Source organism: Sporosarcina sp. BP05 (assembly GCF_014282005.1).
In the GTDB taxonomy this organism is placed as follows: domain Bacteria; phylum Bacillota; class Bacilli; order Bacillales_A; family Planococcaceae; genus Sporosarcina.
This window is the reverse complement of the sequence record NZ_JACFTD010000001.1, coordinates 1-230,686: the sequence shown is the minus strand read 5'-3', so window position 1 is coordinate 230,686 and position 230,686 is coordinate 1. Positions and strand designations below refer to the sequence as shown.

At 42.1% G+C, this 230,686-nt stretch carries 190 protein-coding genes, 2 pseudogenes and 1 riboswitch (1 of these 193 cut by a window edge); of the genes and pseudogenes, 158 read left to right on the top strand and 34 right to left on the bottom strand.

The window, feature by feature from the left end:
* From H2672_RS00945 to H2672_RS00910, 8 genes are all read left to right on the top strand, one after another.
* Window positions 1-1,394, top strand: the 3' portion of a protein-coding gene (locus tag H2672_RS00945) for a cation:proton antiporter (RefSeq protein ID WP_255485228.1). The gene continues 532 nt to the left of window position 1, outside the view; 1,394 of the gene's 1,926 nt are visible here — the last part of the coding sequence; its start codon lies beyond the left edge, outside the window; it ends in the stop codon at window positions 1,392-1,394.
* 153 nt (window positions 1,395-1,547) lie between these two features.
* Window positions 1,548-3,722, top strand: a complete 2,175-nt coding sequence (locus tag H2672_RS00940; RefSeq protein WP_186668019.1) for a DNA topoisomerase III — start codon at window positions 1,548-1,550, stop codon at window positions 3,720-3,722.
* Between the two features lie 100 nt (window positions 3,723-3,822).
* On the top strand, window positions 3,823-4,425 hold the full coding sequence (locus H2672_RS00935) for a hypothetical protein (RefSeq protein WP_186668018.1): 603 nt from the start codon (window positions 3,823-3,825) through the stop codon (window positions 4,423-4,425).
* Between the two features lie 63 nt (window positions 4,426-4,488).
* Window positions 4,489-4,980, top strand: a complete 492-nt coding sequence (gene ybaK / locus H2672_RS00930; protein ID WP_186668017.1) for a Cys-tRNA(Pro) deacylase — start codon at window positions 4,489-4,491, stop codon at window positions 4,978-4,980.
* Window positions 4,981-5,116: 136 nt separating this feature from the next.
* The gene (locus H2672_RS00925; protein ID WP_186668016.1) at window positions 5,117-5,749 is read left to right on the top strand and encodes a YczE/YyaS/YitT family protein; all 633 of its coding nucleotides are present in this window, start codon (window positions 5,117-5,119) and stop codon (window positions 5,747-5,749) included.
* 258 nt (window positions 5,750-6,007) lie between these two features.
* Window positions 6,008-7,075, top strand: coding sequence for a hypothetical protein (locus tag H2672_RS00920; protein ID WP_186668015.1), 1,068 nt, complete (start codon window positions 6,008-6,010; stop codon window positions 7,073-7,075).
* 78 nt (window positions 7,076-7,153) lie between these two features.
* On the top strand, window positions 7,154-8,344 hold the full coding sequence (locus tag H2672_RS00915; RefSeq protein ID WP_186668013.1) for a glycine C-acetyltransferase: 1,191 nt from the start codon (window positions 7,154-7,156) through the stop codon (window positions 8,342-8,344).
* Between the two features lie 488 nt (window positions 8,345-8,832).
* On the top strand, window positions 8,833-9,777 hold the full coding sequence (locus H2672_RS00910; RefSeq protein WP_186668011.1) for an L-threonine 3-dehydrogenase: 945 nt from the start codon (window positions 8,833-8,835) through the stop codon (window positions 9,775-9,777).
* Between the two features lie 147 nt (window positions 9,778-9,924).
* Here H2672_RS00910 and H2672_RS00905 read toward each other — a convergent pair whose 3' ends face one another.
* The 3 genes from H2672_RS00905 to H2672_RS00895 form a co-directional block, all read right to left on the bottom strand.
* Window positions 9,925-11,277 carry a YjiH family protein gene (locus H2672_RS00905; protein WP_186668010.1) on the bottom strand — a complete coding sequence of 451 codons (1,353 nt, stop codon included), beginning with the start codon at window positions 11,275-11,277 and terminating at the stop codon, window positions 9,925-9,927.
* Window positions 11,278-11,537: 260 nt separating this feature from the next.
* Window positions 11,538-12,218, bottom strand: coding sequence for a bacillithiol biosynthesis deacetylase BshB2 (bshB2, locus tag H2672_RS00900; RefSeq protein ID WP_186668346.1), 681 nt, complete (start codon window positions 12,216-12,218; stop codon window positions 11,538-11,540).
* Window positions 12,219-12,239: 21 nt separating this feature from the next.
* Window positions 12,240-12,590: a YojF family protein gene (locus H2672_RS00895; protein WP_186668008.1), complete on the bottom strand. Its 351-nt coding sequence runs from the start codon at window positions 12,588-12,590 to the stop codon at window positions 12,240-12,242.
* 61 nt (window positions 12,591-12,651) lie between these two features.
* Between H2672_RS00895 and H2672_RS00890 the strand changes: the two genes are divergently transcribed.
* The gene (locus H2672_RS00890) at window positions 12,652-12,825 is read left to right on the top strand and encodes a hypothetical protein (RefSeq protein WP_186668006.1); all 174 of its coding nucleotides are present in this window, start codon (window positions 12,652-12,654) and stop codon (window positions 12,823-12,825) included.
* 731 nt (window positions 12,826-13,556) lie between these two features.
* On the opposite strand, the gene thiD is transcribed toward H2672_RS00890, so the two are convergent.
* Window positions 13,557-14,390 (bottom strand): bifunctional hydroxymethylpyrimidine kinase/phosphomethylpyrimidine kinase, encoded by an 834-nt coding sequence (thiD, locus tag H2672_RS00885; RefSeq protein WP_186668004.1) that lies wholly within the window; start codon window positions 14,388-14,390, stop codon window positions 13,557-13,559.
* Between the two features lie 60 nt (window positions 14,391-14,450).
* The gene (locus tag H2672_RS00880; protein WP_186668002.1) at window positions 14,451-14,717 is read right to left on the bottom strand and encodes a hypothetical protein; all 267 of its coding nucleotides are present in this window, start codon (window positions 14,715-14,717) and stop codon (window positions 14,451-14,453) included.
* A gap of 63 nt (window positions 14,718-14,780) precedes the next feature.
* Here H2672_RS00880 and H2672_RS00875 point away from each other — a divergent pair, with 63 nt between their 5' ends.
* The 5 genes from H2672_RS00875 to H2672_RS00860 are packed head-to-tail and all read left to right on the top strand — an operon-like array spanning window position 14,781 to window position 17,182.
* Window positions 14,781-15,575, top strand: coding sequence for a DUF4230 domain-containing protein (locus H2672_RS00875; protein WP_186668000.1), 795 nt, complete (start codon window positions 14,781-14,783; stop codon window positions 15,573-15,575).
* A 6-nt stretch (window positions 15,576-15,581) separates the two neighbouring features.
* Window positions 15,582-16,268 carry a uracil-DNA glycosylase gene (locus H2672_RS00870; RefSeq protein ID WP_186667999.1) on the top strand — a complete coding sequence of 229 codons (687 nt, stop codon included), beginning with the start codon at window positions 15,582-15,584 and terminating at the stop codon, window positions 16,266-16,268.
* Between the two features lie 49 nt (window positions 16,269-16,317).
* On the top strand, window positions 16,318-16,494 hold the full coding sequence (locus H2672_RS19475) for a uracil-DNA glycosylase (protein ID WP_370569570.1): 177 nt from the start codon (window positions 16,318-16,320) through the stop codon (window positions 16,492-16,494).
* On the top strand, window positions 16,491-16,754 hold the full coding sequence (locus tag H2672_RS00865; RefSeq protein ID WP_186667998.1) for a YwdI family protein: 264 nt from the start codon (window positions 16,491-16,493) through the stop codon (window positions 16,752-16,754). The genes H2672_RS19475 and H2672_RS00865 overlap by 4 nt, the downstream gene beginning before the upstream one ends.
* Before the next feature lie 47 nt (window positions 16,755-16,801).
* Window positions 16,802-17,182, top strand: a complete 381-nt coding sequence (locus H2672_RS00860; RefSeq protein WP_186667997.1) for a DUF423 domain-containing protein — start codon at window positions 16,802-16,804, stop codon at window positions 17,180-17,182.
* 48 nt (window positions 17,183-17,230) lie between these two features.
* Here the strand turns inward: H2672_RS00860 and H2672_RS00855 are convergent, their stop codons facing one another.
* The 4 genes from H2672_RS00855 to hemQ all read right to left on the bottom strand — a co-directional run bounded on the left by H2672_RS00855 (window position 17,231) and on the right by hemQ (window position 19,756).
* The gene (locus H2672_RS00855; RefSeq protein WP_186667996.1) at window positions 17,231-17,968 is read right to left on the bottom strand and encodes a Fic family protein; all 738 of its coding nucleotides are present in this window, start codon (window positions 17,966-17,968) and stop codon (window positions 17,231-17,233) included.
* Window positions 17,969-18,105: 137 nt separating this feature from the next.
* Entirely contained in the window at window positions 18,106-18,456 is a 351-nt protein-coding gene (gene gerQ, locus H2672_RS00850; protein WP_186667995.1) for a spore coat protein GerQ, read from the bottom strand.
* 24 nt (window positions 18,457-18,480) lie between these two features.
* The gene (locus tag H2672_RS00845; RefSeq protein ID WP_222439266.1) at window positions 18,481-18,924 is read right to left on the bottom strand and encodes a cell wall hydrolase; all 444 of its coding nucleotides are present in this window, start codon (window positions 18,922-18,924) and stop codon (window positions 18,481-18,483) included.
* Between the two features lie 82 nt (window positions 18,925-19,006).
* Entirely contained in the window at window positions 19,007-19,756 is a 750-nt protein-coding gene (gene hemQ / locus H2672_RS00840; RefSeq protein WP_186667993.1) for a hydrogen peroxide-dependent heme synthase, read from the bottom strand.
* Window positions 19,757-19,932: 176 nt separating this feature from the next.
* Between hemQ and pta the strand changes: the two genes are divergently transcribed.
* The gene (gene pta, locus H2672_RS00835; RefSeq protein WP_186667992.1) at window positions 19,933-20,904 is read left to right on the top strand and encodes a phosphate acetyltransferase; all 972 of its coding nucleotides are present in this window, start codon (window positions 19,933-19,935) and stop codon (window positions 20,902-20,904) included.
* A 15-nt stretch (window positions 20,905-20,919) separates the two neighbouring features.
* Window positions 20,920-21,762, top strand: a complete 843-nt coding sequence (gene lipL / locus H2672_RS00830; protein WP_186667990.1) for an octanoyl-[GcvH]:protein N-octanoyltransferase — start codon at window positions 20,920-20,922, stop codon at window positions 21,760-21,762.
* Between the two features lie 192 nt (window positions 21,763-21,954).
* Here lipL and H2672_RS00825 read toward each other — a convergent pair whose 3' ends face one another.
* Complete coding sequence (locus tag H2672_RS00825) at window positions 21,955-22,593, bottom strand: RsfA family transcriptional regulator (protein WP_186667988.1); 639 nt, start codon at window positions 22,591-22,593, stop codon at window positions 21,955-21,957.
* 182 nt (window positions 22,594-22,775) lie between these two features.
* Between H2672_RS00825 and H2672_RS00820 the strand changes: the two genes are divergently transcribed.
* Entirely contained in the window at window positions 22,776-24,074 is a 1,299-nt protein-coding gene (locus H2672_RS00820; protein ID WP_186667986.1) for an HD domain-containing protein, read from the top strand.
* An 11-nt stretch (window positions 24,075-24,085) separates the two neighbouring features.
* Window positions 24,086-24,592: a YwgA family protein gene (locus tag H2672_RS00815; RefSeq protein ID WP_186667984.1), complete on the top strand. Its 507-nt coding sequence runs from the start codon at window positions 24,086-24,088 to the stop codon at window positions 24,590-24,592.
* A gap of 359 nt (window positions 24,593-24,951) precedes the next feature.
* On the opposite strand, the gene H2672_RS00810 is transcribed toward H2672_RS00815, so the two are convergent.
* Complete coding sequence (locus H2672_RS00810; RefSeq protein ID WP_186667982.1) at window positions 24,952-25,137, bottom strand: 2-hydroxymuconate tautomerase; 186 nt, start codon at window positions 25,135-25,137, stop codon at window positions 24,952-24,954.
* 68 nt (window positions 25,138-25,205) lie between these two features.
* On the opposite strand from H2672_RS00810, the gene H2672_RS00805 reads away from it, so the two are divergent.
* On the top strand, window positions 25,206-25,736 hold the full coding sequence (locus H2672_RS00805; protein ID WP_186667980.1) for a YwhD family protein: 531 nt from the start codon (window positions 25,206-25,208) through the stop codon (window positions 25,734-25,736).
* 319 nt (window positions 25,737-26,055) lie between these two features.
* Here the strand turns inward: H2672_RS00805 and H2672_RS00800 are convergent, their stop codons facing one another.
* Window positions 26,056-28,113 carry a transglycosylase domain-containing protein gene (locus H2672_RS00800; RefSeq protein WP_186667978.1) on the bottom strand — a complete coding sequence of 686 codons (2,058 nt, stop codon included), beginning with the start codon at window positions 28,111-28,113 and terminating at the stop codon, window positions 26,056-26,058.
* 160 nt (window positions 28,114-28,273) lie between these two features.
* Here H2672_RS00800 and H2672_RS00795 point away from each other — a divergent pair, with 160 nt between their 5' ends.
* The 24 genes from H2672_RS00795 (at window position 28,274) to H2672_RS00680 (ending at window position 55,755) form a co-directional block, all read left to right on the top strand.
* Window positions 28,274-28,717, top strand: coding sequence for a YwiB family protein (locus tag H2672_RS00795; RefSeq protein ID WP_186667976.1), 444 nt, complete (start codon window positions 28,274-28,276; stop codon window positions 28,715-28,717).
* Entirely contained in the window at window positions 28,714-30,381 is a 1,668-nt protein-coding gene (gene argS, locus H2672_RS00790) for an arginine--tRNA ligase (RefSeq protein WP_186667974.1), read from the top strand. Before H2672_RS00795 ends, argS begins: the two co-directional genes overlap by 4 nt.
* Window positions 30,382-30,888: 507 nt before the next feature.
* Window positions 30,889-31,073, top strand: a riboswitch (cobalamin riboswitch).
* Window positions 31,074-31,192: 119 nt separating this feature from the next.
* Complete coding sequence (locus H2672_RS00785) at window positions 31,193-32,155, top strand: ABC transporter substrate-binding protein (RefSeq protein WP_186667972.1); 963 nt, start codon at window positions 31,193-31,195, stop codon at window positions 32,153-32,155.
* The gene (locus H2672_RS00780) at window positions 32,148-33,143 is read left to right on the top strand and encodes a FecCD family ABC transporter permease (RefSeq protein ID WP_186667970.1); all 996 of its coding nucleotides are present in this window, start codon (window positions 32,148-32,150) and stop codon (window positions 33,141-33,143) included. The genes H2672_RS00785 and H2672_RS00780 overlap by 8 nt, the downstream gene beginning before the upstream one ends.
* Before the next feature lies 1 nt (window position 33,144).
* On the top strand, window positions 33,145-34,617 hold the full coding sequence (locus tag H2672_RS00775; protein ID WP_186667968.1) for an adenosylcobinamide amidohydrolase: 1,473 nt from the start codon (window positions 33,145-33,147) through the stop codon (window positions 34,615-34,617).
* Complete coding sequence (cbiB, locus tag H2672_RS00770; protein WP_186668344.1) at window positions 34,617-35,573, top strand: adenosylcobinamide-phosphate synthase CbiB; 957 nt, start codon at window positions 34,617-34,619, stop codon at window positions 35,571-35,573. The genes H2672_RS00775 and cbiB overlap by 1 nt, the downstream gene beginning before the upstream one ends.
* Window positions 35,560-36,639 carry a pyridoxal phosphate-dependent aminotransferase gene (locus tag H2672_RS00765; protein WP_186667966.1) on the top strand — a complete coding sequence of 360 codons (1,080 nt, stop codon included), beginning with the start codon at window positions 35,560-35,562 and terminating at the stop codon, window positions 36,637-36,639. Before cbiB ends, H2672_RS00765 begins: the two co-directional genes overlap by 14 nt.
* Entirely contained in the window at window positions 36,621-37,214 is a 594-nt protein-coding gene (locus tag H2672_RS00760; RefSeq protein WP_186667964.1) for a bifunctional adenosylcobinamide kinase/adenosylcobinamide-phosphate guanylyltransferase, read from the top strand. The genes H2672_RS00765 and H2672_RS00760 overlap by 19 nt, the downstream gene beginning before the upstream one ends.
* On the top strand, window positions 37,211-38,047 hold the full coding sequence (locus tag H2672_RS00755) for a cobyric acid synthase (protein WP_186667962.1): 837 nt from the start codon (window positions 37,211-37,213) through the stop codon (window positions 38,045-38,047). The genes H2672_RS00760 and H2672_RS00755 overlap by 4 nt, the downstream gene beginning before the upstream one ends.
* The gene (cobS, locus tag H2672_RS00750) at window positions 38,044-38,808 is read left to right on the top strand and encodes an adenosylcobinamide-GDP ribazoletransferase (RefSeq protein WP_186667960.1); all 765 of its coding nucleotides are present in this window, start codon (window positions 38,044-38,046) and stop codon (window positions 38,806-38,808) included. Before H2672_RS00755 ends, cobS begins: the two co-directional genes overlap by 4 nt.
* On the top strand, window positions 38,781-39,374 hold the full coding sequence (locus tag H2672_RS00745; RefSeq protein WP_186667958.1) for a histidine phosphatase family protein: 594 nt from the start codon (window positions 38,781-38,783) through the stop codon (window positions 39,372-39,374). The genes cobS and H2672_RS00745 overlap by 28 nt, the downstream gene beginning before the upstream one ends.
* A complete protein-coding gene (locus tag H2672_RS00740; protein WP_255485226.1) occupies window positions 39,326-39,748 on the top strand; it encodes a bifunctional adenosylcobinamide kinase/adenosylcobinamide-phosphate guanylyltransferase in 423 nt (140 codons plus the stop codon). The genes H2672_RS00745 and H2672_RS00740 overlap by 49 nt, the downstream gene beginning before the upstream one ends.
* Window positions 39,745-40,326 carry a cob(I)yrinic acid a,c-diamide adenosyltransferase gene (locus H2672_RS00735; RefSeq protein ID WP_186667956.1) on the top strand — a complete coding sequence of 194 codons (582 nt, stop codon included), beginning with the start codon at window positions 39,745-39,747 and terminating at the stop codon, window positions 40,324-40,326. The genes H2672_RS00740 and H2672_RS00735 overlap by 4 nt, the downstream gene beginning before the upstream one ends.
* Before the next feature lie 3 nt (window positions 40,327-40,329).
* The gene (locus tag H2672_RS00730; protein WP_186667954.1) at window positions 40,330-40,815 is read left to right on the top strand and encodes an ECF transporter S component; all 486 of its coding nucleotides are present in this window, start codon (window positions 40,330-40,332) and stop codon (window positions 40,813-40,815) included.
* Window positions 40,812-41,495, top strand: coding sequence for a hypothetical protein (locus H2672_RS00725; RefSeq protein WP_186667952.1), 684 nt, complete (start codon window positions 40,812-40,814; stop codon window positions 41,493-41,495). Before H2672_RS00730 ends, H2672_RS00725 begins: the two co-directional genes overlap by 4 nt.
* 310 nt (window positions 41,496-41,805) lie before the next feature.
* Window positions 41,806-43,956 (top strand): (Fe-S)-binding protein, encoded by a 2,151-nt coding sequence (locus H2672_RS00720; RefSeq protein WP_186667950.1) that lies wholly within the window; start codon window positions 41,806-41,808, stop codon window positions 43,954-43,956.
* A 177-nt stretch (window positions 43,957-44,133) separates the two neighbouring features.
* Window positions 44,134-45,330, top strand: coding sequence for an acetyl-CoA C-acetyltransferase (locus tag H2672_RS00715; protein ID WP_186667948.1), 1,197 nt, complete (start codon window positions 44,134-44,136; stop codon window positions 45,328-45,330).
* Window positions 45,331-45,347: 17 nt separating this feature from the next.
* Entirely contained in the window at window positions 45,348-46,199 is an 852-nt protein-coding gene (locus H2672_RS00710) for a 3-hydroxybutyryl-CoA dehydrogenase (RefSeq protein ID WP_186667947.1), read from the top strand.
* Between the two features lie 30 nt (window positions 46,200-46,229).
* A complete protein-coding gene (locus H2672_RS00705; protein WP_186667946.1) occupies window positions 46,230-47,366 on the top strand; it encodes an acyl-CoA dehydrogenase in 1,137 nt (378 codons plus the stop codon).
* Window positions 47,367-47,504: 138 nt separating this feature from the next.
* The gene (locus H2672_RS00700; protein WP_186667945.1) at window positions 47,505-48,644 is read left to right on the top strand and encodes an acyl-CoA dehydrogenase; all 1,140 of its coding nucleotides are present in this window, start codon (window positions 47,505-47,507) and stop codon (window positions 48,642-48,644) included.
* A gap of 18 nt (window positions 48,645-48,662) precedes the next feature.
* Window positions 48,663-49,283 (top strand): TetR/AcrR family transcriptional regulator, encoded by a 621-nt coding sequence (locus H2672_RS00695; RefSeq protein ID WP_483315860.1) that lies wholly within the window; start codon window positions 48,663-48,665, stop codon window positions 49,281-49,283.
* Window positions 49,284-49,365: 82 nt separating this feature from the next.
* The gene (gene icmF / locus H2672_RS00690; protein WP_186667944.1) at window positions 49,366-52,623 is read left to right on the top strand and encodes a fused isobutyryl-CoA mutase/GTPase IcmF; all 3,258 of its coding nucleotides are present in this window, start codon (window positions 49,366-49,368) and stop codon (window positions 52,621-52,623) included.
* An 800-nt stretch (window positions 52,624-53,423) separates the two neighbouring features.
* On the top strand, window positions 53,424-53,999 hold the full coding sequence (gene rpoE / locus H2672_RS00685) for a DNA-directed RNA polymerase subunit delta (protein WP_186667943.1): 576 nt from the start codon (window positions 53,424-53,426) through the stop codon (window positions 53,997-53,999).
* A gap of 160 nt (window positions 54,000-54,159) precedes the next feature.
* Window positions 54,160-55,755 (top strand): CTP synthase, encoded by a 1,596-nt coding sequence (locus H2672_RS00680; RefSeq protein WP_186667942.1) that lies wholly within the window; start codon window positions 54,160-54,162, stop codon window positions 55,753-55,755.
* 127 nt (window positions 55,756-55,882) lie between these two features.
* On the opposite strand, the gene H2672_RS00675 is transcribed toward H2672_RS00680, so the two are convergent.
* On the bottom strand, window positions 55,883-56,395 hold the full coding sequence (locus H2672_RS00675) for a DUF2529 family protein (RefSeq protein ID WP_222439264.1): 513 nt from the start codon (window positions 56,393-56,395) through the stop codon (window positions 55,883-55,885).
* A gap of 147 nt (window positions 56,396-56,542) precedes the next feature.
* Between H2672_RS00675 and H2672_RS00670 the strand changes: the two genes are divergently transcribed.
* From H2672_RS00670 to H2672_RS00465, 42 genes are all read left to right on the top strand, one after another.
* Complete coding sequence (locus H2672_RS00670; RefSeq protein ID WP_255485225.1) at window positions 56,543-56,902, top strand: response regulator; 360 nt, start codon at window positions 56,543-56,545, stop codon at window positions 56,900-56,902.
* Window positions 56,903-56,999: 97 nt separating this feature from the next.
* On the top strand, window positions 57,000-57,857 hold the full coding sequence (locus H2672_RS00665) for a class II fructose-bisphosphate aldolase (RefSeq protein WP_186667940.1): 858 nt from the start codon (window positions 57,000-57,002) through the stop codon (window positions 57,855-57,857).
* Between the two features lie 163 nt (window positions 57,858-58,020).
* On the top strand, window positions 58,021-58,668 hold the full coding sequence (gene fsa, locus H2672_RS00660) for a fructose-6-phosphate aldolase (RefSeq protein WP_186667938.1): 648 nt from the start codon (window positions 58,021-58,023) through the stop codon (window positions 58,666-58,668).
* A gap of 19 nt (window positions 58,669-58,687) precedes the next feature.
* On the top strand, window positions 58,688-59,965 hold the full coding sequence (locus tag H2672_RS00655; RefSeq protein WP_186667936.1) for a UDP-N-acetylglucosamine 1-carboxyvinyltransferase: 1,278 nt from the start codon (window positions 58,688-58,690) through the stop codon (window positions 59,963-59,965).
* Between the two features lie 86 nt (window positions 59,966-60,051).
* The gene (glpX, locus tag H2672_RS00650) at window positions 60,052-61,017 is read left to right on the top strand and encodes a class II fructose-bisphosphatase (protein WP_186667934.1); all 966 of its coding nucleotides are present in this window, start codon (window positions 60,052-60,054) and stop codon (window positions 61,015-61,017) included.
* Window positions 61,018-61,427: 410 nt separating this feature from the next.
* Entirely contained in the window at window positions 61,428-62,711 is a 1,284-nt protein-coding gene (rho, locus tag H2672_RS00645; RefSeq protein WP_186667932.1) for a transcription termination factor Rho, read from the top strand.
* A gap of 436 nt (window positions 62,712-63,147) precedes the next feature.
* Window positions 63,148-63,369 (top strand): 50S ribosomal protein L31, encoded by a 222-nt coding sequence (gene rpmE / locus H2672_RS00640; protein ID WP_186667930.1) that lies wholly within the window; start codon window positions 63,148-63,150, stop codon window positions 63,367-63,369.
* Between the two features lie 184 nt (window positions 63,370-63,553).
* A complete protein-coding gene (locus tag H2672_RS00635) occupies window positions 63,554-64,159 on the top strand; it encodes a thymidine kinase (RefSeq protein WP_186667928.1) in 606 nt (201 codons plus the stop codon).
* Between the two features lie 255 nt (window positions 64,160-64,414).
* Entirely contained in the window at window positions 64,415-65,491 is a 1,077-nt protein-coding gene (gene prfA, locus H2672_RS00630) for a peptide chain release factor 1 (protein WP_186667926.1), read from the top strand.
* Complete coding sequence (gene prmC, locus H2672_RS00625) at window positions 65,484-66,338, top strand: peptide chain release factor N(5)-glutamine methyltransferase (RefSeq protein ID WP_186667924.1); 855 nt, start codon at window positions 65,484-65,486, stop codon at window positions 66,336-66,338. Before prfA ends, prmC begins: the two co-directional genes overlap by 8 nt.
* Before the next feature lie 44 nt (window positions 66,339-66,382).
* Entirely contained in the window at window positions 66,383-66,940 is a 558-nt protein-coding gene (locus H2672_RS00620) for a stage II sporulation protein R (protein ID WP_186667922.1), read from the top strand.
* A 60-nt stretch (window positions 66,941-67,000) separates the two neighbouring features.
* The gene (locus H2672_RS00615; RefSeq protein WP_186667921.1) at window positions 67,001-68,029 is read left to right on the top strand and encodes an L-threonylcarbamoyladenylate synthase; all 1,029 of its coding nucleotides are present in this window, start codon (window positions 67,001-67,003) and stop codon (window positions 68,027-68,029) included.
* A gap of 69 nt (window positions 68,030-68,098) precedes the next feature.
* Window positions 68,099-68,602, top strand: a complete 504-nt coding sequence (locus H2672_RS00610) for a manganese efflux pump MntP (RefSeq protein WP_186667920.1) — start codon at window positions 68,099-68,101, stop codon at window positions 68,600-68,602.
* A 58-nt stretch (window positions 68,603-68,660) separates the two neighbouring features.
* Complete coding sequence (locus tag H2672_RS00605) at window positions 68,661-69,101, top strand: low molecular weight protein arginine phosphatase (RefSeq protein ID WP_186667919.1); 441 nt, start codon at window positions 68,661-68,663, stop codon at window positions 69,099-69,101.
* Between the two features lie 2 nt (window positions 69,102-69,103).
* Window positions 69,104-70,399, top strand: coding sequence for a methyl-accepting chemotaxis protein (locus H2672_RS00600; protein ID WP_186667918.1), 1,296 nt, complete (start codon window positions 69,104-69,106; stop codon window positions 70,397-70,399).
* A 560-nt stretch (window positions 70,400-70,959) separates the two neighbouring features.
* Window positions 70,960-71,397: a ribose 5-phosphate isomerase B gene (gene rpiB / locus H2672_RS00595; protein ID WP_186667917.1), complete on the top strand. Its 438-nt coding sequence runs from the start codon at window positions 70,960-70,962 to the stop codon at window positions 71,395-71,397.
* A gap of 276 nt (window positions 71,398-71,673) precedes the next feature.
* Window positions 71,674-72,222, top strand: a complete 549-nt coding sequence (locus H2672_RS00590) for a TIGR01440 family protein (RefSeq protein WP_370569569.1) — start codon at window positions 71,674-71,676, stop codon at window positions 72,220-72,222.
* A gap of 145 nt (window positions 72,223-72,367) precedes the next feature.
* Window positions 72,368-73,618, top strand: coding sequence for a serine hydroxymethyltransferase (locus tag H2672_RS00585; RefSeq protein WP_304625983.1), 1,251 nt, complete (start codon window positions 72,368-72,370; stop codon window positions 73,616-73,618).
* Between the two features lie 87 nt (window positions 73,619-73,705).
* Complete coding sequence (locus H2672_RS00580; protein WP_186667915.1) at window positions 73,706-75,883, top strand: sensor domain-containing phosphodiesterase; 2,178 nt, start codon at window positions 73,706-73,708, stop codon at window positions 75,881-75,883.
* A 92-nt stretch (window positions 75,884-75,975) separates the two neighbouring features.
* Window positions 75,976-76,605: a uracil phosphoribosyltransferase gene (gene upp, locus H2672_RS00575; RefSeq protein ID WP_186667912.1), complete on the top strand. Its 630-nt coding sequence runs from the start codon at window positions 75,976-75,978 to the stop codon at window positions 76,603-76,605.
* Window positions 76,606-76,624: 19 nt separating this feature from the next.
* Window positions 76,625-77,746: a non-hydrolyzing UDP-N-acetylglucosamine 2-epimerase gene (gene wecB / locus H2672_RS00570; RefSeq protein ID WP_186668334.1), complete on the top strand. Its 1,122-nt coding sequence runs from the start codon at window positions 76,625-76,627 to the stop codon at window positions 77,744-77,746.
* Between the two features lie 657 nt (window positions 77,747-78,403).
* Entirely contained in the window at window positions 78,404-78,775 is a 372-nt protein-coding gene (locus H2672_RS00565; RefSeq protein ID WP_186667910.1) for an ATP synthase subunit I, read from the top strand.
* Window positions 78,776-78,862: 87 nt separating this feature from the next.
* Window positions 78,863-79,573 (top strand): F0F1 ATP synthase subunit A, encoded by a 711-nt coding sequence (gene atpB, locus H2672_RS00560; RefSeq protein WP_186667908.1) that lies wholly within the window; start codon window positions 78,863-78,865, stop codon window positions 79,571-79,573.
* A 68-nt stretch (window positions 79,574-79,641) separates the two neighbouring features.
* Window positions 79,642-79,854 carry a F0F1 ATP synthase subunit C gene (gene atpE, locus H2672_RS00555; protein ID WP_186667906.1) on the top strand — a complete coding sequence of 71 codons (213 nt, stop codon included), beginning with the start codon at window positions 79,642-79,644 and terminating at the stop codon, window positions 79,852-79,854.
* A gap of 150 nt (window positions 79,855-80,004) precedes the next feature.
* Window positions 80,005-80,565, top strand: coding sequence for a F0F1 ATP synthase subunit B (gene atpF / locus H2672_RS00550; protein WP_186667904.1), 561 nt, complete (start codon window positions 80,005-80,007; stop codon window positions 80,563-80,565).
* Window positions 80,562-81,101 carry a F0F1 ATP synthase subunit delta gene (locus H2672_RS00545; protein ID WP_186667902.1) on the top strand — a complete coding sequence of 180 codons (540 nt, stop codon included), beginning with the start codon at window positions 80,562-80,564 and terminating at the stop codon, window positions 81,099-81,101. The genes atpF and H2672_RS00545 overlap by 4 nt, the downstream gene beginning before the upstream one ends.
* A gap of 25 nt (window positions 81,102-81,126) precedes the next feature.
* The gene (gene atpA / locus H2672_RS00540; protein WP_186667900.1) at window positions 81,127-82,635 is read left to right on the top strand and encodes a F0F1 ATP synthase subunit alpha; all 1,509 of its coding nucleotides are present in this window, start codon (window positions 81,127-81,129) and stop codon (window positions 82,633-82,635) included.
* A gap of 98 nt (window positions 82,636-82,733) precedes the next feature.
* Window positions 82,734-83,591 carry an ATP synthase F1 subunit gamma gene (atpG, locus tag H2672_RS00535; RefSeq protein WP_186667898.1) on the top strand — a complete coding sequence of 286 codons (858 nt, stop codon included), beginning with the start codon at window positions 82,734-82,736 and terminating at the stop codon, window positions 83,589-83,591.
* Between the two features lie 44 nt (window positions 83,592-83,635).
* The gene (gene atpD, locus H2672_RS00530) at window positions 83,636-85,051 is read left to right on the top strand and encodes a F0F1 ATP synthase subunit beta (RefSeq protein ID WP_186667896.1); all 1,416 of its coding nucleotides are present in this window, start codon (window positions 83,636-83,638) and stop codon (window positions 85,049-85,051) included.
* Window positions 85,052-85,136: 85 nt separating this feature from the next.
* Entirely contained in the window at window positions 85,137-85,544 is a 408-nt protein-coding gene (locus H2672_RS00525; RefSeq protein WP_186667894.1) for a F0F1 ATP synthase subunit epsilon, read from the top strand.
* A 104-nt stretch (window positions 85,545-85,648) separates the two neighbouring features.
* Window positions 85,649-85,885 (top strand): DUF1146 family protein, encoded by a 237-nt coding sequence (locus H2672_RS00520; protein ID WP_186667892.1) that lies wholly within the window; start codon window positions 85,649-85,651, stop codon window positions 85,883-85,885.
* Window positions 85,886-86,305: 420 nt separating this feature from the next.
* The gene (gene murA, locus H2672_RS00515) at window positions 86,306-87,604 is read left to right on the top strand and encodes a UDP-N-acetylglucosamine 1-carboxyvinyltransferase (RefSeq protein ID WP_186667890.1); all 1,299 of its coding nucleotides are present in this window, start codon (window positions 86,306-86,308) and stop codon (window positions 87,602-87,604) included.
* Window positions 87,605-87,778: 174 nt separating this feature from the next.
* The gene (spoIID, locus tag H2672_RS00510; protein WP_186667889.1) at window positions 87,779-88,747 is read left to right on the top strand and encodes a stage II sporulation protein D; all 969 of its coding nucleotides are present in this window, start codon (window positions 87,779-87,781) and stop codon (window positions 88,745-88,747) included.
* Between the two features lie 10 nt (window positions 88,748-88,757).
* On the top strand, window positions 88,758-89,417 hold the full coding sequence (locus tag H2672_RS00505) for a M23 family metallopeptidase (RefSeq protein WP_186667888.1): 660 nt from the start codon (window positions 88,758-88,760) through the stop codon (window positions 89,415-89,417).
* Between the two features lie 175 nt (window positions 89,418-89,592).
* On the top strand, window positions 89,593-89,862 hold the full coding sequence (locus tag H2672_RS00500) for a sporulation transcriptional regulator SpoIIID (protein WP_186667887.1): 270 nt from the start codon (window positions 89,593-89,595) through the stop codon (window positions 89,860-89,862).
* A 338-nt stretch (window positions 89,863-90,200) separates the two neighbouring features.
* Window positions 90,201-91,193: a rod shape-determining protein gene (gene mreB, locus H2672_RS00495; RefSeq protein ID WP_186667886.1), complete on the top strand. Its 993-nt coding sequence runs from the start codon at window positions 90,201-90,203 to the stop codon at window positions 91,191-91,193.
* A 34-nt stretch (window positions 91,194-91,227) separates the two neighbouring features.
* Window positions 91,228-92,067 carry a flagellar hook-basal body protein gene (locus H2672_RS00490; RefSeq protein WP_186667885.1) on the top strand — a complete coding sequence of 280 codons (840 nt, stop codon included), beginning with the start codon at window positions 91,228-91,230 and terminating at the stop codon, window positions 92,065-92,067.
* Between the two features lie 30 nt (window positions 92,068-92,097).
* A complete protein-coding gene (locus tag H2672_RS00485; RefSeq protein ID WP_186667884.1) occupies window positions 92,098-92,934 on the top strand; it encodes a flagellar hook-basal body protein in 837 nt (278 codons plus the stop codon).
* A 114-nt stretch (window positions 92,935-93,048) separates the two neighbouring features.
* Window positions 93,049-93,375, top strand: a complete 327-nt coding sequence (locus tag H2672_RS00480; RefSeq protein WP_186667883.1) for a DNA-directed RNA polymerase subunit beta — start codon at window positions 93,049-93,051, stop codon at window positions 93,373-93,375.
* Between the two features lie 51 nt (window positions 93,376-93,426).
* Window positions 93,427-93,873, top strand: a complete 447-nt coding sequence (gene fabZ / locus H2672_RS00475) for a 3-hydroxyacyl-ACP dehydratase FabZ (RefSeq protein ID WP_186667881.1) — start codon at window positions 93,427-93,429, stop codon at window positions 93,871-93,873.
* Window positions 93,874-93,958: 85 nt separating this feature from the next.
* Window positions 93,959-94,345, top strand: coding sequence for a hypothetical protein (locus H2672_RS00470; RefSeq protein ID WP_186667878.1), 387 nt, complete (start codon window positions 93,959-93,961; stop codon window positions 94,343-94,345).
* 97 nt (window positions 94,346-94,442) lie between these two features.
* The gene (locus tag H2672_RS00465) at window positions 94,443-94,781 is read left to right on the top strand and encodes a hypothetical protein (RefSeq protein WP_186667876.1); all 339 of its coding nucleotides are present in this window, start codon (window positions 94,443-94,445) and stop codon (window positions 94,779-94,781) included.
* 485 nt (window positions 94,782-95,266) lie between these two features.
* Here the strand turns inward: H2672_RS00465 and H2672_RS00460 are convergent, their stop codons facing one another.
* Entirely contained in the window at window positions 95,267-95,710 is a 444-nt protein-coding gene (locus H2672_RS00460) for a YwpF family protein (protein WP_186667875.1), read from the bottom strand.
* A gap of 273 nt (window positions 95,711-95,983) precedes the next feature.
* Here H2672_RS00460 and H2672_RS00455 point away from each other — a divergent pair, with 273 nt between their 5' ends.
* Window positions 95,984-96,424, top strand: a complete 441-nt coding sequence (locus tag H2672_RS00455) for a single-stranded DNA-binding protein (RefSeq protein WP_186667873.1) — start codon at window positions 95,984-95,986, stop codon at window positions 96,422-96,424.
* Between the two features lie 370 nt (window positions 96,425-96,794).
* Window positions 96,795-96,956 carry a hypothetical protein gene (locus H2672_RS00450; protein WP_186667871.1) on the top strand — a complete coding sequence of 54 codons (162 nt, stop codon included), beginning with the start codon at window positions 96,795-96,797 and terminating at the stop codon, window positions 96,954-96,956.
* A gap of 73 nt (window positions 96,957-97,029) precedes the next feature.
* On the opposite strand, the gene H2672_RS00445 is transcribed toward H2672_RS00450, so the two are convergent.
* The gene (locus H2672_RS00445) at window positions 97,030-99,771 is read right to left on the bottom strand and encodes a DEAD/DEAH box helicase (protein WP_186667869.1); all 2,742 of its coding nucleotides are present in this window, start codon (window positions 99,769-99,771) and stop codon (window positions 97,030-97,032) included.
* On the bottom strand, window positions 99,768-101,348 hold the full coding sequence (locus H2672_RS00440) for an SWIM zinc finger family protein (protein ID WP_186667867.1): 1,581 nt from the start codon (window positions 101,346-101,348) through the stop codon (window positions 99,768-99,770). Before H2672_RS00440 ends, H2672_RS00445 begins: the two co-directional genes overlap by 4 nt.
* Window positions 101,349-101,956: 608 nt before the next feature.
* Between H2672_RS00440 and H2672_RS00435 the strand changes: the two genes are divergently transcribed.
* The 13 genes from H2672_RS00435 to H2672_RS00375 all read left to right on the top strand — a co-directional run bounded on the left by H2672_RS00435 (window position 101,957) and on the right by H2672_RS00375 (window position 121,318).
* A complete protein-coding gene (locus tag H2672_RS00435; RefSeq protein ID WP_186667865.1) occupies window positions 101,957-102,412 on the top strand; it encodes a transcriptional regulator in 456 nt (151 codons plus the stop codon).
* 1,001 nt (window positions 102,413-103,413) lie between these two features.
* Window positions 103,414-104,109 (top strand): hypothetical protein, encoded by a 696-nt coding sequence (locus H2672_RS00430; RefSeq protein WP_186667863.1) that lies wholly within the window; start codon window positions 103,414-103,416, stop codon window positions 104,107-104,109.
* Window positions 104,102-105,400 (top strand): efflux RND transporter periplasmic adaptor subunit, encoded by a 1,299-nt coding sequence (locus H2672_RS00425; RefSeq protein ID WP_186667861.1) that lies wholly within the window; start codon window positions 104,102-104,104, stop codon window positions 105,398-105,400. Before H2672_RS00430 ends, H2672_RS00425 begins: the two co-directional genes overlap by 8 nt.
* Window positions 105,401-105,640: 240 nt before the next feature.
* Window positions 105,641-106,258, top strand: coding sequence for a 3'-5' exonuclease (locus H2672_RS00420; protein ID WP_186667859.1), 618 nt, complete (start codon window positions 105,641-105,643; stop codon window positions 106,256-106,258).
* Window positions 106,259-106,356: 98 nt separating this feature from the next.
* Window positions 106,357-107,517, top strand: coding sequence for a polysaccharide deacetylase family protein (locus H2672_RS19850; protein WP_186667857.1), 1,161 nt, complete (start codon window positions 106,357-106,359; stop codon window positions 107,515-107,517).
* Window positions 107,518-107,684: 167 nt separating this feature from the next.
* Complete coding sequence (locus tag H2672_RS00410; RefSeq protein ID WP_186667855.1) at window positions 107,685-109,289, top strand: gamma-glutamyltransferase family protein; 1,605 nt, start codon at window positions 107,685-107,687, stop codon at window positions 109,287-109,289.
* A 233-nt stretch (window positions 109,290-109,522) separates the two neighbouring features.
* Window positions 109,523-110,434, top strand: coding sequence for a DMT family transporter (locus tag H2672_RS00405; protein ID WP_186667854.1), 912 nt, complete (start codon window positions 109,523-109,525; stop codon window positions 110,432-110,434).
* Window positions 110,435-110,788: 354 nt separating this feature from the next.
* Window positions 110,789-111,985 carry an aminotransferase class I/II-fold pyridoxal phosphate-dependent enzyme gene (locus H2672_RS00400; protein ID WP_186667852.1) on the top strand — a complete coding sequence of 399 codons (1,197 nt, stop codon included), beginning with the start codon at window positions 110,789-110,791 and terminating at the stop codon, window positions 111,983-111,985.
* A 118-nt stretch (window positions 111,986-112,103) separates the two neighbouring features.
* Window positions 112,104-114,302, top strand: a complete 2,199-nt coding sequence (locus H2672_RS00395) for a 5'-nucleotidase C-terminal domain-containing protein (protein WP_186667851.1) — start codon at window positions 112,104-112,106, stop codon at window positions 114,300-114,302.
* A 290-nt stretch (window positions 114,303-114,592) separates the two neighbouring features.
* A complete protein-coding gene (locus H2672_RS00390) occupies window positions 114,593-116,083 on the top strand; it encodes an N-acetylmuramoyl-L-alanine amidase (RefSeq protein ID WP_186667850.1) in 1,491 nt (496 codons plus the stop codon).
* Between the two features lie 110 nt (window positions 116,084-116,193).
* Window positions 116,194-118,089, top strand: coding sequence for a S8 family peptidase (locus tag H2672_RS00385; RefSeq protein ID WP_186667849.1), 1,896 nt, complete (start codon window positions 116,194-116,196; stop codon window positions 118,087-118,089).
* A 71-nt stretch (window positions 118,090-118,160) separates the two neighbouring features.
* Complete coding sequence (locus H2672_RS00380; RefSeq protein ID WP_186667848.1) at window positions 118,161-119,204, top strand: C40 family peptidase; 1,044 nt, start codon at window positions 118,161-118,163, stop codon at window positions 119,202-119,204.
* A 101-nt stretch (window positions 119,205-119,305) separates the two neighbouring features.
* The gene (locus tag H2672_RS00375) at window positions 119,306-121,318 is read left to right on the top strand and encodes a glucosaminidase domain-containing protein (protein WP_186667847.1); all 2,013 of its coding nucleotides are present in this window, start codon (window positions 119,306-119,308) and stop codon (window positions 121,316-121,318) included.
* A gap of 126 nt (window positions 121,319-121,444) precedes the next feature.
* Here H2672_RS00375 and murJ read toward each other — a convergent pair whose 3' ends face one another.
* The 3 genes from murJ to csaB are packed head-to-tail and all read right to left on the bottom strand — an operon-like array spanning window position 121,445 to window position 125,303.
* Window positions 121,445-122,953 carry a murein biosynthesis integral membrane protein MurJ gene (murJ, locus tag H2672_RS00370; RefSeq protein WP_186667846.1) on the bottom strand — a complete coding sequence of 503 codons (1,509 nt, stop codon included), beginning with the start codon at window positions 122,951-122,953 and terminating at the stop codon, window positions 121,445-121,447.
* A gap of 49 nt (window positions 122,954-123,002) precedes the next feature.
* Complete coding sequence (locus H2672_RS00365) at window positions 123,003-124,178, bottom strand: glycosyltransferase family 4 protein (RefSeq protein ID WP_186667845.1); 1,176 nt, start codon at window positions 124,176-124,178, stop codon at window positions 123,003-123,005.
* Window positions 124,179-124,181: 3 nt separating this feature from the next.
* A complete protein-coding gene (gene csaB, locus H2672_RS00360) occupies window positions 124,182-125,303 on the bottom strand; it encodes a polysaccharide pyruvyl transferase CsaB (protein ID WP_186667843.1) in 1,122 nt (373 codons plus the stop codon).
* A 193-nt stretch (window positions 125,304-125,496) separates the two neighbouring features.
* Between csaB and H2672_RS00355 the strand changes: the two genes are divergently transcribed.
* The 3 genes from H2672_RS00355 (at window position 125,497) to H2672_RS00345 (ending at window position 130,682) form a co-directional block, all read left to right on the top strand.
* On the top strand, window positions 125,497-126,216 hold the full coding sequence (locus H2672_RS00355) for a WecB/TagA/CpsF family glycosyltransferase (protein WP_186667841.1): 720 nt from the start codon (window positions 125,497-125,499) through the stop codon (window positions 126,214-126,216).
* 24 nt (window positions 126,217-126,240) lie between these two features.
* Complete coding sequence (locus H2672_RS00350) at window positions 126,241-127,530, top strand: nucleotide sugar dehydrogenase (protein WP_186667839.1); 1,290 nt, start codon at window positions 126,241-126,243, stop codon at window positions 127,528-127,530.
* 284 nt (window positions 127,531-127,814) lie between these two features.
* Entirely contained in the window at window positions 127,815-130,682 is a 2,868-nt protein-coding gene (locus tag H2672_RS00345; RefSeq protein WP_186667829.1) for an S-layer homology domain-containing protein, read from the top strand.
* Between the two features lie 199 nt (window positions 130,683-130,881).
* Here the strand turns inward: H2672_RS00345 and H2672_RS00340 are convergent.
* Window positions 130,882-131,748 (bottom strand): annotated as a pseudogene (locus tag H2672_RS00340) (IS3 family transposase); the annotation flags it as partial.
* A complete protein-coding gene (locus H2672_RS00335) occupies window positions 131,709-132,278 on the bottom strand; it encodes a helix-turn-helix domain-containing protein (RefSeq protein WP_186667827.1) in 570 nt (189 codons plus the stop codon). The pseudogene H2672_RS00340 and the gene H2672_RS00335, both read right to left, overlap by 40 nt.
* 250 nt (window positions 132,279-132,528) lie before the next feature.
* Between H2672_RS00335 and H2672_RS00330 the strand changes: the two genes are divergently transcribed.
* From H2672_RS00330 to H2672_RS00320, 3 genes are all read left to right on the top strand, one after another.
* Complete coding sequence (locus H2672_RS00330; RefSeq protein ID WP_186667825.1) at window positions 132,529-136,491, top strand: S8 family serine peptidase; 3,963 nt, start codon at window positions 132,529-132,531, stop codon at window positions 136,489-136,491.
* A 184-nt stretch (window positions 136,492-136,675) separates the two neighbouring features.
* Window positions 136,676-141,016 (top strand): S8 family serine peptidase, encoded by a 4,341-nt coding sequence (locus H2672_RS00325; RefSeq protein ID WP_186667823.1) that lies wholly within the window; start codon window positions 136,676-136,678, stop codon window positions 141,014-141,016.
* A gap of 585 nt (window positions 141,017-141,601) precedes the next feature.
* On the top strand, window positions 141,602-145,591 hold the full coding sequence (locus H2672_RS00320) for a S8 family serine peptidase (RefSeq protein ID WP_186667821.1): 3,990 nt from the start codon (window positions 141,602-141,604) through the stop codon (window positions 145,589-145,591).
* 263 nt (window positions 145,592-145,854) lie between these two features.
* Here the strand turns inward: H2672_RS00320 and H2672_RS19845 are convergent.
* Both H2672_RS19845 and H2672_RS00310 read right to left on the bottom strand, forming a co-directional pair.
* A pseudogene (locus H2672_RS19845) lies at window positions 145,855-145,956 on the bottom strand (IS3 family transposase); the annotation flags it as partial.
* Window positions 145,920-146,318, bottom strand: coding sequence for a transposase (locus H2672_RS00310; protein WP_186667819.1), 399 nt, complete (start codon window positions 146,316-146,318; stop codon window positions 145,920-145,922). The gene H2672_RS00310 and the pseudogene H2672_RS19845, both read right to left, overlap by 37 nt.
* A 199-nt stretch (window positions 146,319-146,517) precedes the next feature.
* Between H2672_RS00310 and H2672_RS00305 the strand changes: the two genes are divergently transcribed.
* From H2672_RS00305 to H2672_RS19840, 9 genes are all read left to right on the top strand, one after another.
* Window positions 146,518-148,170, top strand: a complete 1,653-nt coding sequence (locus H2672_RS00305; RefSeq protein WP_186667817.1) for a DUF4855 domain-containing protein — start codon at window positions 146,518-146,520, stop codon at window positions 148,168-148,170.
* Window positions 148,171-148,549: 379 nt separating this feature from the next.
* Window positions 148,550-150,010 carry an S-layer homology domain-containing protein gene (locus tag H2672_RS00300; protein ID WP_186667815.1) on the top strand — a complete coding sequence of 487 codons (1,461 nt, stop codon included), beginning with the start codon at window positions 148,550-148,552 and terminating at the stop codon, window positions 150,008-150,010.
* A 357-nt stretch (window positions 150,011-150,367) separates the two neighbouring features.
* Entirely contained in the window at window positions 150,368-151,441 is a 1,074-nt protein-coding gene (locus H2672_RS00295) for an S-layer homology domain-containing protein (protein ID WP_186667813.1), read from the top strand.
* A 268-nt stretch (window positions 151,442-151,709) separates the two neighbouring features.
* Complete coding sequence (locus H2672_RS00290; RefSeq protein WP_186667811.1) at window positions 151,710-153,431, top strand: DUF4855 domain-containing protein; 1,722 nt, start codon at window positions 151,710-151,712, stop codon at window positions 153,429-153,431.
* A 765-nt stretch (window positions 153,432-154,196) separates the two neighbouring features.
* Entirely contained in the window at window positions 154,197-155,654 is a 1,458-nt protein-coding gene (locus H2672_RS00285) for an O-antigen ligase family protein (RefSeq protein WP_186667809.1), read from the top strand.
* Window positions 155,655-156,062: 408 nt separating this feature from the next.
* On the top strand, window positions 156,063-158,810 hold the full coding sequence (locus H2672_RS00280) for a phosphodiester glycosidase family protein (RefSeq protein WP_186667807.1): 2,748 nt from the start codon (window positions 156,063-156,065) through the stop codon (window positions 158,808-158,810).
* A 1,098-nt stretch (window positions 158,811-159,908) separates the two neighbouring features.
* A complete protein-coding gene (locus H2672_RS00275) occupies window positions 159,909-163,364 on the top strand; it encodes an S-layer homology domain-containing protein (RefSeq protein ID WP_186667805.1) in 3,456 nt (1,151 codons plus the stop codon).
* Window positions 163,365-163,452: 88 nt separating this feature from the next.
* Window positions 163,453-168,042 (top strand): endonuclease, encoded by a 4,590-nt coding sequence (locus tag H2672_RS00270; protein WP_186667803.1) that lies wholly within the window; start codon window positions 163,453-163,455, stop codon window positions 168,040-168,042.
* Window positions 168,043-168,241: 199 nt separating this feature from the next.
* On the top strand, window positions 168,242-168,526 hold the full coding sequence (locus H2672_RS19840) for an S-layer homology domain-containing protein (protein ID WP_186668333.1): 285 nt from the start codon (window positions 168,242-168,244) through the stop codon (window positions 168,524-168,526).
* 64 nt (window positions 168,527-168,590) lie between these two features.
* Here the strand turns inward: H2672_RS19840 and H2672_RS00260 are convergent, their stop codons facing one another.
* The 4 genes from H2672_RS00260 to H2672_RS00245 form a co-directional block, all read right to left on the bottom strand.
* On the bottom strand, window positions 168,591-168,716 hold the full coding sequence (locus H2672_RS00260) for a YvrJ family protein (protein ID WP_186667801.1): 126 nt from the start codon (window positions 168,714-168,716) through the stop codon (window positions 168,591-168,593).
* A 77-nt stretch (window positions 168,717-168,793) separates the two neighbouring features.
* Window positions 168,794-169,012, bottom strand: coding sequence for a DUF2922 domain-containing protein (locus H2672_RS00255; RefSeq protein WP_186667799.1), 219 nt, complete (start codon window positions 169,010-169,012; stop codon window positions 168,794-168,796).
* Between the two features lie 22 nt (window positions 169,013-169,034).
* The gene (locus tag H2672_RS00250; RefSeq protein WP_186667797.1) at window positions 169,035-169,253 is read right to left on the bottom strand and encodes a DUF1659 domain-containing protein; all 219 of its coding nucleotides are present in this window, start codon (window positions 169,251-169,253) and stop codon (window positions 169,035-169,037) included.
* A 246-nt stretch (window positions 169,254-169,499) separates the two neighbouring features.
* On the bottom strand, window positions 169,500-170,282 hold the full coding sequence (locus tag H2672_RS00245; protein ID WP_186667795.1) for a TcaA NTF2-like domain-containing protein: 783 nt from the start codon (window positions 170,280-170,282) through the stop codon (window positions 169,500-169,502).
* A 185-nt stretch (window positions 170,283-170,467) separates the two neighbouring features.
* Here H2672_RS00245 and H2672_RS00240 point away from each other — a divergent pair, with 185 nt between their 5' ends.
* Complete coding sequence (locus tag H2672_RS00240; RefSeq protein WP_186667793.1) at window positions 170,468-170,878, top strand: TM2 domain-containing protein; 411 nt, start codon at window positions 170,468-170,470, stop codon at window positions 170,876-170,878.
* A 123-nt stretch (window positions 170,879-171,001) separates the two neighbouring features.
* Here H2672_RS00240 and H2672_RS00235 read toward each other — a convergent pair whose 3' ends face one another.
* The 3 genes from H2672_RS00235 to H2672_RS00225 form a co-directional block, all read right to left on the bottom strand.
* The gene (locus tag H2672_RS00235; RefSeq protein ID WP_186667791.1) at window positions 171,002-171,127 is read right to left on the bottom strand and encodes a YvrJ family protein; all 126 of its coding nucleotides are present in this window, start codon (window positions 171,125-171,127) and stop codon (window positions 171,002-171,004) included.
* 76 nt (window positions 171,128-171,203) lie between these two features.
* Window positions 171,204-171,422 carry a DUF2922 domain-containing protein gene (locus tag H2672_RS00230; protein WP_186667789.1) on the bottom strand — a complete coding sequence of 73 codons (219 nt, stop codon included), beginning with the start codon at window positions 171,420-171,422 and terminating at the stop codon, window positions 171,204-171,206.
* 23 nt (window positions 171,423-171,445) lie between these two features.
* Window positions 171,446-171,664, bottom strand: coding sequence for a DUF1659 domain-containing protein (locus H2672_RS00225; RefSeq protein ID WP_186667787.1), 219 nt, complete (start codon window positions 171,662-171,664; stop codon window positions 171,446-171,448).
* Window positions 171,665-171,913: 249 nt separating this feature from the next.
* On the opposite strand from H2672_RS00225, the gene H2672_RS00220 reads away from it, so the two are divergent.
* The 10 genes from H2672_RS00220 to H2672_RS00180 all read left to right on the top strand — a co-directional run bounded on the left by H2672_RS00220 (window position 171,914) and on the right by H2672_RS00180 (window position 186,729).
* The gene (locus H2672_RS00220; protein WP_186667785.1) at window positions 171,914-173,470 is read left to right on the top strand and encodes a glycoside hydrolase family 10-like protein; all 1,557 of its coding nucleotides are present in this window, start codon (window positions 171,914-171,916) and stop codon (window positions 173,468-173,470) included.
* A 301-nt stretch (window positions 173,471-173,771) separates the two neighbouring features.
* The gene (argH, locus tag H2672_RS00215) at window positions 173,772-175,289 is read left to right on the top strand and encodes an argininosuccinate lyase (RefSeq protein WP_186667783.1); all 1,518 of its coding nucleotides are present in this window, start codon (window positions 173,772-173,774) and stop codon (window positions 175,287-175,289) included.
* A gap of 51 nt (window positions 175,290-175,340) precedes the next feature.
* Entirely contained in the window at window positions 175,341-175,463 is a 123-nt protein-coding gene (locus H2672_RS19465) for a hypothetical protein (RefSeq protein ID WP_255485224.1), read from the top strand.
* A gap of 498 nt (window positions 175,464-175,961) precedes the next feature.
* Entirely contained in the window at window positions 175,962-176,888 is a 927-nt protein-coding gene (locus H2672_RS00210) for an aldo/keto reductase (RefSeq protein ID WP_186667781.1), read from the top strand.
* Between the two features lie 258 nt (window positions 176,889-177,146).
* Window positions 177,147-177,416, top strand: a complete 270-nt coding sequence (locus H2672_RS00205) for an excalibur calcium-binding domain-containing protein (protein ID WP_186667779.1) — start codon at window positions 177,147-177,149, stop codon at window positions 177,414-177,416.
* A 738-nt stretch (window positions 177,417-178,154) separates the two neighbouring features.
* Window positions 178,155-179,453, top strand: a complete 1,299-nt coding sequence (locus H2672_RS00200; protein ID WP_186667777.1) for a glucose-6-phosphate isomerase — start codon at window positions 178,155-178,157, stop codon at window positions 179,451-179,453.
* A 288-nt stretch (window positions 179,454-179,741) separates the two neighbouring features.
* Window positions 179,742-182,552: a sensor domain-containing phosphodiesterase gene (locus H2672_RS00195; RefSeq protein WP_186667775.1), complete on the top strand. Its 2,811-nt coding sequence runs from the start codon at window positions 179,742-179,744 to the stop codon at window positions 182,550-182,552.
* 197 nt (window positions 182,553-182,749) lie between these two features.
* Window positions 182,750-183,574 carry an alpha/beta fold hydrolase gene (locus H2672_RS00190; protein ID WP_186667773.1) on the top strand — a complete coding sequence of 275 codons (825 nt, stop codon included), beginning with the start codon at window positions 182,750-182,752 and terminating at the stop codon, window positions 183,572-183,574.
* Window positions 183,575-184,231: 657 nt separating this feature from the next.
* A complete protein-coding gene (locus H2672_RS00185) occupies window positions 184,232-184,873 on the top strand; it encodes a hypothetical protein (RefSeq protein ID WP_186667771.1) in 642 nt (213 codons plus the stop codon).
* A gap of 518 nt (window positions 184,874-185,391) precedes the next feature.
* Window positions 185,392-186,729 (top strand): hypothetical protein, encoded by a 1,338-nt coding sequence (locus H2672_RS00180; RefSeq protein ID WP_186667769.1) that lies wholly within the window; start codon window positions 185,392-185,394, stop codon window positions 186,727-186,729.
* Window positions 186,730-187,380: 651 nt separating this feature from the next.
* Here the strand turns inward: H2672_RS00180 and H2672_RS00175 are convergent.
* Window positions 187,381-188,433 (bottom strand): acyltransferase family protein, encoded by a 1,053-nt coding sequence (locus H2672_RS00175; RefSeq protein WP_186667767.1) that lies wholly within the window; start codon window positions 188,431-188,433, stop codon window positions 187,381-187,383.
* Between the two features lie 629 nt (window positions 188,434-189,062).
* Between H2672_RS00175 and H2672_RS00170 the strand changes: the two genes are divergently transcribed.
* From H2672_RS00170 to H2672_RS00155, 4 genes are all read left to right on the top strand, one after another.
* Entirely contained in the window at window positions 189,063-189,926 is an 864-nt protein-coding gene (locus H2672_RS00170; RefSeq protein ID WP_186667764.1) for a YitT family protein, read from the top strand.
* A gap of 839 nt (window positions 189,927-190,765) precedes the next feature.
* The gene (locus H2672_RS00165; protein ID WP_186667762.1) at window positions 190,766-192,451 is read left to right on the top strand and encodes a serine hydrolase domain-containing protein; all 1,686 of its coding nucleotides are present in this window, start codon (window positions 190,766-190,768) and stop codon (window positions 192,449-192,451) included.
* A 21-nt stretch (window positions 192,452-192,472) separates the two neighbouring features.
* The gene (locus H2672_RS00160; protein ID WP_186667760.1) at window positions 192,473-194,539 is read left to right on the top strand and encodes a glycoside hydrolase family 3 protein; all 2,067 of its coding nucleotides are present in this window, start codon (window positions 192,473-192,475) and stop codon (window positions 194,537-194,539) included.
* Window positions 194,540-194,626: 87 nt separating this feature from the next.
* On the top strand, window positions 194,627-195,892 hold the full coding sequence (locus tag H2672_RS00155; RefSeq protein WP_186667759.1) for an exo-beta-N-acetylmuramidase NamZ family protein: 1,266 nt from the start codon (window positions 194,627-194,629) through the stop codon (window positions 195,890-195,892).
* A 90-nt stretch (window positions 195,893-195,982) separates the two neighbouring features.
* Here H2672_RS00155 and H2672_RS00150 read toward each other — a convergent pair whose 3' ends face one another.
* Window positions 195,983-196,174, bottom strand: coding sequence for a hypothetical protein (locus H2672_RS00150; RefSeq protein WP_186667757.1), 192 nt, complete (start codon window positions 196,172-196,174; stop codon window positions 195,983-195,985).
* 75 nt (window positions 196,175-196,249) lie between these two features.
* Between H2672_RS00150 and H2672_RS00145 the strand changes: the two genes are divergently transcribed.
* From H2672_RS00145 to H2672_RS00115, 7 genes are all read left to right on the top strand, one after another.
* Window positions 196,250-197,098 carry a MurR/RpiR family transcriptional regulator gene (locus H2672_RS00145; protein WP_186667755.1) on the top strand — a complete coding sequence of 283 codons (849 nt, stop codon included), beginning with the start codon at window positions 196,250-196,252 and terminating at the stop codon, window positions 197,096-197,098.
* A gap of 770 nt (window positions 197,099-197,868) precedes the next feature.
* Complete coding sequence (gene murQ, locus H2672_RS00140; protein WP_186667753.1) at window positions 197,869-198,753, top strand: N-acetylmuramic acid 6-phosphate etherase; 885 nt, start codon at window positions 197,869-197,871, stop codon at window positions 198,751-198,753.
* Between the two features lie 22 nt (window positions 198,754-198,775).
* Window positions 198,776-200,155 carry a PTS transporter subunit EIIC gene (locus H2672_RS00135; protein ID WP_186667751.1) on the top strand — a complete coding sequence of 460 codons (1,380 nt, stop codon included), beginning with the start codon at window positions 198,776-198,778 and terminating at the stop codon, window positions 200,153-200,155.
* Window positions 200,156-200,565: 410 nt separating this feature from the next.
* Window positions 200,566-201,633 carry a DUF871 domain-containing protein gene (locus tag H2672_RS00130; protein ID WP_186667749.1) on the top strand — a complete coding sequence of 356 codons (1,068 nt, stop codon included), beginning with the start codon at window positions 200,566-200,568 and terminating at the stop codon, window positions 201,631-201,633.
* Between the two features lie 812 nt (window positions 201,634-202,445).
* Window positions 202,446-204,497, top strand: a complete 2,052-nt coding sequence (locus tag H2672_RS00125) for an S-layer homology domain-containing protein (protein WP_186667747.1) — start codon at window positions 202,446-202,448, stop codon at window positions 204,495-204,497.
* A gap of 715 nt (window positions 204,498-205,212) precedes the next feature.
* On the top strand, window positions 205,213-206,490 hold the full coding sequence (gene iscB / locus H2672_RS00120; protein ID WP_186667745.1) for an RNA-guided endonuclease IscB: 1,278 nt from the start codon (window positions 205,213-205,215) through the stop codon (window positions 206,488-206,490).
* Between the two features lie 183 nt (window positions 206,491-206,673).
* Window positions 206,674-207,378, top strand: coding sequence for a hypothetical protein (locus H2672_RS00115; protein ID WP_186667743.1), 705 nt, complete (start codon window positions 206,674-206,676; stop codon window positions 207,376-207,378).
* A 23-nt stretch (window positions 207,379-207,401) separates the two neighbouring features.
* Here H2672_RS00115 and H2672_RS00110 read toward each other — a convergent pair whose 3' ends face one another.
* A complete protein-coding gene (locus H2672_RS00110) occupies window positions 207,402-207,887 on the bottom strand; it encodes a VanZ family protein (protein WP_186667741.1) in 486 nt (161 codons plus the stop codon).
* A gap of 145 nt (window positions 207,888-208,032) precedes the next feature.
* Window positions 208,033-208,572, bottom strand: a complete 540-nt coding sequence (locus H2672_RS00105) for a hypothetical protein (protein ID WP_186667739.1) — start codon at window positions 208,570-208,572, stop codon at window positions 208,033-208,035.
* 422 nt (window positions 208,573-208,994) lie between these two features.
* On the opposite strand from H2672_RS00105, the gene H2672_RS00100 reads away from it, so the two are divergent.
* From H2672_RS00100 to tnpB, 21 genes are all read left to right on the top strand, one after another.
* Window positions 208,995-209,723 (top strand): YveK family protein, encoded by a 729-nt coding sequence (locus H2672_RS00100; RefSeq protein WP_186667737.1) that lies wholly within the window; start codon window positions 208,995-208,997, stop codon window positions 209,721-209,723.
* Between the two features lie 5 nt (window positions 209,724-209,728).
* The gene (locus H2672_RS00095) at window positions 209,729-210,433 is read left to right on the top strand and encodes a CpsD/CapB family tyrosine-protein kinase (RefSeq protein WP_186667735.1); all 705 of its coding nucleotides are present in this window, start codon (window positions 209,729-209,731) and stop codon (window positions 210,431-210,433) included.
* A 54-nt stretch (window positions 210,434-210,487) separates the two neighbouring features.
* Window positions 210,488-211,255 carry a tyrosine-protein phosphatase gene (locus H2672_RS00090; RefSeq protein WP_186667733.1) on the top strand — a complete coding sequence of 256 codons (768 nt, stop codon included), beginning with the start codon at window positions 210,488-210,490 and terminating at the stop codon, window positions 211,253-211,255.
* A gap of 115 nt (window positions 211,256-211,370) precedes the next feature.
* Entirely contained in the window at window positions 211,371-213,200 is a 1,830-nt protein-coding gene (locus H2672_RS00085) for a polysaccharide biosynthesis protein (protein WP_186667731.1), read from the top strand.
* Between the two features lie 101 nt (window positions 213,201-213,301).
* Window positions 213,302-214,186, top strand: a complete 885-nt coding sequence (gene galU, locus H2672_RS00080) for a UTP--glucose-1-phosphate uridylyltransferase GalU (RefSeq protein WP_186667729.1) — start codon at window positions 213,302-213,304, stop codon at window positions 214,184-214,186.
* An 86-nt stretch (window positions 214,187-214,272) separates the two neighbouring features.
* Entirely contained in the window at window positions 214,273-214,476 is a 204-nt protein-coding gene (locus H2672_RS00075) for a type II secretion system protein (protein ID WP_186667726.1), read from the top strand.
* Between the two features lie 780 nt (window positions 214,477-215,256).
* The gene (locus H2672_RS00070) at window positions 215,257-216,372 is read left to right on the top strand and encodes a DegT/DnrJ/EryC1/StrS family aminotransferase (protein WP_186668331.1); all 1,116 of its coding nucleotides are present in this window, start codon (window positions 215,257-215,259) and stop codon (window positions 216,370-216,372) included.
* Complete coding sequence (locus H2672_RS00065) at window positions 216,372-217,010, top strand: sugar transferase (protein WP_222439262.1); 639 nt, start codon at window positions 216,372-216,374, stop codon at window positions 217,008-217,010. Before H2672_RS00070 ends, H2672_RS00065 begins: the two co-directional genes overlap by 1 nt.
* 4 nt (window positions 217,011-217,014) lie before the next feature.
* Window positions 217,015-218,184, top strand: coding sequence for a type III PLP-dependent enzyme domain-containing protein (locus H2672_RS00060; RefSeq protein ID WP_222439261.1), 1,170 nt, complete (start codon window positions 217,015-217,017; stop codon window positions 218,182-218,184).
* Window positions 218,185-218,199: 15 nt separating this feature from the next.
* A complete protein-coding gene (locus H2672_RS00055; RefSeq protein WP_186667724.1) occupies window positions 218,200-219,234 on the top strand; it encodes an NAD-dependent epimerase/dehydratase family protein in 1,035 nt (344 codons plus the stop codon).
* Between the two features lie 29 nt (window positions 219,235-219,263).
* On the top strand, window positions 219,264-220,241 hold the full coding sequence (locus H2672_RS00050) for an ATP-grasp domain-containing protein (RefSeq protein ID WP_186667722.1): 978 nt from the start codon (window positions 219,264-219,266) through the stop codon (window positions 220,239-220,241).
* Window positions 220,242-220,959: 718 nt separating this feature from the next.
* The gene (locus H2672_RS00045; protein ID WP_186667720.1) at window positions 220,960-222,072 is read left to right on the top strand and encodes a glycosyltransferase family 4 protein; all 1,113 of its coding nucleotides are present in this window, start codon (window positions 220,960-220,962) and stop codon (window positions 222,070-222,072) included.
* A 402-nt stretch (window positions 222,073-222,474) separates the two neighbouring features.
* Entirely contained in the window at window positions 222,475-223,464 is a 990-nt protein-coding gene (locus H2672_RS00040; RefSeq protein ID WP_186667718.1) for a glycosyltransferase, read from the top strand.
* 62 nt (window positions 223,465-223,526) lie between these two features.
* Window positions 223,527-224,594, top strand: a complete 1,068-nt coding sequence (locus tag H2672_RS00035) for an EpsG family protein (RefSeq protein ID WP_186667716.1) — start codon at window positions 223,527-223,529, stop codon at window positions 224,592-224,594.
* Window positions 224,595-224,646: 52 nt separating this feature from the next.
* Window positions 224,647-225,585, top strand: coding sequence for a glycosyltransferase family 2 protein (locus H2672_RS00030; protein WP_186667714.1), 939 nt, complete (start codon window positions 224,647-224,649; stop codon window positions 225,583-225,585).
* Between the two features lie 234 nt (window positions 225,586-225,819).
* A complete protein-coding gene (locus H2672_RS00025) occupies window positions 225,820-226,968 on the top strand; it encodes a polysaccharide pyruvyl transferase family protein (RefSeq protein ID WP_186667712.1) in 1,149 nt (382 codons plus the stop codon).
* Between the two features lie 99 nt (window positions 226,969-227,067).
* A complete protein-coding gene (locus tag H2672_RS00020) occupies window positions 227,068-228,483 on the top strand; it encodes a lipopolysaccharide biosynthesis protein (RefSeq protein WP_186667710.1) in 1,416 nt (471 codons plus the stop codon).
* A gap of 308 nt (window positions 228,484-228,791) precedes the next feature.
* On the top strand, window positions 228,792-229,799 hold the full coding sequence (gene galE, locus H2672_RS00015) for a UDP-glucose 4-epimerase GalE (protein WP_186667708.1): 1,008 nt from the start codon (window positions 228,792-228,794) through the stop codon (window positions 229,797-229,799).
* Between the two features lie 177 nt (window positions 229,800-229,976).
* On the top strand, window positions 229,977-230,102 hold the full coding sequence (locus H2672_RS19460) for a hypothetical protein (RefSeq protein ID WP_255485219.1): 126 nt from the start codon (window positions 229,977-229,979) through the stop codon (window positions 230,100-230,102).
* A 55-nt stretch (window positions 230,103-230,157) separates the two neighbouring features.
* Window positions 230,158-230,442, top strand: coding sequence for an IS66 family insertion sequence element accessory protein TnpA (tnpA, locus tag H2672_RS00010; protein ID WP_186667706.1), 285 nt, complete (start codon window positions 230,158-230,160; stop codon window positions 230,440-230,442).
* Window positions 230,443-230,469: 27 nt separating this feature from the next.
* The coding region (gene tnpB / locus H2672_RS00005; RefSeq protein ID WP_186667704.1) for an IS66 family insertion sequence element accessory protein TnpB at window positions 230,470-230,686 on the top strand (217 nt) is incomplete at its 3' end.

Genomic DNA, 230,686 nt, shown 5'->3' with positions numbered 1-230,686 from the left:
GCCAAGTGACATTGAATGCGTTGCTGTTGTTCTTCGCAGCATCTATATTTGCGGTACTACTTGGATGGGGGGCTGCCCGTGTAATTGGCGGTGCATTCGAGCGCGGCGGTATTCCGGAATTTCTGAAAGCGCCGGTACTCTTTGCGGTTGTCCTATTCACGTTCGTTTTCGCAGATGAAATCATGCATGAGACTGGACTGCTTGCGGTAACGGCGATGGGAATGACGATGGCGAATATGCGCTTGACGTCTATGCATGACATTCGTCAATTCAAAGAGAATATATCCGTACTTCTAATTTCGGGTATATTTGTCATGTTGACGGCGTCACTTGATCCTCATATCCTTATCGAAATTTTTAATCCGCGTATTATCGTGTATGTATTGGCGATGTTGTTTATCGTTAGACCATTATCAATTTGGCTTGCAACAATCAATACAGAGTTAAACATCCGAGAAAAGATTCTAATCGGATGGATTGCACCCAGGGGAATTGTGGCCCTCACTGTTTCAGGTTATTTTGCGACGATTCTACTCGACAATGGCTACAAGGATGCAGAACTATTGACCGCGCTGACATTCGCACTGGTTTTCTCGACAGTGGTCCTACACGGGTTTTCAATTAGCTTCTTGGCTAAGAAACTGAATCTCACAACGACGGACGAATCAGGCGTATTGCTCGTTGGGAGCTCGCGATTTGCAGCGGAGTTTGCCAAATCAGTGAAAGAAACTGGGAATGATGTGTTACTTATCGATCAGTCATGGGCAGAACTATCGCATGCCCGAAAGCTTGGACTCAATAGTTACATTGGAGATATCCTTTCGGAGCAAATTGACTATCATTTCGACTTGGCTCCGTATCGGTATATCCTTGCAATGACGAAGACCGATACGTACAATGCACATATTTGTTCAGACTTTACACCTGATCTTGGCAGTAAAAACTTATATCAGACGGCATTCAACATCGGAAACGAAGCCGATGGATTCACGATAACTGGAGGACAGTCGTTGTTCTCACCTGCCGTTTCAATCTATGATTTGGAAGAACGGATGAATGTAGGGCATGGCATCCGTAAAACATTAATTACAAAACAATATAGTTACACACAGTATTTACGCGAGCGAGATGATAAATCGATTCTGCTTTACATTTTACGTGCGGACGGTGCAATTGAATTCTTTACACCGAAAACTGAACCACAAGCTACTGCGGGTGATGCTATTATCGCGCTCACATCACCTGAGAAAACGATTGAACGAGTGAAAGAGCGTTTGGATGAAGAGAACAGTGAAACGGCTATATCCTATGAAAAAGTAGAAGACTTATTTATAAGGAATGAAAAGCTAGAAAAGCCGGTTATTCCAGGAGATGCACCACTTTCTGCGAAATGAATGTTGCTATAAGTGGTAGGCTGGGCTCGCAAGGGTTTGGCTGCCACTTTTTTGTTGCGATGAACCATGATTTATGGTTTCGTTTCATTCGCCCAACATGCATCCAATCACGTTCTCCCGTATAATCGATGTATGAAGGAAGGGGATCTACCTATGTCTAAATCACTTGTACTGGCTGAAAAGCCGTCCGTGGCTCGCGATATCGCGCGGGTACTCGGCTGCAATAAAAAAGGAAATGGATTTCTTGAAGGAACAAATTATATCGTTACGTGGGCGCTTGGCCATCTTGTGACACACGCAGATCCTGAAGGTTATGGCAATGAATTCAAGGAGTGGAAACTTGAGCATTTGCCGATTATCCCTGCACCGTTTAAATTGGTGCCAATTCGCCAGACGATAAAACAGTTCAATGCCGTTAAAGCGCAACTCCTACGCAATGATGTGAAAGATATCATCATCGCGACGGATGCGGGGCGTGAGGGGGAACTTGTTGCACGATGGATTTTGGAGCAAGCTAAGGTTCGCAAGCCTGTCAAACGGTTGTGGATTTCATCGGTCACCGATAAAGCGATTAAAGATGGATTCAACAATTTGAAAGACGGTCGTGCCTATGAGAACTTATATCAGGCGGCAGTAGCCCGTGCGGAAGCGGACTGGGTCGTCGGCATTAACGCGACACGTGCGTTGACGGTCAAATACAATGCTCAACTTTCAACAGGCCGTGTTCAGACACCGACACTGGCGATGATTGCGGAACGCGAGAATCAGATTCGGGATTTCAAACCTAAATCGTTCTACGGCATGCAAGCATTGACGGAAACAGCGAAGTTTACATGGTGTGATAAGGTAGGTCAAACGCAGTCTTTCGATAAAGAAATAGTAGAGAAGCTCCTCGGGGAAATTGACGGTGTTCATTCTGGAAAAGTGTTAGAAGTTAAAACAACACCGAAGTCACAGCCAGCACCGCATTTATTTGATTTAACAGAGCTCCAAAAAGAAGCGCATCGCCGCTGGTCATGGTCAGCAAAAGAAACACTATCAACGCTTCAAAATTTGTATGAGCACCATAAAGCAGTGACGTACCCGCGTACAGATTCGAAGCATTTGACATCTGACATGGAAAGTACGCTGAAAGAGCGCATTAAAGCCGTCGATATAGGTCCATATCGTAAAGCGACAACTATGCTTCTGCGTGCTGGTACCATAAAGCCGCAGAAAGGTGTCATTGATGATAAGCGTGTTTCGGATCACCATGCTATCATACCTACTGAGGAAACACCTATTCTTCAAAAATTGTCTGATAAGGAACAACGTTTATATGATTTAATCGTCAAACGTTTCTTAGCTGTCTTCTTCGGGCCGTTCCGTTATGATCAAGTAACCGCTGAACTCGCAGTTGGCGGAGAAATATTCAAAGCAAAAGGTCGTACTGTTACGGATGAAGGTTGGAAAAAAGTTTATTCGACAGAGGAAGAAGAGCTAGACACAGATACACTTCCACCATTTACAAAAGGTGAAGATGTTGCTATTCAGGCTATCGTTATAACGAATGGTCAAACGAAACCACCTGCCCGTTTCAATGAAGGAACATTGCTTGCGGCGATGGAAAATCCCTCGCAGTTCATGCAAGGCGAATCAAGAGAACTAATTAAAACAATTGGTGAAACAGGCGGACTCGGAACGGTTGCAACACGTGCTGATGTCATTGAACGCTTATTTAACTCATTTGTTATGGAGAAAAAGGGCAATGATATTTACACGACGTCTAAAGGACGCCAACTGCTTGACCTCGTTCCAGAAGATTTGAAATCACCGGCACTAACAGCGGAATGGGAACAAGGGTTGACAAAAATCGCGAATGGCCAGATGAAAAAAGAAGCGTTTATGAAAGATATGATTGGCTTTTCGAAGCAAACCGTTACTGAAATTAAAACAGATGATAAAAAATATAAACATGATAATGTCACAGGGAAAGCGTGCCCAGATTGCGGTAAACTGCTGTTAGAAGTGAACGGCAAGCGCGGCAAGATGCTGGTTTGTCAGGACCGTGAGTGTGGCCACCGCAAAAACGTCTCCATGCTGACGAATGCCAGATGTCCAGTTTGTAAAAAGAAATTGGAGATGCGCGGTGAAGGCGACGGACGGATTTTCGTTTGTAAATGTGGTCACCGTGAGAAGTTATCCGCATTTGAGAAACGTAAAGAGAACTCGGGCGGTAAAAAAGCGGATAAACGTGATGTTCAGAAGTATATGAAGAAACAGGGAGCACCGGAAGAATTAGAGAATACCGCAATGGCGGATGCGCTAAAGAAACTATTCGATAAGTGATTCCTTTATAGCGCTTTCGTAGGGTTTATTCTTCCAAATGAATTGGGTATACTTGAATTAATAGATTTATGCAAATTCGTTCATGCGGAGGTGAAGTAGGATGAATGCCGTTATGACTCAGGCTGTAGCAAGCGACCCTATTCAACGATTTGATGCAAGCAGGCGTAGGAATGCTGAAAGTGCTTATAATCGCAATGTACAATACAATGGGCAGAACCAAAAAACGGTCGAAGATCTAGAGGCTTTATTGATAGGGAAGAAGGAACCTGAGATTGTTCAACCAGAGCGACAGGAACTCCAGAAGTTTGGCGCGGGACAAATGAAGCAGGTAGCGCTACCGGTTGGTAAAACGCTTGAAGAGACGATTGATATTTGGAGAAATGTGCGGGCTGAAGCAATTTCAGAACCCGAACCGACGACAGCAGATTATAACCTTGCAGCTACTGCATCAGCAAAAATAATGCGGACAGAAGCGCAGATCATATTGCACAACAGGGCTCAATCCGAAATTGACATTGCCTTAGCACGTGAAGAAGCCGATACATCAAACATGGCATCCAAAGAACTTCCCTCCGTTCTCGAACGCGAAATACTCATCATGCAAAGACGGTATGAAAAGGCGATTTCGACTTATTCTTTCCAAGTCTTAATGAAACAGAAAGGATTCGAAATCGATCGACCGAGCTTTTATAAAATTGCATGAATGGTTACGGAAGGTCGCCTAGTAAATGGCGGCCTTTTGTTTTTGAAAAGGTGAGATGAATGAATGGGAAAGCAAAATAAGCAAGTAAAAACGAATGCAGTGCGGATTTTGGATGGGGAAAACGTATCCTATGAACTAATGGAATACGATGTAACTGACGGTCTGTTGGATGGGGTTTCTGTCGCGGAAAAAACAGGGAAAGCGGTAGAAACAGTTTATAAGACGCTCGTCACAATTGCAGGGCCGCGCGAACTTTTCATCTTTTTAGTACCAGTAGCTGCCGAACTTGATTTGAAAAAAGCGGCAAGAGCTGCCAAAGTGAAAAAGCTCGATATGCTACCGTTGAAAGAGTTGACGAAAGAAACGGGCTATGTTCGCGGAGGTTGTTCAGTTGTCGGGATGAAAAAGAAATACCCAACATTCATTGATAAATCAGCAGAAAGTCTCAAATTGATGATTGTTAGTGCGGGAAAGCCGGGATTACAGATGAAACTGGTTCCGGGTGAGTTAGCTAGGGTGACTGAAGCGCTTTTTATCGATATAGTGAAAAGTTGATAGTCTGTATCAAGGACCGAAGACATGTTACAATGAATAGATTAAAAGTAAGACATTCACGCGTGTTGCGGGAGTGTCTTTTATTGTTGTTCGTTTCTACTAACTACTTACACATTCATTAGGAAGAAGGACTTATATGGGAAAGATAGTAATATGGAGATGGACATTTTTTTTGGTAGGAATGATGATCCTTTCGCTAGGTATTTCAATGACGATTAAAGGTCAAGGACTTGGAATCGGCCCTTGGGATGTATTGCATGTCGGGTTGTATAAAAACTTTGGCTTGACGATTGGTACATGGGGGATTATTACCGGATTCATTATTGTCATTTCAACTGCTGCAGTTTTGAAAGAATGGCCGCAGATTGGAACGTGGTTGAATATGATTCTAATTGGACTTTTTATTGACTTATTCAATTGGCTGCTACCAGATATCACTACGATGGGCGCGCAAATACTTATGTTCTCGGCAGGTGTAATTGTTATGGGGTATGGCGTCGGGATTTATATTTCACCGAATATCGGTGCGGGTCCACGAGATAGTCTTATGCTTGTCCTTGTTAAAAAAACGGGAGCTAGCGTGAAAAAAGTTCGGACTACACTTGAAGTCATTGTTGCAATTGTAGGCTGGTTATTCGGCGGTCCAATTGGAATTGGGACAGTGTTAATTGCTTTATTCTTGGGGCAAATTGCCCATTATACATTGCCGCAATGCCGTAAATTCTTGTTAAAAGTTATTGGTAAAGAAGAAGAAGAGGCTTTATTCTAAATCGGAAATATTTTGAAAGTATATGAAGTTATAATTTTTTCACCTGGAGCAGTTTCTAGACTCCGGCGCCTAGCCCCTCGAGTCGCTTCAGTCCTTAAGTTAAAGGCAAAAAGCGCCTTTATCTTAAGGCCCTCCAGCGCTTGTCGGGTCTACCAAGGCGCTTGCGCTTTTATTATTTTCCAAGCATGTGCTTCCGAGCCGTGCTTTTTTTTATTGTCCGGGCATACGTTAATCGTATGAGAAGAAAGGATGATCAGAATGAATGGAACAATCACCCAATACATGGGGACAGCCTATACAGGTGCAGGAATTTCCCACAAATATGACAAACTGATTGCTTTGGCTTCACAAACTTTATTTCTGAAATGTCCTCCTACAAACGCAATTTCAAGCGTGTTGAATGAAGCTGTCGCACATTACGTCAAACAGGGCTATGACATAGATCGGTTTATGGATCCCATACAGCCTGACAAAACGGACGCAATCTATATTAAAGGACCAAACGTACTGATACTTCAAGCGTCCCATCCAGTTGCACTTGAACCAACAGATATAGGTGGAAAACATAAGGTTATCAGTTTTTACGATGTCTATGATGAAGCGAAGTTGCGTGAACAGAACGGCTCGATTGTGAAAATGTTGACAGAATCGAGCGATGCGTTAAGAAAAGCTTTACAAGCGCTCGAAGATGCAAAAGGCATTCATGATGATTGGGAAAAAGTGAACATCAGACGAATGATGTGGGATGTTCATGTGGATAAAATAAATTCACTGAAAGAAGAACTATTCGGCACAATCCAGCTGAATAAAGGATCGGTTGTTTCACATAGACTTATCGGTTCATTGACATCTGGGGGGGCGCAAGATTTCATGTCCTCTATTACGAAGCGAATCGATCGACGAATGCTGATAAAGGCTTTTCCGGGAACGGGAAAATCAACACTTATGAAAACGCTTGGAGCGGAAGCAGAAAAGCGTGGATTTGACGTTCAGTACGGTTGGTGCGGACTGGATCCTTCAGGGGTAGATCTCGTTCTTTTCCCTGAACTATCTGTGTGTATCCTTGATGCAACAGAACCGCACGTTTACGATGTGGAACGCAAGGGGGATGAATTGCTCGACCTTATGAACTTATGTGAGGATGATACGGGCGCTGAAGAGGAAATTTCCGTAATCCGTGAAGCTTATGCAGAGAAAATGCTCGATGCCACTGGTTATATGCAGTCTTATGCACAAGCTGAAAATAGTATGAAAGTCATGATGGATTCAGCTATTATACGATCTGTATTTGAGAAGAAAACGGGTTCGCTTTTGAATTTGATTTAAAAAGTATGCGCTTTATTCTACGATTGGGCCGGTCGTATGCTAAAATGAGGGTATCATTTGTTTGAAAGGAAGATTACATTGTCAAAAAAACTAAATGCATTTTTACAGGAGAACCTAAAAGAACTCCGTGATCAAGGACTATACAATGAAATTGACCCTATTGAAGGACCAAACGGCCCAATCATTAAAATTAAAGGAAAAGACCTTATAAACTTGTCTTCAAATAACTATCTAGGACTTGCAACAGACGCAGATTTGAAAAAGCTAGCGATTGCCGCAACTGAAAAATACGGCGTCGGTGCAGGTGCAGTCCGCACAATAAATGGCACGCTCGATATTCATGTTATGTTGGAAAAGAAGCTCGCTGAGTTCAAAGGAACGGAAGCAGCAATTTCTTATCAATCAGGATTCAACTGTAATATGGCGGCAATTTCCGCTGTTATGACTAAAAAAGACGCGATTCTTTCGGATGAATTAAATCACGCTTCTATCATTGACGGCTGCCGCCTTTCGGGTGCGAAAGTAATTCGCGTCAATCACCAGGACATGGATGACCTTCGTGCAAAAGCGAAAGAAGCAACTGAATCCGGCCTGTATGAAAAAGTAATGTATATTACGGACGGCGTGTTCTCAATGGACGGCAATATCGCTAACCTTCCTGAAGTTGTGAAAATTGCAAAGGAATTCGACTTGATCACTTATGTCGATGACGCGCATGGTTCAGGCGTTACTGGTAAAGGAAAAGGGACCGTCAAACATTTCGGTCTTGAAAAAGAGATTGACCTTCAAATGGGTACGCTATCGAAAGCAATCGGTGTTGTCGGCGGATATGTTGCAGGAACACAGGAATTGATTGACTGGCTGAAAGTTCGTTCACGTCCATTCCTATTCTCCACGGCACTTCCGGCAGGGGATGTTGCTGCGATTATGGGCGCATTGGACAAGATATCGGAATCTACAGAGCTGCATGATAAACTGTGGGAAAACGGTAACTACTTAAAAGCTGGGCTTAAGAAATTAGGCTTCAATATTGGTGCTTCTGAAACGCCAATTACACCATGCATCATCGGTGAAGAGAAGCTGACACAACAATTTTCAAAACGTCTTGCAGAAGAAGGCGTCTACGCTAAATCAATCGTCTTCCCGACAGTCGCTAAAGGAAAAGGCCGCGTCCGCAACATGCCAACTGCAGCGCATACCAAAGAAATGATTGACGAAGCACTCGTCATTTACGAAAAAGTTGGTAAAGAACTGAACGTAATTTCATAATAAACTAGGAATCCCGGATGGCTTAGATGCTGTCCGGGATTTGTTTTTGACTGTGAGGGATTGTCGCGAATTCATGGCAAATCGCAGAAACAGTTGAGAAAGGACTCACATGCCGTGAACCGAAGAAAATGAAAACGGTTCATTGTTAATGAAGAGAGTAATATCAACGAACAAGCACATACTTATACAAACAAAAAAAGCCCTACTAGGGCTTTTTTCATTCGTTAAATTTAAATTTCACCTCATTATATGAAATGCCACATATCGTTGCATGCTGAATTTATTTATCTCACCACTGTGTATCTTACGTTTTTCATTAAATATATTGGAGAAGTTTGGTAGTAATTGGTTGAGGTGAAAACAAGGTTGTCTTTTCTAGGAGAACGTTTTATAATGAATTAAAGTGATAGAATCAATGAAGTTATGAAAATAAAATATACGTGTACTCTCCATAAAAACAAATGTTTGAAAGCGGGGAATTTTTAATAATGAAAAAAATCATGGTGACGGGCGCTTTAGGCCAAATCGGTTCAGAATTAATTACAAAGCTACGTTCAGAATATGGCACAGAGAACGTCTTGGCAACAGATATACGTCACACGGATGTGGCAACAGAAGGTCCTTTTGAATTACTTGACGTGACAGATGCGAAAAATATGCATGCGCTTGCAAAGGACTTCGGTGCAGACACGATGATGCATATGGCCGCATTATTATCTGCTAAAGCGGAAGATGAGCCATTATTTGCATGGAATCTCAATATGGGTGGCCTTATGAACGCACTTGAAGTATCACGTGAACTGGACATGCAGTTTTTCACACCAAGTTCAATCGGTGCATTCGGTCCTTCAACACCGAAAAAAGATACACCACAAGACACATTACAAAGACCGACGACAATGTATGGTGTCAATAAAGTCGCTGGTGAATTACTATGCGATTACTATTTCCACAAATTCGGAATGGATACGCGCGGCGTTCGTTTCCCTGGTCTTATCTCATATGTATCTAAACCTGGCGGCGGAACGACAGATTACGCGGTCGATATTTACTATAAAGCACTTGAAGAAGGGAAATACACTTCTTACATTGCAGAGGGAACGCGCATGGATATGATGTATATGCCTGATGCGTTACAGGCGATTGTCGATTTAATGGAAGCAGATCCGACAAAATTGATTCACCGCAATGCATTTAATGTAACGGCGATGAGTTTTGAACCGTCTGAAATCGCAGCTTCTATAAAAAAACAGATTCCTACTTTTGAAATGGCATACGACGTAGATCCAGTACGCCAGGCGATTGCTGACAGCTGGCCAGATTCGATTGATGCAACAGCTGCTGTAAATGAATGGGGCTTCAAAGCGAATTATGATTTGGATAAAATGACAGTGGACATGCTGGCGAAACTAAAAACTAAATTGAATGTTTGAGATAACTGCCGCGGAAAAGTTTCCGCGGTTTTTATTTTGGAATGAAAGAGGGTACTTCCTTCTCGAACCAATCATATTTTACGCCAACCGATCATAACCATCCGCCAAAAAAGACCTTGCACTAATCTGCAAGGTCTTCCCGTTTCATTAAAATAAAAGATGTGCAACTCCTGCGATAATAGGCAGTGAAATGAGTGTGCGTAAAAGGAAGATGACAACAAGTTCAAAAAAGTTTACAGGGATTTTTGAGCCTAGTAGGAGTCCGCCGACTTCGGCCATGAAAATTAGTTGTGTCACTGAAACGGTGGCAACAACGAACAATGTCAACTCGGATGTAATCAGGCCATTCGCAAGGATTACAGGTAGGAACATGTCCGTGAATCCAACAACCATAAGTTGCGCCGCATCTGCTGCCTCAGGTATACCTAGGATGGACAGAATTGGTTCGAACGGTTTCCCTAAAATCGTGAAAACACTTGTATACTCTGCGAGAATCAATGCAATCGTTCCGAAAGCCATAACGACTGGAATAACACCAATCCACATATCAAGGACATTTCTCAGGCCCTCTGAAAAAGTTTTAACCATTGAACGACTGTTATTCGCTTTTGTTAACGCGTTTTCAAGCCCGTGCGTAAAAGAACTGTATCCTTTTGGTAACTTTTCTTCATCGCCTGTAAACGGTCTACCGTCAATGTACTCATCTTTCTTTTTTGAAAGAGGATAAATCCGTGGCATAATAAATGCAAGGATCAGACCAGTTAAAACGACTGTACCGTAAAATGGTAAGAAGTAAGCACCGAGTCCAACTTCTTCAATAATGACGATAGAAAAGGTAATCGACACAACGGAAAAAGTCGTTCCAATAATGGCAGCTTCTTTCTTCGTGTAAAAACCTTCTTCATACTGCTTACTTGTTAGCAAAACACCAATTGTTCCATCCCCAATCCATGACGTCAGTGCATCAATGGAAGAACGACCTGGTATTTTAAATAGAGGGCGCATTACTTTTACCATCATCGTTCCAAAAAATTCAAGTAAACCGAAATTTAGAAGAAGTGGCAAGAGAATCCCCGCGAATAAAAAGATCGTAAACAGGAATGTAACGAGACCGGTTTCACTTAGTAGCAGTCCACCCGTATTTTCACCCCAAATAGCTTCCGGACCCACTTGAAGCAAGGTAAGTATAGCTAAAGTAGCCCCTATAATTCGGACGATTGTCCAAAAGAGCGAGACTTTGAATAAATTTGTTAGAAAGGATGGCTTGATTTTGTCTCCTCGAATAGCCAAAAATGCAATCGAACCAAGTGCTGCGATAATTAGCGTAATTGTAGCGACCCATGGCATAACCGAAGCAATCGCTCCTGACAATAAATCCGCAAATATGGCAATTGGTATTTTCCAATCCCCGTTATACTTCATTGGCACCATAAACAAAAGTATGCCAAGAATCGATGGAACTAGAAAGTAGAACCATGTTGATAAAGCAAATTTTTTCATTTTATATTCCCCTTTTTGTAACAGTATAACATGTATATGGTGAATAATTATACATATAATTTTGTTTTATATCTTAATGAATAAAGTATATACTATTAGTACTTTTCAGTCTATTACTTTTGAAAAACCTTGTAGCTATCATATTAGTATGGATATTATTCTAGAGTATAAATAGTTTGATTAGTTAATAAAAATACATAAAAAAGAGACTGCAAAATCAAAGGTGATTTTGCAGTCTCTTTTTTATATATATATTCCTCTTATTCGAAGTCTTTATCCCATTGGTACGTATAAAAGTGCTCGAAATTCAGCCATTTTAGTGCATCTGGATCCTGCGCTGCTAATTTTATCTCCATCTCTTTCATCATCCAAACGGTCTGGGATGCATGAGCTTTTAGCGTTGCAATTTTTTTATCTGCATTCGCTGAAATATCGTGAACGACATCGGGTTTTCCAAGGACTTCAACGGTATTATTCGCAAAGGCGAGTGTATAAAGTGTAGGACGTTCTGTTTCGGGCATTCTTCGGACCGCACGCACAACTGCACGCGCAGTCGCATCGTGATCGGGATGGACAGCAAGCCCAGGATAGAATGTGATGACGAGTGAAGGATTCGTTTCTTCGATTAAATCTTCGATTAGTTTAACCATTTTTTCATCATCTTCAAATTCAACTGTTTTATCACGGAATCCCATCATTCGTAAATCGTCGAGTCCCATTGCTTCACACGCTTTTTTCAGTTCTTCTTTTCGGATTTGAGGCAATGTTTCGCGATTTGCAAATGGTGGATTGCCAAGGTTACGTCCCATTTCACCTAAAGTTAAGCAAGCGTACGTAACGGGTACACCCATATCTCTGTAAGACGAAATGGTGCCGGATACGCCGAATGCTTCGTCATCTGGGTGGGGGAATACGACAAGTACATGACGTTCTTTTTTAATCATAAAAAATGGCCTCCTTAATTAATATGTGAACGGTGTTTCGCTGATTTCAAGCGCGACTGCAAGTTTTCCCTCTGCATCGAGTCCTGCCATAAGCAAACGCCCGTGTTCGTCGAGTTTGTAATGAGTGATGCCTTGCGCATAAATCCATCCCGATGGCAATTTCAATCCGATGCGGTGAGGTGAATCGCCAGCCACTTTACCGAGTTCGAATTTGATAACGATATTGCGGATGAATGCTCCAGCGTTGAAAACACTTTCATTGAAATGAGCTGCATATGAGCCGTTCGTTGTTTCGAGATGGATGTACACATCTTTATTGGCGAAAGAAGTTATGAGTTCCTGTAGATGATCTGGTTTTACTAATTCCATGAATAGCCCTCCTTAAAACTGTAACCTTGCTTCTTTATAGTATATAGAAAAGGGTAGTTGAATGCGATTCATGGGCCTTGACGTGGAAAGTATTCGACGAACAGTGGAACGTAACGTAATTGCGGAAGTGTCGAACCATTCAATAAAAGTGTCCAACAAACCAAACATGAAAAAACACCAAGAGACAATCAGCATCTTGGTGTTTTTACTATTATTGAACACGTCTGTTGATTAACTAAACCGGAAAATAACTTGATCACCTACTGGGTGCTATGTATATAGTTCCATTAGGATTGCTTTGTATTGAATGACTTCTATACGATTACCGAGATGTCTGGATGTGTAGGGATGTGACTTTGTCGCATCCCTACACACTTTTTCCGGTAATCGTATGGTAGTCCTTCATCCGTCGCGCTCCCAAAGCATTCATACACGAAGTGCTTTTGGAGCTTTTTGGGACGAAGGAATAGCGGGCTTCTTACCTGGAGAAGAGCCGCCAAAGATGCAATTTTGGCGGCTGATTCTTTCTCTATGGTTTTTTCGTTTTTATAGTAAAGAAGTGTCACTATCTATAGGACGTCACATGATTAGGTGCATACTCTTTGCTAAAAGTAAGCACGGAACACATTGTACAACGTACTAGAGTGCCTGAAATTGTATTTTCGGGCACTTACTCTGTTTATAGAAAGTCATCTATTCATTTCTTTCAAAGCAACTGCATTATTAGCTTGAACATTGTAGGAACGCGACAGGCAATTATTTGCAACAGTATTACTGAAAAGAGTGTGGCTAGAAATGACGAAGTCATTTCTAGCCACACATGCCCCTCGGTAAAACTGTAATGAATATTTCGTCGAAAGCGAGCCGGAAATGGTCCAGTAAAAATGGAGGAATTCAAGCCCTTCTCACCAGTATTTTCTGCAAATGTATGGTTAATAAACAGACGTGATTATTGAAATAACTCTATTAAATTTCAGTCGTTGTGATTTCAGGTGCACCGAAACGGTTTTTCGCTCCGTGCATAACAGGTCCAACGTATTCGTTTAGTTTCCAGCCGTTTGCAATTGCAGCTGTGACGAATTTTTTCGCCTCAAATACAGATTCTTTTACATCTAGACCATTTGCTAGGTTTGCTGTGATTGCTGCTGCAAACGTACAGCCCGCGCCATGATTATAAGTTGTCGCTGTTTTCTCTGCTTCAAGAAGAGTGAACGTTTTTCCGTCAAAGAACAGATCCACAGCTTTATCGTGTTCAAGCTGTTTGCCACCTTTGATGACAACATTGCGAGCGCCAAGTGAATGGATTTTTTCTGCGACTGCTTTCATATCTGCGATCGTTTTCGGTGTTTTTGTGCCAGCAAGTTGTCCTGCTTCGAACAAGTTTGGTGTCACAATTTCTGCTTTTGGAAGAAGGAATTCAACCATTGCGTCTACTGTTCCGGGGTTCAACACTTCATCTTCACCTTTACAAACCATAACAGGGTCGATGACTACGTGACTAAGGCCTGATTCTGAAATCGCATTTCCTGCAATTTTGATAATTTCTTCTGTGCTAAGCATGCCTGTTTTAATCGCATCGATACCTGTTGAAAGTGCAGTCTTGATTTGCGCTTTCAAAACGTCGACAGGTAATGAGTAAACGCCATGTGACCAATTATTATCCGGATCCATTGTCACGATAACTGTAATTGCTGTCATCCCGTATGTACCGTGCTCTTGGAATGTTTTTAAGTCCGCCGCAATCCCTGCGCCGCCTGATGTATCGGAACCTGCGATTGTTAAAGTCTTTTTAAGCGTCATAATTGGTCTATCTCCTTTTTTGAATAAATTCTACCTTAATCTTATCAAAAGAATCGGAAATTACAATTGTTCGATGTCATCAGCTTTCATCATTTTATATATGGAGTATGTGAGCAGTGCTGCAATACTACAAATCACAGCAGCACCGAGAAAGTGTTTGCTTATAATAAGCCCGATTGCAAGAGCTAACATGACGATAATTCCACACCCAATTAAGATAAGGAAAACGACAAGTCCAGCGTTTTTAGAACGTTCCGGAACACGGCCACCGTGTTTCGCCGCTTCAGAAACTTTCTTCATTTTGTCACGCAATTGCATATCAGCCATGTCGTATCCCCCCATACAATCGTACCATGTCTTTCTAGTTGTTTGAAAGGGAACTTTCCTATAATGTTAACGTATAAGCTAGTGTCGGAAAAAGAGGGAAAGAGGGATGAAGTGTCGGATAATAAGGAAATCGAACGGTTGTTGAAAGAATTGAAAACTTCCAAAGAACAAACCGCGGTGACGATGGAAGAAGTAGAAGAACGTCCGCGCGGATTTTTGCGTGTTGGGAAAGTGGTTTTTTCAGTATGGAGAAAGTCGTCCATCGCAATTGCGCTCCTAATTTTACTGTTGATTGTCGCTTTGCCGTTTGTGACGTTCTTCATTTTGAAACAAGGGAGTACATTCACGGAACAGAAAGGCGCATACCTTGAACAAATTAAGGACTTGAACGAACTGGCAACTGCCGAAGCTTATACAAAAGTTATCATTGAACGACAAGATAATACATTGTTTGGACAAAGCATCGGACTCAATTTGCCGGGAACGAAACGGCAGTTATTGGTTGTTATTCCGGGATCAGTGAAAGCTGGTGTCGACATGTCCAGCCTTACGGAAAAAGATGTCGTTGTCGATTACAAGAAGAAAACAGTGAAACTAACTTTGCCGCCCGCTACTTTTTTAGGAGGCGCGGAAATTTATTTCGATAAAGTCGAAGTGTATTCCTATGAAGGGGTCTTTCGGGAAAAAGCGAATATTGAAGAGGCCTACGAACTTGCAGCTGAAGCGAAAGAGCTTATATTGGAAGAAACTGTAGGACAGGGTGTCTTGATAACCGCGCAACAGAATGCCGATAAGACCCTAAAAGAAATGTTTTCATTCGCGGGCTACGACGTGACGATTGAATTCAAGGAGCCGTGATGGATTGTGCAGAAAGAACTTTTCGGTAATGATTGGGATGAATTCTTGAATGATGAATTCGAGAAACCGTACTATAGTAAGCTACATGAATTCTTGAAGAAGGAATATGCGGAAGAAATGATTTATCCGCAGCTGGATGATTTGTGGACTGCATTTAAATTGACGCCTTTCAATGAGGTAAAGGTCGTCATATTGGGACAGGATCCGTATCATGGACCTGGACAAGCGCATGGATTAAGCTTTTCCGTGAAGCCCGGCGTCAAGATACCACCTAGTCTACGCAATATGTTCAAGGAACTTGTGTCTGATATCGATTGTCCGCTGCCGGAGGGCGGCACACTGACGGGGTGGGCGCAACAAGGCGTGCTCATGTTGAATACGGTGCTAACAGTAAGGGATGGACAGGCGCATTCGCATCGTAAACAAGGCTGGGAAACGTTTACGGATGAAGTAATTCGGCGTTTGTCGGAGCGAGAAAAACCAATTGTCTTCGTTTTATGGGGCCGTCCTGCACAAGAAAAAAAGAAACTCATCGATGTATCGCGTCATGCAATTATCGAATCGGTTCATCCGAGCCCGTTAAGCGCAAGTCGGGGTTTCGTCGGGAGCCGTCCGTATTCGAAGACCAATCAGATTCTTGAATCGTGGGATGAAACACAGATTGACTGGTGCCGGACAGGCGGCGTGCTTTAAATTTCGCTACCGCGGTGCTAAAGTTAACTTGAAAAGAGGTTGATCGCAAGTGGCAGTAAATTGTTTTCAATGCCAATATTTCTACGTGACTTGGGATCAGCAGAACCCGCGCGGCTGCAAAGCATATGGGTTTAAAACGCGGGAACTGCCATCGGTCGTCGTGAAGAAATCGTCTGGCATGGACTGTTTGCAATTTGAACAGAAGAAAGGGGACATTAAACAGTGATACCATACGACCGGATTATCTCGGAAATGGAGCGGCAACTAAGTGTTGCGAGGCGTACAAATGAGGACAGCACGATGCGGGAAGCGTTTGCTGCTGTCAGATCACTTTGTGAAGTTGCGCTTGGCGGGGAAAGTAAGCGTGAAGAGAAAATTGTTCCCAAAATGCTTACAACCGCTAGCGCTGTGCAGTCTATCACTTCGTTAGATGGTAAACTGCTTGAAGAAGAGGATGCAAACGGAGGCTCGCTATTTGATTTTTAAAATTAGGGTGTGAGTACCTGGCACCCGTCAAAGGAGTAGGAAATTATATGCCATTTTTCATTATTGCGGGGGCTGTTAACGCAGCAATCGCCGTCGCCTTTGGTGCATTCGGCGCACATGCTTTAAAAGAGAAACTATCCGAACACTATCTAGCAATTTGGGAAACCGCTGTACAGTATCAAATGTTCCATGCGCTCGCATTGATTGCTGTTGGTATCCTTATGAGTCCAATGCTCTTTGGGTCAGTCACGCAATTAAGCTGGGCGGGTTATTTGATCCTCGCGGGTATCATCATCTTCTCTGGTAGCCTGTATGTACTGAGCCTTACGGGAATCGGCATACTCGGTGCTATCACACCAATCGGCGGCGTTGCATTCATCGCAGGCTGGATCATGTTGATTATTGCGGCTATTAAATTTTCAAACTAAAAAATCTTCCGCCAGCCCTACAAGGCAGACGGAAGATTTTTTGAATTATTATTCCCGATTGGGCATCAAAGATAAATAACGGAGTAAAGTCTCTTTTTCGCGAGCGGCCACAAGCATTATGAAAAGCGAGTAATCTTTTTTCAGGGCAGCAATATCAAGTGCTTCGTAATAAGCCAGCCGTTCTTCGACTTGGATGGTCACTGGTAAATAGCCGTAACGTATCAGTTCCAAATTCATTAGCAGCCTGGAAGTCCGTCCGTTCCCGTCAATAAATGGATGTATATTAACGAATTTACTGTGTACTAGCATTGCCTTTTCAACAGGGTGTATGTCATTGGCATGCTTATACCAATCAAGAAGTTGCTCCATCTCTTCCTGAATGCGGTGAACAGGGGTTACCTCATGGGATGCCCCTGAAATAATTACTTCCCGAGTGCGATAGACACCAGCACTTTTTGTATCAATACCCCTTAACACGAGGTGATGAATTTCTTTAATCAGTCTCTCTGTCAAAGGTTCCAAAAGGATTTCTTCCAAAAACAGTATGGCATCCCGATGATTGATGGCTTCAAGATGTTCGCGCATTGATTTTCCACCGACGGTGATGCCGTCTTCTAAAATCACCTTTGTTTCATAGATGGTAAGCGTATTACCTTCAATTGCATTAGAATGGTACGTATTGCGAATGAGAAAGTCCTCTTTTAACTTCTGCACAGTTATGGAAGGCAGAGGACGACGATCATCTAGTTCTTTTTTTAGTTGTGTCAATTCGTCTAGTAGTAGCATCTGGTCATCCTCCTGTCTTCCTACGTTCTCTTACTCAAAATCATACAACTCCAAGTACTTATATGCAATTCCCCTTGTTTTATTAATCAAAAAAATCTTCCGCCAGCCCTAAAAGGCAGACGGAAGATTTTTTGAATTCAAGGAGCTTGCGGGAAATACTTCACTTCATTATCAAATTCGGCATAATCAAAATAAATCATTGGGAATAAAAAACGATGTCCTGTTGCCGAATCGCTTAAGATGACGTGATCACGGCCGGCTGCTTCTACCGTACCGCGTACCTCTTTCGTGTTTTTACCCGAATCTAGTGCATGCTCGAATGAAAAGTGGAATGTTCCGGGCTCTCCTCTGTTCAATCGTAATATATTTTCAATGTATGACTGTTCTCTTCCGGGTGGTCCGGGTGGTCTTCCTCCAGCTGGAAGCGTTACTTGCGGCGGTGTAACATGCTGATTCTGATAGGGCGGATTCCAATAGTATTGGACCATTTCTTCATCCTTTCTTCTTTTAAGTTACACTTTCGGGCAGTCTTGAACCGTTGGTGAATAGAAACAATGTGATTTGAATCTTCCTGTGTTCCATTGGTTATACCACTGAGCAGGGCATTCTCCGCTAGGCATGAAAAACCATAATGATCGCTCGCCTGGAGTGAAGCGTTCACCGTTGATGACGCGTTTAGCGAGTTTTCGATCCATCTCACGAGCCCTTTGATAGAAATAGCTCTTTGTTGTCGCTTCGAATCCTCCTGGTTTTTGATAAACCATATCCTGTAAGCTGCGGATATCATTGAAATCGAGACAATCCGAACGTACACGATTCACACCGACATTACCTACTAAAAGCATGCCTAATTGGCCATCACCTTCTGCTTCAGCGCGCATTAACCGAGCAAGTAGATCCAATTCAGCATCATTGTATTTGATCACTGCCACGGCCCAACCTCCTTGGAGAATCATATGCGCGGTCGGAATGAAACATACCCATCAAATACAAAAAAGCCTAACTGCAAAGTTGCAGTCAGGCGGAATAACTTACTAGTTAGATGTTGAAGAAAGCTGCTTTTTTATCGCCATCTAAAATCGTACCTACAAAGAATGAGCCGAATTCAGCGTAGCGTGCGCTTACTTCGTCAAAACGCATTTCGTAAATCAGTTTTTTGAACTGGAGAACATCGTCTGCGAATAGTGTAACGCCCCATTCGTAGTCGTCAAAACCGACAGAACCGGAAATGATTTGTTTCACTTTACCAGCATAGCTGCGGCCAATCAAACCGTGCGCGCGCATCAATTCTTTGCGTTTATCCATATCGAGCATGTACCAGTTCACATCACCGTCGCGCTTCTTGTCCATTGGGTAGAAGCAGATGTATTGGCTACGTTGGAGTTCAGGATACAGACGTCCCCGTACAAATGGGTTCTGGTACGGATCGTCAGTGGATTCTCCTGCAAGGTAGTTCGATAGTTCAACGACTGACAGGTATGAATACGCTGGAATCGTGAAGTCGGCAATTGCGAGTTTATTGAATTCTGTTTCAAGCTCCTGCAGTTCATCCATTGTCGGACGCAAAGTCATAAGCATGAAATCAGCTTTTTGGCCGATTACTGTATAGAAAGCATGCGCTCCGGTTTTGTCGTCATCTGTTTTTTGAAGTTTTTCAAGGTAAACAAGAAATTCCTCTACTGCTGCTTGGCGTTCTTCTTTTGAAATCAATTTCCAAGATGCCCAGTCCATCGATCGTAAATCGTGTAAAACATACCAACCATCCAGTGTTTTTGCTGCTTCGATCATATGAAATCAAACTCCTTCATTATGAATTATCTTCTTAAATGAGTGTAGCATAGAAGGCTGTAAAACGTCCTTTGCTAGCGCCATTGTCACGAATTTGACATGAAGTAAAACGCTTTCACCGCCTGCTTCATTGGTGTATGCTTAGAGCATGAGCGTATGCGAAAGGTGGGTATTTAATGGCTGATTTCTTTAATGGAATTAAAGAAAGTTTAAGCGGTAAAAGAAAGACGATTATCCTACCAGAAGGAACGGATATCCGCGTTTTAGAAGCGGCGTCACGCCTTCAAGAAGAAGGGCTTGTGAAGCCAGTTCTTCTTGGTAATGAAACCGAAGTGCAAGAAGTTGCAACTGAAGCAGGAATTGATATTTCGGAAATAGATGTCATTGATCCCGTGAGTGTTACCTATTTTGAACAACTAGTTGAAAAGTTCGTGGAACGTCGTGGTGGCAAAGCAACGGTAGAGCAAGCACGCGAACAATTGACGGACGTTAATTATTTCGGAACAATGCTTGTTTATACAGGGCGTGCGGATGGGTTGGTAAGCGGGGCTGCGCATTCGACTGCAGACACGGTACGACCGGCGCTTCAAATTATTAAAACAAAACCAGGCATTTCAAGGACGAGCGGCGCTTTTGTTATGATGAAAGGCGATGAACGGCTTGTATTTGCGGACTGTGCGATTACAGTTGCACCAACAGCGCAAGAATTGGCCGAAATCGCGATTGAAAGCGCCAAAACAGCGCGGGCATTCGGTGTGGATCCACGTGTTGCGATGCTAAGTTTCTCTACAAAAGGATCTGCCGTAACGGAAGAAACAGAAAAAGTTGCGAACGCGGTGAAAATCGCTCAATCACTTGCACCGGATTTGCTGCTTGACGGCGAGTTCCAATTTGACGCAGCCTATGTTCCCGAAATTGCTGCGAAAAAGGCACCTGAATCGATCATTCAAGGCAATGCCAACGTCTTCGTTTTTCCATCACTTGAAGCCGGTAATATTGGTTATAAAATAGCGGAGCGTCTTGGCGGCTACGAAGCAATTGGCCCGATTCTTCAAGGACTGAACGCACCCGTAAATGATTTGTCACGCGGTTGTTCCGCTACTGATGTGTACAAGCTTGCCCTGTTAACCGCGGCGCAAAGTCTATGAGCAGGAGAAATTTGAATGATATCATATGAATCTTTTTTAACTATTCCTGCATGGCGTTTTGTGGATGAATCCATGACAACACGTACCCGTTCCGCACTAGAATCATTCGCCGCAGACGATACGCTTTGCCATCTTGTTGGCCAACAATTGAGCGTGCCAACAGTCCGAACATGGGTGCACAATCAAACTGTCGTGCTGGGTATCCAAGATCATCGGCTGCCACATGTTACAGAAGCAGTTTCGACACTTGAAAATGCAGGTTATAACGCGATTGTTCGCAATTCAGGCGGACTTGCAGTGGTGCTTGATGAAGGTGTATTAAACATCTCAATTGTTCTATCTGAACTCGACTCGTCAATCGATATTCCGGCAGGCTATGAAGTAATGCTTGCATTCGTTCGTATGCTTTTCCCGGAAGCAGGTGACCGTATTGAAGCCTATGAAATTGTGGGATCGTACTGTCCAGGTTCGTATGATTTGAGTATTGATGGCCGTAAATTCGCCGGCATTTCACAGCGCAGATTGCGTCAAGGCATCGCAGTCCAAGTCTATCTTTGCGTCGAAGGAAGTGGGGCAGAACGTGCTAAGCTGATTCGTGATTTTTACGAAACTGGCTTACAAGGGGAAGAGACGAAGTTCACTTACCCAACCATTAAACCAGAAGTCATGGCATCCCTGTCAGAACTGCTTGACATGCCATTCACGGTGAGTGATATCGTTATTCGAATCCAACTTTTGTTGCGAGAGCTCGCGGATCATGTTGAGATAGGCGGCTTGAAACCAGAAGAAATGGAACTGTACTCCTTTTATTTGAACCGCGTCTTCGAACGAAATCAAAAAATGCTGGCACGCGGATGAAAAAACGGTTGTCTCCTCGAAATAGGGGCAACCGTTTTTTGATTCGATAAAAGCAACGTCCTGCCGAGTAGACAACGTTTTTGCCGAACTAAATAACGCACCGTTGAAAGTAAGCGACATCCTGCCGAAACAAAACAACATCCCGCCAAACCAAACAACACCTCGCGCAAAAACCATAGAAAAAACCGCCAATCAATGATGATTGACGGGCGGTTCTTTTGAAACTAGGTTGCCGTTTTGTTCCATCTGGAATACCGGTGCTGAGCGATCTGATTCATCATCTAGCGTGACGAGACGGCGAGCGCGGTTCATGATTTGAACAAATTGCTCGTAATCGGCGCGCAGGGTTTTATTCTCCTGCTGGAGTTTTGTAATTTCTCTTTGAAGCTGTTCTGACTTTTCATTCGCGATTTTAGCAGTTTGCCTCCAGCGAAGTGACTCGTTATCTCCCACGCCTGTGTGATGCATGCGCACAAGAAATGCGATAACTGTATCGAGAGAGAGTGCCGATAACGGAACGGAAATCTTTTGTTCTTCCTCTTGTCCTTGCGAAGGGCTATATAATTGTTGTCCCCGTCGTTTAAAATCTTTCCCAAGGACACGTATTGCTTGTTTGCGTTCTTTCTTCGCGTCCGATAGCTCTTTTTCATAATCACGTCTCACAACGGCGTTCCATCTGAACCCGCAAGCCGCTGCCGTTCTGTTGAGTGCATCCCCAACTTCTTCGAAAGCGCTAAGCTGTGTACTACCTTCGCGGACATGCCGCAATACTGTGTCGGCTAATAAAGTATCGTTTTCTTCAATCCAAGCATCCTGTCTAACTTTCACCATTTTCGTGCCTCCAGTCATATGTTCATAGTCTCTTTCTACGGTCAGTGTGGACAGGATTCCGTTACTTTATTCATAATGAAAAAAGCATTCTATCTCTTTTTCACTCAAATGAACCTTTTTCCATCTTCCTACGAACCATTTTTGCGATTATACTAAAGGGAATGAGTTGAAGGAGGTGCACGATGGAATACAAAGATGAAAAACTGGTCGAAGAAAAAGTTTTCAAAGATCCTGTGCATCGCTATATTCACGTGCGCGATAAAGTGATTTGGGACGTTATTGGCACAAGTGAATTTCAGCGCCTTCGTCGGATCAAACAGCTAGGCACGACATACCTCGTATTTCACGGGGCGGAGCACAGCCGATTCCACCATTCCCTCGGTGTCTATGAAATCGTCAGGCGCATCATTGACGACGGTTTCAGCGGCAGGCCTGAATGGAACAATGAGGAACGACTGGTGACGATGTGTGCGGCATTGCTGCATGACCTCGGACACGGTCCGTTTTCACACGCCTTTGAAAAAGTGTTCGATCTCGATCATGAACAATTCACGCAAGCCATTTTGCTAGGGGACACGGAAGTGAATGCAGTGCTTCGACGCGTGGCACCCGATTTCCCACAAAAAGTGGCTGATATAATCGGGAAAACCTACCCGGATAAACTCGTAGTCAGTTTGATTTCGAGCCAAATAGATGCTGATCGAATGGATTATTTACAGCGTGACGCTTATTTTACAGGGGTGTCATACGGTCATTTCGATATGGAACGAATTCTGCGTGTCATGCGACCGACAGAAGAACAGGCGGTAATCAAGTATAGCGGCATGCACGCAGTGGAAGATTATATAATGAGCCGTTACCAAATGTATTGGCAAGTCTATTTTCACCCGGTATCCCGCAGTGCTGAAGTTATTTTGACGAAAATTTTACATCGCGCAAAACAGTTACATGCAAGTGGCTATATCTTTAAACAAGAGCCTGTCCACTTCCATTCGTTTTTCGACAAGACGTTTGTACTTGAGGATTATATTGCCCTTGATGAAAATATATTAATGACGTATTTCCAGGTTTGGATGAAGGAAGAAGACGCGATTTTATCGGACCTTTGCTATCGTTTTATCAATAGAAGATTGTTCCAGTATGCAGAATTTGATCCGGCAACAGAATACCGGAAAATCGGTGAACTCGAGCAGTTATTTAAGGAAGCGGGAATCGATCCGGCCTATTACCTCGTTACGGATTCGTCGTCGGATTTACCCTATGATTTTTATGGCCCAGGTGAAGAAAACGAACGCTTACCAATTTATTTGCAAATGAAAAATGGCGACCTAAGCGAGTTGTCACGTTCATCGGATGTCGTAGACGCAATTTCAGGTAAAAGACGAACAGATCATAAAATCTATTTTCCGGAAGATGTTTTGGAAGCAGGAAAAGCAAAGAATCCTTTATACGGACGAATTTTACACATGCTGAAAGGTTAGGTGTCGATAAGTTGTTGCAAGAACACGCTAGAATTGTACAATTCATCTCAATGGCGAATGAAGTCACGGGCAGAAAAAAATTACAGAAAATGATTTATATCGCGAAAAAGATGAATTTCCCTTTCGTCGAAAAGTATGAGCTTCACATGTACGGACCCTATTCGGAGGAATTAACGCTACGCATTGAAGAACTGCGCGAGATGGGGTTTCTGGCTGAACAGTGCACGGACAAAGGATCGTACGTCCAATACAGCTACCAAGTGACAGATGCGGGTGCGGGTTTCCTGGAAATGGCAGATGATGCCCATGCAATGCTAGGAACCTGTATCGACAGCATGAACGTCAAAAGTTCCCGTTTTCTTGAACTCGTTTCAACATTGCTGTACTTCGACCATCTTGACAAGGATGAGCAAATCGCAAAAGTCCTTATCGTGAAAAATAAACTAAACTTTACTGCTGAAGAGATGACGGCGGCCTTTGATTTCATCAGTGAAGTTCAAACGTACGCAGTTCAATAAATGAACGCAGCCTAGGTTCGCCGCGTCCTGCGGAAATGGCTGCATGACCTGCATCCTGGAGGCCCAAGCGGAAAGCGTCGCTAAGCCCCGACAAGCGCTGAATGGCCTAAAATAAAGACGCTTTTTGTCTTTATCTTTAGGACAGAAGCGACTCGACGGGCTGACGCTTGGAGTCTGGACAATAAAGAAACGTCCCGACAATAATAAAAGGCTGTCCCATTGGAACGGAAAAGTTTCCGAAATGGGGCAGCCTTTTTGAATGTGTTGGATATTACGAAATCTCGAATTGTGGAGTATTTTTAATATGGAAATTTCACGTCTAGACTCCGAGCTCCTGACCAAGGCGCTTCCGCTTTTGCTTACTGATCGCTTAGACGTTTTCCAGCGACAGAGTAATGGCTTTTCGACATTTCTTCAATGATGACAGAAACATTTTGAGCAGGTGCACCTGTTGTTTCAGCGACGGCTTCTGTCACTCTTTCGCAAAGCGCACGTTTTTGTTCATCTGTACGGCCTTCCAACATTTTCACAGTTACGATTGGCATTAGATTTCCCCCTCTCTGTATATATTGGGTATAGTATACATAGTATCAGATTTGGAGGGGACGAATAAATGACAAATGAAAATAAACCGAAACAGAAATTGGGTTTCACAATTATAAAGGACGATCCGACTGACGGTCATGGCGGATACGGGATTGGTTCGTTGTCACTTGAAAACGTGTCGCCGGTCATTATCGATGTCGAAGAAGGTGTTGCACGGATTGAAATCGGTGCCATGCATGCTAGAAGTGACACAGAACGCGGGGTCAAGTTTACGCTAAATCGCGAAGACTCAGAAGGTGGAAAACCGTACTGGCTCGTCTGGGTTACAATTGACTTTCAGGAACAGGGACCTTATTATGCAGGCGTTACAGCGTGTGAAATGGTCGTTAATCGTGAAAAACGTCGGGGATATAAAGTGCTCGCTGATCACGTGAATCGGATGGATAAATCGATGAAACGGAATATCATCGTTGAGCATATGGATGATAAATCAAAGCAGATTTTAGCTGACTTCCTTGCAGCTCATAATAAGGAAATGTGGGATAGAAGTGAACCAAAACTGCATATTGATTTGAGTGTTGATTCGCCAGAGTTGTGAACAAATAGCGACAAATTCGGCATACTTCCCAATCTGAGGTTGAATGTCAGCCTGAAAGGCAGTACACTTAAATTACAGCTTGCAATTGTAAGCTAGGACAACCGGAATCGTGCATTTCCTGATAAATACCGTATCAAACAAACCCAAGCGTGATACATCGTTTAGCAGGACGCCTTGAACGGTAAAAAAGCTTTCCTTCCCCGAATTAATTTGGGAGAGGAAAGCTTTTTTGATTTTGATGACTTAGGAAGTGAAGCAATCATATCTACCTGCTGACCAATCATATCCCACGCGAACCGATGATAAACCTCAACCGAACTCACTCAAAAAATGAAAACGGAAACAGTTCAAACTTCTTCCCATCGGTTTCGCCTACTGAGCGCTGTTCCCGCAGTGTTTTATCCGTACATAACTTTTGAGGCATATCCTTCTCTTTTACATAAACGAGCCGCTGTTTCTCGCATTCATTTATCGCGATACCACCAGTGTCAACGTCGATGATGACACCGTTGACTCCTTTCGGGGGGATGAATGGTTCGGGTGGAGTGCCGCGATTGACGGTCTCCATGAAGTCGATCCATATTTTTTTCGACGCTGCTTTATCTGTCATGTCGGTCAGTTGTTTTCCAACGTCATAACCGGTCCAAATTCCCGCCGTTAATGAAGGGGTGTAGCCAATTAAGTATTGATCTGAAATCGTCGTCCCAGATTTTGCGGCATACGGTCTCGTTTGCTTTTGTCGCATGGATAATCCAGTGGCAGAAGAATAGTCGTTGAACACAGGATCGAACATACCAGTCATCAAATGGGTGAGGACAAATGCATCCTGCTCACTGATAACCTGTTTCTTGCTCATTTTTGGATGTTCATAGACCGTTTTTCCCTCTGCATCCGTTATGGATAGAATTGTCGTCGGGACTGTTTCGATACCGCCCGATGCAACTCGGTTATAAGCATTCGTCATGTCGGAAAGCGTGACAAGCGAGGTACCGAGTGCGGTTGCAGGAGATTCCGGGAATTCACCCTCGATGCCAAGACGTTTAGCCATTTTACTGAATTTCTTATAGCCGATATCTTCAAGCGTTTTTACTGCGTAAATATTATCGGAAATCGCCAGTGCTTGTGCAAGCGAGATAGGATGACCGGCAAATTTACCGTTCACATTGTTTGGTTCATATGTCGAGCGACCTTCGTCGTAAGTGAAAATGGTCTTTTCGGTCGATAAAAATGTCAGCGGACTGAACCCGTCTTCGAGTGCCGCCGCATATAGAATCGGTTTCATCGCAGAGCCAGGCTGGCGCTTTGCTTGAGTCGCCCGATTGAACGGACTTTCGGTATAATTCATGCCGCCGACGAGCGATGTGATTGCACCCGTTCCAGTTTCAATCGACATGAATCCAACTTGTAAACCGCTGTCCGGCATCCATTTTGTAATTGTTTCTTCGGCTGCTTGTTGGTGTAACGGGTTAAGCGTTGTCCGGATTGTCCAACCGCCCTCTGCGGGATAGCGCCCTTTCGCCGCGAGTACTTTTTCAGCCTCGCGCCACACTTCATCCAAAAAATAGGGGGCAACGCGTTTAGAGTCAGCCCATTCACGGTTTTTTAATGTGATTTGTTCGTTCGTTGCTCGCTCTTCTTGGCGAGTAGTAATATACCCTTGCGCCTCCATAAGTGACAGCACCAGCAATGTTCGTTCCCTCGATTTCTCGGGATTTTCAATTGGCGAATAAACTGAAGGCCCTTTCGCGATGGCGGTAATAACAGCGGACTCTTCCAACGTCAGATCTTTTGCTGACTTTCCGAAATAAAATTTACTTGCCGCCTCGACACCATACATGCCATGTCCGAAGTAAACGGTATTCAAATAACCTTCCAAAATGACATCTTTTTCATAAAATATTTCCATTCGATAGGCGTAAAGTGCTTCAGTGATTTTACGTTTCCACGTCTTTTCAAACGTCAAATACAAGTTTTTCGCATATTGCATGGTAATTGTGCTGGCACCTTCTACTTTGCGCCCCGATTTCGCATCTTTTAAAAGGGCGCCTGCAATCCGTCTATAATCAAAACCGTTATGGGTATAAAAATTCTTGTCTTCTGTCGCAATGACTGCATCGATTAGAAACGGTGACATGTCATCGAGGTCAACCCAGTACCGTCTTTCCGCGGAAAATCGGTCGCCAATTTGCCTGCCGTCTTTATCAAGAAAGACAGAAGCTTTTGGCACGCTTAAAGAAGGTGCGCCTGTAATTTGAGCATATAGCCTGAGCGATAGGAAGATGGTCAGCGTCGCCATTATCATCGTGACGGTTAGCAGCAACAGCCGTCGTAACGCCGAGCGTCTTTTTTTCTGTTTCACATATACTGTCCGTTGCATACGATCCCGTCCCGTCCATATCATTGCATCTAGTATGGGACGCATAGAAACAGATTAAACGGAACATGCGTAAAAACATGCATTGCCTCGGATAGATTGAAATGTAGACGGTAAAAAGGATATAATAAGAAGATGTTTTCATGTAAAGGACAGTGAGTGTATGGAATCGCGGGAAAAAGAGCGATATGTAACGATTAAGCTCCATTCGTCTATTCGCCATCCAGGCCAAGACGAGGAGAAGCACGAATTGAATGCTAAAGGTTTGTTGATAGAAAAAGCAGGCAAATCTTATTTGAAATATGAAGAACAACAAAGTGGAAAGTCGGTTCAAACAATTGTTAAATTGGACTCCACAGATGCGCTCATTATGCGTCGAGGTGCTGTTACGATGCGGTTGCCGTTTGTTGCTGCTGGCGAACGACCAGGATCGTACGGCAGTGGGCCAGCTACGTTTGACTTAGTTGTCAAAACGGACAAGCTCGACTTTACAGAGCAAAAAGATAATTCGGGCGGACGATTCAATGTGAACTATGATTTACATGCAGAAGGATCACTTCTCGGAACATACGAACTGACTATTACATACACGGAGGGAACAATATGAACGCGGTAGAACAGATTCAACACGAGGTGAAAACAGCACTGCGCCAAGCCGTAATTGATGCGGGCTTGGCAGAAGAAACGGCTATACCAGACATTATGCTTGAAACGCCTAATAACAAAGACAATGGCGATTATGCAACTAACATTGCTATGCAATTGACAAAATTAGCGAAAAAGCCACCGCGTGCGATTGCGGAAGCGATTCTTGAAAAGTTAAATACAGATGGCACATCAATCGAATCGATTGAGATTGCAGGCCCTGGTTTTATCAATATCAAATTAAAAACGGATTACTTAGGCGACATCGTCAAGACCGTTCTTGAGCAAGGCGAGAACTACGGCCGTTCAAACTTCGGCAATAAACAAAAAGTCCAAGTTGAATTCGTTTCTGCCAATCCAACAGGTGATCTTCACCTTGGACATGCACGCGGAGCTTCTCTTGGCGATTCTCTATCCAACGTTCTTGATTTCGCTGGGTACGATGTAGCGCGCGAATACTACATTAACGATGCGGGAAATCAAGTGCACAACCTGGCTACTTCTGTTGAAGCACGTTATTTCCAAGCACTCGGTTTGGAAAAAGAAATGCCGGAAGACGGCTACCAGGGGCCTGACATTATTAATATCGGGAAAATGTTGGTAGCTGAATATGGCGATAAGTACGTCCATACTCCAGATGAAGAGCGTTATGCATTCTTCCGCCAATACGGCCTTGATCATGAATTAGAGAAACTAAAGACAGACCTTGCCAATTTCCGTGTATCGTTTGATGTCTGGTTCTCCGAAACTTCATTATATAAAAACGGCAAAATTGATGTTGCGCTTGATAAATTACGTGCCAATGGTCATGTCTTTGAAGAAGATGGCGCGACATGGTTCCGTTCAACAACTTTCGGGGACGACAAAGACCGTGTGTTAATTAAAAACGATGGTACGTACACGTATTTGATGCCAGACATCGCGTACCATGAGGATAAATTGTTCCGTGGATTCGATAAATTGATCAATATTTGGGGCGCAGATCACCACGGTTATATTCCGCGGATGAAAGCGGCAATCGAAGCGCTTGGTTACGGCAACGACACACTCGAAGTCGGCGTCGTCCAAATGGTTCAGTTGTTTAAAGATGGAGAGAAGTTCAAGATGAGCAAGCGCACGGGGAAAGCCGTAACATTGCGTGAGCTAGTTGAAGAAGTTGGTTTGGATGCAGTCCGTTACTTCTTCGCAATGCGCTCAGGCGACTCGCAAATGGACTTCGACCTAGACCTTGCGATTTCTCAGTCCAATGAAAACCCTGTGTATTACGCGCAATATGCGCATGCACGGATTTCATCAATCTTGCGTCAAGCAGATGAAAATGGAATGGTTGCGTCTGTGGATAATGTATCTTTATTGCAAGCTGAAAAAGAGTTGGAATTACTGAAGAAAATTGGTGACTTCCCACAAGTAATCAGTGATTCCGCGAGAATTCGTTCACCGCACCGCGTTGCAACGTATATCCAAGAACTTGCTGCGACTTTCCATAGTTTCTATAACGCAGAAAAAGTGTTAGATCCAGACAACCGTGAATTATCGGAAGCGCGACTGGCACTCATTACAATCACACGCACAACAATTGCAAATGCGTTGAAACTGATTGGGGTTTCCGCGCCGGAGAAAATGTAAGTTCAAAAGCGGAAGCGCCTGTTCAGCTCCGACAGGCACTGAAAGGCTTGAAGATAAAGGCGTTCGTTGCCTTTATCAGCAAGACTGAAGTGACCCGAGGAGCTAGGCGCTGGAGTCTAGCCGTGTTCAAAAGCGGAAGGCGCCGCCCAGACGCGACAGGCATAAGACGGGTAAAGGAAGGCAGTCTAAGTTCGCGACGTCGTGTCGCAACGACTGCATGACCTGCATCCTGCAGGCCCAAACGGCGTCCTTTGCCGTGTAGCCGGACCGACTTATGACCCTAGCCTCTAGGCGCTGGAGTCTAGACGTGAACACTTCACGTTCTAAACTATCCAAAGTACGAGACTCTATTACTTTCCTTAACTCTAAATATAACCGCCATACCTGAAAGAGGTTTTCTCTTTCAGGTATGGCGGTTTTTTCACATGCAGATATTCTCTCTAAATCTACAAATCCCTCTTGCTATCGACACAATAAAAATTTGTAGTATACTGAAAGTTGAACAAAATACATACCAAACATAAAGGTGCCCCGCATTAAAAACGGGGTTAAAAGGGAAGTCGGTTCAATGCCGATGCGGTCCCGCCACTGTAAGTGTGAGTTAGTCGCAAATTGTCACTGGAAAAATTTCCGGGAAGACGCGACAAGCCTTGAACACAAGCCAGGAGACCTGCCTTTATGGATCACACGTACCCTACGAGGATAGGATTAGTGAAAATCGGCGTCACTGTGCGTCTAGATTTTTACTCAACTTATTCCTCCGTAGCAATTACGGGGGATTTTTATTTGGACCAAACAGGAGGAAAACAACATGAAAAAGATTTGGCAATTAGGACTAACGGCATTTCTTGCAGTATTTCTGCTCGCAGCATGTGGAACTGCAACAACAGAAAAGCCAGAAGTAGCTGGAACACCGAAAGCAGAAGAGGTCGAAGCTGATTTTCCAATTACGCTAACGGATGCGGTTGGCAAAGAAATCACGTTAGAAACTGCACCGGCAACGATTGTCTCGATGATGCCGAGCAACACGGAAATTTTGTTTGAACTTGGTCTAGCTGCTGAAGTTGTCGGCGTAAATGACTACGATGATTATCCCGCAGAAGCACTTGAAAAAGAGAAAATCGGCGGTATCGAATTTAACGTTGAGAAAATCGTTTCCATGAATCCTGAAATCGTTTTTGCACATGAATCGGGACTTGGATCAGGTGAAGCAGGACTGCAGCAAATCCGTGACGCAGGAATTACTGTTTTTGTTGTGAAAAACGCAGCAAATTTTGAAGAAACGTACACAACGATTGAAACAATCGGTAAAGCGACTGGTAAAACAGTAGAAGCAGAGAAAATCATTACGGACATGAAAGCGAAAGTCGAAGAAGTTCTAGCTAAAACTGCAAAAGTTGAAAAGCAAAAAACAGTTTTCGTTGAAACATCACCGGCGCCAGAAATCTACACACCAGGTAAAAATACATTTATGGATCAAATGCTTGAAATGATTGGTGCTGAAAATAGTGCTGCCGATCAAGAAGGCTGGTTCATGATAGATCCGGAAGAGATCGTTAACCGCAATCCTGATGTCATTATTGTGTTGTATGACTACATCGAAACGGCCGTTGCAGACGTTTATGCACGTCCAGGTTTTGATTCAATTACGGCAATTAAAGAAAAAGCAGTTGTTCAAGTTCAAGAGAATATCACGAGCCGTACAGGCCCCCGTCTTGCTGAAGGCCTTGAAGAAATAGCGAAAGCCATTTATCCAGAGGCTTTTGGTGAGTAAATCTAGCGTTGCCTACATCGTTTCTGCCGCCGCGCTTCTAGTGGCGGTATGGCTCGGTGTGTCGATCGGGTCTGTGAAGATACCGATTAGTACGTTATGGAATGCAGGGGCGGATGCAACGGCTACCAATATTTTGTGGAAAATTCGCATGCCGCGTGTCGTGCTTGCTGGACTTGTCGGCGCCTCGCTCGCGATTTCAGGAGCTGCCTTCCAGGGGCTGCTGAAAAATCCGCTTGCTGATCCATATACCCTCGGAGTGTCATCCGGCGCCTCGGTAGGTGCTGTTATGACGCTCTTTTTTGGTATTTCCATCCCGTTTTTAGGCATTTATACGCTTCCTGTATTCAGTATGGTTGGTGCTGCACTGACAATGTTCTTTGTTCTCGGATTCGCACGCCTCGTTGATCGCGCAATGAGAATGGAAACAATTATTTTGACCGGAATCATTTTCGGTTCGTTCCTCGGTTCTGTGCTATCACTTATGATTGCGCTCACTGGGGAAGAGCTACGCCAAATTATTGGTTGGCTTCTCGGCAGTGTCTCGATGAGGGGTTGGAGCTATATTACGATGATCTTGCCATTCGTCGTCGTTGGCTCGTTCATGCTGTGGATGAATCGCCGCGAATTGAATGCGATGTTATTCGGCGAAGAACGGGCGCATCATTTAGGTGTCAACGTCAAACGCCGTAAGTTTACCATTTTGATTGGTGGATCCATCCTGACAGGTTCTGCAGTCGCGGTGTCCGGCACAATTGGCTTTGTCGGCCTAGTCGTCCCTCATATGACGCGACTTCTATGGGGATCTGATCATCGCCATCTCCTGACATTGTCATTCATGAACGGTGCGACGTTGCTCATCATTTGTGATTTAATTGCACGGACGATCATTTCGCCAACAGAACTTCCAGTAGGTGTCATCACAGCGTTTATCGGTGCACCCGTATTTGCATTTATCTTCTATAAACAACGAAGGAAAGGGGGAATGTGACATGTTAAAAGTCGACAATGTTTCCGGCGGTTATGGTAAAGAATCAATTGTGAAAGCAGTAACATTCACTGTCAATAAAGGCGAAGTACTCGGCATACTTGGACCCAACGGCAGTGGTAAATCGACATTATTGAAAATTATTTCAGGCATTCTCCCGAAGGAAACAGGCTCTGTCACGATAGATGGGCAAGACGCGTCTACTTATTCACAAAAAGAATTCGCCAAAAAAGTAGCCGTCCTGCCACAACTCCATGCACATGCATTTTCTCACACTGTTCGTGAAACGGTAGAACTCGGCCGCTATCCACACCAATCGGGGTTATTTTCCTCATGGTCAGATGAAGACGAGCGCGCTGTCACTAATGCCATAAATAGTATGTCAATCTCACGCTATGCTGACAACTCGATAGAACTGCTATCCGGTGGTGAACAGCAACGCGTTTTCGTTGCACAGGCACTCGCACAGGAAGCTCCGATTTTATTGCTCGATGAACCAACGAACCACTTGGACATCGCCCATCAGCAACAATTACTTGATACGATTCGCCAGCAGGCAATCGACAAAGGGTTGACGGTCATTTCGGTGTTCCACGATATCAATTTGGCTTCTTTATACTGTGACCGGCTTCTCTTGATGGATAAAGGCAAGATTGCCAGAATAGGTGTCCCACAAGACGTAGTGAAGGAAGAGGCAATTCAATCTGTGTACGGTGCACGTATAAAATCACAGCCTCATCCCGAATTGCCAAAACCTCAAATTACACTTTTGCCGGATACAAAAGAGGAAATAAAACCTTTCACAGTTGTAAAAGAGGACTTTTCGATAGCATCGGATTTTGTTGCACTCCGAACAAAATACCCGTTGAAAACAATTTCCTCCGCCGTTCATAACGCCGGAACAGGCTGGTATCGCTCGTTTGTCAACCGGCATGTGGATGTCGATTACAATGTAGACGACGTCAAAGCTGAAAACACTTCCTACCTTGAACAGCAAGGTTTTCATCTGACGGATACGGTCGGTATGATGACCGCGGTCACGACGGAGCATACTGAAGTCGAGGAATACACAGGGGATTTCGGAACGATTCTGATTGCGGTAACAGCTGGCGTCGGCAATGCCGTCGATGTGTCGCTAGCACTCACGCGTGATCAGAAACCTCGCGTCGGGACCATCAATACATGGGTTATCGTCAACGGTCAGCTACCCGATGAGGCATTTATCCAAGCAATGATAACCGCGACAGAAGCGAAAACGAAAGCACTTCAGATGGAATCCATAACAGATCCGCTCACTGGCACAATTGCGACGGGTACATCGACGGACAGCCTGCTTGTTGCGGCAACACAACAAGGAGAATTCCTTCCATATGCAGGTCCAATCACGCCGCTCGGAAAACTGATTGGCCATGGAGTGTATGACTGTACTGTACGGGCAATCCGTGCTTACAAAAAGGCGAAAGGGTGGACAATTTGATACCTGCACATTTTATCGCCATCGCAATCGGTTTTCTGCTCGACAGAATGATTGGAGATCCACCGAAATGGCCGCATCCGGTCCGCTGGATTGGAACGTTCATCTCCAAATTGACTAGCGTTATGAATAAAGGTCGGTTCCGCACGTTAAAAGGAGCGTCTACATTCTTCATCACAGTCGGGATTGTATTGGGCATTGTTTTTGCTGTAGTTGGTTTTGCCTATCAATTCAATATCTATGTCGGGATTGGCGTGGAATCAATTCTGATTGCCATCGGGCTGGCACAAAAAAGTTTACGCGACGCTGCACTTGACGTTTATCGCCCGCTCGCCGCAAATGATCTACCAGCAGCACGAACGAAGTTGTCGTGGATTGTCGGTCGCGATACCGATAAACTACAAGAAAGTGGCATCGTGCGCGGGACTGTTGAAACCGTGTCAGAAAATAGTGCGGACGGCATTACATCGCCATTATTTTGGGCATTTCTACTGGGAGCCCCTGGTCTGTGGATGTACAAAACGGTGAATACACTGGATTCGATGATTGGTTATAAAGACGAACGGTATGAGAAGTTTGGAAAATTTTCTGCTCGTGCGGATGATATTTTGAATTTCATACCAGCACGTGTGACGGGTTTTCTGATCATTTTATACACGCCGAATAAAAGTCAATTGTCCTTTTGGAAACGCTTTGCTGGCTGGAGCAAAGATGCAAGAAAACATCCAAGTCCGAACAGCGGATATTTGGAGGCAGCGACGGCTTGGCAACTTGGTGTTACGCTTGGCGGAACAAGTACATACCGTGGAATCGTATCGAAACGACCTGAGCTTGGTCCAGGCAATACTCCACTTACCGCAATACATATTAAACAAACCATTACACAGATGCATAGCATAGCGTTTATTTTCTGGCTAGTAATGACGGTGATTGGAGTGGCTTTTTATGCAACTACCTGAACATGGTGCAAATCCGCACAACGTTTACGCGACACTGGGCATTGAACCGCCTGCACAGTTAGTGGATTTCAGTGAAAATGTCAATCCGGCGGGGCCTCCTGAATCAGTTACAGAAATGTGGCCAAGTTTACTAGAGTTGCTTAAGGCTTATCCAAATCCACAAGGGGAGCCGTTTCTATCAGCGGCGGCCGATTATCATGGTGTTTCAACTGATTGTTTATTCGCTGGGAACGGGGCGGCAGAACTACTGGCACTTCTGGCAGAGCGTTACCGTGCAAAGCGAGCGATTGTCGTGCACCCGACGTTTTCAGAATACGAAGCGACGCTCTTGGCGAAGGATGTGGAGATTGTTCTTGTTTTTGCACAGGAGCGTGATGGCTTTAAATTGCCACTGGAAGCAATCCTCGAAGCCATGACTTCAGCATCTGTTCTGTACCTTTGCACACCAAACAATCCGACTGGAATCATGCCTGAACGCACGGACTTGAACGTGATTATACAGCGCGGCGCTGAAGTAGGTTGTGACGTCGTATTGGACGAGGCCTTTATCGATTTCGTTGATGAATCACTGTCCTTCATTGCAGAAATAAAGAATAATCCGCACGTCATTGTCGTTCGCTCTATGACGAAAATGTATGCCATTCCGGGGATACGCCTTGGTTATATTGTGGCAAATCCATCGATTATTAAGGAGATAAAAGCACTTGCACCGCATTGGAATGTTAACGGACTAGCAGCACAAATCGGTGCGGTGTGCCTTCAGGAAGAGCACTACCGCGAACAGGCAATTCAGTATAGTAACAGTGAACGAGAAAAGATGATGCAGTTTTTAACGGATAATGGTTGTAAGGTTACAAATTCCGTTACGAATTTTATTTCATTCACACTGGGTGCTGACCGTGATTCGAATAAGTTGTATGAAGATATGCTGGTACGTGGAATTGTCCTCCGTCATTCACAAAATTTCCGCGGCATGGATGGCAGATGGTTGCGGATTGGCATGAAAAACGATGCGTCCATGAACATCTTGAAGAAGGAGCTGTCACAATGGTTTGCGGAAAACTGACGTTCATAAGTGGCGGCGTTAGAAGCGGGAAAAGTGCCTATGCAGAAAAGCTGCTTGTTAATGAAGCGCAGAAAAACGCGGCTCGGCTTGTTTACATTGCTTCCGGCATCGCAACAGACTCAGAAATGCAGGCGCGTATTGAACGTCACAAATCGGATCGTTCCATCCATAGTTGGACGACCTTTGAACAACCCTTCGAGCTGGAAAAGATAGTGCCCTCCATTCAACCAGGTGATTATGTGTTATGGGATTGCCTAACTACATGGCTGGCGAATGAGTTATACGTGGGTTGGGAGTCGGGGAAGCCTTGTATTGAACAAGCGGGCTGTATAGAGCAGAAGGAAACACAGTTGTATACAACGATTGACGCACTAGTGTCGCAAGCTGCTCATCTCGTAATTGTTTCGAATGAAGTTTTAGACGAACTGCCGTCAAACTACGCTGAAACGGAAATCTACAGGTTGTGGCTCGGCCGTATTCACCAAGCGCTTGTCAAAAAAGCGGATACAGCAATTGAAATGGATTACGGAATTCCAATCGTATGGAAAAACGAACGGCAGGAGATGAAGCAATGAATGGGTTGATTGTTTTAGGAACAGCATCGGACTCTGGGAAAACGATGATTTGTACAGCGCTATGCCGCATTTTATCGGACGAAGGCGTACGGGTAACACCCTTCAAATCACAAAATATGTCCGGTTTTTCAGCGACAACGGAAAAGGGCGAAGAAATGAGCCGTGCGCAATTCATTCAAGCACAGGCAGCTAGAACAAAGCCATCGATTTATATGAATCCAATTTTGCTGAAACCAGTTGCCGACATGAAGTCGGAAGTGCTTTTTTTCGGAGAGAAGTTTGGTCCAATAGCTGGAATGGCGTATCGCGAACAGTTCTTCGCGCGCGGAGTTGAGGCGATTAAAACGTCACTTGCCAAACTGGCGGAAACGTATGAAACGGTCATTATCGAAGGTGCAGGAAGTCCGGCGGAAGTGAATCTCAACGATAGAGAAATTGTGAATATGCGCGTGGCAGAAATTGCGGATGTACCTGCTGTTTTGGTTGCGGATATTGATCGCGGTGGTGCTATTGCATCAATTGTCGGGACGCTGCAACTTTTACCACCTGAACATCGAAAACGAGTCAAAGCTATTATTATCAATAAATTCCATGGTGACGTTTCTTTATTCCAAGAAGGTATTGAATTCATCGAAACCTACACGGGTATTCCAGTGGCAGGCGTTATCCCTTATAAAGTCGATCACGGCATCGAAGAGGAAGATATGGATCGACCGGTTATGAAAGCTCCTGCGGGAGTCGACGTCTATGATGCGTGGGCAAAACATGTCTTGGCGCATCTCAACTGGCCGCTGATAAAAGAAATTTTGTCACCATCCGGAGTGATGAAATGACAGGATTGTTGTTAGCCATACAATTTTTCACTGCAATCCCGGTGCAAAAAGAATTGCCGCTCGGCCGAAAAGAAGTGACGGCAATGTATGTGGCGTTACCTTTCGTTGGGGCGGCAATTGGGCTCGCGATGTACGGTGTGTCGGAACTTCTAGTGAATTATTTGCATGTCGGTACACTTCTTGCTTCGGTACTCATCGTTATGACGGCGATCATACTGACAGGTGGTTTACACCTGGATGGCTGGGCGGATACGGGCGATGCATTCTTTTCATACAAAGACCGAGAAAAACGACTTGAAATTCTAGAGGATCCACGACTTGGTGCATTTGGAACGATGGCACTGGTGTTATTAATCGTCGTGAAAATCGCTGTGTTCAATGAAATTCTGATGCGTGGTACAGGGAATCTTGCGTTGTTCCTAGCAATTCCTTTCCTAGCAAGAGCGACCATGAACCTGTACTTCTCAACTGTTCGTCTTGCAAAAGACAAAGGAATCGCACACTTTTTCAAAGAAAAGATGTCAACAACTGTGCTAATCAGCTGGACTCTAGTAAGCAGTGCAGTGATTTTATTCGCGGTAGGGCTTATGTTAAAGAGTATACTGATTCCAGTTGTGATAGCGATTGTAATTGCAGTAGCATTTTTCACGTTCCGTAACTGGTCGTTGAAACATTTCGGAGGCGTCACGGGCGACCTATGCGGTGCATTCATTGAAGGAATGGAGGCGTTGTTATGGCTAGCGGTTTTGTGCTTCATCTGATTCGGCATCTTCCTACATTAGGTAACAAAGAACGGAAATATATTGGCTGGACGGATGAACCGATTTTGGAATCGGCTACCTGGAACTGGCGTCTACCCGAAGCCCCGAAACACGTTTACAGCAGTGATCTTCGTCGTGCAAAACAAAGTGCCGTACGCTATTTCCCGCAAGCGTCTATTGAAACAGCTGCCAGTTGGCGTGAATGTAATTTTGGCGAGTTTGAAGGAAAAACATATGCGGAACTTGAAAAGGATATGGACTATCGAAAATGGATTGATGATCCGTATGCATTTGTACCACGTGGCGGTGAGAGTTTAACAGATCTAGAAATACGTGTAGTGGCCGCAGTCAAACAATTGCCTAATCAGGCGGTTGTCGTGACGCATGGGGGGCCTATCCGCGTAGTCCTGACGAAGTTTTCACCGGAAGAAAAAGGTTTTTGGTCGTGGAACATCCCGCACGGAACGGGTTACCGACTTGAATGGGAAAGCGAAAAAGCATTCGGGGAGGGGAAGTCATGCACGTTTATATCGGCGGTGCCCATAACGGCAAACGAGACTATGTAAAAAAAATGCTGGCCGAGCAAGGGAAAGAAAACGTACAGTGGATAGAAGGGAATCGTCTAGGAGACAGTCCCTTAGTTAGTACAGAAGCCATTCAGACAACTGTCATAGCCGGAGTCGAGAAGTGGCTTGCGGAAACGAATTTATCGGAACAAGCAGCCATTGATTACGTGATGAATTGCATCGTCAAGGGCCGTCATACAGTTTTCATTTTAACGGACATTGGACGAGGAATCGTTCCTATGGATGCAGATCAGCGAAAATTACGCGATGCTTGCGGTCGGCTCTATCACCGCTTAATGGCAGAGGCGGATGAAGTGACGAGAATTTGGTATGGTTTGGCAAAAACTTTGAAGAAAAGGGGAGAACAACAATGAAAATTTACACACGTACAGGGGATAAAGGGAAAACGAGTTTAATAGGGGGCCGCGTCGACAAAGACAGCCTTCGCGTTGAAGCGTATGGCACGATGGATGAATTGAATTCATTCATTGGCAAAGCAATGACGGAACTGGATCCTGCAATTTTCGCAGATATGCTGACAGACTTGGAAGCCATTCAAAACGAATTATTTGATGGTGGGGGCGACCTTGCAAATGTTATGAAAGAACGTCATTATAAATTATCCGAAGAACCGGTTGAAGTGCTTGAACAACGCATTGATGTGCTGATGGAAGAAGCGCCGCCTTTGGAGAAATTCATCTTACCAGGTGGATCACCTGCTGCTGCAACACTTCATATTGCACGAACTGTTGCGAGGCGCGCAGAACGCGGGGTGGTAACACTTTTAAAAGCTGAAGAAGACGTACCAGCAGTTGTTCAACGCTATTTGAACAGGCTATCAGACTACCTTTTCGTCGCAGCGCGCATTGCGAATTCACGGGTCAACGTACCGGATAATGAATACGTAAGAAGTGCAAAAGTGTTCCGAACGGATAAGAAAAAGGAGGACTGACCGATGCAATTGAAACGGCTCACATTGACGGCTTTTTTTGCAGCCCTCTGTGTCATCGGTGGATTAATCAAAATCCCGTCCGGCATCGGTTCCTTGGCACTGGATACGGTACCGGCGCTTATCTCAGCTGCCTTTCTACCACCCGTATTTTCAGGAATCGCGGCGATGCTCGGACATACGGCCTCCTCGATGTATGTCGGTTTTCCTTTAGGACCCTTTCATGTACTCATTGCGCTCGAAATGTTCGTCATCGTTATCATCTTTGCACGTCTGCACAAAGCGGGACGCAATGTGACGAAGTGGATCTTTTTCATAGTGGCAAACGGTTTAATCGCACCACTGCCGTTTTATTTCCTGATTTCACCGGCGTTTTTCTTGGGAGCAGTTCCATTTCTATTGCTCGCGACAATCGTTAACGCAGTTGTTGCAGCAGTTGTCATGCCGTCACTTCAGCATGTGGTGGATGGTCGCATGGGGGCACTTCGATGAGGAATGCCATTGATATCGGCAATGGTTTCATCGTGACAACCGATAATTCAGGCGGCATCGGTGAAAAGTTGCAGGATATAGTTAATGTACCGGACCGCATCACAGCATATTTCGCGGCCCGCGTCGCATTGCTTGAACAATGGGCGTCGCATGCGGAACCGGTTTCAATTCTCATTCACAATTTTAGCGGTAACGCGAGTTGGGGGAATTACGTGGCGGGTGTGACGGATTTATTCCACGAGGCGGGGCTTGAGGTTCCGCCGATCAATGGCAGTTCAGAAACCAATATGGAACTTGTTCAGTCAGCGATGGCCGTAACAATTATAGGCAAAAAATCGGCAGCGCGGACTCAGGAAAATAGTGCGTGGTTTACTTACGGCACACCACTCGTTGGAGATGAAGTACGAAATCGCGCAGATGAAATTGCGTCCGCCCGGCTTATTCACGAGGCGATGAAAAGTGGAATCGTCCAGCAAATCTGGCCAGTTGGCTCAAGTGGAATATTACAAGAGGTCCGTTTGCTAACTGGAATGAAGGAAGCGCGCGTTGAAACCATATTGGATCCAATGAAATCAGCCGGTCCGTCGACAGTTGTTCTTCTAGCCATTCCAAAAATGCAAATCGAGGAAGCTAAGGCGCTTTTTGCTGTCCATTTGAATAAACTAACGATTAATACTTGAAACCTGCATTGTTCTTGCAGGTTTTTTCTACCTTTGGAAAGTGAAACCGAGCATATCCGTGGCCAAACCAATCTACGTTGAACAACTAATTACCTATATAAACAGAGTGAAGGCGCCTTATCAGGGGTGGGAGGCATCCCCGAGCGCCGCAGCGAATTCAATGGAGTTTTCTATTTCGACAGATATATCTAAACTTTCTATTGACTGAATGCTCATTCATAATTAAACTAGAAAATAGACATCGACACGATACCTATTTTCGACTACACTATCTGTACTATTCAAACAATAAGGGAAGGGGAGATAATAAATGCATCCATTGATCATTGCCAACTGGATTCTGTTTCTAGCAGTCGTGGCTTACGCGCTTGCGTTGTTCACATATCTAATCAAAACACGGATTCAATTTATCAAACTGGGGAGAAAAGAAGAGTTTGATAATAACATTTCGGAACGTCTCCGCAAAATATGGATATACGTCTTCGGACAAAAGAAATTATTAAAAGATAAAAAAAGTGGAATTATCCACGTACTGTTTTTCTACGGGTTTTTACTCGTGCAATTTGGAGCTATGGATCTTATCTGGAAAGGATTAAAACCGGGGTCACACTTACCATTCGGTCCATTGTATCCCGCCTTCACATTCTTCCAGGAAATCGTCGCTGTTACAATACTTGTCGCAGTCGTGTGGGCATTCCACCGTCGGTATATTGAAAAGCTAGTTCGTTTGAAACGTGGCTGGAAATCTGGACTAGTCCTTATTTTCATCGGGGGGCTCATGCTTTCAACATTACTTGCAAACGGTATGAACATGATTTGGCAAGGGCATGAACCGTCATGGTCTGAACCAATCGCATCCACGATTGCAACGATTTTCAGTTTCATGCCGGCAACTGGGGCAGCCGTCATATTCTTCATTGCTTGGTGGATCCATCTACTAATCTTACTGACGTTCCTGGTCTATGTGCCGCAATCTAAACATGCGCACTTGATCGCAGGACCTGCGAACGTTTATTTCCACCGCCTTGATCATGCAGGCCGTTTAAAGCCAATCGACTTCGAAGCATTGGAAGATGTGGAAGAAGGAGAAGAGATGCCGCCACTCGGGGTAGGTAAAATTACTGACTTTACGCAGCTACAAATGATCGACTTATACGCTTGTGTTGAATGTGGACGTTGTACGAATATGTGTCCAGCATCTGGAACAGGTAAAATGCTGTCCCCGATGGATCTCATTACGAAACTACGTGATAATCTGACAAATACAGGTGCACTTGTTACAAAGCAGAAACCGTGGGTACCAACACTTGCGTTCAATAAAACAAAAGGCAACCAGATTGCATTTGCAGCTGGACTTGAAGGCGCTACAATGGATGATATTTACAACCCGTCCCTCATCGGGGATATCATCACCGAAGAGGAAATCTGGGCTTGTACAACATGTCGTAACTGCGAAGACCAATGTCCGGTTATGAATGAACACGTTGACAAAATTATTGACCTTCGCCGTTACCTTGTTATGACAGAAGGAAAAATGGATCCCGATGCACAGCGCGCGATGACAAACATCGAACGTCAAGGGAATCCATGGGGTCTTAACCGTAAAGAGAAAGAAAACTGGAGAGATGCACGTCCGGACCTTCATATTCCAACGGTTAAAGAATTGAAAAAAGCGGGCGAAGAATTTGACTACCTGTTCTGGGTAGGTTCAATGGGGTCATTCGACAACCGTTCGCAAAAAATCGCTTTATCATTTGTCCACCTTATGAATGAAGCGGGCATCAAGTTCGCTATTCTAGGTAATAAAGAGAAGAACTCTGGAGATACGCCGCGTCGTTTGGGGAATGAGTTTTTATTCCAAGAGTTGGCTACAGCTAATATTGAAGAATTCGAAAAAGCGGGCGTTACAAAACTTGTTACAATTGACCCGCATGCCTACAATATCTTCAAAAATGAATACCCTGACTTCGGATTTAAAGCAGAAGTCGTTCATCATACGGAAATGCTTTACGAACTTGTTGTTCAAGGGAAGTTGAAACCAGAGCATGCAATCGACGAAACAATTACGTTCCATGATTCATGTTATCTAGGTAGATACAATGACGTTTATGATCCGCCACGTGAAATCCTTAAAGCAATTCCTGGCGTTAATCTAGTTGAGATGAAACGTAGCCGTGAAGACGGCATGTGCTGTGGAGCGGGTGGAGGGCTTATGTGGATGGAAGAAGACACAGGTCACCGCATCAATGTCGCTCGTACAGAACAAGCGCTTGAAGTCAGTCCAGGAATCATATCATCCGGCTGTCCATACTGCTTGACGATGTTGTCAGACGGTACGAAAGCGAAGGAAGTAGAAGAGTCTGTCGGCACATATGACATCGCCGAATTACTAGAACGTTCGATTTTCGGTGAAGACTGGAAGCCGGCTGTTGAGGTTGAAGTAGAATCGATTTTGCAATAAGCCATTGCAGAACAATCAGCATTGTCGTACAATTAATAAAATTAGACTTATAGAATGCGTGAAAAAAAGGAGTGGAAACACTCCTTTTTTCTTAAACTACTTATCGAGCGAGCGTTCAGTCGCTCAATTTAATCAGGAATGAAAGCGTTACCAACAATCATCAAAGGGGCGATAGATATGGGAAGAACAGTCATAGTAGGCGGTGCACGTACACCATTCACAAAATTAGGCGGAGCGTTAAAATCACTAACAGCAAGCGATCTTGGGGGGATTGCTATCAAAGATGCATTAAATCGTGCAGGCGTGACAGCAGACGAAGTCGGTGAAGTCATTATCGGAACGGTACTACAAGCAGGGCAAGGACAAATTCCTTCTAGGCAAGCAGCGACGAAAGGTGGACTTCCTTGGTCCGTAAAAACGGAAACCATCAACAAAGTATGTGCATCAGGCATGCGCAGTGTCACACTAGGAGATCAGTTAATACGTCTTGGCGATGAAGAAGTCGTTGTTGCAGGTGGAATGGAGTCTATGTCAAATGCACCTTACTACGTGCCAAAAGCAAGATTTGGATTAAAAATGGGCGATGCAGAACTGATTGACGGTTTGATCTATGACGGACTTTCTTGTTCATTCTCGCCAGACCGTGTTCACATGGGCATTTACGGCAACTTGACGGCTAAAGAATTTTCATTAACGCGAGAAGCGCAGGATGCATGGTCACTTCGCAGCCACGAACGTGCATTGCATGCGATCGATGCGGGATTGTTCGCACAAGAAATCGTTCCAGTTGAAGTCCCTCAGCGTAAAGGTGATTCCATTGTAGTCGATACAGATGAAGCGCCACGCCGCAACACTTCACTCGAATCACTGGCGAAATTGCGACCGGTATTCGGCAAGGATGGCACAATTACGGCCGGAAACGCACCAGGCGTAAACGACGGAGCATGTGCACTTGTGTTGATGAATGAAGAGCGTGCGCTAAAAGAAGGAAGAACACCATTAGCAGTCATTATTGGTCATGCAGAAGTGGCTATTGAACCTGAAAACTTCCCGCAAACACCTGGGCTTGTTATTAATGCATTACTTAAAAAGACGGGTAAGAAACTAGAAGATATAAAGCTGTTTGAAATAAACGAAGCATTTGCAGCTGTTGCTCTCGCAAGCTCACAAATTGCAGAACTAGATCCTGAAAAAGTGAACGTCAATGGCGGTGCAGTTGCACTCGGTCACCCAATTGGTGCAAGCGGGGCGCGTATTATCTTAACACTTGCGCATGAACTGAAACGCCAAGGTGGCGGTATTGGTATTGCGGCAATCTGTTCAGGCGGAGGCCAAGGCGACGCAATTATGATTGAAGTAGCAAAATCAGAATGATCGGGAGGCGTTAATCAATGGACATTAAAAAAATAATGGTTATCGGTGCAGGACAAATGGGCGGAGGAATTGCTCAAGTCTGTGCACAAGCCGGCTTCGACGTAAAACTGAATGATATAAAAGAAGAATCCTATGCGAAAGGGCTTGCAGTTATTACAAAGAATCTGTCCCGCAATGTCGAAAAAGGCCGTATGACGGAAGATGAAAAACTAGCAGTCCTTGGCCGTATTACGAAATCACTTGATCTGCAAGATGCATCGGACGTTGATATTATCATCGAAGCTGCAGTTGAAAATATGGACATCAAAAAGTCCATTTTCGCGAAGTTGGATAAAATCGCTCCGCAACATGCCATTCTTGCATCCAATACATCTTCACTTCCAATCACGGAAATCGCAGCGGCAACGAAGCGTCCTGAACAAGTGATTGGCATGCATTTCATGAACCCGGTCCCAGTGATGAAACTGGTTGAAATCATCCGCGGACTTGCAACTGCTGACGAAGTGTACAAAGCGGTTGAAGACATGACAGTGAAATTGTCTAAAACACCAGTAGAAGTAAATGACTTCCCGGGATTCGTCGCAAACCGTATTCTTATGCCAATGATTAACGAAGCAATCTACACGCTCTATGAAGGCGTCGCAACAGAACAAGCGATTGACGAAGTCATGAAGCTCGGCATGAATCACCCAATGGGGCCGCTTCAACTCGCAGATTTTATCGGACTCGATACATGTCTATACATTATGGAAACGCTACACGAAGGATTTGGCGATTCGAAATACCGCCCATGTCCACTGCTTAGGAAATATGTAAAAGCAGGATGGTTAGGTAAGAAGTCAGGCCGAGGATTCTACGTTTACGACTAACTAACGCTTACATTTAAAGGGGAAATCATAATGGATTTAACATTCACCGAAGAACAGCAGATGATGCGCGACATGGTACAAAATTTTGCAAAGACTGAAATCGAACCGTTCATTCCACGAATGGAAGCTGGGGAATTCCCGCGTGAAATTTTAACGAAAATGGGCGGGCTCGGTTTGATGGGCATTACTGTTCCAGAACAATACGGTGGGGCGGGCATGGATTTCATCTCGTATATTAGCGCTATCCATGAACTGTCGAAAGTAAGTGCCGTTGTCGGTGTCATTCTTTCCGTTCATACATCGGTTGGTACAAACCCGATTATGTATTTCGGTAACGACGAACAGAAAAACCGTTACCTCCCGAAATTGGCTAGCGGCGAATACCTTGGCGCTTTCTGCCTGACAGAAGCATCATCCGGTTCTGACGCAGGCTCACTTAAAACACGTGCAGTCAAAAAAGACGATCATTATGTGCTCAACGGCTCTAAAATGTTTATTACCAACGGTGGCGAAGCGGATGTTTACATCGTCTTTGCATCGACAGATCCGTCTAAAGGGACGTATGGTATTTCAGCATTTATCGTCGATAAAGACACACCAGGCCTCGTCATCGGAAAAGATGAATGGAAAATGGGGCTTCACGGTTCAAGAACAGTGGAGTTGTCGTTTGATCAAATGAAAGTACCTTCTGAAAACTTGCTAGGCGAAGAAGGTGGTGGTTTCAAAATTGCGATGGCGAACCTAGATGTTGGTCGCATCGGCATCGCGGCGCAAGCACTTGGTATCGCAGAAGCAGCACTTGAAGCAGCAACAGAGTACGCCAAACAACGCGTCCAATTTGGTAAACCAATCGCCGCTCAACAAGGCGTAGGATTCAAACTAGCAGATATGGCAACAGCGGTCGAGGCAGCAAAACTACTCGTCTACCGTGCCGCACAACTTCGTGCAGAAGGCCTGCCATGCGGAAAAGAAGCATCAATGGCTAAGCTTTTCGCCTCAAAAGCGGCAGTAGAAGGATCGATTGAAGCAGTTCAAGTATTCGGCGGTTATGGCTACACAGAAGATTACCCAGTCGAGCGCTATTTCCGCGACGCAAAAGTAACAGAAATCTACGAAGGTACAAGCGAAATTCAGCGCATTGTTATTAGCAAACATTTGATGAAGTGATGTCTGCGTTTTTAGGGCGTAATTGCAAACCGAACAACGAAGAGTTCGGTTTGTATAATTCCTGTGCCCTTTGCAGGAATTATACAATAAATATTAATGATAAATACCAACCAAATACCAAATAAGGTGGGAAACCCAATGAACTTTAAACTATCCGAAGAACACGAAATGATCCGCAAAATGGTCCGCGACTTTGCAGAAAATGAAGTCGCGCCAACAGCAGCAGAACGTGATGAAGAAGAACGTTTCGACATGGAAATCTTCAAGAAAATGGCGGATCTTGGACTGACAGGTATTCCTTGGCCTGAAGAGTATGGCGGCATCGGCAGTGACTTCCTTGCGTATTGTATCGCTGTAGAAGAATTGTCACGTGTTTGTGCGTCAACAGGCGTCACTCTTTCCGCTCATACCTCGCTTGCAGGCTGGCCAGTATTTAAATACGGTACGGAAGAACAGAAACAACAATACCTTCGTCCAATGGCAGAAGGTACAAAAATGGGGGCATACGGTCTAACAGAGCCAAGTTCTGGTTCTGATGCAGGCGGCATGCGCACATCAGCGAAGCTGGACGGGGACGACTACGTCTTAAATGGTTCTAAGATATTCATTACAAACGGCGGTATTGCTGACATCTACATCGTCTTCGCGGTTACTGATCCAGATTCAAAACATAAAGGAACTAGCGCATTTATCGTAGAAAAAGATTTCCCTGGCTTCTCAGTTGGGAAAAAAGAGCGCAAACTTGGCATTCGTTCATCGCCTACAACTGAAATCATGTTCGACAACTGTCGTGTACCGAAAGAAAACCTTCTTGGTGAAGAAGGGGAAGGCTTCATCATCGCTATGAAAACACTCGACGGCGGCCGTAACGGAATTGCTGCACAAGCAGTCGGAATTGCACAAGGGGCACTTGACGCAGCTGTTGACTATGCGAAAGAGCGTGTTCAGTTCGGTAAACCAATCGCTGCAAACCAAGGCATCGGCTTCAAATTGGCAGATATGGCGACAGCAACGGAAGCTTCAAGACTGTTGACATACCAAGCAGCTTGGCTTGAGTCAAACAACTTACCATATGGCCAGGCATCTGCAATGGCAAAACTAATGGCTGGAGATACAGCTATGAAAGTGACAACAGACGCTGTTCAAGTTTTCGGCGGCTACGGGTATACAAAAGACTATCCAGTTGAGCGTTATATGCGTGATGCAAAAATTACGCAGATCTACGAAGGAACGCAAGAAATTCAGCGCCTCGTTATCTCCCGTATGCTGACAAAATAAGCGGGGAGGTGTAGGAAAGTGAATAAACGAGAAGTGAAATCATCTGTCAAAGATGAAAATCTGATTGAAAAACGACGTGAACAGATGATTCGGGGTGCGGTGAAGCTTTTTAAAGAGAAAGGGTTCCACCGTGCGACAACCCGCGAAATCGCAAAAGCATCGGGATTTAGCATTGGAACGCTTTATGAATATATTCGCACCAAGGAAGATGTACTCTACCTCGTTTGTGACAGCATTTATAACGAAGTGCATGACCGCCTTTCTGCTCTGCCTACTCAGGAAGGGACAGTTGAGGGATTACAAGTGGCCATTAACCAGTATTATCATTTGATTGATGATATGTCAGATGAATTTCTGGTGATGTACCAAGAGTCGAAATCGCTACCAAAAGATGCATTGCAATACGTTCTGAAAAAAGAAATGGAAATGGTCGCTTTGTTCGAAAGTCTGCTGGATGCATGTGCAAAATCAGGGGAATTGCGCATTTCAACAGAACAAGTAGGTATCGCGGCACATCACATCGTCGTTCAAGGGCAGATGTGGGCATTTCGCAGATGGGCATTGCATAAAAGCTATACGATAGAAGATTATATTCGCGTTCAAACTGATCAGCTTTTTAGGGGATTAATCGGGAAATAAGTAGGGTGCAGGTACTCACACAATTCATAAACTTTAAATTGTATGAGTACCTGGCATCTAGAGCAAAAGGGGTGTTCCACATATGGCAACAGTTGAGATTTATAAACCGAAACACCATATTCGGTTCGTTACAGCGTCGAGTCTTTTTGATGGTCATGACGCATCCATCAATATCATGCGTCGTATTATGCAAGCGAGTGGCGCAGAAGTAATTCACTTGGGGCATAATCGCTCCGTTGAGGAAGTTGTCAACGCGGCAATTCAGGAAGACGTTCAAGCAATTGCAATGTCTTCGTACCAAGGCGGGCACGTTGAATATTTCAAATACATGTATGATCTTCTTCAGGAAAAAGGGGCGCCGCATATTCGCATTTACGCAGGTGGCGGCGGAGTTATCATTCCGAAGGAAATCAAAGAACTGCATGACTACGGCATCACATGGATCTTTTCGCCTGAAGACGGGCGCAAAATGGGCCTTCAAGGGATGATTAACCGAATGATGGAGCAATGCGATTACCTCACAGCGACTGACAATGAAATGGAAAACCTTGAAAAAATAACTGTCGATCAGCCGGAAGTACTTGCAAATGTAATTACGTTTGTGGAGGAAATGTACGGCCAGGACGACGCGCAAGCAGCTGCAGTTGTTGAAAAAGCACGTACACTTTCTAAAAATACGCCGGTTCTTGGGATTACTGGAACAGGTGGGGCGGGAAAAAGTTCGCTTACTGACGAATTAATTCGTAGATTCCTTCATGAACTACCAGGAAAAAGGGTCGCAATCCTATCGATTGACCCGACGAAACAAAAAACAGGCGGGGCGTTACTGGGTGACCGCATTCGCATGAATGCCATCTTCAACAAACGCGTATTCATGCGAAGTCTTGCAACACGCGGTTCCCGTACAGAACTTTCCGGAGCGATTCGGGATGTGCTAGACGTCGTGAAAACAGCTGGTTTCGACTTGATCGTTGTTGAAACAAGCGGAATCGGGCAAGGGGACGCGGAAATTACGGAAGTCTCTGATGCTTCGATGTATGTCATGACAAGTGAATTCGGTGCGCCGACACAACTTGAAAAGATTGACATGATTGATTTCGCAGACCTGATTGTCATCAATAAATTCGAGCGTAAAGGCTCTGAAGATGCATTGCGTCAAGTACAGAAACAGTATCAGCGCAGCCATCTTCTATGGGATAAAGACCTCGATACAATGCCGGTGTACGGCACAATCGCAAGCCAGTTCAACGACAAAGGGACGAATTCACTGTTTGCGGCACTCGTTTCCGTATTGAACGACAAATGCGGCCTTGACTGGGAAACGTCTTATGGGCAATTCGTCAAAACGCAAAAACAAAACGTCATCATCCCGAACGACCGTCAGCAATATTTACGTGAAATCTCAGACACGGTTCGTGGGTACCATAAAAAATCCGAAGTGCAGGAAACACTTGCACGCAAATTATTCCAGCTTGAAGGAGCTATTCAAACGGTCAACGAACAAGCGCCAGACGATGCGCTTGTGACTTCACTGCAAGCACTTGCGGAGGGCATCAAAGAAGAATTGACGTCAGAGTCAAAACGTATCCTCGCCAACTGGGAGAAGTTGAAGGAAGCCTACGCAGGCGATGAATTCATCACAAAAGTTCGCGACAAAGAACTGCGCACTGCTTTGACAACTACAAGTCTTTCTGGATTGAAAATACCAAAAGTCGCGTTGCCGAAATTCAAAGATTACGGAGAAATTCTTCGCTGGGTTTATAAAGAAAATGTACCGGGCTCATACCCGTATACAGCAGGCGTATTCCCATTCAAACGCGAAGGCGAAGATCCAAAACGTCAATTTGCAGGAGAAGGAACGCCGGAACGAACAAATCGTCGTTTCCACTATTTATCGAAAGATGACGATGCGAAGCGACTGTCAACGGCGTTTGACTCTGTGACATTGTACGGAGAAGACCCAGATGAACGCCCAGATATTTACGGTAAAGTCGGGGAATCTGGCGTCAGCGTCTGTACGCTAGAAGATATGAAAAAACTGTACGAAGGTTTCGATCTGTGTGCACCCGCAACGTCTGTTTCCATGACGATTAACGGTCCAGCGCCGATTATTCTTGCCATGTTTATGAATACAGCAATCGATCAACAAGTGCGCATAAACGAGGAAAAACTGGGGCGTGCACTGACGGTTGAAGAATTCATTGCAGTCAAAGAAGGAACGCTTCAAGCAGTTCGTGGAACGGTGCAAGCGGATATACTTAAAGAAGACCAAGGGCAGAATACATGTATCTTCTCGACGGAATTCGCACTTCGCATGATGGGGGATATCCAGCAGTACTTCATCGATGAAAAAGTACGTAATTACTACTCGGTGTCGATTTCTGGCTATCATATCGCTGAAGCAGGTGCGAATCCAATTTCACAATTGGCATTCACACTGTCAAATGGCTTCACATATGTTGAATATTACTTGAGCCGAGGCATGAATATCGATGATTTCGCTCCAAACTTGTCGTTCTTCTTCTCGAACGGACTGGATCCGGAATATACGGTTATCGGACGCGTTGCCCGCCGTATTTGGGCAGTCGCGATGCGCGAGAAATATGGCGCCAACGAACGTAGTCAGAAATTGAAATACCATGTCCAAACATCAGGACGCAGCTTGCACGCGCAGGAAATTGATTTTAACGATATCCGCACAACATTGCAGGCGCTTATGGCATTGCAGGATAACTGTAACTCGCTTCACACCAATGCGTATGACGAAGCCATTACAACGCCAACGGAAGAATCAGTCCGTCGTGCGATGGCTATTCAGATGATCATCACAAATGAGCACGGCCTGTCGAAAAATGAAAATCCGCTTCAGGGCGCATTTATTGTCGATGAATTAACGGATCTCGTTGAAGAAATGGTCTTGCGCGAGTTCGAAAGCCTAAACGACCGCGGCGGCGTGCTCGGTTCGATGGAAACACAATACCAACGCGGTAAAATTCAAGAAGAATCGATGCATTATGAAATGAAAAAGCATTCGGGCGAGTTGCCAATCATCGGCGTTAACACATACTTGAATCCGAATCCACCATCGTCTGATGACGTCGATAACATGGAAATCGCGCGTGCCACGCAACAAGAGAAAGAAACACAAATTCTCAACTTACGTGCATTCAAAAACGTACATGCCAATCAAACCGAAGAAGCCTTGAAGAAGCTGAAAGAAGCAGCAGTATCGGGCGGAAATATCTTCCAAGAATTGATGGAGACGGTAAGAGTTGCGAGTTTGGGACAGATTACGAATGCGTTGTATGAAGTAGGCGGGCAATATAGAAGGAATATGTAACAAGAAAAGCGGAAGCGGCCGTTAAGCCTCGACAGGCGCTGGAGGGTCATCTGAAAAAGGCGCCATTTGCCTTTATCAGATGACCCGAAGCGACCCGAGAGGCTGGCCGCTGAAGCTGGACAGTAAATTCGTGCAAACTTCGGTTTAGCACGGATTTTTCGTTTTCGTGAGTGTGTCGTGCCAGTATAACGAACAAATCTAGCGAAGGAGCGACAAGTGTGAGCCGAAGCAATCAGACCGACAGTGATCTTCTGACGGGCTGATTGCGTAAGGCCATCACCAAGCGACAAAGCGTGTTGAAGGAAATCTCTATCTCCTACATACCATTTAAAATTGTTTAGCGTGTACTTTTCATTTAAATGGATATTGCTTGTAATTCTCACGTATAATAGAGACAATGAATGGAAGGGGTGCTGGCGTGAAACTATATATGCATATATTGATCATAGCCATCCTTGCCACCCTCATTTTTCTGCTATATGATAAAGGACTAGGTGCAATCCCTTTTTTACTTTCTGGAGTATATTTGGGGTCTATTTGTGTGAAAGAACTTCGACACTCCAAAAAGAATAAAAGAATGTAGCATATTTTGGACTGCATTGTTTATAATGATAAGTATGTTTGTGTTTATCCCGCATTAACGGGCAGTAAGATCCCCATTTCAACTCTTCATAGAAATAGGAAGAGTAAATGGGGATCAACTGCCCATAAATGCCCGAATGGCTTAACTAACAATCAGAGGGGGATGAGGAAATCCCCCACTGATTGAAGTTTCGCTTTATAGAAAGGACGTGCATTAATTGAACATCCGTGAAATGACGAAAGAACAACTGTTTGAGGAATCGATGATTGACATCGCCTATGCAGTTCTGGCGGAAAGAAAAGAGCCGCTAACATTGCTTCAGCTAATGGACGCAATCCGCAAACTTAACGGTATAACGGAACGAGTTATGCGAACAAAACTGCAACAATTCTATACGGACATGAACATTGATGGGAGATTCCTTGCTATCAACGACAACCGTTGGGGACTGCGGGAATGGTATCCGGTCGATCAAATCGAAGTAGAAACAGCTCCAGTCGTAAAAGTACGTAAGAAGAAAAAGAAAAAAGCGTTGCTTGAAGACGATGACATCATTGATGACGAGGATGACGAGGATGAGTTGTTCGACGAAGAATTCGATGAACTGATCGATGAAGACGACGACGACGAGGATGACGATGAAGACGACGAGGAAGAAGAAGAGGAAGTTGTCGAGATCGAAGTAGATCTTATTGACCCAGATGACGAGCTTGAAATCATTCCCGATGATGCAGATCTTGAACTTGATGAAGAAGACGAAGAAGAGGAAGACGAGGATGAAATCAAGGAATAATTACTTGACTTCAGGCGTCTGACGCTATAAAATTTTGACTGGGCTCCTTAAAAGGACATGAACCAGTGTATATGCGCTCCTCCTGTAGATACTGTCTACAGACGGGGCGCTTTTTATTGTTTTATTAACTAGAACGAAATAGGCGAATGGAGGAATAAACATGACGAAGTATATTTTCGTAACCGGTGGTGTTGTCTCATCACTAGGTAAAGGAATCAACGCGGCATCACTTGGACGACTATTAAAATCTCGAGGACTTCAGGTGACAATCCAAAAGTTCGATCCATACATTAACGTTGACCCAAGGATGATGAGTCCTTTACAACATGGCGAGGTCTTCGTTACAGAAGATGGGGCAGAAACGGATCTAGATCTTGGCCATTATGAGCGTTTTATCGACATCAAATTGAACAAGTTCTCGAACGTTACAATGGGGAAAGTGTATTCATCAGTACTGAAAAAAGAACGTCGTGGTGAATACAATGGAGCGACAGTTCAAGTCATCCCTCATATTACAAATGAAATCAAAAGCCTGATTAAACGCGCTGGAAAAGAGACGAACGCAGACGTTGTTATTACAGAAATTGGTGGCAGTGTCGGCGATATTGAATCTCTTCCGTATCTTGAAGCACTTCGTCAGATGAAAACGGATCTTGGGAAAAGTGATGTTATGTACATCCATAACACACTCATTCCTTACTTACATGCAGCCGGCGAGATGAAAACAAAACCAACACAGCACAGTGTTAAAGAACTTCGAAGCCTTGGTATTCAGCCAAATATGATCGTTTTACGTAGCGAATATCCAGTGCCGCAAGAGATGAAAGATAAGATTGCATTGTTCTGTAATATTAAATCGGAAGAAGTGATCGAAGCGCTTGACGCAGAGACGCTATACGAAGTGCCACTTAGATTGCATGAACAGAATATGGATAAAATCGTCGTAGATTTCCTGGAACTGGACACAATAGAACCAGATATGACGGAGATAAAAGCACTAGTAAACCAAGTGAAATCCCTATCGAAAAAAGTGCGAATCGGACTTGTAGGGAAGTATGTCGAAATGCAAGATGCTTATATCTCTGCGGTTGAAGCACTTCGTCACGCAGGTTACGGTTTCGACGCAGAAATAGAAATAAAGTGGATTTCTTCGGAAGATGTGACAGCACAGAATGCAGCTGAATTATTATCGGATGTTGACGGAATCCTTGTTCCAGCTGGTTTTGGAAGCCGCGGGATTGACGGTAAAATTGCAGCAATCACATATGCACGTACAAATCGCGTACCATTTTTCGGAATCAGCCTAGGCATGCAATTGGCTGCAGTTGAATATGCACGCAATGTCATGGGAATCAAAGATGCTCACTCGGTTGAATTTGATAAAGAGACGACGAATCAAATAATCGAGAGTCCAGCTGAAATCAATGGCAATGTGGAAGATTACTTCAGACTTGGTGTCTATCCATGTAAATTAAAAGAAGGAACGAAAGCGCGCGCTGCTTACGGCGAAGAGTTGATCTACGAACGCCATCGTAACCGCTTTGAATTTAATAATGAATACCGTGAGCAATTCGAGGCAGCTGGCATGACTTTGTCTGGGATAAGCCCGAATGACCAACTTGTGGAAATCATCGAGCTGGAAGATCACCCATTCTTTGTAGGTGTCTCGTTCCATCCAGAATTCGCATCACGCCCAACACGTCCACAACCGCTATTCCGTGAATTCATCGGAGCAGTAATGGCAGGGAAAGAATAAAGTTTCAGTTGCAAACTATTGGACCGATCATATATGTCGAATGACCAAGCATAACCACCACTCACCAACCCTAAAAAAGCTGCACATAAACGGGAAATCCCCGCTCATGTGCAGCTTTTACTTATCCTCAATCCTCGTCCAAAATCATTTCATCATACGCAATCTTCACAGCTTCATAAACAAACAATGCACTGAGCGCATGCGGCTGAACAATCCGAACGCCGTCGTCGCCAGGCAATAAACCGCGCGTAAGCCCAGTTGATAGATATGTATAGGCTAAATCTTGAAGTTCATTATCTGTGCCTGGCTTTTCGGCGGCGAGTACAGCAAATGGAATGAAGCATTCAGTAAGTTGCCGTGCAAGTTCTAATGCAGGCTCATCCATCGCAGAACGCGTTAACAACCAAATCCGGTCGGCTGTTGAAATATCCATCCCAAACTCATAACGGACGGCGCCGTTAAGGGGTTCCGCACCGTGAAGGGCGGTTGCAGTTACTGCCTCCATTTCACCAAAGCCCGCAATAATAATACGACCATCACCAATTGTTGCCTGCGCGAGAAGACGGGCTGTCTCTTCAATAGACTCTTCACCGTTTCCAGCGATACGTTGAAGAAGTCCACTGATTTGTGTCGTCAACATTTTCAAAATTACCACCTCAAGCTTATTATAGGAAGAAGGGTCCTGGAAAGCAAAAGACAAAGTTTTGTCAAAAAAGAAGGGTATATGGGAAGTTTGTCAAATAGGGTAGGTATAACATCATGGGATTGCAGAAAGAGGGGATGGAGATTGAAGAGTCTGTTAATTGTCGATGATCAAAAGGGAATACGATTATTGCTGGATGAAGTGTTCCGCCGGGAAGGGTTTAAAACAACGCTAGCTGCAAATGGATTAGACGCACTCCAAGCGGTGGAACAAGAAGTGCCAGGCTGTGTCCTGCTTGATATGAAAATGCCAGGCATAGATGGATTAGAGGTTTTAAAAAGATTAAAAATTGGCTGGCCAGAGATACCAGTCATCATGATGACTGCATATGGTGAAATTGAATTAACGGAAGATGCATTAAAAACTGGGGCTGTGAAATATTTCACTAAGCCATTTGATATCTATGAAGTCCGTGATGCAGTGAACGCAATGTTCAAAAACTGACAAAGCAGGCAGTGGTAAACACTGGCTGTTTTTGTTATGATAATAGTGGTATACAATAATCACACTACTCTTTTCAAGATCCTAAGGAGGAATTCGCATGGCACTTGTTTCCATGAAAGAAATGATGATCAAAGGGAAAAAAGAAGGATACGCAATAGGTCAGTTTAATTTAAACAACCTTGAATATACGCAAGCAATTTTGCTGGCGGCACAAGAAGAACAATCTCCTGTCATCCTTGGTGTATCTGAAGGTGCGGCACGATATATGGGCGGTTTCACAACGGTTGTCAACATGGTGAAAGGCCTTATGCACGATTATAAGATCACAGTTCCTGTCGCGATTCATCTTGATCATGGTTCAAGCTTCGAGAAATGTAAAGAAGCAATTGAAGCAGGTTTCACTTCCGTTATGATCGACGCTTCATCGAAACCACTTGCGGAAAATATTGAAATTACGAAAAGTGTAGTTGATTTTGCACATGAACGGGGAGTTTCTGTTGAAGCAGAACTTGGGGTCGTTGGAGGCCAGGAAGATGATATTATTGCTGAAGGCGTCATTTATGCGAACCCTGCAGAATGTAAAGAGCTTGTGGACAAAACAGGAATCGACTGTCTTGCACCTGCACTAGGATCAGTCCACGGACCATATAAAGGCGAGCCAAACATTGGTTTTAAGGAAATGGAAGAAATCTCAAGTCAATCGGATTTACCACTTGTCCTGCATGGCGGAACAGGTATTCCGTTAAAAGATATCCAAAAATCCATTTCATTCGGAACGGCTAAAATTAACGTTAATACAGAAAATCAAATTCAAGGAACAAAAGCTGTTCGTGAAAAACTTGCGGCAGACGCTGAAGCCTACGATCCACGTAAATTCTTGACGCCGATGCGCGATGCCATCAAATTAACGGTTATCGGTAAAATGCGCGAATTCGGTAGTTCACAAAAAGCTTAATTATACGTAGCAAAAAGTAAGAGGAGAAACGTCAGCATTGATGTATTCTCCTTCTTTTAAGGTTTCTTCGTAGATTTTTTGCAAAAACGAGGCGCTAAGAAAAGTACTTACCATAATGTATTCAATATAGGATTACATCCATACTACTAGGGGGAATTTATTCATGAAATTTTTCATCGATACAGCAAATTTTGAAGAAATCAAAGAAGCGCATACTTGGGGCATACTATCAGGAGTTACAACAAATCCTTCTCTTGTCGCAAAAGAAGATGTACATTTCCATGATAGATTGCGAGAAATTGCCGCACTTGTCCCTGGTTCAGTCAGTGCAGAAGTCATCGCGCTTGATGCGGAAGGCATGATTAAAGAAGGACGTGAATTGGCGGAAATTGCACCAAATATTACAGTGAAATTGCCAATGACACCTGAAGGACTGAAAGCTTGCTCGGTCTTCTCACAAGAAGGCATCAAAACAAACGTGACGCTTATCTTCAGTGCAAATCAGGCACTTCTTGCAGCACGTGCAGGAGCGACATATGTTTCCCCATTCCTCGGCAGACTTGATGACATTGGACAAGATGGCATGGCGTTAGTCTCTACGATTGCAGATATCTTCTCAATCCACAATATCAAAACAGAAATTATTGCTGCATCCATCCGCAGCCCACAGCATATTACAGACGCAGCGCTTAGTGGTGCAGACATTGCAACGACACCGTTCAATGTGTTGACGCAGCTATTCAAGCATCCACTAACGGATAAAGGAATCGAAGCATTTCTTGCGGACTGGGAAACTAGAAAGAACAAGTAAGGCATCGAAGGAGAGTCATATGGACGTTTATAAAATAACAGGCGGCAAACCATTGCAAGGGTCAATTAAAGTGAGTGGTGCTAAAAATAGTGCGGTTGCACTTATCCCGGCTTCAATTCTGGCTGATTCCCCCGTTACAATTGAAGGGCTGCCAGAAATTTCGGATGTCGTTACCCTTCAGGCGCTACTGGAAGACATCGGTGGGAAAGTTGAATTTAATAAAGGAACGATGACGATTGATCCAACAGAAATGATATCGATGCCGCTTCCGAACGGTAACGTGAAGAAGCTTCGTGCATCCTACTATATGATGGGCGCGATGCTTGGTAGATTCAAGCACGCAGTCATCGGTTTGCCAGGTGGTTGTCATCTGGGGCCACGACCAATCGATCAGCATATCAAAGGTTTCGAAGCGCTCGGTGCAAAAGTAACCAACGAACACGGTGCTATTTATTTGCGCGCTGAAGAATTACGCGGTGCGAAAATCTATTTGGACGTCATCAGTGTTGGCGCAACAATTAATATCATGCTTGCAGCAGTTCTCGCAACGGGTCGTACGACAATTGAGAATGCAGCGAAGGAACCTGAAATCATTGACGTCGCTACACTGCTGTCTAATATGGGTGCGAAAATCAAGGGCGCAGGAACGAATGTCATTCGTATAGATGGCGTGGAAAAACTTCATGGCACAAGGCACACGATTATTCCAGATCGAATTGAAGCGGGTACTTTCATGATTATGGCTGCTGCAGCGGGCGATGGTGTCACAATCGAAAATGTCATTCCATTCCACGTTGAGGCGCTTACAGCGAAACTTCGCGAAATGGGCGTTGATATTGTTGAAGGTGAAGAACAAATTTTCATTCCAAAGTCGCGTAAATTACACGCCGTCGATGTGAAAACACTTGTCTATCCAGGTTTTCCGACGGATCTTCAACAGCCATTATCGGTGTTGCTAACGCAAGCAGCTGGACCTTCCGTCATTACAGATACGGTTTACTCTGCTAGATTTAAACATATCGACGAGCTCACAAGGATGAATGCTGATGCACGCGTCGAAGGACGATCAGCAATTCTAGCTGGACCGACGCAGCTTCAGGCGGCAACAGTACGCGCATCGGATCTTCGTGCAGGGGCCGCGCTCGTTATTGCGGGACTCATTGCCGATGGAGTGACTGAAGTACAAGAAATTCAGCACATCGAGCGCGGGTATAGTTCCCTTATCGAAAAACTCCAGGGAATTGGTGCGGATATCCGTAAAGTTTCGATTTCGGAAGAAGCAATCGTGGGCGAATGAACGACCCAACACTAGAAAAAATTATGCTATAATTAGTCAGAGTGCCAAAACTTACGGGATCTAACCGTATACCAGGAGGAACACAAATGGAACGTAGTTTATCTATGGAATTAGTTCGTGTTACAGAAGCAGCGGCAGTATCAGCTTCACGTTGGATGGGACGCGGATTGAAAAACGAAGCGGACGACGCTGCAACAACAGCAATGCGTACCGTATTCGACACAATTCCGATGCAAGGGGTTGTCGTAATTGGTGAAGGGGAAATGGACGAAGCACCGATGCTTTATATTGGTGAAAAGCTAGGGACTGGAAATGGTCCTGAAGTGGACGTCGCTGTTGACCCGCTTGAAGGAACAAATATTGTCGCAGCAGGCGGCTGGAACGCACTTGCAGTTATTGCAATTGCGGATAAAGGCAATCTCTTGAACGCACCAGATATGTATATGAACAAAATTGCTGTCGGTCCTGAAGCGGTTGGTAAAATCGATATTGATGCATCCGTAACTGAAAACCTTATGGCTGTTGCTAAAGCTAAAAACAAAGATATCGGTGACATTGTTGCGACTGTTCTTAACAGGGAACGTCACGCTGCTATCATCGAAGAAATTCGCGCTTCAGGCGCACGCATTAAGCTTATCAATGATGGTGATGTTGCGGCAGCTATCAATACTGCTTTTGATGAAACCGGCGTAGACATTTTATTTGGACTTGGCGGAGCACCAGAAGGCGTTATCGCTGCAGTTGGACTGAAATGCCTTGGTGGCGAAATCCAGGGTAGACTCGTTCCTTCAAATGATGCAGAACGCGAACGTTGCATCAAGATGGGAATCGACGTCGACAAAGTACTTTACATGGACGACCTTGTCAAAGGAGACGACGCGATATTCGCTGCAACTGGCGTAACAGACGGAGAACTTCTTCGAGGCGTACAATTTAAAGGCGGTTACTGTGAAACACATTCATTAGTTATGCGTTCGAAGTCCGGCACAATTCGTTTTGTTGAAGGCCGTCACAGCATGGAGAAAAAACCTCTGCTTGTCATGCAAGACTGATAGAGCTCATCGCCCGGCCATAAACCGGGCATCTTCGCTTGTATAGGAAGTACCTGTATATATCCTGAAGGTCCTCGTTTGAAGCGGACCTTCAGGATATATCATTATGAAATACCTTCCTAGATTAACCTCAAAAAATTTTCCCGCATTAACGCGCAGTAAGACCCCGACGTCAAGGTTCTCAGAAACCCGAAGCAAGTGGAGTTTGGGGTCAACTGCCTGTAAAAGCCTGAATGGTGAGGGCCAACGAGGAGGAATTGCAGTTCATTCCTCCCTGTTGGTTACTTAGGCTTTGCCACAGGACGTGGCGCTCTTAGCCTAAGTTCCTTAAATAATCAGTAGGGGATAAGGAACCCCCCTCTGATTGAAGTTTCACTTTAACCCATTAACCTAAAGAGTGGTGCCAATAGATGACAGTGTTAACGATATCAGCATTGGAGAATATGATTTTAAAAGAGTTATATGCCCATGCAAAAGAATATAAAATTGCATATTACAGCAAGTTGACAAAAAAAGAACTTATTTTTGCTATATTGAAATCAAGAGCTGAACAGGAAGGATTCTTCTTTATGGAAGGCGTCCTTGAAATCATCCAATCGGAGGGCTACGGCTTCCTTCGGCCAATCAACTACTCACCGAGCTCGGAAGATATCTATATTTCCGCTTCACAAATCCGACGTTTTGATCTTCGAAACGGTGATAAAGTAAGTGGGAAAGTTCGACCGCCAAAAGAGTCAGAACGTTATTATGGCCTTCTGCAAGTGGAAGCCGTCAATGGAGAAGATCCAGAAGTAGCGCGTGAACGCGTGCATTTCCCAGCCCTAACACCACTCTATCCAGACCGTCATATCAAACTTGAAACGGATCCATTAAAGTTATCGACACGTATTATGGATCTTATTTCGCCGGTTGGTTTCGGTCAGCGCGGACTCATCGCCGCTCCGCCAAAAGCAGGGAAAACACTGCTGTTGAAGGAAATTGCGAATTCCATCACATTAAACCATCCTGATGCGGAACTGATTGTCCTTCTGATTGATGAAAGACCAGAAGAAGTGACGGATATCGAACGCTCCGTGAAGGCTGACGTAGTCAGTTCAACTTTCGATGAATTACCGGAAAACCACGTCAAAGTGGCGGAGCTTGTATTGGAACGGGCGATGCGACTTGTAGAACATAAAAGAGATGTTATCATTCTCATGGATTCCATTACACGGCTTGCGCGTGCATATAACCTTGTTATTCCGTCAAGCGGACGTACACTGTCAGGCGGTATCGATCCGGCTGCATTCCATCGACCAAAACGATTTTTCGGGGCAGCACGTAATCTCGAAGAAGGCGGTAGCTTGACCATTCTTGCGACGGCTTTGATCGACACAGGTTCACGCATGGATGAAGTGATCTATGAAGAATTCAAAGGAACAGGCAATATGGAGTTGCATCTTGACCGTAATCTTGCGGAACGACGGATCTTCCCAGCACTCGACATTCGCCGGTCGGGTACGCGCAAAGAAGAATTACTTATTCCTGCTGACCAACTTGAAAAGCTATGGGCAATTCGCAAAACATTTTCCGATTCGCATGACTTTACAGAACGTTTCATGAAGAAGTTGCGTCTGACAAAAACAAACGAAGAGTTCTTCGACAAATTAAATGATGAAATGAAAGCCCACCGCAACGGTAAAGGGCTGTTGTAATAGAATGCCGGCTTTAGTGAGTGCTTTATTGTGGTACATGCAACCTAGTGTGTGGTGTATTTACCTGTATAATTTCTGTCAAGGGCACAGAAATTATACAAACCGAACCCTGCGCTGTTCGATTTGCTGCCACAATTCGAAGGGCACGAATGGTGTCAGTAACAGGCACAGTGCATTTTTTGTGGTTCTGTACTGGATGGTTGAGTGTGCGAAACTGTATATATACACAGCGAAGGCTACCCCGAGCGCCGCAGCATTATTCAATGGAACCATCGAATTAAAATAGTTGCATCAGAACAATAATCTTGTTATAATCTCTAAGGTAACTTAAATAATATCTGCGTGCATATGCGGTTGACGAACACGGACCGTGTAAGGCATCAGTCTTATAATACAACTCTGTTCCAGATGGTTCAGGGCGAAAGGAGAGAGATTGATGAAAGCAGCAATTCACCCAGCTTATAAAGTGTCAACTGTTACTTGTTCATGTGGTAACACATTTGAAACAGGTTCTGTAAGAGAAGACATTCGCATTGAAGTTTGTAATGAATGCCACCCATTCTACACTGGACGCCAGAAATTTGCTCAAGCGGACGGACGTGTCGACCGCTTCAACAAAAAATATGGTCTCAAAGAAGAAGGCCGCGAAGAAGAGTAAGATCTTCTCAATACCCGTCAGGTGCACAAGCGCCGGGCGGGTATTTCTTTTTGGAGAAAAACATGTCTAACACATGTAGGCTTGAAATAAAAGACGTTAAATTCGACTGACTTTAGGGTATGATAGATAATCCAATGATATGTAAAGAAATAATTATATAGAAGCAACTGGAAGGAGATTCACCATGTACGTAACTATGCAGGGCGGTTGGATTGAGGTCATTTGCGGCAGTATGTTTTCAGGTAAATCCGAGGAATTGATTCGACGAATAAGACGTTCGCAGTTCGCCAAACAAAAAATTGCGGTATTCAAACCGGAAATCGATGATCGTTTTAGCGAAGAAGCCGTTGTCAGCCATGATGGGACAACTGTTATCGCGAATCCGATTGCCAGCTCCAACCATATTGAACAGTTTGTCACCGATGATTATGACGTAATCGCAATCGATGAAGCCCAGTTTTTTGACGAGGGTATCGTCGACGTCGTGATGGAATTGGCCAATCGTGGATTCCGTGTAATCGTCGCTGGACTTGACCAAGATTTCCGTGGCGAACCATTCGGACCAATGCCGCGTCTAATGGCTGTGGCTGAACATGTTACCAAATTACAGGCTGTCTGCACGGCGTGTGGATCGCCCTCAAGTCGAACGCAGCGGCTCATTAACGGCACGCCTGCGGGCTATGATGATCCCATCATTCTAGTCGGCGCTTCAGAAGCGTATGAACCAAGATGCCGCAAGCACCACGAAGTACCAAAAGGTGTAACAGCTGTAGCAACTTCAAAAGGTTAACAGCAATCGAGCCCGTCCGGCAGAATAGGGCGGGTTTTTTGGTGCATAGCGATGCGGGCGCAACGTTGCTAAGTTTCTCTGGAGTATTGTTTAGTTTAGGAGTAGCGTTGTTAACTTTCGCCAGAACGGTGCGAACATCGCGCGAAACGTTGTCAACTTTCACAAGAACGTCGACATCAGTGAAATAACTGTATTTACCAAGCGAATTCCCGTACAATGAACGTACAAAACAGTCCTGAAAAAGAGGTGTCCACAATGTTTGATAGGTTACAAGCAGTAGAAGACCGATATGATCATCTGAATGAAATGCTCAGTGATCCAGCGGTAGTGAGCGACATTACAAAACTTCGTGATTATTCGAAGGAGCAGTCTGGCTTGCAGGAAACGGTCGAAACGTACCGTGACTATAAACACGCAAAAGCAGAACTTAAAAGCGCCAAAGAAATGCTGAATGACCATCTTGACGATGAAATGAAAGAACTTGTCAAAATGGAAGTATCCGACCTTGAAGATCAAATCGAATCATTCGAAGAAAAGCTGAAAATATTGCTCGTGCCAAAAGATCCGAACGACAACAAAAACGTTATCATGGAAATCCGGGGCGCGGCAGGTGGCGATGAAGCGGCACTGTTCGCGGGTAGCTTATTCCGTATGTACAGTCGCTTCGCGGAAATGAACCACTGGAAAGTAGAAGTATTGGATTCATCTCCTACAGAGCTCGGTGGCTTCAAAGAAATTATTTTCATGATTAACGGAACGGGCGCCTACTCCAAATTGAAATTTGAAAACGGGGCACACCGCGTGCAACGGGTCCCGGAAACTGAATCCGGCGGGCGTACGCATACCTCAACAGCAACCGTCGCATGCCTTCCAGAAGCGGAAGAAATCGAAATTGTCATCCATGAAAAAGATATTCGAACGGATACCTACTGTTCATCTGGTCCTGGAGGTCAGTCGGTCAACACAACGATGTCCGCCGTCCGATTGACGCATCTTCCAACAGGTATTACCGTGTCTATTCAAGATGAGAAATCGCAGATTAAGAATAAAGAAAAAGCGATGAAAGTATTACGCGCACGTGTTTCCGATAAATTCACACGAGAAATCCAAGATGAGTACGATGAAAAAAGGAAATCTGCAGTCGGTACAGGCGACCGTTCTGAACGGATTCGCACATACAACTTCCCGCAAAACAGGGTGACTGATCACCGTATCGGGCTGACAATCCAGAAACTCGATCAAATTATTGAAGGTAAACTCGATGAAGTCATCGCCGCGCTAATTATGGAAGAACAGGCATACCGCCTAGAAAGTTTGGATCGCAATGACTGAAAAAATCTATGAAGCTCTCCAGCGGGCTTCTTCTTTATTAGAACAACAAGGCTTTGAGCCACATGCTGCACAGCTCCTTATGGAATTTGTCACGCAAAAGTCCAGAGCTTCTTTATTTGCAGATGTACAGGAACAACTTACAGGCGAGCAACACAAGGACTTTTGGGATAAAACCGCCGAACTGCTCGAAGGAAGACCCGTGCAATATGTCATTGGTGAAGAAGGTTTCTACGGCTACACCTTCAAAGTGGATGAAAATGTTCTAATTCCGCGCCCAGAAACAGAAGAGCTCGTTTACGGAGCGCTTGAACGAAGCAAAAAAATCTTCGCTACTAAAAAAATTACCATCGCAGATATCGGAACAGGTAGCGGCGCAATCGCGGTTTCATTCAAAAAAGAATGGCCTGAAGCTCTTGTTACTGCAACGGACATCAGTGAAGGTGCACTTGCAATTGCGAAGTATAACGCAAAAGCGAACGACGCTGAAATTACTTTTCTGCAAGGAGATATAACGGCGCCGATCTCGCAGGACAAGTGGGACGTCGTGTTATCCAATCCACCCTACATCGCGCATGACGAAGCGGCTTTAATGTCTGGTACGGTCCTCGACCACGAACCGCATAATGCATTATTTGCGGATGAAGACGGACTCTACTTTTATCGAAAGCTTGCCGAAAGCTTGCCGCCACTTATGAACAAGCCTTCCCTTATCGCAGTCGAAATTGGCTACCTGCAAGGACCAGCTGTGCATAAGTTGTTCGAAGAGGCATTCCCAGAAGCCTTAGTTGAAACGGTAAAAGATATCAATGGCAAAGACCGAATGATATTTTGCGAGACTTGTGAATAAATCCCTCCTACTCTGGCAACAATGCAGAGTAGGAGGGGATAGACATGTTAACAGACTACGAGATTATAAGAAAGAAAACAATAGGTCAAAAATGGTTGCCTTATATTGAATTCATCATCATGCTCATCATTATTCAGGCATTCATAGCGGTATTCATGACGGCGACAGAAGAAGAGGATACTATCCGTTTCAGACTACTTGCCCATTCAGATACGTCTGCCGATCAGCAGATTAAAATAAGTATCCAACATGAAATTCAGCCGCTCATTGAAAATGCAGTGAATAAGTCGCGTACAAAAAAAGAACTTGGGGATAACTTGGTGGCACTCGAAAGCGAAATCCTCGAAATTGCTAACGCTATGTCAAAGGGCGCTGCTATTTCGCTTGAACGTAAAGAAGCATTGTTTCCGCCGAAGCGTTCGGGTCTATTTATTAGCCCGCAAGCGACATACGATGCCTACATTTTGACAATTGGTAGTGGACGTGGGGATAACTGGTGGTGTGCAATGTTCCCGAAAATCTGTTTCCCGGATAAAAAAGAAGAAGAAGAACAAAAAGTCACTTTTTTCGTCTGGGAGTGGATAAAAGGGCTATTCGCATAAAGTTACCAACAAACTTTGTGGATAGAGTGATTAAAATGTGTATAAGTGGGGGATTAGCTCATGGAAACAAAAGTGGTTTCAGTGGATAACTTTATGGATAACAAAAGAAACTATGAACAGGCTGTGGATATTTTAAAAAATGGCGGTGTCGTCGCGTTTCCTACAGAGACAGTATACGGTTTGGGCGCACTTGCAACGGATGAGTTAGCGGTGCAAAAAATCTTCGGAGCAAAAGGGAGACCCTCCGACAATCCGCTCATCGTACATATTGGTAATAAAGAACAAGTTTTCAACTATGCAACGGGTATTTCCGTAGAGGCGGAAAAGCTGATGGAGACATTTTGGCCTGGCCCGCTTACGCTTGTTTTCCACAAAAAAGTCGGCGTCATCGCCCCGAATGTAACGCCTGGCGTTGAGACGGTGGGAATACGAATGCCGGATCATCCGGTTGCATTAGGACTTCTGCGTGCACTAGGTGAACCGCTTGCAGCACCGAGTGCTAATCGAAGCGGAAAACCGAGTCCAACTGAAGCGGCTCATGTACATAAAGATCTTGACGGACTTATTCCGCTCATTCTTGATGGAGGACAGACTGGTGTTGGTGTGGAGTCAACCGTGTTGGATATGACGACAGTTCCGCCCACTATTTTACGGCCGGGGGGGACAACGCAAGAAATGATTGAGAGCATCATTGGTCCTGTAAACTGTGAAACGAAGTCACCTGGCGGACAAGCACCACGTTCCCCAGGGATGAAGTATTTGCACTATGCGCCGGAAGCTCCACTTTATGTCATCAATTACGACGCTGATAAAATTCGTGCAGCTATTGATAAACTTCACGCTGAAGGTAAGAAGGTCGCGCTGATAGGGCCTGATGAATTGGGCATTTTGGGTGCGGATTGGTACTTTTCGATTGGCTTGGCAGGTAACAATGAAGCAATGGCGACAAATTTATACGGAGCGCTCCGTAAATGTGATTTGACGGAAGCAGATCTTATTCTAGCTGTTGAAACGGACGTGGCTGGAGTTGGAGCGGCTGTTATGAACAGATTAATGAAAGCGGCCGAAGGAAAACACTATATGAACTGAATACCACACGAATGAGCTCCTCGAACACCGCATAAGATTGACTGATGCGGATTTCGGGGAGGTTTTACTTTGACAGAAGTTTTCGTGGCTGGCATTACGACCTTGGACGTTTTAGTGATTTATTCTTTCCTACATATAAATAAAGGGAGATTTGTATTAGTACTCTGGACATCGTTGCTCAATATGGTTTTCCCGTTTCTCGGATTCATAACTGGAGAACTTTCGGCGCATATATTTACAGTTTGGAGCAGTATTTTATCTGGTGTAATGCTCAGTTTGATTGGAATACATATGTTGCTACAAGACGGTGAAAATAGTTCTACTGGAAAACAGCTATCTCCATTTTTAATCGCATTTGCAGTGAGTATCGATGCCTTTTCGGTGAGTGTTTCATTTGGTATGCTCCATATGGATAAAACTCTTTTCATCGTCGCGTCGGGATTATTTACCTTTGTCTTTTCCTGTGCCGCCTTCCTATTAAAAGGACATCTTGGTCTTAAAAATGGGAAAGCCCTAAGGCTAATTGCAGGATTCGCTTTATTAACAATAGGAGTATTGTCATGTTTTAGTTGAAAATGACCGTTTCTTTATTCGCAAAACTCGGCTATTCTAAAGTGGGAGGGTGATAAGAATGAATATCTATTTGATTTGCACCGGAAATACGTGCAGAAGCCCGATGGCGGAGGCGATTCTCCGTTCTAGAGGGATTGACAATGTGTCAGTTCGTTCAGCGGGTGTTCATGCACAAGACGGCTGGCCGATTTCTCTGAACGCGAAAACACTTATCGAAGAAGCGGACATGCTTTACACGCCTGTTTCAAGAGTTGTTTCAAGTGAGGATTTGAAGTGGGCGGATGTCGTTTTAACAATGACAGAAGGGCATAAAGCTGATCTTATTCATTTCCACCCAGAAGCGAAATGTAAAATATTCACACTAAAAGGATTTGTGAAACCGGAATTACCTGGCGATGTGTACGACCCGTACGGAGGCGATATCGAAACATACCGGCATGTTTTCAATGAGTTGTCGGGAATTATCGATGTGCTTGAACGGAAATTGATGGAGGAATAGTGATGAGAGAAAAAAGGGGAAAAAAGTTCGGATTAAAAAGAAAGCTTATTTTATTTATAACGATACTTGCGATTGTCACTTACACAACGAGTGCATTATTTATTAATGTCGTACAACCACAATTTTTCCCGAACTTTGAACCGTTCTGGTTCGCAGTGATGACGTATGGAATGGGAATATTTTGGTCAGGTGTGTTAGCGGCACTCTTCAGTACAATATTAACGAAACCATTGCAAAATCTCGAGGAAGCGGCCAACAAAGTTGCGGACGGGGAAATCGGTACGGATATCAAACTGCCAAACTCGTCTGATGAAATCCGTTCAGTAGCAGAAGCGTTTCAGCATATGGTTCTTAATTTGCGCACGATAGTCGGGCAAATTGAGATTAACTATGAAAAGACGGCAAGTACAGTGGATAATTTATCAGTTGAAACCGGAGCTGCTGCGAGACAGGCGGATGCAGTAGCGTCTACCATCAAGGAGATTGCTCACGGCGCAGAGGAATCGGCAATCGCTATTCAAGAAACAGCAGAAGCAATTGAAGATGTCCGGCTATTAGCTGTTGAAGTGAGCAACAGAGCGGAAGATTCCTCTGGACGCTCAAAAGAGATGCTTGAGGAACTTGTACGCACGACAGAAGTATTCCGTATGCTTGTCGATGGTATCCGAAATATGTCTTCAAAAAGTGAACTATCACTTGGCACAATTAGGCAACTGGATCACAATGCACAGAAAATCGGTGAAATCGTCCAACTTGTAGGTAATATTGCGGCACAGACGAATTTATTGGCATTGAATGCATCCATCGAAGCTGCGCGTGCAGGTGAACACGGAAAAGGATTTGCAGTTGTTGCAGAGGAAGTGCGTCTGTTGGCTGATGAAAGTGCCAAAGCCGTAAATGGGATTTCAAATCTTGTTGCAACAATCCAGACAGACGTTACGAAAGTCGTGAAGGAAATGGAACAACAAGTGAAGACCGCGGCAACCGAAGCAGATCGTGCCAATGAAACAAGTGAAAATGTCGAAGCAATGGCATCCAAAGTGAATGGTATGGCGGATTCTGTCGTTGAAATTAAAAAATTCGTCGAACTGCAGCTGACAAATATAGAGACAACTGCACGCCAATCACAAGAAGTTGCAGCAATCGCGGAACAAACATCCGCTGGTGCACTTGAAGTCGGGGCAGCAACAGAAGAACAAGTTCAGTCAATTGAACAGGCAGATGCGATGGCGAGTGAACTGAAAAGGCAATCTGAAGACCTTTATAATGTTATTAGTCGGTTTGATCGGACTAAATGAAAAGCGGAAGCGGCTGTTCAGCCCCGAAAAGCGCTGGAAGGCTTGAAGATAAAGGCGCTCTTTGCCTTTATCAGCAAGACTGAAGCGACTCGAGGGGCTAGCCGCTGTAGCTAGACACAATGAAAAGCGGAAGCAGCCGTTAAGATGCGACAGGCATAAGGCGGATCTGCGGTGTGGCGTTCTTGGCCACAAAGCTGAGCCGCCTTTCAAGGAACCTAGCCTAAGTATCGCCGCGTCCTGCGGCAACGGCTACGTAACCCACATCCTGTGGGCCTCCGAGCGTCTGGCTGCAGTAGCTAGACACAATGAAAAGCGGAAGCAGCCGTTAAGACGTGACAGGCATAAGACGGATCTGCGAAGTGGCGTTCTTTGCCACATAGCTGAGGCGCCTTATGACCTTAACGTCTGGCTGCTGTAGCTAGACACGACGAAAAGCGGAAGCGGCCGCCGGATCAAAGCATAAAAAAATACGAAACACAGCCCAAATTTTCATCTGGCTGTGTTTTTTTGTTGAAAAATGATAGAATGAGTTGTGTGTATATTAAGAAAAGAGGGATCCTGTGAAAATCGCGATTTCTTCAGACCATGGCGGAAACAATCTTCGTCATGAGATAATCAAATTATTGGCAGAACTCGGGTTGGAATTTGTAGATTATGGCCCAGATTCGAATGAGTCCGTTGACTATCCGGACTTTGCAGCACCGGTCGCGAATGGGGTGGCATCGGGTAAATTTGACCGAGGTATTGTTATTTGCGGAACAGGAATCGGCATGTCAATTGCGGCGAATAAAGTAAAAGGCATCCGTTGTGCGCTTGTCCATGATGTCTTTAGCGCGAAAGCGACAAGGCAGCATAACGATTCAAACATCCTTGCGATGGGCGAACGCGTTATCGGACCAGGACACGCAAGGGAAGTAGCAACTGCTTGGCTAAACACGAAATTTGAAGGTGGACGCCACGAGCGCCGTATTGGTAAATTGATGGAACTTGAAGACTGATTTTAAAGGAAGGCAGTCTAAGTTCGCGACATCGTGTCGCAACGACTGCATGACCCACTTCGTGTGGGCCTAAGCGCCTGTACAGCCCCGACAAGCGCTGGAGGACCTGAAGATAAAGGTGATCTTTGCCTTAATCTAAAGGTCTGAAGCGACAGAGGAAGGCAGCCTAAGTTCGCGACATCCTGTCGCAACAGCTGCATGACCCGCTTCCTGCGGGCCCAGGGGCTAGGCGCTGTAGCTAGACACCATGAAAAGCGGAAGGTAGGTGGGTATAAAGTGGATGCTTTGAATTTATGGAAGCTTCAACTTGAGCAACTGTTAGCAGAAATGGCTGAACAGACAGACCTTATACCGGGCACAATTTTCGTCATCGGCTGCTCGACCTCTGAAATTGCCGGCAAACGAATCGGCACTGGAGGCGCGCTTGAAATTGGAAAAGCGCTATACGAACCCTTAACAGATTTTGCCGAAAAACATAAACTAATTCTTGCATTCCAAGGGTGTGAACATATTAACAGGGCGCTGACAATTGAACGTCATGCGGCCGAAAAGTTCATGCTTGAGCCAGTTTCAGTTATCCCAATGATACATGCGGGAGGTTCAATGTCGGCCTACGCTTATCAGCATATGAATGACCCTGTAGTTGTAGAGGAAATTCGCGCTAGTGCAGGCATCGATATTGGACAAACATTAATTGGCATGCATTTGAAGCGGGTTGCTGTCCCTTTACGTACATCAATCGGGAAAATCGGCAATGCAGTTGTCACGGTCGCAACAACAAGGCCGAAGTTAATTGGTGGAGAACGTGCAACATATAAAGAATAGCGGAAGCGGCTCGCATAGACGCGACAGGCGCAAGACGGTTTGCGAGGAGGCGTTCTTCAGCCCCCACAGCAAAATGCCTTGCGACCCCGAGCGTCTGGCCGCTGTAGACTGGACAATAAAATAGATAATGAAGGGGAATGAGAATATGGAATTGAACAAATTGGGCAACGTACAACGTGAAGATGAGGCAGTATACGAAGCGATTATGGCGGAGAAAAAGCGTCAACAATCAAACATCGAATTGATTGCATCTGAAAACTTCGTAACAGAAACAGTTATGGAAGCGCAAGGTTCTTATCTAACGAACAAATACGCAGAAGGTTACCCTGGCAAACGCTACTACGGTGGCTGCGAACATGTTGACGTTGTTGAAAATATCGCACGTGACCGCGTAAAAGAAATCTTCGGCGCGGAATATGCAAACGTTCAGCCGCACTCTGGTGCGCAAGCAAATATGGCTGTCTATTTTGCTGTACTTGAGCCTGGGGATACAGTTCTTGGTATGAATCTTTCACACGGCGGTCACTTGACACACGGAAGCCCAGTTAACTTCTCGGGCAAATTGTACAACTTTGTAGATTACGGAGTGAGCAAGGAAGATGAGCTTATTGACTACGAAGATGTCCGTCAAAAAGCGCTTGAGCATAAACCTAAAATGATCGTAGCGGGTGCAAGTGCCTATCCACGTGAAATTGATTTTGCTAAGTTCCGTGAAATTGCGGATGAAGTGGGCGCGTACTTATTCGTCGACATGGCGCATATCGCAGGGCTTGTAGCAGTCGGCGAACATCAAAATCCAGTTCCACATGCACATTTCGTCACTTCGACAACACATAAAACATTACGCGGGCCACGCGGTGGTCTTATTCTTTCTACAGAGGAATTTGGTCGTAAACTTGATAAATCAATCTTCCCAGGAGTTCAGGGTGGACCATTGATGCACGTCATCGCTGCAAAAGCGGTTGCATTTGGCGAAGCACAGAAACCGGAATTCAAAACATATATTCAACAAGTGAAAAGTAATGCTAAAGCATTGGCTGAAGCGCTAATAGCTGAAGGTGTTGACATCGTATCCGGCGGAACAGATAACCATTTGGTTTTGCTTAACCTGCGTTCACTTGAAATCACGGGTAAAATTGCAGAGCACGCACTAGATGAAGTTGGCATCACTACGAACAAAAACACGATTCCATTCGACACTGAAAGTCCGTTTGTCACATCGGGGATTCGACTTGGAACACCAGCTGTTACAACACGTGGCTTTAAGGAAGAAGAAATGAAAGAAATCGCATCAATCATGGCAGCAGTTCTGAAAAATCATGAAGACGAAGCTGTGAAAAAAGAAGCTCAGCAACGCGTTGTTGCATTGACGGACAAATTTCCGCTATATGCATAATATCTAAAGAATAAGCCGCTATCAATATGGATGGCGGCTTGTTTTTTTGGTTTATCTGTTAGCTGTAATTATAGGGGGAGAACTACAATGAACCGTCCTCAAATAAGTACTGGGGTTTCTGAGGAAAAGACAACTTTGATCAGGTGGCTCCAACGGTTTGGGAGCCGCTTCCAGACAGGTTTCATCGTAACAGATCCAGGTGCGGGGGATGATCCCGTCATTTTTGTCAATGAAGTATTCACAGCTATAACAGGTTTTTCATCTGAAGAAGTAGTAGGGCGCAATCTGAGTTTTTTGCATGGTGAAGAAACGGACATGGATCTCATAAGTGAAATTGATCAAAAACTACATAGTGGTATGCCTGCGAATGCAGAAATTCTTAACTATAAAAAAGACGGGACCCCTTTTTGGAATGAACTCGTCATCCAACCGATAGTCGACAGCAGTGGGAATATTTTATTTACTGCTTCTTTCATTCTTGATGTGACAGAACGGAAAAAAGATGAATCCTTGCTTAAACTGCAAGAAAAAATATTTACTGGCATTAATGCTGGAGTAGAGCTTGGCGATCTACTGCAAAAAATATGTGATGTAATCGAATCGTACTTTCTTGCGGGCTCAATTTGCTCCATCCTTTTCAAGGAAAAGAATGGTAGCTGGACTGTTGGAGCTGCGGGGTCGGTCCCTGAATCGTTCCTGCAAGAAATGCTGATTAATGCATCAACTGTTGGAGACGAAATTCCTGAAGAATTGGGTATTGTTGAAAATATTTTAGACAATCCTGAGTGGGTTAGAAGATTAAGTGTAAGTTCGATGTTTGATTACAACGCAAGTTGGTCGGTACCTATACATGATAGTGAGGGGAACCTTAACGGCGTATTCACGGTTTGCATGAGGAAGCCAGGCATACCTACTGAAACCCAAATGCAGTTTTTAGAGAAACTGCCGCCCCTGATTCAACTGGCAAAATCCTATTACGAACAACAGGAACAGTACCGAAGACTTGCGTTTTCAGATCCAGAAACTGGTTTGCCAAACCGTTATGCATTTTTGGATAAACTAAAACGTAATATCTCGGATGGCGGAGAACATTTTGTTGCTGTCATAGAACCAGCCGAATATGCCAAAATTGTTGATCTGTATGGAAGAGATGCGGCTGATGAACTGTTCATCCAGCTAGGTAAACGAATTGGTAAAGTGGGCAACGAAAAACTGAATTATATCGGGCGTTTTTCAAGTGCATCACTCGTAATGACTGGCGATAGCGGCGAAGGTGATGGAGATACCTTCCTTGTCGAATTAGGTAAAAGTGTTGCGGAGCCATTCATTGTTGCAGGACAAGAAATGTTCATCACGTTGAAAATTGGTATTTCATTTTCCAAAGGTGACCATACTAGTGAAGAGGAACTGTTACGCCGCGCCGACATAGCCATGTCAGACTCGAAAAAGAAACCGGGCAATGCAATGTCATTTTACAGGGGTTTGCACAATGAGGAATCGGTAAAAGAAATGAGGATATTCAACGAATTATCAAAGGCGCTTCTTGCGCAGGAAATCGATGTCTATCTTCAGCCAAAAGTCAATTTAAAAGATGGAGAAATCATCGGCTTCGAAGCACTTGCTCGATGGTTCTCATCCGTATTAGGTCCAGTTCCACCAAATCTGTTCATCCCCGCCGCTGAAAATATGGGGAAAATCATTGATCTGGAAATTATTATTTTATCGAAAGTGATGGAATGGCAGCAAAAACGGGAACAGTCAGGTGAAAAGATGTATCAGGTGGCCGTCAATATTTCTGTCCACCATTTCTTTGACTGCACTTTCGTCGAGAAATTAATAAAGCTGACTACTAACTATGACCTTTCACCCAAGTATATTATGTTGGAAATGACGGAGAGTATCGGACTCGTTGATTTACAAAAGGCGAAGTTGATTTTCCATACACTAAATGCAGCAGGGTTCGAAATATCCGTCGATGATTTTGGCGTAGGCTATTCATCGCTCAGCTATTTGCCTCAATTGCCTCTTTGCGAATTAAAGATTGATCGAAGCTTCATAAGTGCGCTCGATGAACCAGGCACGCTTGCTGTCGTCAGAACAATTATTCAACTGGCTGAAAACCTCAATTTGAGAACAGTTGCGGAAGGAATCGAAGAGGAGAGACATATTGAGATTTTACGTAATCTAGGCTGTAAAGTCGGGCAGGGTTTCTATTATTACAAGCCAATGCCTTTGCAAGAAATTGAGCGATTGCTTGCTGAATAGTTAGACATATAAGTAGTCAGTTGTCTAGCGTGCCTGAACTGGAAAGTATCTGTTATAATGAACAGGACATTCTAATAAAGGGGCGAATAATAATGCCGAAAATACATGTTTTTGACCATCCACTTATCCAACATAAACTTACGTACATACGTGATATCAAGACAGGAACGAAAGAATTCCGTGAACTTGTCGATGAAGTAGCGACACTTATGGCTTACGAAATCACGCGTGAACTACCACTTCAGGAAGTGGAAGTTCAAACACCGGTTTGTAAAGCTCAATCGAACGTACTTGCAGGTAAGAAGCTCGGAATCGTACCGATCTTGCGCGCAGGTATTGGAATGGTAGATGGAATACTAAAATTAATTCCAGCAGCAAAAGTAGGACATATTGGTCTTTACCGTGATCCTGAAACATTGCAACCCATCGAATATTACGTAAAACTACCTTCTGATGTAGCGGTACGTGATTTCATTCTTGTCGATCCGATGCTTGCAACGGGCGGATCTGCAATTGCGGCGGTCGAATCATTGAAGAGCCGCGGTGCGAAAAACATTAAGTTCATGTGCCTAATTGCTGCTCCAGAAGGCGTGAAAGCATTGACAGAAGCACATCCTGACGTGGATATTTATATCGCTGCGATGGATGAAAAGTTGGATGAAAAAGGCTACATCGTACCAGGACTTGGCGATGCCGGCGACCGTTTATTCGGAACAAAATGAGTTGAAAGGCGTGAAGATTTTGACAAAGAAATGGAAAGTAATGACGATTTTCGGTACAAGACCGGAAGCTATTAAAATGGCTCCGCTTGTGTTGGAATTACAAAAGCATTCGGACGACATCGAATCGATTGTGACGGTTACAGCGCAACATCGTGAAATGCTGGACCAAGTGCTACACACATTCGGTATCACTCCAGATTTTGATCTTAATATCATGAAAGATCGGCAAACGCTTGTCGATGTTGCAACACGCGGACTCGAAGGACTTGACCGCATCATGAAAGAAGCACAGCCTGATATCGTACTTGTCCACGGAGATACGTCGACAACTTTCATCGGCAGCCTCGCAGCGTTTTATAACCGAGTTTCGGTTGGACATGTTGAAGCGGGACTTCGTACGTGGGATAAATATTCGCCGTATCCGGAAGAAATGAATAGGCAGCTAACAGGCGTCATTGCTGACCTTCATTTTTCACCGACAGAACAATCGGCCCGCAATTTGATAGCCGAAGGAAAGTCAGAAGACCGCATCTATATCACAGGAAATACCGCGATTGATGCGCTTCAAACGACAGTGCGTGAAGAGTACTCACATCCAGTTCTCGATAAGATCGGAACGGACAGACTAATCTTACTGACTGCACATCGTCGCGAAAATCTTGGCGAACCAATGCGCAATATGTTCCGTGCGATTAATCGGTTACTTGCGAAGCATGATGATATCCAAGTTATCTATCCTGTTCACATGAATCCGGCAGTGCGTGAAGTGGCTGACGAACTTCTTGGCAACAACGACCGTATTCATCTAATCGAACCGCTTGAAGTTGTCGATTTCCACAATTTTGCAGCACGTTCACACATTATCTTGACGGACTCGGGTGGTATCCAAGAAGAAGCACCTTCACTCGGTAAACCGGTTATCGTCTTGCGCGATACAACGGAACGTCCGGAAGGTATCGAAGCGGGGACACTAAAACTGGCTGGCACGGATGAAGAAATAATCTTCACTTTGACGGATGAACTTTTAACCGACGAAGCAGAATACAGCAGAATGGCAAAAGCCTCCAATCCATACGGAGACGGACACGCTTCCGAACGAATTGTCGAAGCGTTGAAAAAGTACTTATCTTCTATAAACTAACAACCAGCACGACGACCGGGTCAATCCGGTCGTATTTTTTTACGGCCATTGGAAGTCATGGCAAACCGGAAGTTAGTGATGGCTCTTGCCAAGTTAGTCATGGCCCGCCCCAATAACTATCACGTCACTCCATGCCAAAAAGAGGGAAACCTCTAATGGGCAACCCAATACATTAAATATACGTCAACTAATCATCCAATTTTGTCGAATGTTTGACAATGTGAAGAGTTTGTGAAAAATTTCACTGTAATCAATTGACATCAAAATATGCCTATTGTATGCTTACAAAGGGTAAGAATGATAGGGTTTTCATATATGAAACGGCAACATAATGTGAATGTTAAGGCTTTGCTAATATCCTATCGTTTTTTGACGGATGTGCAGAGGCTTAAATAGCATCATGCATTTGATTTAACGTAGCATCTGCCGAATTGCCTTCCATTCGACAATACTCGCAAAACTTACAGGTTCCACCCTTTTCAGAGTCTCGCCAAGAATAGTGTAAGCGGCCTGCTTAGACTGGACAAATAACTGGCTGGACAGCGAAACGGGACTACCCCGCTTTTCCTTGTGATTTGCTTGCTACTAAGCCTTATCTCAATCGAAGTTGCAAGGCTCCATACAATTTGGAAATACGAATCAGGAGAATCGCCTACTATGCAAACATTGCAAGAAATTCATAAAAAGCAAAGGAAGGTTCTCTTTTTTTTGCTCGCATTGTTCGTTCTAGGGTGGGCATTAACTGATTTGAAACCGATTTTCGCAGGATTAATTCTCGGATCTCTGTTCGGATTGTATAATTTTTGGATTCTTGTCCGTAGAATGGAAAGATTCGACAAGATTTTTACGGAGGGTAAGAAAAGAGCATCACTCGGAACGATGATGCGTTTCGCATCCGGTGTGGCTGCGGCGGCAGTCGCGATTTCGCTGCCGGAACATTTTAACCTGGTTAGTTCGGTTATCGGGCTTATGATTCCTTACATCCTGCTATTGGCTGATGGGATTATATTCCGTACAAAAAACCATTAAAGCTTTTTCGTAGAAAAGAGCGAACATCGAACTTTTCTTTTTCGTAGAAAAAGCTTAAACCGATTGTGAAAGGGAGGTGAACGAAACGTGAACCATGAAAATCCGACGATAGAATGGCTCGGATTGACATTCAACTTGTCAAACGTCCTAATGCTTTTCATCACGTGCCTGATTGTATTCCTTATTGCATTCTTTGCAACACGAAAAATGCAGCTGAAACCCACGGGTATGCAGAACTTTATGGAATGGATCATGGATTTCGTAAAAGGTATTATCAAGAACAACATGGACTGGAAAACAGGCGGTCGATTCCATGTACTTGGAATAACGCTATTAATGTTTGTTTTCGTAGCCAACGTAATCGGACTACCATTCTCGATTCAATACGATCATAAACTTTGGTGGAAATCACCAACAGCAGATCCAACAGTTACGTTGACGCTTGCTGCAATGGTCGTTGTGCTATCGCATTACTATGGTATCAAATTGTTAGGCCTCAAAGAATATGGGAATAGCTATTTAAAGCCAATGCCATTTATGGCCCCATTGAAAGTCATTGAGGAGTTTGCAAATACGCTGACACTTGGTCTGCGTCTTTACGGTAATATCTATGCAGGTGAGGTCCTATTAGGTCTTCTTGCAACACTTGGAGCAGGAAGCGTATACGGCTTTGTCGGCGCCCTAGTTCCAGCACTCGCTTGGCAAGGATTCTCGCTCTTTATCGGAGCTATCCAAGCATTCATCTTTGTTATGTTATCGATGGTCTATATGGCGCATAAAGTCAAAACAGACCATTAAACATATACTGCCCGTTTAACGGGTGAACAAACAAAAAAAACTCGAAAATATTAGGAGGAAATTATACTATGGGTCTTTTAGCAGCGGCAATCGCAATCGGTCTTGGTGCACTTGGTGCAGGTATCGGTAACGGTCTTATCGTTTCAAAAACAGTTGAAGGAATCGCGCGTCAACCAGAAGCACGTGGCGTTCTTCAAACAACAATGTTCATCGGTGTTGCACTAGTTGAGGCGATTCCTATTATCGCAGTAGTAGTAGCGTTCATCGTTATGAACAAATAATAATTACCAACATTAACAAAATGGCGAAGAGCGCACTACAAAGTCCTTCGCCATTCCTTTATGGAGAAATATGCGTAACACAACTTATGAAATAAAGTAAAACTAACTATATTTGATGAACTATAAGCTCTTGAAGGGAGTGAAACAATCGTGTTTTTGGATACCTTCGTCCTATTGGCAGCAGATTCAGCCGATCAAGGATTCTTAGCAAGTCTGAACGGCGTACTCAAACTAAACCTAGGTGACATTATCGTCACACTTTCGTTTTTCACGATTCTCATGCTTCTTCTGAAGAAGTTTGCTTGGGGCCCACTTATGGGTATCATGGATCAACGTGCTGAGTTGATCGCAAATGAAATCGAATCGGCTGAAAAGAGCCGCGCAGAATCACAAAAAATTCTTGAAGAACAACGTAACCTGTTGAATGAAGCGCGTACTAACGCTCAGGCGATTGTTGAGAATGCCCGTAAGCAAGGCGATACTCAACGTGCCGAAATCATCACAGCAGCTCGTTCAGAAGTAGGTCGTATGAAAGAAGAGGCAACTCTTGAAATTGCATCTGAAAAAGACAAAGCTATCGCGGCAGTTCGCGGAGAATTCGTATCTCTTTCTATCCTTGCAGCGTCTAAAGTTCTCGGTAAAGAAATTTCCGAGGAAGATAATCGCGCATTGATCGAAGAAACGATTGCGAAGGCAGGCGAAGGCCGATGAGCCAATCGGTTGTAGCAAAACGCTATGCACAAGCATTGTTTGAACTAGCACAAAAAAACGGACAAACTGGCGCAATTCAAGAAGATCTAATTGAATTGAAAAAAGTTTTCCAAACAAATAAAGAGCTTGGTCAATTACTTCAATCACCGAGATTAAAAGCAGCAAAAAAGAAAGAGCTTATGGCAGATCTATTCAAGGGTGCGAACCAGCTCATTTTGAATACATTATTCCTAATGCTCGACAAAAAACGCATGGACGAGGTTGTAAACCTTGTTAACGAGTTTATCGCTTATGCGAATGACGCAGCAGGCATCGCTGACGCGAAAGTGTATTCTACACGTCTGCTTACAGTGGATGAAAGCCAAGCTATCTCTACTGCGTTCGCGAAAAAGATTGGTAAATCAGCATTGCGAATTGAAAACATCATCGATCCGAGCTTACTTGGAGGCATCCGTCTTCAAATTGGTAACATTATCTACGACAGCAGCGTAAGCGCGAAGCTTGAGCGACTGAAACGGGATCTTATCGGTTCATAAATCTGAAATTTGAGGGGTGACATGCATGAGCATCAAAGCTGAGGAAATCAGTGTTCTCATAAAACAGCAGATTGAAAATTATCAATCTGAGATGAAAGTGAGCGAAGTCGGTACAGTTATCGCAATTGGTGACGGTATCGCACGTGCTCATGGCCTCGACAACGTCATGGCTGGGGAACTTTTAGAGTTCTCAACTGGCGTCATGGGTCTGGCTCAAAACTTGGAAGCGAACAACGTTGGTATCGTTATCCTAGGGCCTTACACAGACATCAAAGAAGGCGATGAAGTACGTCGAACAGGCCGTATTATGGAAGTTCCTGTCGGAAAAGAATTAATCGGACGCGTTGTTAATCCACTTGGGCAACCAGTTGATGGATTAGGTCCGATCAATACAACAAAAACACGTCCAATTGAAAGCCCAGCACAAGGGGTTATGGCGCGTAAATCCGTTCATGAACCACTACAAACGGGTATTAAAGCGATTGATGCACTTGTACCAATCGGCCGTGGACAGCGTGAATTGATCATCGGTGACCGTCAAACAGGTAAAACGACAGTTGCAATTGATACAATTTTGAACCAAGCTGACCAAGATATGATTTGTATTTATGTAGCAATCGGACAAAAAGAATCAACAGTTCGTGGTGTTGTTGAAACACTTCGTAAAAACGGCGCACTTGATTACACAATCGTTGTTACGGCTTCTGCTTCACAACCATCACCATTACTATACCTTGCTCCTTACACAGGAATAACAATGGCTGAAGAATTTATGTTCGATGGTAAGCACGTTCTAATCGTTTATGATGATCTATCTAAACAAGCAGCGGCATACCGTGAACTTTCTTTGCTACTTCGTCGTCCTCCAGGCCGTGAAGCTTATCCTGGTGATGTTTTCTATCTTCACTCTCGTTTACTTGAACGCGCAGCGAAGTTGAATGACACACTTGGTGCAGGTTCTATCACGGCATTGCCATTCGTTGAAACACAAGCTGGAGATATCTCTGCTTATATTCCAACGAACGTAATTTCTATCACTGATGGACAAATTTTCCTTCAATCTGACCTATTCTTCTCGGGTGTACGTCCAGCGATTAACGCCGGTCTTTCCGTTTCCCGTGTTGGTGGATCAGCGCAAATCAAAGCAATGAAAAAAGTTGCGGGTACACTACGTCTAGACCTTGCGGCATACCGTGAGCTAGAAGCGTTCTCACAATTCGGATCAAACCTTGATTCTGCAACTCAAGCGAAACTTGACCGCGGAGCGCGTACAGTTGAAATCTTGAAGCAAGACTTGAACAAACCGTTTAAAGTTGAGCAACAGGTTATGGTTCTTTACGCATTGACACGTGGATTCCTTGACGATATTGCTGTCAAAGATATTCTTCGTTTCGAAGCAGAACTTTTAAGCTGGCTTGAAACTAACCACACTGACGTTTTAGATCATATTCGTACAACGAAAGACCTTCCAGCCGATGAATTGATGGCAACAGCACTCAACGCATTCAAGAAGATCTTCGCACGTTCTGAATAATTCTAGTTGGAATCATTTTGACGAAGAACGTCAATGGAATCATCTTTGACGGAAAGCGTCAAAATGATTAAAAAAACAAAAGGTGGTGAGAATTGCCAATGGCATCTTTACGCGACATAGAAAACCGTATTAAATCGACGAAAAAGACAAGTCAGATTACGAAAGCAATGCAAATGGTCTCCGCTTCTAAATTAAGCCGTGCCGAGCTGAATGCGAAAGCGTTCATCCCGTACATGGAAAAAATCCAAGAAGTTGTAGGTTCAATCGCAGCTGGAACAAGTGACTTGAGTCATCCGATGATGATTAGTAGACCGGTCAAAAAGACAGGTTATATCGTGATTACATCAGACCGTGGACTCGTTGGGGGTTACAATGCTAACATCCTACGTATCGCAAAACGTGCGATTGAAACGCGTCACGCTTCAAAAGAAGAAGTGAGCATCATTTCAATCGGACAAAAAGGCCACGACTATTTCGAAAGACTAGGTTTCAACATAGCTGAAAGTAAGGTCGGTCTATCTGACCATCCTTCTTTCGACGAAATAAAAGATATCGCGAAGCGTGCTGTTGGCATGTTCACAGAAGGCGAGTATGACGAAGTGTACCTGTACTACAACCACTTCGTTTCTGCCATCGCAAGTGAAGTGACGGAAAAGAAATTGCTTCCGCTCACTGACATCACATCGACTGCCGCTACTACTTCATATGAGTTTGAGCCTTCAGGCGAAGCAATTCTTGAAGTGCTTCTTCCACAATACGCGGAAAGCCTTATTTATGGAGCTGTAATTGACGGAAAAGCGAGTGAACATGCTTCCAGTATGACAGCAATGAAAACTGCTACTGATAATGCAGCTGATTTGATAGATTCTTTAACACTTTCATTCAACCGTGCACGACAAGCTGCGATCACGCAACAAATTACGGAGATCGTTGGCGGCGTCGCTGCTCTTGAATAAGAGTGGACACTGCACGGCAAAGAGTAAGACAGGAGGGAAAAAGTATGAATAAAGGACATGTTCTTCAAGTAATGGGTCCGGTTGTTGACGTCAAGTTCGAAGACGGTCAGCTTCCAGCTATCTATAACGCACTGAAGGTCCAAATTGAACGTCCAAACGCTGAGCCTGAAACGTTGACACTTGAAGTCGCGCTACACCTCGGGGATGATTCTGTACGTACTATTGCGATGTCTTCAACAGACGGTCTACAACGTGGTTCTGTAGTTGATGATATGGGTTCTGCGATTACTGTCCCAGTTGGTGACATTACATTAGGACGCGTATTTAACGTACTTGGAGAAATTATCGACCTTGGTGAGGAAGTTCCAGCATCAGAACGCCGCGACCCAATTCACCGTTTAGCTCCAGTATTTGAAAACCTTTCAACTGAAGTTGAAATTCTTGAAACAGGTATTAAAGTTGTTGACCTACTAGCACCTTATATTAAAGGTGGTAAAATCGGTCTCTTCGGTGGTGCCGGTGTAGGGAAAACAGTTCTTATTCAGGAATTGATCAACAACATCGCTCAAGAACACGGTGGTATTTCCGTATTCGCAGGCGTTGGAGAACGTACACGTGAAGGTAATGACTTGTTCTACGAAATGACTGATTCTGGCGTTATCACGAAAACGGCAATGGTATTCGGTCAAATGAACGAGCCACCTGGCGCACGTATGCGTGTTGCACTAACTGGTCTTACAATGGCAGAATATTTCCGTGACGAACAAGGCGCGGACGTACTTCTATTCATCGATAATATCTTCCGCTTTACACAAGCTGGATCAGAAGTTTCTGCACTACTTGGCCGTATGCCATCAGCTGTTGGTTACCAACCGACACTGGCAACGGAAATGGGTATGCTTCAGGAACGTATCACATCTACAAACCTTGGTTCAGTTACGTCAATCCAAGCAATCTACGTACCAGCGGATGACTATACTGACCCGGCTCCTGCTACGACGTTTGCTCACCTTGACGCAACGACGAACCTTGAGCGTAAACTATCTGAAATGGGTATCTACCCAGCTGTGGATCCACTTGCATCGACTTCCCGCGCACTAAGCCCGGAAATCGTTGGTGAAGAGCATTACGCAGTTGCACGTCAAGTGCAGCAGACACTTCAGCGTTACCGTGAGCTCCAAGATATCATCGCTATCCTAGGTATGGATGAACTTGGCGAAGAAGATAAGCAGTTGGTTGGACGCGCACGTCGTATCCAGAACTTCCTATCACAAAACTTCCACGTTGCTGAACAGTTTACAGGACAAAAAGGATCTTACGTACAAGTAGCTGAAACAATCAAAGGCTTCAGCGACATCCTTAAAGGTATGTATGACCACCTTCCTGAGGATGCATTCCGACTTGTCGGTCGCATCGAGGAAGTTATTGCAAAAGCGAAAAGTATGGGTGTAGAAGTTTAATTTAATTCAGCAGGATTCAAACCCCTTCTGAATTAAATTTAAGCCTTCGGCGGATTTGATTTAGAAGGGACCAGGAGGGAAACAAATGAAGACAATTAAAGTCAATATCGTCACTCCCGACGGCCCTGTTGTTGAAACTGAAGCGAACATGATCATCGCAGTTACTGAAACAGGTGAAATCGGGATCCTTCCCGGCCACATCGCGATGGTTGCACCGCTTCAAATCGGTGGGCTTCGCCTGCAGAAGGATGATTCGACGGAACATATTGCCGTTCATGGCGGTTTCATCGAAGTCCGTCCGGATGTTGTCACTGTTTTAGCACAAAGTGCAGAACTGGCTTCTTCTATTGATATCGTCCGTGCTAAAAAGGCGGCGGGACAAGCAGAAGAAACACTTCGGGCAAAAAAAGAAGGCAGAGAACACGAATTGGCGGAACTAGATTTAAAACGTGCCCTCAATCGTATCGATGTCTACGAAACAAGAAAAAAATGAGTTGTTGATGTTGGCGGACAGGGGAAAAAATTCTTCTGTTCGCCTTTTCAATGTAATCAAACCAATGCGTCTTTTCTAACTTAATGAACAAAGGAGGGCGTCGAATGGGCGACATCATAGCATTTCAACCACTGTTGGCCATTGTATCGCATACTTTTTTTATAGCGATTTCATTTTATGCACTACAGGCAATCATGCCAGAAAAAATTATTAAAAAGCACCGTGTCTTCCAAGCGCAATTATTGTTCATTTTACTAAGTATTTTAATGGGTTGGGCAGTATCAAATTTCTTTTTAGAGCTATCCTATTGGTCAGGAAGACTTCCGTTTATGTTCAGCTAAACTGTTGACTTCGATTCAATACATGTACTTTTTGTACGATGAGTAGAAATGATACATGTAGTCGCCGCGAATATGAAAAAGCCTTAGTATGTTTCCGTAAGGAATACCACTAAAGCTGGACGATGAGGTTCGTATTCGGGGCGATGACATGAAATTCATCACTTTGTGTTAAAATAAGGTTTGTTATGACTAATTATGGGGAACTTAAATGACAAGCGGGGAGACATTTTGACACAAGACGGGATAAGTGAACATAGTATAAACTACTTGGCGCTTAGTCGGAAAAATAGACCAGACGTTACTTGTTTAATAAGCAAGTGCACTGTAGAATAGTATATGTTTTGATGATGAATTTTTTGCAAAAAATAATATATAACTACAAAATGTTTGGCTACAACTTAGGAGTCGGAGGGACTTGTTTTGGATAAAATAATTATCAACGGTGGACGTGTTCTTAAAGGAAGCGTCCGTGTCGAAGGCGCTAAAAATGCAGTATTGCCAATACTGGCGGCTGCACTTCTTGCATCTGAAGGTGTAAACATAATTCGTGACGTTCCAAATCTATCAGACGTTGGGACAATAAACCAAGTACTGAAAAGTTTAAATGCTAGAGTGGACTACACGCCGAAATTGAATGAAGTTATTATTGATTCTTCGGGTACGCTTTCTAGTGAAGCACAGTTCGAATATGTACGGAAAATGCGTGCATCTATTCTTGTTATGGGTCCACTTCTTGCGCGTAATGGTTTCGCACGCGTTGCACTTCCAGGTGGTTGTGCAATCGGATCACGTCCAATTGACCAACATTTAAAAGGCTTCGAAGCGATGGGAGCAGAAATTACATTTGGCCACGGACACGTTGAAGCGAAAGCAGAAAACGGTTTGAAAGGTGCCAAGATCTATCTTGATTTTCCAAGTGTCGGTGCAACTGAAAATATCATGACTGCAGCGGCATTGGCTATAGGAACGACAATCATTGAAAACGCAGCGAAAGAACCTGAAATTGTAGACCTTGCCAATTTTATTAATGAAATGGGCGGTAAAGTTGTTGGAGCTGGTACGGACAATATCCGAATCGAAGGCGTCAATAAATTACACGGCACAATTCATCATATTATACCGGATCGTATCGAAACAGGTACTTTCATGGTAGCAGCTGCAATTACAGGTGGCGATGTCATCATAGAAAATGCTGTACCTGAGCATAATGCTGCGCTTATTTCCAAATTGGGTGAAATGGGCGTCGTCATTACAGATTTAGATGAAGGAGTTCGTGTTACTGCACAACTTCCTTTAAAATCCGTAGACTTGAAAACAATGCCACATCCAGGCTTCCCGACAGATATGCAGTCCCAAATGATGGCGCTTATGCTAACTTCGACGGGCACTGGTATTTTAACTGAAACTGTTTTTGAAAATCGTTTTATGCACGTTGAGGAATTCCGGCGTATGAATGCTTCTGTTAAAATTGAAGGTCGGTCGGTTATTATTTCAGGACCATCTAAACTTCAAGGCGCTGAAGTGGCGGCTACGGATCTTCGTGCAGCTGCAGCCCTTATTCTTGCAGGACTTGTAGCGGAAGGCGTAACACGAGTTACTGAACTGGAGCATCTTGACCGCGGATATGTAAATTTCCACGGAAAACTTGCGGCTCTTGGAGCAGATATCGTCCGTGTTTCACCGGAAATGCAAACGGAAAAATCAGCACAACTCGTTTAATCAAAATCAATACGTATCTGGAAAAGGCTGTAGAGAATCGACTGCGGCCTTTTTCGCATCTCATTTTATGTAATTTCTTTGGCGAGACGTTAAGCACTTAGATGGCCTCCTGCACTTTTGCTAGTATGTCCAAAAAAGCAGGAATAAAACCCAATATGATTCATATAATTAATCATGGACAAACTACTAACAGCATTATTCATCATACTCCTATTTTTCATCCCTTTTGTATTGAGACAGACGCCTGAAAAAGTCAAAGAACCCGGAGAACAGAAAGTGGAACTCTGCCCCGTCGACATCATTATTGCCGGTGCGGACAAGCCAATCTCGCTTGAAGAGTATGTAGTAGGGGTCGTTGCAGCTGAGATGCCTGCCACGTTCCAGAAAGAGGCGCTGAAAGCTCAAGCAATTGCGGCTCGTACATACGCACTCCAGACAACGGCTAACGGCACTAAACCAATTGCTACTGATGTATCTGCACAAGTCTATTCTTCAGAAGCGAAACGGAAAGAGCGATGGGGGAAAGAATTTAAGCGTAATGAAAAGAAAGTGCGTGCAGCAGTGGAAGCGACTGCGGGAGATACCATTGTTTATCAAGACAAAATGATATCAGCCATGTTTTTTTCCACATCTAATGGGAAGACTGAGACAGCACAAAACTTTAGCGGCAATGATATTCCCTATTTACAAAGTGTGGAAAGTCCCGGGGAGGGGGACGTTGAGGCAAAAGTAAAACGAACAGCCGAAATGACGCTTGCCAAATGGAATAAAACAATCGGCGGCAAGTGGGATGCCGATAGCTTCAGATCATTACAACTTGTGCGCAATCCAACAGGCCGTGTCCAAAAAGTCGTAACTCCCGGATTCCAAGCGAGCGGCAGGGAAGTGCGTGAATTATTGGGACTAGCATCAACGGACTTTGATATCGCATTTGATGTGACAAATAAAATCGTACATGTAACAACGACAGGATATGGCCACGGCGTTGGCATGAGTCAATATGGAGCAGAGGCGTATGCTCAGAAAGGATGGACAGCTGAAAAAATTCTTTTACACTATTACACAGGCACGCAAATAAAAAAGTTTACATTACTTGATTCCCAATGTTTAAAAACTCCTTCACTTGCAAATAATAGCGAGTGAGGTGATGACAATGCGAGAAGAAAAACCGAAAGCCCCTTCTCAGAAGAACAAAAGTGCAAAGACAAAAAGCTGGTTTTGGCCTATAGTCTATTCCGGTATCGCAATCGTCTTCGTTGGCATGATCTGGGGTTATAATGCATTCATGAAAGATGATGCCCCAGGACTTGCAGACGTTGCAGGGAAGGACCCTGAAGACGGATTGACAATCAAGACGAACGCAGCAAAGGAGACGCTCAAATTCCCATTCACTGAGGCACTCCTGGATGACGTGGCCATTCTGCAAGATTATTATGATGTAAATGCAGATGCAGCCATGCGTGAAAGTGCAATGCTCGTATTCGACCAGCATTATGTGACGAACACAGGCATAACTATTTCAGTACAAGGCAAGGCATTCGAAGTCGTCGCTTCGTTAAGCGGTACAGTGGAGGATATCGTGCTAGACCCATTTAAAGGTGATGAAATCATACTTTCTCATGCAGATGGGTTGAAAACAATCTATCGATCCGTCTCAGGTATTCTCGTTAAAAAAGGTGAAGAGGTGGACCAGGGTCAAGTGCTCGGCACCGCTACGGAAAACGATTGGAATAGTAAAGTCGGTATCCACCTTAATTTCGAAGTACAAAAAGATGGAGTAGCCGTCAATCCGCGCACATATCTTGCATTTTAAAACCGCACGTTCCAAGCCATTTCCGAATTAATCCGGAGTGGCTTTTTTTTTTGATAAAACCAATCCTAATCGCACGCTAACTAAACAACCGTTCCCTCAACGAGCGCCCGCATATCAAACCCATTAATCGCATAAGATAGAGGAAGAATCGGACCTGATACGAAAGGAAGAGGGCGTGCACGAGCAAATACGGAGGCGATGCGTGCGCCTCGGAAAAATGTTGCTGGAAACTGGACTTACAGTACGGGCGTTAGCAAAAGCGACAGGCTATTCGAAAAGCACGGTCCACAAAGATTTGACGGAACGTTTGCCTAACGTCGATGTGGCACTGTCTGAAGAAGTCGCAAAAATACTTGCCTATCATAAGTCTGTCAGACATTTACGGGGCGGCGAGGCGACTAGGGTCAAATGGATGAACGAAACGAAAAAAGTAGGAACCAGTTAGGGATGAAAGGCGTATCGCAGACTCGTTGCGATACGCCTTTCGTGTTGTCTAGGCTTCAGCGCCTAGAGGCTCGGGTCATAAGTCAGTGCGGCTGCGTGGAAAAGACCGCCACTTCGACGGCCCGTCTTATGCCTGCCACGGGCCAACAGGATGTAGGTCACGCAACTATTGCCACAGGAGGTGCGCACTTAAGCTGCGTTCTTCTTTCTAGTAGTTCTTTCACTCAAATCAGTTCTTAAGTATATTCATTGCCAGTTAACTATGGTAAAATGATTAGTTAGAAGCATATACATACACGGGAATATCCAATGATACGGGTGGAAGGGGAAACTGAAACAATGTTTGCAAAAGATATTGGGATTGACCTCGGAACGGCCAACGTTTTAATACACGTTAAGGGAAAAGGAATTGTTCTAAACGAACCGTCAGTCGTGGCGATTGATAAAAATACGAATAAAGTACTGGCAGTCGGAGAAGAAGCAAGACAAATGGTTGGCAGGACGCCGGCCAATATCATTGCGATTAGACCTATGAAAGACGGGGTTATCGCTGATTTTGACGTAACGGAAGCTATGCTTAGTCACTTCATTAATAAATTGGATGTTAAAGGGTTTTTATCAAAACCTAGAATACTTATCTGTTGTCCGACAAACATTACGAGCGTCGAACAGAAAGCCATTCGACAAGCCGCTGAAAAATCGGGCGGCAAGAAAATTTACCTTGAAGAAGAACCGAAAGTTGCAGCAATCGGAGCTGGAATGGATATTTTCCAACCGAGCGGTAACATGGTTGTCGATATCGGTGGGGGTACAACGGATGTCGCTGTTTTATCGATGGGAGACATCGTTACATCACGTTCTATCACTGTAGCCGGGGATACTTTTGACAACGATATTACACACTATATTAAACACCATTATAAATTGCTTATCGGAGAACGGACTGCAGAAAATATCAAATTCAATGTGGGGACGGTTTTCCCAGGCAGTCGAAAAGAACAGGTGGATATTAGGGGACGTGACATGGTTTCGGGACTTCCCCGCACAGTAACAATCCATTCAGATGAAATCGCTATAGCACTGAAAGAATCAATCTATATGATTGTGCATGCAGCGAAAAATGTCCTAGAAAAAACACCGCCTGAATTGTCTGCTGACATAATCGATCGTGGCGTATTTCTTACTGGGGGCGGTGCGTTATTGCACGGCATCGACCAATTACTCGCCGATGAATTGAAAGTACCTGTATTCATTTCAGATAATCCGCTCGATTGTGTTGCAATTGGGACAGGCATTTTATTGGAGAATATGGACAAGATCTCTAATCGTTAACAACACCAATTTTTAAGGATGAGGAGGTGGACAAATGTTCCGTGGATTTTACACAGTCGGCTCAGGGATGATCGCACAGCAACGCAGAACTGAAATGCTGGCGAATAATATGGCTAATGCCAACACACCAGGCTTCAAGGCAGAGCAATCGGTGATTCGTTCATTTCCAGAAATGTATATGTCGAGTATTAACACGGCAAAAATACCAACAGAAAACGGCTTTCAAATGAAGGGCTTATCTCCAGTAGGTTCAGTTTCGACGGGTGTTTACATGCAGGAGACGCTGCCATTATTCACGCAAGGACAATTGCGCGAAACTGAGCTGACGACCGATATCGCACTGGTTGACGGCCGCTTACCGATTGATGCAGAAACTGGGACTCAAGGTGCCATCTTCTTCAGACTTGAAAATGAAGGTGGAAGCGAACAATATACAAAGAACGGCAGCTTCACGCTTGATCCAAGTGGGTTTTTGACCAGTGCAGGTGGCGCCTATGTTCTTGATAACAATGGGCAACGGATTGCCTTGCAAAATGATGATTTCCGTTTAACGGATGAAGGTGTAATTATGGAAGGCAACACGGCCGTCGCAACACTGGGTATTTCATTCGCTCAGCGCCCTGACATGCTTCTCAAGCAGGGAGATGGCATGTTCGTGACAGAAGGCGGCGAAAACCTTGCAGCTGCAAACGGCATGGCAGGCGTTACTTATTCGATGCAGCAAGGTTATCTCGAAGGTTCCAACGTCGATGCGGCACGAACGATGACGGACATGCTTACTGCGTACCGTGCATTCGAGGCCAATCAAAAAATACTTCAAGCCTATGACCGCAGTATGGAAAAAGCGGTCACGGAAGTCGGTCGCGTCAACTAATGACACGCCATTCGAAAGGAGTCGGTATGCATGATACGCACAATGACGACAGCAACAAATACACTGAGTCAATTGCAAAGTCAAATGGATATAATCGGGAATAATCTAGCGAATATTTCGACACATGGCTATAAAGCAAGCGATGCCAAATTCCAAGAAATGTTGGTCCAACAATTCAATAATGACAAAGCAGACACCGCGCCGCGTCAATCACCCCTCGGTATCCGCTATGGATCAGGTGCTGTACTTGGTCAATCACAGATGAACTGGAAAGTGGGTACATTGCAAGCGACGGGGCGTCAACTAGATTTTGCACTGACGACGCCAAAACAGTATTTCAACGTACTTATGCCAGATGGTGGCGGGGAGCAAACTGTCTATACGCGTCAAGGGAATTTCTACGTTTCTCCAGTAGCAAACGGACAAGTGATGCTTGTTAATGGTGAGGGTTATCCGGTTGCAAACAGTGCAGGATTGCCAGTCACATTTTCCGATAATGTCACAAATTATACGGTTAAATCGGGTGGGAATTTGCAACTGACAAATGCAGACGGGACAACGCAAACAATTGAACTTGCTGTGACAGTGATGGAACGACCAAACTTGATGCAGCGTTTATCGGCAACGAATTTTGCATTGCCTGAAAACTTGGCGGATCTTGGCGTCACACAACAACAGGTCTTAACTGAGCTGCAAGGTGCTGCGCGAAACGTAATTGGAATGGAAGGTCAGGCGCTTGAAGCATCTAACGTCAACTCACAGAAAGAGATGACGTATCTCATTAGTGTGCAGCGTAATTATCAATTTAATGCGCGGGCAGTGACGCTTGCGGACCAGATGCTCGGTCTGATTAACGGCATTCGATAAAAGTTATTTTTAAAAATAGTAACGTTCGGCTCAGAAGTGCATGAGACAGACGAAGAGGCTAGGCTACCTGCATCCGGAGGTATCTGAAGACTGGACAATTAGGGAGTACAGAATATGACAGATGAAAAAAGAATCAACTTGAATTCGAATGAGTCAAGAAAGAAGGAGAGCGAACCGCCTTTAATTCGGTCTACTCGTAAAGAACGCGGACGGCAAAATAAGCTGGCAGAGGAAACTCCACCGAAAAAGCAATTTTGGGTTCAAATTCGCATCCTTCCAATTTGGCTTCGTGTGATACTTGTTCTCTTACTTCTAGCTGGGGCAGTCTATCTTGGGACCTTGGTAGGCTACAGTGGTATCGGTGATGGGGATTCACGTGATGTCTTTAAAAAAGAAACTTGGATTCATATTTTGGATATCATTAATGGAAAAGAGTCGTAATAGGCTCTTTTGTTTTACTTGGAAAAATAGTGAAATGGTAGGAGGATGACTATGCTAACAGCAGAACAAATACAGGCGATTTTGCCGCACCGTTACCCGTTTCTTATGGTAGACCGGATTCTTGAGGTCGAAGAAGGAAAGCGAGCAGTTGGTATAAAAAATGTGACAATCAATGAAGATTTCTTCAACGGACATTTCCCAGGCTATCCGGTTATGCCAGGCGTACTTATTGTGGAAGCGCTTGCGCAAGTCGGTGCCGTCGCTCTATTGCAAAAAGAGGAAAACAAAGGACGTCTTGCCTTTTTTGCTGGTATTGACAATTGTCGCTTCAAACGGCAAGTGACGCCAGGCGATACGCTAAAGCTGGAAGTAGAAATCACACGACTTCGCGGTACGATAGGTAAAGGAAAAGCCATCGCAACGGTTGACGGAGAAATCGCATGTGAAACAGAAATCACGTTTGCCCTAGGTCCTATTGTTTCAAAAAATGGGAATTAAATTTGCGAACGCCTTGAAATTTAGTTACAATGTTCATTACGGTGCGGTTACAATGCACTTCTAAAGTGGGAGGTATCAAATCAGTATGTTTAAAGATCTTTCTCCAAATTTAAAAAGTAGCATAACGAGGTCCATCACACAGACCTTTGAACAATACATGAGCGATATTGAATGGTCCAGTGAAAAATTCAGTATCGATGATTATATCGCCAGCTGGCGTGAATATATTACTGTAAAAGCGCTTTGGTATTCAACAATTCCAGAGGACATGAAAATTGATCCGGAATTCCATGAAGATCTATCGCAGCGTATCAATGAAATAATCGCCCGTATCCTTAGTGATCCGCCATCTGAAGAACAGATTGTGGCAATCCAAAGTATGCAGGAAGAACTTGATACGCATTATGAGTATCACTGTAAAGCCGAAGCGGTATACATTGACACATTGCTTAAAAAATATTTAGAAGCGTAAAAAAGAAAAATGGATAGTTTCCTCGTTTCGGGCAAAGCTACGAAGTATCATACAGGTTTGTGTGATAGACGGCTTGTGGAGAGGAGGGAATCTATTCATGTTCAAAAAAGCGATACCACTTGTTCTTATGTCAGGACTAGTACTTACAGCTTGTGCAAACAATGGTACGGTACCAAAGAACAACGAAACTCCAATGGAAAAAGTGGAGGATCGAACGAGGGACTTAACGCCTAATGTGAAAAATGGGCAAACTGGACCGAATATGGATGGTCTCGAGAACGAGAGAGGCACTGGTGTGGACAACGGAGTCATTAATAATGGAAATGTAACAACTCCGAATGAAGGAGTCATTATTGATGAAAAAACGAATACACCGAACGAAGTCATCATCGACAAAAATCTCGATCAGAACAAAATGAACGGAAACAATCGTTAACCGCAAGCCGCGCGGAAACCGCCTCGTAACACTAGAGGCGGTTTTTTTATTTGCAAAAGCGGAAGCGCCTGTATAGGGGAACGCAGCTTAAGTGCGCCACTTCCTGTGGCAATAGCGCATGACCTACATCCTGTAGGCCTCCGAAAGGCACTAAAAGACTTGAAGAAAAAGGCGTTCTTTGCCTTTAATCTTCAAGTCTGAAGTGACCCAAGGGGCTAGGCGCTGGAGTCTAGCCGAATGCAAAAGCGCAGGGCGCCGCCCAGACGCGACAGGCATAAGGCAGGTAAAGGAAGGCAGTCTAAGTTCGCGACGTCGTGTCGCAACGACTGCATGACCTGCATCACGCAGGCCTAAGCGGCGTTTTTTGCCGCACAGTCGGGCTGACTTATGAACCGAGCGTTTGGCGCCCGGAGTCTAGCCGTATTAAAAAGCGGAAGCTGCGTTACCTACATCCTGTAGCCCTTCGTAATATAGGCAGCAGGAAATCATTCATTCTCTATTTCTTTATCCTTCTTTAAACGTGGGCGTGATCGCATATCAGACTCGAACCGCTGTAGCAAATCAGCGCCACCCATCCCCTCGTCAATCAACTCTTCCAACAGCTGTTCTGCATACTGTGAACGTGCTCGTTTCAAGCGGCCTTTCATTAACACGGAGACATTATCACCAATCAGCTTAACTCCTTTGACAGCAACGCGGAAAGCAGCTGGCTCATTTTCTGGATAAGAAATAACAACTTTCGCTTCCAGTAATTCTTCATCAGCCATCCATTTTTCAAAGGTGGATTGATGTACCTTATCAATGAACATCTCCAATATCCACATACGGTGACTGTTTTCCTGGTTGATTATTATTCCGTCGATAAGAGGGAAATCCTGCATGCGCTCTTCGTGTAATATTCCGACAGACAACATTTTGAATGTTTTCATCGGTATCCACCTCAATCTTTTTCCTCTTAGTATACCATAGGCAGAAATTTCAGCGACTAACTTAAAACATGTGAATACTAAATTATCTGCGAATCCGATAAATTTTAGTACGGCATACGGTTATGCGATTTGTGTTGAAAAATGTAAATTTATAGTTAGTCAAAGTAGGGTATTTATAGTGAAAAACAGACTGAAAATTGAAATATAGAACATTGCACGAATTTGACTGAATCAAGTAAGATGAAATTAATAAACGAGAGAGGAGGAAATCTAATGAATCAAGTTGCGCTGGTTGGACGAATCACAAAAGATCCAATTCTGAGAAGGGTATCTGAAGGAAGGGTACAAACAAGCTTTGTACTTGCCGTGAACCGCAATTTTAAAAACCAAAAAGGAGAAGTAGAGACAGACTTTGTACTATGTACTTTATGGGGAAAGGCGGCGGAGAATACTGCCAAACATTGCGGTAAAGGGTCTTTGATTGGCGTAGGCGGGCGCATTCAGTCTAGGTCCTACGAACGTGAAGACAAGAGTAAAGTCTATGTAACAGAGGTGATTGGTGAGGATATACGATTCATTTTAACGAAACAACGCACCAATGATAACTTGTATAGTGAACAGGTAGGTAGCATAACGCTGCCGACAGAGGAAAAAAGCGATGCTGAGCATTTCAATTTGCCCAACCGTGAAACAGAAGGATTACCGATTTTTTAACCAGGCTCAAGGATACATAAAAAGCCGGGGAATGGTCGAGAAAAGGAGTGGACCCGCCAAGCCGGACGACAAACCGGGGCCGTACCGACAACTGAAAATGGATAGGTAGTAAGAAAAAGTGAGGAAAAGAAATGTCCGAACATGTCAACAGAAGGGGTTCTGCCCATGTTCGGTTAGAGTGAGAGAATAGTATCGCGAACAGATGCTCAGGGGCATTTGTTCGCGCGGAAAATAAGGGTAATGTATCGCTAATATCCGATGGGGTCGGATATCTTACGTCAAAAAACGCTAATGAGGGTCCCAGGAACGGAGACTGCTTCCGTCAACGGGACCCACACAAGCGGATTAGGAAAAGAAGGGGGTGCGGAACATGACTGCAAATGAAAAGGATGTGAAACGGATGGAAATGCAAATCGAACAACTAATCAGTATTGTAGCCAATCAGAACAATCGCCTGAATCGAATTGAAGACCTAGAAAGGAAGAAAAAATTCGGAGCTGTACATATTATTCCACTTGCTGAACGTGTGTAAGAGATTTCGACAATGGCAAGTAAGAAGACCCCAGCGCCACTGACGGCTCTGGAGTCTTCTTTTAAGCATAACTTTAGTTGTCGAACGATAACAAATCGTCCAGTTCCGTATCGGATAAATCGGACAGCCATTGGCTTGATTGGATAAGATCCGCGGACAATGCTGCTTTTTCGACAAGCATCTTGTCGATTTTTTCTTCAATCGTTCCAATCGTCACAAATTTATGGACGTGGACGAATTTCGTCTGGCCTATACGATATGCACGGTCAGTAGCCTGGTTTTCGACGGCAGGATTCCACCATCTATCAGCATGCAATACGTGGTTTGCGCCAGTTAAGTTCAATCCAGTTCCGCCTGCTTTTAACGATAAGATGAAAATAGGGAATTCGCCTTCTTGGAAAGCCTCGACAAGCCGGTCACGTTGCCCTTTTGGCATACTACCCGTCAAGAATGGCACATCGATTCCATGAAGTTCAGACAAGCATTGACGGATAAGTTGCCCCATGCCAATGTATTGCGTGAAGATAAGGCATTGTTCCTTATTAGAGGCGATTTCAGCTGCCATAGACACAATTAGGTCTAGTTTATTGGATCTAGATAGCAATTGTGTTGCTGGAGCGTGCGGCTCTTTCAAGAACAAGGCTGGATGGTTACAGAGTTGTTTTAATCGGCTAAGCATTTTTAAAATAAGGCCTTTCTTTTCAAAACCGGTAAGTGTCTGCAACTTAAATTTCGTTTCTTCAAGGAAACTTTCATATAAGGCAGCCTGTTCAGTCGTTAAAGGACAATATTCATTTTGCTCAAGTTTTTGCGGAAGATTCAGCTGTAAATCTGGATCACTCTTCGTTCTGCGTAGCAAGAATGGACGAATTTTTGCTCGTAGCTTCCGCTTATCCGCTTCAGAATCATCACGTTCAATCGGGATGATAAAGTTATCCGTGAACTTGCGGAAACTGCCGAAGTACCCTTTGTGGATAAAGTCGAAAATCGCCCATAGCTCTGATAACCGGTTCTCAATCGGTGTACCGGTTAGTGCGATATGATGCTTGCCACGTAGTTTTCGGATGACACGGGACTGTTTTGTTTGCATATTCTTAATGTTTTGCGCTTCATCCAGTGTAATACTGGCAAATTCCGTTTCTGCTAGCATCTCGCCATCCTGTGAAGCAGTACCGTATGTTGTAAGAACTACGTCAGGCTTCAGTTGAGCCATTAGTTCTATAAAGCTTTCGTCTTTTGCACGCAGTGGTCCGTAATGTGTATAGACAGAAAGTGTCGGCGCAAACCGTTCAATCTCTTTCTGCCAGTTACCTAGAACACTTGTCGGACAAACGATGAGCGACGGTGAATCTGTATCAGGTCTCGCGTGGATATTCAGTAAATAGGTAATGAGCTGAATGGTCTTACCTAAGCCCATATCATCGGCAAGGCATGCGCCAAAATGATTATCACGCAAAAAGATAAGCCAGTTATAGCCGTCTTCCTGGTATGGCCGAAGTTCAGCAAGTAAATCTTTTGAAATACCAGCTGTGGGAAGCCCTTTTTTGTCTGCCAGCATTTCCATATAGCCCTGAAGTGATTGGTGCATCGTGAAAGCAAAAAGTGGGTCATCTATATCTTCGTCCTCTTCGAGAGGAACAATCTCTTCCGGCACGTCTTGGAAGAGCAGGTCTTTAACCGTCCACTCCCCGGCATCCGCGCGATCCATTAGATCACGAATTTTTCTGAGCCAAAGGGGATCGATATGGAACCATTCGTCACCAGAGCGGATGTATTCACGATTTTCATCGACGAGCTTACGGAATGAATCGCGGTCAATTGGGTTTCCAGCAAGTGAGAAATTCCAATCGAAAGATAGTACTTCGTCCAAGCCTGTAGCCGATTTATACGATTGTATGCCAGCGTTCGTTCGAATACGCATTTTCGATTCTGTCACTGATTTCAACCATGCAGGCAGGATGACAGGATAGCCGAACGATTGCAGTAGCGGAAGGTCCTCTTTAATGAATGTCCGTACTTCCGGATCAGACATAGGTGTGGACAAAAAGCTTTCGCTTGAAGCCAGATCCACAGAGCCGAGGAAGGATGTCATTTCGGATTGCTTTTTTACAACGTCATCTGCGTATGGTTTCCATTTAGCAGGGAGGGCATCAACAGCAGGTGCATTCACTTTCCGGGCGGCAGGCGTCCAATGCGAACCGCGTTCACCGATAATAACCGTTTCAAGAAGCCATTCCGTATCTGTCTCAGCTTCTGGTTCAGTTAAGCGGAAAGCAACACTGATTGGCATTGTGGAAGCGGATTCGCCTGGCCAGCCATACATCCGTAAATGGGGCAGCAGTGAGGCTAGCAGATCGGGATTGATAGCAGATGCGGCAAGCTTGCTACTGACTGCTTGGCTGATAACAGTTGCAGCCCCTTCTGATATGCCCGCTTTGCCACCGTTAAAACGAATCGTGTTGCCATCTACTTCTGCATAATTCCATAGATTAGGGTCGGTCCAGGCGTTAGTTGCCTCACGAATGGAAGCAAGTTGAGTATCGTCTTCATCCGTCAGTCCAACGAACGTAACATAGGGATGCATAACAGAAAAAACTTGTAGTAGTTGGTCTGCCTGTAAATAAGCAACTTCGTCATCCATATTCGCAAGAAGCCCGTACAGTGCACGCTCATTGTTGAAGAACAGGAAGGAAACGAGCTCATCTGGAGCGACTGTCAACCCTCTGCTATCTTCAGCGGCAATGGAGAATAGTCCGTCTTCCATCAAGTGGATGCTCATGCGAAAAAGGCGGTTCAACGTGAATGTTCCGGTCATAAGTTCAAATTCCCTTTCTCCATTTCTTCCATCAATGCGCGTAGTCTGCGGTTTTTTTCACGCACTGTATCGATATATTGATTCCAGAAATCAGCTTTTCCACTTTTCTTCGAACCAGTTTTCATTTGTTTAAACAATTTGACGGCACGTCGATAACTGTGACGGTTCTTTTCTTTGATGAAACCCATGGCAAACGTATGGAGTAGGGGCAAGACGGCTGATGGATCCGAAGCCAATGCCACTTTTAAGCCGCCCGCTTCTGCACCGTCATATGAAACACCGTATCTATGCATGAGAGCCGCCCATTCGCCGAACCGTTCACGTTCAACTAAAAAGTCAGCATAAACATCGATGCCGGGTTCCCCATATTGAGCAAACAAACTTTCGCGCAATTCTTCTGAGAAATCTGCTGCTTCGAATAAACCATCGATGTCCCGCACGAAAGCAGGACGAGATGAAAGTAAAACCGATTCGCTTACATAATCGCCGATGAAGGGCAACAAAGCGTGCATAATAATAGCTAGGGCCTCAGTTTCATCATTATTTTCCGCTAGTTTTGCAAGCGGTAGCCATGTAGCGACATTAGCAGCTGTCACATGTGTAACAAGTTCTGCTAACTCATCATGTTCTCCTTGAATCAAATGGAAAAAGGCAATGAAAATTCGTGCTTCCTCCGATTTTTCATTCGTGAGAATCGCTAATTCAGTGTCCCGAGCAGCTCGAAACGGAAATAGTTGCTGCCAAAAAAGGCGATATACTTGGAATCTCTCATGGAAAAGTCCAGAATTTCCAAGGGCAAATGTACGAACGAGATCTTTCACTCGTTCATGGAAAGCATCTGCTTCAAACAATTTCGGTTTTGCACCGATTGCATTGACGCTATCATTTAGCTTTCCGAGCTGTTCCGTTAACCAGTTTTGCACATACCATTTCCCGTAGAAAAAGGAAGTTGGTTCACCGCCGAGATGACCATTTACGTACGTCCATCCGGCATCCAGTACATGTAATCGATAATAGAGTTCAAAAAGAGGTTTCCATTCATATTCAAATGGAATAAGCGGAGTAGCTTTTTGATCAATTATTGAAGATTCATGGATGAATACTCCTGGATTTTCCGCTATTTCAATGATACGAAGCGGTCGAGTTAAGCGTGTTAGGACGTCAATCCACGCATCAGGGGTACGGTCTGAAATGGTTAGTACCATCTGCTGAGATTCAATTCTGCGCCATTCGTGGAGCCAATCGCTCAGAGAATGGTGTTGTGAATAGAGATGAAATACGACTGCAATCCGGTGCGAACACCAGCCAGCGTATCCACACGTACAATTCGCATCTACTTTGTTGAAAGAAAGGCGAACGTTTTCTGAATCTACGCCAAGGAGAGTCGCTATTACTGCGCCTTCAGATGGCGCGTATCTATAGGAGTTGGTGGCACCATTTCTGACAAGAGCCACAGCACGTCTGACTTCCAGTGCATTGGACTCTATATCTGGTCGTAGGGCATGTTTTATTGTACTCATAAATTTATTTATTTCATTTTCGTGCAAGTAGGATACACGTTCGACAGTCATATTCATCGGACCACTCCCTAAGAAAAGCATTCCTTCTATTATACCGCTTTTCTCTAGAGAGCGGAAATGAAGTTATTCCATATCTGGTTCTTTTGTTTGTTTATGGATCAAAGTAGAGCATATTTGTTAAAAAAGTTGAAGAAGTGGTGAGGAATTGGAGAAACTTGTTCTATATGTACCTAATTTGGAGTCTTAGTTTTATCATAAGAAAAGAATTTCAAGAAAGTGTTACTCCGTTATCATGTACGAGTACGCGCGGCATTAATCATATCATCTATGAACCAGTGGAACGTAAATTGTATTTTCGTTCTTTGGCATTTGGCACGATGAAATTTCAGTTTGTAATGCTCGACTTTAGGCATAACAAAATTGAATTCATGAGAAAGAGAGATTGCCCATAAGATGTAAATGGATTGTTATCATCACTACAATTGAATTTTAAACCAAGAGAGATGTCATTTGTAAAGGGAAGACCAAAAAGAAATTATGCTGTGCAGCAACATATATAGATGAATCGCATACTATAATAATAATTTGTTGAAACTGTTCACAAACTAGCCATAGTTGTGATAAACTAGTAACAATCAGAATATTCAATATTGGGGGGGAGAAAGATGCTATCAGTTCAACGAATGACTCCATTTTTTACGAGTCAAGAAGATTTTCATCTCCGACTGGTGTTTGCTTATCAATACTTTTCCATTCTTAAAGGGGGGGACGTATTTCAATTCATCCCATCAGAGGGAAAAGAAATCGTCATTAATACCAAGAGTTTGCAAGTTGAAAACCTCGGGGAAGTATTTGTTTTCCAACGGGGGAACCGATTTATTCGATTACCGCTCTACCAATTGCTCCTTATCTCAGATCTTCATATCCATTTGACGACTATTCTTGAAGGAACGATGGGGCTGGAAATGGAAGCAGAGACGCCAGAAGTCGTAACGCTAGAAGCAGCGGGTATCGTTGAACAACTAGAAGCAGATAACAGATTACGCATGATTGATTATGCACTCGAAACAGACAACATACAAATGTTCAATGAACTGACGGAAGGACTGCCACAAAATTGAAAAGTGAAACTTAACAAACACCTGTCGTTGTAGGTTAACGGTAGGTGTTTTTTTATTGTCCTTATCCCTTATAGATGATCCAAACGAAAGCTAACATATATGCCACGGCCGTACAGATCTTCATATACTTTACATATATATTCGGTACTACTTATTTTGAATTAACTATATATGTTGAAATAGGGAAACCCAATGAATTCGCTGCGGCGCTAGGGGATGCCTCCCACCCTAAGCCACGCAGCTTCGCCGCCAGTCTTAGGGCTTCGGCTACCCCTTGAAAGGCGCCTTCGCTCAGTTTAGATAGGTATTCAATTGTTCAATGTATTTAAGTGGTATACCTCAGTAGTATAACGAACAAATATAGCGAAGGAGCGACACTAATGAAAGGCAGCCCAATAGCGCCGCATATTGCGTAAGCCATCACTAAGCGACAAAGCGGTGTTGGAAGAACATTCTATTTGTTATGTGTCGCCTACATAGTTCAGCCTGTAATGAAGTAAAGAGCCACAATGAAAATGGTGGAACCTGTCAAACCAAACAGAAAGTCATACCATGTCAATGCAGAATTTCCCTCTTTATTCATAGCAATCCGCCCCTTTGTCGATTTCCCGGGAAATAAGCCGGTATGCATTCCCCAACGAATCGTTCCTTTTTAGAAGAAAGTATAGTTTTTTTGACTTGGAATAGTGTCTAGCTCCAGGCGTGGGCCTCCTGGATGTAGGTCATGCGGCTTTTGCCACAGGAAGTGGCAAAAGCTGCGTTCCTTTTAGAAGGATGGACAAAAAGTCCACTTCTTAAACATGTTTTATATGTTTCTATAATCCAGTACATAAGGAAAATAGTAGAAAAACACCGTTTACTAGCATTCAAACATTGCAAATCTCTCAATTTTTGCTAAAGTAATCATAGTAGATCAATAACACCTCGGCGTAATTGCGCCTGCAGGATGTTAAGGTGACTTCATCAAATTCAGCAATAGTGAGCAGAAAGGGATTACCGTAATGTTTTTTGACTTTAAGTATTGGCACTTTTTGACGAATCCACATGAGTTGGCAAACCAACTAGAAAAATCTTCGATGCGCGGCTTCAAAAAACGTGTGTTATTCATAGCTTTTTTCGGTGTTCTTTTATTTGCCATTCGTGATATGTGGGGAATGAATACAGAGTCAATTACAGCACTCCTGTCCACAATGACCACAACTGATTACACGATTGCACGATATGTGTCGGTAGTTGGAGCACTTATATGGGCACTCATGTATATGGCATTTCATTTCTTTGGTTTTGCATACCTATTAAGCCTATTGACGGCAATCCCGTTTAAAAAGTTATTACCCTTACAACTACTTATGACGGGTATTCTATTGCTCGAAAAAGCAGTTGTACTTCTTGTCTTTACGATGAAGGGTGCAACAACAAGTGTGTCGTTCCTATCATTTGGACCGCTTGCGCTAACATTTCTTGATTCTTGGTTTATCATCCTATTCCTCAATCAACTAACAGTGACAACTGCACTTATCATTGCACTTCAATCACGGTTTATCCACGCGTATACAGGCAAAATTGAACGAAAAGGGTTTATCTGGATACTTATAGGAATCCATGTAGCGATGGCACTCATAGTTGCGGCTGTTGGATTTATTCCACTGGAAAGCTTGTTCCATTCCTTTGTAGAAGGAGGTGTTGGTCGTGAATAAAGTGACGAATATTGCTGTCGCTGTCGCAATCAGTGCATTTCTAGCAGTTAATTTTTATCTGCTATTTTCCGATAAAAGCGTCATCAACAAATCAGTATATGTCGAACGCTATGAACGTATGACTAGCAGTAATCACCGAGAGGAACTCGCGAAAGAAGGCTTTGTTGCACCAGAAGAAACCCATACGGTATATGTCGGTAATGACGATACGGTAGATTCGTGGCTAGTTAAAGAAGGTGATCTCGTTGCAGTAGGGGATGAAATCGCTATTCTCCAAACAGAACGTGCAGAAGGACAGCGCGCAGTATGGGAAGCCGAACTCGAGGCTCTTCAACAACAGACATCATCCGTTCGAAGCATGATATCGGATCTTGAGTCTGAGCGACAAGAAGCTCAATCGGATAGTTCTTCGAATGTGAAACGCAAAGACAATGTGTCGGACAACACAACCGACACAAAAGTAGAAGTTGGGCTGAATGTAGATGTTCAGGTAGATGTGAAGCAGGACGGATCATTTGCACAGGCCATCGCAGCAGCTGAACAAGATCTTGCTGAAATCGAACGAAAGCAAACAGTTGTTGAAGCGCAATTAGCACAAAATCCGGGGAGACCTGCACTAATCAGTCCTGTTGACGGAGTGGTTTCTAAAGTAACTCGTACCGGTTCCACGCTTTCAGTCGATATTTTCAGCTCACAAAAAGTAATTGTCACATATGCGAAAAATGACGAGTGGCATAAAATTGAAAGTGGCGACCAGGTCTTAATCCAAGGGAATGGCATCGAAAACGTGGTAGAAGGAACTGTTCTTTCTGTTTCCCAGGCACCTGCAATCGACAACGAGTGGCTCCAAGCCTACAAAGTACTCGACCAAACTGAAGTGAAGAACCCACTTTCGTATCATGAAGTACGGATTTTGGGAGATGCTACTAATCAATCGGTGCCGTTTGGAACAAATGTCAATGCAATCGTTATTGTTAATGAAGCACTGGATGTCATTTCAGTGAAAGAAAAATGGCTTCATGACTTATACAAAGAAACGGCGTTTGCATGGATAATTGACGATGAAGGGCGTGCCAAGCAAGTGGGTATTGCGACACCGTTCACTTTGGAAACCCGAGCAGTTGTATCGGAAGGTCTTAAACTTGGAGATGTAGTTGTCTATGAACCAGCACTTGTCACGTACGAAAATGCGCCTAGGGTATTCATGTCCTTGCCTACAGATTTGCCTTCCAAAAAACAATGGAGAGCATTCGGATGGAGAAATTACATGAAATATATACTAATACGATAAAATTGAATAAAAATAGACCGCCATCTGATTCCAGTCGGGTGGCTTCGTTGTTATTAATACTTCCGCAACAACTTGCGCAGGTAACTTCGTCGCTATCAGTTATTAATTAAAAAAAGGAGCTCACTGAGCTCCTTTTTTTAATTAATAATAAAGGTTAAGCGCTGAAAAAAAGGGTATTAAACAGTTAAGAAGAATTACTACTAAACACCGTTAAAATACCTAAAAAAAGGAAGTGCGCCCATGGCAAACTGGAATACAGAAGCAATTGAATTACTTAAAAAAAAACCGAAGCAACAAAACTGGGGAGCAAGAAGAGCCGCAAAAGATAAGAAATATAAATCATCATCCAAATTAGTGGAAGACTATATTGTACTCGATTTTGAAACGACGGGTTTGCGTGCTGGTGCTGATAAAATCATTCAAATTGGCGCTATCAAGTATGTGAATCATGAAGTGAAAGATATGTTTAATACATTCATCAATCCCTTCCGTCATATATCAGAGGTAATAACACGACTCACAGGCATCTCAAACGAAATGGTCGAATGGGCACCAAGTATCGAGCAAAAAATTGGAGAACTGCTCGAATTTATCGGAGATTTACCAATCATTGCTCACAATGCATCGTTTGATATGGGTTTTCTTTATGCGCTCGACAACATCGACGGCATAAGCATTCCTGAGTATATCGTCATCGACACCGTCAAGCTTGCTAGAAAAAAGATCACCGAAGCTCCGAACCACAAATTGACGACTTTGACCGAGTTTTTGCAGCTCGAACATGACGCCCACGATGCCATTGGCGATTGCCTAGCAACAGCGGCTATTTACCAATATTGCACAGAAAAGCATCTTTAAATAACGCTCGCATAATCTACTAAGTCGGCTATGATTGGTGGAAGATTTTTACGATGATCAAGGCAGATAAATAAGCGGATGGAAAGGGGGAAATCGAGGTGGGGAAAAATATGTGGGCAATCTGTATGGCGGCAGTTTTAAGTGTAGTTTTCGGTACAACGATAGGCGAAGCAGCGGCAAACGAGCCAACACATTACATAGGGCTTCATGATCGATTATTGGACGTTAAAGACGTCCTGGTTATCGACAACGATATGAAGATCCGACTTAGCGAAATTACAAAAATTCTTTACATTTCAGTGGAACAAGAAGAAGGCGTAACTTATCTTCGAAAACAGGGCATCGTAATCAGTTATGACCAATCCACGAAACTGACATCGAAAGACGGTGTCGAACTCAGTTGGTCTCCAATCGTCGGCGTCAACGGTACGCTCTATATCAGTGCGAAAGACGTCGCCATAGAGATGGGTTTCAAAGTAGAATACTTCCAAAAACTTCAAATGCTTCGTATTTATCGGGATGACTACGAGCATATGAGTCATGCGGATTACGAAAAACATGTTAAACAATTGTTGGATAAAAAACAGCCAGCCAAACCACCAGTTAAGCCGACAAAACCCGGCACGAAATCCGCCACGACTGTCTACTTGACCTTTGATGACGGCCCCAATAAATTCACAACAATTAACAACGCAACACTAAAAAAATACAACGTCCAAGGTACATTCTTCTTCCTAGGAAAACACATGAAAAACAACGAGAAAATCGTTAAAGCAGTTTCCGGCGACGGTCACTACATCGGCACGCACAGCATGACGCACGACAAAGACCAAGTATATAAATCCACAAAATCATTTATCGATGAAATGAACGAGGGAGCCGAACTCATCAACAAAATGACCGGCAATGAAGCTAAACTAATCCGTGTCCCATACGGAAGTAAACCACACGTCACACCGGCCATGAAAAAACAGCTTAACCAAAATGACTATAAAATGTGGGACTGGGACGTCGACTCCAATGACTGGAAATACACCGACAAAGAGGCTGACAAAATCGTCAAAAACGTCCGTGACGGTGTTGATAAAGCCAATAAATCCGGCGACCGTAACATTATCGTCCTGCTACATGACCGCAGTCAAACATCAAAAGCCTTACCAGAAATTATCCAATGGCTACAAAAAGAAGGCTATACTATCAAAACATACGAACCCGAGCACCATATCATCCAAAACTTCTTAAGTGACACCACATTGTAACTAGAAAACCGCCTCTTGTAGGCGGTTTTTGTGTGGGATGAAATGGGGAGTGATTATATAACGTCTTCAACCGAGCACCCCCAAAAAAAAACTTCGCCTCCCTAAACACCTCCATCTCCAGTATAATGAACTCACAGAACAATCCAACACCAAAGGGGGAACCACCAATGGACTACCTATACAACCCACATCCATCAACGCGCCACACCGTCTTCGCAAAAAACGGCATGGTCGCAACATCACAGCCACTCGCCGCACAAGCTGGCATTGAAATTATGCGAAGGGGAGGCAATGCGATCGACGCGGCAATCGCAACAGCCGCCGCACTTACCGTCGTCGAACCTACTTCAAATGGCATCGGCGGCGACGCATTCGCACTCGTCTGGGTTAACAATAAACTCCACGGCCTCAACGCATCAGGCCCAGCGCCGCAAGCACTCACAATTGACGCTGTAAAAGCACAAGGACACGACAAAATGCCTGTCCACGGCCTAACGCCAATCACAGTCCCGGGTGTACCAGCCGCCTGGGCAGAACTCGCACGCAAATTTGGAAATCTTCCATTAAAAGAATCACTCGAACCAGCCATCCGCTACGCCGAAGAAGGCTACCCGCTCACACCAATACTCGGGAAATACTGGAACCTAGCCTACAAAAAATACAGCACTTCATTCACCACAGAAGAATTCGACGCATGGTTCACAACATTCGCACCCGACGGCAGAGCACCAGAAATCGGCGAACTATGGAAATCACCAGATCACGCCGCCACACTTCAATCCATTGGGGCATCAAACGCAGAATCCTTCTACACAGGGGAACTCGCCGACAAAATCGACGCATTCATGCAACAACACGGCGGTTATCTCACAAAATCCGACCTGGCAAACTACCAGCCAGAATGGGTCAAACCCGTCTCAACAAACTACCGCGGCTACGACGTTCACGAAATTCCACCAAACGGCCAAGGCATGATCGCATTAATGGCACTAAACATCCTATCGGAAATGAACAGCCCAGTGCCGCACGACACGCAATCCCTTCACGAACAAATTGAGTCTATGAAGCTTGCATTCACAGACGGACAAGCATTTATTACCGAACCATCAGCTATGCCAATCAAACCCGAACACCTACTATCTAAAGCGTACGCACAACAACGTGCCGCCAAAATCGCAGCAACCGCAACGCACCCAGAACCATACGAACTACCAAAAGGCGGCACAGTTTACTTAGCGACCGCAGACGGGGAAGGCAACATGGTATCCTTCATCCAATCAAATTACATGGGCTTCGGATCCGGTATCGTCATTCCCGGCACAGGAATCGCGCTCCAAAACCGTGGCGCCGACTTTTCACTAGACCCGAATCACCCAAATGCACTCAAACCAGGCAAACGAACATTTCACACCATCATCCCAGGCTTCCTAACAAAAAATGGCCAGGCAGTCGGACCATTCGGCATCATGGGCGGATACATGCAACCGCAAGGCCATTTCCAAGTAGCCATCAACACCATTGATTACAAACTAAATCCACAAGCAGCCCTCGACGCACCACGTTGGCAGTGGATAAAAGACAACCTAGTCCACGTTGAACCGGGCTTCCCGAACCATCTCGCCCAAGCACTAACCAGACTCGGTCACCAAATCCAGCCAACCCTAGACTCCGGCTCATTCGGCCGCGGCCAAATCATCTGGCGCAATCCCGAAACCGGCATCCTATCAGGCGGAACCGAATCAAGAACAGACGGAGCAATCGCCGTCTGGTAGATTCTCATCGAACCGCCACCTCCTAAAAAGGTGTATACTTAGGCATCATCAAGCCCAACAAAAAACAACGTTGCCTAGTCTTAGGCATACGTTGTTTTACTTAGAATAAAATGTTTCAAAGTCCACGGCATATATTGTTAACTTCGAACAAAACGTTGCCAACTAACCCTTCAACGTTTCGAACTACCATCTAACCATCAACAAATCACCATACCAAAGGAGGGAATAGGCCCATGTGGAAAATATACGCACTTCTCACCACCGCGATGCTCATCTGGGGATTCAATCTGCCACTCCTCAAGTACCTGCTCACATTTGTCGGACCTGTCACCATGACAACCTTCCGTATCTTGCTCGCAGGTGTGTCCGTGTTCATCATCCTAGGCGCATTCAAAATGCTTCGTCTGCCAACGAAAAAAGAATGGAAATACATAATCGGAGGAGCAATGCTCAACGTCGTCCTCCATCACTATTTCCTAAACATGGGACTTTTCCGTACATCCGGTACAAACGCAGGACTAATTCTTGGCCTAGGTCCCGTCCTGACAGCAATATCAGTTTCTCTAATCATGCGTAACTCACCATCAAAAGTGCAATGGCTCGGCTTCATAATCGGCCTAATTGGCGTTAGCTCCGTCGTCCTCGCTGGCGGGGGAATAGGCGGCCTCGCATTAGGCGATGTATTCGTATTCCTATCAATCGCGGCACAAGTGCTATCATTCCTAGTCATCGCCAAAGCAGCCAAAACGCTCGATCCGCGCATCATGACCGCTTATATGATGGTCGTCGGTAGTGCTGTATTATTCATCATCAGCCTGATCCAAGAACCTGGCGAAATCAAAGCATTCGCCAACGTACCACCCCTGTTTTGGCTAGGATTCGCAGCAAGTGGCATCATCGGCACGGCCGTCGGACACATGCTTTACAACTACTCCGTAGGAAAAGTCGGCCCATCCAAAGCCGCCATCTTCATCAATTTCAACACCATGTTCTCCTTGGCTGGGTCAGCCCTGTTCCTCGGCGAAATCATCACCTATCGCCATCTAATCGGCCTATTCCTTATCATCGCCGGCGTTATATTAGGTTCCGGCGCCGCAGAAGATCTATGGAAAAAACGTCGTGCACGCAGCGAGGACGTTGTCTAGTTCACTAATTAAACTATCTATTTCCACATTCACTACTCAATCCGCCGTCCAGAATACTGGATGGCTTTTTTTCTGCTCTCAAATCATCGAACTCGCGAAGTGTTCAACCAATCAACAAAAGTGTCCAACGAACTCGCGAAGTGTCCAACCAATCAACAAAAGTGTCCAACGAACCCGCAATAGTGTCCAACCAATCAACAAAAGTGTCCAACGAACTCGCGAAGTGTCCAACCAATCAACAAAAGTGTCCAACGAACCCGCTATAATCTCCAATCACCCCCAAGAAACACCCGGAAATCATCCGCCGATATCCCGCATATACTACTACCCACCAATCAAAAAGGGGGAACCACCATGTCACTCACCATCAACCCGCGCGTCCAACAAATCGAACCATCCGGCATCCGTAAAATAGCCAACCAACTCATAAACTACCCAGACGCCATCAACCTAACCATTGGACAACCCGACTTCCCAACACCGGAACGCATCAAACAAGCAGCCCGCAAAGCAATCGACGACAACAAAACCACCTATTCACACAACGCCGGACTCCTCGAACTCCGGCAAGCCGTATCTACCTTCTTCACCGATAAATACAGCTTTACCTACAACCCACAAACTGAAATCATCATCACAACCGGCGCAAGCGAAGCGATGGACACCGTATTCCGCACGATTCTCGAAGAAGGGGACGAGGTCATTGTGCCCGCACCCATCTACACCGGCTATGAACCGCTCATCATGCTTGCCGGCGCAACACCCATCTATCTCGACACAACAAAAACTGGCTTCATCCCGGACCCAGCCCAACTTGCAAAACTCATCACACCCAAAACAAAAGCAATCGTCTTCAACTATCCATCCAACCCAACCGGCGTCACCATTCCGCGCGACACCATGGATGAACTCGCCGCAACACTCGCCAAACAAGACATCTTCATCATCTCAGACGAAATCTACAGCGAAAACACCTTCGAAGAGGAACACCGCTCATTCGCAGAGTACCCTGTACTAAAAGACAAACTATTCCTCATCCATGGCCTGTCCAAATCCCATTCCATGACCGGCTGGCGCATTGGTTTTCTACTCGCGGCCGAAAAATGGATGCAACAAGCCGTCAAGGTGCATGCCTACAACACCATTTGCGCAAGCGTCCCGTCCCAACACGCCGCCATCTGCGCATTGACCGAATGCCAACACACGCCTGCGGCAATGAACCCGGACTATATTCTACGACGCGACTACATCTACAACAGGCTCACCGATATGGGCCTCCCTACAGTCAAACCGGGCGGCGCATTTTACATGTTTCCTTCTATTAAAGAGTTCAACAAAACGTCCGATCAATTTGCCCGCATACTACTCGACGAAGCCCGAGTCGCCGTAGTCCCAGGCACGGCCTTCACAGCATTCGGCGAAGGTCACATCCGAATTTCTTACGCTTACGCATTCGACCAACTCGAAATTGCGATGGATCGGCTGGAAAAATGGGTAACCCATTGGCGGAACAACGAAAGGCATATCGTCCCGGATCCACCGCTGCTTTAATGAGACTGACTTAAATAGTTAAAGTCTTCATTTTTTATAGTTCAATTCAAAAAAGTCTGTTAGGATAGAATATGCAGTCATTCATACTAGCAACTAAACTCTAGGAGGAACACTAAACATGCAAAAAAAGTTTTTTGTATCGTCAATAGCAACAGCAGCAGCAGTAGCATTAATGGTCGTACCAGCAGCGTCCGCAGACACTGCGAAGGTAACATTTAAGGACGTATCCAAGACTTACAAGGATGCGGTTGACTTTTTAGTTCTTCATGAAATGACAGGTGGGTATAACTCAACCCAATTTGGAACAACAAACAGTATTAAACGAGCAGATGCAGCGGTTCTTATCGCAAGATCTATCGGTTTCCAACCCAATGGAAAGTATAAAGACTCGGGTTTTAAAGACGTTCCGAGCCGTGCCAAGTGGGCGGTAGATGCACTTGTAGAAGCAGGAATTTTGAACGGTCTGAATGCCAAAGAATTTGGATCAGATGCTGAAATGACACGTAACCAAACGGCGAAGATTATTGCAAATGCAGCAGGACTTAAAATTGATGAAGTTGCGAAAAAATCAGAATTCACTGATGTTAATACAGAATTTTCAAGATATGTAGAAGCCCTTGTCGATGCGGGCATTACGAAGGGGAAAACGCAGACGAGCTTTGGCGCATACGAATCGGTAACACGGGGCGAGATGGCGTTGTTTATTCATCGTGCACAAGAATACTTCGGTTTCACTGATCTTCTCGTAATGCACACGAATGACACACACGCCTATGCGGATAGATTCCCTTATATCGCAACAGCAGTGAAAGAATTGCGTAAGGAAAATAAGAATAATGTTCTATTGCACGCTGGCGATGTCTTCTCAGGCGACCTCTATTTCAATGAGTATAAAGGGCAAGCTGATTTGGCCCTCATGAATTATATAGGATATGATGCAATGACATTCGGTAACCATGAGTTCGACCTAGGTTCTACGCCAGACGGACATCTAGCTCTTTCGGACTTCGTGAAAGGTGCGAAATTCCCGTTCGTTTCTGCAAACGTCGATTTTTCGAAAGATCCTTTATTCACAGGGCTGCAAACTAAAAAGATAGAATCTAATTATAAGGATGCCCACATTTACGATGGTGTTGTTTTAAATATAAACGGCCAACAAGTCGGCGTATTTGGATTGACTACAGAAGAAACACCGACTATCGCCAGCACTGGTGAAATCAAATTCACAAATTATATCGACCGTGCGAAAGCATCCGTAGCTTCATTTGAAAAAATGGGTGTCGATAAAATCATTGCGCTCACGCACATCGGTTACGACGATTCACTTACTTGGGACAACGATTTGGAACTAGCGAAAATGGTTGAAGGAATCGACATCATCGTCGGTGGGCATTCGCATAGTACAATAGCAGAACCACATGTTGCTAAGAATCATGACGCACCGACAATCATCGTGCAAGCAAATGAATATGGAAAAGAACTCGGTACACTAAATGTTTCATTCAATCAATATGGGGAAATTTATGCGTTTTCTGGTAAATTAATTAACACGGACATTACAGCGACAACTCCTACGACACTAGTACCTGATGCGGAAGCATTGGAAGTGTTAGCTCCATTTGCTGCCGGTGTGTTGAAAGTCAAAACCCAGTCGATTGGTAAAGTAGCACTATCTGCTCTTGATGGCCGTCGTCAATCCAATGATGGAGGCGTTTCAAGTGTTCGTTACAATGAAACGAATCTTGGGAACTTAATGACAGACGCAATGCTTTCAAAAGCAAAAGACATCAATCCGAAAACAACAATTGCTATCCAAAATGGCGGTGGAATCCGTGCATCGATTCCTGCCGGCGACATTACGGTCGGTAATGTCTTAAAAGCAATGCCATTCGGAAATGCATTGGCAATCGTAGAAGTATCGGGCGCAGATTTAAAAGCAACACTTGAACACGGTGTTTCTGCCGATAAACGTGAAGGCGGCGGACTGATAGAAAACGGCGCATTCTTACACGTCGCTGGATTACAATATACGTATGATTCAAAAGCAGAAAAAGGAAAACGCATTAAGTCAGTAAAAGTTAAAAATGGAGATGCATACAAGGACATCGTCGACAGTGAAATGTACTTTGTTGCAACGGCCAACTTCACTGCAAAAGGCGGGGACGGCTTCAAACAGCTTGAAAAAGCATATAAAGAAGGCCGTGTCTCCGAACCAGGCTTCGTAGACTACGAAAACTTCATCAACTACGTGAAAACACTAGAAACAGTAGAACCCAAAGTAGAGGGACGCATCGTCGACCTAGCACAAACGAAGTAATCGAACAAGAGCTATCTCATTACCGGTTTTCCCCGGCTAATGAGATAGCTCTTTTTAGTGTTTTCTATAAGGCGGTGGTGTCCAACCAATCTCTTGAAGTGTCCAACGACCGCAACAAAGTGTCCAACCCACGCAGCAAAATCTCCGACCAAACCCCCAAAGTCTCCAATAAACCCCGCTACTCCATCGACAAAAAAACGTATTTTTCAAATTAGTTCAATATGAACATACTAAAATAGCAGAATGTGTGATAGACTTTGGGTACTATTTGCCATAAAGGAGCTCGGAAATTGAAAAAATTAGGACTAGTACTCACATCGGTTTTATTACTCATCTCAGCGACCTTACTGCCAACGGATTTCGCTTCAGCTGCCACTGTGCATTCAGACATACCTGTAAAGCATCGGGCTTATCAGGAAATCACTTATTTAGCTCAAAGTGACATTACAACTTCAGACAATGCATCCCTCTTTTCACCTGACGCATCGATGACACGTGCGCATGCTGCAGCCATGATCGGCAAGGCAATTCAGCTGAATGGGACACAAACAGCGACACGTTTTTCAGATGTTCCTTCCACATATTTCGCTTCAGGTTACATTAATGAGGCGGTAAATCGTGGAATTATTAAAGGTTACGGTGACGGCTCCTTCGCACCTGATAAAACACTTAATCGCGGAGAAATGGCTGTCCTTATCAGCCGTGCATTCGGATATCAGGCTGATTCGACAACTGCGGCTGCCCAAGAATTAATGGCTAAAGGAATTGCCCAAGGCGTCGAAAAAGGGAATTTTGGGACAGGGAATCTTATGAAACGTGGAGATTTCGCCGTGTTCCTTGCACGTGCCATCAACGCTGAATTCCGCGTAGGCGGGGAAGCACTTACTTCCACTTCTATGTTCGTAAACGTGGCGGAAACCGGGTCCTTAAATTTCCGTCAAGGTCCAGCTACCGCATATACAGAAACAAAAAAACTATTCGCTGGCTATCAGGTGGAGGTTTTCTACAAAGTAGGGGACTGGATTTACACGAAAGTAGGAAAAGATTTCGGTTTCCTTCACACAGACTTTCTATCATCAAGCCAACCGTCCGTCAGCTCTATTAAAGATCCCATCGATTTAAGCGAGAATGGGAATGAAAATACTGGGAATACCGAAAAAAAACCGCTTAGTGAACTGGTGGTTATCATCGATCCAGGACACGGCGCCCATGATCCAGGAGCAGTCGGCTTTGGAATAAGAGAAAAAGATGTTGTCCTCGACGTTTCGTTGCGAATGAAAAAATACTTCCAACAAACGGCGTTACCTGTTAAATTGACGCGTGAAACCGATGTATATCTTACACTTCCTAGCCGCGTCAACTTTGCAGCTGCAAACAAAGGCGACGTCTTTATAAGTGTTCATGCCAATGCCTCTAACGGCTCAGGTAATGGAACAGAGACGTATTACTATTCAGCCGCAACAAATACCAAAGCGGCCGAGTCGAAAGCATTAGCGACATATATTCACAAACGAATGATTGAAGCGTGGAATCTGAAAAACCGTAGTGTTAAGACTGGGCACTTTCAAGTTATAAAGGGCAATGCATTGCCAGCAACCCTTGTTGAAATGGGCTTCATCGATAATAAGGTAGACAACGCGTATCTAGCATCACCCGAACGACGTGAGCAAATGGCGCGTGGAATTTTCTTAGGTACGCTAGATTACTATTACCACTATGAAGGTCGTACAGAAATGGCGCCTTTCTATGCAAAAGTTAACGCAAGGCCTTCAGCTAAGTAATAGATTGTATAAGGAGCATAAGGCCCTGTCAGAGTTGATGTCTGGCAGGGCTTCTTTTATAAATCGTATTATGTAGAAGTAAGGAAAGTCCGTTGAAAGGGATGAATAGGATGCGGAAATTTGGAATTTACATTGCAGTAACAATTATGATCCTCTTTACCTCGCGAAATGTTGTTCTGGCAAATGAAGAACTAACTGACGCATATTTAATTGTGGAGGCAGACCAAACGGAACTCGTACAGTTTATGCAAAAAAAAGGGATTTCGATTAAAAAAGCATACACCTCTTTTTCGGTCATTAGTGCTGATTTAACCGACTCGGAAATAACACTTATACGTTCAAATTTCCCGGGTAGCAGCATCCATTCAAATCGTATATACGATAAAAGTAAAGATTCTGAACGACCGTCTATGAAAGCGGTCCGGGCAACTGGGGAGCTAACAACGCCTTATTCAGGAGCTGGCGTTAAAGTGGCTGTTCTCGATTCGGGCATCGATACGGAACACCGTGATCTGAACATAAAAGGCGGTTTCTGTTCTTTGCGCTATGAATGTGCACCAGGTATTCCTTATGATGACGATAATGGACACGGTACGCATGTCGCGGGCATCATTGCAGCACTTAAAAATGATACAGGAATCGTCGGAATCGCACCCAATGTAGACTTGTATAGTATTAAAGCGCTCAATGCATTTGGAGTGGGAACGACAAATAGTTTAATAGATGGAATCGAATGGGCCATTAAAAACAAAATGGACATTGTAAACTTAAGCATTACGACAGAAGCAGACGATATTGCCCTAAAAACCGCGCTTGATGCGGCATACAGTAAAGGCATATTACTCGTTGGCTCGGCAGGGAACAATGGCGAACTAACAAACAAATCCGTGATGTATCCCGCAAAATACAGCTCAGTCATTGCGGTGTCCGCTGTTAGGGCTGATTTGAAGAAACTAAAAGAAAGCGCTGTCGGTGAAGAAGTGGAAATTACGGCTCCAGGCGAATCAATTCTTAGCACCTACCCGATTAAATTGGATTTCGCAGATTTCAAAGTAGACGGCTACACGCATCTTTCGGGGACATCCATGGCGACGCCGCATGTGACAGGAATCTTGGCACTGTACAAAGAACGGTTTCCGACAAAGTCAAATGCCGAATTACGCACACTTATCAACGACAATGCGAAAGATTTAGGTGCCCCGGGCAAAGACCCGGTATTCGGGTATGGACTTGTTCAATACGTCGCTGAACTGGCTGGCACTGCAACAATTGACGTGAAAAACGAAGTGGGACAAGCCATCCTCACTTCAAAAAGCAATGAAATTATTAAACTTGAAACTAGTGGCAAACAAGTACTCCTCGTGAATGGGCAATGGACCCTTTACGGAGTGGGCGGGAAAAAAGTGTTCCTCGTTACAACGCAGGATGCCAGTGGCAAAAAAACAGTGGAACAACAGTATGTCACATTCAAAACGCCAACTTTTCCGGATGTAACTAACAACCAACGTTTTGCTGGCCCTATCGGTTTCATGAGCAACAAAAACCAAATTAATGGCTTTAATGATGGGACATTCCGACCGCATGCCACAATCACGCGCGAAGAGGCGGCGGTGCTAATTGGACGGGCGCTCGACTTTTCATCTGCCCCTTCAGCAACACGTTTTCAAGATGTTTCGGCATCCTCTTTTGCATCAGGGTATATAAAAGCAGCGGTTGACGCCAAGATAATCTCCGGCTTTTCCGATGGTACATTCCGACCGGGTAGCTATGTCACGCGCGCTGAAATGGCGATTTTAATCTCCAAAGGATTCGAATTGAATGGTAAAAATAATGCGGAATTTAAAGATGTCAGCCATTCAATGGCCGCCTACCAGGCTATCAAATCACTCATAGCGTCGGGCGTCACAACCGGATACGGGGATAATACATTCAAACCCTATGACTTGATGACCCGGGCGGATTTCACTGTATTCCTAGCAAGAGCTCAGAACGATTTTTTCAAATAAGTACTAGAAAGTTTCACGAAGAGTGATAGAATGGTAGAAAAGTCAGAATAGAACTGTAGCGGGGTGACTAGATGAAAAGACGAATGATACAAACAATCTTGATTGTAACGCTAATTGCCGCACTTCCCTTCGTTTCGGCGAAAGAAGCATTTGCCGCAACGAACGATAAAATCGGCGCGTTTGCACAACAGTTTCTAGGTGCTCCTTATCTTTTTGGAGGGACAACACCTGCTGGATTCGACTGCTCGGGCTATATTCAGCATGTGTACAACAATTTCGGAATTAATCTGCCAAGAACGTCAGAGGACCAGTTTAAAGTAGGACAGGCCATCGCACAAAAAGATTTACAAGCAGGGGACCTTGTTTTTTTCGAAAATACATATAAGGTAGGAATTTCCCATGCAGGCGTTTACCTGGGAGACAACATGTTCATCTCTGCTGAATCGAAAGGCGTCACAATCTCAAACTTGGTTACCAACCCTTATTGGGGGCCAAAGTATGCGGGCGCAAAGCGAGTTACGGCTGGAGCGAATGGTCCTGTTTCAAGCCCTACGGTAAAACCAATCGTTCCCGTAAACAAATTCACGGACTTAAAAGAAGCACATCCTGCCTACAAAGCAATTCTGGATTTAACTAGCAAAGGCGTCATTAATGGCTATTTAGACGCCACTTTTAAACCAGAGGAGTCTATTACACGTGGACAAGTAGCCGCAATGTTGAACCGCGTCTTAAAATTACCCGTAAAAGAGGCTGTCCATTTCACTGATGTCGGCAAGGACAATAAATTCGCGGCCGACATCACCGCAATGAGCAATGCAGGTATTTTACAGGGATACGAGACAGGCGCTTTCGGTATCAATGAACAGCTGACGCGCGTGCAGCTAGCCGTCATTGTTGACCGGGCCTTTAATATGAAAGCCAAAGCAAGCCAAAAAGTACAAATCGCTTCTCTTTATCAAGACGTACCTACCAGTTATTGGGCGTCGGAATCGATACACGCTTTAAAAGTGCTCGACCAGACAACCGTTTTCCAAACACCTGCTTATGAAATTACAAAAGAGGTATCAAGAGCTGAATTTTCAGCTGCCGTCTTTAGTGCCATAAATAGCCGATGACTACAAGCCGCTCCTTTCTAGTTCTATAGCGAGCGGCTTGTCTTTTGTCGTTAATTATTGTTCAATAGCTTAATAGACAGATAGACTTAGGGGGAAAAGTAATGAAACGAAAACTGGTTGCTATATTGACTGTACTGTTGTTACTCGTGTACATCTCGCCTGCGGTTTCCCATGCGGATGAACTAACGGGCCTGACGTTAGAAAAAGAAATGCGTGCGATGATGGAACTTGGCATCGTCAAAGGGCATAGCGATGGAAAGGTATACCCGAAAGCAGACGTGAGCAGGGGCGATTTTGCGGCCTTTCTAGCGCGTACAATGGATTTACCGAAAGAAATACCAGCCTTTACGGATGTCAATACCTCTTCAGCAATAGCGGGCGAAATCGGCGCCATCCAAAAGACGGGCATCATGAAAGGGACATTGGACGGCAAGTTCATGCCGTTAAAACTGATGACGCGCGAAGAAATGGCAGTAACGACAGCCCGCGCACTTACTTATCTTGGACTGTCTGTCGAAAGTTCGACAATCATTCTTTCTGATCAATCAAAGTTCTCTATGGCTGAGGGCGCAGGAAGTTCGAAAGTTGTATTCGCGGCAGGAATTATGAATGGCATAAAAGTGAACGCAAGCCGTACAGAGATTACGTTCGATCCTAAAGGACTGTCAAAGCGTGACCAAGTAGCCGCCGTCCTGAAAAGATTTCTAGATTTCGTCGAGCAAAATAAAGGCGGAATCCCTGAAGAAAAACCGCCAATCCCACCAGTACCACCAGTCGTGGATGCCACCAAGTTCCAACTCGCGACAATTGACAATAAAAAACTGGTGCTGCTTGATAAAACCTATAACACCTATGTAGAAGCTGTGAGTGCATTCAACGCGAGTGCAACAGCACAAGGGATTTACAAAGGGAAAGAATTACTACGGGTGAAAAGTGGAATGGCATTTGCACAAGGACCAACCGGCCAAAACACAATTATTTATTCATCACCTGCCTTCACTACACAATCAACATACATCGAAGCAGGCCGTGAAATGCGTATCTTGGAACATGCCGAGAACTATATGAAAGTTCAAGTTGCAGACACAGTAGGCTACGTAAAACATAACCAAATCGATTTCATGCCGACTGCAATACTGGACTCTCGGGACTACTATATCGCTAACACTAGCAATGAGTTGATTCATTTCACATTCAACTATTTATCGAAAACATACGGTTCATTCAGTATTGGGCCTGCACCATCCTTCATGACATCAGGAGTAAAATACTACGCGACTGATGGCGTTCATTTCCTGGATGAAGCAGGAAAAGCAATAGGAACCCATTATCCATACTTTCAATTCCAATCCATTCGAACAAAGACAAGTTATACAGCCGAAGAATTGGATGCATTCATTGTGACAAAATTGGCTGAGCAAGAAGCAACAGGAATTGCGAGATATGCAGGTGCTTCAACTAAATCGAAACTGATTGGCTTAGGCGCATACATCAAACAGATGGAAACAGAACATCGCGTAAATGGATTATTCATTTTAGCGACGGCCATCCACGAAAGTGACTACGGCATTAGCAATAACGCGATGACGAAAAACAACCTATTTGGTATCAAGGTATTTGATAGTACACCAGAAGCAGGCGAGAAATACGCAACACCATCAAGAAGCATTGAAGCATTTGTCATGGAATACGCAAACAAAAACTATGGCCCACCTTCCGGAGCATATGCGAAAGGCGCGGCCCCGGGCAATAAAACCGCGGGCATCAACGCTCATTACGCATCCGATCCAACATGGGGATCCAAAGTAGCAGGCCATATGTGGCGCATGGATAAAGCACTGGGCGCACGGGATTTCGGCAAACATGAACTGGCGATGACAACGACAACAATCCCGCTAAATGCCCGAACGGTACCGGCCGTTTCTGCCAGCACATTGCTATTCACGTACAAAGAGCGCGACCTGGGCCGTAGCGGCGAAACCGGCTATCCGCTCGTTATACTAGAACAAGCTACAGGCAGCGACAACAAAGTTTGGTACAAAGTCCTGTCCGACGATTTATCAAGAGAATTTGTATGGATCCATTCTGATTACGTGCGTAAACTACCTAAATAAGTGAAAAGCCCCGCTCAGCCTGGCTGGAGCGGGGTTTTCATATGTTGTGAGTCACAATCAATAGCAACGAACAGGGGCTATTCAACCGATTTTTTTGGAGTGTCCAACAAAAGGGCAAGTGTCAAATCATCCCCGTCGCAACAAACCAACAAACCGCGTAAACCCTTCCCTATAAAACAACCTAACCATCACCACATAAACCGCAACCCCAACAGGTACCAACACACCGAGCTGCACAGTAGCAGCCCACTCACTAGCACCAGTCAAAATCTTTAAACCCCATATCGCAAATCCCATCACAACAGCCGGCCCAACAACCCTTGTACTCATCCGCGCAAATCGCCTAAACTCAGCAACCCCTAAATCGCGGTACACAACAATCATCGACACAACAAAGTAATACACACTCACAACAGAAGCTGAAATCGCTAACGCAGGATACCCATACTTATCAACCAACAACCAGTTCAGCAATATATTCACCGCAATCGTCGTCACGCTGATCCTAAACACAACCGCTGTCTTGCCGCGTGCGTACATCGACTTCGACAAAATAAGTTGCATCCCTTGAAACACGATAATCGGCAAGTACAACAACAACGCCAAATGTGTATTCGCTGTATCCGTGGCGGTAAATGCGCCTCGTTCGTATATAAACGCAACAACCGCATCCCCAACGACCAACAATCCGACTGCAATCGGAAGCAGCGTCACCAACGAAATCTCCATCCCACGAAATACCGTATCCCGGAACTTCGCCACGTTCTCCGTCTGTTCACTCATCAGCGTAAAGATGATGGCGGCCAAAGTCGTCGCATAAATTGCATTGGGAATACTAATAATGAGCGAAGAGTTATTCAAATACGTAACCGATGCATCTCCCGTACCGGAAGCGAAAAATCGGTTGACAAATAAATTCACTTGCCCGACGACAGAGTTGAGTAATGAAGGAACAATCAAAATCAAAAATGCTACCCTAAAATCGCGCTCCATTCGAAACACAGGTTGCCATTTATAGTCAGAGCGGATAAGGGCTGCAATTTGAATCACAACTCCCATCACCGTCCCGACGATAAAACCATAAACCAAAGAGAAAATGCCCCATACGTCACTGAAAAATAACGCGAAAAGTGCGGCCATCAACGTCGCAAGTAATTTCGAAACTTGCGAAGGGACGAAAATACGCCGTGACTGCAAATAGGAATCTAGTAACCCACTAAGAGCAATCATCGTCATAAACGCAAAGAAAATCTGTGTCATTTGAACAGCGAGAACGGACGTCGCTTCGCTCATATTTCCGTAAATAAACGGTACAAATGCGTCTGCAAAGAAACAACCAACCAAACTGACGCCGACAAAAATGAGCATTGTCCAATTTAAAAGCGCATTGGCATTTTGATCTCCACGCTTACCTGCAGCTCGACTTTTCACATACATCGGTAAAAATACATTATTGAAACCGGTCGAAATCATTGCAACAACTAGGGTGATGAAGCCGAATGCAAGAAAATACGCATCGGTTTCAGAGGAAGCACCAAATTCCTTTGCAACAATTGATTCGCGGATAAACCCAGATACTTTTAAAACGAGCGCAAGCGCTGTTGCCCATAACGCTGTCTTTTTCAATCGGCTCATAATACCCTCCATAGAAGAAAGCTCCCAGCCGGGGCAGGGAGCTTCACAATCATTTATTCAACGCTTTTAGGTAAATTGCTTCATATTTCTCAGCCGCAGCAAAATGTGAATACTCCGCAATAATTTTCGCACGAGCCGCATCTGCTAAACGTTGGCCTTCTTCCGGATCGCCAAGCAACCGAATCATTGCGTCGCTTAATGCTTCCACGTTCTGCTCTTCGACAAGCAATCCGTCTACGCCATCTTCTATAATTTCTTTCAAACCGCCAACCGCACAAGCGATCAACGGAACGCCGGAGCCCATCGCCTCAAGCGCGGATATCGAAGTCGCTTCCTCAACACCCGCAGAGTAAATCGATGGAACAAGCGCAACATTACTCGCCGCATAATACTCAACCATATCCGTATGGTCAACTGCACCAACCATTGTCACGCGATCAGTTACGCCCAGTTCTGCAGCTTTCGCTTTCATCGTCTCCATCGCCTCGCCAGTACCCGCAAACACAACCCGTGCTTTCGGGAATTTCTCCAAAACGGCCGGCAATGATAAAATTGGATAAATCACACCATTTTTCTTCGTTAACCTGCGTGGTACAAAGAAAATCAAATCATCTTTCTCTAACCCGTACTTTTCACGGAATTCATCCCGTCGTTCAATTTCAGGCTTAAACGACTCGACATCAATGAAGTTCTTGATCATATTGCCGACAACGCCTGTTTCCTTCTCGATATAATCTTTAATCCGCGTATCGACAGTGATTACTTCGCGCGTCGCTTTATACGATGCGCGCTCATCTTCCATCAATTTCTTCGCTTCAGGGGACCCTTCAATAACGGACCCCTTGGATATACCTTCAAACGTCAAGTAACCGTGAACTGTACTGACAACAGGTACATCAGTAGAAATAGCTGCAAATGTCGTAAAGACATCCTGTGCATTAACCAAGTCGTACGAACCGTCCGCAACTTCCGCCTTAATGATTGCCTCAAGTCCTTCTTTCCGTCGTTTTAACGACCAGACGTACCCAGATCCTTGCTTCACTTTATTCAATAAAAAAGCGGGGCCCCTTACGACACCTTCTTTTTTCCACTTAGGCACATCCGTAAACGACACAATCCGTACTTCATGACCGCGTGATTCAAGACCTGACTTCAATGTCGTCAAGTGAACCGACAATCCTCCTAAATGAGGATAATCATATGCAGTCGCCAATAAAATCTTCACTACTCATCGTCCTCCATTCAAAAACTTATCCCGTAACAAATCAACATTGCGCAATGCTTCAGAACGCAACACTTCAACATTAGGTTTAATCATTGTTTTTAGTTCATCCGAGTGATCAAGCGCATATAACGAACTCTCAAGCAGTTCCTCTTTAGTGAACTCACCAAGTGGAAACGATTTATCCCACATGCCTGAACGCTTCAAAAAGCTTTCCACTTTCCGGTCATAACTTAACCCGACGTGGGGCACGTTCGATAACGCCGCAAAAATCAGCGCATGTAACCGCAATGCTATCGTCAAATCCGTCTTCGCGATGAAATTATAAAACTCATTCGGCGTAAAGATTTCGCCAAGTAATCGAGTTTTGTTGGCAAATTTCATCTTCGCTAAAACCTTTTTAGAAACATTCGTATCATAAGGTGGCTCCATTGGAACAAATACAGGAATAACCCCACGTTGCTCAATCAACTCGTCCAATACCCACGCAAGTTTTTCAATATACTCATCCTCATGTTCGAACCAGGGGCGGGGTGCAACGGCGACGAGTCGCTCATCGCCGTTCAAGCTAAGCGACGCATATGCAACATTATCTTCATTTGGTTTAAAAGCGAATACGATATCTGCTGTCACGACCGTTTCGGGACGTTTCACACCTAATGAAATCAAATAATCCTTCGAATACTGATCGCGTACCGTGACCAAATCGGCCATATTGGCAAATAACCGCATTAAAAACTTGCCCCACTTGCTCGTCACAGGTCCGATGCCTTGTGAGAAGAACATCACTTTCGTTCCACATAATTTCGCCAAAAACACGATGAGTAAGTAATAGGGAAGGGGACCAAACAAAAATTTCGTTGGATACGTATCCTGTAGCAGCCCGCCCCCGCCGGAAATTAGCAGATCTGCCGCGCGTAATGCTTTCACTTTTTCTTTATTCTCTTTGCGCCATCCGCGATAAACAGATTTCACACCGTGTTCCTTGGCTGTCTGTTCAGGAGACAATGAAAACACCGTGATGTCAGGGTTATCTAGTTCCGCGCGTAAATTATCAACAATCGCTTTCAATATTGCTTCGTCACCCGTATTACCAAGACCGTAAAAGCCGGAAAGTACAATTTTCAATCTCTCGTTCCTCCTCATAACAAAAGCGTCAGCGCTAAGGCGCCGAAGCTAGATGTAACAAAAACAATGCTTCCACGCAACGGTGAAAGCATCCTTCCCTCCAGATTTTATCACTCTTTCGGATAGCTATGCAACCAGTTTGGGTTTCTGTTATACTAATACAATTGAAAGCGAATGAATCGAGGGTACAACTATGAAGGATACTTACCTTGGCGTACACGTATCGCCACTTACATATGAAGGAATTGTGACAGAAATAAAAGCGAGAATGACTCGCGGGGATAAGTCTACAATTATCGCAGTCAATCCGGAAAAAGTGATGGCTGCCCAAAAAAATCCCGAAGTGAAAGAGCTAATTAATAACTCGACGTTTCAAATCGCAGACGGAGTAGGTATACTACTTGCATCGAAACTAAAAAAGGGCACCATCAAATCTCGCGTAACAGGCGTCGACATGATGGCTCGTCTACTGAAGTTTGCAGCAGAAGACCACCATCCAATCTATTTGTATGGCGCGAAAAAGGAAGTCATCGAACGGGCAGCAGAAAACATTAAACGAGACAATCCAGGAATCGTCATTGCGGGAACGACAGATGGCTACGAACAAGACGAAAATGTACTCATCGAACGCGTAAACGACAGTGGCGCCAAAATAATTTTCGTTGCACTTGGTAGTCCGAAACAAGAGCTATGGATCAGGCGCAACATTAATAAACTCACAAACGTCTTAGTATTTCAAGGCGTCGGCGGTAGTTTTGATGTGTTTTCTGGAACGGTTAAGCGCGCTCCGGCTTTCTTCCGAAAAACCGGAACCGAGTGGCTATACAGGCTTATTAGCAATCCAAAACGGTTTAAACGGCAACTAAACTTACCACGATTTCTACTGAAACTACTCTTTAATAGAAGAAACTAAGTAAATTCTCAAAGGAGCATACAAATGAAAAAGTCAATTTGCATCATTGGACTAGGTTATATAGGTCTCCCAACAGCAGTCATGTTTTCAAACCACGGGCATGTAGTGCATGGCGTCGACGTCAATGAAAGCGTCGTTGAACACATCCGTAATAAAAAGCTTCACATAGAAGAGAACGGTCTGCAAGAACGGCTCGACAAAGCAATTGATTCGAACGCATTCACAGTGTCGACAACTCCAGTGAAAGCGGACGTCTTCATTATTGCAGTACCTTCACCAATTAAAGCAGATAAGACTGCAAATCTCGAATACATCCGTAGCGCGGCAAAAGCAATCACGCCGTTTGTTGAAGAAGGAAACCTTGTCATTCTTGAATCGACGGTACCACCACGTACTGTACAAGACGTCATCATTCCGGAACTTTTACAATCTGGTCTTGAAATCGGGACAGACATCTTTGTTTCCCACTCGCCAGAACGAGTTATTCCAGGACGAGCATTTGAGGAACTAGTTTCCAACGATCGAATCATCGGTGGTGTAAATCCAGCATCTGCGCGCATGACATCGGAGTTATATCGCTCATTCGTCAAAGGGCAGATGCATGAAACAGACGACATAACAGCCGAACTCGTCAAAGTAATGGAAAACACCTACCGCGATGTTAACATAGCACTTGCCAATGAACTCGCCAAAATCGCCCAAACAATCGACGTCAACATTTGGGAGGCTATTAGACTAGCCAATTATCACCCGCGTGTTGAGCTTCACCAGCCAGGCCCAGGAGTTGGAGGCCATTGTATTGCAGTTGATCCTTGGTTCCTCGTCGAACTAAACCCGGAACTTGCGCAAATTATTCACTTAGCGCGTCGGACAAATGACGGCATGCCAGAATATACTGCTCAACTAACAGCAGACATTCTAAAAGCGCAAGGTGTAGAACAACCCAAAGTGGCGGCACTTGGCCTCGCATTCAAAGGGAATATTGATGATATGAGGGAAAGTCCATCTGTAGATGTTGTTAAACAAATGGAACTAAAAAACTTAAATGTCGTCGCATACGATCCGCACATAAAAACAAACAACATCAATGAGCAAACGCAGGATGCAGAAAAAGCATTTGATGGTGCTTCAGCAATTGTCATCTTAACAAGTCATGACGAATTTAAAGCACTGGAACCAGAAAAGGTAGCGGTATCCATGGCTCATAAAATAATTATAGATACAAAAAACTGCATTGACCGCAATAAGTGGGAAAAGGCAGGGTTCCAAGTGTACGTATTAGGAGATTCAAAAAATAGCAAACCCTTGGTGTAGAAAGAAATGAATGCCGGTTAACGAATAATCAGCAAACCTGGTAAGTTTTACTATTAACAAGTTGAAATTGAAAAAGATTAATTTAATAGACAGCGAGTTTATATGGAAACGTATGCTGAAATAACTACTTTTAATAGTTACCATCTACTATTCTTATTATAGAAACAGATATAATCCAAATTAAAGGTAGCTTATTTCGCATATTCTTGATACAATCTAAACTGAGTCTATGATGTTCATAGAGTTATTATAATTGTTCTTACAAATAGGGAGGAATTCTACACATGGCACATCAACCAAATTCTTACAAAAAGTTTGTAGCTTCAGCTGCAACAGCAACTCTAGTAGCAACAGCACTAATTCCAGCAGCATCAGCTGCAGAAACGAAATCGTTCACGGACGTAAGCAAAAATTACAAAGAGGCTGTTGACTACCTAGTAGCTAACAAAATCGCAGGCGGTACTACTGACACAACTTTCGGTACTACACAGAACATTTCACGCGGTGACGCTGCTGTAATGATCGCAAACGCTCTTAAACTTGATACAGCAAATGCAAAAGACGCTGGTTTCCAAGACGTTAACGCGCGTGTAGCTGGAGCAGTTAATGCAATCGTTGCAGAAGGTATCGCTAGCGGTAAAACTTCTACATCATTCGACCCTGCAGCATACATCACTCGTCAAGAAATGGCGAAAATGCTTGCTAACGCTTATAAGCTAACTGCAAAAGAAAATGCTAGTTTCAAAGATGTTAACTCTAACTGGATTGGTTACGTTTCTGCACTTAAAGAAAACGGAATCACACTAGGTAAAACAGAAACTACTTTCGCACCAACTGCTAACCTTTCACGTGGAGAATTCGCTTTATTTGTTTTCCGTGCTGAAGTACCGACACAAGAAATTGCCGGTGCGATTTCTTTAACTGCAACTAGTAGCAAAACGTTGAAAGTTCAATTTGATAAAATGGTTGACCCAACAACTGCTAAATTTGAAGTTAAAAAAGCAGGAATTACTACTAACGTATCAAAAGTTACATTCTCTGATGATAGAAAGTCTGCAACGCTTGAACTTTCTGCTAAACTTAGCGAAGGCGAATACACTGTAAACGCTACAGGCGTAGGTGAAAAAACACTTACAGCAACTTACAAAGCAGCTAACGAAAGAGTTGAAAAAATTGAAATCCTTTCAACAACTGCTGCAGTAGACAAGTCAGTTGATCCAACTAAGGCTACTGTTGCATATAAAGTTTCAAACCAATACGGTGAAGATGTTTCTAAAACTAGAAACTTGACTACGAATTCTCCAAGCATTTCTGCTGCAAACGGAATTGTGACTATCACTTTAAGTGGTGAAAAAATCGGGGCTAAAGTAGCTGTAACACTTATCGACGTTGAAAGTGCAAAAAACACTACTGCAGTAGTGGAATTGTCAGCGGCAGCTATGGTTTCTGATGTGACTATTGATGGCGTATACAATAAAGACAAAAAAGAACTAAACGAAGATACAAAACTTGCGACAGATGAATTCTATCTATTAGTAGACGCAAAAGACCAATACGGCAATGCTGTAACGGATCTTACTAAACTAAAAGATGGTTTTATCCTTTCTGAAACAAACCCTACAGTTATTGCTACAGGAACTGTAGCTAATAAAACAACTTTCGCAACGGTTACAGTTGATGGGAAAACAAGAACTGCTATTAAACTGGTAGAACCTAAAAACTCTAATGGAGATCCACTTGGACTTAGAGCTGGTGAAACAACAGTAACTATGATTTCTACTACAACTGGTAAAAACCAATCTTACACTGTGAAAGTTGCTGAAGCTACACGCGCTGATGTAGTAACGCTTGCACAACCAGATCTAGTAGTAGCGGGAGAAGATGCTTTCATACCTGCTAATGCACTAGATAAAAAAGGTAATGCGATTACTGATGTTAAATTATTGAACAATGCTGCAAAAGGTATTTTAGTAACTGCTAATGGTACTAAAGCTGAATTCGTATTGAAAGACGGAGCAGTTATGGTGAAAGTTCCTAAAGCAGCTCTAAGTAATGCTGGAATTGTTTCTGTTATTGCTCAATCATCAACGTATAAAGTTGCAACTCTAACACTTACTGTTAAAGAAGCGGCAAAAGCGTCTGTAATCCGTGGAGTGGATAAAGATTTCGGCACAACACTTAAACAAGGGCAAGTTGTAAATGTTAAAGCTTCTAACCTAGTTGTAGAAGACCAATATGGTCGCGTAATGACTGACTCTAAGTTAACAGGTACTACAAAAGTTGTAGTTACTGAAGTTGATGACAATAACAACGTATTAACAGTTACTGACACTATCAATGCTACTACTACAGCTACAGTGACTGCAGCTGCAAATGCGAAAGGAACTGCAAAAGTTCAATTAGCTATTTCTGTTGATGGTAAAGTACTTAACAGTAGTGCTGTAGATGTTACATTCCGTGTTACTGACGGTAAAGAGTATGCATCATACAAAGCTGAAGAAGTTGGAACAGTTTACGATGTGAAAGCAAAAGCAGGCAATACTGTTGCAGACGCTTACGATGCAGAACTAGTTGTTTACGGCGTGCTAGCTGATGGAAGCAAAGTTGAGCTTGATGCAGGCAAAGACTTCACAGTTACTGCAAGCAACGCTGGTGTTCAAACTGCACTTGCTGACGGAGTAATCAAAGCTTCTGAATCATTTACGATTGACTATGCTAAAGATAAAAATGATGCTGCTGTAACTCTTAACGTAACTATTAACGCTACTGGACAACAATTTAAACAAGAGGTTATCTTCTCTAAAGTTGCACCAACGGCTACAACTGTTAATGTTAAAAATGGTACTGCTACTGTAACTACTCTTTCAATTGCGAAAGATACTTTCTCATCTGCAGTTCTTGCAGAAGCTGGTTACGCACTAGAAGTTAAAGACCAATATGGTGCAAAAGCTGCTTCAGGCAAATTCGCAGACGGTTCTGCACTAAATGCACCAAAAATGACAATTGTACCTGTAACTGGTACTCCAACTATTACTGGAAACGGAACTGACGATGCTAAAGTTACTGGTCTTAAAGACGGTAATGCATTCGATGTTACTTTCACTTACACAGGTGGAGCTACTAAAACAGTTCGCGTTAACGTTGCACTTTAATATTACTTTAAAGTGAAATGATAGAATTGCAGAAATCCCCTTAAGTCTATTTAGACTTAAGGGGATTTTTTCCAAATCACGGGTGCCTATGCATGAAACTAACATGAAAGTTTATTATTTATGTTTATTCGCGCAAGCAACACAACTTCCTCCAATCGGTTATCCGGTTGAAGTGACCCCTTAGAGTTAGAGTTATTTATTAAGCAGCTAGTTGGCTGGTGTGAAGTCGGTATTGTACCGGACTCATGCCAGCCAATTTCTGTTTGATCCGTTTGTTATTATAATAATGGATGTAAGATTCAATATCTTTTTTGAACTCGTTGTATGTTCGACGTGCAACCCCATAATACATCTCCTGCTTCAAAAGACCAAAGAAATTCTCCATTGGTGAATTATCAAGACAGTTTCCTTTACGGGACATGCTTTGGAATACATGGTGACCTTTAAGTGTTTTCACCCATTTACTGTGCTGATAATGCCAGCCTTGATCAGAGTGTATAGTGGTCCGATATTTTGAATCTTTTACGATTTGAAGAGCGACTTCTAACGGTTTCATCACAAAGTCCAGTGTTGGATGCATATGAATGCCATAAGAAAGGATCTCTCCGTTATACATGTCCATAATAGGACTAAGATAAAGTTTCAAGCCATCTGAACACTTGAATTCTGTAATGTCTGTTGTCAGCTTTTGATAAGCCGTATTTGTATAAAAACGGCGATGAATAAGGTTCTTCGCAACAGTCCCCACATTGCCTTGATAAGAACTATAGCGACGGGATTTTCGAGTGAATTTCTCTACTTTGAGTCCGAGCTTCCCCATGATACGCTGAACTTTCTTGTGGTTCACTTTAATCCCTTTGTTTTTCAACTCCAGCTGAATTCGACGGTAACCATAGTTTTCATCATTTTCTTCAAAAATCGATTGAATTCTTTCTTCTAGCTCCTGATTAGGATTTCCTGCCTTTATTCGTTGCAGGTGATAGTGATAAGAAGATTCAGGGATGCCTACAATCTGAAGGACGTTCTTTAATTGGAAGTTTTCTTTGAGTTCAAATGATAACGCTGCTTGTGCTTTTCGAGATAGCCTTCCGGATCCATCTGAAAAGCTCTTAACTTTTTTAAATACGCTACTTCCAACCGTAAGAGTTCATTTTCCTGTTCTAGTTTCTGTTCACGTGTCATCTCATTCTGTTGTGCGGGCTGTTTACCCTTCTTGACGTTCTTCGATTTGTCCGACATGGCTGGTCGTCCTATCGGGTTGTCCAGGGCTTTAGCACCGCCTTCAAGGAACTTATTATTCCATGAGGAGATCATCGGAGGGTTCGTTAACCCGAAGTGAAGAGCTGTTTCAGTCAAAGAAGCGCCTGTCCTTTTCATAAAGCTTAGTACATCCAGCTTGAATTGAACAGAATAAACTTCTTTATTTTTCTTTCTGGAAAGTCCAGATACGCCGTGTTCCTTATATACATCTACCCAATTTAAAATCTGTTTATGTGATTTTATATCGTATTTGCGTGCTAGAAGTTTACACCCTAGCTGGCCATTAAGATACTCGCCCACGACCATCAGTTTGAAAGATTCACTATCTTTAGCCATAATAAAACACCCCAAAAGTTAGATTTTGACTCTAACTTTTGGGGTGCGCATCACCCACATACAGGATTGAGGGGATTTTTATGTTTTATGAATAATAGTAGACAAGCAATCATACAAATGAGGGTGAGGATAAGAGCTTGTTTTAGAGCAGTTATCTTTACGATAGATTTTATTTTTGGGTAATTGTGCCGCAGTCTAGCTATCGAATTAGTTGAATAAGCGGCAAATACTACTAAGGGGGAAGAGGCTTTTGGGCAGGAAAAGAGTTCATAGGTTATTCAGTACAATCATGGCTTTGGCCATGGTCTTTACTATGTCAGCTCCGATGAATGCATCAGCTAATAACGATGCAAAACAAGCTGAGCAGAATGGGACAAGCGAAGGCGGTATGGAAGCACAAGCAGCAGTCGCTGAACAATTAGCTATACTAGGCGGTTCAGCTACACTGCATGAAGATTTACAAGCTTTATCAGGCGAACAAGAAGTAGCTGTAATTATTCATCTATCTGAAAAACCGATTGCTCTTGAAAAAGGAATCAAAGAGTTGGCAGGTCAAAGTTTTACAAATTCAGATGCTACTAGAGTTGAGAAAAACGTGAAAGCCCAGCAGGCATCCGTTAAAAAAGAAATGAGTGCGAATAAGATTTCTTTCAAAGAAGGTTATTCCTACGCAACTGTTTTTAACGGATTTGCTGCAACTGTAAAAGCAAATGACCTTAGTAAGCTTATACAAGTCGATGGTGTCGTATTAGTAGAGCCCGATGAGATTAGATATACACTAGACATTCCAGAGCTAAGCGGGAACGTTGATGCAGCAAATAATACAAGCATCTCTCATCTTGGTATTGAAAAACTGTGGAACAAAGGATTTAAAGGAAAAGGAATTAAAGTCGGTGTCATTGATACTGGTATTGACTACAACCACCCTGAATTCGATGGAGTATATAAAGGCGGGAAAAACTTTGTTCCTAATAACGGAGACTATGCTCGCCCACGCGATGATAATGACCCATATGAAACATCGCCACTGGACCGTGACCCAAGTAACCCTAATACGCCAGTGTTAAACTTTGCCACTACTCACGGAACGCACGTATCAGGAACTATCGCAGGAATTGGCGCAAATCCTTATGGAATTAGCGGACTTGCCCCGGAAGTAGAACTACATGTATACCGCGTATTAGGCGCTTATGGAAGCGGGAATACATCATGGGTTATTAAAGGAATTGACACTGCAGTTCAAGAAGGAATGGACGTCATTAACTTGTCGCTTGGCGGACCTTCAATGAGTTCAGTTACAGCCGATTCATTCGCGATTAATAACGCAATGCTTGCGGGAACTGTGGCGGCTATCGCGACAGGGAACTCTGGGTCGTCCCGCGGATCAATCGGAAGCCCTGCGTCAGCAGCACTTGGCATCGCTGTAGGTAACTCAACAAATCCTACGATTACGGAAACACGCGCAACTCTTGCCGTAAAAGCCGAGTCATACGACAAATCTTACAGCCTTAATTATTTGGCATATAAATTCGGTGAAAAGCCGGCTGAAGTACTCACAGGAGAATATGATCTTGTTGCAATACCTAACTTCGGGAAAATAGAAGACTACGAAGCTATTGATGTCGATGGGAAAGTTGTACTCGTTTCGCGAGGTGACATAACTTTCGTCGAAAAAATAGAAACTGCTAAAAAGCTCGGTGCGAAAGCAGTTATTATTCACAACAATGTAGCTGGATTGGTTAATGCTTCCCAAGGTTCAGGGTTCACCTTTATTACGACATTTGACATGTCGGGTGCTGAAGGAACTGAACTCAGAAATTCACTATCAAGCAAACCAGGAAAGATTTCATTTGGTGACTTCGTGACCACGCCATCTGGAGGAGACACGTTAAGCTCATCCAGTTCACGTGGACCGACAAATCCTGACTTCGATATTAAGCCAGACGTTGTGGCGCCAGGTACGAACATTATGTCTACAGTACCTGCATTCGGAAAAGATATTCCCGACGCGAATTACAGTGTATCATTTGGTAGGAAAACAGGTACTTCGATGGCTACACCGCATATTGCGGCAATCTCGGCATTGATTCTTCAGGCGAATCCTGGTTGGACGCCATTTGATGTAAAAGTATCCCTGTCGAATTCTGCGAAATTGTTTACTACAACGACTTATGATGTATTTGCACAAGGACCTGGACGCGTTCAACCTTACGAAGCTGCATTCCCGAAAGTTCTTGCTTATGCGCTTGATAGCAACTTAATTCAGAGAAGTGTAGTAGAGCACGAAAAAGGAACAGTTAGATTTGGTAAGTTGGCGCGCATCTCCCAAGAGGATATTTCGGTGACAAAACAAATTCGTGTAGAAGATATCGCGAAACTTGGCGGGGACTATACAACAAGGGTACTAGTTACTAAAGCGTTTGCTGGTGCGGCAGTGGCTGTCGATAAATCAGCATTTACATTGAATGGTACAGAAATGCTAAACGTAACATTGACTGCACCACAAACAGATGTGAAAACTGCAGCTGAAATTTTAGGATACATTTATATTGAAGGAAATGGCACAGAAATTTCGTTGCCATTTGCAGCAGAATTCACACCATCTTCAGTAACAACTGCCGGTGTAGCTGGTGTTAAAGTAACGAACTATGATATTTCATTTGCGAGTGATAGTGTGAACAACGTATCCTCTGTGTCAGGAGTGTTAGGGGGGACAGCAAATTATAAACAGCTAGATGTTGAAATAACTGACTTGCTTCAACTTGGAGAAGAAATTGGCACGATTCACTCTAAAGTGGGTGTAGTTGCAGCTGGCCCTTACAATTTCCCAATTGAAGGAAAGTATACAAGTTATGAAAATGATAAAGAGCTTGATATTCCTGATGGCGCTTATACATTTTCAATGAATGCAATGAATTCAAGTAACAGGTGGTTTAGCGATACAGATCCAGAGCCATTGTTCATCAAGAGCACGCCATCAACAATCAATACAGCTGAATTGCACAAAGCAATTAGCACAGAGTATGAATTCAAGGGGACAATTGTTGATACCTATATCGATTTAATAGAGAGTCTTGTAGAAAGAGGATATACGTTTGACGTCAATGAAAAACTGACTGTTTCATTTGAAGCATTGAATGCAGAAGAAGAAAAGATTGGTGAAGGCCCAGTGGTACTTGAACAAGATGGTGCGTTCTCACTTAATCTTACCAATTTGACTGAGGGGGAAAACACAGTCACCATCAATGTTGATGATGCAGCTGGTAATGAAGATGAGTTCATCTATACAGTGCTAGCTGAAGATGTTGTCTCGTATGCGGTCGATACAGAAGAACTTAACCTGAAAGTCGGGGATCAGGCTAATCTAACTGTTACTGAAACAACAACAAAACTAGATGGATCAGTTTCTGATAAAGATGTTACGCTGGAAGCAACGTACGCAGTTCTAGATGAAAAAATTGCAACTGTATCTTCCGGAGGTAAGGTTGCTGCAGTAGGAGTCGGAACTACAGAGATAATAGTTTCGTATGAAGGTGCAACGGTGTCGGTCTCAGTGAAGGTGGAGAAGAAAGATGTTTATGTACCACCGTACACTCCGCCAACAAATCCAACACCAACAGATCCAAAACCTGTTGATCCAAAACCGGTAACACCACCAGTGTTCACGGATATTACAAACATCTTCGCGAAAAATGAAATCAACAAGCTCGCAGCGTTAGGGACTATTCAAGGGAAAACAGAAACACTGTTTGCACCTAACGCACAAATCACACGTGCTGAATTTGCGGTATTGCTTGCAAGGGCACTAAAACTTCCGACGAAAGAATACGAAGGAACATTTAGTGACGTGAACACAAGCAAGAAATGGGCATTCGCTGCAGTTGAAGCAGCAGCTCGCGCTGGCATTGTAAACGGCACAGCGAATGGGAATTTCAATCCCGATGCTCCAATCAAACGCGAAGAAATTGCTGCAATGGTTATTAGAGCAATTGAGTATCAAGACAAAACGAAACTAACAAACCTTGAGACACCAGCTAACTTTAAAGACCACGGTTCAATTGGTGCTTTCGCAATTGACTCTGTCTATAAAGCAACTGCACTTGGTGTAATCCTAGGAAACAACGGACAGTTCAATCCGAAAAACAATGCAACACGCGCTGAAGCAGCGGTTATGCTTTACCGCGCATTGGAGAAACTTGAACTACTAGACTGACAGAAAAGGAAAGAGCCTAAAACCGGCTCTTTCCTTTTTTATATAGTTATTTGTTGTTTCAATTGGAGTCTGAATATAAAAAACAATTAAATTGCATTTAAAAGGATATTTTGGTAGATTAATGACGGACACACTATTTTAACTATTTAAAATAAGAGGTGTGTAAGAAGGGGTGGAATGCAGATTGGTCAAATTAAAAAGAACGTTGCTTTTAACGCTAGTGTTCATGTTGTCGTTAAGTTCAGCAGCATTCGGTATGACAGGTTCGACATCTGGAGGGAAAAGCAACTTAACGTTGCCTACTCTTGAGCTTCAGAAACCTGACCGAAAAGTGCCGGAGAAACTGGTGAATCCAGCAGATCCGAATGAAAAAGTACGAATTATTGTAGAGCTTGAAAAAGCACCTGCAATAGAAACAGCAACTAAAAGAGGGCTCCTTTATAAGGATTTACCTTCTGCACAACGCGACAGCTTGGAATCAGCAGTTGAATCTGACCAAGTGGATGTACAAGCTAGCGTAACAAAAGTTGCACCTTCAATTAAATACATTGAAAACTTCACAACTGTATTTAATGGTTTTTCAGCAGAAGTGGATGCAAAGTTCGTTGAAGGGATTGCAAACACGAAAGGTGTAAAATCGGTCTATGAATCTACTGAATATCAACGACCTGATGCTAAACCGGAAATGATTCATTCCAAGGAATTAGTACAAGCTCAACGTGCGTGGAATGATTATGGCGTCCGTGGAGAAGGAATGGTCGTAGGAGTTATTGATACGGGAATCGATCCAAGTCATCGCGATATGATTTTAACAGATGACAAAACTGGAAGTATCACAAAGGAAAAACTAGATACCCTTAAAGCAGATGGCTCAATCGAAAATGGTAAATACTTCACTGCCAAAGTACCATTCGGCTATAACTACATGGATGGTAATGAGGAGATTCTTGACCTTGGTCCAGATGCGTCAATGCACGGAATGCACGTAGGTGGCACAGTCGCTGCAAATGGTGACGAAGAGAACGGGGGCATTATGGGAGTCGCTCCAGAAGCACAATTGTTGGCATTGAAAGTATTTGGTAACGATCCATTGTACCCATCTACTTTTGGAGACATTTACATTAAGGCAATTGACGATGCAATTAAACTTGGTGTAGACGTTATTAATATGTCTCTAGGCTCAACAGCTGCATATGTAAATGCGGATGATCCTGAGCAGCAAGCTGTCAAGAGAGCAACTGAAAATGGTGTTCTTGTAGCAATTTCAGCTGGTAATTCAAATATGTATGGTTCGGGTACATTTTATCCATACACTGAAAACCAAGACTACGGATTAACAGGTTCACCGAGCGTAGCTAACGAATCACTCGGGGTTGCATCATATGAAAATAGTAAAGTTACAGCTTACGGTTTCTCTTACCAATTTGACGATGTGAAAACAGGAGAAGCACTTTATCTATTGGCAAATGATGCAGATCCAACAAAGCAGGAACAAACGAAATTTGAAATCATGGATGCGGGTCTTGGCAATCCTCAAGATTTCACAGGGAAAGATTTTAAAGGGAAATTTGCTTTGGTTTCCCGTGGCGTTATCGGTTTTGTTGATAAGGGATTGAATGCACAAGCGGCAGGAGCTGCAGGTGTGATTATCTACAATAACGCAGCAGGTACAATTAATATGGCTTCAGACCCAGCCATCAAGATTCCTTATATGTCTACTCTTCAAGGAGATGGAAATGCTCTGAAAGCAGGATTGGATAGTGGTAAATCAGTAACAGTTGATTTTGACGGTAGTTTTGTCGTAACAGCAAATGCGAATGCAGGGAAAATGAGCGACTTCTCCTCTTGGGGACCAACTCCGAACCTTGATTTCAAACCTGAAATTACAGCACCGGGCGGGAACATTTTCTCGACATTTAATAACAATGAGTATGGATTAATGAGCGGTACATCTATGGCTGCACCACACGTTGCTGGTGGTACAGCATTAATTTTAGAACGTGTCGATAAAGAGTTTGGTCTGACAGGTTCTAAGCGTTATCAATTAGCTAAAAACTTGTTAATGAATACTGCAAAACCAGTTGAATTAAATCCAGGCGAATACGTTTCACCTCGTCGACAAGGTTCCGGATTAATGCAACTCGCTAACGCGTTGAACACGGACGTTGTCGTAACGAATAAAGCTACTGGTGAAGCAAAAGTTGCTTTGAAAGAAATTAAAGACAACAAATTGACATTAACTTTAGAAGCAAAGAACTTCTCTGATAAAGAGAAAACGTTCAATGTGGACACACAAGTTCAGATGGATACACCAGTTAATTCAGGCGGCGTATTCGTAAATTTACCGAACGATCCTAAATACGGTCAATTTGTCCTTGATGATGAGGACATTGAAGTGCAAGCACCAAAAACAGTTACAATTCCAGCGAACGGCACAGCTGAAATTTCAGTAACAGTTGATGTTTCATTTATGGCAGAGATTTTCGCAACTATTTATCCAAATGGTTTCTATGTAGATGGATTCGTAACACTTACGGATGCTGATGAAGAAATTACAGGAAATGTTCCATTAACAGTGCCATTCTTCGGTTTCAATGGCCAGTGGGATGATGGATCAATCTTTGATTACTTCGCTTGGGATCCTATGACTTATTGGGGTTACACTGCACTTGCAGACGAACAAGGGAATTTCATCCAAGGTGGCGGTACTGGCGATAACTTTGATACAACGCGTTTCGCTTTCTCACCAAATGGTGATGGAATCCGTGACAAAGCAATTCCTGTTTACTCTCTATTCCGTAATGCAAAACAATTCAAAGTAAAAGTCTTAGATAGCGAAGGGAACGAACTTCGTACAATCCGTACAGCTTCGGATTTAAGAAAGCATTATATCGAAAGTGCAACAGCGAATCCCTACACGTATAACACAAATTACGGTTGGGATGGAAAAGTAAATGGTAAAATTGCAGTAGACGGTAATTACTTTATTGAATTAAGTGCTGTAATTGACTTTGAAGGTGCAAAATGGCAGTCAATCAAGTTTCCTGTAAAAGTGGACACAGTTGCACCTACAGCCAAGGTAGAATTTGACACATTGACAGGCACTATATCAGTTGCTGACTTTAAGGACAATGAAAATGGCGCAGGAGCAGATCGTTGGGAAGTGTTGCTGAATGGGAATGTAGTAGCAAACCAACCAGTTACCTCAAAAGCATTTGTCTTGAAAAACGTTCTAACAAATAAAGATGTTGTAACTGTAAAGGCTTGGGACTCTGCTAACAACTTCGCAGAATACAAGTTTTCGAAAGAAAGTGTTAAAGAAACAAAAGAACCAGTAATATTCTTGAAAAGCCCAGGTATGACAGATGCTTACGATACAAACAAAATCGTTGTTTCGGGTACTGTTGAAGACGATTCTAAAATTGCTACTCTAACAGTAAACGGTGAAAAAGCCGAAAAGTTTGATGGCGTTAACTTCTCCCATACGTTGACATTTGAAGATGGTGTACACGATGTTAAAGTAGAAGCAGTAGACGAACACGGTAACAAAATGCAAATCAGACGTATATTCTTTGTTGATACACAAGCTCCAGTTGTATCGGTGAAGAATTATCCGACAAAAACAAATGATAGTAAAGTAACAGTCAAAGTTACCGTTAAGGACAACTTCGATGACATCGCATTATATGTAAATGGTAACGAATTTTTCAGAAATGTACTTTCTGAACCATATGCAATGAAAGGATTCGAAAAAGACGTTGATGTAGCGTTAACGCTTGTTGATGGTAAAAACGAATTCACATTTGAAGCCGAAGATTTAGCAGGTCACAAGATCACTCAAACGATTACGATTGAAAAGACAGACGTAGTTGTTGAGAATCCGGGGAATGGCGGCGGGCTTCCGACAACGCCGGTAGATCCAAAACCTGTAGATCCGAAACCAGTAGATCCAAAACCGGTAACTCCACCAGTATTCTCGGATATTACAAATATTTTCGCGAAAGATGAAATCAACAAGCTTGCAGCGAAAGGGATTATCCAAGGAAAAACTGAAACGAACTTTGCACCTAACGCACAAATTACGCGTGCTGAGTTTACGGTATTACTTGCTCGCGCACTAGACCTTCCTTTGAAAGAATACGCGGGAACATTCAGTGACGTGAATACAAGCAAGAAATGGGCATACGCTGCAGTTGAAGCAGCTGCTCACGCAGGCATCGTGAATGGAACGACGGGCGGTAAATTCAATCCCGACGCGCCAATCAAACGCGAAGAAATTGCTGCAATGGTTATTAGAGCAATTGAGTATCAAGACAAAACGAAACTAACAAACCTTGATACACCAGCTAACTTTAAAGACCACGGCTCAATAGGTGCTTTCGCAATTGACTCTGTCTATAAAGCAAATGCACTTGGTGTAATCCTCGGGAACAACGGACAGTTCAATCCGAAAAACAATGCAACACGCGCTGAAGCAGCAGTTATGCTTTACCGCGCATTGGACAAACTTGAACTACTAAAATGATGTAGTAAGATGGGGCTAGGATCTGATAAGATTCGAGAATCCATAGAAACCCACCCAAGTCCGCAAGCAGGATTTGGGTGGGTTTTCATTTTAGGTTCAAAATAATCTGGATAACACGTTCAAGTAAGAATCGTTAACAGTGTAGAAATACCCTTACACCATCAGTGGTGTAAGGGTTTTTTCGTGTGCATCAACCTATATAGAACTTTTCAAGAATTTAGTCCTACAATTCGCGTGTATAAATAACTATATAAGTTGAACAAATGAATACCAATATGAACTGAGCGAAGGCGCCATTCAGTGTCAAAGTCCTTAGACTGGCAGCGAAGCTACTTGGCCTAGGGCGGAAGGCATCCTCAAGCGCCGCAGTTTATTTAATAAAATTCTTTATCTCAATGTATATAGTGAAGTGAATATAATCAGCGAAATTCAATATACACATAGATAATTGAATCGACCTATACTTAATGACAAATAATCTCAAAAAAGTAAAGATACTTATATTAAAACTAGTAGGCTTGTGATAAACTCATAGTGCACATGATTCAGATAAGTGCAAATACTGAGGTAAAGGGGAAATGGGAATTGAAAAGAAATAAGTTTATGAAGTTCTTTAGTAGCATGCTTGCTTTCCTAATGGTTCTTTCGTTGTTAACGCCGTTCTCAGCATCGGCAAATACACAACAACCGTTTGAGCCAAGTGGCGAAAGCGATTTGCAAGTGCAAGCAGCTATTACAGAACAATTAGGGGTGTTGGGTGGGGAACCATCGCTGCACGAAGACTTACAAGGTCTATCAGGAAATGAACAAGTAGCAGTTATCGTTCTTTTATCTGAAAAACCTGTAGCTCTTGAGCGGGGAATTAAAGAGTTAAAGGGGCAGAGACTTACAAGCTCTGAAGCCACTTCTGTAGAAAAGAAAGTAAATGCACAGCAAGTGCTCGTTAAAAAAGAAATGACAGCAAAGAAAGTTTCTTATACAGAAGGTTTCTCCTACGATACCGTTCTTAACGGTTTTGCGACGTCTGTTAAAGCAGACGACCTAGAAAAGCTTCTAGAAATCGAAGGTGTCGTGCTCGTTGAGCCGGATGCAATTAGACAAGCCCTTGACATTCCATCAAAAGATGATGGAGAAGTTAAGGCAGCCATGTCTACAAGCCTTCCTTTCCTTGGCATAGATGGGCTTTGGGAAAAAGGGATTGAGGGGAATAGTGTTAAAGTTGGAGTCCTAGACACCGGAATTGACTACGACCACCCTGAATTCGAAGGTGTTTATAAAGGCGGTAAAAACTATATCACACATGGTAGCACATATGCACGACCGCGTGCGGATGACGATCCATACGAAACATCTCCACTAGATAGAAAGAGTACAACACCGGAATTTGATTCACAAGGTGGTTCTTTCTACACATCTCACGGAACACATGTAGCCGGAACGATCGCGGCACAAGGTAAAAATGCATACGGTATTAAAGGAATTGCACCTAAAGTTGAACTATATGCATACCGAGTACTTGGTGGTTATGGTAGTGGTGCAACAGCGGGAATCATTAAAGCGATTGATGATTCAGTTAAAGATGGTATGCAGGTTATTAATCTATCACTTGGTGGAAGCTCAAATAGTGCAACTGCATCTGACGCTATTGCAATCAACAATGCAATGCTAGGTGGAACAGTTGCAGTTATTGCAACAGGAAACTCTGGACCAAACCGTGGGACAATTGGAAACCCATCAACAGCAGCGCTTGGTATTGCTGTAGGGAACTCGACGAATCCCGAAGAAATGCACAAAGCAAGTGTTTCTGTAACGGTAGGATCATACCGTAATACATCTACAATGAATTTGATGGGCGTTAAATTTGGTGGAAATTTGGCTACAGCGTTGTACGGTGAATTTGACATCGTTGCAGTACCTGGCGTAGGAAATCCTAAAGATTTCGTAGGTATTGACGTTAAAGACAAAGTAGCACTCATTTCCCGTGGAGACATTGCGTTTGTCGATAAAATTGCGAATGCAAAAGCAGCGGGTGCGAAAATAGTGTTAATTCATAACTCAGCAGCTGGAACGGGTACACCAGGACCAGCAAATGTATTCCTTGGTGATTCTTTCGAATTCATTCCAACGTTTGATATGTCTTACACTGAAGGAATAGCTCTTCGTAATGCATTAGCAACGGCAGCAGGAAAGGTTTCATTCAGCGACCTTGCTTCTTCATTTACACCAGGCGATGAAATGAATGATTCTAGCTCACGCGGACCGGCAAATCCCAATTTTGATGTTAAGCCAGACGTCGTAGCGCCGGGTACGAACATTATGTCTTCTGTTGCTGCCTATGGGAAAGATTATCCAGATGCAGATTACAGTGAATCATATGACAGGTATACAGGTACTTCTATGGCGACACCACACATTGCAGCAATTGCGGCATTGATTCGTCAGGCAAACCCTACATGGACGCCTTTCGATGTAAAAGTAGCCCTGTCAAATACAGCAAAAGTACTTGATAAAAAGTTTGACGTCTTCGCACAAGGACCTGGACGTGTTCAGCCTTTTGAGGCGGCATATCCAACTATCCTTGCTTATGCACTTGATAAAACAACATTTAGCGGCAAGGAAGTAGATAATGAAAAAGGATCAGTAACATTTGGTCGTCTAGGTCAAGTTAGAGATGGCGCCGTTACTGTAAAAAAACAAATTCGTGTTGAAGATTTCGCGAAAAAAGGCGGAGACTATACAGTTCGAATTGAAACAACAAAAGGATTTGGCGATGCAAAAGTTACTGTCGACAAATCAGCATTTACGTTGAATGGGACAGAAATGCTTGAATTGACATTGTCTATCTCGAAAACAACAACAATAAAAGCTGGCGATGAGATATTAGGTTACGTTTATATATCGGGCAACGGCACTGAAGTTTCATTGCCATTTGCGGCTGACTTCTCACCGTTAGTATTACCTACTGGTGTGCATTATGTAGAACTTTCAGACCACGACGTATCATTTAACGGCGATGGCGTGAAAGACTCGACATCTATGAAATTCCAACTAGTTGGGAGATACGGGTTTAACTATATTGGATTACATGATTTGTTGAGCGATAATATTGACGAAGATATGGGCTTCATTAGTTATACTGCTAGCCGTAATGCTGGAACATATTCACTTCCAATTACGGGCACGTACACGAATTGGGATAATCAAGCTGCGGGATTAGTGGCAATTCCAGAAGGTGTTTATGTTACTGCGTTTTATGCGCAATTAGCCACAGGAGCGAAAGCTTGGTATGGTGAATTCGATTTGGAGCCACTATTCGTAAAAAACAGTGCTGCGACAGTTGTAACGGCTGAGTCGCATGAAACAGTAGGTTCTATGTATACATTCAACGGAACAATCGTTGACAAATATATCGATTTCCAAGAGCCTTTAAATGAGATTGGCTTTGGTTTTGATGTAAATGAAAAACTATTTGTTACGTATGAACTCTTGAATGCAGCTGGAGACAAGGTAGGCGAAGGCCCAGTGAATTTTGCACAAGACGGTGCATTCTCACTTGACCTTACGAAGTTAACACCAGGCGACAACACAATAACAATCTCTGTTGACGATGCAGCTGGTAACAAAGCAACGTACGACTATAAATTGGTGGCTGAAGAAGAGCCAGACGTTATTTCACTTGCAGTCGATACAGAAAAACTTGCACTCCAAGTCGGAGACCAAGCTACTCTAACTGTTACTGAAACAACTACAAAGCCAGATGGATCAGCTTCTGATAAAGATGTTACAGCAGATGCAACGTACGATGATTTTGACGTAAAAGTTGTAACTGTATCTTCAGAAGGAAAGGTAGTAGCGGTTGGAGTCGGAACTACAGAAATTACAGTGTCATATGAAGGTGAAACGGCATTGGTCTCAGTGAAGGTGGAGAAGAAAGATGTTTATGTACCACCGTACACTCCGCCAACAAACCCAACACCAACAGAACCAAAACCTGTAGATCCAAAACCAATAACACCACCAGTATTCTCGGATATTACGAATGTTTTCGCGAAAAATGAAATCAATAAGCTCGCAGCGAAAGGGATTATCCAAGGGAAAACAGAAACGAACTTTGCACCTAACGCACAAATTACACGTGCTGAATTTGCGGTATTGCTTTCTCGTGCACTAGACCTTCCAATGAAAGAATACGAAGGAATATTCAGTGATGTGAACACAAGCAAGAAATGGGCATATGCTGCAGTTGAAGCAGCAGCTCGCGCTGGCATCGTAAACGGCACAGCGAATGGCAAATTCAATCCCGACGCGCCAATAAAACGCGAAGAAATTGCTGCAATGGTTGTCAGAGCAATTGAGTATCAAGACAAAACGAAACTAACAAACCTTGATACACCAGCTAACTTTAAAGACCACGGTTCAATTGGTACTTTCGCAATTGACTCTGTCTATAAAGCAACTGCACTTGGTGTAATCCTAGGAAACAACGGACAGTTCAATCCGAAAAACAATGCAACACGCGCTGAAGCAGCAGTTATGCTTTACCGCGCATTGGATAAACTTGAACTACTAAAATGATGTAAAGAAAAAGAGCCGATTATCGGCTCTTTTTACTTTTAATAAAAGTATTTTATGACAGCTGTAGAGACGGGCGAGTGCCCAACGAATTACTAGAAGTGTCCAACCATTCATCTAGTACCCTTTCCAACTTCCAAAGGTTCAGCTTTTGGAATTTACTACAGGTCAATAAGTTCGCAACTATTTGTTTTATAATAGCTGGGCTTAGTTTGAGTAGTAGGATAACTCAAAATGAACTGACTCAATAAAGTTAGAAAAATATTTTAGGCAGTAGCTTCTAAGATCTGGGTTCGGTATTCTACCGGGCTCAGGTCTTTTAATTTTGCTTTCATTGGCTTGTGATTGTAATACTCAACATATTCTTCTGATTCTGCAAGCCTTGATCGGGATGAAGAATGACTTTATCTCCTGGTTGAAGGTGATTAATAGCTTTGTCTACCATATCACCTAAAAGTTGCTCCCACCGATAAACGGTACTAGGGGATGTAATAGTAAATGTGCTTGCGGTTTCTCGAAAAGACGCACCTGTTTCGTTCATAAAATTGAGTACGTCTAGTTTAAACCCAGATGAGTAGCTTGTATAGCCTTCTAAACCTATTTCACCTAACGCTTCAAATAACTTCACCCAATTAATGACTAGTGATTTATCTGCACCAATGCTTTCTGCAGGGCTTTTATAGCTATGTTCTACCGCTTGTAATTTAACTTCTACTGTATATTTAGACATGAAAACACCCCGTAAATGTTAGTTGGTGTCTAACATTTACGGGGTAGTTCAATAAAGGAGTTTTCTACTATTAATGAAATAATCGTAGGGGAATGATAGGATGGGTTATATTGCCGTAAGAATCATAGTTCTTTTGACATGATACTATTTGGTGAACAGTCGAATGACGCAAATACATTTGTTAAGGAAGGAAACACCTATGAAATCACTCAAACTTATTCTGTTATTACTTCTATGCATGAATTTATTCACGCCACAAGCAGGTGCGCAAGCTTTTAAGGATGTACCCACTGACCATTGGGCGCATGATGAAATCCGTTTTCTCACAGACAAACAGGTGATCCGCGGTTTTTCGGACGGAAATTTCAAACCACTTACCACGCTAACCCGAAAGGACGCTGCAGTCATGATTGTCCGTGCACTTAAACTTCCGGCGGTCAAAACCCCAACTGTGAGGCCAACTGATTTGATGCCTACAATGGGCGGCTATACAGAAATGATGATTGCAGCAAAACAAGGGATGTTTACAATTTCGAATAATAAATTCCAACCTGGGAGTCCACTCACCCGAGAAGAGATGGCGCGCGTACTCGCGGTCGCCTATGACTATAAAGGTTCCGGGAAATCGACTTTCAAAGACCTAGCGAAATCGAATCCATATTATAAATTTATCGATGCAATCGCAACAAATGGAGTCACGACAGGTTATTCGGATGGCACATTTAAACCGGAAATTGCTGTGAATCGTGCACAGTTTTCGACGTTCCTGAAACGGGTGTACGAACAACCCCATTCGTATACGGTGAAGCAAGATGGAAAAGTATTGCAAGAGTTCCGATCAGCGGAAGAGGCGATTGCACTTGCGGTCAAGAATCCAGGGGCAACAGTTCATCCTAAAAGTAACTCCCTTATGAAATACGGATCAAAGCCGGCTGCTCTTTCAGCGACGGGCATAAAAAATGGTGTACTCATCTATAATGGTGCAGAAGGATTAGATTTCTCATCGGAATTCTTTGGACCTTATTTGACAAATGGAACGACTGCTCTTTTCGATACATTTGTTGTGCTAGGCCGCACGTATACTGGCGGTGAATTCGCTGAAACTGCCAAAAATAAAGCAAACTACAAAGAATGGAAATGGTACGCAGATACTACATTTTCCAAAGGCGGAGCACTGCATGAATTGAATCGTGCGGCTGCAAACGAAAAGCGGAAAGTCCAAGTGTATATAGCCATTCCTTATCCGAAGCGCAACGAGGCCATCATTAAACTAGATGGCACAAAAACAGCCAACAAACTGCAGACCCGTGAAGAAATGGTGAATTGGTACATTTCGACTGTCGAAGCGAAATGGAAGAAAGAGAACTTCAGCAACTTGACGATGAAGGGCTACTATTGGCTCAATGAAACCGTCATTCATGCGGAAGACGAACAGCTCGTTACCAGCACGGCCAAGAAAATTCATGGGTTGAACAAAAAGTTCATTTTCGCTCCACATGCATTGTCCACGAATTTCGAGAACTGGCAGTACTATGGTTTTGACGGTGCCTATTTGCAACCGAACTCATTCAGGTTGTCACTTGGCGATCCAACAGCAAGACTTCATAAAGCATTTCTTCAAGCGCAAATTAAAGGATCTGGCATCACACTCGAAATTGATACTTACTCTCCCCACCAAATGGAAGCGGGACTGAAGAACTTCGAGAAATATCTTGAAATTGCTAATCTTTACGGGCTGAAAAATCAAAGTCTACTTTTCTATCAAGGAACCGACATGGTACATCGAATGGGTTCGTATACCCAAGCTCCTTATCAAGAAGCCTATCGCGGACTAGTCGAGCTACTACGATAAACCTTATGTCCCATCATTTAGAAGCAGCCTTCCCAATAACGGGAAGGCTGCTTTTACTCGTAAGAATGTAGAAAACTTCTTTGTAACTAAAAGCAATCACTCTCTTCAGTGTGTCCAACGATTCTTTCTAAGTGTGCAACAAACCTGTCGGAGCGTCCAACCATTCCCACGAGGTGTCCAACGAACCCGTCAAAGTGTCCAACCAACAAGGGAGTGTCCAACAAAATCCATAGAGTATGCAACGAACCCATCGAAGCGTCCAACCTTTCCGCGAGAGTGTCCAACGAAATCCGTAGAGTGTCCAACCATTCATCTAGTACCCTTTCAAACTTCCAATTGACTGTAAAATATAGTAATCTAGTCACAGGGAGGGATCTAGATGAAGAAAATAATAGTTCTATTTTTAGCTACAATTCTAGTATTCACAGGAAGTAATGTAACAGTTAAGGCCAAAGGGTTTTCTGACGTAACCAATACTCATCCTTTCTATGAGCATATGGTGTATTCCTTTGATCAAGGAATAATACAAGGATATAGTAATAATCGCTTCATTCCCGATAAAAACGTTACGCGTGGAGAAGCGATAATAATGATTGCTAGAACGTTAGGATTAAATATGCAAAAACGTAAAACAGTTTTTTCCGATGTAGGTAGTTCAACCGCAGCTTCCGGTGCAATTCAATCTGCATATGAAAAAGGTATAATTACAAGCAATACAGGTGGAAAGTTTAATCCGAATGAACCCGTTAAACGTTCCGATATGGCCATTTTCCTTGCAAATGCGTTTTCTATGGTTGATGAAGAAGTAGTTCCATTCAATGATGTCACAATAAGTTCAGATGCTTATTCTGCAATTCGAAAAGTGATTGCAGCCGGTGTGACTCAAGGTCATACTGACGGGACATTTAAACCGAACAAACTCGTAACACGCTCGGATTTTGCTGGGTTTTTAGCAAGAGCTAAGAATGATAAATTCCGTTTGAAAGTAAAGGTATGTGGATTGGATTCTACAAAACGAGAAAATCCAAGTCGTCAAACGATGAATTGTTTAATCACGAAAGCGGCACGACAATCACAATTTTCGATCCCACCGGAAATTGTCAAAGCGGTTGCGACTGTGGAAAGTAACTGGAAACAGTTCGACGTCAAAGGCGAACCAATTATTACTGCTGACGGTGGCATAGGACTTATGCAAATTACAAACACCGCTGGCTATGACGTGGAACGATTGAAATATGATGTACAATACAATATTGAAACAGGCATTAAGTTTCTTGTTAACAACTTTAATAATAGTAATTTGCCTAAAGTTGGCGACCACAATCCAGAGAACCTCGAAAGCTGGTATTTTGCTGTTATGGCGTACAACGGTATAAAGGCAGTAAATAGCCCGTTTTATCAAGCTACGGGTGAATCAAATCCAACCGCGTATCAAGAAAAGGTTTTTCAAGAATTAAGCAAAAATGGAATGCTTGCGACTAAAATTCAATCAATTGGAATGACCAAAACGGATTTTAACTATGGCGCGGATACTAATCATACGATTGAATTCAAAAAGAAATCATTTAGCTTGACCGAAAAAGCGACAACTTCTAAAGAGTTATTAAAAGTAGGCGACGTTATTACCTACACAGGTTCAGGCATTCGTTTACAACCGAATACCCAAAATAATAAACCTCTTCCAACGACTTCAACAGATAAAATGAAGATTATCGGATCTCCAATTGCCGATAACCAATCGAATTCGTCAAATCAATTTGTGTGGTACCCAGTTCAAACTGTTCAGAACGGAAAGACCATATCAGGATTTATTGCATCACCGTATATTTCACGAAATTAACCAATCACCCTCTTACTGTCTAGTAGACTTAAGGGGGTTTTCTACTAATCTACTAAAACTGTAACTAAATGGAGCTGTATCCGTCTAACTACTACAACCGGCACTATTAAAGAGGAGGGGATAAAAGTCGATTATTTGGAGGTTCAACCTTTAAAATAACCGAATAAATGACCATTCAAGGAATCGATAGCAGTTACGAAGGTTTAGAAAAAGAGGGCATTCAATTCTATGAATAAAAAGACGCCAGCGATATTTATTGACTAAATAAGTTTTAAAAAGGTAATGTGGAGCATTTCCTATAGATCCTCTGTCCGACACATCTAATGTCTTTAAAACAGAAAGGAAGTGAGCTTGTCAATGAAAAAATACGGTGTCTTTCTAGCGTTCGTATTGCTTCTTTTTAGTGTTTTCGGATTTAGTACGCATGCTACGGGTTTGAAGGATTTACAAACTTCCCATCAATTTTATGATGAAATATCCTATTTGGTGAATAAGAAGATCATTTCAGGTTACTCGGATGGGACTTTCAAGCCCGATCGAGCTGTTACCCGTGGGGATGCAGCGATTATGATTGGAAGGGCTTTAAAACTGGACGGCAAACAGCGTGACACAAAGTTTAAAGACGTTACGAAAGAGAAGCAGGCAAGTGGCTATATCACATCAGCCGTCAATCTTGGAATTATTACCGGTTATTCGAATCATACCTTTAAACCGGACGCCTTAATTTCAAGGGGAGATATGGCAATCATCATATCTAGAGCTTTTGATTTGTATGTAGAATCACCATTCAAATTCAAAGACACCGGCGAGAATATGGTTGCCTATGAAGCGATTCACCGACTTTCACTTGCCTCCATCACAGCAGGTTATACGGACAGTACATTCCGTCCAACACTGAATATTTCACGCGGACAATTTTCAGCATTTCTTGCCCGCGCCTTGGAAGTGGAATTTAAACAAAAAGCCTCCATCGAAAATAGTTTTGCAAAAGACAAAACAAAGCAGTACACATATAAATCTCAACAGAACGGCCTTGAGGACCTCATATTTAAAGACGTAGGATATATTTTCGGGAAAGACTCGGACTATGTGGGATATGTGTGGGAAACGACGAATCAGACTTCAGGAGAAGCTATTTACTTAATAGAAGATGAATCGTATCAGGGCTTGATATCAGCCTATCCAATGTCCAATTATTATGTTGAACTACGCTACCCGATAAAACTAGGAAGAAAATGGGAGTCAGACATGGACACGAGTAGAATAACGGGTGTTAATAAAAAAGTCACAACACCATTCAAGACATTCACAGAAGCTGTAGAAGTAACGCTTGGTGAAGGTGCAAAAGTTTATTATGTTAAAGGTGTAGGAAAAGTAAAAGTGCTTGATGCAAAAGGAAAAACGATATATGAATTAATAAATATTCGATAAAGTAAATGAATGTTTGGGTGACACTGGGGTAATTACTACACTGTCCCGTAGTTGAGGAAATAGAACAAACATCCTCCAATAATTCGACTTTGGGAGGATGTTTTTGTGAACATTATTTGAGTACAAGGCGACTTGTATATGATCGACTGAAGTTTGAATCCTTATCTAATTTATCAAACAATCGCCGGCTATGTCTTTACATTAGACGATTGAAAGGTGAAAATAGAAATGAGACTAGCAATAAATAGAAAATATTGGGGGATACATAATGAAACGAGTAAAAAAGGCATTGATTTTTGCAATGTCTTTCGGGTTTGTTCTAGTTCTAGCAACTGGAACAGCACTAGCGGCAACATATAAAGACGTGTCCCATGAGTATTGGGCATATGAGGACATTCAGTTCATCGCAAAACATGAAGTGATTCGTGGATTTTCTGATGGGAGCTTCAAACCGGGATTGGCTATCTCGCGGAAAGATGCGGCGGTGATGATGGGCCGTGCGATTGACCTTGCCGATCTAGAAAGTCAACCGAAGCCATTGAAAGACATGCAACCTACTTCTCCGAATTACCAGGAAGTAATGATTGCCATTGAGCGTGGGTGGTTAACACTTGAGGAAGATAACTTTAATCCCGATGCGCCTTTGACAAGGGACGAGATGTCACGGATGATTGCGACTGCTTATTCATATGAGGGGAAGGGGCTATCATCCTTTAAAGACGTATCAAATAATGATGAGTACTATCCTTTCATCGATGCCATCGCTTTCCAAAATGTAACCACGGGATATAATGACGGCACTTTCCGTCCAAACGAAGTGGTCACAAGAGCGCAATTTAGTGCATTTCTTGCCCGTGTCTATCAAAAACCAATTGCATATGAAGTAAAAAGTGCCGGACAAACAGTAGCAATTGTCTCATCTGTGGAAGATGCGTTGGATGAAGTCAACTATTATGAAGACGGTACAATTCACCCACAAAGCAATAAATTTGTTGAATATGCGCAGACGATTGCAACAGATGACAAGACCAATTTAAATAGTGGCGTACTGATTTACAATGGATATAACGAAGTGTATAGCGGTTTTAAAAAAGTGGATGACTTCACACCACAGTTTTTCAATCCATACATGAAATCCAAGGTCGATGGTGCAGATCAAGAAATGTTTGACACTTTTGTCGTCCTCGGACTTCGTTACAATGAGGCAGGGAACCAGTTTGTAGATGTTCCAACGAATGATGCGAATTACAGTGATTGGGATACGTATGTAAAGCGAACATTTGCAAACGAAGGTGCACTGAATAATTTAAATGAATCAGCAAAATTTAATAACAGAGTAGTGGACGTTTATGTTGCGATTCCCTATCCGAAACGTAATGGCGATATTATTATGTTGGACGGCCAAGAACAACCAAATACAGTTTACTCCAGATACGATTTGGCTAGCTGGTACATTACGAATGTATTGAACGGATTTAAACAGGCTGATTATAAAAATCTGAATTTCAAAGGCTTCTACTGGTTGAGCGAAACAGTCAGGACGGTGGAAGATGAAGTGCTTATTTCCTCGCTGTCGAGTTTAATGACGAAACATGAGAAGTTTTTCATTTACTCACCGCATGCGACATCAACGAATTTTCATAAATGGAAAGACTATGGTTTCGACGCAGCGTTCTTACAACCGAACGCATTCCGAACGAGTGTTTTGAACAAGGAAGAACGCTTGCATCGCGCGTTTTTAAATGCTCAAATCTATGGAACTGGTATTACCATTGAAATTGATTCTTACGGCGCCGGTCATGTAGAAGAGGGTAGAGGGGTAGAGGAGTTTAAGTTGTATATGAACTTCGCAAAACGCTATGGTCTTGATGAAAAAGGAATGATGTTTTACCAAGGAACGAATATGGTCGAACGCATGGCAACAATTGATCATCCAGTTTATAAAAGTTGGTACGAACAATTAACCAACACTTTTTTTAAAGCGAAATAAAGAGAATCGGTTTACCGTATTTTATATGCGGTAAACATTTTTTTTGTAGACGTCGTTAAAACACCTGAGAAGCCTGACTTGTCCACTTATATTGTGTGATTTACTAGGCATGTCGCCTAATGGTGCTTATAATAGAGGCAAATTCGATGCATCTTAAAGCGTTGTTAAACGTCTACCTATATACCCGGCACTTAACAAATAGAATGTACTTCCAACACCGCTTTGTCGCTTGGTGTTGGCCTCACGCAATAAGCCCACCAGAAGATAACTTTGGAGAGATTGAGCTAGCAACCCTCCTTGGTCTTATTGCTCTGGCGCCAGCAGGATGCGGGTGTGCAGCCTTTGCCGCAGGACGCGGCGCTATTGGACTGCCTATCATTAGTGTCGCTCCTTCGCTAGATTTGTTCGTTATATTGGTAAGGTATACCACCTAGTTAATTCTAAATAAGTAGTGCCGACTATATAAATTGAACATATGAATACATGTATAGTTTGAGCGAAGGCGCCATTGGATGCCAGTCGCTATTACTGTCACAATTCGAAGGGCGTGAATTGAGTCAGTAACTGGACACCGGATAGCCGAAGCCATAAGACTGATAGCGCAGTGGTCAGGCTTATGGCGGGAGGCATCCCCTAAGCGCCGAAGCGGATTTGAAGGGAATCTTTATCTTAATCTATATAAAAGACATCTAAAAATAGTGTTAGTTGAAGAGGTTTCCTGTGGTATACTGATATTTCCAATGAAGTATAGAAAGGGTTTAAAGCATGAATTTCACATCTAGATTACAAGACATTACAGTTCCGCTTATAGGTACAGTCTTATTAGTCCTTACACTGCTCATCCCGTCAGCTACGGTGGCATATGTAGTGACACTTCTGCTAGCATTAGCTGCTTTAGTAAGACCGAAACAATCCATATTATTTCTAATCATTTATTTTCCACTTCGCTCATTTTTAATTGAAGTGAACCCAACACTTAAACTTATTGGCGATATCGTTATCGTGTTCGTATTTCTCCGTGTCGTTTGGGATTTGCGAAAAGATATGAAATCGGTCTTTCATTTTGAAATTTATGAGTGGGCGTTCATCGGTTTCTTGGTTGTCGGAAGTGTTTCGGCATTCATGACCGGCGTGCTGCCGATGGCAATCGTTTTCCAATTGCGTGCATTCGTCATAACATTTTTGTTGCTATATAGCGTGAAAAGACTCGATATTACGAAACGTGATATCAAGAATTTCCTTTTGCTCACATTTATGGTCGCCGTACTCCTTATCATCCAGGGACTCGTCGAAAAACTGTCGATGCGATCTGCTCTAATGCCGGAAAACTGGATTAACCGTCAGCTATCTCCAAACAATAGCAGCCGGATTTATGGCCTTATCAATAACCCGAATGTTTTGGCTGTCCATTTAACAATCGCCGGCATTCTTTCCTACTATTTAAAAGCATTATTACCGAAGAACTATATGCAGTGGCTCATCAACATCGTGCTCGTTCTACTAGCTGGTACATGGATCCTGACATATAGCCGTGGGACCTGGATTGCGGTTGCCATCGGTTTGGCCGTTTACTTCTTGTTGACACTGAACTGGAAATTTATTGTGAAAGTGGCTGCGGTTGTAGCACTCGGATTCGTTCTGATTGTTGTACCGATTACGTACAGCGCGCAATGGATTAGTAATAATACTGATGTAGGCGATTTCGTACGGACCGGTCCAGCTGAAGATGAAGGCGGATTTGCCGTTGAGAAAAATCGTATAACAGAAACATTTAACTCTGGTACGTTAGATAAAAGTAAGACGACAGGGCGTCTATTTATCGTAGATAAAGGATTCGAAGTGTTCAAGGACTATCCAATCATTGGAACCGGTTTTGCAACATTTGGGGATTCAGCGTCCAAAACATACTCATCACCTATTTATAAAGCGTATGATATTAGGTTTAATATTTATTCGGACAACCAATACATTCAAGTAATTACCCAAACGGGTGTTGTTGGTGTACTATTATTTGCAGTCTTCCTTCTTGGGATGCTCATCCTATTTTGGAAGAAACGCAACGATTCACCAATGGCAATCCCGATGCTCGCTGCATTGATTGGCGTATTCTGGTGCGGGCTAATTTATAATATATGGGAAGACAAGACATTCACCATGTACTTCTATATATTACTAGGTGCTTTCATAGCACTGACAAATCGTAAAGCGAATCACGTGGAATAAATCATAAAAACAAGGACTGTCTTGTAAGCCGGAGTTAATAGGCTTATGAGATGGTCTTTTTTATTGGTTTCAAGACTTTTAGATGTCTAACGGAAGCGTGGAAGTGTCCAACAAACTCGGTGAAGCGTCCAACGAACGTGGCGAAGCGTCCAACAAACTCGGCAAAGTGTCCAACAAACGTGGCAAACCATCCATCAAACTCGGCGAAGCATCCCACAAACCACCTCCCGCCCCACCACTCACTCTCATAAAAAAGTTCATCAGCCAAGCCAAAGAATCTATGACCCCAATAACCATTTTATTAGTTAAATAGTAGGAAAATGGAACTCATCCAATACTCTTATGACTTTTCTAGAATAACAGTCTATACTAGATATACTACATAAAAAGTTGGGGGTACTAGATTCAGTGCTAAAACATACAAAAATGAAACAAATTATTACTATGTCAATCATGTTTTTATTGGCTTTTCCTGCGTTATCATTTGCTGCAGCGAAAGAACAGATTAAAATCTCAGAAGGTGTTCAGTACGAATACAACCAAAATACAATTTCGGGCAATCCACAAGCAATTCGCCATATGACAGTTGACTTGAAAGATCCGTATACGACGGTAGACGTGGGCTACCCAACGCCACTCAATAAGCTAACACGCACGACTGTTCAAGCGAATGCTTATACAGGTGCTGGAAAACAAGTCGCAGGGGCCATCAATGGTTCGTTTTTCTGGTCAAAAGATCAGGGCTACTTGCCGATGTACTTAATTGCCTATCGGGACAGGCTTATGAATGCGGGAATCATCGCATCTGGGTTTGATCAGTATGTCAATCAACCAGTTGCATTTGGAATCGATAAAAATGGTAAAGGTAAAATCGACGCATATAATTTAGATATTTCCTTCAACCATGCAGGAACGGATTATCCGATTACAAGTACGGACAAGCAGCGTTCCAATGACAATCTAATCTTATACACACCGCTCTATCCGGCTACAACAACAGAAACGAATGCACTCGGTATTGAGCTTGTTATTACTGAAGTAACAGGCGGGACGGCCTTGAACTTTGGAGAAACGGTAACAGGTAAAGTTTCGAAAATAAGAACTCGTGGCGATGAATCAGCATCCACGATACCAAAAGACGGCTTCGTTCTATCGGCACATGGCGATGCGATGCAAATTGTCAAAGATATCGGGATAGGCGAATCAATCTCCATTACCGCTAACATCGATGATAAATGGAAAGGTTCATCCTTCATGCTGGCGTCAGGCCCAGAACTTGTCAAAAACGGTAAAGTGGACTTGGCAATCGATCCGACGAGCGATCGAGCGAGAGAACGTGCACCGCGCACAGCAATCGCAATCGACAAAACGGGGTCGAAAGTATTCATGGTGACGGTGGATGGAAGACAAGCACCGTACAGCCAAGGTATGAGTTTAAAAGAGTTTGCTGAGTATCTCGTAACAATTGGAGCAGATCACGCGTTGAACCTTGACGGTGGTGGATCGACGGCAATGGCTGTCCGAAATCCCGGAGATGTCAATGTTTCTTTATTCAACAAACCATCAGATGGAACTGAGCGTGCGGTTTCAACAGCTCTTTTCGCCGTATCGACAGCTCCAAAAGGAACACCGACAACTGTAAAAGCGCATCTTGCGAAAACTGGTGTTTATCTAAAAGGGACGAAAGGTTCAGTACTTGTCGACTTTGTCATGGATAACTACTATAACCCTGTAACGGTGAATGCGGCGGATGTGAAATTATCATCACCTCAGGGTCTAATTACGGCAAACGGACTCAATTTCACGGCCCAAAAAGCGGGTGTAGGAACGCTCACAGTCCAAAATGGTGGAGCAACAGGAACCCTGCCATTTGAAGTAGTCGATGCAATCGCAAAAATTGCACCATCGACGCCAAGCATAGAAGTACGGGCAGGTGAAACAAGATTGATGACCGCCAAAGCATATGACAGTAAAAACAGGGAAGTCATCTTCGATCCATCACTTGTCAAATGGACGGCACCTTCATCTATAGGAACGATTACGGCAGCAGGTTCCTTCACTGCCGCGAAAACAGATGGTTCTGGAATGATAACTGCAACACTTGCAAATCAAACCATAACTATCCCTGTCACAATTACCGGTGAATATTACCGAATTGACGGGATGGAAACCATTACAAACTGGAAATCAAGCGCAGCAAATGGAACGGCTCAAATTTCACTAAATGGAACTAAAGAGCCAGCATTCCAAGGGACAGGGGCGCTTAAATTAACGTATGATTTCACCGAGCAAGCAGGGACGTCGGCTGCATACATTGAAGCGACAACGCCTTTAAAAACAGGGGGAACACCCGTTAAATTAACGGCTCGTGTTTATGGAGATGCAGGAAATACATGGCTGCGCGGCAAGATTGCGGACAGTACAGGGAAAGAATATATAATTGACTTTACCCCTGAAAACGGTCTGAAATGGCTAGGTTGGAATTTTGTGAGCGCACAAATTCCTTCCACTGCAATAGGCGACGTGACTTTGAAGCAAATCTATATCGCTCAACCGACAGCAGCACTTAAAACAAAAGGGTCCATCATGATTGACGATGTGAAAGCTGTATTTAATGCGAACTTTAAAGAAGGTCTATTCAAAGACACGGGCCTTACATTCAGGGCGGAAAAAGAAATAACTGCGCTTGTCAATGAAGGGATTATTGCAGGGTATGCAGACGGTTCATTCGCTCCTTACCAGGAACTGACAAGACAACAAGGCGCAATCTTACTGGCACGTGCCTTAAAACTGCCACTGAACGATGTAAAAGATCCAGGCTTTGCCGACATGGTGCCAAGTATGACATTTTACAAAGAAGTAGCAGCAGTCGCCAATGCCGGTTTTATCCGTGGGAAAGAAGGCGGCACAAAGTTTGATCCGAACGGCAAACTGACGCGTGCGGAGATGGCGGCAATTTTGCAACGTGGATTCAGCTTGCAACTTGGGCAAGAAAACTATTTCAATGACATAAAAGGAAGTTTCGCCTTTGATGCGATTAACTCCCTTGCGTACAATGACATTACACAAGGGATTGGCGGGGGCAAGTTTGGACCGGCACAAAACATAAGCCGCGCGGACTTCTCTGTCTTTCTTTACAGAACTATCAAAAAGTAAATATATCTAAAATAGTATTTGAGATTCCTAAAAATCATGGTACAATGAATTTGTAGAGTTATTCCTTTTATAAAATAAATATAAAAACTATTAATCTAGTAATCTAGTTTAATGGTAGGCTTGGTTGATGGCGCCAAAAAATCCCTAGAGACATTTTGTCTTTAGGGATTTTTTTGTCGGGATATAGTGCACGAATATTCAACCTATAGCGTTCCCCCTATAAAACCCTTGCTAATTAACCAATTAGTTAGTATCCGTTAATCCGATTCTACTAGGAGTATTGATAGATTAGTTGTTGTTTTTGTTTATGTACTATTCATTTTGATCAGAGGGAAAGAAAACCCTGAATATCGGGATTGAGTTGCCATATGAAAGAATCTCTCCGTTATATATCCATAATACGACCGAGATAAAGTTTCTAGCCATCTGAACATCTCAATTCAGTAATGTCTGTTGTCAGTTCGTGATAAGCCGTATTTGTATAAAAACGACGATGAATAAGGTTCTTCGCACCAGCCCCTCAATCGAGCAATCGATTGAGGGGCTATTTTCTATTTTTGATTAGCACACTGAGAAACTTTCTACATCAACCTACATATTCCCCTAAAATTTTATGTCAGTTAATAGGATATGGACTACTCACAAGTAATAGTATGTAAAAATAGCTATTAAATTGTCGTAACATTTGGATTAACATATTGCTGATAAGATTGTATGCTTGGAATGGCGGCAATTTATGGCAAAAGTTAGAGTTGATGGCGTGCCGTATGCGGTGTAGGGCTAAACTGAAAGCCATGGGAATGTGTTTTGAACCGCGAAAAGTGATGAAACTTATGGGACAGGAGAGTAGAGTTTTCCGGATGAAATGGACAACACTGTAGCTGCGGTACTATGTTAGAACAATCTGGTCCGCCAAACTGTAAAGTTAGCAGTTACATCTATGTAGACGTCTACGTAAATTTAATAAACCTTACAGTACGTTAATAATCTACTGGAATATTAATAATTACTTAACATTTAAAGGAAATTAGTAATGGTACTATTAATTTATGGATTAATCCAATCCTTAAATTACATACGATTAAAGGGGGACAGTAAATGAAGAAGCATGCCAATTCATATCAAAAAGTATTCGGGGCGACATTAGCTGTAGCTGTAGCAACTGGGACACTAGCAGTAGCTGTACCAGTATATACACAAGCCGATGAGGTGAAAGTTCCCACGTTTTCTGATGTAAAGAACATTGAAAGTCATCATTTCTATGAGAGTGTTAGTAATTTGGCTTCCAGAGGTATAGTAAAAGGATTTGGCGATGGTACTTTTAGACCGCATCAATCAGTAACACGGGGACAAGTTGCAAGTGTTTTAGCATTAACACTTGGGCTAAACACAAAAAATGTGAAAAACCCGGGATTCAAAGACGTGAGGGTGACGGACCAGAATTATGGATCAATTGCTGCACTTGTAGAAGCGGGGATAATCGATGGGTATAACGATAAGACATTTAAGCCTGGGGAGCCACTAACTCGTGCACAAATGGCTAAAATAATTAGTGTTGGTTTTAATCTTGAAAATGTAAAGCTTACAAATTCCCCATTTACAGACGTGAAAGCTGGGCACTGGTACGCAAACTATGTTCAAGCTTTGATCATAAATGAAATTACAACTGGGACCTCTGCATCCAAATTTGAACCGAATGCTTTTGTTACAAGAGGACAAATGGCTTCCTTTATTGTTCGAAGTGAATCTGCAGTTAACAAGACGGCAGAATTGGTTAGCGTCTCAACTGATTCAGTTAAGCTATCGACTGGGACATATGCATTGTCAGCAGACTTGAAAAAGCTTTTGAATGCTTCCAATTCTGCGGCACTAGTAGGAGCAGTCTTGGAATATACAGTTAAGGATGGCGTAATCGTTAGAATTACTTCAATTGAACTTACAGCGAATGGAAATGAAAAAAACAGTGTTGTACTTGATGGACAAGGGTCTTCATTTACAGGGGCAGTTCGCGTAAATGGTGATTATATTTCATTGAATAACCTAAAAATTTCCGGTAATTTGGAGATAGGGAAAGAAGTAGAAAACAGTTTTAAAGCTAATGATATCGAGGTTTTAGGGAAAGTAAGTCTTACTGATAATGCCTCACTTAAGCGAGTCGGAAAAGAGTTCCAAGCAGCTGCTGCAGAAAAGATAGAACCAAGTGTTGTGTTCACGAATTCTATCATCCAATCTGTGGAATTGTCTAAGAGCAAAAAAGTAATCATCGAAGTAAAAGGGAATTCAACAGTTCAAGGATTCAACCTTTTATCAAATATCCATTTAATAGCCGATAAGGGAATTACGTTGCCGAAAGTAACGGTCAAAAAAGGTGCGACGAACGTTACGCTTGATGCAATAGTGGACAACCTTTCAGTGGACACGCCTAATGCATTGTCAATTGATGGAACAGCCACTATCAAAAATGTTACCGTCGAATCCAAGATTGACTTGAAGCTTCTGACAATCGGGAAAATCGAAAAACTGATTGTGAAACTTAAAGGTACAACAATCAGATTAGGTGCTGGAACAAAAATAGGTAGTTTTGAACTTCCACAAGGGTTAACAGTAAAAGATGTTATTGTAAACTTTGATGAATTCAATAACGGAAACACAAGTACAGATACGGATCCCAATCCACCAACTAGCGGTGATGGAAAAACGTTTAACCTTTCTTTGATGCACGTAAATGATATACATGCTAATACTAATAAAGCACCAAAGCTCGTTACAGCAGTAAAAGAAGTACGGACAGTTAAACCGGATGCATTGTTACTAAATGCGGGGGATGTATTCTCGGGTACTTTGTATTTCAATGAATTCCTAGGGCAAGCAGACTTAGCATTTATGAATTTAATGAAAGTCGACGCTATGACATTTGGTAACCATGAGTTTGATCTTGGTTCATCACCGGAAGGTCACAAAGCGTTGGTCGACTTCATTAAAGCAGCAGACTTCCCATTTGTATCATCTAACGTAGATTTCTCGAAAGATCCACTGTTTGATGGATTATTCAATACGAAAATTTCGACAACCCCTAAAAATAAAAATATCTATACAGGAATTGTAAAAGAAATAAACGGAGAAAAAGTCGGTATCTTTGGACTGACGACTGCAGAAACGGCAGACATTTCAAGTCCAGGAAAAGTTACATTCTCTAACTATATTGAAGATGCAAAAAAAATGGTTGCTGAATTTGAAGCAATGGGTGTTAATAAAATCGTTGCACTTACACATATTGGTTTTGATGATAATGCCGCTATGGACAATGACCAAGAATTAGCTGCAAATGTAGCTGGAATTGACGTAATTGTAGGTGGACATAGTCATACTCAATTAGACGTTCCTGTAGTTGTAGACAAAGATGGAAGTGGAAAAGCGAAAGATAAAACAATTATTGTACAAGCGTATCAGTATTCGGATTACCTTGGGACGTTAGATGTTGAATTTGATAAAAATGGTGTCGTAATCGGACATGCAGGAAAGTTAATTGCGACTGCTGGTAAAGCAGAAGATCCTGAGGCAGTGGAGCTCTTAAAACCTTATAAGGATAAAATCGCTGCTGTTAATAACGAGGAAATTGGAGTGACACTTGAAAATGCACTAGTAAGTCCAAGAACATCGGATGTAGGTTATGTACCGGGCACAAGTGTACGGGCTAGTGAAACGATTCTAGGGAACATAATCACAGATGGCATGCTTGCAAAAGCGCAAGGTTATGTAAAAGATAAAAAAGTAATTATGGCATTCCAAAATGGTGGAGGAATTAGGGCTGGAATTGGAGCAGGACCAATCACGGTAGGTGAAGTAATCACAGTACTTCCATTTGGTAACACATTAGCAACAATGGATCTAACAGGTTCCGAATTAAAAGCTACATTTGAAATTAGTTTTAAAGAGTATCCGAAAGAAAGTGGCGGTTTCTTACATGTGTCAGGTGCGAAAGTGAAATACGATTCTTCGAAACCTGCTGGACAACGTGTAGTTTCAATTGCATATAAAAATGAAGATGGTACTTACACTGAAATCGAAGACGCTAAAACGTACACAGTTGCGACAAACGCATTCACTGCAAAAGGTGGAGACGGCTATGATGTTCTTAAAAAAGCGTATGCTGCAGGTCGTGCAACAGATCTTGGGCTTTCAGATTGGGAAAACTTAAAAGAACATTTAGTATCACTAATCAACAAAATTCCAACTAAAATTGAAGGTCGTCTTGTAGACGTAGCGGGTCAAGAACCGGGTACTGAACTTCCTGGTGGAGATGTGGCAAGCGAGGATTTCTCTGGCACAGTTGACGCACCAAAAGTTTACAACGGTAACGTGAAAGTATCCATTACAGACGCAGCTTCCCTAAAAAATGCAGTCGTCAAAGGTAACTTGATTCTTACAGGTACTCCAACAGGGGATGTGTCATTTGCGAACATTACCGTTAAAGGAAATTTGGATCTTTCAGGGCTTGATGGAAAAAACCTCGACTTTGATGGAATTACTGTCGATGGAGAAACGTTTTTTTAAGATTTTGTGCAAAGCCTTCTGTCTTTGACTGAAGGCTTTGCAATTAAAAAATAGCAAAAGTTCATAAAAAATTCTGGGAGTGAATTGGATGAAAAATAAAGGTATAGTAAATCATGCTTTTAGTAAGATTATATTAGCATTCTTACTAGTGGTTTCAATGATTACACCTTTCATATCAGTAACTAGTGCATCAGCAGATACGTCACTAACAGTTGATGAAGCAATTGGCCAATATGTAGTAGGTGCGAGTAAAAAAATATCAGTAGAAGGTTATATAGTAGGTTTTGTAGTGAGTGAAACAAGTGTAACAGGTACTGCTACTTCAAATACCAATTATGCAATTGCTTCAACTCCTGAAGAAACTGATTTATCGAAAATGCTATATGTTCAATTACCAGTTTCACCAGCTTATTTAAGAACAGATTTTGGTTTGCAGACAAATCCAACTAACGTTGGGAAAAAAGTGGTGATGAGTGGGTCACTTGAAAAATACTTTGGAAATCATGCGGGTTTGAAATCACCAACTTCAATGGCTTTTGTGAATGAAGAACCTATAGATCCAGATCCTGTAGATCCTAATTTAGTTGAAGCTGTAACAGCATCACCAGCATCATCGAGTGTAGCAAAAGGAACTGCGATTACATTATCAACAAAAACTGCTGGAGCAACAATCTACTATACGACAGATGGAACAGATCCAACTATCAAAAGTATGTCATATACAACGCCGATTATCATTAATGAGACAACTACAGTTAAGGCGATAGCTATGAAGGAAGAATTAGAGAATAGTGAAGTATCAACATTCACGTATACCGTCGCTGATACTCAAACAATCGCAGGAGCCCGTACTGAAATTAATAAAACTGTTCAAATCGAAGGGATTGTCACTACTAATCCTGGATTATGGGGCGGTGGAGCATTCTATATGCAAGATGAAACAGCAGGTATGTATATTTACGCTGGCTCAGCGAATGTTCAACCTGGGGATAAAATTAGAGTAACAGGTAAAGTAATTACTTATTCAAATGAAGTAGAAATAGAAAACCCTACTATTGAATTGATATCATCAGGAAATGTCATTCCAAATGCTCAAGTTGTAGAACCATCTGGAGTGAACGAGGATACACAAGGAGAATTAGTAACTATAAATAATGTTACTATTAGTAACTTAACATTTGATAGTTATGGAACTTTTGAATTCCAAGCAATAGCAGAAAATGGTGAAAAGGTACTTGTACGAAATGATAATCGTACGGGATTGGTATACGCTGACTTCATCAAAGTTTTCAAAGAAGGCGATAAAGTAAATCTTACAGGTATCGCAGCAATCTTTGGAACTACATTCCAACTTAAAACGGTAGGTCTTGAAAGCTATGACTTAGTGAACAAACCAGCAGTATACTCCTCTGCAAATGAAGGAACGGTACCAGTAGATACGAAAATTGAACTTAAATCAGGGTTGGAAGGTGCTGAAATTTACTTCACACTTGACGGGTCGGAACCAACTCAAGCGAGTACTAAATACGATGCTCCAATCTTATTACCTATCGGAACAACAACAATTAAAGCCATTGCAGTAACAAACAAAACGACAAGTAAAGCATTTAGCTTTACTTATACAATCATAAAAGCGGATGGCGTAATCATTCGAGAAATCCAAGGAAAAGGTCATGTATCACCATATGTTGGCGCAACAGTGACAGATGTGACTGGAGTAGTAACGCACTTAATTGATGGAACAAATTTTGTGATGCAAGATGTGGAAAATGCAGATAAAGACAACACAACATCAGAAGCAATCCAAGTGAATAAATCGGCAAATGGAGTTAAAGTTGGCGCTAAAGTAAAAGTGACAGGTACTGTGGCGGAAAATGGTAGTGGCGCAAACTTATCTACAACGCGTATTACCGCAACTCAAGTTACCACATATGGAACAGCAGAACTTCCAGCACCACTTATAGTAGGTGTAGATATTATTCCACCAAATAAAATAATTGATAATGATAACTTAACTTCATTTGACCCGGCGGAAGATGGTATCGATTTCTGGGAATCAGTAGAATTTATGCGACTTTCATTCCCGAATGCGAAAGTAGTTGGCCCTCCATATAATGGAGCTACTCCAATCGTCGTGGAGAGTACAACAAATAATGAGTTCAATCTATTAGGTGGGCTTAATATTGCAGCGGATGACTACAATCCAGAAAAGATATTCTTAACAAATACCGGTTCACTTGATATTACATCAGGAGATCATTTTAACGGAGATGTTATTGGAGTAATTTCATATACAGCTGATGGATATAGAGTATTACCTGAAACATTACCGACACTTGTTAAAGGCAATAGAACAGTAGAAATAACTCATATTGAACCTACTGAGGATAAATTAACAGTAGCATCTTATAATGTAGAAAATTTCTCTATGACAACTTCCGATGAAAAGGTTACTAGAATTGCAAAGTCATTTGTAACAAATATGAAAAATCCCGATATCATTACATTAGTAGAAGTACAAGATAATGATGGAGAAACAAATTCGGGAACCGTCGATGGATCTGCAAACTATGAACGCTTAATCGCAGCGATTACGGCAGCAGGTGGTAAAACATATAAATGGACTGAGGTTGCGCCTAAGAATAATGATAACGGGGGAGCTCCAGGCGGTAACATTCGTGTTGGCTACCTTTATAATCCGGAACGTGTTTCATTAGTAGAAGGTGTACATGGCACTGGTTCAGAAGGGAATACGTGGGATGCACAAGGAAACTTAGCATTGAATCCAGGCGTTCTAGATCCATCCAAATTTGTGAATACACGTAAGCCAATTGCAGCTCAATTTGACTTCAAAGGCGAAAAAGTAGTCGTCATCGGTGTACACTTAAATTCCAAAGGCGGCGACCAATCTTTATGGGGCTCTTCACAACCTCCATTTTTAGGTTCTGAAGCACAACGCTTAAAATTAGCTACTACTATTAATGCGTTCATCAAAGACGGATTAGCAAAAGATCCTAATTTAAACATTGTTCTTGCAGGGGATATGAACGACTTCGAATTTACAAAAACACTAGACATACTTAAAGGTAACGAAATGATAAATATGGTAGATAAAGCACCGGCTAACGATCGGTTCTCTTATTTCTTCCAAGGAAACAACCAAGTACTAGATCACATTCTTGTTTCTAAGAGATTAGAAACTAAAACAAAAATAGACATGATCCACATCAATGCAAATTATACAGAAGCTCAAGGCCGCGCAAGTGACCATGAACCTGTAATGGTTCAAATTGACTTTGCAGGTAAAGATGTTATTGTTCCAATCATTGCTGAAAAAATATATAACATCAAAAATCTTAAAACGAAAAAAGTAACGATTGGTAAACCAAGCGTTTCTGTTACAATCGACGATGCGTCGGTTATTACGGAAGGAATTGCGTTCACTGGAGCTTACGCAGAATTCCATGGTGCAGGCTTTGCGAACACAGCGGTAACAATCAAACCAGCTGAGTCTGGAGCGATTATTGCTTTCAAAGGTACGAAAGCGAAAGAAGTCATCATCGATGGCGCGAACGTAAAAGAAGTTAGAGGCGCTGAAAATATTCAAGAAATTAAATTTATCAACGGTGCAAATCCAGACAATATTAAATTCACAAATTCGAAAGGGGAACCCATAGTGGTTCCTTCTTTGCCTGATGGAAACAATGCACCGATTGTACAGAAAGCTATTCCGAACCAAACAGTTAAAACTGGGGAATCGATTTCCCTCGTATTGACTGACTACTTCTCTGATCCTGAGAACGATGAACTTACATTCATGTCCACGCTGGGTAAAATTGAAGGGAATTCATTAACGCTAACACTCTCTGAAGGCAGCCATATTGTAGGCGTGACGGCTTCAGACGGGAACAAGTCTGTTACAACTAGTTTTACAGTAAAGGTAACCGCGGATGTTGAATCGCCAACCGATGTCTATTACAAAGATGCGATTGGTAAAAACGGACAAGCGTTAAAAAACGCGCTTCATGAAATTATTGATGGACATACAGAGCTTTCTTACGATCAAGTATGGGTAGCATTGCGTGAAACTGATGAGGACCCGAATAACGTCAACAATGTGATTCTATTTTATTCCGGTGATTCTCGCGCCAAAAATCGTAATGGTGGGAATGTCGGCGATTGGAACCGGGAACATACTTGGGCAAAATCACACGGTGACTTCGGAACAAGCAAAGGACCAGGCACAGATATTCATCACTTGCGCCCTACGGATGTTCAAGTAAATAGTTCAAGAGGAAATTTGGATTTTGATAACGGCGGCAGCCCTGTAAACGGCTGTAAAGGCTGTTTCAAAACAGCAAATTCTTTTGAGCCACCCGATAATGTAAAAGGTGACGTGGCAAGAATTCTCTTTTACATGGCGACTCGCTATGAAAAGGGTGACAAAGTTGACTTGGAATTAAACGACAAGCTAAATAACGGAAGTGCACCTTACCACGGAAAACTTTCGACTTTATTAAAATGGCATGCACAAGATCCGGTCGATGGGTTTGAACGTAACAGAAATAATGTCATTCAAAAATGGCAGGGAAATCGTAACCCATACATCGATCATCCTGAATGGGTACAGTTGATTTGGGAGCAATCTAGTTCAGCTGATAAACAACTAGCATCTTAAGGTCGGCTAACCACGAGCGGTGCGTATAAGCCGAAAAAAGGAAACACATCTACGCAGATGTGTTTCCTTTTTTGCTTGCAAAAATTAACACTTCTGTGGATTAACCATTCACTTGCATAAGATACTAGTAAGGCAGGAGCAAAAGTTTTATTTGAACTAGTACGGAAAATACGCTAACGGAAAAGTAGAGTTTAAAGATATCCAATCAGGCGCTATAAAGTGGGTTAAAGACTATGTTGAAGTACTCGCATCAAAATCAATTACCCACGGCAAATCAGAAGATACATTTGCTCCAAGCGATCAAGTCACAAGAGCCCAATTTACTCTACTCCTTTCACGTCCCTTGGATCTTCCAAAGCAGGCATACGAAGGAACATTCTCAGATGTAACAGAGAAAATGAATGGATTAGTACTTGAAATTGAAGCAGCAAATCGCGCTGGAATTGTTACAGGCAACAAAATCCCCTTCACCTTAGTTTTATAAAGGAAGGGGATTTTCTTATCGGCAAGTCAATAATTTTGCGGGTCAAAAAAATTGCAAGATACAATCAAATTTTTAATTCAAGAAGCACATCATGAATCGCCACAAGCTTCTGTTCGAGTCGGTGCAAAAGATAGAATGATACGAATATCGGGAAACCGATTTCTTGTATAAAACTCATCCATTGTTCCATCCCGTCAACTCCTCTCTTTGAGTACAAAGAAACCGGTTCACCAGTTCGAAAACTGGTGAGCCGGTTAGTCTTTGGTGTTATACGATTACAATTTCAGTTACGTTGCGCTCGACGATGCGGGCACCTTTCGACGTTTCAAGTGGTGCTCCATTTACCTCGAACACCCCCGAAGCGATAATCGCTTGCATGGTTGCCTCCACTGCCGCTGCGTTTAGGTTTGCGCGTGGCTCGTCCACTGTCAACATCACATTCTTACCAGTCGACGTGCTGAAATTCAATTGTAATGTCTTTGCCATTTCTTATCCCTCCCCTTTTTGGTTAATCCATAACGCTAGATGTTTCTACTTTTTCCGCCCCGATGAATGTAAGTGCCGATAAGTCGGCAAGTTTCTCAAGGGCGTTGTACAAGCTATCCGCAGCTGCATTTTCTGCAATGTTGCGGTAGGTCTTCGATTTACGAATGATTTTACCAGCCTCGGTTAGGCCGCCGTCAAAATAAACTCGACCAACGGCATGTTGGAATTCGATTGTCGCCATGTAATCACCTCCTTTCATCCTCTATATAGAAGAAAAGAGGTGAAAGGGATACAGGATTGTATAATTTATTGTGTAAATAGCATGTGGCGGTCATGAGTGCATCCGTGGCGAGCATAACGGGCTCAGTGCCGGTCATAACATAACCGAGTGAGTGACTGGCACCGGGAGTCCAACTCTAGTACCAGAATCCGAATCAGCTCAATAGACATCAAAAACTCCCCATTCATATAAGTGAATGGGGAGATTTTAGTTTTTCGAAGTATCGGTAATGTCGATGTTGGTAATTGACAAGTCTCCTGACTCATCTGCCAAAAGCGAATAGGTTTTATATCGTTCATATATCGTAGTTTTGCCAACGTTGTCTGTAAAGTGGAATACTTCGTACGACTCCGCAAACATATCTTCAATGTTAGTAGAAGTCTGGATTATACTATTTTCCTTGAAGTCAAATGTATATCTATTGCCGGAAATGTCGTCCATATATTCTTTTATTTCATGATAAGCCTCACTGTTATACCATAGGAAAGGCTCAACATAAGAAAAGTCATCATTATTCAAAGCAACACTATAGGCGTCGCGGAATTGGATAATAAAGTTTTCAACTTGGTCGCCTGAAGCGGTATAATACTCGTAATCATTATTGACTATCTTTTCGTCCTCTTCATATTCCTCGTACGAATGATTATATTCCTCGAACGAATCATCATATGAATTCGTCACGATTGGCGTTTCAGTTGCTGGTTCCTCATACGCCATCGACCTGTCCTCTGATTGCAGTTCAGGTAAGTTTTCAGAGGCGGATTCTGGGTAGCTGGATACATCATTATTTTGAACAGAATCAGAATGATAGTCGTTATCCTCGACAGCAGTGGGTGGGTTTGTTAAAAATCCGGTGAATTCCGAAGCTAAATCGGATATGCTGTAACTCTCACGATCCATTTTAAAAGTTATGGTAAGTATAATAACGATGGTACTAACTGCAATAATTGCCGTAAAAGCTGAAAGGTATGTAGCATTACCTTTATTCAACTTGAAAACTTCAGTATTCCCACACCTTGGACATGATTTTTGTCGAGTCGACATTTCAGCTCTACATTTGGAACAATTCATATTTTAGCCCACCTCAAAATTAAATAGATTAGTACTATTATATCATATATAGTGATTATGTGGTTAAATAGTAATGACTATATTATTTGGAGGTATTCATAATTATGGACTACATCAATAAAAGTAAATTAACAAAAGAAGAGATTCTTCTGTTAGATTTTGATTATGCAAATCGCAAGAAAAGACCTGAAACAGCTTATCTATTACTAGTTTTTCTCGGACATTTATTTGTACATCGATTTTACATCGGGCCAACTCCATTTTCTGTTTTTGGACTGACATATGCATTTTTGCTACATTTCACAGTTATTTTATTTGGAATTATAGGGTTAGTGAACGGAACGCTTCTCGATTATATGTATTTATTGTCAGAAAATATTTATATAGTCCTTATCGCTTTGTCACCGTACATATGGCTTTATTTTGATTTATTCCGGATTCCCCAAATGGTTGATGATGTTAATCACAAAACCGAACGTGCGCTTTTGGAAGCGATGAAAAGAGTGAAGGAATAACGTGAACAAGCAGTACAAACCATTCATCTGGCTTGTACTGCTTTTTCATTGTTTATACAGCAAGTAAAGAGGGGGATAAAAGTTATAGTTGTGTGATTGACTGGCACCGAACGGATCATACAATCAAATTTTCAACGCAAGAAGCACATCATGAATTGCCACAAGTTTCTTTTCGAGTCGGTGCAAAAGATAGAATGATACGAATATCGGGAAACCGATTTCTTGTATAAAACTCATCCATTGTTCCATCCCGTCAGCTCCTCTCTTTGAGTACAAAAAAACCAGCCACCAGTTCGAAAACTGGTGAGCCGGTTAGTCTTTGGTGTTATACGATTACGAGTTCTGTTACGTTGCGCTCGACGATGCGGGCACCTTTCGACGTTTCAAGTGGCGCTCCATTTACCTCGAACACCCCCGAAGCGATAATCGCTTGCATGGTTGCCTCCACTGCCACTGCCGTTAGGTTTGCGCGTGGCTCGTCCACTGTCAACATCACATTCTTACCAGTCGACGTGCTGAAATTCAATTGTAATGTCTTTGCCATTTCCTATCCCTCCCCTTTTTTGGTTAGTCCATAACGCTAGATGTTTCTACTTTTTCCGCCCCGATGAATGTAAGTGCCGATAAGTCGGCAAGTTGCTCAAGAGCGTTGTACAAGCTATCCGCAGCTGCATTTTCTGCAATATTGCGGTAGGTCTTCGATTTACGAATGATTTTACCAGCCTCTGTTAGGCCGCCGTCAAAATAAACTCGACCAACGGCATGTTGGAATTCGATTGTCGCCATGTAATCACCTCCTTTCATCCTCTATATAGAAGAAAAGGGGAGGAAGGGATACAGGATCGTTTATTTTATTTTAAATTTCCCTGTTGAGTGACTGGCACCGGGAAATTCTAATACATGATATGATTGAGGCAAAGAAACACGTAGAGGGTTCAAGAAAGCAATCACTAACACAATTGCTGGTTGGTAAACGTCCTTTTTTACCCGAAAGTTGCTAGTTGAGTAGACTATAATGGAAGGAAGTTATTTGTAATGAAAAAACATCTTTTTAAAGCGACATTATCAGTAGCTATGACACTCGTTTTACTTATTTCACTACTCCCTTTACAAGTTATAGGAGCAAGCGTGACGCCTCCTAAGAATGAGATGCGTGCGGCTTGGATTGCAACCGTTCAGAACGTTGATATGAAACCTGGCATGAATGTAGCTCAATATACCGCATGGGTACAGAAAACATTGGATCAGCTGAAAGCCAATAGATTCAATACAGTTATTTATCAAGTGAAACCAACAAATGATGCTTTCTATCCTTCAAAGCTGGCGCCATGGTCTTCCTTCATAACAGGGGGGAAACAAGGGAAAAGCCCTGGTTACGATCCATTACTAATTATGATTAACGAAGCGCACAAACGTGGCATGGAGCTACATGCATGGATCAACCCTTACCGCGTTACAATGCCGGGTCAAACGTTAGCAAGCCTTGCGCCAAGTAATGTAGCACGCACAAATCCTAGCTGGGTAGTTAAATATGGTAAGCAATACTATCTAAATCCAGGACTTCCTGAAGTGCAAAGGTATTTAATTTCTACTGTCAAAGAATTAGTAGCTAAATATGATATTGATGCGGTTCATATGGATGATTATTTTTATCCTTATAAAATTAAAAATGAAGCTTTTCCTGATAAAGCTACATACAAGAAATATGGAACAGCTTTCAAAAAAGTGGACGATTGGCGCCGAGATAATGTCAATCAACTTGTGAAAAAAATAGATTCAACGATTAAAATGACCAAACCACATGTGCAATTTGGGATTTCACCATTTGGGGTGTGGCGCAATCAGTCGATGGATCATACTGGAAGCAGCACGCGAGCTGGCGTAACGAATTATGATGACTTATATGCAGATACAAGGCAATGGATTAAAGACGGCAGCATTGATTATATTACGCCACAGATCTATTGGTCTAACACATTGTCGATAGCTAAGTATTCGACGCTTTTAAATTGGTGGAGTGATGAAATAGAAACGTATGCCGACGTGCATCCCGTTAATCTCTATCTTGGTCTAGCTGATTATAAAGTCGGCGTTGACGCCGATAAAGCATGGAAAAATAAAATGGAATTACCCAATCAAGTCATTGCTAACAGAGCAAACCAGGTAGCTACGGGTCAAATGCACTTTTCCTTAAAGAGCATACAAAAAAATCCGCTTGGCTATGCAACAGTCTTGAAGCAACAACTATACAATTATACAGCTTTAACGCCAGCAACATCTTGGAACGACGCAGCCCTTCCAGCAGAGCCAACATGGGTACAAGCTAACAAGGATATAGCTGGAACGAAGTTAATCATCACGGATCAATCGAGTAAACAACCAAGGAAATACGTGATCTATCGTTTTGAAGGAAACGAAGTTGGCTCGTATGATAATCCACGCAACATAGTAGATGTTGTCTATAATACAAAAGGAAATACGGTATTTATAGACAAGACAGCAAACCGAAACAAACACTATACATATGGAATTACTTCCGTGTCAGCCACTGGCGTTGAGAGTGAGAATGCATATGTTGTGACGTCTAATTGATATCCGCCTGAGTATTCATATTATTTAGGGGTTACAGTTAGTACACCCAAGCTAAATCCAACAACAAAAAAGGTGTTCAGTGAAGAGTTTATCTCTCAACTGAACACCTTTTTTAGTTATGTACTGTCGGGAAATCGGCAATTGCCATTAACTCGAAATTGCGTGCAATGTACACTTCAAGAAAATTAAGTAGCACGCTTATCAAAGAGGGCGAGTACAATATAAGAAGAGGAAATAGCAACAGCAAATATGAATTCATTGAAACGCAAATGGATTCAAGTCAAAGGGGATAACTAACATAATGAAAAACTATAGACTGGAAATTGAAGCGAAAGAAGGCAATGTATTTCCTTCGTCAACCTATAAGAAAATTGTAATTGAGCCAACCTATGATCAAGCAAAAAGTAATTTTGTCGATTATATGATGCAAATAAATAGTGCGCATCTAGTCATGTTGCAGGAGCAAGGTTTGGTAACTGATGCTGAAACAAAACAAATTGGGAAAGCCATTTCTGAGATCGATCGTGAATTTTATAAGACCAGCTCGTATACTCCTGAGTTTGAAGATTTATTTTTCAGGATTGAACATGATCTGATTACTAAAGCAGGCGATATAGCAGGGAATTTACATATTGCAAGAAGTCGAAATGACATGGGAATTGCTATTTATCGCATGACTTTACGGAAAAAGATTTTGACGTTGATGAGGGGGTTAGTAACAATTCAAAAGTCCTTTCATACCTTTGCAAATGAGCATATCGAGACGATTATGATTGGCTACACGCATACACAACAAGCACAACCAACAACATTAGCCCATTATATAAGAGGTTTAATGGATAAGTTGGATCGGGATTTCACACGACTGCAAGCTGCTTATAAAACAGTTAACCGGAGCAGTATGGGGGCGGCGGCACTCACGACATCAGGATTTGCAATTAGCCGAGAAAGGATGCAGGAGTTACTGGCCTTCGACGCTATCATCGAAAATGCATGGGATAGTGTTGCGGGTGCGGATTATTTAATGGAAGTCGCGACGGCCGTTCAAACAGCTAGTTTAAATTTAGGCCGCGCCATGCAAGACTTACTAACATGGGCAACACTCGAATTTAATGCATTCACGTTAGCAAATCCATATGTGCAAATAAGCTCCATCATGCCGCAAAAAAGAAATCCAGTGTCAATTGAACATACACGGGCATTACTATCATCGGTTGTTGGGGATACCAATACAGTATTAACGATGATTCATAATACACCCTTTGGAGATATCGTAGACACTGAAGATGATTTGCAACCGTATTTGTGGAAAGCATTAACAAGACTTGAGGGCATTTACGAACTTGTTACGAGTGCTGTGGCCACGATGACTGTCAATAAAGCAGTGCTTGAAAAACGGGCTAGAGATAGTTTTGCTAACGTGACAGAGTTAGCAGATACATTAGTCCGCATAGAGAAAACTTCATTCAGACAGGCGCATCAGATCGTTAGGAACACGATACGGGCATTAGAGGGAAATGCGGATGCAAAACTTTCGGATTTAACATACGATATGGTCAATAGCGAAGCGCTCATTGTATTAAATAGACCACTTGTATTAACAGAAATAGAATTCAAGAAAGCATTATGCCCTCGAAACTTTGTTGAAGTGCGTACCATCTTAGGTGGGCCTTCACCCAAAACGATGACGACTTCACTTGCGAATTACCAAAACCGCTTAGTTGTTTTAAATGAATGGATAGACGAAAAGGAAAATGCAATCGAACAAGCAGAAAAAGCATTACAACGTTTTGAAGATCATTGGAGTGAAACAACATGACGACTTATTTAGTAGCGTTTTATGGAGGTGACACGAAGGGATGACAGTGGAGTGATTTTTCACGAAGGTCATTCAACAGGTTCGAACTATCAAGTGATTGGAACAAAGGGGTTTAAAGAAGTTAGTAAGCATATAGAGCGAGAGCTATTGACCACGTATTCTATGTTGATTTAAGACGCTTTCCAGCTGATCGGGTGGAAGGCGTCTTTTTCTGTCCATGATCGAGTAGACCCAAACTATTAAAATCAGTGGGGTCTTCAATCATTCATGGAAAGTGTCCAACCAACGAAGGAGTGTCCAACAAACCCCTCGAAGTGTCCAACCAACACAGAAAAGCGTCCAACAAATCCCCGGAAGCGTCCAACCAATTTTGAAAAGTGTCCAACCAACGAAGGAGTGTCCAACAAACCCTTCGAAGTGTCCAACCAACTCAGAAAAGCCTCCAACAAATCCCCGCAAGCGTCCAACCAAATTCTAAAAGTGTCCAACAAACCCCTCGAAGTGTCCAACCAACTCAGAAAAGCGCCCAACGAATCCCCGCAAGTGTCCAACCAATTTTGAAAAGCGTCCAACCAATCGCCGAAAGCACTTAACCCAAGCTTCAAATTGACCTTATAGCTAGATTGTGAGGTATTCTAAATAGTGTAACTACAGTTAAGGGAGGCTATTTTCATGAACTATACGCAAATTAAACACACCGATCTAAACGTATCCAACATCATAATGGGGAATATGCGTTTGACGCAGCTTTCTTTAACAGAAATAGAGCAGTTAATTCGCACTGCACTTGATGAAGGGATTAACTTCTTTGATCATGCAGATATTTATGGTCAAGGTCGGTGCGAGGAATTATTTGCCGAGGCAATCCAAATGAATCCAAGCATCCGTGAAAAAATGATTTTGCAAAGCAAGTGTGGCATTAAAGGCGAAGAAAACTACTTTGATTTCTCTAAAGAACATATCCTTGACTCAGTTGACGGTATTTTAAAGCGTTTAAACACGGATTATTTGGACCTTCTACTCCTTCACCGTCCTGATCCACTAATGGAACCAGCTGAAGTTGCTGAGGCATTTGAAAAATTGCATAGCAGCGGAAAAGTAAGACATTTCGGGGTGTCGAACCATAACCCCGCACAGATTGAACTGCTGCAAAAATATACACCACATAAATTAGTCGTCAACCAAATTCAGTTTAGTATTGCACATACACCGGTGATTGACGCAGGAATTGCGTTAAATATGAATATAGATCAAGCTATCAATCGTGATAGCAGTATACTAGAATACAGTCGTTTGAATGATATCACGCTACAAGCATGGTCGCCATTTCAAAATGGCTTCTTTGCGGGCCCATTCCTTGGCGATTTAGATAATTTTTTAGAGTTGAATAAAGTGATTGACAAAATTGCTGCCAACTATGACGTAACAAACACGGCAATCGCAACTGCTTGGATTAGCCGCCATCCAGCTAACATCCAAGTCGTACTCGGAACAACGAATCCTCAACGATTAAAAGACGCATGTAAGAGCACAGCTATTACGTTAACAAGAAAAGAATGGTATGACATTTATAAAGCTGCTGGCAATATCGTCCCGTAACAACACGATTATCAATTACAACCTTCTGCCGGATTATCGGTCAGGAGGTTTTTCTGGTTTGAACCAATCACATCCCAGTCTCAACCAATCCTTTACAGGGTAGCAAATAAACTCCTAGTCTGTTAAAATAATCATATAGTTTGAGAGGGATGTCTTCAGTCTGATTGCTATGAATGCTCAGGCATAAAGGAAGGCGTTTTTTTATGTCTATAGCTAGGTTCATATAGAAGAGAATTAATTGAGAAGGAGGTTTTTGTAATGAAGAGAATAGTTACTGTCTTGCTGGCATTTACGATTGCCATAGGTTTTTCATTCAATTCGGTGCATGTCGAAGCGGCAAGCCCGAAAGTCGTGACCTATAAAAATTGCACAGAGCTAAACAAAGTGTATAAAGGCGGCGTCGCAAGATCTGCATCTGTCAAAAATGTAGGCGGCAAAACGAAATACAAGCCATTTGTATCTCAGGCAATCTATGATGCAAATAAAAAAAGTGATCGCGATAAAGATTTAATCGCGTGTGAAAAGTGACTATAAAAATAACAATTCAGCCTTCATGAAAGTGTTAAATGAAACAGATGGCGTGCTCGAATGTTCACTTATCTACTACACGGGCGATTATGCTCAATAAGTTAAGCTGTTTTCAAAAACTGAAAAACGCAAATCCCTTTTTTTATGGTGTCATAAAAAAGGGGATTTTGCGTTTTTTTGACCAATAATAGTGTCTAGTTTCAGGCGCTAACCACTTGAATCATAAGTAATTTAAGAAGCTTTGTCGTAAAATCAGTTAAAGCAATTTTTACCGGGATTTAGAATTGAAGTTACGATGGTTCTTGGGCATAATAGAGAAGGAGAGTTTTGACGTTCTATTTTCGATCGCCCAGAAAAGACTCACCTTATGAGAAATAAGTTAATACCCTATCATGATGAAAAGATGAGTGGGAGTTGAAAGTAATAGATTGTTATTGAACCTACAAGAAACTGTCAGGAAAGTTGGAGGAATAGTGACTTCTGACTTTAATTGATCCCGCATTAACGGGCAGTAAGACCCCCACTTCAAGTCTTTAAGGACACGAGAAGAATAAGTGGGGGATCAACTGCCCGTAAAAGCCCGAATGGTTAGGGCCAACAGGATGTTGGTTACTTAGGCTTTGCCACAGGACGTGGCGCTCTTAGCCTAAGTTCTTTAAACAATCAGTGGGGGATAAAGAACCCCCCTCTGATTGAAGATTAACTTTATAAAACCACCTAGAAGGGGAGAATGTTGAATTGGCAATTCCGTTAACATTAAATCAGTCACATATAGCTACAAGTAAACTTGAGGAACTATTTGATACACAAGTGAAAACGATTCATCAAGAAATGAACAAAGGTACTTCTGAAGGTGCTGATTATTTGGGGTGGAAGAATTACCCGAATGAGATTCCGTTAAATGAACTACAAGATGCGCTGAAAGTAGCCAAAAAATTGCGTGAAAATGCAGATTTGGTTGTTGTCATTGGTATCGGAGGTTCTTATTTAGGAGCAAAAGCGATTCAAGACGCACTATCACCGTATTTTGAAAAAAAACCGGGTGATCCTGAAGTACTCTTTGCCGGTCAAAACTTAAGCGGAGCATATATGAAGCAATTATTGAGCTATATGGGGAGTAAAGAAGTTGCCATTATTGTTATTTCGAAATCTGGAACGACAACGGAACCTGCTATTGCTTTCCGGATTCTGCTTGAATACATGGAAAACCGTTATGGTTCATCCGCCAGTGAACGAATTGTTGCGATTACCGATAAATCAGAAGGTGCCTTAAGGGAATTGGCTGTACGTTCAGGATTTGCGACTTTCGTTGTACCAGATGATATAGGCGGTCGTTATTCCGTTCTTACACCAGTTGGACTACTCCCTCTTGCAGTAGCAGGGGTCGATATTGAACAACTCCTTGCCGGAGCAAAAGCAGCCGTTCATGATCTGTCGAACGCAGATATTGCTTCAAATAGTGCTTATCAGTATGCTGCTTTACGAACTCACCTGTTAGCTGAAGGCTATAATGTTGAAATTTTAGCAAGTTTTTCCCCGAATCTTGAAATGTTTAATGAATGGTGGAAGCAGCTCTTTGGTGAAAGTGAAGGGAAGGGCGGAAACGGTATTTTCCCTGCAGCCGTCGCTTTCCCTACCGATCTACATTCCCTCGGTCAATATATACAAGATGGTCAACGGATGCTCTTTGAAACGTTTGTCCATTTTACAGACGACGTGGAGGATTGTGCAATCCCTTCAACTAAAGAAAACTTGGATGGATTGAATTATCTGTCCGATAAAACAGTAAATGAAATCAATGATGTAATGATGCATGGCGCTATGGAAGCGCACCAAGATGGAGGCGTACCAGTACTACGTCTTGAAGTGGCCAAACAAGATGCCTATCATATTGGTTATTTAATCTACTTCTTCCAACTATCCTGTGCAATGAGTGCTTACTTGCAGGGCTTAAATCCTTTTGATCAGCCTGGTGTTGAGGAATATAAAAATAATATCTTTAGATTGTTGGAGAAGCCGGGGCATGTGACAAGATAATAGCTGTAAATTTTGGGGTGTAAGTAGCAATTCAGAATCCCTACTATAATGAAGATCAGACATGTACGTAGATGTCTGATCTTTTTTGTGTGCAGAAATTAGTGGCCTGTTGGGTAGATGTATGCAAAATCGTCGAGGGTGCATTAATTGTTAAGTTTTAACAAGCATTTGAGACAAGGCGCTATGGTAGCATTAATGTAAAAGCCCAAACGATTGTTTGATGGAGCAAATGTAGGGGTAATTTAAGATAACTAGTGAAACACCTGAAGAGTGAAAGAGGCGTATAGTATGAAAGAACAGACGAGGTATTCTCGGCTTGCAACTATAACGAAATTAATAAATACCACAAATGAATTGCGTGGAGTATTGGAGTTTGTCATCACAGCCATTTCAGAAGAAATTGTTCAGTGTGATTCGGTGGGTATATATTTACCGCAGGAAGACGGTTCTTTCAGAGGGTTTGTTGGAAAGCCGGAAACCATTAATGGAATGACGTTAGATATGCAGGTCATTGATATGGAATATGATTTATTGGCAAAAGAAGTAGTTGAAACACAAAAAACCATCTACATACCTGATACCACAAAAGATAATCGGCCAGATTCCAGGGCTGTACAAGCTTTTCAGATAAAATCACTTCTCGCATTGCCTATCTCTTATGAAAATGAGTTATTTGGGCTGGTGTTTTTATTTGATTATGGAGTGCCAATGAACTTAACCGAATTGGAGATTCAATCTGTTGAGGCTTATGTCAATATGGCGGCGGTTGCGATTCGAAACACTTCTAATTTAACGCGGAAAATGGACCTACTTGTAGAAAAGCAATTATTGCTGGATATGAATCGTGAATTATCCATGTGTTCATCAAGAAATGAAGCGTTGGACAAGTGTTTTTTCTACATAGGAAAAGCGCTAAACAACAATACGATTGGGCTGTATTTAGTGGACTGCCTAGAAGAAGGAAGCATGAAACCAGTCTATTTGAGCAAGAAAAGCGAGTTAGCAGAAGAGGATTGGATTGCGGCGCATGACTCGATACCGTTTGGGAAAAGAGTGGGTGCTACAATCCAAGAAGTGATTACCACAAGAAAGTCGCTACTCATTCCAGATGTATCTGCAGATGACAGGGTTAACCAAGAACTTTTCGAATACTTGGCGATAAAAGGTGTATTTGTACTTCCATTAGTGTCAATGGGCAACGTCTTAGGTGTCATTGTGATTGCAAACTGGGCAGAGAATCGGCCGATTTATTCGGATGCGGATCAACAGCTGGTCCAGTGTATTGTCGATGCCGCTGCTCCTACACTGTCAAACTTATTATATATGGAACAACAAGAGCTTATTTTAGAAGAAAGAACGCTAGAAATAACGAAGAAAAACAAGGAACTTGAAAGAGCTATGGCAGAACTCCGAAGGCTTAGTCGGGAAAAAGAACTCATTCTTAATTCAGCGGGTGACGGTATTTTTGGTTTGGATTTAGAGGGCAAGATCACATTTTACAATCCGGCGGCTTTATCCATATTGGGTTACGATAAAAAAGATGAACTGATTGGACAATATTATCGTGTTGTTTTCGACGAAAGTAAGGAGAACGAACAAAAAATCATAGAGGCTTTTCTTAAAAAGGAATACGACAAGTATAATTCAGAAGGCTATTTCTACAAAAAAAATCACTCCATCATAACAGTAGACTATGTAATTTCTTCTATTGAGGAAGAAAATGAATGTGTAGGTTATGTCGTGACGTTTAAAGACATTACCGAACGGAAACGAATGGAGGAAGAAATTAAGTATCATGCCTATTATGATAGCTTAACCAATTTGCCAAACCGGATTTTATTGAGAAACAGGCTAGACCAAGAGGTGGCCTACGCTAAAGCACGTGGTGAAAAAATGGCCGTTCTTTTCATCGATTTGGATCGCTTTAAGTCCGTGAATGATACGCTTGGGCATAGCTACGGAGATTTATTGCTCGGTGATGTGGCCAAACGATTAACTTCTTGTCTTCCAGAGGGGGCAATGGCTTCGCGGCAAGGCGGGGATGAGTTCATCATTCTTTTACCACATATAAACAATAAAGCAGAAGTCCTACAATTTATCGAATGTATCATCCATACTTTTTCCGTACCTTTCTCGCTAAGTGGAAATGAAGTCTATATTAAAAACAGTATTGGAATTAGTTTATTCCCGGAAGACGGGGAGAATGCCGATCTATTGATTAAAAATGCAGATAGTGCGATGTACCAGTCTAAGGCCACTGCTGGTAACAGCTACCGTTTCTATGAAGCAGGAATGGATACGGGGGATTTTGAAAGTCTTCTTATTGAAAATGATTTGTATAAAGCAATCGATAATGATGAACTCGTTATTTATTATCAACCTCAAATCAACTATTCAACGAAAATGGTTGTGGGTGTGGAAGCGTTACTTAGATGGAACCATCCGATAGAAGGTTTGATACCCCCAGACAGATTTATCCCAATCGCGGAAGAAACCGGCTTGATCATTCGAATAGGTGAATGGGTTCTTGAAAATGCCTGCAAACAGATTAAAAAGTGGCAGGAACAGGGCTATCCGCTAATGAGTGTAGCCGTCAATTTATCGGTGCGTCAGTTTGAACAGAATGATCTATTTACAGTAGTTGAAACGATATTGGACAAAGTGGGTCTGTCCCCTGAATACCTACACATGGAACTCACTGAAAATCAAATCATTAAAAATACAACGTTAACCTTGCAAACAATGGAGCGATTAAAAGCGATTGGTATTCAAATCGCTATAGATGATTTTGGGACGGGCTATTCCTCGCTAGGCTATTTAAAGGATTTTCCGATTAATACGCTGAAAATTGATCGGTTATTTGTTCAAAACTTGGGTGCGAAAGATGATAATGCGGCCATCACGAATACAATTATTACACTGGCGCAAAACTTGAATCTCGATGTGATTGCAGAAGGTGTTGAAACAAAAGAACAAGCAGAGTTTCTTGCTTCAAGAAATTGTTATTTGATGCAGGGTTTTTATTTTGATCGGCCTATACAGGCAAAAGAATTTGAGGATAAGTATTTGGCTAATCCAGGGGAATTGTACTGGAACTAATATGCACGACACGTAAGTGTTCCTTTGTGACAGTAAAAAGTACAGTGGAAGACTTCGGAAGAAATCTTTCAGGCTAGCACAAGACATTTATAAACAAATGAATTACAATAGTATTCATAACATAACAAAAACCGACAAGATTCGTAACCAGTAGGTTTTTGTGTGGATTGCTCTACAGGAAAGAGGGTGAATTTCACTTGTTACATTATGAAACGCATAACTTAAGTCCTCAGCATGAGTGGGTCGTATTTCTGCATGGATTGGGCGGGAATTCAAATATATGGTATAAACAAGTAAAAGAGTTTAAAAAACATTTCAATCTTCTTTTCATTGACTTAAGAGATCATGGTGGCTCTGCAAACTATGAACCTGAAATGTTGACGTATACACCTGAAATGTTATCTAAAGATGTTGTTAAGGTACTAGATTCCCTATCGATTGAAAAGGCTCACTTTGCGGGAATTAGTTTGGGCTCTGTAGTCTTACATGCGATGCATATTTACGCACCCAGCAGAATTAAAAGCATGATTTTAGGTGGTGCAATTATCCGGTTAACACGGGCTGCGAAAGTGATTCTGAGAACAGGAAACCTGCTTAAAAGTGTGGTTCCCTATATGTGGTTGTATAAAACATTTGCACGTATCCTTATGCCTAAAGCGCACCATAAGAAAGCAAGGGACGTTTTCATCCAAGAAGCAAAGAAAATTCGTCAAAAAGGGTTTATTAAATGGTACCGATTTGCTGCCAAGGTTTGCGCAATTTATCCGCAAATTGATAGTGTAAAACATGAAATTCCCAAAATGTACATCATGGGCGATCAAGACTATATGTTCCTTGGCCCCGTTGAAGAGGATACGATAAAGGACAAATGCGCTAGATTGCATATTATTGAGCAATGCGGCCATGTCTGTAATATTGAGAAGCATAAAGAGTTCAATCAAGTAGCCATACAGTTTATCAAGGAACAAGTTAAAATGGAGCAGGAAATACCAGCAACCAGTAAGTTTGTTACTAGTGCGTAACGTTAAATGAGGACCAGCCTTGGAATTCTAGGGCTGGTTTTTTTGCGCTATCTATTGGCCGCTACTTATTTAGAGTTAACTATATAGATTGAGTTAGTGATTCCATTCAATAACGCTTCGGCGCTTCGGGGATGCCTCCCGCCATAAGCAAATGTGGTATTTAATTTTACAACCTATTATTGAGTGAGTCCTTTGCATTAATTGTATAATTTCTGCAAAGGACGCAGAAATTATACAAACCGAACTCTTCGTTGTTCGGTTCGCTGCCAGTCTTATGGCTTCGGCTACCCCTTTTAAGGCGCCTACGCTTAGTAAATTGCCGTATTTAATACCTTACCCGTTTAATGAACAAACCTAGCGAAGAAGCGACACTAATGAAAGGCAGCCAAATATCGCCGCGTCCTGCGGCAAAGGCTGCACACCCGCATCCTGCGGGCGCCGAAGCAATAAGACTGACAGTGCTCTCCTGACAGGCTTATTGCGTAAGGCCATCACAAAGCGACAAAGCGGTATAGGAAGAACATACCGTATGTTAAGTGTCGACTATCCATCGTATTTAAAGTTTACAATTACAACCCCATTCTAGAAAGTATGTTCCTAAGCATGTTATGATTAAAGTAAGGATACGCAAAGAATAGTGAAAAGGGTGGAAGCATCGTGGATAAGAAAGAACAACAGTTATTTGCATACTACTACAACAAGTTTACTGAAAGAAGTTTTGATGAAAAGGACTTCTATAGTTTCATGATGTTGGTCCGAGAGGATGCGTATGGAATTGAAAGTATTAATGAGCTTGCCAACTTTATTGCCCTAAGGGAAAAGAGTTCGGGGTATGTAGGTGAGTACTTAGATGAGTGCAAGCGAATTATCTCTAATTTGGGTAATGGAGTCAAAGCCAAGAAAATCGAGGATGTCTTCTCGTTCAAAGAAATCAGAAATGGTTTCAACGCGTTATTTTTGAAATATGACTACGAGAAATTGCCTGCTGAAATCATCAATGATTTCATTTTATGCACAATATCATTATTGCAGGACGTAAAATTAGTATCGGGTAGTTTGAATAAAGAAGTGGGGCATTTGAGTTTCGCTGTTTCCAGCAAAGAAGTATTTTTGATGGGAAACATGAAAACACTAAACAAAGGTCGCTATATTCCCGTTACTTTTCAGGTTTTATCGGTCAAGAATAGCTACGAGGCAATCACACCGCAGGATAAAAACGATACACCTTATCTGTTTAATGAAGAACTGATTGAAGTGATAAATATCGAAGGGAATCTTGTCATAACGTTTCCGGAATAACTTTCTGGTCTAATTTCATATAGTACCACATGTGTTGATTAGCCAAAAGTAATCAGTAAACGACTGCTTACTTTCGTGATGAAACATTAGGCACTCTATTGTACAGGTACCCTTGGGTCGCTTTGAACTGAATGGCTACTACACCATTATTGGTTTTTCTTACTGCGGGGGGATGCGGCAAATTCGCATCCCCCCGCAGTTTTTTCGTTAATCGTACGGTGGTCTTTCGTCCGTCACTCTCCGATTGTACAGGTTTACTAAGTGCATAGCTTTTGGGAACGAATGAATAACCACATGCCTATCTATAAAGCAGCAGCCAAAGATGCAATTTTGGCTGCTGAATCCTTTTTTATAGCATTCCTTTTCGATTTTAAGGCAGTGTCACTTTCTATATAGCATTACACTGTAACTAGTACTATCTTCGCTAGAATAATTGCGTGAGTGACTGGCATTCGCGAACCAACTCTATCAAAAACTAGTCTTATAGACTATAATTTCTAATTAAAGGGGGTTTATATATGTATGAGTTTAAAAGTTATTTATTGGACGTTCCTGTAGTAGGACAATTTATCCAGTATCCTATTGTTAGTACTAGCATTGTCGCATTGATAACCATCGTAATGGCAAATGGGATGGTTAAACGGAATCTAGATATTAATTTACTGAAACTATTATATCAATACATGTGTAAAGATAAAAAGGAACGTTATGAAAAAGAGAGACAATTATTTTATTCGAAGTCCACAGAACCTGAATTTATAGAATGGCAGCATAAGGTTCTGAAACGCATTTATACAAACATACAATTCACTAAATTATTCGGAAAAGAGTATCCCGTAAGCGTTCAACGTACCGCCATTCCATATCAGTATCCTATCCACGAAGGTATGAAGACATTTGCAGAATTAAGGAACAACCAGGTACCAGAACTCATCATGGATAAGCAACAACGTAAATACTTTGCGATGATGAGTGCCACCATTAAGCGACCGAATTTAATCGGTTTTGAATTGGACGAGTATCGGCTGACGGACGGCGGGGAAATTCTAGGTTTTACGGCGAACACATGCCAATATAAACATACTGTAAGTACAAGCCATATTCTTGAATATGAATTATATAAGATCCACGTCAAGTGTGGAATGGAGTTACTACAAAACTCATCAGACTATATCCTTTCAATATTACAATATCGAAGCAGGATTCATGAAGGACAATCCCAATTGGATGTGATTACAAAAGGGCGGAATCGACACTCTTTGTTAAGTGTCCAAATGATGGTCGTTTACTTTGATCCTAAGCGGCAGGATTACTTGACGCCTATCTTCAAACGATCGCAAAAAGTTGCGATCAAACCGAACTATTGGCAAATTATTCCGGCTGGGGGTTTTGAAATATTCGAAAAAGAGGAAACGACAAGTAAATATATAATCGAAAATAACTTCAACATAGAATTGGCTTTGTTTAGAGAACTTATTGAAGAAGTGTTTAACGGAAAAGACTTTGAATCGAACGAGACAGGCGAAGTAAACGATATCATTCATAAACATCCGGATATAGTGGAGTTGGAGAAACTGTTAAATAGTGGAGATGCCCATTTGGAGTTTTTGGGCAACGTAACAGACATCGTATCCCTTAGACCGGAACTTTCCTTTGTACTAGTCATCGATCATCCAGATTACGCCAAGACAAACTTCCAACATAACTTTGAAGGTACTGACTTCCAAAAAATTATAGTGAACGATTTGCCACGCATGTTTGATGGAGAATTGTTGTACCCGAGTAGTGCAGGGTTACTAGCATTGGCGAAGGAGAGTGCGCTGTTTAGGGAGCGGGGGTTATTACAAGGGGTATAGTGCTGGATGCTGTGCAAAAGGTTATCCGAACTTTAATTTAATTTCAGGTTCTAAAACAGTCCAGACAAATCCTCTACCTGGCGATTTGGTCGGGGCTTTTTCTTATTCTCACGAGATGCGCGGTACAGCCACCATTCGTGGAAAACGCGAATAGTGTCCGGAATTTTAATTTTAAGTAAACGGAAATACTCGGAGAACTCACTGCAATTGCATAATAATATAATTAAAACCAGCCAATAGTCTAAATGGCTGGTTCTTCTGTTCTAGACTATGTATTGCGCGGCACTACTGGACAATCTCCAGTCAGATTATGCGTGGAATTCTTTCTCACCTTCCGTCGAAAGTGCCCCCGTGCGGGACAGAGAAGTGCCGCCCCTCTGTGATTAGCAGTATATGCAAGATTGCATAGAGCTATACATGATAATCGTACACTATATATTGGCAATACTTATTTAGAATTAACTAGGTGGTATACTTCATCAGTACAACGAACAAATCTAGCGAAGAAGCGACAAGTGTGAGCCGAAGCAATAAGACTGACAGTGTTCTTCTGACAGGCTTATTGCGTAAGGCCATCACCAAGCGACAAAGCGGTGTTGGAAGTATAGTCTATTTGTTAGGTGCCGACTATATAGTGCGAATTTCATTATGTTATTGCTGTATTGGTAGTGGTCTTTTCGGTGAAAATCCACCAAGCAGTAACTTTCCATGTGGTAGCAATTTCTGAATGATGATTGAAACCACGATTGGAACGACCAATCCAAATGCTGTGAACCCAACAATGCCATATGTGAAATAATCATTTAACAAAATATCGGTAAAGATGTGCAAGTACATAATCGTTAGGGAGTGCTTCTCGATTTTTTGCAGCCATTTCAGTGATAGTTGAGCAGCGATGAGTTGGAATACGCCAACCAATACAAGTGTGAATGAAAGAGGAATGATCAAATCTAAAACGAAATGTTCATAACGCAAAAATTTCATGCTCAAATGATAGTCAATGACATTAAGGTTATCGAGTAAAACCGCCGTTACACTGCCGACCAATCCCGCGAATAACCATCTTCTTGAAACATTCATCCAAATACTCTTCATGTAATAACCGAATGAAAAATAGACGACTGCCATAAGCGCAACATCGATGTTCCAAATCATTGGGATAGTTTGAGACGCAGTATCTGGTGCGCCGCCAATGACGCGCATCGCAAACAAACTTTCAAAATGGGCAATACTATAAAAGATAGCCAAAATAACGATTTGTTTCGCGCGGCTAAAGTATCTCGTCATCCACAAGAAGAACAAATACGTAAAGAAAAGCGTTGTTACAAACCAGAAAACACCGTACGCACCACGTGCAAAACGTCCGCCGACAACAAGTGCCCACAAATCATTTAGATACCACGATAAATCTATATTGCCTGAACCTATTTCTATCCCGTAACGAATCAGCGTAATGCTTATTAGGAAAAACAAATAGGGGACAATCAATTGCATAAAACGTTTGTGAATCGAACGTTTCATTAAGCCCTTTTCCACTACAGGTTTAAAAAACAAGCCACTTAAAATGAAGAAAGCTGGCATGTGAAACCAATAGATATACTTCGCAAGCGGGAAATCAAGTTGTCCCGGATAATGACCAATGACGACAAGAATCATTAAAAATCCTTTGGTGACATCCACCCAAGATAAACGTTTCTTATTCATAATCAAGCTCCTCAAGAAAATTGACGTAAATCGATTGTACAACCTATCGACAGTTGGGAACGCAATGTAACAGAATTGACTTGGGAATGAAAGAAAGATAGAGATTTTCGTGGATATTTCCTTATTTAATTACGGATTACTAATCCTTTTGAATGATTAATGTAATTGGGTGGAGACGCTAGTTATGACTGTTATTTCGCGTGCCTTTAGGAGGCAACCAATTGTATAACGCTGTCGACCAATCATGTCCGAGGGGTGACCGTCAGCTAATCAACCTAGCCAAACTCACTAAAACGGCAATATCCTCCGAAACGTTCTCCTTTTCTTCCTCAACACTTTCATCGTTCTCCTTCTCATCTTCCCATCAATAAACGGATAAATAAGTAATGGGAGTCCGGGTACTAGAGAAACGACTGCAATTGCTAACACACTTTCCCCTCGAGGGAGGAATGAACTACAATTCCTCCTTAAACCTGTCATGAATATTTCGCCGAAAGCGAGCCGGAAATGGACAAGTGAAAAATTAATGAAAGTTACTTTGGCTGGTCTATAATCGTTTACAAAGAAGTCACAGAAGGGGATACTAGTAAGTACTAAATACGTTAATGCCGAAGGACTGTATTTCACTTATGAAAAAACAGCATAAAAAAGAAACGCGTACGCACTTTTTGTTCCGTTACTTCTTCATTTTAGTAGGGGCAACCATGGCTGCCGTGGCCATTGAACTGTTTCTAGTCCCTAATTCGATTATTGACGGCGGCATCATCGGTATTTCACTGATTCTAACTTTTTTAACGGGTATCCCGTTCGGTTTGCTTATTTTGCTCATCAACTTGCCATTCCTTTTCTTTGGCTATAGGTATATCGGGAAGAACTTTTTCATCTCTTCCTCTTTTGCAATTGTTGTGCTTGCGCTTGTGGAAATTCCACTTAAGTCGGTTGAGCCATTTGTGACGGATCCGCTTCTTGCGACTGTCTTCGGAGGGTTACTACTAGGCGCGGGCGTCGGCCTTGTCATTCGTAATGGCGGGGCGCTCGATGGGACTGAGATACTTGGTATTTTATTGACGAAAAAGATTCCTTTTTCTGTCGGCGAATTTGTAATGTTTTTCAATATCTTCATCTTCGGTTGGGCAGGCTTTGTGCTCGGTTGGGAGCAAGCAATGTATTCGATTCTGACGTATTATATCGCTTCGAAAACAATTGATGCCGTTATCCAAGGGTTAGAAGATACAAAAGCGGTGATAATCGTATCGGATGAATACGAGGAACTAGGCAATGCCATCACTAACCGCCTTGGCAGAAGTATTACGAACCTTAAAGGAAGCGGCGGCTATAATAATAATGCCAAAGATGTAATTTACGTCGTTATCACGCGTCTGGAAATAAGTAAATTGAAACAAATTGTCAATGAAGTTGATGCGAAAGCATTTTTAACAATCATGAACACTCAGGAAGCACACGGCGGACAGTTTAAATCGCCGATTCATTGAGGTAATGAAGACAATATTATGGTTAGAAGTAGATAAAAGAAGTGCAGACCTCAATGGGTCCGCACTTCTTTTATTTGTGTTTTGCTCTTTAGTGGAAGTGTCCAACGAAATTAATAAAGTGTCCAACCAACGCCGGGGAGTGTCCAACAAAACTATAGAAGTGTCCAACCAACGCAAAAAAGCCTCCAACAAAATCGATAAAGTGTCCAACATAATCAGTAAACCCTCCAACTAACCCATCACACCCAACAAAAAAACAGCCAAAGTCTAACTTTGGCTGATTCTTATCTACTCCCAATTTGAAAATCCATCTGATAACTCTCGCCATTATTAACCCGAATCACAAGCTTATACGAGGCAGAGGGGGTACAAGGAGAGCTTGGTGTAGCGACAATCTCCTTAGTTTCAACTTTGGAACGCAACGTAATCGGCACTACTTGACTACCCCGAAAACGTTAACGTCAATGATGTCCTTTTTTGAAAGTTGCCGTGTAAACTTAATATGTCACTCCTTATTCAAACTTCATCCCTTGTTCATTCGCTCATCCATTTAGAGCTCTTCTTTTTTGTATGTTCATTCGGATATGCGAATGGTTTGTCGTTGTGTTTAGGTCAAATACCTTTGCTGAGCTAATACATTACACCTATTTTGAAATTTCTGAAAATAAATCAAAGGACGCCCTACTTTCGTCATGGTAAAAGTTGGATATAAGGCTTTGGGGGTGTAGACGTCTATATATCACATTAGGTATGCTTGACCTATAGGTTGTCAGCGTTACCACCTGACTGCTTCTATACATAGGGGCAGCAACCTATAATTCGATTAAAAGGAGGAACTTATGAAGAGAAAAACGTTTATGATCACCTCTGTTTGTACGATTTTGTTAGGAACATCGCCTGTTTTTGCTAGCGGTGAGTTACCCAATAATCCATCGATTGAAAAGCAAGAGAAGCACACTACCTCATCCCAGAAACCACATCCAGTTTTTACATGGAATTCAACCATCATCCCGATTTCTAACACACTTCACCCAAGCTCAGCACGAGGAGCCGGAATGGTGGAAACCCCACTCCAACAAATTGATCAGATTATGAATCAGGCCATTTCGGAAAAAGTAATGCCCGGTGCAGTTACCTTCGTGGCGAGAGGCGGGAAAATTGTGAAGCATGATGCTTACGGTTTTTCAGCCCGATACACGGATGGCTCGCTTACAGAAATGGAAAATCCAATCCCAATGCAGACGGATACAATCTTTGATTTAGCGTCCATTAGTAAGATCTTCACCGCTACGTCCGCGATGATCCTTTTTGAAAAAGGATTATTTGCACTAGATGACCCTGTTGCCAAGCATATTCCGGAATTTGCTGCAAACGGCAAGGAAAACGTAACAATACGCCAGCTGTTGACGCACACCTCGGGGTTCGTCGCGTGGATTCCGTTATATTCGAAGGGGAATTCGAGAGAAGAGCGGCTGCAGCTGGTGCTAAGCCAACCGTTAGCCAACGCTCCGGGTGCGACTTACACTTACAGCGATTTAAACATGATCACATTAGGTGTGTTAATTGAACGACTGTCCGGGATTCGCCAGGATGAGTTCGTGAAGAAGCACATCACAAAACCAATGGGGATGAAGGATACCATGTATAATCCTCCAGCTTCCTTGAAAAATCGGATTGCAGCAACCGAATTCCAGTCAATGCCGCACAGGGATCTTGTTTGGGGAGAGGTTCATGATGAGAATGCATGGTCACTTGATGGTGTTGCTGGACATGCAGGTGTGTTCTCGACTGCGAAGGATCTTGCCATGCTTGCCCACGTTTTCTTGAATAACGGAATATATGGCGGGAAAAAAATCCTGAAGCCTGAAACGGTCCAACTGTTGCTTCAAAATGAGAATGCAGCATTCCCTGGGGATGACCACGGTCTTGGCTGGGAGCTAGGACAGGGATGGTATATGGATGCGCTTTCAGAAGGAACATATTCCTTTGGGCATACTGGTTATACGGGAACATCGATTGTAGTTAGCCCGAACAACAAAACGATTGCGATTTTACTGACCAATCGCGTGCATCCAAGTCGTGCGACTGTGTCGACAAATCAAACGCGGAGACTATTCGTTAGGCAAGTAGCGGATGCGATTCCGGTCTCCATTCCCGGTAAGGATTCAGCATGGTTTGCAGGCTACGGAGATAATGTGAACCGTATGATGGAAGCTGATCTTGCACTAGAAAAGAATGCCAAACTTACTTTTCGTACATGGCATATGCTTGAGAATGAGTCTGATTTTGGCTTTGTAGAAGTACTTAATGATGGCGTATGGGAAAAGCTCGCCTTATTCGCCGGTACAAGCAACGGCTGGGTAAATCAAGAGCTCATTATCCCGATGAAAGCTTCGAAACTACGCTTCAGCTATCAAACCGATTCAACCGTGAATGGACGTGGCTTGTATATTCTAAATCCATTGCTCAATTCAAAGCACAAGCTTTCTTTCACAACTAATGAATGGCAGCTGCGTGACTATTAATAATGAATAGGGAGGCAAAGTATGAGTAAAGTAGTCAAGAAATGTATCGTCTCACTTATTGCATTTGCTTTAGTGTTAACGGGGATTCCACACGCGGGGGCATCGGCTGCTTCGGGCATCAAGGACTTAGTGATTGACCTTAACGTACCGCAAGTCACGAGAGATGTGACGAACAATAAACTTGATTTAAATGGCCTGCATGTATATGAGGATGGCCACTTTATACTAGCATCAGAGAATGTAACCTGGGCGTCTTCTAACAAAAATATTGCCTCTGTTACGCAAGGCGGAGAAGTTAGCCTTTCTGGTCACAATGGAAAAACGTTTATCTCTGTAAGCAATGGCAAATTCAGTGACAGGATCTCCATCCAATACAAAGGAAATCAAGATCAGATTATTGTTGGGAAAGAGAGAGGCGTTCGCTATGACCTTATCGGAAAGGCGATCAAGCAGATGACGATGGAAGAAAAAGTCGGACAAATGCTTATGCCTGACTTTAGAAACTGGAAGGGTCAAAATGTTACGGCAATGAATGCTGAAATTGCGCAACTTGTTAAGGATTATCATCTGGGCGGCGTGATATTATTCCGCGAAAATACAGTGACAGCTGAGCAAACGACGAAGCTAGTTAGTGCTTATCAGGAAGCAACAGAAAAGTATGGTCTTTTGGTTTCAATTGACCAAGAAGGCGGGATTGTAACGCGTCTTCAGACGGGTACAGATTTTCCTGGGAACATGGCGCTAGGGGCGACACAATCCGGAGAGTTAGCAAAAAAGGTCGGCGCGGCCATTGGTAAAGAGCTTAACGCCCAAGGTATTAATATGAACTTTGGACCTTCGTTGGATGTAAACAATAATCCTGATAATCCAGTGATCGGTGTTCGTTCCTTCGGGGAAGACCCTGGGTTAGTTGGAAAATTGGGAAATGCTTATATTAAAGGACTTCATGAAAGTGGAACGGCCGCAACGGCCAAGCATTTTCCGGGTCACGGTGATACGGCAGTTGATTCCCATTTAGGACTTCCGGAAGTACCACATGATATCAATCGTCTGAAAAAGGTAGAATTATATCCGTTCCAGCAGGCAATGGATGCTGGTATTGATGCCGTTATGACGGCACATGTGACCTTCCCGAAAATTGATGATACAAAAGTCATTTCGAAAAAAGATGGAAAAGAAATTGCCCTACCAGCTACACTTTCTCAAAAAGTATTAACGGGTTTGATGCGTGAGCAAATGGGCTTTAAGGGAGTTATTGTTACGGATGCGATGAATATGGGGGCAATCGTTGAGCATTTTGGTGCAGTTGATGCGGCCATCCGCACTGTAAAAGCAGGAACAGATATTGTTCTTATGCCTGTAGGACTTGAGGCAGTAGCTAATGGCCTTTATGATGCAGTTAACAAAGGAGAAATTTCAACCCGAAAAATCGAACAGTCCGTTGAACGAATTCTAACGCTGAAGTTAAATCGAGGCATTGTGAAAGCTGAGGTTGAAAAAAGCGTAGCTAAGAAAATTGCGAAGGCCATTCAAGTGGTAGGCTCAGCTGAACATAAAGCAGTAGAAAGAGAAGCAGCGGCTAAATCGATTACGCTTGTAAAAAATAATGCCGTACTTCCACTAAAAGCAGGCACTGAAGATAAGATCATTGTGGTCGGTTCAAGTGCTGATCTCCTTGCTGCTGAGGTTCAAAAGCACAACAAAAATATAACGATTTTAAATACGGCAACACTCCTTACAGCATCGCAATTGACGCAAGCAAAAGCGGCTGATTATATCATTTTAGGAACCAATACCTCCACGGTGAGCGGAAGAGCGCCAAGTAATGATTTAATGAGGCTGGCAAATCAACTCATCGAACAAACCGATGTGCCAGTCATTGGTGTCGGAATTCGAAATCCATATGATATTATGTCCTACCCGAATGTAGATGCTTATCTGGCTCAGTATGGATTCAGACCAGCAAGCTATGAAGCATCGGTTAACACGATTTTTGGGTTAAATAACCCAATAGGTAAGCTTCCAGTTACTATTTTCGATCAAGATGGCGATGTTTTATACAAGTTTGGACATGGTTTAGGATACTAATCTAGGTTTTTTGCAGGAAAAAATTTTAGCTATTTTATCAACAGTATTTGCTGGTATACACTATATGGAAAGAGGGAGGCGTTTTTTATGAAGAAATGGCTTGCGGGGTTACTTGCGCTTGTTCTAGCACTATCCACTTTTTCAGCAGTATTTGCCAAAGATAATAACAAAGATGATAAAGATAAGAAGGATAAGAAGTTTCGCTTGGGTGTGGAGGTTTTGTTACAGGATCGCATTGATTTGATCAAGGGGAAGCGGGTCGGTTTGATTACCAATCCAACGGGAGTGGATAAAAACGTTACGAGTATCGTAGATTTGTTTTACACTAATCCAAAGGTACAGTTAACAGCTCTTTATGGTCCCGAGCATGGGGTCCGCGGGGACGCGCAGGCTGGGCAATATGTTGAAAAATATATTGATGAAAAGACAGGGGTTCCCGTGTATAGCCTTTATGGGGCCACGAAAAAGCCAACACCTGAAATGCTGAGCAATGTCGATGTGTTGGTATTCGATATTCAGGATGTAGGGGCACGATTTTACACGTATATTTACACAATGGCTCTAGCGATGGAAGCGGCGAAGGAGAATAATATTCCGATTATCGTTCTTGACCGCCCGAATCCGATTAGCGGAACAAAAGTAGAGGGTCCTGTTCTTGAAGATAAGTACTCCTCGTTTGTGGGTGAGTACCCGATTCCTGTGCGCCATGGGATGACGGTTGGGGAATTAGCTCAGCTTTTCAATAAAGAATTCAAGATTGGAGCCGATTTAAAGGTCGTGAAAATGGATGGCTGGAAGCGGAGTATGTATTACGATGAAACGCCATTGGCATTCGTTCTTCCATCACCCAACATGCCAACCTTGGATTCGGCTCTAGTCTACCCAGGTGCGGCATTAATTGAAGGAACGAATGTTTCAGAAGGAAGAGGAACGACGAAGCCGTTTGAGCTAATCGGCGCTCCGTTCATCAATAGCGCAGATTTGGCGGCGAAGTTGAATGCTTACAAACTGCCTGGAGTCACTTTCAGAGCGGCATCGTTTACGCCGACATTCTCGAAGCATGTGAATAAATTGAGCCATGGAGTTCAAATTCATATCACAAATCGAAACGTGTATAAGCCGTTTGAAACCGGGTTATATATTGTGAAAACCATCCATGATATGTATCCAAACGATTTCCAATTCAGAGCGCCGGGTAGCAATGGGATTTCCTTCTTTGATAACCTTGTCGGTAATGGCTCCATTCGGGCCGATATTGAAGCAGGCAAGTCTGTCGAGGAAATGAAAAAATCGTGGCAGTCTGGTCTAGACAAATTTACCCGAGTTCGTGACAAATATTTGTTATATAAATAAGTAATCAAGCGACCTCTTTTGAAAAGGGGTCGCTTTTTGGTGAGCCCGCAATCTGATAGAAACCGGCAGCAAACGGAGTGTCCAACCAAACTATTGAAGTGTCCAACAAAATCGGCGAAGCCTCCAACCAATCCCGTGAAGTGTCCAACGAACGCGGCGAAGTGTCCAACAAACCGTGAAGTGTCCAACAAGCGCGGCGAAGTCTCCAACCAATCCCGTGAAGTGTCCAACAAACGCGGCGAAGTCTCCAACAAAATCGACGAAGTCTCCAACCAATCCCATGAAGCCTCCAACCAAACTATCGAAGTGTCCAACAATCCTGGTGTCGTATATACTAAGAGTCGTGGAGGTGTAGGAATGAAATCATTAATCGATAAAATTGAGCTAGGCTTAGATAATCTATCTGCTGCAGAAAGAAAAGTGGGGGAATATATTATTTTGCATTCGGAGCTAATCCCCAATATGACGACAAAAGAGTTGTCAATAAAGATAGGTGTAAGCGAGGCAAGTGTGATCCGCTTTTGCAAATCGATTGGAATTGGTAGCTTCAAGTCATTTAAACTCGCGCTCGTTAAGGATTTAACGTTAACAGAAATGAACTTAACGGATTTTTCAATTTTGCAGCAGAAGGATACTCCATATGATTCATTTCAAAAGGTCATACAGGTAAATAAATTTGCAATCGAATCTTGTACGAACTCCATGGATAAGAAAGAGTTATTGAAAGCTGTGGATGTCATAAAAGATGCGCAAAAAATTGTTTTTTTTGGTGTAGGCGGATCATCGACTGCAGCACTTGATGCGCACTATAAATTTACTAGGCTGGGGTATCAGTCTATTACCTCTTTGGATTTTCATTATATGCTTACGGTTATTCCGTATTTAAATAAAAATGATGTTTTTGTTGCCATCAGTACATCGGGGAAGACGAGGGATGTATTGGAACTTGCCCAGTTTGCTCAAAAGAAAGAAGCAATTGTAATCGCGATTACGAATCTGGATAAGTCGCCCTTATACAGGACAGCAGATATTAGGCTTTGTACCCCAAATGTAGAACAGGATTTTAGAATTGGAAGCATTCCTTCCAGGATGACGCAGCTGACGGTCATTGATACCTTATATATGAGTATTTTCCATCATGTTGGAGAAAAGGTAATCAAACAATATCAAGAAGCAAGAAGTGAGATGGAGAGTTTACGGAGATGAGGAAACCGACTAGGGGTTTCCTTTTTTTTATATGATGCTCCTGTAAGAAAAGCATACAAGTCAATATTTGCCCTTGTACATTTCCAGACACTCCTTTTCGGTAATCCTGTTGCGACTATCTGTCCGCCGCGTACCTACAACGTTCAAGTAAAAATTGCAGTTGCTTGGAAAATAAGAATAGATGACTTTTCACAGAAGTTATACGTGCCCGAAGATACAATTTCGGGCACGCTTGCACTTTCTACAATGCGTCCCATACTTACTTCTAGCAAAATCACACTTGTCATCATGTGGTATCCAGTAGAAATTAACACTTCCATAAAATAAAAAAAGAAAAACCATAAAGAAGGAGTGAGCCGCCAAAATTGTATCTTTGGCGGTCTTTATCCAGATAAGAAGCCAACTTTTCTTTCATCCCAAAAAGCTTTAGCACCTCGTGTACCTTTTCCTTTGGAGAGCGACGGATAAACGACCACCATACGATTACCGAAAAAAATCAATAGGGATGCGACGAAGTCGCATCCCTATTGATCAAGCTATCCCGGTAATGGTATAACAGTCGTTCAATCTAAAGCGATCCAAAGGCATTTGTACTCGGAGCACCTAGTGTTTGAGTAAGTTGTTTTCTGGTTGTTTTTTTGTTAATCAACACATGTATTTTTTTATTTACTTATGAAACTAAGATTCAGTAATATTTTGAATAATCTTGACATATAGTTTCTTGTGGGTACAATTGGAATATAAAGGACTAGTTTAAGAGGGGCGATAGAATGCTTGAAAAGTTAACGACAGAAAAGAGAAATAACAAGACAATGCAGCTTGATGAAATGTCTGTAAGGGGAATTCTAGAAGCGATGAACCAAGAAGATAGTTCCGTTCCTACTACCATCGCAAATGAGCTTGATCATATTGAAAAAGTTGTTAAATCTGTAATCCAATCGTTTCAAACAGGGGGCCGACTGATTTATGTTGGGGCGGGAACGAGCGGAAGATTAGGGGTTCTTGACGCTGTCGAGTGTGTCCCAACGTTTGGCGTTTCACCTGAAATGGTTCGTGGTTTCATTGCAGGAGGAATGGAAGCATTTACAACCGCGGTTGAAGGTGCCGAGGATAGTGTGAATTTGGGCGCTTCTGATATGGAATCTGCTTTCGTTTGTGATAAGGATACTGTCATCGGAATAGCAGCAAGCGGTAGGACACCATACGTAATAGGTGCTTTAGATTATGCACGTGGAAAAGGTGCGAGAACTGTAGCAATCTCTTGTAATAAAGGTGCTGAAATCAGCAAGCATGCCGAAATGGTAATTGAAGTTGAAACAGGACCGGAGATTTTAACGGGGTCAACAAGATTGAAAGCGGGAACAGCCCAAAAGTTAGTACTGAATATGATTTCTACCGCATCAATGATTGGAATTGGGAAAGTATATGAAAATCTTATGGTCGATGTCCAATCCACTAATGAAAAGTTAACAGAGCGCTCTAAAAGAATCATTATGGAAGCCACTCAAGTTGACTATGAGACTGCCGAGAACTATTACGAAAAAGCGCAGCAGCAGGTAAAAACCGCTATTGTCATGATTTTACTTCAAAGTTCTTACGAAGAAGCGGTTGAAAAGTTGGAACAAACGGGCGGCTTTGTCCGAAAGTCTATATAAAAAAATGAAATGGGGGATTGGGATGAAAAAGGAAGAGCGTATGGCCCAAGATATTTTTGCGAATATCGGCGGTAAGGAAAATATCCAGCGGTTATCTCACTGTATGACTCGTTTGCGCTTGGCATTAAAAGATGATAATAAGGTGAATATTGACACGTTGAAAAAAGTCGATGGCGTAATGGGTGTCATTGAAGATGATACGTTGCAAATCGTAGTGGGGCCGGGGACGGTCAATAAAGTGGCTGCAGAAATGAGCAAAGTCACAGGGCTGTCAATTGGGGAAGAGGCAGACCCGGATGAAAATGACTTAACTTTCAGCGAAAAAGCAGCAAGAAATCAAGCCAATCTTAAGGCGAAGAATAAAACGCCAATAAAAATGCTACTTCGCAGAATTGGTAGTATCTTTATTCCACTAATCCCAGGTCTTGTTGCATCAGGTTTAATTAACGGAGCTGCAAACTTCGCGAAAAACGCGGGTGTGGATCCGACGCAAACCTGGATGCAAATATTGCTTCTTCTTGGAAGCGGCATATTCATGTATCTTGCCATTTTAGTGGGCTGGAATACAGCTAGGGAATTTGGGGGTTCACCAGTACTTGGTGCGATTGCCGGAGCCTTTTTGTTCAACCCCGCGCTTGCAGATATTACAATTTACGGTGAGGCATTAGTGGTCGGTAGAGGTGGCTTATTTGGCGTCATTTTTGCGGCTTGGTTAATGACATGGGTTGAAAAGCGTGTCCGATCTGTTATGCCTGGTTCAATTGATATTATATTTACTCCATTAATTACCGTATTAGCAGTAGGTTTCTTTTCACTCTATGCAGTAGTTCCAGTTGCTGGTGTTCTATCTGATGGAATTACATCTGGAATCAACGTCGTATTGGATGTCGGAGGGGTTGCTGCAGGTGCCGTTCTTGCAGGTTTCTTCCTGCCATTGGTTATGGTTGGACTTCATCACGGTTTGACACCTATTCATCTAGAATTGATCAATACTGTTGGTTACACGGCATTATTACCAATACTAGCAATGGGAGGTGCAGGTCAAGTTGGTGCAGCCATTGCAATTTTTGTGAAAACTAAAAACAAACGATTACGCAACACAATTAAAGGGGCGCTACCAGTAGGTTTCCTCGGAATTGGAGAACCATTGCTTTACGGGGTCACGCTTCCTCTTGGCCGTCCATTCCTTACTGCCTGTATGGGTGCAGCAGTCGGCGGTGCCTTCCAGGCAGTCATGAAAGTAGCTGCATCTGGTATCGGTGTATCTGGTATTTCGTTGATTCCACTTATTGCAGACAATAAATTCTTGTTTTATTTCTTTGGTCTAGTAATTGCCTATACATTCGGATTCCTGTTCACGTACTTGTTTGGATTCAAGGAAGAAATGGCAGACGGGATTTAAAAAAGGGGGCTTGCCTCCTTTTTTTTGTGAAAAGGAAGTATACGTTATTAACATGGAACAAGGTCTAACTCGAGGTGCCTGCAAGGATGCAGGTATGCAGTCGTTGCGACAGGAAGTCGTGATCTTAGACTGCCCTCTTTTTCACTTATGCCTGTCGCGTCTAGGCGGCGCCTTGCGCTTTTCTTACTGTCTAGCTCCAGGCGCCAACCCCTCGGGTCATAAGCCATTTTGCTGTGGGGGCTGAAGTACGCCTCCTCGCAAACCGTCTTATGCCTGTCGGGGCTGGGCGGCGCCTTGCGCTTTTCTTACTGTCTAGCTCCAGGCGCTAACCCCTCGGGACATAAGCCGTTTTGCTGTGGGGGCTGGGCAGCGCCTGCCGCTTTTCTAAAACTCACAAAGGAGCTGATTACATGCTTGGCATTTCTGTTTACCTAGGAACTGATTTGAACGAGGAATTTGAATTGTATTTAAACAAGGTGAGAGCAATCGGTTTTACTTCCATTTTCACATCGCTTCATATCCCTGAGGAGGATCCACAGCTCTATAAAGAACGCCTTCGCAGGCTAGGGGCGGCAGCGAAACAATATAATATGGAGTTAATGGCGGATATTTCGCCAAAGTCACTTGGCCATCTTGGTTTCACATGGGAAAATGCAGCTGGGCTTCTTGAGTGGGGGCTAACGGGGTTACGGGTGGACTATGGTATTTCAGAATCCACAATTGTCAGGTTATCCAAGAATATGAAAGTGGCATTGAATGCAAGTACATTGTCGAAGAATAGTCTTGAAAAAATGAAACAGGCAGGGTTACGCACGGAATCTGTTGAGGCATGGCATAACTTTTACCCGCGACCCGAAACAGGACTGGGTCGTGATGAATTTAGAAAGGTGAATGACTGGCTGAAACAGGAAGGGGTGACCGTGATGGCCTTCATTCCAGGAGATGGACGTTTACGCGGACCACTTTATGAAAGATTGCCAACATTGGAAGACCATCGAAGTATTTCGCCTTTTCCCGCCTTTCTGGACTTAAAGGAAAATGGCTGTGTGGACAAGGTCTTGGTCGGTGATCTTACGCTGACTGAAGAGTCGTTAGAGCAATTTGCTTGTTATCAAAAGGGTGTTTTTTTATTGCGAGCTGAACAGGCAATCCACGACAAATCCCTACTTGAAATAGTAGGAGCCGTGCAGACAAATCGTTTGGATGCTGCTCGGGATTGCATCCGATCGATGGAATCGAGGGAATACGGACTAATTGGAACCCGACCGGTTAAAGCAGTCAATACGGTAGAAAGACCACTTGGTGCGATTACGGTAGATAATGAAAAGTATGAACGCTATCAGGGAGAGATTCAAATTACGAAACGAGATCTCCCAGCCGACGAAAAGGTTAATGTGATTGGCCGAATAAAGGAAAATGATCGGCTATTGCTTCAATATATGCACGGAGGATCTAAGTTTCAAATAAAATGGATGTAATCGGAGAGTGTCCAACCAACACGGTGGGGTCTCCAACAAAATCAATAAAGTGTCCAACCAACGCCGGGGAGTGTCCAACATAATCAGTGAAGTGTCCAAGCAACCGGAGAGTGTCCAACAAACTCGGTGAAGTGTCCAACCATCGCCGGGGAGTGTCCAACATAATCGATAAAGTGACCAACCAACCGGAGAGTGTCCAACAAAATCAATGAAGTGTCCAACCATCGCCGGGGAGTGTCCAACATAATCGATAAAGTGTCCAACCAACCCCGGAGAGTGTCCAACAAAATCAATGAAGTGTGCAACAAATCGTAGAGTGTCCAACATAATTAATGAAGTGTCCAACCAACCCCGTAGAGTGTCCAACCAAATCAATGAAGACTCCAACCAACCCCGGAGACTGTCCAACAGAAGCAGCATAGTGAATGAAATCAGGCTGAAGTACTTCAACCCTATTAAGAAGTTCAAACTCTTCTTTTGACACACTTTTAATAAATTCACTGCTATCTTCAGAAACTAGCTTAACTAGTAATCAATCGTTTTCTTTAGATAAAGTTATCTTCACAAATACCACCCTTGTATATAGGTAGTCACATGCTTCTGTTTCGGATAAAAAGTGGAGCTATTAAGGAAAAGGTAGGAATAAATAATCAGAAGTGACTAATAATAATTCGTTAACTAATATAGAATACCTACTATTTCTATGATAGGATGAAAATAGTAAACTCAGATTATCGTGAAGCGTGTGGTAATTGTATCTAATTACATGTTAAAATGGGTTATATGGAAAAAATTTATTTGGAGGTTGGAAAATGAAGAACAGCACTTATCAAAAACTATTCAGGGCAACACTAGCAACAACAGTAGCAACGGGGGCATTCGTTGCAGCAGTACCTACTTTTGCGCAGGCAGATGTGGCGAAAGACATTACTTTCAAAGACGTTAAAAATACACATCAATTCTATGAAGCTATCAAAAGTTTAACTTCTAGAGGCGTTATCAATGGCTATACAGACGGTACATACAAGCCAAGTCAAGAAATTACCAGGGCGCAAGCGGCTAAAATCATGGCTTTGGCTTTAGATTTAGACACGAAAAATGTAGTAGATCCAGGGTTTAAAGATGTGAAAAAGGATAATCCTTTTTACGGACATATCGCAGCACTCGTAAATGCAGGTGTTATTAGTGGATATGAAGACAAAACATTTAAACCAACAGGTAACCTAACACGTGCTCAAGTCGCTAAAATGATTGTATTAGGGTATAAATTAGAAGAAGAGAAACTCTCAAATCTTCCATTTAAAGATGTTAACGAAAAAATATGGTATGCGAGTTATATTCAAACGGTGTTCTCCAATAAAATCACGTCTGGAACAACTGCAACTACTTTCTCACCTGACGCAATTGTTACACGCGGACAAGTTGCATCTTTCATCTTTAAGAGTGAATTAGCAACTGAAAAGAAAGGTTCAGAAGTAATTAGCATTACTGGCGATAAAGTAGTACTATCTGATGGCACATTTACGTTAGATGCTAGCTTGAAAGCTATATTCAGTGCTGCTAACCTTGATTTCCTTAAAGGTGCAATCGTAAAATACACAGCTAAAGATGGCGTAATTGTAGGCGTTAGTTCAATTGAAATTAAAGCAAGTGGTACTGCTGAAAAAAATCTTGTGATTGATGGACAAGGTTTAGTATTCCCAGGAAATCTTACGATTAATGGAGACTATATTCACTTGAAAAACCTTACAATTAAAGGTGCATTCGAAATTGGTAAAGATGTGAAAAATAGCTTCACTGCTGAAAAAGTTATTGTTGAAGGAACAGCTAAAGTTTCAAACAAAGCTGCATCTACAGCGACAGCTCAAAGTGGCGTTAGTTATTCTGCAGCGGCAACAGCACCAACACCAACTATCATTTTCATCGATGCCACATTTGCTAACGTTGAGGTTACTAAAGACGGCGCAATCATCGAATATAAAGGTAGTTCAAAAGTTAAAGAACTTATCCTATCATCTAATGTTATCCTTAAAGCTGCTGAAGGTATCACGATTCCCAAAGTAACTATTAAAGCGGGAGCTACAAAAGTAACGCTTGATGCAAACGTGGGTAACCTAACGGTTAACTCTGCTGGGAATTTAACTCTTGCAGGTACTGGAAACATTCAAGAAGTAACAATCGAATCCAATAAAGATGTTAAGTTCGAAACTAAAGGGAAAATCGAAAAACTTAGCATCAAATCAAAAGATACGCATATCTCTCTTGGTACTACTAAAGTCGGAGATCTTGTCCTTCCAGCAGGAACAACTGCAAAAGACATCGTTGCAGACTTTGAAGAATCAAAAGGAAACATTGAGAATGTCAGTGGGGTAACAAACCCTGAAGTAACACCTCCAGCAGCTGGTGGCGGTGGCGGAACTGGCGGCGGTGGAGTAGTTACTGGAGAACAATTGTTGAATCAGTTACTTCTTGATCAGCTTGGTGCGGGCAACGCAAGTGGTGATGTGGCAATCTCGTTGTCAGGAAATGCGTTCACGGTAATAATTAAAAAAGAAAGCAGTACACTAGGTCATTTTAGAGTTGCTGCACAACCAGTATTCGATACGATTAAATCTAATACAGTTGTCAAATCTGCTGTAGTAAGCTTCACAGCTGGAAATGAAGAAATTATTATTTCTAATAGCAATGTGGATAATAATCAAGATCTTGGTGAAGTAATTGCAAAAGCATTAGCTAAGGTTAACTTACCAGAAACAACACAATTAAGTGTTTTAAAAGGTAAATCAATTAAATTCCAAGTTACAGGAACGATTGATAATAAAGCATTCAATACGACATATACGTTTAATTTTGTCGGACAGTAATTTCCGGGAATGCATAGTTTGCAAAACTAGGGTCTGTTACGATTCTGAAATATGGTAATTGCATAAAGTATAAAAGAAAGCCGGCCATATTGATAAATGGCCGGCTTTCTTTTCGTTTTTTAACCATAAATAGCTAAATGAATTTGAGAAATACCTTTGTTATTTTTAAACTTGAGGTTTTTCGTTTGTAGCTATACCCAAACCTTTTAATAACTGTAAGGGGTGCTAATTCCACTAGTCGTTATTGTCTGCCAAATCATAGGTGTGTGCAACCAACAATCATAGTCTCTAACGAGCCCTGTGGAGCATCCAACCAACTCCCCAAATCCTCCAACCAACCCAAAAGTCCCAATTAAATATTTTCCAATTGAGGTGTTATCCTCCATTTATGATATAATGGAACCTGTATACATTTAGAAAAAAGCTTGAAATAGAAAAACGCGTATTAATCATAGTCAACTACCCACCACTTAAACGTCAACCTAGGTTGGAGTGGGGGCTTGAGAGAGCCTAAGTTGTCTAGCCTCAGTCTTGTATGACTACGTTGGTTCGGTGATCACACCCTGGGATAATGCTCTAGTCCCTTGCACTGTGTCGGCTCTGTAAAAGCTCTGTTGGGTCGGAGCGGTCAACCGAAATTGGCGACATGTAATGTCGGAAGCCTTACCAACATTGGCGAAGGGTGACAAACTCCAAAAAGGGGAGGGAATACGCTATGCTCGTATTCGTAGTTAATAAGCACGGGGAGGCGCTCATGCCATGCCCGCCGCGGAAAGCAAGAATGTTGCTGAATGAAGGAAAAGCGAAGATTGTCGGTTATCAGCCGTTTAGTATCCAGCTATTGTATGGTTCCAGCGGCTATAAACAGTCAGTAAAAGTAGGCGTGAAACTCGGAGAGAAACATATCGGCATTGCGGTTACGTCCGTTGGCCATGTACTGATGAAAGGTGAAGTTGAATTACGGACTGATGTAAAAAGTCTGATTGAAACACGTAAAATATACCGACGCATTCGTAGACAACGAAAAACAAGATACCGAAAAGCCCGCTTCCTGAATCGAAAGAAGCCAAAAGGCTGGTTGCCGCCGAGTTTGGAAAGTCGAAACGCGAACACTTTTCGTTGGATCAATCGTTTTAGTAGTTTGCTGCCGGGCCCGACACTACATATTGAAATCGGAAAATTCGAAGTACAGAAGTTAATTAATCCAAGCGTGGGGGGCGTTAGTCCGCAATTGAGTAATAGTGAAGGCTATTACAATACCCGCTATTTCGTATTCGCGAGAGACAACTATAGTTGCCAAGTATGTAAAAAGAAAAATAAAGTAGTAAAAACACATCATATTATCTACAAGACAGAAGGCGGCAGCGATCGTGCGGATAACCTGATTACCGTTTGCACCGATTGCCATACGTCTGGCAATCATCGTCCCGGCGAGATCTTTTGGCAGTGGATGCAAAGTGGGAAAAAGCTGAGGTCCTACAAAGAACCGCCTTTTACCAACACGTTGCGAAGCCGCGTTTACGAGCAATATCCGGATGCAATACTTTCATATGGTAGCGAAACGACGCCTCATCGAAAATTGATAGGGTTAGAAAAGTCGCTTGTCAATGAAGCCATTGCGATAACGGGGATACCAGCCATTATGAAAATGACTGAAACTACTTTCATGGCGAAACAATTCCGCAAGAAAAAGCGAAGCCTGCATGAAGCGACCGCACGTAAAGGACGGAAGCTGTCGAACACAAAAAGCAGACGTAACGCGAAGAACACCAGAGCATCCAGAGGATTCTTTCTGAATGATGAAGTTCGAACAATTTGCGGGAACATCGGCTACATCAGTGGCTTTACAGGGAAAAACGCCTGCTATGTCAAGTCGATTACTGGCGAGTACATCGTTATTTCGGAAAAAAAACATAAACAACAACCGCTCAAGGGACTTGTAAGGCGAAGTCATCAAGGGAATTGGCGCTATCAACTACTACATAATGCGTAAGGGCAACAGTTCCTCAGTAAGGAGTTAGTTGAATTAAAGAGACGACAGAGACTGGGCCAACCCGGTCCCTGTCAACTGAACAACCATGAATTAATTCAAAGTGTCGAATAGTGTCTGTTTAGGTACTCCAAGTTCTATCTTTCTGTTAAACTGGTGAACGGGACGATAGAAAAGGAGAAGTTCATGAAGAAACTTAAGATTTTCTTACTAATACTACTAATTATACTCTTAGCCACTGCAGGTACTCTACTCTATTTCTTTAAATTCAAAGAGTATGATGTAGCGGATGAAGAAGTGGCACAAATCATTGAAGACCCGTATACGATTGAAATGCCAGACGGAACGACGATTACAGTGGATGCCAATGGAGATGTTGTCGATTTAGACGACAATGCTTCAGCTCCGGTAACTGAGGGAACTTCAACTGAAGGAACCGCTACAGACGGCAGCAAAAGGGAAGGAATGACTTCAGGCAATAAAGTCCCTAGCCCAACGACGAGCGATAGCAACACCAACACCATCGAACCAAGTCGGAAACCGACAGTCGGTTCAATTAAAAAGAAGTATGTCCCGGTGCTTGAAAATCTCCAGTCACAGGCTGACAACAAGCTGAATTCATTGGTCAGTCATGCGAAGAAAGAGTACGACGATAAGAAAACGAATGGGGAAAGCATCAGCTACAGTTATTTTTACACTAAATACGTAGGTACTGCAAACGAGCTTGAAGCACTTACTGATGTAGTATTTGTAGGCGTCATCAACGCAGTGGAGAAGGATCTAGTAGCAAACGGCTACGATAAATCCTATTCGCAAAACTTAGTTGATGATTATAATGCGAAGAAAAAAGCACGTAAAGACAGTCTTCTGAACAAGGTAATGGGTCTGTAAATTAGAAAAGCAAGAGTCGCGTTTCAGCGAACTCTTGCTTTTTTCTTGGCCATTTTCGGTTTTACCAGTAGAAGCAAACGTAAAATGACAAGAAACGTCACCGCTCCAGCCGCATCAAGAATGACGTCTTGCAACGCTGGAGTCCGTCCACCCGTCAATGACTGGTGATACTCATCCGCGATAGCCAGTAGAACTGTGATCCAAGTGGCCGTCAATAGTCGAAATGTATGTTTAGGCAGTATCGAATAGATTGCGACGGCAAGGACGCCGAAAATGACAAAATGTGCGCTTTTTCGTAGAAGGAATTCAACGAAGTGATAATAACCTCGTTCCTCAACAGAAATCGTTTTACCCCAATACGGTACATGCACCTTTGCAAGTGATGATTCTAGTGGCTCACCCGGAAGCCATTTCTCAAGTGTTGGGATGAGCGACTGCTGTTCATAGGTTTGCCCGGATGAAATGAATAGAATGCTAAGTAGAATGATCAGAACGATTAGTTTTTTCATATGGGAATTGTACCATATGAGATGCCAAAAAACATTCATAAGAGATAGAATCTTCCATAAAACAGTCGTTCAAGTCAAGACTCCAGCGCCGAGCTGGGATTACACTTCATCCCTCTTAACTGCCGGGTCTGAACGGGTGTTTACGTTATTTCGCAGATTTATCATCCACAAAATACGCAATAAGGGCGTCCGACCACGCTATGATGCCACTCTCAGTAGGCATCCGTGCTCCATCAATATACGTCAGTAACTCATCAGAACCCGTGTCGGGCCAATTAGGCCAGTGATTGATGTAGGGAATACCGCGCGCTGATGTGAACGTTTCAAGTGCTTGGATTTGTGTCAAATAATAACTTGCGCGGTAAATTGGTTGGGGCGGAGTAACAAGGAACGATACATCCTCTACATAACTCTCCGCTAGCGCCTTCACGGCAAGCAAATGCTGGCGCTCGTTTTCAATAACCACTTCACCATTGTTGTGCAACGTGAATGGCTCGTACAAGACGATGTCGTAGCCCACTTCCCAGTCAATTTCCCCGGCTTCCAGCTTCTCCGCGACAAAACGAGTAGACGTCATATCGAACGTTGCCACATCTACGCCCATCAAACCGGCATACCTGTCACCTATCACGGTCGCAAATCGCTCCGCTGCACCTGCCATCGCCTCGGAACCGATAATGAGCATCTGGACATGCTCCCCGGCTTCCGCGCGGGAAATAATCACCTCAAGCGTTTTGTTATCTAACGAAGCGCCTATCTTCAAGAGGTCAGTTGTGCTCATGTACTGAACGGGAGATGACTTTTTAACTGGCGTCTCATTATCAACAAAAGGTCCCTGGTGGATTTCAATATTCTGAGCAGGTTGACCCCCTGCATTCTGGACATTCTCTTGCTAAGTCGAGGCGCTGAACCAAAGCAGACTTACACAGACGATCGATAGTATAATTAGGGATATAGATTGTGTCTTCATACCTGCACCTCTTTACTGCGTTTTAGAATAGGTACAATATACAATAAATCTGTGAATAATTGTTACAAAAGGAATTCTCGTTATGATATACTAAATCGAAGTTCAACAATGTAATTGTAAAGGGGAAACTGGCATCTATGGAAGAAACGATTAGTTTACAAGATTTAGTAAAGACTTTAAAGAAACGGCTTATATTGATCATCAGTGCGGTCATTCTTGCGGTAACGATTGCCGGAGTCGTCAGCTACCTCTATTTAACACCGATTTATCAAGTATCAACACAAATCCTTGTCAATCAAGAGAAAAGTGAACAACAACAATTCAACGCGCAGGACATTCAAACGAATCTTCAACTCATCAATACATATTACGTCATCATTAAAAGTCCAGCAATCCTTTCGAAAGTAATCGATAGTCTGGATCTGAATACGACCCCTGCTGGACTCAGCTCAAAAATCACAGTGAATAGTGCGCAAAACTCCCAAGTTTTAAACATCAGTGTACAAGATCCCGAGCCTCACGTTGCAGTGGATATTGCCAATACAACGGCTGAGGTGTTCCAACAAGAAATCCAAAAGCTGATGAATGTCGATAACGTCAATATCTTATCGCCGGCAGTGCTTTCGAAGTACCCGTCACCCATTAAGCCGGATCCAATGTTGAACATGGCGATTGCTGCGGTAATCGGTTTGATGCTCGGAGTCGGGATTGCATTCCTACTTGAGTATTTAGATACAACAGTGAAAACGGAGCAAGACGCTGAAGAATTGCTCGGCTTGCCGATACTCGGCTTAATTGGCAAGATTTCAGAAATAGATGTACAGGGTGCAAAAGACTCCGTAAAAAGCAGAAGGAAGAAGGGGTGACCAACATGTTCAAAAAGAAAAAGAAGATTGTACAAGCGGTTGCGCGTAAACTGGTGACCCATGTGAATCCGAAATCAATCGTTTCGGAGCAATTCCGCACAATCCGGACTAACATCAACTTCTCCATGCCTGATAAGGATATCAAAACATTGCTGTTCACATCATCTACTCCGGGAGAAGGTAAATCGACGAGTGCGTCAAACGTCGCCGTTGTCTTTGCGCAGGAAGGGAAGAAAGTGTTACTCATCGATGCGGATATGCGGAAACCGACGATGCATTACACATTCCACACGACAAACTCGACAGGACTCTCCAACTTATTAACGAGAAAGTTGGAATTACAGGACGTCGTCATCAAAACAGAAATTGAGGGTCTTCATCTTGTTACATGCGGACCGATTCCGCCGAATCCAGCAGAATTACTCGCCTCGAAAACGATGGATGCCTTGATTGAAGAACTAATTGCAGGCTATGACATCGTTATCTTTGATGCACCACCCATTCTATCTGTGACGGATGCGCAGATTTTGTCGAATAAATGCGATGGCACAATCCTTGTGCTTAGCTCAGGATCGACAGAGAAAGCTAGCGTTGTCAAAGCGAAAGAGGCATTGGTGTCATCTAAAGCCAATATTCTTGGGACTTTACTGAACAATTTCGTTCTTGAAAAAGATCATTACTATTACCAATATTATGGAACAGGAGAGTAAAGGACAGTTCTGTCTTTTCACTCTCTTTCTTTACGGATGAAAGAGGAGAATTTTATGATTGATATGCATTGCCACATTCTTTTTGGGGTCGACGACGGTCCGAAAACGATTGAAGACACGTTACGAATACTAGAACAAGCGGCACAAGAAGGAATTACCGACATGATTGCAACACCGCATGCATTTAGCCCACACTTCCATGTGCCACGTAATGAAATTGAAGGTCAAATCGAATTGCTGAAAGATGTTGTCCAGGCGGCGAAAAATCCTATCACCCTTCATACAGGACAAGAAGTCCGTCTGTGTGAGAATCTTGTCGAAAAACTGCTAATGGGTGATGCATTAACTCTTGCTAACTCACGCTATCTCCTACTGGAACTTCCAACGCAATCTGTTCCTGCCTATACTATCAATATTATACAGTCATTACTGGAAGAAGGAATTATTCCTATAATCGCTCACCCCGAACGCAACCGAGCCATCGCAGAAAAGCCCGAACGACTAGAGCGGCTCGTCAGGCACGGTGCACTTGCACAAATCACAGCCGGCAGTGTAGCCGGCCACTTTGGGAAGAATATTCAAAAGCTGTCACTTCAACTGATTGAAGCGAACTTGATTCATACATATGGGTCAGACGTGCATAATGTAATGACAAGACCAGCCCTTTTCGAAAAAGGACTCAATTATTTGGAAAAGAAGAAGCTACAGGACATTGCAGATATACTGCTAGAAAACAACGAACGTATTTTACGAGATGAATACTTTGAACTATTAGAACCAGAAACACCGATTCTAAGAAAGTGGTGGCAATTAATTGGATGAAGTGCTACTATTGGACTGGGATATTAAATAATAAATGATAATTATTGTATCTTTGGTTAAAAGGTACTGCTATAATGGAAGTATTCGAACAATTTGATGGAAGGAGAGTAAGAAGATGTCAATAAAAAAGAGAATGACATACTTGTCGATTGCGGACTCCTTCATAGTGCTGTTTTCCATCTATATTGGTTATTTCATCTTGCATCCGTATATCAACGTATTTACAAATGAAATGCTACTGATTAGTGCCATTACCATTCAAATTGCCCATCACTTCTTCGCGTGGCGTTTTGGTCTGTATCGTAAGGCATGGGCCTATGCGTCCATAGGTGAATTGAAATCGATTTTCCAGGCGGTCACATTAACGATTGCCGTCGTCGCAGCTGTCCAATTCACCCTTACACAGGATGTCTATATACGGGCACTTGCCCTCACATGGATGTTACATATTTTGATTCTGGGTGGCTCGAGATTGTCATGGCGGATCATGCGGGATACGATCAATTACCGGGAGGACAAAGAGGCCAAACGGACGATGATTGTTGGGGCTGGACAAGCCGGGAGTATGATTGTACGTCAAGTCCTTCAAAACGCTGATTCTGGTATGAAACCGGTGTTGTTTGTAGACGATGACGCTACGAAACAAGGACTCGAAATTTTTGATGTGAAAGTAGTCGGCGGCACGAAACAAATCCCTTATTTCGTTAAGGATAATAACATCGAAAAAATCGTTATTGCCATTCCATCCATGGATAAACAACAAATGGCCGACTTGATGAAATTATGTATTGAAACGGGTGTCCAAACACAAACGATTCCACGAATTGAAGATTTAATGACGGGAAAAGTATCTGTTAATGATATGCAAGATGTAAGAATAGAAGATTTGTTAGGTCGCGATGAAGTCCAACTCGATTTAAAAGCAATCGCAGACAAGCTAACGGGTAAAACGATACTGGTTACGGGCGCAGGTGGTTCCATTGGATCAGAAATTTGTCGACAAGTGAGTGAATTTAGACCGAGTCGCTTAATTTTGTTAGGTCATGGTGAAAGTTCTATCTATAACATAGACATGGAATTACGCCAAAAGGTTTCAACAGATATAGAAATCGTTCCGATTATCGCAGACGTTCAAGACCGGATGCGTATTTTTGATATTGTCAGTGAGTATAAGCCGGATGTTATGTACCATGCAGCTGCGCATAAGCACGTACCTTTAATGGAAGCCAATCCGATGGAAGCTGTTAAAAACAATATCTTCGGTACGAAGAATGTTGCAGAAGCAGCAGATACATTCGGCGTTCCATACTTCGTCATGGTTTCAACGGATAAAGCCGTCAATCCACCGAATATCATGGGTGCGACGAAGCGCTTTGCTGAAATGATTGTCCAGAATCTTGCGAAAGATAGCGTGACGAAATTTGCGGCTGTGCGGTTTGGGAATGTGCTGGGATCTAGAGGCAGTGTGGTTCCGTTGTTTAAGCAACAGATTGCTAAGGGTGGTCCGATTACGGTTACGGATCCCGAGATGACTCGATACTTTATGACGATTCCGGAAGCTTCACGGCTAGTGATTCAGGCAGGGACTTTGGCTGCTGGCGGTGAGGTGTTTGTCCTTGATATGGGAGAGCCAGTGAAGATTGTGGATCTGGCGAAGAACCTGATTAGGCTGTCGGGGTATAGTGAAGGTGAGATTGGGATTGAGTATTCGGGGATACGACCTGGGGAGAAGTTGTTTGAAGAGTTATTGAATGAGAATGAACGGCAGAGTGAGTATGTATTTCCGAAGATATTTGTTGGGAAGGCGGAGCCGGTTGGTAAGATTGAGATGGAGAGTGTGTTAGGAAACTTACTTGATATGAATGATGGAGAATTGAAAGATATATTGGTGGGACTTGCTAATCGGAAGGTTGCTAGTGTTGCTAAGGAAGTTACGACTGCTTAAGGAAAGCTAAGGGTGTTAAGTATTGACACAATTTACGCCTTTCGTATTGTGGAAGTACCTGGCTCCACGTGAAAATAAAAACTCAGTTAGGGGGCATTGCAATGAAAAAGGTGCGTAAAGCAATTATTCCAGCAGCCGGTTTGGGCACACGTTTTTTACCGGCGACAAAAGCGATGCCGAAAGAAATGCTACCGATTGTTGATAAGCCAACCATTCAGTATATTGTCGAAGAGGCAATTGCATCTGGAATTGAAGACATTATTATTGTTACAGGAAAAGGGAAACGGGCTATTGAGGATCATTTTGATTATTCGTTTGAATTAGAGGAGAATCTAATCCAAAAGGAAAAGTTTGATCTTCTTGAGAAAGTACAAGCGTCTTCGAAAGTAGATATTCATTACATTCGTCAAAAAGAACCTAAAGGACTTGGACATGCTGTTTGGTGTGCACGCAAATTTATCGGTGATGAGCCGTTTGCCGTTTTACTTGGCGATGATATTGTTCAGAGTGAAGTACCAGGATTGAAGCAGTTGATCGATCAATACGAGGAAACGCATGCTTCCATAATTGGTGTACAAACTGTGCCGGATAATGAAACACATCGATATGGAATTGTGGAACCTTCCATGCAAACAGGACGAAGGTATGCAGTTGAAAATTTTGTGGAGAAACCTGCGAAGGGAACAGCTCCATCAAATCTTGCAATTATGGGGAGATACGTGCTTACACCTGAAATTTTTATGTGTCTAGAGAAGCAGGAGACTGGTGCTGGTGGGGAGATTCAATTGACGGATGCGATTCAACAGTTGAATCAGATTCAGAGAGTATTTGCTTATGATTTTGAGGGTAAGCGGTATGATGTTGGGGAGAAGTTAGGGTTTATTACTACGACGATTGAGTTCGCGCTTCAGAATCCGGAGATTAATAAAGAGCTGTTAATGTATTTAAAGAAAATCGTTGAAAAAGAAATAGTGGAAAAACTGTAGAATTTTGTAGTTGCAGTGAGGGAATCGTTTGAATAGTATATTGTTTCTTTAATAGGCTAATAACCGCATTATTGAAGGCAGATAATATGAATTCAAAAGGTTTAACATTAGTTGAGGTTCTTGCAGTTATTGTTATTTTGAGTGTTTTAGTATTAATTGGCACAGTATCTGTAGATAAAATTATTGAGAGTTCTTCTAGAAAGGTTTTCCATACGAATCTAGATACTTTAGAAAGAACATATGGGAATTCGTCATACTGGTGGAACAACACATTCGGAAGAACATTTTAAAAGCATGCTTAAAAGTTATCATGAAATTATTTGTCCTAATGATGGAGAGATTAGGTATGTGGATGGAAAGATAGTATGCTCTTTGCATTCTATCTGTGATGATCCTGCTGATGTTCCATATCTATAAATACTGTACAATTGTATAGTAAATAAAACTTCATGAGAAGAAAGTATGTAGAGATACTTTCTTCTATGGATATTGGAAAGAGAGTATTGATGTGATTGAATGGTGGTATGGAAATGAGAATGTTATATAAATAGACACAAGATATTGTGTGTTAAAAGCGTTAAAAATCTATTAGTGCTACAATATATGGGGGTTATTTATTGTGTATACTGGTCCTGGGTAGAATATGTATAGATAAAAACGATGATTTTTCACTAAAAAAGTGGTGGTAGTAAATTGATAACGTTGATATGACGGGCTTCTGAACTACCTGGAAAATGTGGAATTTATTATACGAAATTTGGGGACTGAGTATAGTAGTTAGACTTATCGCTGTATCCCTTGCAGGATAAGGGTTTGGGCGTTTTTTTATGAGAACTATCGATTGATTGTATGGAGTATATAATGGGAAGAAACTTAGTTTAGAGTGGTTGTGGAGTGAATATCTATTTCAAATTTGTTGGGTAGATTGAATAAATAGTACGAGGTGAGTATCTAAAGCAGATAAGATTTAGTGGGTTAGTAGTTTGTTGGAAGAGCTGATTCCAATTAAGTGCTATTCTACTAAAATAACTTAGCTAGGGAAGGAAGTCTAGAAAATGGAGTCAATAAAAGTGAAAGAAAGAATATTACTTGCTTCACCCCATATGAGTGATCAGGGTTATGAAATGGAATACGTAAAGGAAGCATTTGATACAAACTGGATAGCACCACTTGGTGAAAATGTGAATGGCTTTGAAAGGGAACTCGCTGAAAAGGTTGGTTCTAAAGCGGCGGCAGCACTGTCTTCAGGAACAGCTGCCATCCATTTGGCTTTAATAGCAGCAGGGGTAGGTGAAGGGGATATTGTATTTTGCCCAACACTTACATTTTCTGCTACCGCAAATCCTATTATCTATCAAAATGCGATTCCTGTTTTTATAGATAGCGATTATGAAACGTGGAATATCAGTCCAAAAGCATTGAAAGAAGCATTTGAGAAATATCCAGAAGTAAAGGCGGTAATTGTTGTTCATTTATACGGGTTATCCGCTGATATGGACAAGATTATGGATATTTGTAAGAAACATAATGTAGCGGTTATAGAAGATGCTGCGGAGTCTTTGGGTACTTATTATAAAGGTAAGCACACAGGGACTTTTGGTGATTATGGCATCTTCTCTTTTAATGGAAACAAGATTATCACTGCATCTGGTGGGGGGATGCTTGTTTCTAATGATGAAGAGAGAATTGGTAAGGCGAGATTTTGGGCTACTCAATCTAGGGATCAGGCAAAGCATTATCAGCATAGTGAATTAGGGTTTAATTATCGGATGAGTAATGTTGTTGCTGGGATTGGTAGAGGACAGCTTAAAGTGTTGGATCAAAGAGTTGAAAAGAAGAGATATATTTATGAGTTTTATAAAAGAGAGCTTGGTGGACTTGAAGGTGTTGAGTTCATGCCAAGTAATGAGTGGGATGAGCCGAATTGCTGGCTAAGTTCGATGGTGCTAACTGGCAAGGTTAGACCGATTGATGTGATGGAGGCTCTTGAGAAAGAGAATATTGAATCAAGGCCAGTTTGGAAGCCGATGCATATGCAGCCTTTCTTTGAGAAGTATGATTTTGTTGGTGATGGTGTTTCTGGGAAGTTGTTTGAGGATGGGGTTTGTTTGCCGAGTGATACGAAGATGTCGGTAGAGGATTTGGTAAGAGTCGTAAAAGTTATAAAAGGGTTGTGGATAGAGTAATGAAAAATTCAAAAGGTGGTATCTATAGTAAATATTTTAAAAGACCCATGGATTTCATACTTTCTTTAATCGCTATTATTGTTCTAAGTCCAGTACTTTTAATAGTTGCTATTCTTGTGAGGACTAGGTTAGGAAGTCCAGTAATTTTTAAACAAGAGAGACCCGGACTGAACGAGATGGTATTTACTATGTATAAGTTTAGAACAATGACTGATGAAAGGGATAAATTAGGTGTATTATTGCCTGATGGTATAAGACTAACAAAGTTTGGCAGGTTTTTAAGAAACTCAAGCTTGGATGAATTGCCTGAGTTGTTTAATATTCTTAAAGGTGATATGAGTATTGTGGGTCCGAGGCCATTACTTGTAAAGTATTTGCAATTATATAACGAAGAACAAAAGCATAGACATGATGCTAAGCCGGGATTAACAGGATATTCTCAAGTATACGGTAGAAATTCAATAACCTGGGAAAAAAGATTTAAATTAGATGTGTTTTATATTAGAAATATCACTTTTTTTGGAGATTTAATAATAATATATAAAACAATTAATACAGTTCTAAAAAAAGAGGGCATTGATAATAAAGAAACAAAAAAATACACTATGATGGAATTTTCAGGAACGAAGGAGGAGTGAAATTTTGGAAACACCATTTTTTTTAATTAATAAAGAAGAATTGGAAGACAATATTCTGAGTTTTGAATCCGCTCTAAAAAAAATATGGCCAAATTCAAGAATTGCTTACTCTGTAAAAACGAACTCTTTACCATGGTTATTAAAACATCTAAAAACACAAAATGTAATAGCGGAAGTGGTATCAGATGAAGAGTACGAATTAGCTCTATTGTGTGGTTATAAAGAGGAAGAAATAGTATTCAATGGCCCTATAAAAGGAAAAGCTGCTTTCTTAGATTCAATTAATAAGAATTCAATTGTTAATATTGACTCACAACATGAATTGGAAGTCTTTAAAAGTAATATAAAAGAAAGTAAAGGCAATATCGGAGTACGTGTTAATATTGATACATCTATATTTGAAAGTAATGATATAGGTTATATAGAAGATGGATTTAGATTTGGTTTTTCTGATGAAAATGATGAACTCTCGAATGCAATAGAGATTATTCGTTTTGGTGATATGAATAATAGAATCGGGCTACACTTTCACTGTAATAGTGTAACAAGAAGTTTGAGTGTCTACCGAAAATTAGCGGAATATGCTAAATTTATTATTGAAAAATATAATATTTCGCCATCTTTTATTGATATTGGCGGAGGTTTTTTCGGAGGCGTGGAAGGAAAGCCTACAGGAACAGATTATATTACTGCAATCCATGAGGTATTAAAAAACACAGTAAATATTGAAACCACAATGTTAATAGTTGAGCCTGGTTCTGCAATTATTGGATCTGCCGTTGAATTTCATACATCAGTGATAGACACAAAAGATAACGATAGAACAAGAATTGTTACAACCGATGGAAGTCGAATTAACATTGATCCATTATGGTCTAAGAAGAATTATACATACAGAATTGAGAAGAATACCGAGGCAAGAATTAAACTGGAAAAGCAAGTAATATGCGGATACACATGTATGGATCATGATCGTATTATGTCATTGTTGGATGAAAACATACTTTCTATAGGTGACCGATTAATCTATGAAAAAGTGGGTGCTTATACAATGACTTTCGGAGGACCTTTCATTAGATATTTTCCGGATGTATATGTACAAAATAAAAACAGCTTGGATTTGGTTAGGAAAAGAATGAAAGTAAGAGATTATTATGATATTCATACTAAGTAAAAGGGGTGTCAAATAATGAAGAGTAAAAAAGTTTTAGTTCTGGGTGCAACAGGAAATCTAGGTGCATATTCTGCTGTTGCTTTTAAAAATGCAGGTTACGATGTGATTGCAGCAGGGAAAAGGAAATCTGATAATGGATTTTATGAAAATCTAGGAATTCCTTATTTTTCTATAGACATAATAAATAAGAGTGACTTTGAGTGTTTAAAAGGTGAAAATATAGATATTGTAGCAAACTTTGCTGGGCAATTGCCATCTAGAGATGAATATGATCCACAGCTTTTAATTAAGTCGATTACTGAAGCTACATTGAATATATTAGAATTTATGCGTGAAGAACATATAAAAAAAATAATATTTCCAACTACACCATATGATTTATTCCACTTACATGGAACAGGACACCCGATGTCTTCAGATGCTAAGAGAAGCTTCCCATTAACAGGGGACCATAGTGTATATGCTATTGCCAAGAATGCTGCGGTAGACTTAATTGAGCACTATCACCATGAGTTTGGTATTGATAGGTTTATTTTTAGGTTTTTCACAATATACCAATACCATCCAAATGCTTATCATTTTGCTGATACAAAGATGAGAAAAATGCCATATAGGATGTTGATGGATAAAGGATTAAATGGTGACCCAATAACTATTTATGGTAACCCAGAAAGAGTTAAAGAAATGGTTTATATAAAGGATTTTATACAGGCGGTTGTTAAAGCGGCTGATTCTAATTTAGCTGGAGGGTTCTATAATATTGCTGCTAAAGAAAGAGTGTCTCTAGATCAAATGATACATGGAATTGTTGAGGTTTTTTCATCAGAGGAAAAAAAATCAGTAATTACATATGATGAAAGTAAGCCAGATACATTACAGTCAGTACTAGATATGTCTAAAACTCAGATTGAGTTGGGATATCAGCCGCAATATTCTTATATTGATATGTTGAAGGATATTAAGAAAGAGATGATTGAAGAACCCTTTGCAAGGTTATGGAATACTAAAGAATTTTATGAAAACTTATACAGTGAAGTAGATAAAGAATAATAGTACACAATTGAGAGGAAGGAAAAAATTTGAACTTTTTGTTCTGTAGTGTAGGTAGAAGAGCAGAATTAATTAAAGTTTTTAAATCATCTTTAGATAAGGGTTCCAAAATAATTGCAACCGATTGTGTGAATACAGCACCAGCTTTATATTTTGCTGATAAACAATATATCGTTCCTAAAATAACAGACAACAATTATCTCGAAAAGGTCTTGGAAATATGCAAGAGAGAAAATATAAATGTCATTACTACATTTATTGATCCAGAGATTGAAATTCTATCTAAGAACCGCGAATCATTTGAAGCAATTGGTGTGGAAGTACTTGTCCCATACCTAGAAACAGCAGAAATATGTTTTGATAAATTCGAAATGTATAAGTATTTAATCAAAAACAATATAAAAACTGTAGTAACCTATGAGGATTTTAATTCTTTTCATAACGAATATAAAAATGGAACTTGTAAACTTCCTGTTTTTGTAAAACCGCGTACTGGAAGTGGAAGCGTTGGGGCTAGAAAAATAAATTCAGTTGAAGATTTGAAAAGTATCTTTAATAATGAAAGTAATTTAATTATTCAGGAGTTCATGGATGGTGATGATATCGATGCAGATGTCTACGTTGATACTGTAACTCACAAACCGGTAAGTATATTCACAAAAAGAAAATTGGAAACAAAAATAGGTGGCGCTAATAAAACGATATCCTTTAAAGATAACGAACTGGTTAATATAATCCGTAATGCTATACCCCACTTCAAATTTAATGGACCGATTGATATAGACTTCTTCTATAAAGATGGTGAGTATTATTTATCTGAAATTAATCCGAGATTTGGTGGAGCATATTTGCATGCATATGGATGTGGCGTTGATTTTATAAAGTTAATAATCAATAATCTAAATGGTATTGAAAATGAGCCTGAATTTGGAAATTATGACGAAGATGTGCTAATGATGATGTATGATAGTGTGGTTATTAGAAGGAAAGACGAACTTTCAAATTAGATGAAAGGTTCATTTAACTCCCAATTATTAATGAGTGTCCAGAAGTCTAGGAGTATGGCTGTTTTTCATGTGACACGGGGACGGTTTTAATGGCTCCAGATGATGTCATTATCGTTATGGATTTAGCCAATAAAATTGAAATCTTTATCATCGAATAAAAAACAACAAGGACAACCACTAAATGGCCAGAAGTTTTAAGGCAATACCGTGTCTCTCCTTTAAGAGCTCTTCTTTTTGTGTCACAATAGGAATTACAGACATCACCGGTATTCATTTTGTATATGTTGTGTCGATCCAAGTAAAAACAATGATGAAAAAAATCCGTGAAACATAGAAGAAGCTAAAAGTAACCATTTCCAGAAAGCCAATGCTTGGTCAATATTTAACCGACATCAATCAATGGTTGAGTATAAGGTTTTAGCTAATAGAATTCAAATTGTAGTAGTTTTGTATACGACTTACTTTTAATTATGTTCTGTATCAAATAAGCCATTTTGAAAAAATACGTATATGAACATCTTCTAATATTGATCTCCCGTTATTTTAGGGATGTGATTGTTGGATGGTGTGATTGAGACCTAGTATACGGTGAGTGACACGAAGATGGTTCTTGAGGTCTATTGTTTCAACCTACAGTGCAGAAATCTTATCATCGAATTGAAAACAAAGATACAGGCGAGTAGGATATTTAATATGTGATGAAATGGAGACTTGGAGAATGAAAATCTTATATGTAACCACCGTATCTGATACAATGGGTTTTTTTACATCCCATATCAAGATGTTACTAGAAGAAGGGCATACTGTTGATATGACATGTAATATTGATAAACCAATTAATCAAGAACTGATTGACTTGGGATGTAATGCTTACAATATTGAATTTAGCAGATCTCCAAGCAGTCCTTCTAATATTAAAGCATATAAAAAACTCAGAAAACTGATAATGGAAAAAGAGTATGATATTGTCCATACACATACACCGGTAGCATCAGTATGTGTAAGACTTGCATGTAAAAAGCTAAATAATGTACGAGTAATTTACACGGCTCATGGATTTCACTTTTTCAAAGGCGCCGCAATAAAAAATTGGTTGGTTTTTTATCCTATTGAACGTTTGTTATCAAGATATACAGATGTACTCATTACTATTAATAAAGAAGATTATAATATAGCCATAAAGAAATTTAATACCAAAAAGGTTGAGTATATACCTGGAGTAGGTTTAAACACAAAAAAGATTAATGAGCTTATAGTTGATAAATCAATGAAACGCAAGGAAATGGGAATTCCAAACGATGCTATTATACTTTTATCTGTCGGTGAACTAAATAAAAACAAGAATCATGAAACCGTAATAAAAGCACTTGCTAAAATAGAAAGGTCCAATATATATTATATAATTTGCGGGAGAGGGCCATTAGAACAACACTTACAAGATTTAATAGTTAAATTAAATGTTGATAAAAATGTTCAGTTGTTGGGCTTTCGCACAGATATATTAGAAATTTGCAAAGCAGTGGATATATTTATATTTCCATCTTATAGAGAGGGCTTACCGGTATCAATAATGGAAGCTATGGCATGTGAATTGCCTGTTATATGCTCGGATATAAGAGGTAACACAGATTTAGTTGCAAATGGAAAGGGAGGTTATACTGTTAAGTCTGGAAATATTGACGAATACGTAAGTTGTATCACCATTCTGATTGATGATCCACAAGAAAGAGAATACTTCGGAAAAGTAAACAAGGCAGATATAGTGAAATTTAGTAATGAAAATGTTTTGAATGAGTTATTAAAAATATATCAGAAAGTAAAACTTTACTGATTTAATATTGTTATTTGATAGATGTACATATGTAATGTAATATAAAACAAAAAATACATCTAATTTATCAAAAATAATCTGTTATACCATTTAAGAAAGAAGTGGAAAACGTGATTGGACCTAAAACTTCCTCTCATTGTGAGTCTGCCAACTCCAATGATAAACGAATTTTATAATGGCCATTTTTTTGTCTAAATTTAGGTGACTAACTTGATTGTACAACTAGTCATTTAATTAAGAATGGAAAAGATGGATATTTAATTAGTCTTAACAATATTGATGGTTACTATAAACCTACAATTTTGATTAATGAAAGTAATTCTAATACAGTTAATGAGTTTAATATTGATAATGTATAAAAAATTTAAAAGGAATATATAAAGATTTGTCTGGGGGATATAAATGCCGAAAATAAGTATTATTATACCAGTGTACAATGTTGAGAAATATTTAGATGAATGTTTACAAAGTATTTTAGTGCAAGATTATAAGGATTATGAAATTATATTGGTTAATGATGGTTCCAATGATATGTCAGGTGAGATATGTGATAACTATGCCAATAAATATAGTTTTATTTATACTATTCATAAAAAAAACGGAGGTCTATCTGACGCACGGAATGTAGGGTTAAATAGCTCAAATGGTGCGTACATTTTATTTGTAGACTCAGACGATAAGATATTTCAGGACTCATTAAATAAAATAAACCAAATTATTATGGAAGATCCAAATGTAGATGTAATATTTTTGGAAGCTGTAAAGTTATTCGCAGATGGTACTACTGTTCCTTTGGATGATAGATATCAGAAATCAAAAATATTTAAGAAATCGCATAAAGAAGTTTTAACACATTTAGCTACTTTAAATAAATTTCCTGGGAGTGCATGTACAAAATTAGTAAAGAGAAACCTTATTGTTAATAATCAACTTTATTTTGAAAAAGGCTTATTTTCAGAGGATATAGATTGGACAATTCGATTGCTATCTAAAGCGATCAAGTATAATTACTGTGAATATAGTCATTATTATTACAGGCAGAACAGGCTAGGTTCTATTACAAACACAATTGAAGATAAAAATGTAATCTCCCTTTTGAATATAATTAAAAAATGGAGTGTTAATCCTAAAGAAAAAACGTGTAATGGAATTCAAAAAGAAATTAATATGTTTATGGCTTATGAATATCTTGTATTGCTTCCAAACTACTCCAGGTTGGAGAAAAGTAGTAAAAGAAAACTGAAGCAGGAAATAAAAAAGTACTCCTGGCTATTGTCGTTAAGTAATGTAAAAAAGATTAAAATTACTAGGGTATTAAAATCTGTTTTTGGTATTGAGATAACGGCCAAGTTTTTGAGTATATATTTAAAACATCGTTTTACTAATAACTAATTATGATAGGTTTTCAGATAAAGTATAGGGATAACTTGGTTGGATGAGGAGATCAAAGTTTAATGTTAGTTTACACAATAAATTTAATTTATACCACAATTGCAAACTATTTATCTAGAATAATTACGAATAAAATAATTTCAACTGTTCTTTCAGTATCAGCCCTATTTTGCGCAGTTTTGGTAGCAGGTTTAAGATATGGGGTAGGTACAGATTATCATGCATATGAACAATGGTTCAGTTATTATTTATCTAATTCAGTTAGATTTGATGAATATCAAGATATTGGGTTCGCCTTAATGGTAGTAACATTACAACTCTTTACTGATAATCCTCAAAGCCTATTCTTAGTTTCTGCGCTAATAACTATTTCATTAGTGATAAAGTTTATCAAAAATAATACTGATATTTACGATTTAGGTTTTTTTCTATTTATCACATTATATCTTTATTATTCCGGTTTTAATATTATGCGACAGTGGATCGCTATTAGCATTTTTTTATATTCATTAAAATATGCTTTTGATAAAAAGTATTATAAATATATTCTATTTGTATTGTTAGCATCTTCTTTTCATACATCTGCTTTATTAATGCTTCCCCTATATTTTATACTTAATTTTAAAATTAATAAAAAAAATATATCAATACTTATTATTATTTCTTCACTTTTAGCATTTTTTTTCGAGGAACTAATTGTGAATTTAGCAAAGTTATTGCCTTTTTTAAATTTAAGTAAATATACATTATATTTTGATAGTATATATGCAACATCAGGTGGTGGTGGTTGGGCGTATTCAGTAATCCTCATAGGTACATTCATTTTGATGTATCTAAATGGTAGCAAGTACAAATCAAACATTAAATATGGAAATCAACATTTTAGTTTAATGATTTTTGCAGCTGTATTTTCGCTATTTGCACCCTATAATATGATTTTTTCTAGGATTCAATTATTTTTAATGCCTATTGCAATAGTTTGTTTACCCAACTTAGTGAAAATACAAACTCCGAAGCAAAGGGTTTTAATGTCATTTTTAATAATTACACTGGGATTATTGTATATGTATAGAGCATTAATAATAAATGGTGGGGAGCCTTTACCATATGACAATATATTATTTAAATAGTTTCACATAGATTAGAGTTTGTATTATAGCACAGCATGGGGGTGTAGGAATAATGAAAACAAAAATATCTGTTATTATACCAGTGTATAATGGAGAAGATGATATTTCTATTTCTTTAGAATCTTTATTAAGTCAGACCTATCCAGATTTTGAAGTAATAATTATTGACGACGGAAGTACTGACAATACATTTAAGATTATTGAAGATTACATAAAGAAGGATAAAAGATTTAAATATGTACACCAAGAAAATAAAGGTGTTGCAATGGCCCGAAATAAAGGTTTAAAAATTTCTCGAGGTGAGAATATATGTTTTTTAGATTCAGATGACTTTTATGAAAAATCCTTTCTAGAAAAGATGTATAATACAATAGTAAATACAAATACTGACGTATGTTATTGCGGTTTTACTATTGTTACGCCTAGAGGAGCAGCCAAAAAAAAGTCATTATTCGTAAGCGGGGGAATATTAAAGGAGTATATATTGGGTACAGTAGCTGTTCATACTACAGGGTGGATAATTAAAAAAGAGTTATTGCAAAGACATAATATTCTTTTTCCAGAAGGGGTTTCTTGGGGGGAGGATTTTGAGTTTTTCTGTGAGGTATTAGCTTTAACAAATAATATTTCATACGTTAATGAATATCTAACTAATTATAGATTTGCATTCAAGGAAGAGCAGTTGTCGTCTTTTACTTTGGAAAAGTGTAGTGAGGATTATGAATCAATTATGAGAATTGTTATTAATAAGAAGATAAATAAAAACTCTAACATTAACCGGGCTTTAATTGAATACAGACTCTCTGCTCTTTTAACATATCGATTATTAAGTGCTATAAGTATAAAGGTAGCAAAAAAAGATATTATTCATTGTTATAATACGCACAAGAAATATGTTAATAAATTAACATGGAATAATGGGCTCAGAAGTTTTAAGTTAAATTTCAGTAAATTAAAACTGCAATATCATTTACGAAAAATAAGTAAATAGAAAATACTAACTGATATATATCAGTTGGTATAGAGAAATCTTCTGGATTTGGGATTACTTGTAATGCTACAGTGGATTTGTTTTCAAATACTGTTACTCAATCAACTGCCCGCATTATGCTGACTAAGGTATAATAATTGGTAAAACCTTGGTACTTGTTAAGGGTTATTTAGTGTATTGAAGATTAAACTATTATACAGAATCAATAAACGTATAGATAAATGGGGGATATAAATGAAAAAAGTAGGGATTATAACAATTTGTGATTATAATAACTTTGGCAATAGACTTCAGAATTTTGCGGTTCAGGAAGTTATTAAATCATTGGGATATCAGGTGGAAACCATTGTTAATGAGCACCCTTCAAAATATATAAATGATACTAATAAAGTTAAGAGCATGGTAAATCGTATAAAAGAAATGTCTATAGAAGAAATCACTAAAAAGTTATTATCTAGGCTAATTCAAAAATCTATTTATAGAGATCAAATAATTTATTATGAAAAGCGAACAGATGCATTTAAGAAGTTTACTCATGAAAACATCACTGTGAGTAGTATTGAAATTTCAAATAGTAATATACCTACTGGTTTTTCGAATAATTATGACTTTTTTGTTGTTGGAAGTGACCAAATTTGGAATCCGAACTATAGATACGGGTCTCCTATTGACTTTTTAAGATTTGCCCCTAAATCTAAACGTATCGCCTATGCACCTAGTTTTGGTACATCAAAAATTCCTAACGAATATATCCAAAATTATAAACTGTGGCTTTCAGAAATGAAAAATTTATCTGTTCGAGAAGATGCGGGATCAAAAATTATAAAGGAACTAACTGGTAAAGAAGCATTGATTTTAATTGACCCAACGTTGATGTTATCTAAAGAAAAGTGGCTTACAGTATCAAAAACAGCAATCAATAAACCTAAAGTATCATATATACTAACTTACTTCCTTGGAGAAATTTCTCACAAAACTAAAGCTAGAATTAATAGAATTTCATCTGAGAATAATTTAGAAATTGTAAATTTAGTATGTATTAAAGATAAACAACACTATTTGACTGATCCGTCAGAGTTTATTGATTATATTAATTCATCAGAAATATTTTTAACAGACTCTTTCCATGGTGTTGTTTTTTCTATTTTACTAAAAAAACCTTTTATTGTCTTCAATAAGAGTGAACAAAGTCATTCAACTAATTCAAGAATTGAAACTTTGGTCTCTAAGTTCAATTTACACCAGAGGATGTCTGAAAATATTAATGAAGATGAAAATATATTTAATATTGATTATACACACGTAGATGAAATTTTAGAGATTGAGCGAAAAAAGACTATTAAGTACTTAGAAAACGCATTAAATATTAATGATAATATTTGAATATAGAAAAATTTATTATATAGAGTATTAGAATAATACTTGTTTATTTGATGAAATAATAGTTTTCAAAAGTTTATTCTTAAGGACTGGTTAATTTAAATGAATACTTACAAAAAATTGTTTAACAATACATTGGTATTCGCCATGGGAAGTTTAGGAAGTAAATTGATTTCCTTTTTACTAGTTCCACTATATACCTATTATCTAACAAAAAGCGAATTCGGTATGGTGGATTTAATAATAACTACTACAAGTCTTCTAGTTCCAATCTTTACATTGAGTATTTTTGAAGCGGTGTTAAGGTTTGCAATGGATGAAAACTATGACAAACAAACAATTTTAGTCAATTCACTTTTTGTAACGTTATTAGGCTTTATATCATTACTTTTTATCTATCCCATTTTAATGAATGTATTCCCATTTGAAAATTATCTAAATTTCCTTTACATACTACTGTTTACACAATCAATTAATGCTTCCTTAAGTCAATATATAAGGGCAAGTGGATATGTAAAATTATTTGCAATCAATGGGATCTTTAATGCATTTATTCTTTTAATCACAAGTATTGTGTTTCTTATCGTGTTTGATATGGGTATTATAGGTTACGTAGTCTCTCCTATTATAGCAAATACTTTAAGTAGTATATTTTTAATAGTAAATGGAAAGATTCAACAAGACTTTAATTTTAAAAAAATAAATCTTAGATTAATGACTGAGATGATGAGGTATAGTATTCCTTTAATACCTAATTCATTAATGTGGTGGATTATGGTTTTTTCAGATAGATATATTATTACTTATTTTTTAGGTCTTAGTGCAAATGGCCTTTATGCCGTTGCTAATAAAATTCCTAGTATATTAAGTATTATAAATTCCATTTTTTTTCAAGCATGGCAGATGTCTGCTATTGAAGAGAAAGATTCGGAAGATAAATCAGAATTCTTTTCTAATGTTTTTAATTTATTTTCTGTCGTTTTGTTAATATCTTCTTCATTAATCTTATTACATTTAAAAATTATTATTGATATTTTAGTATCAGATATTTACTTTGACGTCTGGAAATATGTACCATTCTTATTGCTAGGTGTTATTTTTTCAAGTTTTTCAGCATTTTTAGGAACAAATTATATTGCAACGAAGAAAACATCAGGCGTTCTTAAAACTACTATTTTAGGTGCAATAATAAATATTTCTATAAACATTATTTTAATTCCACTTATCGGTATAAATGGAGCTACTATAGGAACAATGATAAGTTTTTTTATAGTTTGGATAATAAGAATTAAGGATACAAAAGAGTTTGTTAATATTAGATTAAATACCGGAAAATTACTTTTAACCTTTATGATATTATTAATACAAATAATGCTTATGTATATGAATCTTTCAATTGAATATTTAATACAGTTGGGCTTATTAATATTAATTATTTTCATTAATTTTAATGAAACTAAAATAATCTTTAAAAAAATATTAGGCTTTGTGTTAAACAAATATAGTCATTTATTCTAACTCTGTCTATATATTATGTTGATTTATAATTATTTATAGTAAATACTATTGGTTAATAAACATATTAAAATAGAAGCAACTTCAATTCTTAGAAGATTATTATCAAAAGGAAAGAGATTAATTAGAGGTTAAAAGATTCGCTCTTTTTTTTAGGGAAATCGCATTTTGTTAACTCTTATCCACAAAAGGTAAACTTATAAGCTAATCGTAGTATTGCTAAAATGAATACTTTACATTAATTATTGGATTATTATAGTTAGAACTAAAATTTTAAATGTTTAAATCCAATTGTATAGGAGGTACTTACATTGAATATATTAGTAACTGGTGGTGCTGGATATATAGGATCACATACCTGTACAGCTCTTTTGAAAGCAGGACATTCAGTCATTATTGCTGATAATCTTTCTAACAGTAAGAGTGAGACTGTTAGAAAAATCATGGATATAGCTGATAAAGAAGTAACTTTTTACGAGATTGATGTAACAGATGCAGAAGCTATTGATACTATTTTCAGAAAACATAAGATTGACGGAGTTATTCATTTTGCTGGCCTTAAGGCGGTAGGTGAATCAGTAGATAAGCCTTTAGACTATTATTACAATAACATTGTAAGTACAATGGTTCTAACAAAAGCTTGCCAGAAATATGGCGTAAATCGTTTTGTCTTTAGTTCATCAGCTACAGTGTATGGAGATAATAAAGTACCATTTGTAGAGACAATGGGACTTCTACCAACCACTAATCCATACGGCGAAACAAAAGCAATGAGTGAGCGGATTTTAACTGATATAGCGAATGCAAATCCTGCTTTTTCAGTCTCACTTCTTCGCTATTTTAATCCAGTAGGAGCTCACTGGAGTGGATTAATTGGTGAAAGACCTAATGGCATTCCAAATAATCTTATGCCATATGTAACTCAAGTAGCGAAAGGTAAACTTGGGAAATTACGTGTGTTCGGAAATGACTATTTAACGGTGGATGGAACAGGAGTAAGGGATTATATCCATGTAGCGGATCTAGCAGAAGGTCATGTTGCTGCATTAGAAAATCTCACTGAAGGTGCACATGTATATAACTTGGGAACCGGACAAGGTACAAGCGTCCTAGAATTAGTTAAGGCATTTGAGGAAGCAAATGATGTTAAAATCCCTTATGAGATTGTTGATCGTAGACCGGGTGACATTGCTTCCTGCTATGCAGATGCTTCAAAAGCTGAGCGGGAACTAGGTTGGGAAGCTAAACTGGATATTATAGCCATGTGCCGGGATGCTTGGCGATTTGAGAAGAATTATAAGGGGAAATTAAGAAAATAAGGTTACCCGCTAGGCTCTGTTATTTGACAGCTTAGCGGGTCCTTTTTTTGGTTCGACACTTTAGTGTGTAAATTTTCCAAGATTGAATTAATGTAAGCGTCCAATAGTGAACACATTCCAATAGAAGATTTTCCATGAGATACTCTTTCCAGATTTGAATTTCTGGGAGGGGTTTTTTTGAAAAGAAAAGAGAAAGAATTGTATTGGACGGATCAAATAAGTGAATATCGGCAAAGTGGAGAATCCCTTATTCAGTGGTGTGAGACGAAAGAAGGTAAGCGCCAAATACTCCCCACCTTCTAACCTCTTTAGTGTTATGTGATAATCACATTAACATCAATGGTATGGAGGTTTTTTCATGACTAGAGATGAACGGCGAGCCATGTGGCAGGCGCGAATTGAAGCATTTAAAGCGAGTGGTGAATCTAGCGTCACGGCTTGGTGTGCCACAAATAATATCTGTGTTCAAAGTATGTATACATGGCTCAAAAAGGATTGGCAAAAAACAGATACTGCACCCACAGACCAACAGTGGCTTTCGTTTGATACAATTGCTTCAAAAGCAAGTATGCCTACTCAATTGACACTGGCAATAGGTGTTGTTTCCATCCAATTGAAGAGGGATTTTACCCTACACTTTTAGCGGAAGTACTTCAGGTACTTCAAACGCATGTTAAGTAAAACACCCGTTGATCGTGTGTATTTGGCCTGTGGACGTACTGATTTAAGAAAATCGATTGACGGATTAGCTGTCATTGTTCAAGAAAGCTTTCAGCTTGATCCGTTATCCCCCAGTTTATTTGTCTTCTGTAATCGTAAGCGCGACAAATTGAAAATCTTGCATTGGGATCATAATGGATTTTGGCTTTTATCCTGTATTTGGGATA

Coding starts and splice junctions, on each gene's coding strand:
- argS (WP_186667974.1), top strand. CDS start 28,714: ATGAACGCGGTAGAACAGATTCAACACGAGGTGAAAACAGCACTGCGC.
- H2672_RS00090 (WP_186667733.1), top strand. CDS start 210,488: ATGATTGATATGCATTGCCACATTCTTTTTGGGGTCGACGACGGTCCG.
- H2672_RS00635 (WP_186667928.1), top strand. CDS start 63,554: ATGTACGTAACTATGCAGGGCGGTTGGATTGAGGTCATTTGCGGCAGT.
- H2672_RS00105 (WP_186667739.1), bottom strand. CDS start 208,572: ATGCTCATTATCGGTTCCGAGGCGATGGCAGGTGCAGCGGAGCGATTT.
- H2672_RS00310 (WP_186667819.1), bottom strand. CDS start 146,318: ATGTCTAAATATACAGTAGAAGTTAAATTACAAGCGGTAGAACATAGC.
- H2672_RS00820 (WP_186667986.1), top strand. CDS start 22,776: ATGGAATACAAAGATGAAAAACTGGTCGAAGAAAAAGTTTTCAAAGAT.
- H2672_RS00115 (WP_186667743.1), top strand. CDS start 206,674: ATGAAGAAACTTAAGATTTTCTTACTAATACTACTAATTATACTCTTA.
- H2672_RS00345 (WP_186667829.1), top strand. CDS start 127,815: ATGGCACATCAACCAAATTCTTACAAAAAGTTTGTAGCTTCAGCTGCA.
- H2672_RS00705 (WP_186667946.1), top strand. CDS start 46,230: ATGGATTTAACATTCACCGAAGAACAGCAGATGATGCGCGACATGGTA.
- H2672_RS00035 (WP_186667716.1), top strand. CDS start 223,527: ATGTTAGTTTACACAATAAATTTAATTTATACCACAATTGCAAACTAT.
- H2672_RS00335 (WP_186667827.1), bottom strand. CDS start 132,278: ATGGCTAAAGATAGTGAATCTTTCAAACTGATGGTCGTGGGCGAGTAT.
- fabZ (WP_186667881.1), top strand. CDS start 93,427: ATGCTAACAGCAGAACAAATACAGGCGATTTTGCCGCACCGTTACCCG.
- H2672_RS00045 (WP_186667720.1), top strand. CDS start 220,960: ATGAAAATCTTATATGTAACCACCGTATCTGATACAATGGGTTTTTTT.
- H2672_RS00525 (WP_186667894.1), top strand. CDS start 85,137: ATGAAGACAATTAAAGTCAATATCGTCACTCCCGACGGCCCTGTTGTT.
- tnpA (WP_186667706.1), top strand. CDS start 230,158: ATGACTAGAGATGAACGGCGAGCCATGTGGCAGGCGCGAATTGAAGCA.
- H2672_RS00505 (WP_186667888.1), top strand. CDS start 88,758: ATGCGAGAAGAAAAACCGAAAGCCCCTTCTCAGAAGAACAAAAGTGCA.
- H2672_RS00700 (WP_186667945.1), top strand. CDS start 47,505: ATGAACTTTAAACTATCCGAAGAACACGAAATGATCCGCAAAATGGTC.
- mreB (WP_186667886.1), top strand. CDS start 90,201: ATGTTTGCAAAAGATATTGGGATTGACCTCGGAACGGCCAACGTTTTA.
- H2672_RS00580 (WP_186667915.1), top strand. CDS start 73,706: ATGAACCGTCCTCAAATAAGTACTGGGGTTTCTGAGGAAAAGACAACT.
- H2672_RS00485 (WP_186667884.1), top strand. CDS start 92,098: ATGATACGCACAATGACGACAGCAACAAATACACTGAGTCAATTGCAA.
- cobS (WP_186667960.1), top strand. CDS start 38,044: ATGACAGGATTGTTGTTAGCCATACAATTTTTCACTGCAATCCCGGTG.
- H2672_RS00925 (WP_186668016.1), top strand. CDS start 5,117: ATGGGAAAGATAGTAATATGGAGATGGACATTTTTTTTGGTAGGAATG.
- H2672_RS00435 (WP_186667865.1), top strand. CDS start 101,957: ATGCTATCAGTTCAACGAATGACTCCATTTTTTACGAGTCAAGAAGAT.
- H2672_RS00545 (WP_186667902.1), top strand. CDS start 80,562: ATGAGCCAATCGGTTGTAGCAAAACGCTATGCACAAGCATTGTTTGAA.
- H2672_RS00715 (WP_186667948.1), top strand. CDS start 44,134: ATGGGAAGAACAGTCATAGTAGGCGGTGCACGTACACCATTCACAAAA.
- H2672_RS00040 (WP_186667718.1), top strand. CDS start 222,475: ATGCCGAAAATAAGTATTATTATACCAGTGTACAATGTTGAGAAATAT.
- H2672_RS00655 (WP_186667936.1), top strand. CDS start 58,688: ATGGACGTTTATAAAATAACAGGCGGCAAACCATTGCAAGGGTCAATT.
- H2672_RS00300 (WP_186667815.1), top strand. CDS start 148,550: ATGAAGAAAATAATAGTTCTATTTTTAGCTACAATTCTAGTATTCACA.
- hemQ (WP_186667993.1), bottom strand. CDS start 19,756: ATGATCGAAGCAGCAAAAACACTGGATGGTTGGTATGTTTTACACGAT.
- murQ (WP_186667753.1), top strand. CDS start 197,869: ATGCTTGAAAAGTTAACGACAGAAAAGAGAAATAACAAGACAATGCAG.
- H2672_RS00145 (WP_186667755.1), top strand. CDS start 196,250: ATGAAATCATTAATCGATAAAATTGAGCTAGGCTTAGATAATCTATCT.
- H2672_RS00430 (WP_186667863.1), top strand. CDS start 103,414: ATGTTTTTTGACTTTAAGTATTGGCACTTTTTGACGAATCCACATGAG.
- H2672_RS00600 (WP_186667918.1), top strand. CDS start 69,104: ATGAGAGAAAAAAGGGGAAAAAAGTTCGGATTAAAAAGAAAGCTTATT.
- H2672_RS00890 (WP_186668006.1), top strand. CDS start 12,652: ATGCGATTCATGGGCCTTGACGTGGAAAGTATTCGACGAACAGTGGAA.
- H2672_RS00620 (WP_186667922.1), top strand. CDS start 66,383: ATGTTAACAGACTACGAGATTATAAGAAAGAAAACAATAGGTCAAAAA.
- H2672_RS00935 (WP_186668018.1), top strand. CDS start 3,823: ATGAATGCCGTTATGACTCAGGCTGTAGCAAGCGACCCTATTCAACGA.
- H2672_RS00405 (WP_186667854.1), top strand. CDS start 109,523: ATGTGGAAAATATACGCACTTCTCACCACCGCGATGCTCATCTGGGGA.
- H2672_RS00725 (WP_186667952.1), top strand. CDS start 40,812: ATGAGGAATGCCATTGATATCGGCAATGGTTTCATCGTGACAACCGAT.
- H2672_RS00225 (WP_186667787.1), bottom strand. CDS start 171,664: ATGGCGACAATCGAATTCCAACATGCCGTTGGTCGAGTTTATTTTGAC.
- H2672_RS00765 (WP_186667966.1), top strand. CDS start 35,560: ATGCAACTACCTGAACATGGTGCAAATCCGCACAACGTTTACGCGACA.
- H2672_RS00520 (WP_186667892.1), top strand. CDS start 85,649: ATGGGCGACATCATAGCATTTCAACCACTGTTGGCCATTGTATCGCAT.
- H2672_RS00065 (WP_222439262.1), top strand. CDS start 216,372: ATGAAAAATTCAAAAGGTGGTATCTATAGTAAATATTTTAAAAGACCC.
- H2672_RS00905 (WP_186668010.1), bottom strand. CDS start 11,277: ATGAAAAAATTTGCTTTATCAACATGGTTCTACTTTCTAGTTCCATCG.
- atpD (WP_186667896.1), top strand. CDS start 83,636: ATGAATAAAGGACATGTTCTTCAAGTAATGGGTCCGGTTGTTGACGTC.
- icmF (WP_186667944.1), top strand. CDS start 49,366: ATGGCAACAGTTGAGATTTATAAACCGAAACACCATATTCGGTTCGTT.
- H2672_RS00130 (WP_186667749.1), top strand. CDS start 200,566: ATGCTTGGCATTTCTGTTTACCTAGGAACTGATTTGAACGAGGAATTT.
- H2672_RS00250 (WP_186667797.1), bottom strand. CDS start 169,253: ATGGCGACAATCGAATTCCAACATGCCGTTGGTCGAGTTTATTTTGAC.
- H2672_RS00855 (WP_186667996.1), bottom strand. CDS start 17,968: ATGCTACTACTAGACGAATTGACACAACTAAAAAAAGAACTAGATGAT.
- H2672_RS00565 (WP_186667910.1), top strand. CDS start 78,404: ATGCAAACATTGCAAGAAATTCATAAAAAGCAAAGGAAGGTTCTCTTT.
- H2672_RS00730 (WP_186667954.1), top strand. CDS start 40,330: ATGCAATTGAAACGGCTCACATTGACGGCTTTTTTTGCAGCCCTCTGT.
- H2672_RS00455 (WP_186667873.1), top strand. CDS start 95,984: ATGAATCAAGTTGCGCTGGTTGGACGAATCACAAAAGATCCAATTCTG.
- H2672_RS00585 (WP_304625983.1), top strand. CDS start 72,368: ATGGAATTGAACAAATTGGGCAACGTACAACGTGAAGATGAGGCAGTA.
- H2672_RS00110 (WP_186667741.1), bottom strand. CDS start 207,887: ATGAAAAAACTAATCGTTCTGATCATTCTACTTAGCATTCTATTCATT.
- H2672_RS00275 (WP_186667805.1), top strand. CDS start 159,909: ATGAAGAAGCATGCCAATTCATATCAAAAAGTATTCGGGGCGACATTA.
- H2672_RS00490 (WP_186667885.1), top strand. CDS start 91,228: ATGTTCCGTGGATTTTACACAGTCGGCTCAGGGATGATCGCACAGCAA.
- H2672_RS00720 (WP_186667950.1), top strand. CDS start 41,806: ATGCATCCATTGATCATTGCCAACTGGATTCTGTTTCTAGCAGTCGTG.
- H2672_RS00375 (WP_186667847.1), top strand. CDS start 119,306: ATGAAACGAAAACTGGTTGCTATATTGACTGTACTGTTGTTACTCGTG.
- H2672_RS00615 (WP_186667921.1), top strand. CDS start 67,001: ATGGAAACAAAAGTGGTTTCAGTGGATAACTTTATGGATAACAAAAGA.
- fsa (WP_186667938.1), top strand. CDS start 58,021: ATGAAATTTTTCATCGATACAGCAAATTTTGAAGAAATCAAAGAAGCG.
- H2672_RS00295 (WP_186667813.1), top strand. CDS start 150,368: ATGAAAAAATACGGTGTCTTTCTAGCGTTCGTATTGCTTCTTTTTAGT.
- H2672_RS00675 (WP_222439264.1), bottom strand. CDS start 56,395: ATGTTGACGACACAAATCAGTGGACTTCTTCAACGTATCGCTGGAAAC.
- H2672_RS00205 (WP_186667779.1), top strand. CDS start 177,147: ATGAAGAGAATAGTTACTGTCTTGCTGGCATTTACGATTGCCATAGGT.
- spoIID (WP_186667889.1), top strand. CDS start 87,779: ATGGACAAACTACTAACAGCATTATTCATCATACTCCTATTTTTCATC.
- rpmE (WP_186667930.1), top strand. CDS start 63,148: ATGAAAGCAGCAATTCACCCAGCTTATAAAGTGTCAACTGTTACTTGT.
- H2672_RS00165 (WP_186667762.1), top strand. CDS start 190,766: ATGAAGAGAAAAACGTTTATGATCACCTCTGTTTGTACGATTTTGTTA.
- H2672_RS00175 (WP_186667767.1), bottom strand. CDS start 188,433: ATGAATAAGAAACGTTTATCTTGGGTGGATGTCACCAAAGGATTTTTA.
- iscB (WP_186667745.1), top strand. CDS start 205,213: ATGCTCGTATTCGTAGTTAATAAGCACGGGGAGGCGCTCATGCCATGC.
- H2672_RS00235 (WP_186667791.1), bottom strand. CDS start 171,127: ATGGAACAATGGATGAGTTTTATACAAGAAATCGGTTTCCCGATATTC.
- H2672_RS00400 (WP_186667852.1), top strand. CDS start 110,789: ATGTCACTCACCATCAACCCGCGCGTCCAACAAATCGAACCATCCGGC.
- murJ (WP_186667846.1), bottom strand. CDS start 122,953: ATGAGCCGATTGAAAAAGACAGCGTTATGGGCAACAGCGCTTGCGCTC.
- H2672_RS00305 (WP_186667817.1), top strand. CDS start 146,518: ATGAAATCACTCAAACTTATTCTGTTATTACTTCTATGCATGAATTTA.
- H2672_RS00395 (WP_186667851.1), top strand. CDS start 112,104: ATGCAAAAAAAGTTTTTTGTATCGTCAATAGCAACAGCAGCAGCAGTA.
- atpG (WP_186667898.1), top strand. CDS start 82,734: ATGGCATCTTTACGCGACATAGAAAACCGTATTAAATCGACGAAAAAG.
- glpX (WP_186667934.1), top strand. CDS start 60,052: ATGGAACGTAGTTTATCTATGGAATTAGTTCGTGTTACAGAAGCAGCG.
- H2672_RS00445 (WP_186667869.1), bottom strand. CDS start 99,771: ATGACCGGAACATTCACGTTGAACCGCCTTTTTCGCATGAGCATCCAC.
- H2672_RS00810 (WP_186667982.1), bottom strand. CDS start 25,137: ATGCCAATCGTAACTGTGAAAATGTTGGAAGGCCGTACAGATGAACAA.
- H2672_RS00755 (WP_186667962.1), top strand. CDS start 37,211: ATGAATGGGTTGATTGTTTTAGGAACAGCATCGGACTCTGGGAAAACG.
- lipL (WP_186667990.1), top strand. CDS start 20,920: ATGATATCATATGAATCTTTTTTAACTATTCCTGCATGGCGTTTTGTG.
- argH (WP_186667783.1), top strand. CDS start 173,772: ATGAAAAACTATAGACTGGAAATTGAAGCGAAAGAAGGCAATGTATTT.
- H2672_RS00480 (WP_186667883.1), top strand. CDS start 93,049: ATGACAGATGAAAAAAGAATCAACTTGAATTCGAATGAGTCAAGAAAG.
- atpE (WP_186667906.1), top strand. CDS start 79,642: ATGGGTCTTTTAGCAGCGGCAATCGCAATCGGTCTTGGTGCACTTGGT.
- H2672_RS00125 (WP_186667747.1), top strand. CDS start 202,446: ATGAAGAACAGCACTTATCAAAAACTATTCAGGGCAACACTAGCAACA.
- H2672_RS00785 (WP_186667972.1), top strand. CDS start 31,193: ATGAAAAAGATTTGGCAATTAGGACTAACGGCATTTCTTGCAGTATTT.
- H2672_RS00410 (WP_186667855.1), top strand. CDS start 107,685: ATGGACTACCTATACAACCCACATCCATCAACGCGCCACACCGTCTTC.
- H2672_RS00465 (WP_186667876.1), top strand. CDS start 94,443: ATGTTCAAAAAAGCGATACCACTTGTTCTTATGTCAGGACTAGTACTT.
- H2672_RS00285 (WP_186667809.1), top strand. CDS start 154,197: ATGAATTTCACATCTAGATTACAAGACATTACAGTTCCGCTTATAGGT.
- atpA (WP_186667900.1), top strand. CDS start 81,127: ATGAGCATCAAAGCTGAGGAAATCAGTGTTCTCATAAAACAGCAGATT.
- pta (WP_186667992.1), top strand. CDS start 19,933: ATGGCTGATTTCTTTAATGGAATTAAAGAAAGTTTAAGCGGTAAAAGA.
- H2672_RS00795 (WP_186667976.1), top strand. CDS start 28,274: ATGGAATCGCGGGAAAAAGAGCGATATGTAACGATTAAGCTCCATTCG.
- H2672_RS00860 (WP_186667997.1), top strand. CDS start 16,802: ATGCCATTTTTCATTATTGCGGGGGCTGTTAACGCAGCAATCGCCGTC.
- H2672_RS00160 (WP_186667760.1), top strand. CDS start 192,473: ATGAGTAAAGTAGTCAAGAAATGTATCGTCTCACTTATTGCATTTGCT.
- H2672_RS00460 (WP_186667875.1), bottom strand. CDS start 95,710: ATGAAAACATTCAAAATGTTGTCTGTCGGAATATTACACGAAGAGCGC.
- H2672_RS00940 (WP_186668019.1), top strand. CDS start 1,548: ATGTCTAAATCACTTGTACTGGCTGAAAAGCCGTCCGTGGCTCGCGAT.
- H2672_RS00085 (WP_186667731.1), top strand. CDS start 211,371: ATGTCAATAAAAAAGAGAATGACATACTTGTCGATTGCGGACTCCTTC.
- H2672_RS00605 (WP_186667919.1), top strand. CDS start 68,661: ATGAATATCTATTTGATTTGCACCGGAAATACGTGCAGAAGCCCGATG.
- H2672_RS00380 (WP_186667848.1), top strand. CDS start 118,161: ATGAAAAGACGAATGATACAAACAATCTTGATTGTAACGCTAATTGCC.
- H2672_RS00920 (WP_186668015.1), top strand. CDS start 6,008: ATGAATGGAACAATCACCCAATACATGGGGACAGCCTATACAGGTGCA.
- H2672_RS00255 (WP_186667799.1), bottom strand. CDS start 169,012: ATGGCAAAGACATTACAATTGAATTTCAGCACGTCGACTGGTAAGAAT.
- H2672_RS00100 (WP_186667737.1), top strand. CDS start 208,995: ATGGAAGAAACGATTAGTTTACAAGATTTAGTAAAGACTTTAAAGAAA.
- H2672_RS00055 (WP_186667724.1), top strand. CDS start 218,200: ATGAAGAGTAAAAAAGTTTTAGTTCTGGGTGCAACAGGAAATCTAGGT.
- H2672_RS00760 (WP_186667964.1), top strand. CDS start 36,621: ATGGTTTGCGGAAAACTGACGTTCATAAGTGGCGGCGTTAGAAGCGGG.
- H2672_RS00260 (WP_186667801.1), bottom strand. CDS start 168,716: ATGGAACAATGGATGAGTTTTATACAAGAAATCGGTTTCCCGATATTC.
- H2672_RS00290 (WP_186667811.1), top strand. CDS start 151,710: ATGAAACGAGTAAAAAAGGCATTGATTTTTGCAATGTCTTTCGGGTTT.
- H2672_RS00470 (WP_186667878.1), top strand. CDS start 93,959: ATGTTTAAAGATCTTTCTCCAAATTTAAAAAGTAGCATAACGAGGTCC.
- H2672_RS00030 (WP_186667714.1), top strand. CDS start 224,647: ATGAAAACAAAAATATCTGTTATTATACCAGTGTATAATGGAGAAGAT.
- H2672_RS00845 (WP_222439266.1), bottom strand. CDS start 18,924: ATGATTCTCCAAGGAGGTTGGGCCGTGGCAGTGATCAAATACAATGAT.
- H2672_RS00210 (WP_186667781.1), top strand. CDS start 175,962: ATGAACTATACGCAAATTAAACACACCGATCTAAACGTATCCAACATC.
- H2672_RS00385 (WP_186667849.1), top strand. CDS start 116,194: ATGCGGAAATTTGGAATTTACATTGCAGTAACAATTATGATCCTCTTT.
- H2672_RS00740 (WP_255485226.1), top strand. CDS start 39,326: ATGCACGTTTATATCGGCGGTGCCCATAACGGCAAACGAGACTATGTA.
- H2672_RS00735 (WP_186667956.1), top strand. CDS start 39,745: ATGAAAATTTACACACGTACAGGGGATAAAGGGAAAACGAGTTTAATA.
- H2672_RS00680 (WP_186667942.1), top strand. CDS start 54,160: ATGACGAAGTATATTTTCGTAACCGGTGGTGTTGTCTCATCACTAGGT.
- H2672_RS00895 (WP_186668008.1), bottom strand. CDS start 12,590: ATGGAATTAGTAAAACCAGATCATCTACAGGAACTCATAACTTCTTTC.
- H2672_RS00880 (WP_186668002.1), bottom strand. CDS start 14,717: ATGGCTGATATGCAATTGCGTGACAAAATGAAGAAAGTTTCTGAAGCG.
- H2672_RS00775 (WP_186667968.1), top strand. CDS start 33,145: ATGTTAAAAGTCGACAATGTTTCCGGCGGTTATGGTAAAGAATCAATT.
- H2672_RS00195 (WP_186667775.1), top strand. CDS start 179,742: ATGAAAGAACAGACGAGGTATTCTCGGCTTGCAACTATAACGAAATTA.
- H2672_RS00440 (WP_186667867.1), bottom strand. CDS start 101,348: ATGAATATGACTGTCGAACGTGTATCCTACTTGCACGAAAATGAAATA.
- H2672_RS00710 (WP_186667947.1), top strand. CDS start 45,348: ATGGACATTAAAAAAATAATGGTTATCGGTGCAGGACAAATGGGCGGA.
- H2672_RS00825 (WP_186667988.1), bottom strand. CDS start 22,593: ATGGTGAAAGTTAGACAGGATGCTTGGATTGAAGAAAACGATACTTTA.
- galU (WP_186667729.1), top strand. CDS start 213,302: ATGAAAAAGGTGCGTAAAGCAATTATTCCAGCAGCCGGTTTGGGCACA.
- H2672_RS00420 (WP_186667859.1), top strand. CDS start 105,641: ATGGCAAACTGGAATACAGAAGCAATTGAATTACTTAAAAAAAAACCG.
- H2672_RS00075 (WP_186667726.1), top strand. CDS start 214,273: ATGAATTCAAAAGGTTTAACATTAGTTGAGGTTCTTGCAGTTATTGTT.
- ybaK (WP_186668017.1), top strand. CDS start 4,489: ATGGGAAAGCAAAATAAGCAAGTAAAAACGAATGCAGTGCGGATTTTG.
- H2672_RS00450 (WP_186667871.1), top strand. CDS start 96,795: ATGACTGCAAATGAAAAGGATGTGAAACGGATGGAAATGCAAATCGAA.
- H2672_RS00240 (WP_186667793.1), top strand. CDS start 170,468: ATGGACTACATCAATAAAAGTAAATTAACAAAAGAAGAGATTCTTCTG.
- H2672_RS00180 (WP_186667769.1), top strand. CDS start 185,392: ATGTATGAGTTTAAAAGTTATTTATTGGACGTTCCTGTAGTAGGACAA.
- H2672_RS00270 (WP_186667803.1), top strand. CDS start 163,453: ATGAAAAATAAAGGTATAGTAAATCATGCTTTTAGTAAGATTATATTA.
- H2672_RS00150 (WP_186667757.1), bottom strand. CDS start 196,174: ATGGGATTGGTTGGAGACTTCGTCGATTTTGTTGGAGACTTCGCCGCG.
- prfA (WP_186667926.1), top strand. CDS start 64,415: ATGTTTGATAGGTTACAAGCAGTAGAAGACCGATATGATCATCTGAAT.
- H2672_RS00350 (WP_186667839.1), top strand. CDS start 126,241: ATGAAAAAGTCAATTTGCATCATTGGACTAGGTTATATAGGTCTCCCA.
- H2672_RS00665 (WP_186667940.1), top strand. CDS start 57,000: ATGGCACTTGTTTCCATGAAAGAAATGATGATCAAAGGGAAAAAAGAA.
- H2672_RS00910 (WP_186668011.1), top strand. CDS start 8,833: ATGAAAAAAATCATGGTGACGGGCGCTTTAGGCCAAATCGGTTCAGAA.
- H2672_RS00875 (WP_186668000.1), top strand. CDS start 14,781: ATGTTAACGTATAAGCTAGTGTCGGAAAAAGAGGGAAAGAGGGATGAA.
- H2672_RS00155 (WP_186667759.1), top strand. CDS start 194,627: ATGAAGAAATGGCTTGCGGGGTTACTTGCGCTTGTTCTAGCACTATCC.
- gerQ (WP_186667995.1), bottom strand. CDS start 18,456: ATGGTCCAATACTATTGGAATCCGCCCTATCAGAATCAGCATGTTACA.
- H2672_RS00745 (WP_186667958.1), top strand. CDS start 38,781: ATGGCTAGCGGTTTTGTGCTTCATCTGATTCGGCATCTTCCTACATTA.
- H2672_RS00135 (WP_186667751.1), top strand. CDS start 198,776: ATGAAAAAGGAAGAGCGTATGGCCCAAGATATTTTTGCGAATATCGGC.
- prmC (WP_186667924.1), top strand. CDS start 65,484: ATGACTGAAAAAATCTATGAAGCTCTCCAGCGGGCTTCTTCTTTATTA.
- H2672_RS00095 (WP_186667735.1), top strand. CDS start 209,729: ATGTTCAAAAAGAAAAAGAAGATTGTACAAGCGGTTGCGCGTAAACTG.
- H2672_RS00220 (WP_186667785.1), top strand. CDS start 171,914: ATGAAAAAACATCTTTTTAAAGCGACATTATCAGTAGCTATGACACTC.
- H2672_RS00025 (WP_186667712.1), top strand. CDS start 225,820: ATGAAAAAAGTAGGGATTATAACAATTTGTGATTATAATAACTTTGGC.
- thiD (WP_186668004.1), bottom strand. CDS start 14,390: ATGACGCTTAAAAAGACTTTAACAATCGCAGGTTCCGATACATCAGGC.
- H2672_RS00230 (WP_186667789.1), bottom strand. CDS start 171,422: ATGGCAAAGACATTACAATTGAATTTCAGCACGTCGACTGGTAAGAAT.
- H2672_RS00805 (WP_186667980.1), top strand. CDS start 25,206: ATGACAAATGAAAATAAACCGAAACAGAAATTGGGTTTCACAATTATA.
- H2672_RS00355 (WP_186667841.1), top strand. CDS start 125,497: ATGAAGGATACTTACCTTGGCGTACACGTATCGCCACTTACATATGAA.
- rho (WP_186667932.1), top strand. CDS start 61,428: ATGACAGTGTTAACGATATCAGCATTGGAGAATATGATTTTAAAAGAG.
- upp (WP_186667912.1), top strand. CDS start 75,976: ATGCCGAAAATACATGTTTTTGACCATCCACTTATCCAACATAAACTT.
- H2672_RS00020 (WP_186667710.1), top strand. CDS start 227,068: ATGAATACTTACAAAAAATTGTTTAACAATACATTGGTATTCGCCATG.
- H2672_RS00800 (WP_186667978.1), bottom strand. CDS start 28,113: ATGCAACGGACAGTATATGTGAAACAGAAAAAAAGACGCTCGGCGTTA.
- H2672_RS00170 (WP_186667764.1), top strand. CDS start 189,063: ATGAAAAAACAGCATAAAAAAGAAACGCGTACGCACTTTTTGTTCCGT.